Below are 230,686 nucleotides of genomic sequence, written 5' to 3'. Positions count from 1 at the left end.
CCTCGCGGTGCTCGGCATCCTGCGGGGCGGACAGTTGAGCACCGGCACGATCCAGGGGACCGAAGCGGCGCACGCGGCGGAGCTGTCACGGGGCATCTCCGCGGCGTCCAACGACACCACACTCGCCGTCATCTTCCACTCGGACGAGTGGAAGACGGACGATGCGCGCTTCACCCAGGCGCTGGAGGAGGTGCTCGGCCCCGTGGGCAAGCTGCCCGAGGTGAGCGCCGTGGTGTCCCCCCAGGGCGCCCCCGAGCAGCTCGCCAGCCGGCTCATCTCCTCCAGCGGCCATGACGTGCTGGCGCTCGTGCGGCTCAAGGGCGACGAGCGCGAGGCGGCGCGTGCCTTCCCCACCGTGCGCCGGGCGCTCACCAGCGACAAGCTCGGCGTGGTGGTGACGGGCAAGGTCGCCTTCGTGGAGGCGTTGGATCGGCTGCTCGAGCACGATCTGCTCAAGGCGGAGCTCATCTCCTTCCCCCTGGCGCTGATCGTGCTGCTGCGCGTGTTCCGCACCCTGGGCGCGGCGCTGCTGCCCATCGCCGTGGGCGGGCTCGCGGTGATGACGGGCGTGTCGGGGGTGATGCTGCTCGCGCACGTGACGGACATGGCGCAGTACACCATCAACGTCGTGACGCTCATCGGCCTGGGCGTGGCGATCGACTATTCGCTCTTCATCGTGAGCCGCTTCCGTGACGAGCTCGAGCAGGGCGCCACGGTGGAGGCGGCGGTGGTGAAGACGGTGGACACGGCGGGCCGTGCGGTGGCGTTCTCCGGCCTCGCGGTGGCGGTGGGCCTGTCGGGGCTGCTCTTCTACCCAGGCTCGTACCTGAGCGCCATGGGCCTGGGCGGGGCCGTCGTGGTGGCGTTCGCGGTGCTCTACTCCCTCACGTTCCTGCCCGCGCTCCTGTCCGTGCTCGGCCCCCGGGTGGACTGGGGCCGCCTGCCCATTCCGCGCTTCGGCGAGAGCAAGGGACTCTGGCACCGGCTGGCCATGTGGGTGATGAAGCACCCCTGGCTCGTGCTGCTGCCCACGCTCACCGTGCTCGTGGCTATTGGCCTTCCCTTCCAGCGGCTCCAGCTCGCCGCCACGGACATCACCGCCCTGCCCGCCGAGACGGAGGCGCGGCGCGGCGCCGAGGCCCTCAAGCAACTGTTTCCCTCGCAGGCCGCCACGCGCATCCTGGTGACGGTCCAGTTCCCCTCGGGCGAGGCCTTCACCCCGGAGCGCGCCCGCGCCCTGTACGCCACGAGCCGCCGCCTGGCCAAACTCCCCGGCGTCGAGGGCGTGGAGAGCATCGTCGACCTGGAGCCGGGCATCAGCGCCAACCGCTACGCGGCGCTGGCCGAGGAGCCCGCCGCCCGGCCGCCCGAGTTCGATCTCGCGCTCGAGGCCTTCACCAAGGGAAGCATCGCGGTGATGCAGGTGCTCACGCCCCATGCGGCCGCGAGCGCCGAGGCCCGGGAAGTCGTCCGCGCCATCCGCCAGGAGCGCTCGGTGGGAGACGGGCAGTTGCTCGTGGGGGGCCAGACGGCGGCGGACGTGGACGGAGCGGCCTTCATCGTCGGGCACTCGCCCCACGCGGTGCTCTTCGTCATGGGGCTCACCTACGTGGTGCTGTTCGTGCTGCTGCGCTCGGTGATCCTCCCGCTCAAGGCGCTGTTGATGAACCTCTTGTCCATCGCGGGCTCGTTCGGCGCGCTGGTGTGGATCTTCCAGGAGGGCCACCTGAGCGGCCTGCTCGCGTTCGAGCCGCGCGCCATCGAGCCCTCGCTGCCCATCCTGCTGTTCTGCGCGCTCTTCGGCCTGTCCATGGACTACGAGGTCCTCCTGCTCACGCGCATGCGCGAGGAGTGGCTGCGCACGCACGACAACGCGCACTCGGTGGCCGAGGGCCTGGAGCGCACGGGCGGCCTCATCACCAGCGCCGCCGCCATCATGGTCGCGGTGTTCGCGGCGTTCTCGCTCGCCCAGGCGGTGGTGGTGAAGGCCATGGGCGTGGGCATGGCCATCGCCGTGGCCCTGGACGCCACGCTCGTGCGGGTGCTCATCGTCCCCGCGATGATGCGGCTCATGGGTGAGTTCAACTGGTGGGCTCCCGCGCCGCTCGTGCGCCTGCTCGGCGGCGCCCATGCCGCCAAGGACTCGCGGCCCGAAGCCCCGAAACAGTGAGTGCGAGCATGACAGGTGGCGGTGGAGTGAAGGGCGTCGTCCGGGTCCGTGGCGCCCGGGAGAACAACCTCAAGAACGTCGACGTCGACATCCCGCGCGATGCGCTGGTCGTCTTCACGGGCGTGTCGGGCTCGGGCAAGTCGTCGCTCGCGTTCGGCACGCTCTACGCGGAGGCGCAACGGCGCTACTTCGAGTCCGTGGCCCCCTATGCGCGGCGGCTGATGGATCAGGTGGGCGTGCCCGAGGTCGACTCCATCGAGGGCCTGCCCCCGGCGGTGGCGCTCCAGCAGCAGCGCGGCTCGCCCACCACGCGCTCGTCCGTGGGCAGCGTCACCACGCTGTCCAACTCGCTGCGCCTGCTCTACTCGCGCGCCGGACACTACCCGCCCCACCAGGAGCACCTCGCGGCGGAGGCGTTCTCGCCCAACACGCCCGCGGGCGCCTGTCCGCGCTGCCATGGGCTCGGGCGCATCTACGAGGCCACCGAGCGCTCCATGGTGCCGGATGACTCGCTCACCATCCGCGAGCGGGCGATCGCCGCGTGGCCCCCCGCCTGGCACGGCCAGAACCTGCGCGACATCCTCGTGTCGCTCGGCTACGACGTGGACCGGCCCTGGCGCGACCTCCCCCAAAAGGAGCGCGAGTGGATCCTCTTCACGGAGGAGCAACCCACCGTCCCGGTGTATGCCGGCTTCACCCCGGCGGAGACGCGCCGGGCGCTCAAGCGCAAGGAGCCGCCCAGCTACATGGGCACGTTCACGAGCGCCCGCCGCTATGTGTTGCAGACCTTCGCCACCACGGAAAGCGCGTCCATCAAGAAGCGGGTATCGCGCTACCTCTTGAGCACCGAGTGCCCCGAGTGCGAGGGCAAGCGGCTGCGGCGCGAGGCGCTCTCCGTCACCTTCGCGGGCCTGGACATCGGCGAGCTGTCACGGCTGCCCCTCACCCGCGTCGCCGAGGTGCTGCGCCCCACGGCGGAGGGCACGGCACCGGGGACGGCGAAGCTGCGGCGGGAGCACCCGGAGAAGGCGCTCGTCGCCGAGCGGTTCGCCCGGGAACTCCTGGGGCGCATCCAGGTGCTGACCGAGCTCGGACTCGGCTACCTGTCGCTCGAGCGCAGCACCCCCACCCTCTCGCCCGGAGAGCTGCAACGGCTGCGGCTCGCCACGCAGATCCGCTCCCAGTTGTTCGGCGTGGTGTACGTGCTCGACGAGCCCTCTGCGGGCCTTCATCCGGCGGACACCCAGGCGCTGCTCGCGGCGCTCGGACAACTGAAGAGCGCGGGCAACTCCCTCTTCGTGGTCGAGCACGAGGTGGAGGTGATTCGCGAGGCGGACTGGATCGTCGACGTCGGACCGGCGGCGGGCGAACAGGGTGGCCACGTGCTCTACAGCGGTCCGCCCGAGGGGCTCGAGCGCATCGAGCAATCCCAGACTCGCCGCTATCTGCTCGGACATGACGAGACGCCGGGACGCGAACCCCGCTCGCCCCGGGGCTGGCTGCGCCTGGAAGGAGTCCGCCGCAACAACCTGCGCCAGCTCGACGTGGACTTCCCGCTGGGCGTGTTCACGACGGTGACGGGCATCTCCGGCTCGGGCAAGTCGAGCCTCGTGAGCCAGGTACTGGTGGAGCTGGTGTCGGCGCAGCTGGGCCACGCGCCGCCCCCGGAGGAGGAGGAAGGCGAGGAGCTGGAGCGCACCCCCGTCGAGCCGGTGGACGGCCGGATCTCCTCGGGAATGGAAGGCGTCACGCGTCTGGTGCGAGTGGATCAGAAGCCGATCGGCCGCACCCCGCGCTCCAACCTGGCGACGTACACGGGGCTCTTCGACACCATCCGGAAGCTCTTCGCCGCGACGCCGGCCGCCCGCTCCCGCCGCTACGACGCGGGACGCTTCTCCTTCAACGTCCCCAAGGGCCGCTGCGAGACGTGCGAGGGCGAGGGCTTCGTCAGCGTGGAGCTGATCTTCCTGCCCGATGTGTTCGCCCCCTGCCCCACGTGCCACGGCGCCCGCTACAACGCGAAGACGCTGGAAATCAAATACAGGGACCAGAGCATCGCCGACGTGTTGGGGATGACCGTGGACGGAGCGCACGCGTTCTTCGCCGACGAGCCGCACGTGCAACGCGCCTTGAGTGTCCTGCGGGACGTGGGCCTCGGCTATCTGCGCCTGGGCCAGCCCGCGACCGAGCTGTCCGGGGGCGAGGCCCAGCGGATCAAGCTCGCCACGGAACTCCAGCGGGTGCAGCGCGGCAACACGCTCTACGTCCTGGATGAGCCCACCACGGGCCTGCACCCCGCGGACGTCGAGAAGCTGCTCACCCAGCTCAATGGGCTGGTCGAGCAGGGCAACACCGTCATCCTCGTCGAGCACGACATGCGGGTCGTGGCGCAAAGCGACTGGGTCATCGACATCGGCCCGGGCGCCGGTGACGAGGGAGGCCGGGTGGTCGTCGCCGGACCTCCCGCGCGGGTGGCTCGCGCGGTGAAGAGCCGTACCGCGCCCTTCCTCGCGCGCGCCCTCGCAGCCGGGCGCAAGCCTTCCACCGATTGATTGACATGGTCCTGACGTGTCAGGACCATCCACCGACACGTCCGCGGCCCGTTCGAAGCGAGGCCTGGGCTCGGCAAGCCTCGATTCTCCAGGCGGCTCCGCTCCGTGAATCAGCCAACAGAGCGGGGATGGCGCGTGTATTGTCCCCCCGTCCCGGGAGCACCAACTCCCGTGGTCCATTGAGAGTCGTGGAAGAGGGGGAGTCTTGTTCATTCGTGTGTTGCAACGCTGTATCACTGGCATCGTCATGCTCGGGACCTGGAGCGCATTGGCCCAGGACTCGAGCATTCCTGGATTCGAGCTCGAGCGGCTCCAACTCAACCCTGGTGCGAGAGACAGCCTGGTGCTGTCCACGGGAGATCAGCTGCGGCAGGGCCGCTACCGCCTCGCGCTGACGGGGCACTGGGAACTCAACCCCCTGGTGCTGGTGGAGAACGGCGAGCGCAGCGCCGTCATCGTCAGCGATCGTGTGACGGGGCACCTGAGCGGCGCGTATGCGCTCCATGACTGGCTCGAGCTCGGCGCGCAGGTGCCCGTCGTGGGCCAGTGGGCCGGCAACCCGGGCTCCGTGGGACTCACGGCCCCCTCCTCGTTCGCGCTGGGCACCCCCTGGGTGCAGGGCCGCGCGCGGCTCCTGTCCGAGGCGAACGCGGACGCGCTGGACCTCGGCCTGCACCTGGGCGTCGCGCTCCCGCTGGGCAGCGCGAAGGCCCTGACTCTGGATGAAGGCTTCACCTTCACGCCCCGCGTGGGCCTGGGCAAGCAGTTGGGCGCGGGGTGGCGCGTGGGCGCCGACGTGGGCGCGCTGGTGCGCACGAAGACGTACGTGCTCACCTCCGGGACGAGCGAGCCCCGGGATGAGCTGGGCGTGGAGCTCAACGGCGGCGTCAACGTCACCGGCCCGCTGGTGAAGAAGGTGAAGGGCGAACTGCTCCTGCGGGGCACGGCGCCCCTGGCGCGCTCCCCCCTGTCGATGGAGGCCCTGCTCGGCGTGCGTGCCCCGGTGGGCCCCGTGGAGCTGTACGCCATGGGCGGCCCGGGCTTCGGCACCACGGTGGGCACGCCCGCCGTCCGCGTGCTCGCGGGGGTGGCCTTCGCGCCGGAGGACAAGCCCGTGTGCGTGGAGGGCCAGTCGTACCCGGTGGCGCTCTGCCCCGAGCTGGACGCGGATGGCGATGGCGTGAAGAACCGCGCGGACCAGTGCCCCCGGGACGCGGGCCTCGAGCAACTGGGGGGCTGCCCGGACAAGGACGACGATGGCGATGGTCTGCTCAACCTGGTGGACCGCTGCCCTCGGCAGGCGGAGAACGTCAACGGCTTCGAGGATGGCGACGGCTGCCCGGATGAGCCGGACTCGGACGGTGACGGCATCACCGACTCGAAGGATCGCTGCCCCCAGCAGGCCGAGGACAAGGACGGCTTCCAGGACGAGGACGGCTGCCCGGATCCCGACAACGACGGGGACGGCGTGGCCGACGCACGGGACACCTGCCCGAGCGAGGCCGGAGTGGCGGCGAACAAGGGCTGCCCGGACAAGGATCGCGATGGGGACGGCGTCGTCGACCGGCTGGACAACTGTCCGGACGAGCCCGGCACCCAGCAGAACAACGGCTGCAAGCAGAAGCAGCGCGTGCGCCTGGAGACGGGACGCCTCGACATCCTCGAGTCCGTCTACTTCGAGGTGAACAAGGACGTCATCGACAGGCGCAGCTACAAGCTGCTGGATGACGTGGCCGCCATTCTCCGCGAGCACCCGGAGATCGAGCGGATGCGCGTGGAGGGCCACTCCGACAACCAGGGCGATGCGCAGTACAACACCGAGCTGTCGCAGCGCCGCGCCGAGTCCGTCGTGAAGTACCTCGAGGGCAAGGGCATCCCGCGCGAGCGGCTTCAGGCGAAGGGCTTCGGCCCGGCGAAGCCCCTCGCGGACAACACCACCAAGGATGGCCGAGCGAAGAACCGCCGCGTGGAGTTCCACATCGTCGGCGACGCCGAGGGCGTGGAAACCCAGCAGGGCACACCCAACTCCGACACCGCCAGGTAAAACCAACCATGAACATGCATCCCAAGACAGCATGGACACGCCCGGCGCTTGTCGGGCTCCTCCTCCTCTTCACCTCGGTGGGCTGCCAGACGCAGCAGGAGCCGCCCTCCACCTCCCCTGCCCTGCTCACGCGGGTCAGCCAGGCCCTCGTCGCGGACGGCAAGCTGCAGCCCGGCGAGCAGTGTGACGACGGCAACACCCAGGGCGGTGACGGCTGTAGCGCCACCGGCACGCTGGAGGCCGGCTTCCTCTGTCACATCCCCGGCAAGCCGTGTTCCCTGGCGAGCCTGTGCGGCAACGGCGTGGTCAACTCGGGCGAGCTGTGCGACGACGGCAACACCGCGGACAACGGCAACGGCTGCTCCGCGACGTGCGACCTGTCCTTGTGCGGCAATGGCACGCTCGACAACCGCTCCTACCCGAACTACGCGCAGGAGATCTGCGACGACGGCAACCGCTTCGACGGCGACGGCTGCAACCGCCTGTGCGAGGTGGAGCCGGGCCAGGCGTGCGCGGGCTCGCCGAGCCGGTGCGTGCGCGCGGGCGTGACGCTGTTCAACACGGGCGTGGACGCGAACAACCGCCGCCTGGAGGGAACCGCGGCGGATCCGCACTGGTTCTACCGGGGCACCACCACGGGCGCCACCACGGGCGAGCGCACGGCGACCGACTGGCCGCAGGAAGTCCAGACGGCGCGCTTCATGGCCCCGCTGGGAGCGAGCACCTGCGTGTACCAGGACTTCATCATCCCCTCGACCACCACGCTCTCGCGCTTCCGCATGCGCGTGGCGACCTTCAACGACAACGAGTTCTATGCCGCGTCGGTGAACGGCGCGACCTTCACCCCCATCGTCATCAGCCAACCGGCGGGCGAGCCCTGGCAGAAGAACACCATCCGCGAGCTGGGCACCACGGCGCCCTGGCGCACCGGACTCAACCGGCTGGAGCTGTGCAACGAAAACGACGACGGTCCGCCCAACGCCTTCCGCTACCTGTTCGTGGATGCGTACGACGACAAGTGTGGGGACGGAGTCATCTCTCCCCGCGAGGAGTGCGATGACGGCAACAGCACCGCCAACGACGGCTGCAGCGCCACCTGCGGCATCGAGCCGGCCTACGGCTGCACGGGCGAGCCCAGCCGGTGCGCGCGGACGTGTGGCAATGGCGCACTCAACCCGGGCGAGCAGTGCGACGACGGCAACCTGACCCCGGGCGATGGCTGTGATGTGCGCTGCCGGGTGGAGACAGGGTACGCGTGCCCGACCGCGGGCAGCGCCTGTGTCCAGCAGTGCGGAGATGGCGTCATCAACCCGGGTGAGCAGTGCGATGACGGCAACGCCTACAACTCCGATGGCTGCTCCGCCGCGTGCCGTGTGGAGAATGGCTATGAGTGCCACGGGGCGCCGTCCGTGTGCGGCACCGTGTGTGGCAATGGCCGGATGGATCCGGGCGAGCTGTGCGACGACGGCAACGTCTCCCTGGGAGATGGGTGCTCGCCGGCCTGCACCCTCGAGCTGGGCTATGTGTGTCCCACCGCGGGCGCGCCGTGCGTGAAGAGCTGTGGCAATGGCAAGCTCGAGCAGGGCGAGCAGTGCGATGACGGCAACCTTATCTCGGGGGATGGATGCGCCACCGAGTGCCGGGTGGAGCCGGGCTACGCCTGCTCCGAGCCCCAGAGCGCTCCGTCCTCGTGCGCCGAGACGTGTGGCAATGGCGTGCTGGATGCGAACGAGACCTGCGACGATGGCAACAAGAGCGCGGGCGATGGCTGCTCACCGGGCTGCCGCGTGGATCCGGGGTATTCCTGCAGCGGTACGCCGAGCACCTGTGCGACCCTCTGCGGTGACGGCATCGTGGCGGGCGCCGAGCAGTGCGATCACGGCAACACGGAGTCGGGCGATGGCTGCTCCAGCACGTGCCGGATCGAAGCGGGCTGGACCTGCCCCTCGCCGGGGACGGCGTGCACCCAGGTGTGCGGCAACGGCGTGCTGGACATCGGCGAGCAGTGCGATGACCACAACACCCAGGCGGGCGATGGCTGCGGTGCCACCTGCCAGCAGGAGACGGGCTACTACTGCAGCGGGGCATCCAGCGTGTGCGTCACCTCGTGCGGTGACGGCCAGGTGGCGGGCACCGAGGCGTGCGACGACGGCAACCTGGAGGACGGTGATGCCTGTTCGCCCCGCTGCCGCCTGAACCTGGGCCAGGCGTGCACCTCGTCCAACGACTGTGAGGGCGTGTGCAACCCGGCCACCCACATCTGCGTGGTCGCCAATGTCTGCGGCAACGGCCTCACCGAGCAGGGCGAGGCGTGTGACGACGCGAACACGGCCTCGGGCGACGGCTGCGGCGCGGCGTGCGCCATCGAGCCGGGCTATCGCTGCCAGGGCCAGCCCTCCGTCTGCACCTCGGAGCCGCCCGACACCACGCTCGTCCGGGGCCCGCCCGCCGTCGGCTCCAACCCCAACGCCGGGTTCGAGTTCTCCTCGAACGATCCGGGTGCCCGCTTCGAGTGCAGCCTGGATGACGGGCCCTACCAGCCCTGTGAGGCCACCTACGTCGTCACTCCGGGTCAGCACACGCTGCGCGCTCGCGCGGTGGACGTCGCGGGCAACACGGATCCGACGCCCGTCGAGCACACCTGGCGGGTGCTGGATGACAACCGCTCGCTCGCGGGTGGAGGCTGCAGCGCCGTGCCCACACCCTCGGTGCTGAGCCTGTTGGCGCTGCTGGCCCTGCGCCGGCGCAACTCAGCGCCCCGACAGCGCGGCGCGTAGCCACAGCCACGCGTTGCCGAACCCGGGAGCGATGCACAGTTGAGTCCACCGCACCTGACGGAGCTGTGCACCCGTCAGGTGCAGCATCGGCTCGATCAACGTCTGGGCCTCGGCCGGCTGCTTCTGCCGTGCGAGCAGCCGCGCCAGATCCAACCTCGGCGCGAAGAGCGAGGGATCCAGCTTCAGGGCTTCCCTCAACAGGATGATGGCCTGGGGGCGCTCGTGCTTGCGCTGGAGGGCGAAGCGGCCGCGCAGGAGCATCCGCACCGCGTCGGCCTGACGTCCCTTCTCCAGGTGCATCCGCGACACCTGCTGCCACAGGGCCACCTGGGCCGGGAACGTCTCCGCCGCCTGGGTGTAGACGGCCAGCGCCTTGTCGGCGAAGCCCTTGTCCAGGTGGACCTGGGCCGCCTCCCGGAAGAGCTTGAGCGAGGCCTCGGTTTCATTCGTCCGGGCGAGCAGCGGCGCCAGCTTGCCGAGCACCGCGGGATCCTTCGGCTCCAGCTCCAGCGCCTTGCGGTAGCCAATAATGGCCCGCTTGAGTTTGCCTTTGGAGCGGGCGCGATCCGCCGCGACGATGAGCTCCGAGCGAGAAGGGGGAGTTTTCCGTCCGAAGAGCATGCGGCCCCCATGCTAACCCGGCATGGACACGGGGTGATCCGCCTTGGCGCTTCTTCCCAGGAAGTCGTGGAGTGTCACTACAAACTTCCACGAAGCGCAGCCGTCCACGGGAGCCCTACGGCCAGAACCCCTGCCAGGTGGCGTAGAACGAATCGCTCTCGATGACGCATGAGTGCGGAGACGTGCCGCAGTGGTCGGCGGTGCTCGTGGTTGTCTTACCGTAGGCCCCGGCATTCAACCGGCTGGCGTCCCAGTGGATGGTCGACGCCGTCACGAAGGTGTCCTTCACGTGGACCAGGCCCCGGTAGTTCCCACCGCCCGCGGGAGTCGCCAGTCCGCTCGAGGCCAGCGTGTAGCTGGGGACCGTCTGCTCGGGGGTGCGGTCGGTCGGGCCGGCCAGCATGACGACCGTGTCGACCAGGTGATCCTTGCCGATGACGGCGGCATGGCCCGCGCCCTGGGAGTGTCCCGCGACGATGAGCTTGTTCCACACGATGTCGCAGGGGATGGCCGTGTTCCGGGTGCCCGTGCAGTTGGACGGTGTGAGGTAGGCACCCCACCCTCCGGACGGATCCTGCCCGTCCCGCAGCGTCACGAGCAGGCGGATGAGGCGGGCCTCGATGCCATCGTAGTAGCCCATGTCCGTCACGGCGGAGCCCGGCTGCACGACGCCCGTGATGAAGGTGCGGCGCGTGGGCAGGTGGCAGTCCACGTTGGTGCCGCAGACCTCGCGGATGTTCGGGGAGTTGCGGTGCGAGAGCCCGAGCACGCGATAGCCCTTGTTCACGGCGCTCGCGAAGAAGCTGGTCGTCGCGGTGGCGTAGCCGGTGCTGTGGTAGAAGTTGCCGGCGCTCGAGCCCACCCCGTGCAGCATCACGACCAGGCTGCTCTTGGTGGGGCTGTTGGGCCGCAGGGCGTAGTGGGCCGCGTTCCAGGCCGTGGTCCTTCCGCCGAAGTTGGTGTCCGTGGGCAGCATCTTCCAGCACTGCGCCGCGGTGGGCGCCACGCAGGAGGAGATCGCTTCCTGCTCCTGGCGGGCCAGCGCGTCTCCGGGAAACGGTCCCTCGTCCTCGAGGGGACCGCACGCCGCGAGGGACAGCAACGCACACAGCGACAGGGTGGGCTTCAGCGGATTCATCATTCAGTCCTCCCGAGCAGAGCAGTGAAAACCCGACAAAGGAGGATACACAGTCACACTGGATTTCAACAGTATTTCTGGATTTCTCTACCGCCGCTCGGAGCGGCTACTTGCGCGAGGCCACCGCGCCGGAGAGGTCGGGCTTGGGAGCAGTGGGCGGGGTCCCCAGGTTCGGATCGATGATGCTGTCGACGACGGCCACCATGTCACCCACCTTCAGCGCGTCGGCGAGGACGATGATGTCGGCGTTGTCGTGGCGGACGCACCCGTGCGACACGTCCTCCCCGAGGTCGGCGGGAGCGCTGGTGCCATGGAGCTCCTCGCCCGAGCGCGAGCCATCGGCCCACGACAGGTCGATGATGCGCGGCCCGAAGACGGGGCCCCCCCACAGCTTCTTGCCGAGCTCGCGCGACTGGGCCTCGTTGAGCTTGCCCGTCACCTTCTTCAAGCCAGGGTCCGTCCGGGTGGTGCCCGTGCCCACGGCGTTGCCGAAGATGGACTGGAGCCGGCCCAGGACGTCGAAGAGGAAGGTGCGGTGCTCGTCCTTCACCACCACCACGCGCACGGGCGTGCCCTTGTACTGGGGCACGGGCAGGTGCTGCGTCTGGCCGCGCTGTCCCGGCGCTGGGGCGAGCGCATCGAGGGCGCGCAAGGTGGCGGCGTCCACGGTGCCGGTGGGCTGTACCCCGGGAAAGGCCGTGCGGGCATGCACCTGGAAGTTGCGCACGGCCTTGGCCGACTGCGCGCCGAAGATGCCATCCGCGCCGCCCCCGGGGACGCTGAAGCCCATGTCGAGCAGGGCCTGCTGCACGGCGCGCACGCCCGCCCCCTTCGAGCCCTTGCCGAGCGAAGCCTGTCCGGCGAGCACTCCCGCCAGCTCCGGCGGGGCGGTGAAGCGCTCGTTGCGCAAGGGGGACTGACCGCCAGCACCGGCCGCGGGCGCGGCGGATGGGGGAGTCGAGGAGCCAGTGGAATCAGTGGTCATGGAGCACCCGGTTCAGAAGAGAGTGGAGCCCTCGAGCCTAGACCAGCCTGGAGAGCCCGCGTGAATGGGGAGATCCTCCACCCCCTGGAACCGCCGCCCATTTCGTATTATGGTCGTAATCTCACGAAGGGTCGGCCCAGAGACGCCGAGGAGAAGTCATGACCGGTCGAGTCCACACGCCCAAGACCACGCGGCACCTGCAGGACATGGAGAAGATGCTCCGGGGAGAGACGCCCCCTCCTCCGATCGCGCAACTGCTGGGGCTTCAGCTCACCAGCGTCGAGCCGAGCCGTGTCGTCATGGAGCTGGACGCCTCGGCGCGCCACGCCAATCCCATGGGGACGCTGCATGGGGGAGTGATCTGCGACCTGGCCGATCTGGCGATGGGTGCGGCCATGTCCACGACGCTCGAGGACGAGGAGAGCTTCACCACGCTCGATCTCACGACGAAGTTCCTCAAGCCCATCTGGAACGCGCGCCTTCGCGCCACCGGGCGGGTGATCAAGCGGACGCGGACGCTCGGGCTGATCGAGTGCGAGGTCGAGGACGACAAGGGCAGCCTCGTGGCCAAGGTGTTCAGCTCGTGCATGGTCCTGCGCGGAGACGAGGCCCGCGGGCGCTGACGGCTAAGAGCGCGCCGGGTCGAGCGGAAGCTCCAGCGTGGTCACGGCGCCCCGCCCCGGCCCCTCGCTCTCGATCAAGAGGCGGCCATTGAGGAGTTGCGCCGCCAGCGCGCTGGAGTGAAGTCCGAAGCCGTGGCCGTCCTTGCGCGTGGTGAAGCCGTGGGAGAACAGCTTGTCCTTCACCTCGGGGGCGATGCCCACCCCGTCATCCACCACCTGGATGCGGATCACCGCGCCCTGTACCTTCATCCGCACCCACAGGTTGCGCCGGCCCTCGGGCATCGGCTCCAAGGCCTGCTTGGCGTTGCTGATGAGGTTGATGAGGATTTGCAGCACCTTGTGCTTGTCCGCCCTCACCCGCGGCACCGCCGACAGCTCCCGGTGCACGGTGATCCCATGGCGCTGCAAGCCCTCCAGTTGGATGCGCAGCGCGTCGTCGATGAGCTGGGGCAGTGCGCACTCCTCCGTCATCAGCGACCGCTTCGCATAGGTCTGTTGCACCTGGACGATGGCGCGGATGTGCTCGATGTGCCGGTTCATCGCATCCAGGTCCTCCATCAGGCGCATCTGCTCCTTCACCAACTCCTCACCCAGCGCCCCCAGGTAGTCCGGCAGGTGTCTGCCCCTGGGGCTGTGGGTCAGGAAGTCCACCAGCTGGTCGCGCTGCTCCAGGAGGAGCGCCGCCGCCTGCTTCACGCGGCCCACGCGCAGCGAGCCCACCGCCTTGCGCATCACCTCGAGGTTGACGACGGCGCTGGTGAGCACGTTGCCCACGTTGTGCAGCACATTGGCGGCGACCTCCGCCATGCCCACCTCGCGCGCCGTGTCCACCAGCCGGGCCTGGGCCTGCTTGAGCTCGTGCGTGCGCGCCTCCACCCGCTGCTCCAGCTCTTCATTGGCCCGGTGCAACTCCGTCCTGGCGCGCTGGACGTCCTCATAGAGCCGGGCGTTCTCGATGGAGATGGCCGCCTGGGAGGCCAGGTGTCCCAGTAGCACCAGCCGCACCGGGCTGAAGGCATTGGCCGCCAGGTTGTTCTCCAGGTACAGCACTCCGCAGAACTGCTCCTGCCGCAACAGGGGCAGACACAGCACCGAGCGCGCTCCGCTGTGCGCCAGGTGCGTGTCGGAATAGAAGGGGTGGGGCTTGGAGGCATCGCCGATGAGCACGTGCTCCCGCGTGCGCCGCACGTAGGAGAGCAGCGACCAGGGGAGCGCGGGGGCCGTCCCCCTCGACGGAGCATCGGAGGTGGCCGCCACCGACAGCGAGTCCCTTTCGGGCAGCAACAGGGCGCCTCGCTGGGCGCCCGCGTTCTCGATGGCCGCGTGCAGCAGCGTCTTCACCAGACGATCCAGCTCGATCTCACTGGAGACGGCCTGCTGGGCCTTGACGAGCGTGAGTGCGTCGATCCGGGTGGAATCCGTGCTGCTGGTGGTCAGCGCCTCCTCGGTGTCCGCCAAGGCGGCGAGTTGGGGCCAGAGGGACTCCAGGTGCTGCACCTTGCCCTGGGCGCCCCACTGCCGGTAGGCCGCGCGGGCCTCGCGGGCGAAGGCATGGGCGACGATGGGGGCTCGCCGCGTGCGCCAGAAGTTCGCGGCCAGCTCGCTGGCCAGTGCCACGTACTGGGTGGCCCCGTTCTCTCGCGCCGATTGGATGGCAGCTTCGTAGGCGCAGGTCGCCTCATCCGGCCGTCCCGCGAGGCGGGCCAGCTCCGCGGACACCAGCCGCTCGAGCGCGAGGAAGTTCTCGGGGCAGTTCTCCGCCCACTCCGCGAGCTGCCGGTGGTGGCCCTGGATGGTCTCGAGCAACCGCCGCTGGTCCTCCGGCGGGGCGCCCTCGAAGCACGCGGCCAGGGTCAGGGCGCGGTAGAGATGGAACTCGCGGAAGTGGAGAATGCCGTTGTTGGCCCGCAGCAGCTCGGCCGCCTTGTCCGCGGCCCCTCGGGCTTCCGCGTAGTCGCCGCACATGAAGCGCGACTGGAGTTTGACGATCCAGAAGGTGCGCGTGCTTCTCCTGGGGCTGGACGGCAGTTGGGCCTCGAAAGCCCGCTCATCGAAGCCGTCCCCGTTGAGCGTCCCGAACGAGAGGGTGTATCCGCGCAGCTGCTGCATGTAGCGCTGGTTGAGGAGGAGCGACTCCTGGGGATCCAGGAAGCCCGTCTTGCTCAAGAACTCGCCGCGGACGAGTGACTCCTGGTGGACCTCCTCCAGGTTGTGTCCCATGGCCAGACGGTTGAGGGCGATCTCCAGGCTGCAATAGGAGGCGGTGGAGACGTTTCCCACCTGAAGCGCGTGGTGGAGGCCGCTGAGGGCGAGCTCCTGCGCCTTGGGGAGGGGCTGGTTCCAGTAGCTGATGAACTGCGAGCTGAGGAGCACATCCGGCCGATGGAAGGCCAGGTCGTACCGCTCGACGACTTCCTGGGCGAGCTTCGCGAAGGCGAGGCCCTGCCGGTAGCGCTTGAAGAGCGAGCCGATGATGACGCCAAACCAGCTGAAGCCGAACGCGGAGGCATCCACGATGCCGTGGCGCAAGGAGAGACAGACCATCCGGCTCAAGAGGACGACGACCAGGTGGAGATCGGTGGAGAACGCGGAATTGAAGAGCTTGAAGAGGGCGCTGATGACCAGCTTCATGTCCGGGTCGGTCATGAGTGGCAGCTCGGCGAGGCTCGCGATGGGACGCTCCCCCAGCTCGGCCCACACCTCCGCATCAGCGGCCACCGCCTCCTGCCAGGTGGGGTTGCGCGGCAGCGGCATGCCCAGCAAGGCCAGACATTCCAACATGCAGGCGAGGCCTTCCTGGCGCTCGCCGGAGGCGAAGTGGACGTCGTGCTTCAACCCGAAGCTGGCCTCGATGTCCGCGCGGGTGCGGGCCCGGGGAACGAGCTTCTCCACCAGACGGCGCGCCTCGGCGATGTTGCCGAGCATGTACTCACAGCGCGCCTGGGAGAACTTCAGCTTGAAGGCCAGCGTGTAGTCCGTCTCCCAGGGGTCTCCGGGGATGAGCGGGAAGGCCGTCGAGAGATAGGTGATGGCGGGACGGAGTGCGATCGCGGCCATGGCCTTGCCACCCGCCTCGGCATTCAACCTCGCGAGCTGGTGGCGCTCCGTGGCCTCCACGATCAGGTCCGCCGCGGCGTTGAGCTGGCTGACCACGTCGAAGAGCGACTCGCGCGTCTCGTCCTGGGACAAGCGCTCGAGCAGCAGGCGGCCGATGCGCAGGTGGATGGCCTCGCGCTCCGAATTGGAGAGGAGGCGATGGGCCGCCTGCTGGATGCGGTCGTGCAGGAAGCGGTATTTCTCCGGGCCCGAGCGCACCAGCATGCCTTCCTGGAGCGCGGGCTCGATCCCCTGTTCCACGTCTCCCAGGTCGGCGAGGAAGCCCAGCATCTGGTGTGAGAAGACATTGCCCACGCACGCCGCCAGGCGCAGCAGGTGCTGCGTGCCCGGGGGGAACTGGCGCAGCTTGTCCACCATGAAGTCGACGATGTTCTCCGAGTAGTCGCGGGACCGCACCTCCTCCACGTCCCAATGCCAGCCGTCTCCGGGCACCCGCACCAGCAGGCCATCCTGGTGGAGCGCCACCAGCAATTGCAGCAGGAAGAAGGGGTTGCCCCCCGTCTTCTCGTGCACCAGCGCCGACAGGGGCTCCACCACTTCCCTCCCCGCGCCCGGGAGCGTGTCTGCCACCAGGTGCTCCACCTGCTCCACGCTCAGCGGCTCCAGGCGGAGGTTCGTCAGTCTCGCCCCCTCCTTGCGAATCCCCTCCAACGTCTGCATCAGCGGGTGCGAGGGGCTCACCTCGTTGTCCCGGTAGGCCCCCATCCACAGCACCGGGGGACTCTCCGGATGGGAGAGCAATTGAGAGAGCAATGGCAGACTGGCCGGATCCGCCCACTGCAGGTCATCCAGGAACACCACCAGGGGATGCGCCCGGGTGGCGAACACGGCGAAGAACCGGCGGACCACCTGATAGAAGCGGCGCTGGGCCTCTTTCGGGGGCACCTGCTGGAGCGCGGGCTGGGGGCCCACCAGCACCTCCAGCTGGGGCACCAGGTCCACGAGCATCTGGCCGTGCCCCTCCCAGGCCTCGTTCACCTGCTGGCGCCACCGGGAGACGTCCTCCTCGCTCCCCGCGAGCAATTGCTGCACCAGCCCGCGCAGGATCTGCGCCAGGGTGGCGTAGGGAATGTTCCGCTGGAACTGGTCGAACTTGCCGCTCAGGAAGAAGCCGCGGCACTGCACCACGGGTTTGTGCAACTCATTCACCACGGAGGACTTGCCAATGCCCGAGTAGCCGCTGACCAGGAACAGCTCCGGCCTTCCCGTGCGCGTCACCCGCTCGAAGCCCTCGAGCAGGGTGGCCACCTGGGCCTCGCGCCCGTAGAGCCGTTGCGGCAGTTGGAACCGGTCGGGCCGGTCCTGGGTGCCCAGCACGAACACCGCCTGCGTGTCCTCGTTCAACGCCTCGCGGCAGCGCTCCAGGTCCGCCCGCAGGCCCTCGGTGCTCTGGTAGCGCTCCTCGGCCGTCTTCGCCAGCAGCTTGAGCACGAGGTCGGACAGGACCGGGGGCACTTGAGGGTTGAGCTCGTGCGGCGGCGTGGGCCGCTGCGCCATATGGGCGTGAAACCACTCGAGTGCGTCTCTTCCCTGGAAGGGCCGCTGCCCTGTCAACAACTCGTAGAAGGTGACGCCCAGGGAGTAGAAGTCGGTGCGGTAGTCCACCGCCCGGTTCATCCGCCCCGTCTGCTCCGGAGACATGTACGCCAGCGTGCCTTCGATGAGGTGAGTGGGCGCCGCGTCCAGGTACTCCACCTTCTGCAGCGTGGCCACGCCGAAGTCGATGAGCCGCGCTTCTCCCGAGGGCTCCAGGATGATGTTGGAGGGCTTGATGTCCTTGTGGATGACGTTGCGGCAGTGCACCTCCCCCAGGGTGGACACCAGCGACAGGGCCAGGTTCAAGAAGGAGGACAGCTCCAGGGGCTGCCCCGTCGACATGGACTCGGACAGGGTCTGCCCCTGCACCCGCTCCAGCAGCAGCACGGGCCGCTCGCCGAGCCGCTCGCAGGCATAGGGCCTGGCCACGCCCCGCACGTCCCGCAGCCGTTGCAGGATGCTGAATTCCCGCCGGTACCGCTCGTCCTCCATGCGACCGGGAGAGGCCACCATCGGCGTCTTGATGATGACGGGCAGGCCATCGGCCTCGCGCACCGCCTGGAACAGCGCGTTCGAGCCCATGGCCCGGAGGATGCCAAGAACCCTGTACCCCGGAATATCCAGCATGAATGCGCACACCCGTTGGCGAGGACCCGGTCCCCATGACGTCGTCGCGCCAGCAAGCCAACCCAACTTACAAGCCTTCGGGTGGAAACAGGGTGCTCGTCCCTCTTATTCGGCGCTGCTGGGTCCCAGGTGCTGGAAACACTCCTGCCACGCCAGGGAATGTTGCCTTCCGCGAGGCGCTGCGCATTCCAACGAGGGGCCTGTAGAATCAGCGGCCTCTGCCAGTGAAACGCAGGAGCCCGAGGTGGTGAGATGAGATACGCGGAGCCGGAGACGGTGGAGGAAGGAGTCTCCCTGCTGGCGGCCACGGAAGGGGCGCGCTGTCTGGCGGGAGGGGCCTCGCTGGTGGCGATGATGCACGCGGGCCAGCTCTCACCCGCGATGCTCGTGAGCCTGCACCGGATTCAAGAGCTGTCGGCCATTACGCGGACCGAGGAGGGTCTCTGGCTGGGTGCCATGGTGCGGCACCGGACCCTGGCGGCCAGCGCGCACCTGGGTGGAGCCCTGGAGGTGGTGCGCAGCGCGGCGAAGCAGCTCGCGCATCCGGCCATCCGCAACATGGCCACCCTCGGGGGCTCGGTGGCGCTCGCCGATCCCTGCACGGATCTCCCCGGAGCCCTCGTCGCGGCCTCGGCCCGGGTCGAGATCGCCGGACCCGGTGGCCGGCGGCTCATTCCCGTCGAGCAGCTCTTCGTGGACCGCTTCCGGACCTCCCTGGCCCACGGTGAGCTCGTCACGCGGCTCTTCCTTCCCCGGGGCACCCGAGGCGCCGTGGGGCATCATCTGCGCTTCAGCCGGGTCTCGGGCGACTACCCCACCGTGTCCATCTCGCTGGTGCTCTCCATGGAGGGTGACACCTGCCAGGAGGCGCGCGTGGCCGTGGGCTCGTGTGGGCCCGTTCCGCTCCACCTGGCCGAGGCCGATCAACGGCTCGTGGGGACCCGGCTCGGCGAGCGGGAGGTGGCCGAGGCGGGACGGCTGCTGGCCCAGGCCGCCGCGCCCATCGATGACGTCCGTGGCTCGGCCGAGTACCGGCGCCTGCTCATCCCGCGCTTGCTCGGCCGCGCCCTGTCCCTCGCCCGGGAGCACACCCATGGCTGACGAGCTTCCCCTCTTCCTCACGATCAACGGGACGACCCGCGTGCTCTCCGTCGCCCCGGAGCGGACCCTGCTGGACGTGCTGCGCGAGGATCTTCGCGCGACCGGGACCCGGCGCGGCTGCGATCAGGGCAGCTGCGGGGCCTGCATGGTCCTGGTGGACGGCGAACCCGTGTTCTCCTGTCTGTCCCTGGCCGTGACCCTGCGCGGCCGGGAGATCACCACGATCGAGGGGGTGGAGGCCGGCGGCGAACTCCATCCGGTCCAGCGGGCTCTGGTCGAGCATGGCGCGGTGCAGTGCGGCTTCTGCATGTCGGGCATCGTCCTCACCGCCAAGGCGCTGCTCGATCGCAATCCCCACCCCACCGTCGAGGAGATCCGCCACGCGCTCGGCAGCAACGTCTGCCGGTGCTCGGGATACGTCAAGGTCGTGGAGGCGATCGCCTCGCTGAGCAAGAGACCGGGCGAGAAGGCTTCCTCGGAGGGACGGTCATGAGCACCCGGGACAAGCCCGTGGGGGAGCTCCTCGGCCGGTCCGTGCCGAGGCTGGAGGCGCGCGAGAAGGTCACCGGACGCGCCGTGTACACCGACGACATGACCCTGCCGGGCATGCTGCATGGCGCCCTGCTCGGCAGTCCTCACGCGCATGCCCGGATCCTCGCCTACGACACCTCGCGGGCCCGGGCGATGCCAGGGGTCAAGGCCGTGCTCACGGCCGAGGATCTGCCCGACCACCGGATCGGCGCCGTCATCAAGGATCAACCGCTGCTCGCGCGCGGCAAGGTGCTCTACGCGGGCGAGCCCGTCGCCGCCGTCGCCGCGGTCGATCTCGAGACGGCGCGCAGGGCGCTGCGGGCGATCGACATCCAATACGAGCCCCTGCCCACGGTCCTCGATCCCGAGGAGGCACTGAAGCCAGAGGCGCCCGTGCTCCACGAGCGGCGTGAGGCGCTGGCGAGGACGCCCAATGCCGCGGCGCACATCCGGCTCACGGAGGGCGATCCGGAGGGCGTGTGGAAGCTGTGCGAGGTGATCGTCGAGGACGTGTTCGAGACGCCCGCGCAGCAGCACGTCTACCTGGAGCCCTGCTCCACCCTCGCCTCGGTGGATCGCGACAGCGGCAAGGTCACCGTCTACACCTCGACCCAGTCCGCCTTCCGCGCCCAGGCGATCATCGCCGAGGCGCTGGGCCTTCCCATGTCGAAGGTCCGGGTCATCGTGCCCCGGGTGGGGGGTGGCTTCGGCGGCAAGACCGAATCGACCAACCAACCCATCACCGTGGCGCTGGCGAAGGCCGCTGGCGCGCCGGTGAAGCTGACGTTCTCGCGCACCGACGACATGGTGATGATGAGGTCTCGCCACGCGTGCCGCATCCACATGCGCACGGGCGCGACCCGGGACGGCCGCATCCTCGCCCGTCAGGTGAAGCTGCACTACGACACGGGTGCCTATGCCGATGATGGGCCGTTCGTCGCGGGAGTGGGCGCCTGGTTCGCGCGCGGGCCGTACCGCATCCCCCACTTCGACATCGAGTGCTGGTGCGTGTACACCAACCGGCTCCGGGCCTCGGCGTTCCGTGGGTTCGGCAACCCGCAGATCCACTTCGCCAGCGAGGTGCAGATCGACCGGCTCGCCGAGAAGCTGGGCATGGATCCCCTCGAGCTGCGGCTGCGCAACGCGCTCGAGACCGGAGAGAAGTGGATTGGAGGCGCGCCCGTCGAGAGCGGCACGCTCAAGGCCTGCCTGGAGCGTGCACGCGAGGCGTCCGGCTGGAGCCAGCGGCGGAGCCCACGCGCGTCGACGCCCGGCAAGCGGCGTGGCATCGGGATGGCGGCGGTCGGACATGTCTCCGCGCTGCTGGGCTCGAGCGCCACGGTCCGGCTCAACGAGGATGGGACCGCCACGGTGAGCACCGGCGCGGTGGACATCGGTCAGGGCTCGGATACGGCGCTCGCCCAGGTGGCGGCCGCGGCCCTGGGGCTGTCGCTCGAGCAGATCAACTTCACCGGTCCCGACACGGACGGCTCGCCGTATGACTGGTGCACGGGAGGCACGCGCACCACCTTCACCGTGGGCCGGGTCCTCACCCAGGCGTGCGCGCAAATCCAACAACAGCTCTTCGAGCAGGCCAGCGAGATGCTGGGACATCCGGAGCAGGAGCTGGAATTGAGGCCCGGCGGCATCGTCGGGGTGAAGGGCAGGCCCGATGCCTCGGTCACGTTCGGAGCCATCGCCGCCCGCGCCCTCTACTTCAAGGGGGGCCCGATCATCGCGTCCTCCCGTTGGCTGTTCCCGGCGGTGCCCATCGATCCCCGCCGCACCTCCGCCCAGGGCTTGTCCTCGATGGGCAATGGCTATTTCGTCTTTGGCGCGCAGGTGGTGGAGGTCGAGGTGGACGAGCTGACCGGCCACGTGCAGGTGCTCGAGGCCTGGAGCGTCCATGACGTGGGCCGGGCGATCAACCCCGCCGCGGCGGAGGGACAGATCCAGGGTGGGTTCGTGCAGGGGCTCGGCTTCGCGCTGACGGAGGAGCTGGTGTGGAAGGATGGCCAGCTGACCAATCCCTCCATGAGTGGGTACAAGGTCCCCGGCGCGCCGGATGTCCCCGTGGCCATCCACCCCATCCTCCTCGAGCACCCGCACGGGGAAGGGCCTTTCGGGGCCAAGGGCGTCGCCGAGGCGAGCCTGGTGGGAGTGGCCGCCGCCGTCAGCAACGCCATCCGGCATGCGACCGGCGCGCATGTCACCCGGATCCCCGCCACGGCGGAGCGCGTGCTGCGCGCGTGGCTGGATACGGCTCCCTCCAAAGACTCTCACCAGACACGTTGAAGACAGCCAGGCTTCGACGAGAGTGAAGACCGAGCCTCTCGAATCCTGGCACCGCGTCTGACCTGTCTGCCCATTCCTTTCGCTCCGACGTGTCACCGGCATGTCACTGACCTGTCAGCCCATGCCCTCCGCCCCGGCGTGTCATTGACATGTCAGTCCCTGGCTTCTGACATGTCGGTCATGCGGCATGAAAAAAGGCGGGAGGGGCCTGGTGCCCTCTCCCGCCTGGACTACTTCATGGGATGACCTTGCTGGACCGCCGCCTATGCGCCGCGGCGGCGAAGCACCACGAGCCCGCCCAGGACCAGCATCACCACCAGCGCCGACTGGGCGCCTCCGGCCGCGGTGCAGCCACTGCCCTGGAACCAGGCTTCATCGTTCCCCGCCGGAGGAGGAGGCTGCGTGGGCCGGTTGTTCGTGACGGTGATGTCCACATGGGAGGTCTGGTTCACCGCGGTGGTGACGGCGTTGGAGACCACCGTGCCGTTGGTGGGGGTGGTCATGCCACTGCCGCCCGCGGTCACGTTCATGAAGGCCGGGAGGTAGCTGTCGGTCCCGCTCATCTTGAGCGTGTAGTCCCCCGCCCAGACCGGGAATTCGAGGCTGCCGTCAGCCGCCGACACCGCGGAGGCGGGCTGGCCGTTCGCATCCAGGATGGGGTTGCCCGCGCTGTCGAGCAGGAACACCGTGGCCCCGGCGACGGGGCTGCCGTCGGACAGGGACACCACCTTGGCGGTCAGACGGGTGCCGCAGGTGTCGAAGTTGGCCGTGGCGACGGAGGTGGGCACGTCCTGGTTCGTGTAGGGCGTGGTGGTACCGGTGTTGGTGAGCGAGCCCTTGGCGGTGACGATGGTCTCCCGAGGGGGAGAGGCGGCGGTGCTGGCCAGCTTGGGTCCGATCGGACAGGCCGAGAAGGGCGGCGACGCGAGGTCCCAGCAGAGCTGCGGGGGAGCGCCCGTGGTGACGCGGATCTCGCTGGCGGGCACCACGTTGGCGTTGGTGATGTCAGCGGAGACGTCGAAGCTCGGCGTGAGCCCGGTCTCGTTCGTCGAGAGCGAGGTCAAATCCACGACGGGGTTGGCGCGATCGATCGGCAGCTTGCTCCACGCGGGGAGAGGCTGACCGTTGGAGTCCCTCACCGTCAGCGTGGCCGTGGTGTACAGCGAGGGGTCGGGCGAGGTGAGCTTGAAGGACTTGTACTGGTAGACGCGGGACGCCGGGTCGCAGCTCAGCCGAGGAACGCTCACCGGCGTCTTGAAGGAGATGCGGGTCGAAGCGCCAGTGCAGCCCTGGTTGCCGGTCCTGACATCGAAGTTCCTGATGACGCCGTTGTCCGTGTTGGTCCACAGGCAGTCCGGCTGCTCGGGATCGAAGATGGTCGTGTAGAGGACCGGCACCTGAACGGGGAACTTGTCCGCGCACTTGGCGTCGGTGGCCATGTCCCAGCACATGGCCCAGGTGCTCTTGGTGGTGGCGATGATGCTGTAGGGCCAGGCGACCTTGGTGCCGGAGCTGCTGCCACCGCCGTACTGGAAGATCGGGTTCGCATTTCCCATCACGGGATGCGCCTGGAGCTCGGCGACGAATCCCGGCGGCAGGGTGTGCGCGGAGCCATCCAGCTTGAAGCAGACGTTGTTCGCGCAGATATGCTGGATTTCGCCGGTGGCATCCGGCAGGGCCCACACGGGACTGCCATTCACGAACTTGCCCGCCTGGTCCTTCACGGGCTGGGGCCAGGTCCCAGGGCACCGCGCCCAGGTGGGGCTGGCGCTGTCATAGCAGTCCAGGTTCTTGCCGAAGCCGGGGACCACGTAGAGCCTGGTCCCCACCGCGGTGAGGCCGGATTCGTCGGCACTGCCGTTCTCCGGCAGCTCCACCCCGGGGCACTCGGTGCCAGTGGCCATGTCCAGGCAGGTGATGCGGGCCTTCCCGCCGCTGACGAAGCCGATCGTGTACATCTTCCGGCCGATCACCACCGGATCCGTGTGATCGTTGAAGTTGTTCCTCTTGATGTCGGTGTTGTCGTTGGTCCTCTTGATGTTGGCCGAGGTGAACTCGGAGACGACCACCGGCCTGGCGCAGCGCGTGGCGTTGGTGAGGTCCACGCAGTCCCAAGCCAGCTTGGAGGGCTGGCCCTCCGCGGCGGGCAGGGTGACGGTGGGCTGCCAGAAGTTGTTGGACGCCGCGTCGATGCGGCCCGTGGAGCGGACGCTGGTCTGGGTGAGCTTCATGGGGAAGCCCGGGCACGTGGTGCCGGTCACCAGGTCGCGGCACATGATCTCGTTGAGGTTGTTGTGGTGGTGGACGTTGAAGATCCGGGTGTAGCCGGGATCGAAGAAGACGTCCCAGCCGTCACCCACGACGCCACCCGAGAACACGGCCCTCACCACGATTCGAGGCGCGGTGGACCTGGAGACGATCGCCTGCCGCTCGCCGTCCACGCCCTCCACATCGAGGCCCCCTCTGGCGACCACACGCGAGACCTCCGCCCATTCGCTGACGGTGGTCGGCACCTTCGCCAGCTTCTCGCCCCCCGCGTAATACTCGATGCTCCAGCCCTGCGGGTAGATGGGGGGGTAGTTGAGGCTCTGGAGGGTGGGATCCCAGCTCGCCTCCAGGGTCTGGGTGATGGAGGCCGTCACCTGGGCCGGCGGCAGGGTGGCGATGTACGAGGAGAAGGTGGGGCTCGTGGTGGTGGTGGAGGCGGTCAGGTCCGTCTGGACGGCCTTCTGCACGGCGCTCTGCGGCGCGACGGGGCGCGCGTCAGCCGGGTTGGGCTTGGCGCTCTCGCCACAGGCGAGAGCCGAGAGCAGGACCCAGAGGCTGGCAACCCGCGCCGCGCCTGGGAGCGCGCGGCGTGGGACTTCGGTGTTCATGTGCATGGCTTTTCGGGGGTGCGAAGAGAAGAAAAGGAGTGGGGTTACTTCTTCTTGCTGTTGGAGATGAACTCGGTGCGGCGGTTCCTCTGGCGGCCCTCGGCGGTATCGTTGGTGGCGATGGGCTGGTCCGGACCGAAGCCCTTCGCCTCGAGGCGTCCCGGCTCCACGCCGCGATCGACGAGGTAGCGGCGCACCGCCTCCGCGCGATCCTGCGAGAGCTTGATGTTGAACTCGCGCGTGCCCCGGTTGTCGGTGTGGCCGCCGATCCGCAGCCGGACGAGCTCCGGGTGCTCCTTGAGGATCTTGGCCACCTCATCGAGGAGGGGGAAGGACTCGGGCAGGATGTCGGACTTGCCGGTGGCGAAGCGGACCTGATCCTTGATGGAGATGCGGGCCTCCTCGTACTCGGCGTACGGGGGCTTCGGCGGCTCGGGCGGCGGGCAGCCCTCGTGGGCGGGGACACCGGGCTTGAGCGGGCAGGCGTCGTCCTCGTCGGGGATGCCGTCCTTGTCGTAGTCCGCGGGCGCGGGCGGGGCCGGAGGAGGAGGAGGAGGAGCCGGGCACGGGGTCGGCTCCGGTGCCGGCGTGGGGGCCGGGCAGACGGGGCAGGCGGGGCAGACCGTGGGCTCCTGCGGCTTGGGCTCTTCCCTCGGCTTGGACGGGAAGGGACGGAAGGCGAGGCCCGCGAAGGCGCGGAACGCCGGGTTGCCCGGCATCTTGCCGATGCCAGGACCCGCCAGCGCGAACACCTCCAGGTTCAGGGGCAGCGGATAGCGGGCGCCGACGAGCACCTCTCCCGCGCTCATGGTCTGCGTGAGCGCCAGGAGCGCGCGGGCCGTGACTTCGCCCCGCAGCCCGTCACCCAGCGTGCTGACGGTGACACCACCGGTGGCGTAGCTGCCCACCTGGTCGATGATCCGGTCGGCATAGTTCGACAGCCGTTCGCTCTGGCGGATCACCGCGCCCACCTCCGCGCCCACCCGGAGGAGCGACCCGAAGTTGTGGCCGAACCCGATCCCGGCGTTGAAGGCGAACCCAGCACCCGGATCTTGCGTGAGCCCGGTGCTGCTCCCGAGGGGCAGCAACAGGCCCAGGTTGAGGCCGATGTCACCCAGCGCCGAGGCGGACTGGCGTGCGAGCACGAAGCGGCCCTGCAGCACGGGCGCGCCGAGCACCGTGCCGGCGACCGGCGCGATGCCCTGGGCGGACAGGTCGTCGCCCCCCTGCGAGAGGATCACGGGCAGTTGCAGCGCCAGTTCCACGCTGTCGGTGAGACCGTACGCGACGCCGAGGTGGGCGCTCCAGCGACGGCCGACGACCGAGCCCTGGATCTCGTCGTTGCGCACGAACACCAGGGGCTTGTGCTGGTACTGGCCGGCGAGCAACAGGCGGAGTTGACCCTTCTCCAGGACATCGCCGGTGGTGAGCACGAGCGAGTGCTGACCTCCCGGGCTGAGCGTCACCTGCTCGAGGTCAAAGGTCTTGACGGGGGTCTGCGCGAGCACCGGGGCTGTGACGAGCGCACCGAGCAGGAAGGCACTTCGAGGGTTCAGGGGAAACTTTGGGTTCATAAGGATTACGCGGAGAATCGTTCACTCAAATGGACGGATCCAGCGAATGTTCCCACTTAGATCGCCCTACAAGCAATCCCAAGCCAGTTCAACGAACAGGGGAGGCGGCCCTTGGACTCGATGCCTTGGGACAGCTGACCTCGGGACCTAGCAAGCGACGGGCCACAGTCAAGCTACAGGCCACGACATGGGTGATGCCCGAGCGCGCCCCGAGAGGTACCCCGTTGGGCCGGCTGAATCTCTCTTCAAACTTCAGAAACAGCACCCAAATGATTACTCATACACGCCACACACCAAAAACAGACGGAACGTCCACAGTCGGAGTGAGTGAAACGTGACTGTCTGCATTCAGCGCGTGCAACAAAGGAAGCCTTGTCTCGCGGAAGGACGCTGGTCGGAGGCAGGAAGGACAAGAGAGCACATTGCCCTACCCTCCTCACGCCTCGATCCCGTCCGGTCACGGCTCACCCGGCATCCATGACCCTCTTCCGGAGAACACCGCCCTGGAGATGAGATGAGCGTCCGCCAGGCTGCCCGGGGGAACACGGGAAGTGGAACTTTCCGCGCGCCCCCGAGGTGAGCCGGAGCGCCGTCTCGCGGAGCAGGCGAGTTCAGGCTCCATCGATTGCTTGATAACCGAGGCTCGAAGTAATAAGCCGCCTCGTGCTGAACACCCTTGGCCGGGGGTTGTTTGGCGGCATCTGATAGAGGCGGAGAACATGAAGATTCTCATCACGGGGGGGGCTGGTTTCGTCGGAGCCAGCCTTGCTTGCGCGTTCAAGCGGCAGGACCCGTCAGCCGACGTCGTGGTGCTGGACAACCTGCGTCGCCGCGGCGCCGAGCTGAACCTTTCCCGCTTCCGCGAGCTGGGCATCCGCTTCTTCCACGGCGACATCCGCTGTCCGGGTGACCTGGAGGATCTGCCCGGCACGTTCGACGCCTTCATCGAGGCCTCGGCCGAGCCCAGTGTGCTGGCGGGCCTGGATGGCAGCCCCAGGTACGTGCTCGACACCAACCTGGTGGGCACCCTCAACTGCCTGGAATTCGCACGCAAGCGCTCGGGCGGGATGATCTTCCTGTCCACCTCGCGCGTCTATTCCATCGAGCCGCTCCGGGAGCTCCGCCTCACCGAGGGCCCCACCCGCTTCGAGATTTCCCCGGAGCAGGTGCATGCCGGCATCGGCCCCGCCGGCATCAGCGAGGGCTTCACCACCCTGCTGCCCCGCTCGCTCTACGGGGCGACGAAGCTCGCCTCCGAGCTGATCATCCAGGAGTACGTGCACAGCTACAAGATGCGCGCGGTCATCAACCGCTGCGGCGTCATCGCGGGGCCGGGCCAGTTCGGCAAGGTGGACCAGGGCGTCTTCACCCTCTGGGTGGCCAACCACTACTTCAAGAAGCCGCTGCGCTACACCGGCTTCGGCGGGATGGGCAAGCAGGTGCGCGACCTGCTCCACCCCGAGGATCTGTTCTCGCTGCTCACCACGCAGCTCTCGCAGCTGGAGCGCGTGAGCGGCCAGGTGTTCAATGTCGGTGGCGGCCGGGAGATCTCCACCTCGATGCTCGAGCTCACCCGGGTGTGCGAGCAGGTCACCGGCAACACCCTTCCCATCGCGAGTGATCCCACCACCAACCCGGTGGACATCCCTCTGTACATCTCCGACTCGAGCCTCGCGCAGCGCACCTTCGGGTGGAAGCCGAAGCGCGACGTGCGCGCCATCGTCGGAGAGATTGCCCAGTGGATCGGCCAGAGCGAGGAGCTGCTCCGGCCCCTTTTCGCCTAGAAACTCGAGGAACCCAGAATGTCCGTCGCGATCGTCACCGGCTCGTCCGGCCTGATTGGCAGTGAAACCGTCCGCTTCCTGCACGAGAAGGGGCTGGAAGTCGTCGGTATCGACAACAACATGCGCAAGTATTTCTTCGGCGAGGATGGCTCGACCGAATGGAATACGGCGGTGCTCAAGCAGAGCCTGAAGAACTTCCGCCATGTGACGGCGGACATCCGTGAGCAGGAGACCATCTTCAAGCTCTTCGAGGAGTACAAGGGCCGCATCTCGCTCGTGGTCCACGCCGCCGCGCAGCCGAGCCACGACTGGGCCGCGCGCGAGCCGTTCACGGATTTCTCGGTGAACGCCCAGGGCACGCTGGTGATGCTGGAGGCCACCCGCCGCCACGCCCCCGACGCGGCCTTCATCTTCACCTCGACCAACAAGGTCTACGGTGACACGCCCAACTATCTGCCGCTCGTCGAGCGCGAGACGCGCTGGGAGTGCGATCCCTCCCACGCGTACGCCCCGCACGGCATCGACGAGTCGATGTCCATCGATCAGTCCAAGCACAGCGTCTTCGGCGCCAGCAAGGTGGCCGCCGACGTGATGGTGCAGGAGTATGGGCGCTACTTCGGAGTGAAGACGGGCACCTTCCGCGGCGGCTGCCTCACCGGCCCGGCCCACTCGGGCGCGGAGCTGCACGGCTTCCTGGCCTACCTCGTCAAGTGCGCGCTGACCGGCAAGGCCTACACGATCTTCGGCTACAAGGGGAAGCAGGTCCGCGACAACATCCACTCGTACGATCTGGTGAATGCCTTCTGGCACTTCTTCCAGAAGCCGCGCGCCGGCGCCGTCTACAACATCGGTGGCTCGCGCCACAGCAACTGCTCGATGCTCGAGGCGATCGACACCGTGGAGCAGCTCAGCGGCAAGCGCCTGCAGTACACCCTGTCCCCGGATGCGCGTGCCGGCGACCACATCTGGTGGGTCAGCGACGTGCGGCGCTTCCAGCAGGACTACCCCGAGTGGAAGTACCGCTACGACCAGCGCACCATCCTCAAGGAAATCGTCGAAGCCACCGCCGAGCGCGTGAAGAGGGTGTCATGAAGCTCTCCGTCGTCATCCCCGCCCACAACGAAGAGGGCTGCATCGAGTCCACCGTCCGGGCGCTGGTGGAGAAGCTGACGGCGGAGCGCATCGAGTACGAGGTGCTCGTCGTCAACGACAACTCGAAGGATCAAACCGAGCCGATCCTCGCCCGGCTCAGCCAGGAGCTGAAGGGCGTGCGCTACGTCAACAACACGCCGCCGCACGGGTTCGGCTTCGCGGTGCGCAGGGGGCTGGAGTCCTTCTCGGGTGACGCGGTGGCGGTCTACATGGCCGACGCCTCCGATCGCCCGGAGGACCTCGTGCGCTACTGGCGCACCATGGAAGAGAAGCGCGTGGACTGCGTCTTCGGGTCGCGCTTCGCGCGCGGCGCCCAGGTGGTGGACTACCCGTTTCCGAAGCTGATGCTCAACCGGGTGGCCAACGCGTTCATCCAGGTGCTGTTCACCCTGAGCTACAACGACACCACCAACGCCTTCAAACTGTACCGGCGCGAGGTGATCCAGGGGCTCCAGCCGCTCCTCAGCCACCACTTCAACCTGACGGTGGAGTTGCCGCTCAAGGCCATCGTGCGCGGCTTCTCGTACGCCGTGGTGCCCAACGACTGGATCAACCGCAAGACGGGCGTCTCCAAGCTGAAGATCAAGGAGATGGGCTCGCGCTATCTCTTCATCGTCCTGTACTGCCTCATCGAGAAGTGGCTGTCGCGCGGGGACTACCGTCGCGAGAAGATGAGCCATACGTCCAAGAGCGCGGCTCCTGGCTCGGCAAAACGGGGCATTCCTCATGTGGACGCGGCCTAGACTGGCCATCGCCGCCTCGGTCGGGGTGTTTCTCGCGCACCTCGCCACCGTCTGGCATTTCGCCGTCGACATCCCGTACTGGGATGAATGGGAAATGCTGCGGCCCGAGGCCTTCCCCTCGAATCACCTCTCGCTCGACTGGCTCTTCGCGCGTCACAACGAGCACCGGATCGTGACGACCAAGCTCGTCCACTGGATCTTCTTCCGGTTGTCGGGCTGGAACCACGTCGGGCTGATCGTCTTCAACTTCCTCTTCTTCGGGCTGCTGCTGCTCGCGCTGGCGCGGGTGATGCGCCGGACGGTGCCGGACCTGCCCGTGGTGGCGGTGATGGCGTTCCTGCTGTTCCTGCAGACGCCCCTCAACCACGAGAATCACCTCTGGGGCTTCCAGTTCCAGTTCCACTTCCCACTGCTGATGCTCTGCCTCGGCGTCTTGATGCTGTTCGACGAGCAGCAACGAAGCGGATGGCTGATCTCTGGCGCCCTGCTCCTGGTGGTGGGGGCCTATTCGTTCTCCAGTGGCATCACGGCGGGTGTCGCGGCGACGGGGGTGTTCGTGGGCTTCAAGGCCCTGCGCGCCTTGCGTGCACAGGAGACCTCCGCGAAGCTGCGCGAGCTGGCCCAGCTCGGGGCGGCCGGTCTGATCGCCGTCGTGGGAATCGGGGCGGCGGCCCTCGGGCAACGGCACCTGAACGGTCATCCGGAATTCACGTTCCCACACCAGCTCAACTTCTGGGTGTACCTCGTCAACCTGGTGGGGCTCGGTTTTGGCTTCGAGCAGCAGAGCGAGTGGGTGGGAGCGCTCTGCCTGCTCGCGGTGATCGTGCCGCTGGGCTGGTTGCTGCTGCGCTCGCGCCTGCGATTGACCTCCGCGCAGTGGATTCTGGTGGCGATGATCGCCGCCGTGGGTGGAGCACTGGCGACCATCACGATCGGACGTGCCGGGTTTGGTGTCGGCAGCGCCAAGAGCTCTCGCTATACGGAAATCGCCTTCCTCCTCGTTCCACTCGCCGCGGCCACCTGGTGGAGTGTCCTGGAACCGTGGGCAAGAGCCCGGAGGGCGGCCCTGGTGGTCCTCTGGATCGGCTGCTTCATCGGCGTCGCGAATGACTTCTCCCTGAAGTACTACCGGAACCAGCGCGACGAGCGGATGGAAGGCGTGGCGTGCGCACGCCAGTATTACTCGAACGGGGGAGACGCGAACTGTGCCCGGCTCTACCCCGCGCCGATCGCCGACAGGTTGGAGAGCGCGCGCCAACTGAAGCTGTCCTTCGTCGAGGACATCCTCTCGCGGCAACAGCTCGTGCGCGAGTAGCAGGCGCCCGGAATGGAGCGCACCACCTCGCGCTTCATTCCGGGGCAACGTCCCGTGCCGCGTCAGCATCAGGCGCCCTTCGGGACAGGTCTCGCTCGACAACCCCTCCGTACCTGGCACCCCACCTTCGCCCCCCAGAGACATGAAAGACCCCAAAGCGCTTTCACAGATGGAGGACGTCCAGAATCTGCGGGGTACCTCCGCGATTTCGAGCCACTTCATTCTGGCCAATCAGCTGACGGTTGCCTTGATTGTTTCGGCGATAAGCGTCTTCATCCTGTATCTGCGACTGCCTGGATTGTTCAGCAATCCCCAATTCTGGGCGGAGGATGGGACCATATTCTTTGAACAGCAGATGAATATCGGCCACTCAGCGATCTTCATCCCCTATGCTGGCTATCTTCATCTGGTTCCGCGCTGTGTTTCCGCGCTCGCCAGCTTGTTCTCGGCGGCAATCGCACCCACCCTCTATCTGGCAGCGGCCATGCTCATGGCCGCGTGGGCAGCCCTCACTCTCAGCCTCACGAGGGCATCACTCGCGCCAGTGTTCGCTCTTACCTTGTTCGTAGCGCCGCATAGCGGAGAGGTGTTTGGAACCATCACCAATGTGCAGTGGATTCTCTCCACCGTCATCCCAGTCATCGTTTTGACGGAAAGCCCGAAGGGATACCTCTCCCAACTCAATCAACGCGCGTACATTCTGTTCAGCGGACTCAGCGGTCCATTCTCGGCACTTGCCTGTCCGCTCTTCCTCTACCGGCTCTTCTGGCGGCGAGACAGACACGGCCTGTGGGTTTCCTTGCTTGGAATGAGTGCTGGCGCCGTTCAGCTGTACATGATCCTCAAGGATCACGCATCCTCATCCGAGACGCGAGCGCCTTTGTATGTGGCGATTGCTCTTCTCGACCGATGGTTCGGGATGTTGGCTCACGGCTGGCGAAGTGACAGCCACATCACCATCGCCCTGACCGTGGCTTTCGGCGCCCTTGTCGCCGTTGCGGCGCTCGAGGGTCGAGACAGAAGACTCGCAATCGGGATGCTCTTGTTTTGCGGAGCGATCATGGGGGCAACGTGGGTGAAGTACATGCCAGGCAGCATGGCGAACCATTTTGATTTGCCTGTCCATGGTGACAGATACCTGTTCGCGGCGAAGACCTATGCGATCTGGATCCTCATCCTCGGAGTCACCTCTCTCCGTCCGAGCATGAAGGTTCTTTCAGCCGCCGCTCTTGTAGTGATCCCTTTCAATTACAGCAGCCATGGTCACGACTGGTGGCGAAGACCTCCCCTGGAAGATAAAAACTGGAAGGAACATGCCCGGTTGGTGGATGAGGGCATTCCGACGCTAATCCCCATCAATCCCGCTCCCTGGAATGTGGCGATCCCGGGGTCCATGAGGCAGCAATAGCCAGCTTCCGCTGAAAGTCCGCGTGAGGCGGAGTCCTAATTCTCTGGTTCGTCAGGCCCCACCTCGTACCCCTCGGACATGGAGAGCGGGTAGAGAGCTCGGTGGTTGATGTTGGGGTGATACACCGCGAGGTAGGGCTCACCCGCGATGGACACCCACGCCCATCTGGCGGGCTCGGGTTGTGCCTTCAACCATGCCTCTGCTTCCTCGAGAGTGACGAAGGACGCGACGGCGGCGGGTAGTGCCCTCCGCTTCAGCCCAGCGAGGTGGTACTCGAGCATGCGAGAGCGCAGGAGGCGACGGAAGTTCGCTTCGCGGTCATACACCACGTCGTGATAGGTGTTCGCGACCAGCACATGGGCGAAATCAGGAGGATTGGGATGATGTCTTAGCCAGGCTTCCGCCTCCTCCTTCGTCACGAACGAGGCAATGGCATACGGAGGCGCATCCGCCTTGAGGTGTTCGAGGTACTCACTGAATGACGGGTGCTGACCGGTCGAGGAGATGAATTGGAGGATGTCCACAACAACCAAGAGCACTTCCTTCTCCCTGGTGGGGTCGGCCTCGTCGCGAAGCTTCGTGAGGAACTCCCTCGTGTGATTCAGTCGCTCCTCAAGACCCGTGAAGTCACTCCGACGTGGTTCGAAGGTGTCGGGTGGCGGGCGAGAGCCAGTCACGAGGCCCTTGCGAAACTCCTCGAAGTGATGCAGTTGGCCAGTCACGTAGACGAAGAGGAGCGCATCTCTTGCCAGACCCAAAAGTTGTCTATGTTCAGGAGCTGGATGCTCGCTCCATTGTTTCCCAATCGCTTCTTGTGTGTCGTACAGATCGTGCCGAGAGCGCCGGGACGTCATGGCTTCACCTGCGCGAGATGGGGAACCAAAGGAGTCTCAGATGACACCATCAGGATGGCTGGCACGAGGACCAGAGCAGTACCTGCGCTTCCCACGACCGCCGCGACGAAAGTCACTCCAGCCTTTGGTACCAGGGAGCCCGAGTTGGTCTCCAAATGCAAACTGCGCCCCCCTGGCAGCAGAGGACGCGGCTCGCGTTGGCGGGTAACTTTCAGTGGAGGCGGCGGGAAGAGAACCCGCTGACGGAGGCGCTCAGGCCTTCATCTCCATACGGGGCGACACCTCACTGGAGGAGCCCCCTCCCCCACTCCCGCTCCCATTGGACTTGTCCTCGGACGGGGAGGCCTTTTCCTGGGCGGCCTTCTCCATCGCCAGCTTCATCAGCGCGCTCTCGTCCGCAGCGCGCCGCGCCTCGCGTTCCTTGTAGCGGCGGATGGCCGGGGCCATGATCTCCCCGATGAGCCCCCGGTAGTCCATGCCCGCTCCCTGGGCGATGAGCACCAGGTCGCTCCACCCCGGCGTCAGGCCCGGCAGCGGGTTGCACTCGATGAAGTACAGCCGGCCCTTGTCGTCCATGCGGAAGTCGATGCGCGCCACGTCCCGGCACCCCAGCGCCATGAACGAGCCACGTGCCGCCGCGCGCAGCTTCTCCAGCAGCGCGGGCTCCAGCTTCGCCGGCGCGTCGTAGCGGATGCGATCGTTCCAATCCAGCTTGTGCTGGAAGCTGTAGATGGGGTTCTTCTCCGCCTTGTCCAGGAAGACGATCTCCATGGGCGGCAGCACGCGCGGGCGCCGCTCGCCGAGCAGGCCCACGGTGAACTCGCGTCCGCCGATGTACTCCTCGATGAGCGCGGGCTGCTGGTACTTGGTCACGATCTCCTTGACCACCTCGCGCAGCTCCGCCTCGTTGCCGCACACGCTCTTGCTCACCACGCCCTTGGAGGAGCCCTCGGCCACGGGCTTCACGATCAGCGGGAAGCTGGTGAAGTCCTTGTTGAGTCGCTCCTTGCCCGTGTGCATGAGCTGGAAGTTGGGCGTGTGGATGCCCGCCTGACGGACGATCTTCTTCGCCAGCGCCTTGTCCAGCGCGATGGAGAGCGTGGCCGGATCGCTGCCCGTGTAGGGGATGTCCAACAGCTCCAGCATCGCGGGCACCTGGCTCTCGCGGTTGCGGCCCTTGAAGCCCTCGGCGATGTTGAACACGATGTCCAGCGGGGTGCTCGCGAGCACGCTGGGCAGCTCCGCCGTGGCCTCCAGGTCCACCACCTCGTGGCCCCACGAGGCAATCGCCTCGCGGATGGCCTGCAGCGTGGTGGGCGAGTCGTACTCGGCCTCGCTGTCCTCGGTGGCCACCGGGTCCGCCGTGGGCTTCACGCGCTTGACGTTGTAGGTGAACCCCACGCGCAGGGGGCCCGTCTTGCGCGCGGGCTTGCCCTGGCGCCGGCCGTCCTTGATCTTGTAGCGCCGCGCCGCGCTCTGGATGATGGCGTTGACGACGCCGTCCAGGTGCACCCCCTCCAGCGCCGCGGAGGCGTAGATGCCCGCGCCCTGCTCCAGGCTCGGCAGCGCGTTGAGCTCCAGGAAGTAGGGCACGCCCGCGTCGCTCAACCGGAAGTCGATGCGCCCCAAATCCCGGCAGTCGAGCACGGCGATGATCTTCTTGGACACCGCGCGCAGCTCCTCGACGATCTTCGCCGGGAGCTGGGCCGGGGCGCGCACCTTGACGGCGCTCTCGCGCTTCGTCTTCAGCTCGTAGTCATAGATGTCGTACTTGCGCCCGGCGATGGCGGCCGGATCGATGTCGTAGGACACCGGGCTGAGCACGCCGTCATGGTCGTTCTGCACCGCCGCCAGGTACGGCACGGTGATGTCGCTGCCGCGGATGAACTCCTCCACCAGCACGCCATTGGGGTAGCGCGAGAGCGCGTGGGCCACCTTCGTCCGGGCCTCCTCGACGGTCTCGGCCACCGAGTCCTGGGTGATGCCCTTGGAGGAGCCCTCGAAGTTGGGCTTGATGATGACGGGGAAGCGCAGCTCCTCGACCTTGAGCTCGTTGAGGTGCTCGACGAACTGCCAGCCCGGGGTGCGGATGCCGTGCTTGCTGAGCACCAGCTTGGTGAGCTGCTTGTCCAGGGTGATGGCCAGCGCGTAGGCGTCCGAGCCCGTGTAGGCGAAGCCCAGCTCCTCGAAGAGCGCGGGATAGAAGGCCTCGCGGAAGCGGCCCCGGCGGCCCTCGGCGATGTTGAAGATGAGATCCGGGCTGTAGGCCTCCAGGCGGGCCACGGTGCGCGAGGCGGGTCCACTCACCTCGAAGCGCTCCAGCCGGTGGCCGAGCCGCTCGATGGCCGCGGCCAGCGTGTTCACCGTCTCCAGGGAGTCGAACTCCGCCTCTTCTTCCGAGTCGGACAGCTTGAGGTTGTACGTCAGCGCGATGCGCACGGCTTTCCCCTTGTGGACTTCTGCAATGAGCGGCCCCGACGCACCCGGGCCGCGGACAGGAAACGGCCCGGGACGCGCGCGGGCGTCACGGGCGAACGAACGGCGGTGGTGGCCCCGGCGACGACCTTGCCGTCCACCACCTGGGTCTGGGCCCAGGTGTCTCCGAGCCTCCAGCCCAGGGGATCCCTCACCACGCGCAGGGCCTCCACGCCGCCGATGACGACGAGCCCGGCGAGGAAGGCCACGCGGCCCAGGGGCTCGGGCATCATCCCGAGCAGGACGATGAGGGCCAGGGGCGCGTTGCGCAAGGTGCTGTCGCGGTGGCGCGCGGCCGAGCGCGTGGGCAGGTGCATGACCTTCACGCCGAAGATGCGCTTGCCCACGCTCTGGCCCTGGAGCATGCCGTCGGCCAGCAGCAGGAAGAGCAGCGCCAGCACGTTGCCCGCCCCGCCGCCCACGACGTGGAAGCCCCAGGCCACGAGCACGTCCACCAGGCGCGCGCCCAGCCGCAGCCACAGCGAGGCCTTGGGATAGGGCGAGCCGGCGGCCTCCTTCTCGTCCACCACGCGCAGGCCATGCCGGCGCGAGGCGGCGTACAACTCCGGGGCAGCACTCACTCGTCGGGCTCCAGGATGAGGCCCCGCTCGGGGCGCTCCGGCTCGTCCAGGCCCGCCAGCTGCGCGAGCCGCTCGTGCGCGCTCACCATGCCCGGGGGCCGCGAGTAGACATACTCGGAGGAGGACGCGGCGGCGTTGCCGGTGAAGTCCGGCGAGGCCACCAGCCGCGCGGAGGGCGAGCCCGTCTCGGCCATCTCGCGCAGGCGGCCGCGCGCGGCCTCCACGTCATGCGCCGCCGGCGCCCCCTCGCGGGTGAAGAAGACGAACGCCATGGCGGGCCGCTTGGAGGACTCGCGCATGGCGAACTGCACGCCATCCAGGTTCCAGCCCTGGGCGCTCCACTCATTCACGGTGCGCTCCAGCGTGCCCTCGTCGACCGTGGACAGCTCGACGACCTTGTACTGCAGGGGACGCACGGGGGCGGGGGCAACGGCGGCACGCGCGGCCCCGGGACGCTTGCCCGCGCGCGAGGTGCGCCGGGGTGCCGGGGGGGGTGCCGCCTTGCGGGACGGGGGCCGTTTCTTCTTGCGGGGGGCCATGGCCAATTTCCGGATCTTTGCCCTCAGGTGGGGGGGTGAACGCAAGCCCCCCGTGAGCGCGGTTCCACGTGGGACGTCAGCCGAGCAACTTCGACGCCTCGAGCGCGTGGTAGGTGATGATCTGCTCGGCGCCGGCGCGCTTGATGGAGGTGAGAATCTCCAGCATCAGCCGATCCCCGTCGACCCAGCCGTTCTGGGCGGCGGCCTTCACCATGGCGTACTCGCCGGACACGTTGTAGGCCACCACGGGCACGTCCACGTGCTCGCGCACCACGCGGATGATGTCCAGGTAGGACAGCGCGGGCTTGACCATGACCATGTCCGCGCCCTCCTCCAGGTCCAGGTCCACCTCGCGCAGGGCCTCGCGCACGTTGCCGGGATCCATCTGGTAGCCGCGGCGATCACCGAACTGGGGCGTGCTCTGGGCGGCCTCGCGGAAGGGCCCGTAGAAGCCCGAGGCGTACTTGGCCGAGTAGGCCATGATGGGCACCTCGGTGAGGCGCACCTCGTCGAGCGCCGAGCGGATGGCGGCCACGCGCCCATCCATCATGTCCGAGGGGGCGATGATGTCCGCGCCCGCCTGGGCGCACGTGACGGCCATCTGCGCGAGCAGGGGCAGCGTGTCGTCGTTGACGACATGGCCGCCCTCGATGACGCCACAGTGGCCATGGTCCGTGTACTCGCACAGGCACACGTCCACGATGACGATCAGCTCCGGCAGGGCGCTCTTGAGCTCGCGCACGGCGCGCTGGACGATGCCCTCGCGCGCGTAGGCCTGCGTGCCGCGGGCGTCCTTGTGGTCGGGGATGCCGAAGAGGATCACCGACTTGACGCCCAGCGCGTAGGCCTGACGGGCCTCGGCGAGCGCATGCTCCAGCGACAGGTTGTAGATGCCCGGCATGGAACCGACGGGCCGGCGCACGTCCCGCCCTTCCACGACGAAGAGCGGGTAGATGAAGTTGGAGGGCGCGAGCGTCGTCTCGCGCACCATCTCTCGAAGGGCCGCGGTACGGCGCAGCCGCCGGGGGCGATGGATCGGAAAGGCCATGGAGCGACGGTATAAACCGACGGCGGCCCGCGAAAAGAATTGTCCTTGAGGCGGCCCTGCTCGGGCTGGCTAGACAGCGGCCAGGCGCCAGCCAATCCCCGGTTGCCCGTGCTCCCGGGCCTGGCGCGCGGCGCGGCGCTCGGCGAGGTCCGCCTCGTGGAGCGCGCGGGCATAGCGCGTCCGGGCCGCCTCGGTGTTGGCCCGCAGCTCCCGCTCGGCCGAGGCCAGCTCCCGGCGGGCCGCGCGCAGTTCCTGCTCCATCCAATCGCTCGTGAACATGGTCATGGTTCCTCCTGGAGGTCGGAACGCTGCACACTGCGCGCCATACCCCCTCGGCGCGCAACACCCCGAAAACACGGGGGGTGGTAGGACGGAGAGTCAGGGTCACCCCGAAATAAAGTGCGAACCGGAGTTTCCAGGGTGCGCAATTCATGCGCGCCCGGTTTCCCACCCGCCAGACAGGGGCCCGGCGGCCCGCCCGCCCCATGGACGCTCGTGCGGAAATGCCGCGTGGACTCCAGCGTAGAGTTCCCTCGTGACGGCCATCGAAGTCGTGGGATTGCGGAAGACCTACCGGCGTGCGTTCCGCCCGGGTCATGAGGCGCTCCGGGGCGTGGAGCTGCGTGTCCCCGCGGGCAGTGCGTTCGGGTTGATCGGACCGAATGGCGCGGGGAAGACGACGTTCATCAAGAGCATCCTGGGCATCGTGCAGCCCACGGCGGGCACGGTGCGGGTGCTAGGGGGCTCGCCGGAGGATCCCCGCATCCGCGCGCGCATCGGCTACCTGCCCGAGCGCCTGCACCTGCCCGGCTCGTGGAAGCCGCGGGCGTTCCTCGCCACCGTGGCACGGCTCAAGGGGCTGGCGCCGGAGCGGGCCGGAATCCCGCGCCTGCTCGAGCGCGTGGGGCTCGGGGACGCGCTGGAGCGGCGCATTGGCGGCTACTCCAAGGGCATGCGCCAGCGGCTGGGGCTCGCGGCGGCGCTCCTGGGCGAGCCCGAGCTGCTCATCCTCGACGAGCCCACCGACGGCATCGATCCCCTGGGCCGGGTGGAGGTGCGGCGGCTGCTCCAGGAGGAGGTGCGGCGCGGCACCACGCTCTTTCTCAACTCGCACCTGCTCGCGGAGACCGAGCGGGTGTGCGATCGGGTGGCGATCCTCGCCCGGGGCCAGGTGCTGCGCGAGGGACGGCTCGGGGAGCTGGCGTCGAGCCAGAGCCGGTGGCTGGCGCGCTTCGAGCCGGGCGCGGACGCCGAGGCGCTCACGCGCGCGGGCTTCACGGCGACGGGGCCCGAGGGGCGGTATGCCGTGGAGGCGGCGGACGCGGCGGGGCTGAACGCGGCGTTGGACAAGGCGCGCGCCGCGGGGGCGCTGCTGGTGGAACTCAAGCGCGACGCGCAAGACTTGGAGACGGTGTTGGCCTCGGCCATGGAGGTGGCGGCATGAGGGGCGTGGTGGGCATCGCGGGCTACGTGTTGCGCGAGGCGGCCTCGCGCAAGTTCATCCTCGCCTTCCTGCTGGGGGTCACCGGAGTGCTGGTGACGGTGGCGCTGAGCCTGCGCATCGAGGTGGTGGATGGGGCGCTGGCGGCCTCGCGGCTGTTCGGCAAGATGGTGTCGCGGGACATCGTCGCGGTGGACGTGGCCCTGCGGCCCGTGTTCATGGCGGCCGCGAGCCTCGTCTTCTACGGAGGCATCCTGTTTGGCATCGTGGCGTGCTCGGACTTCGCGCCCAGCCTGCTGTCACCGGGCCGCGTCGAGCATCTGCTCGCCCTGCCCCTGCGCCGCTGGCATCTGCTCGCGGGCACCTTCCTCGGGGTGATGACGCTCGCGCTGGCCGGCTCGGTGTACGGCTCGCTGGGGCTGGTGCTCATCTTCGGGGTGAAGACGGGCTACTGGACGGCGGGGCCGCTCATCGCCGCCCTGCTCGCGTGTGTGAGCTTCGCGGCGGTGTACGCGGTGATGCTGACGACGGCGACGCTGGTGCGCAGCCCGGCGTTGTGCGCGGCGATGGGCGGGCTCACGCTGGTGCTCGGGGTGGTGGCGGGCTACCGCGCGAACATCGCGCCCTTCATCGAGGAGGGGCCCATGCGCGCTGTCTTCCGGGGGGTGACGTTGGTGCTGCCGCGCCTGTCGGCGCTGGCCAGCGCGAGCATGGAGCTGGCGGCCTCGGTGCCCCTGACGGTGGACTCGCTGACGATGCTGCTCGCGGGAGTGTTCGTGTTCGGCCTGGGCGTGTTGGCCCTGGGTTTCTGGTGGTTCGAGGGGAAGGATTACTGAATGAAGCGCCAACGTGGAGTGTGGCTCGCCCTGGCGGGAGGGCTGTTCATCCTGGCCGCGTGGTTGATGTTGTCCGGTCAGGGAGAGGACGAGGCCCCCGCCGCGCCGAAGGTGGAGTTCCCGCGCAGGCTGCGGCCCCAGGAGCGCGAGCGCGTGGAGCGCCGCCGCACGTACGTGATGCCCCAGGACGCCGGGGTGGCGCTGGCACCGGGCACGGCGAGCGCGCCGGTGAAGCCGAGGGATCCGCTGCTGGCGGCGCTGCCCCGGGGGGCGGGAAAGACGGCGGTGGTCATCGAGGCCAATGCCCTCCGCTACTCGCCCATCGGAGAGCTGCTGCTGGAGTGTCTGACGAACCGCGGCGGCAAGGAGTTGGAGCGCTTCAAACAGACAACGGGCGTGGATCCCTTGAAGGATCTGGATCGTCTGGTCATCACGGATGATGGGTTGATCGTCTCGGGGAACTTCGGCGATCCCCGCCTCAAGGAGTTGCTCGCCCGCGATGGCTCGATGGCCTACGGAGACGGAGCGAGCCTCTTCGAGCTTGGCCGATCCCGCCCGCTGCCCGATGGCGGCGTGGCCCAGCGCCAGGGATTGTCGGTGGGCGCCTGGAATGATCAGATGTTGATGTTTGGTTTCAAACCGGATGGCCTGAATGGCATCAAGGACATCATCGACCGGGTGGAGGGACGGGGGCCGGACGAGCCGCCGGTGCTCTCCGAGAACAACACCTATGGCGAGATGTATGGGGTGATCTCCGTGGAGCAGCTGCGCAAGCTCTTCCCCCCGGAGCAGAAGGAGCTGGCGGACAGGCTCGCCGCGGCGGCGCAGAACGTGGAGCTGCACGTGGACGCCAGCTCGGGCTTCGCGATGACGGCGCAGGTGAAGGGCGCGGACGCGGCGCTGGTGACCGACCTGGGCAAGTCGCTCGGAGGAGCGCTGTCGCTCGCGCGGATGAAGGCCCAGGCGGAGGACGACACCGAGCTCGCGCAGCTGCTGGACTTCGCCAAGGTGCGCCCCGCCGGGGACTCGTTCGGCCTGGAGATGGCCGTTCCCCTGGACGTCATCCAGAAGCAGCTCGCGTTCTGCCGCGAGGCGCAGGAGCCGCCGCCCGCCACGCCCTCACCCGAGGAGGTCTCGGGCCCGTCCGAGGTCGCGCACTGAAGGGGCGCGTGGGGCAGCCGCGCCCAACGTGGCCGAAGTGCTCGAAACCGCACACGATGTGTGCCTTTGCTGCAATCCGTGCGGGCGACGTCTGACCTGGGTGGTCACGGACACCCGGCCAGCCGCGCTCCGCCCTTGCCTCCGCCGCCGGGTGACGCCCCTCCACCGTACGCCCGGTGTGGCAATCCCAGACTCCCGTGCGAGATCCCAGCTCCGAGGAGCGTGCTTCCATGCGTCGCGCCCGCCGCCAGCGCTCCCAGCGGGTCATCACCGACAAGGAAGGGTCATCCCCCACCCTTCCTGTTGGGGTGTTTTTCGCGTCCATGCCCGTCCAACAAATCAGGTTGGGAAGGCCTCCCGAGAGCTCCTCGCCTTTCCCGGAAAAAACGCTCTTCCGTGAGCCTTTTCATTGCAGTGATTCAAGACCTAGAATTACCAACCGGAACACAAGCTTGCTGGGAGACTCCCGTGCCCTACGTCGCCTTGGAGTGGGATCACAAGATCGGAAAGCCCATGATTAGCTGGATCGTCGTGGAGTGCAGCGGCGTGGTGGAGAAGTGTGGCGGTCCATCCGCCCTGCCTCCGCGCCGCGACGTCGCCTACTTCGTGGAGGAGAAGACCGCCGAGCGGGACGCCAAGGCGTTCGCCGAGTACAAGAACGCTCAGCAGGAGGGACGCCTGCGCCAGGAGACCCCTCCGGCCGAGCTGCAGTGGCATGCGGCGTACCCGTGGGATCACCAGATTCACAGTCCGTTGCTGCGCTGGGGAGTCCTCGAGTGGAATGGAAAGCACGGCAAGCCCGGCCCCCGGCTGGACGTGGCCTACTTCCTGGATCCCGTGCTGGCCGAGAGTGACGCGAAGTGGTTCAGCTGGGAGAGGGACCGGTGGCTCGCCGAGCGCCCGAGCAAAGCCGAGCCCCCTGCCGTGTCTCTCGCCCGTAAGGTAGGCTGAGGGTCGCCCCAGGCTGGACCTGTATAGTACCTGGAGGGCGTGGAGTTCTGGATGACGCATTCCATGCACGCAACCCTCCTGGGCCTCCCAGAGCCGGTCAGTGACGAGTTGGAGCGGGCGTTTCACGCGGAGGGACTCGCCCTCGAGTGCCGCCGACTGTCACCTGGTAAACCCTCGCTCCCCCAGGTGTTCCCGCCGGGCCTGGTGCTGCTCTGGGAGGACGGAGGGCCGCTGGAGCAGGCGGTCAGCACCTGCCGGCAGCTCGCCTCCGTGTGCGCGCTGTCCCGCTCCTGGCTCTTCGTGCTGACGCGCCGCGACGTGAGTGAGCAGTCGGAGTTGATCCTCGCGGGTGCCAGCGAGTGCATCTCTCCGACGGGAGAGCTGTGGGCCCCCAACCTGCTCACGCACGTGCGGCACCTGCGCATCCCCACGCGAGAGGGCGCTCCGGTGGGCGGGCCGCCGCCCTCGCGCGTTCCCCCCGAGCGGGCCCTGCAGACGCTGCTGTCGGCCACCACGGCCGACCTCGGCCACGACTTCTTCCGCACCCTGGTGAAGCAGCTCGCCGAGGCCTTCCGCGTCACCTGCGCCATGGTGGGCGAGATGCTGCCGGAGCAGGACTCCATCCGCACACTCGCCTTCTGGAGCCGCGGGGCCTTCCAGAACACGGTGACCTATCCGCTCAGCGGCACGCCCTGTCACAACGCCGTCCTCCACTCCATCTGCCACTACGCGGACGACGTGAGCCGGTACTTCCCCGAGGACCTGATGCTCACGGACCTCGGCCTGCGCGGCTACCTGGGCGCGGCCCTGCGCAGCTCGCGGGGCGAGGTCATCGGGGTGCTCGCCATCCTGCATGATCAACTGCTCGACGCGGGCGAGCTGGACTTCTCCCTGCTGGGCGCGTTCGCGACCCGCGCGGGCGCGGAGCTGGAGCGCATCCGGGCCCAGGCCGAGCTGGAGCGCACGCGCGACTTCCTGCGCAACACGCTCGAGGCCGTGCCGGATCCCATCTTCGTCAAGGATCGCCACCACCGCGTGCTCGTGGTCAACAGCGCCCTGTGCCGGCTGGTGGGCCGCCCCGCGTCGGAGTTGTTGGGCCAGCGCAGCATCGACGTCATGCCCGAGTACCAGGAGCAGAGCGCCTGGGAGCAGGACGAGCAGAGCTTCGCCTCGGGCCAGCCCGGCGAGAGCGAGCAGAGCTTCATCGACAGCACCGGGATGAGCCGCACCGTCCTCACCCGGCGGGCCGTCTTCCCCGGCGCCGACGGTCAGCCCTCCCTGGTGTCCGTCCTGCGGGATCTCACCGAGCGCAAGCGCCTGGAGACGCAGCTGCGTCTGGCGGACCGGATGACGTCCATGGGGACGCTGGCGGCCAGCGTGGCGCATGAAATCAACAACCCGCTGTCCTACGTCTGCGCCAACATCTCCTATCTGGGCGAGCAGCTCTCCGAGGACACGTTCTCCCAGGAGCTGTTGCCCGAGCTGCGCGAGGTGCTGGTGGAGACCCAGGAGGGCGCCGCCCGCGTGCGCTCCATCGTCCAGGACTTGAAGTCCTTCGCGCGCGGGGACGAGGAGCACCAGGGGCCCATCGACGTGCACCGGGTGATCGAAAGCACGGTGCGCCTGGTGCGCAACGAGTTGCAGCGCTACAACGCCCAGTTGGAGCAGGTGCTCGAGCCGGTGCCCCTGGTGCTGGGCAACGCCTCACGCCTGGGTCAGGTGTTGGTGAACCTGATGGTGAACGCGATGCAGGCGTTCCCCGAGGCCCGCGCGGAGAGCAACCGCATCCGCGTCATCACCCGGATGGAAGCGCCGCGGCGCGTGGTGGTGGAGGTGGAGGACAACGGCAAGGGGATGAGCCAGGAGGTGCTCGAGCGCATCTTCGATCCCTTCTTCACCACCAAGCCCGTGGGCGTGGGCACGGGGCTGGGCCTGTCCATCTGCCACACCATCGTCCAGTCCATGGGCGGGCAGATCGACGTGCGCAGCGTGCCCGGACGCGGCACCACCTTCGTGCTGGTGCTGGTGGGCATCGAGGAGGAGGACAAGGGGAAGCACAAGCGCGGCGAGACCCCCCTGACCGAGGAGTCCGCGCCCCTGCGCGCCTACGCCACCGGCTAGCGCGAGGCCCCGCTCCCCCCCGTCCCACGGGCGGCTCAGGGGGGGTTGAACTCCACGACGTAGGCGGTCCACCTCGCCCGGCCCAGCGCGGACGCGCGGCGGACCTGGAGCTGGGTGGCCGAGGAGAACGAGAACCCCGCCAGCGACTCCCCCAGGACGTCATCGCCCGAATAGGACGCCTCGCCCCCGGCCTGGCCGTTCATGCCCTGCCCGGTGGCGAACACCACCGCGCGCGTCCTGTCCACCGCGGTGGTGAAGCTGGGGGTGACCTGGGTCTGGTCCACCGACATGGCCACCTGGACCGGCTGCACCTTGGCGAGCGAGCCGAAGTTGATGCGCTCCCAGGACATGGACTCGATGGCCGCCGTGGCGCAGTTCTCCGAGTTCACCAGGGCACGCGAGAACTCCACCTCCGAGGGAGCGGACACCTCGCCCCTCATGACCCGGTCGCAGAGGCTCGACGCCCCCGCGTTGTTCACCCGGTAGGTGAACAGCAGCGCGGTGGTGGCGAGGCTCACGGAGGGCTGAATCAGGTTGGCCGCCCCCGTCTGCCCCGTGCTCATCGCTCCATCTCCCCGGACGACCTGGATGCCCTCGAACTCCACGACCTGGAGCGAGCCCTTCCAGGAGGGACTGCAATTGCCGGAGAACTCGAGATCCACCCGGATGCCCGAATCGGCCAGCGTCGCGGTGTAGAGGTTCCCCTCTCCGAGGAGCGTTCCACTCTGCTCGCTCGACACCAGCAGGAAGCTCTTCTGCGGTGAGACGGTCTGGATCGGCACGGAGACGAGGAACGTGCTCTGACAGCTCGGCTGCAGGTGCTGGACCCTCAGCCCGGTGCCCAGCTCCACGGTCTGCCAGAAGATGTCGAAGCTGCTGGGCGCGGCGGCGTAGCGGCCACAGGTGAAGGCGTCCCGGGCCGAGAGCATGCAGCGCACGCCCCCGGAGTCCGGACTGCGCCCCGATGGGCTGAGTGAAATCAGCAGCATCGTCTTCGACAGGTCCACCTGCGCGGGCGAGATGGGACAGGTCACCGAGTTGCCCGTCGCGGGCATGGTACAGACGCCCGAGCGGACCACTGGGAGGATGGTCTGATCCTGCGACACCGTGCTCAATCCCGACACGGAGACGGACAGGCGGTTCGTGCCGCTGCTCCTGCCCTTGAAATAGAAGGAGGAGCGGGTCCTGCCCGCGGCGAACACCGGGGTGGACAGGAGCGTGGTGCAGCTCGCGTTGGAGAAGAACGTGAGCCCCGTGCCCGAGAGCGTCATGGTTCTCGGACTGGGGAAGGTGGTGGGTCTGGCGTCGACATCGCGCGCCTCGATTTCCACCAGGCTCGAGCAGCCGCTCGTGGCCAGCGTCTGGGCGCCCGTGACGAAGGCCACCCCCACCGCCTGTCCGGGAACGAGCAGCACCTCGTCCTGCGACGCGGAGGCCAACCCACTGGCGGACACCCCGACGCGGACGGTCTGCGCCACGCTGCCGCGGAAGTAGAAGGTCGCGCGGCTGCCGCCGGCCCCCACCGCCACGGAGTTCGTGGAGGTGGTGCAGGCCGCGTCACGGAAGAAGCTCACGGCCGTGGAGGGCTGGGCACTCAACGAGACCGTCGTGTCGCTCTCCACCGGCGAGGCCACCCCCTCCGCCGTCTGCGTCTCGATCACCACGGCCGCCGAGCACTGCCCCGTGCCCACGCTCTGCGCGGGACTGACGAAGGCCAGCCGCGTGGGCGGCGTGCCCGGAGGAGTGCCCCCGTCATCCGGCCCTCCACCGGGTCCTCCCGGATCTGGAGGCTGAGGATCGCCCCCGGCCTGGCACACTCCCGCGCGGCACGCGAAGCCCGCGGCACACTCGTCGTCCTGGGCACAGGCATAGCGCCGGATGTCGGCGCCAGTGGACGCGGAGGAACACCCCAGCAGCAGGACCAGGAACGGCAGCGCCAACCAGGAGCAGCGCTTCATGGCAGGGCCCCTCCCACCGCCACTCCGCCCGGAGAGACGGAGACCGTCACGGGCGCGCCGAGCACCCAGAGGGTTCCTCCCGCGATGGCCGCGGCGCCCGCGACCCCGAAGAGCACGTTGGCCCATCCGCCCTGGGAGCGTGCCCGGGCATCCAGCGCGAAGGCTTCCCGCTGGCTGAGGCCTACGGTGAGCCCCGACTCATCCACGGCGGCGCCCGTCACCCGGGCCCGGGCCTGGCTCGATTGCCACCCGAGGTACCCCCCCGCCGCTCCGGCTCCGGCCGCCAGCCCCAGGCACACCACCGCCACGGTGCGCAGGGGCGAGCCCGGTGCCACGCGCGCCGCTGGCGTCTTCCCGGCGACGGGCGGGGGCACGAGCGCTCCCGGGACCTGGGCCACCAGGGGCGCGGCGGCACTGCCCAGCGAGGTGAGCACCGCCTGACGCTCGTCGAGCAGTTGCACCCACCACTCGGCGCGCTCGCCCTTCATCACCACGGAGGCGCTGCCCTCGGCGAGGGGTTGCTCCTGCCGCGTCCACCCCGCCCCGTCGCGCAGGTGGAAGCGCACCGTGCGCCCCAGGCCCAGCAAGTCCTTGGTCACCTGGACGGCCAGCGCCCTGGCTTCCCTACTGCCGGGCACCACCTCCAACCGCAGCGCCGCGTCCTGGTCGTTCACCCAGGCCTTGGCCTCGAAGAAGGGGGTCACCACCCGCGGGGCATAATCACCGGTGAGCCGGTGGTCCGGCTCCAGCACCAACAGCGCCTGGAAGGCGGCGCGGGCCTTGGCCGGTTGTTGGAGCATGCCAGCCACCACGCCCTGCATCTCGAGGATCTCCAACAAGGTGTCCCGCTCATTGCCCGGCTGCGCGCGCGCCTCCTCCAACGCGCGTGCCGCCTCCGCGTAGCGCATCTCCTCGAAGAGCTGGCGTGCACGTGGCAGAGAGGGGTTGGATGTCTCACCCCATGCCAACGAAGTCAGCAACAAGGTGGTAGTGAGTACGACGAGTCTCTGGAGAGAAACCAAGGTGCAGGGATATTAATCGGGATGGCAGGAAAACGGTGAATTGACAGGGACCCGGTCGAGTGCAGAAAGTGAACCCCCGTGCGTGATCTCCAGCCCACCTCCCCGGAGAGTGATACCGAGCGCTTCATCATCTGGCAGCCCGGGCTGACCGTGGGCCGCTACAACCTGCTGACGCGGCTCGCCGTGGGAGGCATGGCGGAGATCTGGCTGGCGCGGCAGGCGGGCCCCCAGGGCTTCGAGAAATTCGTCGCCATCAAGCGCATCCTCGATTCGCTGAGCTCGGACGCGGACTTCGTGTCGATGTTCCTCGACGAGGCCCGGCTCGCCGCGCAGCTCAACCACCCGCACATCGTTCAAATCATCGACCTGGGAGAGGAAGAAGGGGCCTACTACATCGCGATGGAGTACCTGCCAGGGGAGAACCTGGCCTCCATCGCCCGGGCCTGCACGCGCCAGAACAAGCAGCTGCCCATGACCCACGCGGTGCGCATCATCGCGCACGCCGCCGAGGGCCTGGCCTATGCCCACGCGAAGCTGGGACCCGATGGAGCGCTGCTGGGCATCGTCCACCGCGACGTGTCCCCGCAGAACATCCTGGTCACCTATGAAGGCGTGGTGAAGGTCCTGGACTTCGGGATCGCCAAGGCCGCCACGCGCGAGAGCCAGACCATGGCGGGCCAGGTGCGCGGCAAGGCGGCGTACATGTCGCCCGAGCAGGCGCGAGGCCAGCCACTCGACGCGCGCAGCGACATCTTCTCGCTGGGCATCGTCCTCTTCGAGCTGGTGACGGGCACGCGGCTGTTCCCCTCCATGGAGCCGCTCGGCGCGATGAACGCGCTGGCCGGTGAGACGCCGCTGCCCGTTGCCCACGAGCGCAACCCGAGCGTCCCCGAGTCCCTCAGCCGCATCATCGGCCGGGCCCTCGCGCGCAACCCCGGCCAGCGCTACATCAGCGCCCGCCACTTCCAGGCCGCCCTGGAGGAGTGGCTGCGCGGCCAGCCCGAGGTGCCAGACTCCACCGATCTGTCCAGCTACATGACGGAGCTCTTCGCGGATCGCATCCAGGAGCGCGCCCGGCTGCTGGAGTCGGCGCGCTCCGGGGATCTCACCCCCTCGAGCGCCCGCCGGGTGGTGGGGCGCATGCAGTCCGTGGCGTCGATGCCCTCACGGGTGCTCACGACCCGGGATCTCACCGTCGAGCAGCCCGCTCCCCACCAGCGCCGCTGGCCCCTCATCGCCGGTGGCGCCGTGCTGTCGTTGCTCGTCCTCGTGGGAGTGTTCTTCGGCCTGCGTGGCTCGCCGACCAGGTCCCCCGCCCCCACCACCAAGGCGCCCGCGGTCGCCGCGCGCCCGCCCGCGCCCGCGGGGCCTCCCGTGCTCACCATCGAGACGGATCCTCCCGGTGCCCGGCTCACGGTGGACGGCCAGGACGTGGGGGTGTCGCCCCTGTCGCTCGAGACGCTCGCCCTGGGCGAGCACCGGGTGGTGGCCTCGCTCGAGGGCCGGGCGCCCGAGGAACGCACGGTGAAGCTGTCCCATCCGGGCGAGCGCACCCTGGTGATGCTCGACTTGTCCCCCTCGCTCCAGGCCCCGCCTCCCGCGTCCGCGGTCGTCCCAGAGCCCTCCGCGCCCGAGGCCACCAGGGCCGAGGCACCCTCCCGGACATCCGCGGAGCCCAATGCCGCCGCGGTGGCACGCGCGACGAAGCGCGCCATGGGCCGGCTGACCCTGGACACCAAGCCCTGGACCTACGTCTATCTGCGCGGGCGCAAGCTCGGGGACACGCCCCTCATCGAGGTCCCCCTCCCCGCGGGACGGCACCAGCTCAAGCTCGTCAACGAGGGCAAGAACCTCTCCACCGTCATCGAAGTGGAGATCCGCGCCGGACAGACCACGAGCAAGAAGCTGCAACTGTGACGTAGGGGCCGAGCTTGGGGTACACGATGCCCGCCCAGTCGTCGTAGCTCCACCCCGCCAGGCCCTCGCGTGGCCGCCCCCAAGGCGGACCAGCGCACGCGCCTTCGTGGTTCATCCCGGCCGGGCCCCGCCGTAGGTTCCACGCATGCGAACCCGTCCCATCCCCAAGAGTGGTGAGCAGGTGCCCGTCGTCGGGCTCGGCACCTGGCAGACGTTCGACGTGGGCCCCTCGCCCGCCGAGCGAGCCTCCCAGAAGCAGGTGCTCCAGCGCTTCCTCGCGGCGGGCGCCCGGGTCATCGACTCCTCGCCCATGTACGGCCGCGCCGAGACGGTGACGGGAGACCTGTTGCGCGAGCTCGGCCAGGAGCGCACCCCCTTCCTGGCCACCAAGGTGTGGACGTCCGGCCGCGAGGAGGGCCTCACGCAGATGCGCGACTCGCTGCGCAAGATGGGCCACGGGCAGCTGGACTTGATGCAGGTGCACAACCTCGTGGACTGGCGCACCCACCTGCCCGTGCTGCGCGAGTGGAAGAAGGAGGGGCGCATCCGCTACCTCGGCGTGACGCACTACCAGCTCGGCGCCTTCGACGAGCTGGAGAAGCTCATCCGCCACGAGGCGCTGGACTTCGTGCAACTGCCCTACTCCATCGCCGTGCGCGACGCGGAGAAGCGCCTGTTACCCGCCGCCGCCGAGCACGGCACCGCGGTGCTGGTGATGCGGCCCTTCGAGAGCGGCGCCCTCTTCCGCCAGGTCAAGGGCAAACCTCTGCCTGCCTGGGCAGCCGAGTTCGACTGTACGAGCTGGGCGGAGTTCTTCCTCAAATACATCCTCGGACATCCGGCGGTGACCTGCCCCATCCCCGCCACGAGCAACCCCCGTCATTTGGAAGACAATCTGCGCGCGGGCAGCGGACGGCTCCCCGATGAGAAGACCCGGACGCGCATGGTGGAGTACCTCGGGCGGTGACTCCCTACCTTCCGCTTAATCCGTTTTGGCGGACTAAAAATAGAAGTCATGGTAGGGTCAGGCCATGACTCGATTCAACCCCATCCGCTCCTTCACGCCCCTGCTGTGGTTGCTGTGTCTGGCCGCTGTCTCCGCCCAGGCGCAGACCAAGAGCGCCAAGCGCGGTGTGGCCTATGGCTATCACTCCGCCGAGGACATGAAGGCGCTCTCCAAGGGAATCAGTTGGTGGTACAACTGGGCCTCCACGCCCGAGGCGGGCGCCGCCAGCGTGGCCTCCTCGGTGGGCGTCTCGTTCGTGCCCATGGTGTGGGGCGGCACGCCGAACGCGGATCAACTGGCCGCCGCCATTCCCGCGGGCACCCAGTACCTGCTGGGCTTCAACGAGCCCAACTTCAAGAGCCAGGCCAGGAAGACGCCCAGCGAGGCCGCGGCGCTCTGGCCCATCCTCGAGGACGTGGCCCGCCGCAAGAACCTCAAGCTGGTGTCCCCCGCCGTCAACTACTGCGGAGATTGTGTCTCCGAGGGCGGAGTGACGTTCACGGATCCCGTGGCCTATCTGGATGCCTTCTTCGCCAAGTGCACCAATTGCCAGGTGGATTACGTCGCCGTGCACTGGTACGCGTGCGACCTGAGCGCGCTCAAGTGGTACATCGGCCTGTTCAAGAAGTACAACAAGCCCATCTGGCTGACCGAGTTCGCCTGCGGGGACCGGCCGCACGATCAGATCACCCTGGACGTGCAAAAGAAATACATGACCGACGCCGTCACCTACCTCGAGAGCGAGCCCGCCGTCTTCCGCTACTCGTGGTTCTCCGCCCGCAACAACGAGATTCCCAACATCAACCTGCTCGGCGCGTCGGGGCAGCTCACGGAGCTGGGCAACCTGTACGTCTCCCTGCCCGCGGGCGGCACCACGACCACCCCGGGCAAGCTGACGCCGGTGGCGGCCACGGCCTCCTCCAGCGAGAGCGGCGGCACCGGTCCGGCCAATGCCATCGATGGCAACCTGAGCACCCGCTGGAGCAGTGCCTTCGCGGATCCGCAGTACCTCCAGCTGGACCTGGGCGCCGCGAAGAAGATCACCGGCGTGCGGCTCACCTGGGAGGCCGCCTACGGCAAGGACTATCAGGTCCAGGTGTCCAACGACGCCGCGGCCTGGACGACCGTGGCCACGGTGGTGGGCGGAGATGGCGGCGTGGATGACCACACCGGTCTGTCCGCCACCGCCCGCTACGTGCGCATTTACGGCACGAAGCGCGCCACCGGGTACGGCTACTCCCTCTTCGAGGTGGAGCTCTTCGGCACGCCGTAGCCCAGGCCGCGGCCCCACCGGGCCCGCTCAGGCCTCGGGATCGAGGAAGAGCAGGCCCGCGGGCGGCGCGGGCTCCACCCGCAGCGTCTTCGACGGGAGCGTCTGCGCGGCCTCCATCACCGCGCGCACCTCCCAGAGCGGCGGCGGGTTGAGGGCGAAGCCCGCCTGGAACTTCCCCTCCTCCACGCCCCGCACCAGCGACTCGAGCCCCTGCACCGCGAACACGTTCGGGTGCCCGGGCGCCTCGGGATCCTTGATGCCCAGCACCGTGCGCAGCACCAGCGCGTTGAGCAGCGCCAGATCCAGGCTGCGCAGTGTGGGATTGCGCGGGGCCGCCTTCAGGTGCGCCAGATCCAACCCCTGCCGGAAGCGGAGGATCTTCCCCCGCCCCTCGGGCAGCACCAGCAGCACCGCGTGCTGTCCGCGCACCAGCGTGGCCAGCCGCTCGCGCGCGTCGCCCACGCCCCGCGCGCTCGTCAGCGGCTCGTCGAGATCGTAGACCCGCGCGTAGGCCGCCACGAGCCTGAGGAAGGTGTCCTCGTGGAAGGTGTCCAGGCCATGGAGGCCACGGTGCACGGGCTCGAAGTGCAGCCCCGGGTCCGACAGGGGCACGATGGCCGCGAGGCTCGGCCGGCGCTCGTCGAGCTCCGCCAGGGGACGCAGCGGCGCCTCGTCGAGCACCGCCTGGATGCGCTTGGCCACCGGGGAGGGCTCGATGCGTCGCAGGGACAGCGGAGCCCCCTGGAACGTCCCCTGCCACACCACGCTGCTGCGCTCGGCGGCCTCCGCCAGCAGGCCCCGGAGCACCCCGTGATCATCCGCCGCCAGGGTGATGGCGGGCTCCACCTGGGCGGAGCGGGGCCGGTAGGGATCGCTCTCCAGGGGATCGGCCGCGTCGGGCGCGAGCGCGCACAAGAGGAAGCGCACCGGAGGCGCCCCCAGCGGGCCGTCCTGGGCAGGCACCTCGGCCAGATACAGGGCGGGCCGGCTGTCACGCAGCACGGAGCCCGCGGCCCGCCAGCGGCCCAGTTCCGCCGTGGGATCCACCCGATCCAACAGCGGACGCACCGAGGCGGACCGGGGCGGCGCGTTGAAGGAGCCGCCCCCATCATCGGCCGACAGATGGGACTCGAGCGAGGGAAACAGAGCGGAGAAGGGAAGGACGCGCGCCATGCCCCCAAGGTGGAGATGCCCCCGGGTTCCGTCCAGGAAGGGGGCCCGGCCCGGGCGGCGGCCAGGGAATCAGGCGCCACGAGGCCTGTCCGCAATGTTGACTTCCAGGCCCCTGCCGGAGACACCCGGGTTCACATCCCGTCCCGCCCTCACTAGACCCGAGGCAGGACATCACCCACCCGAAGGAGCGCCAGATGGGCACGATGAAGTTCGAGATCCCCCACACCCTCAACAAGGACGATGCGAGGAAGCGCGTCGAGCAGCTCCTCCAGTACTGGAAGAGCAAGTACGGCGTGCAGTCGAACTGGTCGGGCGACGGGGCGAAGGTGACCGGCAAGGTGATGGGCATCAGCCTGGACGCCAACTTCACCATCACCGACGGCGCCATCCAGGGCGAGGGCACGGACCCGGGCATGCTGCTGCGCAGCAAGGCCAAGTCCTACATCCAGGACAAGTTCGCCAGCGTGCTGGATGCGTCCAAGAGCACCGACGACGTGAACAAGGGCCTGGCCTGACGAGGCCCCCCTAGCGCGGGGGCCCCTCCTCCAGCGCGGCGAGCGCGTAGCGGGCCGCGCGGGAGATGGCCTCGGCCGAGTCCGGCAGCTCCGGGTAGTGGCCGGCCAGGGGCCGCTGGGGGAAGCGCAGCTGCGAGATGGCGTTGCGGTAGCTGCGCCGCGCCGCCTCGTGATCGCTCAAGCGCTCGTGAATCTGCGCCATGAGGTAGTGGCCGATGGCGAGCGAGGGCTCCAGGAAGAGCGCCTTGCCGAGCTCGGAACGCGCCTCGGGCAGCTCCCCGGCCTGGAGCGCCGCGAGCCCGCCGAATACCCGCGCCTCCACGCACAACGGTTCGCGGTGGAGCGCCTGGTTGAAGGCCTCGCGCGCGTCGGCGATCCGCCCCGTGAGCGAGTAGAGGTTGCCGATGGTGAGCAGCGCATCCAGGTGGTTGGGCTCGTCCACCAGGAGCTGCTCCACGGTGGCCACCGCGGACACGAAGTCACCGCGCTCGATCATCCGCACGGCCGCGTTGAGCCGCTCGCCGGGCGAGAGCATCAGGCTCCAGGCGGGCATCTCGTTGGTGGGGCGCGCGCGCGCCGCCTCGATGAACTCGGCGCTCAGCGCGGGCGTGCGGCGCGTGGGCGTCTTCATGTCGGAGACGTCCAACGTCTGCTGCAGGGCCTCGGTGGACGGGAGCACCGCGGGCGTGCGGATGGTCGGCCGGGGCTTGGGAGGGGTCGGCGTGGGCCGGGGGGGCGTCGTGGGAGGCAGCGCCCCCAGGGACATGGGCTTGGGGCCCACGCCGGGAGCGCGCGGCTCCAGCGGTTTGACGGGCCGGCGGTAGATGAACGAGCCCTCCATCTCCACCATCTCGAAGCGATCGTAGACCTTGAAGAGGCTCTCCGAGTAGCCCAGCAGCAGGAGCGCTCCGGGCCGCAGCGCCGCGAGGAAGCGGTCCATCAGCGCGCGGATGGTGGGCAGATCGAAGTAGATGATGACGTTGCGGCAGAGGATGAGATCCAGCGACTCGGGCTTGACCTTCTCGAAGACGGGGACGGCGAGGTTCTGCCCGTCGAAGCGCACGTAGTCCTTGAGCGAGGAGACGATCTCATGACCCCCGGGCACCTGCCGGAAGAAGCGCGTGCGGCGCTCGGAGGGGATGCTGGCCACGCGCCGCGAGGCGAAGCGGCCCTGCTTGGCGGCCTCCACGGCGGCGAGGTTGAGATCCGTGGCCCACAGGTCCACCTCGATGGGCAGCGCGCCCAGCTCGGCGAGCACCATGGCCAGGCTGTAGGGCTCCTCACCGGTGGCGCAGCCCGCGGACCAGATGGACACCCGGCGCGTCTCGCGCCGCGCGCGCGCCAGGGCCTCGGGGAGGATGCGGTTCTCCAGCGCGCTGAACTGCTTGGGATCGCGGAAGAACTCCGTATGGCCCACGGTGACGAGCGGCAGGAGCTTGCGCAGCTCGTCCTCCTGCGAGCGCAGGCGGTTGACGTACTCCTCCGAGTCCTCGAGCCCCGACAAGGGCATGCGCGTGGAGAGCGCCAGGCGCAGGCTGTGATAGCCGTCCGGAGTGATTTTGAGCCCCGCGCGTTCGAGCAACAGGGCAGCCAGTTGCTGCAGGGCCCGAGAGGTCACTGTCAGCATGTGCGCACCCATTGGGTGAGTGTTGGTCCGATGCGATCGAGCGGAAGGACTTCCTCGGCGGCACCCAGCCGCACGGCTTCCTTGGGCATGCCATACACGGCGCACGTCGCCTTGTCCTGGGCGATGGTGCGGCCGCCGCGCTCGCGGATCTCCTTGAGGCCCCGGGCGCCGTCGCGGCCCATGCCGGTGAGGATGACGCCCAGCACGCGCGTGCCGAAGGTCTCCGCCGCCGACGTGAGCAGCACGTCACACGAGGGCCGGAAGCCGCGCACCGGCGGTCCGGGATCCAGCGACAGCAGGCCCCCCGAGCGCACCAGCAGGTGCGAGCCCGAGGGGGCGATATAGACGGAGCCGGGCACCATGGCGTCTCCTTCGGAGGCCTCCACCACGCGCAACAGCGAGCTGGCGCCCAGCCACTGCGCGAGCCCCTCGGTGAAGCCCTCGCTGATGTGCTGGCAGATGCACACGGGGGCGGGAAAATCCCGCGGCAGGGTCTTGAGCAACACGGAGAGCGCCTTGGGCCCGCCGAGCGACGAGGCGATGGCCACCAGGGGGTACGGCGCCTCGGAGGCCGCGGGGCGCACGGGCTTGGACTGGCCCTGCACGGGGCGCGACACGCGCACCTCGGCGAGCAGCATCAACTTGCGGCTCACCGTGTGCCAGAACTCGGTGCCGGGCTCGGCCGGCCGGGGCACCACCTCCACGGCCCCCGAGGCGAGCGCCTGGAAGGCCTCGGCGTCCGAGAGCAGCCCCGGGTGCAGCGCGAGCACCGGCACGGGCCGCTCCACCATGACGCGGGCGATGGCCTGGAGCGACTCCGGCGCGGACAGGTCCACCACGACCACGTCCGGGTGCAGCCGCTGCACGCCCTCGAGCGCCTCGGAAAAGCCACAGACGTTGCCCGATGGGGCGAGCACGCTCCCATCGAACAGTCCCCGCGAGGCGCCCCGGAACACCTCGCCCACGAGCAACACCCGGTATGCGGACGCACCGACGTCCAAGCGATTCCCTTGCCTTCTCTCAGGTGAGCCGATCGATGGTCTGGGCGAGGCTTTCCACGCCCAGCTCGCCCTTGACGAGGTATGCATCCGCGCCCGCCTCGGCCCCGCGCCGCCTGTCCTCGGGGGAGGCGAGCGAGGACAGGACGATGACCGGCGTGCGCGCCAGCCCCGCGGTGGACTTGAGCCTGCGTGTGAGCGAGAAACCATCCAGGCGGGGCATCTGCACGTCGGTGAGGATGAGATCGTACGTCTGGGACTGGGCGCGCAGATAGCCCTCCTCGCCGTCCTGGGCCTCGTCCACGGTGTGGCCGAGCGCCTTGACGAGCGCGGACTCGGTGGCGCGCGCGATGGGCGAGTCGTCCACCAGCAGCACCTTGAGCCGCTTGGCGGTGGTGCCCTGGGTGACGGGCCGCGCCATGCGGCGCACCTCGGCCATGATGTCCGGCACGTGCAGCAGCACGGCGATGCGGCCGTCCTCCAGCGCGGCGGTGCCGGCGATGAAGGCGGCGCCCTTGAGGAACTCGCCGCCGCAGGGCTTCACCGCCACCTCGCGCTCGTCCACGAAGCCATCCACCACCAGGGCGGCATGGTCATCGCCGTGACGCACCACCACGGCGGGCGGCTTGTCGAAGCGGTTGCCGCCGTTGACGCCGAGCAGTGGCCCCAGGCCCACCAGCGCGATGGGCTTGCCGCGGTGCTTGACCGCGAGCGTGCCGAACACCTCCATGCGATCATCCGGCTTCACGCGCATCACCGCCACCACGTCGGCGGCGGGGATGCCGTAGACGTCGTCGCCCAGGCGCACCAGCAGCACCTTCATGAGCGCGAGCGACTGCGGCAGGCGCAGGGTGAAGGTGGAGCCACGGCCCAGGCGGCTGGAGATGCCCACCGAGCCGCCCAGCGACTCCACCTTCTTCTTCACCACGTCCATGCCCACGCCGCGGCCGGAGATGTCGGTGACTTCCTCGCGGGTGGAGAAGCCGGGGCGGAAGATGAGCTCGATGGCCTCGCGCTCGGAGAGCGAGGCGGCCTGGTTCTCCGTGAGCAGGTGCTTGCGCACGGCCACCGCGCGCAGCTTCTGCGGATCCATGCCGCGGCCGTCGTCGTCCACCTCGATGCTGAGCATGTCGCCGTCGGCGCGCACGCGGATGCGCAGGCGTCCCGCGGCGGGCTTGCCGAGCATGCGGCGCTCGTCGGGCGTCTCCAGGCCGTGATCCACGCCGTTGCGCAACAGGTGCACGAGCGCGTCGCGCACGTCGGCCAGCATCGAGCGGTCCACGCCCAGGTCGGCGTTCTCGATGACGAGATCCACCTCCTTGGCCTGGGAGCGCGACAGGTCGCGCACGGCGCGCGGGAAGGCGTCGAACACGGTGGACAGGGGCACCAGCCGGGCCTCGGCCACGTGGTCCGCCATCATGGCCAGGTTGCCGTGCAGCGTCTCGATGCCATCGCCGTTGCTGCGCACGAAGCGGAACGCGTCGTCGCGCAACATGTGCAGGTCGCCCTCGATGCGCTCCACGTCGTTGCGCAGCGTGTTGGGCACCTCGAGCTGCTCGGTGAGCCGCAGGAAGCGGTCGCCCAGGCGCGAGAAGCGCTGGAGCAGCGATTCGATCTGCGAGGCGCGCAGACGGCCGCGCGCGCTCTCCACCAACAGGTCTCCGGCGAGCAGGCCGAGCGAGTCGAGCACCTCGACGTTCACGCGGATGCTGCGATCGGCCAGCTTGTTGTGGTGCGGCTCCTCGTGCTCGGCCTTGGCGGCCCGGGGCGCGGGCGCCGCGGGCACGGGCGTGGGAGGAGGCGCGTAGGCGACGGGCTCCACGGCCTCGGCCATGACCTCCATCACGGTCTCGGCGTGGGCGGGACGCACGACCGGGACGCTCGTGGACGAGGGCGCCTTGACGCCGCCGATGGGGGGAATGGGATGGCCGGACGCCGCGGAGAGCGCCTCGCACATCTCCTGGGAGGCCAGGGTGCCCACCTGGGCGCCCTCGTGGTCCTCCAGCAGGTCCGCGATGGTGTCACACGCGCGCAGCAGCAGGTCCGTCGCCACCTCGGTGGCGGCCTTTCCTTCGCGCTCGGCGCGCAGCACGTCCTCGGCCGCGTGCGCGAGCTGGCCGATGGCGGCCAGGCCCAGCATGCGCGCCTCGCCCTTCATCGTGTGCAGCTCGCGCGCGACCTCGTCCGCCGCCTGGTCCGCGGTGGGCTTCTCCAGGTCGAGCACGCCCAACTGGATCTTCTGCAGGCGATCCGCGCTGACTTCCTGGAACTTCTGCAGGAGGGATCTCTTGAGGGACTCGGTATCCATGCGTGTGGGGCACCCGGGCGGCGTTCAACCGGCCCGGGAGGACTCCTCCCGCTCCTGTCGTCAGTCGGCCTTGAAGCGCTTGATGAGTTCCGCCAGCCGTCCGGCGAGCTGGTTGAGCTCGGCGGCGGCACCCGTGGCCTGCTTGGAGGCCGAGGTGGTCTGGCGCGTCACGTCCTCGATCTCCGCCATGGAGGCCACCACCTGCTCGGTGGCGGTGCGCTGCTGCTGGGTGGCGAGGTTGATGACGCGGGCCGCGTCGCTCGTCTCCTGCACGCCCGCGAGGATGCCCTCGACGGCCTGCGCCGCCACGGCGCCGAGCTTCTCGCCCGACTCGGTAGCTTCCTTGGAGGCCTCGGCCGCGGCGCCCGCGGCGGCCGTGGCCTCGCGGATCTCCGTGATGAGGTTCTTGATCTCCTTGGTGGACTCCATGACGTTCTCGGCGAGGCGGCGCATTTCCGCGGCCACGATGGAGAAGCCCTTGCCCGCCTCACCGGCGCGGCTGCCCTCGAGCGCCGCGTTGAGCGCGAGCAGGTCCGAGCGGTCGGCGATCTCGTCGATCACCTCGACCACGGTGCCGATGCGCTCCACGCGCTTGGACAGCTTGGTGATGGAGTCGGCCACGGCGACGCCGTCGCTGCGGATCTGCTGCATGGCCTGGATGAACTCGCCGATGGCGCCCCGGCCCGCGCGAGCCGCGCCCAGGGTCTCCTCGGCCACGCGCGCCACGCTGCCGGCGTTCTCGGCGATCTGCGCCGAGGCGTGCTTGAGCTCCTCCATCGTCGCCGTGGTCTCGTGGATGGCGGCGGCCTGCTCGGTGGAGGACGTCTCGTGCTGGGTGGAGGCGGAGAGCACCTGGTTGGAGGACGAGGACAGGCGCAGCGCCGCCTCGTTGATCTCCCGCACGAAGGTGCGCAGGGTCTCGATCACCTTGCCGAAGCCCTCGAGCAGGGGCGCGAGCTGGGCGTCCTCGGTGGTGGTGTTCCACCGGGCGAGATCGCCATCACGGCCCAGCGAGATGAGCGCGTCGACGGCCTGATCGATCTCCTGCGCCGCCACCTGCTTGCGGTGCTCGGAGACGGCGAAGCGCTCGAGGAGCTGGTTGAAGAGGTTGGCCAGATCCGCGGCATCCTCGTCCAGCGCGTTCTTGTGCACACGCGCCTCGAGGTTGCCCGCGAGGACGGCGATCACCGTGTCGGTGATGGGCTTGAGGGAGCCCGCCTTCTTCGAGCGGGAAGCCCCGTCCGTGGCGGAAAATTCATTCTTCGGATCAGCGAGCGACATTGCCTTCAGTGCCTTCCTTGAACATCAAGGTTTCGAGAAGATCGATGAGCATCACGGGACGCGCCTCATCGAGGAAAACCCCCACCGTGTAGGATGCGGCGCCAACCACTGGGGGAAGCCGGCGCAGGTGCTGGATGGGGACGGGACGCACCCCGCGGATGGCATCCACCTTGAGGTGGCCCTCTCCCTCGGGTGCGTCGAACACGAGCGCGCGATGGCCGCGCTTCAGGGGGCCGAGCTCCGGCAGGGACAGATCCTCCGCGAGTGAGCGATCGATGCGCAGCACCTGCGAGGCGTCCGTGCCGTAGACGATATCGCCCACCTCGAAGAAGAGGATGTCCACCTCCTCCTCGGCGGGAGCGAAGACGTCGGAGATCATCGCAGCACCGCGCGCTGCCTGGCGCTCTGCAGCAGCTTGGTGAAGTGGAGCAGGGCGATGCTCTCGTTGGGAATCAGGCCCTCGGCCACGCCGATGAGGTGCTCGGCCGCCGCGTCTCCACCGAGGGGAGGCGGCAGGATGTCGGCCACGGGGATGCGCCGCAGTCCGAGCACCGCGTCGGCCACCACGCCGACCCGGTAGTTGCCGCTGGTGCCGATGAACAGCCGGGTCCTCGGTCCGACCCGGGCCTCGCCCTTGCCGAGGAAGCGCAGCAGGTCCATCACGGGGATGACTTCGCCGCGATGGCCCGTGACGCCCAGGAGGAAGGAGGGAGTCCGTGGCAGGGGAGTGAGCAGCCCGGTACGGATGACCTCGAGCACGTTCTCACTGGGAACGGCGAGGCGGAGATCAGCCGCCCGGAAACAGAAAAATTCCTGTTCGGGCCGGGCTTGAGCCGCGATGGCCCGGTCGGGAGCCATCCGAAGCGCACGTTGGAGGGGAGTGTTGGTCAAGGCGACAAAGTATCCGGAGGCAAGCGAAGTGGGTCAAGCCTGGACCGAATCACATGGTCCGGACCGGCTCAACGGTGTAGGGTGACTGCCGTATTCCAGGGGAGGAAGATGTCTCGCGTACTGGTCATCGATGATAGCCCAATGCTGGTGGAACTCACGGTCAGGGCGCTGTCGGCCGCGGGCTACCACGCCACCGGGGCGACCGACCTGGCGAGCCTGGAGGTAAAGCTCTCCGAGGGGCCGTTCGCGCTCATCCTCATGGACGTGAACATGCCGGAGATGTTCGGCGACGACGTCGTCGAGTACCTCCGCACCCAGAAAAAGGTGACGTCCAAGCTGGTGCTCTACTCGGACATCTCCGAGGAGGAACTGGCGGCGAAGACCCGCCAGTCGGGCGCGGACGCCTACATCCTCAAGGGAGGTGGGCTCGAAGCGGTCATCGGCGGGATCATGCGCATCCTGGGTCCGCCCCCACCGCCCACCGCCGCCCCTCGTCCTGGCATGGCACCCGGCGTGGCGGGCCCCCGGCCGGCTGCTCCCTCCACCGCCGCACGTCCACCTCCGGGGACTCCGGTGTCCCGGCCGCCCGGTGCCGTCGCGGCGCGGCCCATCGCTCCGCCCGGAGCGGCTCCCGGGGGAGTCGCGGCGCCTCCACGCGCCGTGGCCGCGCCTCCGGGACAGGTCGCGACGCCCCGTGCACCCATGGCGGGTCAGCCTGGCGCGCCCCGTCCGGCGGCTCCGGTGCCTGGAACGGGTGCGCCCGCGGCGCCTCGTGCGCCCCTGCCAGGGCAGGCGGCGGCTCCTCGCCCCGGAGTCCCAGCAGCGGGCGGCCCGAGCCTGACTCCCGCCGCGCCGCGCGCCCCCGTCGCGGGACAGGTGACGCCGCCTCGTCCCGCCGCCGCCGTGGGAGGAGCCGCCACCCCGGCCCACCCGGGCCTGGCGCCGCGTGTTCCCGGAGCGGCCCCCGGGCAGATGAGGCCCACGACTCCAGTCCCTGGCGCCGCTCCCGGCACCGCCGTCCCCACGGCACGGCCCGCCGGAGCGCCCGCCCCGACGCCCGTGCGCGCGCCCACGGCGGCCCCCGCGCCCGTGGCGCAGCAGACTCCGGCCGCGGCCACTCCGGCGCCCGAGGCCGCGCCCGCTCCCACCGCGCCCGCGGTGTCGGGAGGCTTCCCCTCGGCGGCGAAGATGACGGCGGCGGGAGGGCGCAAGCCGCGCATCCTCATCGTCGACGACAGTGAGATGACGGCCCGCATCATCGAGGCGGACCTGGTGACCAAGGGCTTCGAGGTGCACATCGCCGACTCCGCGGACAAGGCGACGAAGATCATCCTCAAGAAGCAGACGCGTCCGGACCTCGTGCTCCTGGACGTGCGCATGCCCAACGTGAACGGCGAGCAGTTCTGCCGGTTCATCAAGAGCAACAGCCTCTTCAAGGGCATCAAGGTGCTGCTGTGCTCCGGAGAGAACGTGGAGGAGCTGCAGCGCATCTGCCGCGAGGCCGGCGCCGATGGCTACGTGCCCAAGGACGCCGTGCTGGGCAACCTGGTGGCCAAGGAGCTCAACCCGGTCGTCCCGAACGAGTAGCCCGGGACTCCCCTCCCCCCTTCCCGGAGCCCGCCGCTACACGCCCGGCGGGCGCCGGAAGGGACCGGCCACCTCGGACAGGGCCTCGGCCACGGACAGCAGGGCCTCGTCCTTCCACCGCCGGCCCACCACCTGGACGCCCAGGGGCAGGGTCCGCCCGGACGCGGGAGGCAGCGGCATCGCCACCACCGGGTGTCCCGTCAGGTTGAAGAAGTTCGAGAAGCCGCACGTGCCCTCCATGTACGGCACGCGCCGCGCGTCCACCTCCACCCATTCCCCGCTCGGGCGGTGGGTGAAGGCCGCGCCCATCGTCACCGGGCACAGCCAGGCGTCCCACCCCGCGAGGAAGTCCTCCACCTTCGCCATCATCCGATCGCGCACCGAGAGCGCCTGGACGTAGTCCGTCATCCGGCCCCACAGCCCACGAATGATGCCGCGGTTGATGGCCGAGTCGCCCCGCATGGAGCGAAAGTGCAGGGCCGTCATGACGCGGGCCCGCAGGGGAATCTCCGCGCCCACCTCGGCGCCCAGCAACTGGCCCCAGGCCGTCCACACCGCGTCGAAGTCGATCTCCGGCGTGCGCCGCTCCACCACGCACCCCGCCCCTTCCAGGGTCCGCGCCAGTCCCGCCAGCGCCGCGCGCGTCTCCGCCGAAACGGGCATGCCGCCAAAGTCGTCCGTCCACACGAAGCGGTACGAGCGCAGCTCCCGCCTCGGCACCTCCTGGAAGGGCACCGGGGGCATCTCCGTGTCCAGACCATCCGGCCCGGACAGCAGCCGCAGCGCGAGCCGCAGATCCGCCACCGTGCGCGCCAGCGGCCCGGCCACGCCCTGGTGGCGCACGCCGCGCGGAGTGCCCGGCAGGCCCGGGATGTGCCCGGACAGGGGGATGCGGCCATCGGTGGGCTTCAGGCCGAACACGCCGCAGTAGTGCGAGGGGATGCGGATGGAGCCGCCGATGTCACTGCCCACCTCCAGGGGGCTCATCCCCGCCGCCACCGCCACCGCGCCGCCCCCGGTGCTGCCTCCCGGCGTGCGCTCCACGTCCCAGGGGTTGTTCGTCCGGCCGAAGACGGCGTTGTGCGTCTGCGTGTCCAGCGCGAGCCGGGGCAGGTTCGTCTTGCCCACCACGACGGCGCCCGCCGCCTTGAGCCGGGCCACCACCGTCGCGTCCCGCTGGGGCACGTAGTCCGCCAGATGCTCGAAGCCGCTCGTCGTGCGCAGCCCCGTCGTCTCGAAGGCATCCTTGATGGTGAGGGGCACGCCGTGCAGGGGCCCCCACACCTCGCCGCGCGCGAGCGCCGTGTCCGCCTCGCGCGCCCGCGTCCTCGCCCGCGCCTCGTCCAGGGTCACCAGGGCATTGAGCCGCACGTTGTTGCGCGCCACCTGCTGGAGGTGGGCCTCCAGCAATTCCACGGCGGACACTTCACGAAGGCGCACGCGCTCCGCCATTTCATGGGCGGGCAGGAAGGCGAGTTCTTGCATCCGCCGACTCTATCCCCGATCCCTCCCCCCCTGTCGCTCGTCGAGACCGCGCGCGAAGTTGCCGATGACGAGCCCCGGCCGGGCCGCCTTGAGCCGGCGCAACAGCTCGCGGATGCCCACCGGCTCTCCGCCCGCGCCCTTGTCGCGCGCCACTTCCAGGTACTGGATGGGATCGATGCACAGCGAGCGCGTCTGCACCTGATCCACCTTGTACTTCTTCACCAGCTTCGCCAGGGCCTGCACCTCGCCCTCGCGGTCGGTGACACCCGGGAAGAGCAGCAGGTTGAGCGCGAGGTAGGCCCCGCGCTCGCGCGCCAGGGCGATGGACGCCTCCACGTCCTCCCAGCCATACTTCACCGGCTTGTAGTAGGCCTCGTAGAGATCCTTCACCGCCGAGTTGAGCGACACGCGGATGGCGTCCAGGCCCGCGTCGAAGAGCGCCTCGAGTCCGTGGGTGAGGCTCGCGTTGGTGTTGATATTGATGGAGCCGCGCGAGGTGTGGGCGCGCATGTAGCGGATGGACTCGGCGATGAACTTCCAGCGCGTGAGCGGCTCGCCCTCGCACCCCTGGCCGAAGCTGACCATGGTGCGGCCCGGCGCGTGCTCCAGGTGATAGAGGCCCACGGCGCCCATCTCCTCGGCGCTCGGCCCGTCATCCATGCGCTCGTGCGAGGCGGGCGGCCCGTCCGCGGGCTGATCCGAGATGCAGCCCACGCAGCGCGCGTTGCACATCACCGAGGCGGGGATGGCGCCCTCGTCGCGCACGTAGAAGATGTTCTGCGAGGTGAAGCACCGGTAGAGCATCGCGCACGTGGTGAGCTGCTTGAGCACGCGGTTGCCGGGAAAGCGCGCCAGGTGCGCGTCCACCAGCTTCTTGAGCTCCGGGGTGGAGTAGCGCTCGGGCTCCCAGTGCGAGCGCTTGTCGGTGTGGATGGCCCACGCCACCGGGCCGTCCTCGCCCCAGGCGGCGGCCGTGTACGCCCACTGCGGCAGCACCGGCCCGGACGCCTTCACCTCGCCGGGCAGGAACGTGCGCGTGTAGCCCGGGGGCAAGAGCGCGCCCACGGCGCTGGGCACGAACGTCTTCCCCTCCATCTTCATCTCGCGCACCAGCTCCAGCTCGCCCGTCTCCGGGTGCAGCCCCACCGGCAGCCGGCCAGGCAGATGCACGAGCCGTCCCGCGGAGGGCAGGGGAATGGGCTTGTCCTGCGGCGGAACGAGTTCCTCCCCGCTGCGCAGCGTGGCCAACAGGTAGGGGTGCTCCATCACCCGGCCCTTGGGATCCGCGAACAACAACTTCGGTGCCTGCGTCATGATCCCGTTAACTACCACTGAAGGGCGCGGCTTTCGACGCATGTCCGGGCGCGTCTTGACTCCCCCCAGACCCCTGCCTAGGGTCCGCCCGCTTTTCGCCGCGCCTGGATCGCGGCGCATCTGGAGGCATTCCACGTGATTGTCGGCGTTCCCAAGGAAATCAAGACCCGGGAGTACCGGGTGGGCATGGTTCCGGCGGGGGTCCGTGCGCTCACCAGCGCGGGTCACACCGTGCTCGTCGAGACCAATGCGGGCGGCGGCTCGGGCCTGCCGGACTCGGAGTACCAGCGGGTGGGCGCGCAGATCGTCCAGAGCGCGGACGAGGTGTGGAAGCGCGCCGAGATGATCGTCAAGGTCAAGGAGCCCATCGCGCCCGAGTACGAGCGCATCCAGGACGGGCAGATCATCTACACCTACTTCCACCTGGCGGGCGTGGACCCGGAGCTCACCCGCACGCTGGTGAAGAAGCGCGCCTCGGCGGTGGCCTACGAGACCATCCAACTGGATGACGGCAGCCTGCCGCTGCTCAAGCCCATGAGCGAGGTGGCCGGGAAGATGGCCATCCAGGTGGGCGCCGCGTGCCTGGAGAAGGCGCACGGGGGCAAGGGCATTCTGCTGGGCGGCGTGCCCGGTGTGCGCCGCGGCCGCGTGGTCGTGCTGGGCGGCGGCGTGGTGGGCACCTGCGCGGCCAAGGTCGCGGTGGGCATGGGCGCGGAGGTGACGCTCATCGACATCAACCTCGAGCGCCTCACCTACCTGGATGACGTGTTCCTCGGCCGCGTGGCCACGCTCGCCTCGGACTCGGAGAGCATAGCCCGGAGCGTGCGCGAGGCGGACCTCGTCATCGGCGGCGTGCTCATCCCCGGCGGCAAGGCGCCCAAGCTCGTCTCCGAGGCCCTCATCGCCGAGATGAGCCCCGGCTCCGTGGTGGTGGACGTGGCGGTGGACCAGGGCGGCTGCATCGAGACGTGCGTGCCCACCACCCACGACAACCCCACCTTCGTGAAGCACGGCGTCGTCCACTACTGCGTGGCCAACATGCCGGGCGCCGTCCCCCAGACGTCCACCTTCGCCCTCACCAACACCACCCGGCCCTACGCCCGCAAGATCGCCGACCTGGGCCTCGTCGAGGCCATCAAGGCCGACAAGGCGCTCGCCCGCGGCCTCAACACCTACAACGGCCACGTCACCTACGAGACCGTCGCCAAGGACCTGGGCTACAGCTACCTGCCCATCCTCGACGCCATTGGCGCCAAGGGAGCGGCGAAGTAGCCGCCTGTCCTACCTGAACCGACGTCCCCCCCCTTTTCAATGGGGGGGACGGGAATAAGTTTTTCCCCCGCGCGTCTCCTGCCCTTTCGGGCAGCCGTGCAAACGGCGCGAAGTGATTGGCTTGTTGTCCAATCTGTTCCCGTACATACATTGACGGGTGGACGACGACTCATTTGCCTGTAATTTCGGGCCTTTGGAAGGCGGGAGCATGCTGGACTTCAGGCAGAACAATCGGACCAAGCAGGAGTTCGAGGAACTGGCCCTGGCCCACCTCGATCCGCTGTACTCCGCGGCCTTGCGGCTGACGAAGAACGAGCGCGATGCCGAGGACCTGGTGCAGGACACCTGCATGCGGGCCTACCGCTTTTTCGACAAGTTCGAGCGGGGCACCAACATCAAGGCCTGGCTCTTCAAGATCCTCACCAACACCTTCATCAACCGCTACCGCCGCAAGGTGAAGGAGCGCAGTGTGGTGGAAGGTGTGGAGCGCGAGGCGGTGCATGAGCGCTTCGTGAGCCGGGACGCCACGGACTTCGCGGCCAACCCCGAGCAGTACTTCTTCGATCGGCTCCTGTCGGACGACGTGTTGAGGGCCATCGACGCGCTGCCCATCGACTTCCGGCTGGTGGTGATCCTCGCGGACCTGCAGGAGTTCTCCTACAAGGAGATCGCCGAGATCCTCGAGTGTCCCGTGGGCACGGTGATGAGCCGGCTGTTCCGGGGCCGCAAGCTGCTGCAGAAGACCCTGAAGGAGTACGCCGAGGGCACCGGCGTGCTGCGTCAGGAGGCGGGTGGCGAGCCGGTGAATCTCGAGAACGCCACGGCGAGCCTGGACGAATATCGTCGCAGGAAGAAGGTCGGGTAGTCCGAGGTTGATGGGCCCGGAGAAATATTTCTCCACGGGCCCGTCGCCTTCACCCCTCCCTGAGCGCTCATGACCTGCCAGGAATTCGAGTCGATTCTCTACCCGTACCTCGATGGGGAGTTCCAACCCGAGGAGCGAGTGAGCGCGGAAGCGCACCTGAAGGGGTGCTCCGCGTGCGCGCGCCGGGTGCATGAGGAGGGGCAGCTGCGGCAGTCGCTGCGCCGGGCCGCGCGCCACTCCGTGGAGACGTCCCGGGCCCCGGCGGCCCTGCGCTCCCGGCTCCAGGCCAATCTCCACCAGGAGCAGCGCCGGGCGGCCCAGGCGGCGTGGTTGCGCATGGGAGCCGCGGCCCTGGTGTTGGTGACCGTGGGTGGTGGCACCTGGATGGCGCTGCGGCCCGAGCACCGCCAGCGCTACATGGAGGATGCCGTCCGGCGCCACACCAAGAAGCTCCCGGTGGAAGTCGTCGGGGTGTCGCACGAGAACGTGGAGGCGTGGTTCGACGGCAAGTTGGATCACCGCGTGTCCGTGCCCCGGCTGCACGATGTGCGGCTGTCCGGCGCGCGCATCTCCAACGTGACGGATCGCCCCGCCGCGTACATCAGCTACGAGCGCAACGCGGAAGGCCAGGGCGGGCCCGCGCGGCGCATCGGGGTGTTCGTCTTCGATGACGCCCGGCGCGAGGTGGAGGCCCCCACCCTTCCCGCAGTGCAGGTCGGCTCCAGCCTCGGCTACAACGTGGCCATGTGGCGCGACGGGGAGATCGTCTACGAGCTGGTGTCGGATCTCAACGAAGCGGACATCCGCCGCATGCTCGCCGAGCAGTCGGCCCAGAAGGCCGCGGCCGCCGCGTCGGCGACGCCCTCAGTGCCCGTGCTCCCCGTGTCGCTACATCCCTGATCCGACTCGGGTTGCTCGCTTCTCTCAGCAGCCTGACGGCCGGGCCCCCTCTTGGACCGAAGATTGACGGTCTGGGTGTGCGCCGATAGCCTCCGAGCGATTTTCATCCAGACTCGTCGTTCCCGCGTCCCACCGCGGGAGGCGCGCGCTCCTCCTGGTCCGGCACCTCTTCCATGTCCAAGAACATCCTGATTGTCGAAAGTGACACCACCCTCTCCGCGACGCTGCGAGAGGCCCTGGAGGCCCGGGGCTTCGCGGCGCAGGAGACCACCGACGGCAAGGGGAGTGTGGAGCGCATCCGCCAGGAGCGTCCGGATCTGGTGGTGCTCGCGGTGGACCTGTCCGCGGGGCAGAACGGCTACCTCATCTGCGGCAAGCTCAAGAAGGACGACGAGCTCAAGCCCATCCCCATCATCATCATCGGCAACCCGGATGGCTTCGCGCAGCACCGCAAGCTCAAGGCGCACGCGGATGACTACGTCTCCAAGCCGGTCAACCCCGATGAGCTGGTGGAGCGCGTGGGCGGGCTCATCGGCTTTCCGGAGCTGCCCGCGGGCGAGGTCGTCGACGACGGCTTCGCGCTCGGGGACCTGGACGGCTCGGGCGATGCGCCCATGCAGGGCGAGGAGCTGGCCATCGAGGGCGAGCCGCTGGAGAGCCAGGGCGATGATCTCTCGCTCGACAATCCCTTCGGCGATCCGGGCGAGCCGCTCGGCGGCGTCGAGGAGCCGGTGGAAGCGCCCGACGAGCTGCGCTCCTCGGAAGAGGACTACGGCGGACTGGATGACCTGAGCGGCGGCGGGGACGACGACTCCTTCGACTCGCTGGGCGTCAGCGACGACAAGACGATGGTGGGCTTCCGGATGCCCGCCGCGCCGCCTCCGCCCGCCCCCGCTCCGGCGCCCCGCTCTTCCATGGTGATGCCCGCGGTGACGAGCCGTGCCGCGGCCCCCGCCCCCACCCCGGCCCCTGTTCCCACCCCGGCCCCCACCCGCGCGGCGGCCCCGGTCCGGACGGCCCCGAGCGCCCCCGCGACCTCCGCCGCGGACATGGCGGAGCTGCGCAACCTGCGCGCCCGCGTGGCCGAGCTGGAAGGCGCCCTGGACGATGCCCGCAACCAGGCGAGCACCGCCGAGTCCCGCGTGGCCGAGCTGGAAGCCGAGCTGGAGTCGCGCACCACCGAGCTGGAGACACTCAAGTCCAGCGCCGGCAAGAATGATCAGGCCACCCTGACGCTGCGCGAGGCCTCCAACCGCAAGGACCGGGAGATCCTCCGGCTCAAGACGGAGCTGAACCAGAAGGAGCAGGAGATCGTCGAGCAGCAGGATCGTCTGCTCGCGCTGGAGCAGCAGACCAGCGGCTCCTCCGAGGAGCTTGCCCGGAAGGACTCGCAGCTCAAGGTGCTCCAGGCCAAGGCGGAGCAGCTCCTGATGGATCGCCGGCGCGTGGAGCAGCAGGCCACGGCGCTCAGGGAAGAGGCCCGGAGCGCCACGGCGCGCGCCACGGCGCTGCAGGCCGAGGTGGAGCAGTACCAGATGCAGTCGGGCGAGGTGGAGGATCTCCGGGCACGGGCGGATCAGCTCGAGGCGGAGCTGACGGTGGCGCGCAGCGAGGTGGACACCGCCCGGGCGGAGCTGGACGAGGCACGCGCCCAGGCCAGCCAGGAAAGCGACGAGCTGCGCCGGCGCGTCACCGAGCTGGAGGACGCGGTGTCGCGCAACGAGGGCCGGGTGGCCCGCCTCTACACGCGCATCAAGGCCGACGAGAAGGTGCGCGAGAAGGCGAAGAAGGCGCTGGCCATCGCCTCGCAGCTCATGGAAGAGCAGCCGGTGGCGATCCACGACGACGAGGAAGCAGTGGCCTGAGCCCTCCCTCGCGCCCGTCCGGCCCGGGCGGGCGCGCGCTGGAGCGGGGGCCGCGCGCCCCCTGCCCCGCGGAAGACGGCCCTACTTTTCTTCCTTCTTCTCGTTCTTCTTCTCCAGCATCTTCTTGGCGACGCCCTGGAGGCCGGACGGCACGTTCTTGTCGCGCGACAGGTCCTTGACGTCGTTCTCGCGCAGGGTGTTGAGGAACTTCATCCCCACGGCGAGCGGCAGCTTGGGGTTCTTCAACAGCGCCATCTTGATCTTGTAGTTCTTCGTCCACTCCCGGCTGCTGTAGATGTAGCGGAGGATCTCCTCGTTGACGGCCTTGTTGCCGGCGCAGTTGAGGACCTCGCCCGGGGTGATGCGCGGGCTGCGGATGACGGCGGTGCAGACGAGCTTGTTGGTGTCGCGGATGAGGTGGCTGCGCGCCTCCTTGTTGCCCAGCGTCGCGAGCTTGATCTTCTGCGCGATGCTCATCTTCATGATGCGCTGGGTGAGGCTCAGCCGCTTGGTCTCCTCCATGGGCGGAGGATTGGGATCCTCGTCGTCCGCCTTCTCCTGGGTGGTGTCCATCTGGAACTCCGCCATGATCTGCTCGGCGGTGGGGCCGGGCTCCGGCGGAGCGGCGGCGGCCTGGGGCCCGAACAGACGCACGCGCGCGGCCTGCACCTGGGGGACGTCCGCGAGCCCGAGCCCGCTGCGCACGGCGAAGTCACACACGTTGTCGATCAACGCGGGGCTCGCGTTGGGGTTGGAGCACAGCTGACGCAGGATGTCCTCGTGGCGCAGCACGCGCAGCTGGTTCTGCCCGATGATCTCCGCCACCTTCGCGCTGCAGTCGCGCGCCACCTGGGCTACGGCCTCGTCGGGCGTGGTGGTGTTGAGCACGAGCATCTCCGCGAAGGCGTCCTTGGTGCGCAACAGCGGCAGGAGCCAGCCGAGTACCGGCGGGGCGACGTTCTCGTCCCGCAGGCCCGCGGAGAAGCGGTCCGGGAGGGCGGCGGCCGTCTTGGTGGCCGTCTCCCGCACGCTCGCGTCCGCGTCGAACGTGAGCATGAAGAGCGCGCCGAGCATGTCCACGGGCGCCAGCGGCACCATGGCCTTGGCGGCCATCATCCGCAGGGGCACGGGCGCGGCGGGGTCCACGTGCTTGCGCATGTTGGGCGGGAGGACCTCGGCGGAGATGGGACAGCCAGCGGGGGTCGCGGCGGGAGGCTGCGGGGCGGTGCTCATGGGGCGTGATTCCTTCCGTAGATGATGCGCAGTCCCTCGAGGGTGAGGAACTCGTCGACTTCCTGGATGTGCGTGGAGGCTCCCGCCACGAGGGGCGCGAGGCCGCCCGTGGCCACCACGTGCGTCTCGAATCCGAGCTCCGCCTTCATCCGGGCGCACAGGCCATCCACCATGGCCACGTACCCGAAGAAGAGTCCGGACTGGATGGAGTGCACCGTGTTGCGGCCCACCACGTGCGGAGGCCGGGCGAACTCCACGCGGGGCAGCTTGGAGGCGTTCTGGAAGAGCGCCTCCATGCCGATGTGGATGCCGGGGCAGATGGAGCCCCCGAGGTACTCGCCCCGGGGCGTCACCGCGTCGAAGGTGGTGGCGGTGCCGAAGTCCACGACCATGAGGCCCCGGCGGTGCTTGTCGTAGGCGGCCACCGCGTTGACGATGCGATCGGCGCCCACCTCGCGCGGGTTGTCATAGAGGATGGGCATGCCCGTTTTCACCCCGGGCCCCACGAAGAGCGGACGCGTCTTGAAGTAGCGCTCGCTCATGCGTCCGAGGTGGGACTGCAAGGGCGGCACCACGCTGGAGACGGCCACCGCGTTCACCGCGCCCGGCTCGATGCCGCTGGCGAGGAAGAGCTGGCGCAGGAGGATGCCCAGCTCGTCGGAGGTGCGGCGCGCGCTCGTCTCCACGCGCCAATGGCTCAGCAGACGCTGGCCGTCGTATACCCCCAACACGGTGTTGGTGTTGCCCACGTCGATGGCGAGAAGCATGGCTCGCCACACAGTCTAGCGGGGCCGCACCTGCTCCACATCCCCGGCGAGTACCCTTTCCAGGCGCCCCTCCGGCGTGCGCACCAGCAGCACCCCCGCCGCGTCGATGTCTTCAGCCACACCGCGCAATTCCGCCCGGTCCGTCCGCACACGCACCTCCTGGCCCAGCGTGGAGGACAGCTCCACCCAGCGCTGGCGCACCGGCTCGAAGCCCACCTCGTGGTGGAGATCCATCCACTCCTCCAGCCGCCCCCAGAGCGAGCTGGTGAACAGCGCCCGGTTGACGCGCCGGCCGAGCACCCGCGAGAGCGAGGTGGCCGTCTCCGCCAGCTCGGGCGGGAAGTCCTCGGGGCCGGAGTTGAGGTTGACGCCCACGCCCAGCACCACGAAGTTCACCTGGTCCGGGTCCGCGGACAGCTCGGTGAGGATGCCCGCCACCTTGCGCCCGTCGATCTGCACGTCGTTGGGCCACTTGATGCGCGCGTCGGCGTCCTGCTCGCGCAGCGTCTCGGCGAGCGCCACCGCGGCCACCAGGGTGAGCTCCGAGGCGCGCTGCGGCGGCAGCTCCGGCCGGAGGATGGCGGAGAAGTACAGGTTCACCCCCGGAGGCGACGTCCACACCCGGCCCCGGCGGCCCTTGCCCGCCGTCTGCTGCTCGGTGATGACCACCTCGCCATGCTCGGCGCCGTCCGCGGCGAGCTGGAAGGCCGTCACGTTGGTGGACGGCAAGCTCTCGTGGAAGTGGATCTGCTGGCCCAGGTGGTGCGTGGACAACAGCGGCGCGAGCTCCAGCGGCGTGAGCTTGTCCGGCACGTCCACCAGCTTGTAGCCCCGCGCGGGCACGGCGTCGATGCGGTAGCCCTTGCCGCGCAGCGACTCCACGTGCTTCCACACGGCGGTGCGCGACAGGCCCAGCTTGTCCGAGAGCGCCTCGCCCGAACAGAACTCATCCCGTCCCTCCACGAGGAAACCAAGGATGATCTCTTCGTACGTCTGCTCGGCGCTCTCGACACCCATGGGGCCTGCCTTCCTGAAAAAAGGCCCACAGGCTAGGGAGGCGCGATCCGACTTTCAACCCGCCCCCCTGTCCCCTTGACGATAAGGCCGCTCGCCCGCCCTCCTGGCGGCCAGCTAGCGGCCGGAGAGCAGCAGACCGGGGCCTTCCTCGATGCGGATGACCTGGGTGGGCGCCCGGGTGCTGCGCAGCGAGTCGATCCACTGCACGGCGGCGATGACGTCCGCCTCGCGCGTGTCGTGGGTGAAGACGACGATGGTGGCGTGCGTGTCGTCGGGGCGCGGCGGGCGCTGGAGCACCGAGTTGATGCTCACCCCCTTCTCGCCGAGCACGCTGGCGATGCGGCCCAGGACGCCGGGCTCGTCACTGACGGAGAAGCGCAGGTAGGTGGGCCCGCGGCGCTCACCCGGGGACAAGAGGGGCACGTCCTGCACGTTGGGCGCGCACGGCAGGGGCAGACGGCCCGACACGCCCGCCAGCAGGCCCCGGCAGGTATCGATGATGTCGGACACCACCGCACTGCCCGTAGGCAGGGCACCGGCGCCCAGGCCCGAGAAGAGCGAGGCGCCCAGGGCCGCGGACTGGAGCAGCACCGCGTTGAAACCACCCTTCACGTCGGCCAGAGGGCTGGCGGCGGGGATGAAGGCCGGGTGCACCCGCACGTCCAGCCCGTCCGGCGCCCGGCGCGCCCGCGCGAGCAGCTTGAGGACGAAGCCCGCCTCGCGCCCGTGGGCGATGTCCGCCGGGGTGAGCGTGGAGATGCCCTCCACGAGGATGGAGCCGGGGGACACGCGCGCGGAGAAGGCCAGCGAGGCCAGCAGGCACAGCTTCTGCGCCGCGTCCATGCCGCTCACGTCCAGCGTGGGGTCCGCCTCGGCGTAGCCCAGTTCCTGCGCGCGCCGCAGCGCGTCCGCGTACGTGGAGCCCTCGTCCGCCATGGCCGAGAGGATGAAGTTCGTGGTGCCATTCACGATGCCCGTGAGCGACTCCACCCGGTCCGAGGCGAGCGCCTCGCGCAGCGTGCGGATGATGGGGATGCCGCCGCAGACGGCCGCCTCGAAGTGCACGTCCACGCCCCGGGCGATGGCACTCGAGAAGAGCGCCTCGCCGTGCGCGGACAGGAGCGCCTTGTTGGCCGTCACCACATGGCGGCCCGAGGCGATGGCCTGCTCCACGTACTCGCGCGCGGGGCTCAGGCCCCCCATGAGCTCCACCACCACCGACACCTCGGGGTTGGCGAGGATCGTCTTCATGTCGTGGGTGATGAGCGCCGAGGGCACGTCCTCGGGACGGGCGCGGCCCGGCGCGCGCACCAGCACGTGGTGCACGCGCACCCGCGCGCCCAGCCGCCGCTCGATGTCCTTCGCGTGCTGCGTGAGGATGCGGTACGTCCCCAGTCCCACGTTGCCCAGCCCCAACAGGGCGATTCCAATCTCCTTCATGGCACTCCCTCCGCCTGGCCTCGCGCGGTCGGCGCCCCAGGGTTGAGTTGATAGGACTCCAGCTCCAGCGACGTCTGTGGCAGGCGCTCGCCGTTGCTCTTCTGGACGAACAGCTCCATGCGCACCAGGCCCACGCCCCGCGCGAAGGTGAGCGCGTTGATGAGCGTGGTGTTCGCGTCCACGCGGTTGCTCGCCTCCACCCGGACACACGCGGAGAAGGCCCCCGCGCGCGTCTCACACGGCACGTCCGTCTGGAGGATGCGGTAGCGCTCGGTGGACGCCACGGACACCACGTTCGTCCACTGGCTGCCCTCGGTGAGCGGCCCGCGCAAGAGGTAGCGCTTGCGGTCGCGCACCCCGAAGGCGTCCACGGTGAGCTGTCCGCCCTGGCTGTCGTGGAAGTAGCCCTCCTCCTCCTTGAGCACCTCCACCGTCACCGGCTTGTCCTCGCGGCCATTCACCCGGTACGTCCAGCGGTTGCCCACGGCCAGCGGGTAGTACTCGGACAGCGACTCGGTGGCACGCGAGGAGGACTCGGAGTCTGCCACGGGCTGCCGGCCCGCGCACGCACCCGCCCCCAGCACCCACGCGGCCCCGAGGGCCATTCGTACGACGACAGACGAGAGCTTCATGTCTCAGTGTTCCGCGCGGTCCGTGCCGCGCGCCTCCGGGGTGGCGAGCTTGTGAGCCGCGTAGAGTGTATCGAGCGCCTGCTGGGCCGCGGCCTGGACATCGGGCTGATCATGTCCCTGCGCCACGGTGAAGAGATACGCCTCGGCCTCTTCCCCGCCGATCTCTCCGATGGCGAAGACGACCTCCTGCACGAAGCCCAGCTCCCGCTCCTTCACCAGCTCGATGAGCGCGGGCACGGCGGCGCTCTCCTTCATCTCCACCAGCGCGCCCATCGCCTGGCGTGCCACCTGGAGATCCTCGTCCTGCAACTGGCGGATGAGCAGCGGGGCCGCCGCGGGGTTGCGCCGCTCGGCGAGCACGCGCAAGGCGAACTCCCGCACCCGCTCGTCCGGGGACTGGAGATCCATCACCAACGCCCCGTCCGCACGCCCCACCGCCGCCAGTTGGAGTCCGGCCGCGTCGGCCAGCTGAACGAGCCCGCGCCGCAGGGCCTCGCGCAGCGCCTTGCGCCGGGCCTCGGCGTCCTTGGACTCCACGCGCACCTCGCCCAGCCCCACCACCTGATAGCGCTGGGTGCCCTCCCCCGAGCGCCGCTCCATCACCAGCGTGGCGCCCACCTCGGCGAAGGAATACGTGCCGCCGTCCTTGAGCGCCTCGCGGGTGAAGGGCAGCTCGAGCGTGAAGGACCAGGGGCCCGGATCACGCCGCTCGGGCGCGTCCTCCGAGAGCAGCTCGAAGCGGCGGCTGTCGCGCAGCACGTCCGTGAAGATCGCCTGGATGTCCGACGAGGACCATCCGAGCAGACCGTTGTCGATCACCGTCGCGCCCTTGAGCGAGACGTGCTCCACCGGGAAGCGCGGCTCGCGCGAGCGGCAGGCGCCGAGCAACAACAGCGCCACGAGGAAAGGGAGCAGGCCGGACTTCATACCGGCCTACCCTAACCCAGTCCCGCGCTCCCCTCACGCCCGGAGCGCGTGGATGTCAGGCCGTTCCGCCTTCCGGCGAGCCACCGTTCGATGAGGTCGGCCCGGGCTCCCCTTGGGGCTTGGGCTCCTCGGGGGCAGCCGGAGCCACCTCGGGGGCGGGAGACACCTCGACGGCCACGGCGGGCGCGGCGGGTGGCACGTCCAGGGGGAGAGACCCCTGCTGAGCCTCGGCCGGAGGAGCGGAAACGCCCTCCACGGGCCCCGCCTCCACAGCCGTGACGGCGACCAGGGTGCTCTCCTGCTGGGTGGTGATCTGCTCCGTCGGGGTCTCCACCGTCGTGGTGGACACCGTGGACTCGGTGGTCACGGCGACGGCGACGGCGGTGGCTCCCTCGGGGGCTGCCACGGCGCCCGGCTCACCCGGAGCGCCCTCCGGCCCACGACCGCCCCGGCCGCGACGGCCCCGGCGACGGCGGCGGCGGCGCTTGCGCTCACCCGACGCCGCGGCGTCTTCCGAGCTCCCCGCTTCTCCCGCTCCACCCGCCACGAAGGCGCTCGCGGCCTCGAGATCCTCGTCCTCGCCCTCCTCGTCGCCCTCCTCCTCCTCGGACAGGCCAGCGGGCGCGGTGGGTGCCACGTCGGGCGCGGCCACGGCGGGCGCGGACTCGGTGCCCGGCTCCTCCTGCTGCGCGGCCTTGCGGGCCTGACGGCGCTCCTCCCGGCGGGCGTCCCGCTCGCGCTGACGCTCCTCGCGCCGCTCCTCCCGGCGCTTCTGGCTGTCGTCCGTGGCCTCGACGGACACGGTCCCGCGCGACTCCCCTTCCCCACCCGCCTCCTCGCCCTCGTCGGCGCGGGCCAGCTTCTCGCGCTGGCGCTCCTCGCGGCGCTTCTGGGCCTCCTCGGCCTCCAGCTTCGCCACCTCGAAGAAGCGCTCGTCCACGTCGTACAGCTCCACCGTGGTGACGCTCACCGCGGCCTTCGCCTCGAGGAACTTCTCGCCCAGCGCGTCGCCGCACCACAGCATCACCAGCGAGCCACTGGCCTGGGCCTCGGTGCGCGCATCGCCCCGGGCCTCACCGGCGCACGCGAGCAGACCCACCTGCGCCGAGTAGTGGCCGAGATCCTTGCGCAGCTCCTGCACCGCCTTGCGATCCAACGCGGGCGTGCCCTTGAGCATGCGGATGGCGAAGCGCAAATCCACGCTGCCCTCGCGCTTGCGGGCGGTGAGCAGCGGGCCTTCCTTGGAGCGCTTGGCCACCTTGAGCTCGCGGAAGCCCAGCGCGTGCATCATCTTCACGACGGACTTCTCGAAGGTGCCCACGTCCAGCTCGCCCAGGCGCTTGCGCAGCGAGCGCGCCACGGCCTTGCGCGCGTCCTTCACCGCGGAGCGCGCCGCCGTCAGCAGCGCGGCATCCGCCAGGGCCTCGGGGGCGGCGGCGGTGGCACTCGGGCGGTTGAGCACCGGACGCCCGTCCTCGAGCGGAATGCCCAGCGCGGCGGCGAACGCGGCCTGCAGCTCCAGGGGCGGCGCCTCGCTCGGCGAGCCCGCGCGCTCCAGCGTCACCGCGCCCGTCTCCGTGGAGAACGAGAACTGGGGACGGCGGCCCGCGTCGATCCTCCGCTGGTTGTCCTCCAGGAGCGCGGTGAGCAGCGCCTCCACCGTGGCGTCCTCGGCCGCCAGCTCCTTCGCGCGCGCCTGCTCGAGCAGCTGCTCCGGACGCAGCGATTGATCGGCCTCGCTGAGGATCTCGAACACCACCTCCGGCATCGGCGGGAAGCGGCGCCGACGGCCACCGCGGCCCTCCTCCTCCTCCTGGCGGCGCTGCTTGCGCTCGCTGCCCCGGCCCGCCACGCGCACGTTGTCCGTGCGGGGATCCGGGTGCCGCTCGGTGGGCCGCAGAGCGGGCAGTCCCTCCTCGGGATGCGCCTCCATCACGCCCGTATGCGCCAGCGCCTCCGCATCCTCCGGCAACGACCAGTCCGTCAGCGCGAACGTGTCCTTGGCGGTGACGATCACCTTGCGATCGCGCGTCCGGCGGGCCATCGCCGCGAGCCGCGACAACATCGTCAGCTCGGGCGTCTTGCCCACGTGGGACAGCAGGTTCTGGGCGATCGATCTCTCGGTGATCTCGAGGAAGTGGAGGGGACGGCCTTCGCTCTCGAGCACGCGGAGAGCGGCCTCATAAAAAGTCATCGACGATTCCCCAATAAATTCACACGGTTACAAAAATGTAGGTCCGTTGGGCGGCGGATGCTAGCCATCGCTATTCTGGCTTGTCAACGAATGGGGAAGGGATGATCCGCTTTCGCATCGGACATCGATGGAAGCGCGAACCCGCGGAGGCGCCGCATGATTCCGTGTCGCTGGAATTGGACGGGGTGAATCTGCTGCCTGGCGCGGTGGAAGAACCGCTGGTGGACGTGGTGCCCGCGCTGCTCGGGGCCCTGGCCGCGCTGCACGCGGGAGGGCAGAGGCTCGCGCAGGTGTCCCTCACGGAGGCGCACCTGGAGCTGGTGCTGAGACGTTCAGGAGCGGACATCGAGGTGCAGGTGGCGAGCCTGTCGCGGCCGGCGCGGCTCTTGCGGCCGGCGCTGCGGCTGGACGCGGAGGAGCTGGTGGAGGCGGCGCGGGTGTGTGGCCACGGCTTCCTGGAGGACCTGAAGCAGGTGGCGCCGGAGCGGCTGCGGGCCGAGCCGGGCCAGGTGCTGAAGCGGGCCCTGAAGGAGCTGGAGGAGTCCGCGCCCCATCCCCGCGAGCTGCGCCCCGAGCCCTTCACGTTGCGCGCCACGGCCCCCACCCTGCCCGGCTTCGGCTTCGTGCTGGAGGATGGGGATGACGTGCTGCGGCGGGCGGCGCGGGAGAAGGGGCCGGCGCTGGCGTCGCTGCTGTGTCCGGGCGAGGTGTGGCTGGCGCTGCCGCAGCGGCCGGTGGCGTGGCGCGCGCCGGGGCCGCCCTTCCTCACGGCGTTGGAGCTCACGCGGCAGGCGGCGGATCTGGCTCGCGCCATGGAGGTGGGTGAGCCGCGCTTCTCCTTCGAGCCCGCGGGCGTGCGGCCCGAGCTGACGTTGGACTTGAAGGCGGGAGAGGCGCGGCTGGGTGGGCCCCCCATCGCCCTGCGCGCCGAGGAGTTGCTCGCGGCCATGTACCACCTGGGCCAGGCGCTGGCCCTGGCCATGTCCGAGCGCGAGCGCTCGCTCGCGAACAACCCGTACCTGCAGGAGCTGACCGAGCGCAGCCGCGAGGGGCTGTCCCATCTGCGCGGCGCCGTCCGGCCCCCCGAGGAGGCGGGAGCCGCGCTGGCGAGAGCGACGCCGGCCTCCGGAGGGTCTCGCCCGCTGAAGGTGCCGGGGAGGCTGCGCCGGCTGCGCTTCGAGAGCCTGTGGGAGCAGCGCAAGCTGGTGGACGCGGACACGGGGCGGCTGATGATGGGGCGCCAGGGGTTGGTGTACTCGTCGCCGGACATGGCCTGCGCCTTCGATCGCAAGACGGGCAAGCAGGTGTGGCGGCGGGCGGCGAGCCATGGCGTGGCGGCCTCGGAGGACGGCTACAGCCTGGCGGCGAGCGCGGTGCGCCTGTGCGGCTTTCCCGGCAAGGGCGCGGGGGCGGACTGGTTGCGCGTGCACGATGGGTTGCGCGTCGGCCCGTTGCTGCTGCGGCAGTACGGCATGCTCTACACCCTGGCGGATGAGCGGGTGGTGCTCGCGCTCAACGAGGTGACGGGCCGCGAGGCCTGGCGGCTGACGCCCGCGCGCACGCGCCGGGGCTACCTGTCCATCCATTCCCACCGCGCCCTGCTGGCGACGGACTCGGGCTACCTCTACGGCCTGGGGCTCGCGGATGGCCAGGTGCGCTTCCGCATGAGCGCGTCCCTGCCCTTCCTGGGCGCGCCGGTGCCCTGGGCGCGGCGCTTCGTGGCGCTGCTCGGCCAGGGCTCCAACTCGGCGCTGCTGCTCGCGGACGCGCACACGGGCGAGGCGGTGTGGACGTACGAGATGTCCCTCGCCCTGCCCTCCACGCCGCTGCCCAGCGGCAAGCGCGTGTACATCGCCGGAGAGCTGGAGGGAGAGGGCGTGCTCTTGTGCGTGGACGCGGCGGGACAGTCGCGCTGGCAGCGCGCGCTGCACCTGGGACCGGGGCCCTTCGCGCTCGCGCGCCTGCCGGGCGCCGTGCTGGTGACGTCCGCCCTGGGCGCGGCGGCGCGGGTGAGCGACTCGGGCGAGGTGGACTGGCGCGTGGGCGCCGCGGGCGAGCAACTCACCCGTCCCCTGCGGCCCATCGTCTCGCGCGGCGTCGCCCTGGTGCCGGGCGAGCGCGTGCGCGCGGTGGACCCCGTCCGCGGCGACGTGCTCGCGGAGGTGCGCGCCGGCGCGGGACTCATGGCGCTCCAGGCCGACGCCCAGCTCAACCTCTACTTCCTGGACGAGCTCGGCACGCTGTCGGCGTACCGGTTGGGCTCGCACTTCACGCTGGTGGGCGGCTAGCGCCTACTTGCGCGCCGCCTTGGCCGGATCGATCTCCTCCTCGGGGCGCTCGGTGACCTCGGCGCCCTCCCACTTCTCGCCCGCGCCGAGCCGCCACTCCGAGGGCACCTCCAGCTTCCATACGTAGGAGGACGTGATGTCCCCGCCCGACGCCGCGCGCGAGCTCACCTCGAAGGAGATCTCCATCTTCTTCACCTCGTTGGGCACCAGATCCATGTCGTAGTGGCCCAGCACCATCTGCGGCGGGAACTCGGCGATGAAGCGCTCGGGGAAGTCCACCTTCATCGAGGGGTCATCCGCGCTCATCTCGCCCAGCAACTTGCCGCGCTCGTCCGTGAGCTTCCACTGCGTCTTGAACGAGGCGCTCGTCACCATCTTCTTCACCTTGCCGTCCGTGCGCTCCTCGCGCTGGGCGCCCCAGAGCGCCAGCCGCAAGCGCACCTGCGGCTTGTCGAGCACCTTCACCACGTCCGCGGACACCACGTCCAGGCGCATACCCTTGTCCGTCGCCGTCCACATCGGCGCGTACTTGCCCTCGCGCATCTGATCGAACACCTGGCGCGTGTACTCGTAGAAGGCCTTGCGATCCTGGGCGCGGTCATCCTTGTCGCCGCGCTTCTCCAGCTCGGCGAGGTACGCGTCGTACGTCTTGCCCAGCTTGTAGCGATCCTGGTGCGCGTCCACCTGCGTGAAGTACGCCTTGAAGAAGGGCGACAGCTCCTGCCGGTAGGCCTTCTCGTCCGGGTTGACGCGCAGCCACCCCACGCGCTCCAGATAGTCCTTCTGCACCCGGGCGAAGTCCGCATCCCTCTGGGCCTCGAGTGCCCGGGCACTCGAGGCACGGGTCGTCACCACCGCGGCGAAGATGACGCCGACGATGAGCACGATGAATCCGAAGTAACGCTTCACGCGAGCAGCTCCTGGGTCGGTGAAAAACGGCCGTAGTGATATGAAGCCTACCTCGCGTGTACCAGACCCACGGCTTCTACGTGTCTCCGGTTGCACTTCCCCTGGAGGAAGGCGGCCTGCTGGGCGGTGCCCGGATCGCCTGGTGCGCCTATGGCGAGCGCTCCGAGGACAATGTTGTGGTGCTGTTGCACGACCTGCCGCACTCCCACCACGCCCTTCGCCCCGCGGGGCAGGACGCCGGCCCTCACTCCGGGTGGGGCTCGGAGTTACTCGGCGAGGGGCGGCCCCTGGACACGGCGGCGCTGCACGTGGTGGTGCCCAACCTGCTCGGCAGTCCGTTCGGCTCCACGTCGCCGGTGGCGGTGGACCCGCACGTGGGCCGGCCCTATGGCGCCGCGCTGCCCACGGTGACGGTGCTGGACATGGCGCGCGGGGTGGCGGCGCTCTTGCGCTCGATGAAGGTGGAGCGCGTGCGCGCGGTGGTGGGCGTGGGGCTCGGCGGACTGGTGGCGCTGCGGCTCGCGGCGCTCTTCGCCGAGCGGGTGGCGGGCGTGGCGGTGCTCGGCGCGGCGCGCACCCTGCCCGAGTCCCTGCGCGAGCGCCTGGGCCTCACCCGGCACCTGCTGCGCCTGGATCCCGACTTCCATGACGGGCACTATGCCCCGGGGGCCGGGCCCCGGCGCACGCTGCGCAAGCAGGCCCTGGAGTACCTGCGGCTCGTGCACGGGCCCGGCGGCGAGGCCCCGGACACCGCCCCGGCGCTGGAAGCCGAGGCCCAGGCCCTCGCGGACTCCTTCGACGCGAACGCCTGGGCGCTGTTGTGCACGGCCTACGCGGGCGCGGACCTCACCGAGTGCCTGGCCGAGGTGCGCGCGCCGGTGCTGCTCGCGGCGGCGGCGAATGACGCCCTGGCCCCTCCCGCGCGCGTGCGCGACACGTACCACCTGCTCAGCGCGGCGGGCATCCGGGCGCACTACCACGAGCTGCCCGAGCCCTGCTCGCACCAGGGCCTGCTCGCCGGCTCCCGGCGGCTACACGGCCCCCTGCGCGACTTCGTGCGCCGCCGCGGCTGAAGCGCGCTCAGCGCTGCGTGACGGGGTTCATCAGCCGGGCACGCAGCGCGCTGACGATCATCCCGATGGCGATGTCGTTGCTGCCTCCCTGCGGCACGATGATGTCCGCGTGGTGCTTGGAGGGCTCGACGAAGCCCATGTGCATGGGCCGGACGTGGCGCAGGTACTGGCTCACCACGTGATCGAAGTCCTGGCCGCGCTCGTGGATGTCGCGCTCGAGCCGGCGCAGGATGCGCAGGTCGTCATCCGTGTCCACGTAGATGCGCACGGTCATCTCGTCGCGCAGCGGCTTCATGTGCAGCACGAGGATGCCCTCCAGGAGGATCATGTCCCCGGGCTCCACGCGCACCGTCTGCGGCTGCCGGGTGCAGGTGACGAAGTCGTACACGGGCTTCTGGATGGCGCGGCCGGCCTTGAGCTCCGCCAGGTGCGCGACGAGCAGCTCCGTGTCGAAGGCATCCGGATGGTCGAAGTTGACCTCGCGGCGCTCGGCCATCGGCAGGTCCGACAGGTCCCGGTAGTACGAATCCTGATCGATGAAGGCCACACGGCAGTCGGCGAGCGCCTCGCGAACCTTCCGAGCGACCGTCGTCTTGCCAGAAGCGGTACCACCGGCGATGCCTACGACGAGGGGTGACGACATGGGCGCGAACTACCGCAGTGGACGCACGGGCGCAAGACTGTGTCCAGAACTCCACCTTTCGCCCTCCCCCCAGGGCAGCTCTCAGTCCTGTAGTCCACGGACTCCCTGTTCAAACCGACTCGACTCACGGTTCGCAAGACTGGCCCGTATTTCAAGTTTGTCTTGTTAGGCGTATAACCCGGGAGTGAAGCCATGAGCGTGGCCTCATTCCATGGACGCGTTTCAGTGCTCGTCGCAGACCGGTGCTGTCGTTAGCCGCCGGGGGGATGACATGCAAAACGTACCGAACGAGACGTCTCGTCGTCTGTCGTCTATCCACAGACTGTGTCTCCAAGTGGCGATATCGCTGTCGCTGGGAGTGGTGGCAGGTGGTTGTCTCCCCGCCGAGCAAGAGAGCGAGCCGCGGGAACTGTCCGTCCAGGTCTGGAGCGTGGGCACCATCAATGGCCTGTCGCTCAATGGCTTGTCACTCAACGGCTTGTCACTCAACGGCCTCTCCCTCAATGGCCTGTCGCTCAATGGCCTGTCGACCAGCCAGTTCGATCTCTGGTTTCAGACCAATCCCACACTCAACGACTCGGTGATGCGGTACGTGGTGATGTGCGCCGTGCCGGCGGGAAACACGCGCACCTATACGTCCTCCAGCACGGGGGGCATCTGGAGCTGGACGGGAGGCCTGGGCCTCGCACCGGACTGGGCCCAGGGCACACCCGCCACGCTCACCGAGCAGCGCCTCGTTTCCGCGTGCCTGGCCGCGCACACCAACAAGTTCGGCGTGCAGATTCCCCTGTCCGTCCAGGGGCACGGCGCCGGGGGCACGAGCATCCCCACGGATCCCGGCGAGTTCGAGGACTACCCGGAGAAGGAGGGCTGCTTCTTCGGCAACCTCTTCAACGACGAGGGCATCTACGCCGGCAACAACCGCAAGGCGCTCAACCACAAGGAGAGCACGCCGCGCGCCTGTGCCCTCTCCATCAAGAAGTCCGGACCTCCGGAGTGCCCGCCCATCATCCGGATCGATCCGAACTGCTCGGACATCTGCACCCAGGACGCCGCGAGCGGCATCTACACGTCCTGCACCTACAATGGCATCACCTACCCGGCCCTCACCACGAGTCTGCGCAAGCAGGACATCTACACGTGCGGAGACGGCGTCTGTCAGGTGAGCGAGAAGTGCGGCACCAAGAATGACTACGACAACTGCGCGCCGGACTGTGGCCGCTGCCCCTGAGCCCCTTCAGCGCCCCCTCATCCCCAGCGCAGCAGGCCGAGCACCCCCGCGTCGGCGAGCCGTTGCACGGGCACCTCCCGTACGGGCCGGGGCGCCCGCTCCAGCGCCGCCAGCTCGTCGAGCACCGAGGCCGCCGCCGTCAGCACCTCCAGCCCCCGGCCCTTGCGCCGCACGATGAAGCGCCACGGACCGGGCGCCGGACGCCGCGCCACCTGCTTGAGCGCGTCCAGCCCGCTCACCTCCAGGGCCTCGCTCGCCCAGGCCCGCCCCGTGAGGTGACGGCGCAGGGCCCGGGCGGCGAAGACCAGCTCGGTGAGATCCACCGGGAAGCCGCCCAGACTCACGTCCTCGGCCAGCCCCACCTCGCCCGGCCCCGGCGCGGCGCGGGCCCTGGCGCGCGCGGCGTGGGGAAGGAACGTCTCGAAGGAGACCGCCGCCGCGATCCCCTCGTCCGGATGCTCGCGCAAGCGCCGCCGCGTCCAGGCCGCGAACGCGTGCCCGGGCGAGCGCCCCAGCCCCTCGAAGAGCTCGCGGAACTCGCGCGACGCGCAGAACGCCCCCAGGCGCTCACGCGTGCCCGCGAGCAGCAACCGGGACAGGGGCCAGTCGCGATCGAGCACCTCGGCCACCACCGCGAGCCGGAAGTCCTGCTCCGCCCGGACCCCCTCCTCGTCGCCGCCCGGCTCCGCCGTCACGCCATACCCGGACTCGAAGAGCGCCCAGGGCGCGCTCCGCCGGGCGAGGGGCGGCGCGGGCCGCTCCACCGGGGGGAGGGGCAGCGCGGGCCGCGGCGTGGCGGGCACGAGCTGGCGCAGGCGGCGCAGCGTCAGGAGCGCCACGTCCAGCGGGTGTCCATCTCCCTCGAAGGTGACGGCGCGCAGCGCGGGGCAGCGCGGCAGCAGCCACTCCAGCAGGCCGAAGAGCTCCTCGCGCACCGGCTGGGTGTGGTCATCCACGTAGTGGCTCCGGCCGCCCCTCCGGGTGACGACGCCCCCCGCGAGGTGCACCTCGATGACCTGGTCCAATGGGAAGTCCGCGAGCCCCGCGTCCAGGGGCAGCCCGGCGGCGAGCTGGTAGCTGAGCAGGTGCCCCAGGTCGAGCAGCAGCGGCAGCCCGGTGCGCGCGTGCAGGCGGGCCATGAAGTCCAGCACGTGCAGCTCACCGCGCCGGGCGAAGACGGCGGGATTTTCCAGCGCGAGCGGCACGGACAGGTGGGACTGGACGTGGAGCGCGTGCGCGGCGCAGTCGAGCAGACCCGCCTCGGTGAAGGGGGGCGTGAAGTAGAGGTAGCCCGGGAAGGGCTGCCCCCCCGAGTGCCACCACCCCACGTCGTTGCCCACCCACGCGCTGCCCACCGCCCGCGCGTGCGCGTCCAGGGCGGCGAGCGCCCGCTCCGGCTCCAGCTCGGGGCCATAGAGGTTGAGGTGCACCGGGTGGAAGAGCACCGGCACCTCCCCCCGGCGCTCCCACATCTCCGCAAAGAGCGAGGCCCCGGCCCGCGTCTCCTCGAGCGACAACGGCGCACTGTACTCCACGAAGTCGAAGAGGCCTGGAGCCTCGGAGAGCAGGCGGTAGGGGTGCGGTGCGTCCGCCGCGTCCAGGTTGCTGCTCAAGCCCAGACCCCTCCAGGGCAGGTTCCAGACGGATGCCTTCGTGTCGCTCATGGGCTCACACCCTAACGCGAGCCCGTTTCATTCTCCTCGTCCAAGGGCACGAGCACTGGAATCCCCGGGCACGAGGTTGGCCGGAGTACCCGAGTCCAGGGCCACCTCTTGCGTCCGGACGTCCAGTACCGTAACTCGGCCGCCATGCGCCCCCCTCTTGTCATGCATGACACCAAGACTTGGACCACATCGAATGGGGAGATGCGGCTGTGGCGGCCGGCCCCCCATGTCATCGTCACGAAGTTCAAGGGAATGATGTACGACGCGCATCTGGCGAACCTCGCCATGCGCGCCATCGAGGACATCGTCACCTCCGAGCCCCTGGTGGACATCTTCCATGACTGGGAAGACATGGAGCTGTACGCCACCCCGGCCCGGACCCTGATGACGGAGCGGGCCGTGCCCCTCGCTCCGAACATCAACACCCTGAGCGTGCTGTTCGGCTCCAAGGTGGTGCTCATGGGCGTGTCGCTGGCCAGCATCAAGCTGGGCGGCATTCCCACGTTCACCCAGCGCAAGGAGTTCGAGCAGGCGGTGCAGCAGGCCGTGAAGTCCCCTCCCGGAACCTTCAAGCTCAAGCTGCCCATGGAGGAGTAGACCCCCACCCCCCCGAGGGCCCGTTTCACGGGCCCTTCTTGCCGCGCCGCCACTCCTCCCGGCGCCGATCCTGGGTCTCCTTGCGCGCGAGCGCGTCCTCCACCTGCCTCGGAATCTCTTCCAGGCGGGTGCGGTGCATCTGGATGCTCAGCTCATACAGGCCGCGCTCCTGCTCCGACAGTTGAGCGCCATGCTCCTGGAGCACCCGGCTGGCGAAGGCGATGAAGTCCTCGGACACCGCGCGGCGGTGCTCGTAATACTGGTGGATCTCCTCCTCCGTGGCCGTGTTCGACTGCACCTTGCCCAGCAACGCGTTCCAGCGCCGCGCCTGCTCCTCGCGCCGCTGGAGGAGCTGCGGATCCTTCGTCGGGGCAGCCAGCTCCCAATAAAGATTATCGGGCATCTGCTCGCGAAGTTTCTCCAGATTCACCGGATGCTCGCGCGCCGCCTCGAGCGCGGGCGTCTGTTCGGGCTCGGGCGGGGCGGACCCGGCATCGGGCTCGCCCGCGAGGGTTGCCTGGGAAGCAACAGAGCGGGACGGCGTGGGCGCAGCGGTGTCCACCACCGGTGGCGGGGGCCGGCCGCGCGCCTCACGTCCGGGTGCCTCGGGGGAGGGGTTGTCCTCGGGCGGCGGCATCCACCACAGGACAGCCATCAGCGCCGCCATCAGCACCACAATGATTGACGCGCCGAGCCATGGCAAAGCCTTCGACCGCGAAGTGACACCCATATCGGTCCAGATACCTTGCACCCCTCGCGCTTCGCAACCCCGCGCGTTAAAGTGCGCCCCGGTTCTCCGGGCTTTCCAGATGGTCGAGAACTGAATCGAATAGCCTTACCCCAAGCCCCCACAGGAATACTCACATGAAAAAGCAATGGCTGATGGGCCTTCTCCTGGCCGCGGCACCTGGCGTCGCGAGCGCCGAGGTGCTGGTCTCCGGCATCGTCGACGTGCTGGTGGACGGCGGAAACACCTACGACTGGAGCAAGGTGGAGCTGCCGGGAACGACGTGCGGCAACGGCTCGCAGTACAAGTTCTTCGTCCATCGCAGCACCACGGGCTCGCAGAACCTGCTGTTCTTCTTCGAAGGTGGCGGAGCGTGTTGGGACTACGACACGTGTAGCGGGCGAGCGGGTGTCATTGGCGCGGCCAATCCCAACGGCATCACCGACGACTACATGACGCAGTTCACGGCGAAGTACGTCTCGCCCATCGTCAACGGCGCCGATCCGGGCCTGCCCTTCCGCAGCCGCACGGACATCGCGACCAAGGACTGGAACATCGTCTACATGCCCTACTGCACGGGCGATGTTCACGTGGGCAATAACGTCGCCACCTACGCCGACCAGACGGGCCAGCAGCCGCCCCTCTCCTGGCACCACTCCGGCTACAAGAACTCGCTCGCGGCCATCAACTACGCGAAGAACCAGTTCCCCAACGTGCAGAAGCTGCTCGTCACCGGGTTCAGCGCGGGCGGCACCGCCACCTCGGCCTCGTACTACTTCGTGCGCCGCATCATCAATCCGGCCCGGGGCTACTTCCTGAACGACTCGGGCCCCATCTACCTGGCGCCCAACGTCAACGACAACTCGCGCCCCCTGCACGACAAGATCCGCCAGTCGTGGAACCTGGACTCGGTGTTCAACCAGTTCCCCGCGTCCTTCGATCGCAACAACCTGGGCACCATCAACCGCATGCTGGCCATGGAGTTCCCGAATGATCAGCTCGCCTACACGGGCTACTCGCGGGACTACAACTACTCGCGCTTCTCCTACGAGCGCTTCTACACGCCCAACGATCAGGAGGCGGTGCTCACCCGCTGGAAGGCGGACCAGGACAAGCTCGTCGCCGAGCTGAGCCTCTACAACAACTACAGCTACTTCATCCCCCACGAGCGGCAGATCAACGCGAGCCACTGCAGCACGATCATCACCTTCGTGGGCGCGCACGCCTGCCAGCGCATGGAGAAGAAGAAGTGGTACGAGTACGTCAACGAGCCGTGGCAGGACTACAAGTGCAACAGCGAGTTCGTGTCCATGAGCACCTTCCTCCAGCGCTTCATCAATGACAACCAGCGCGTGCGCATCTACGAGCCCGCCAACGGCTACAACGCCGATGATCCGGGCATGTCGGTGCTCGCGCCGCTCATCAACGGCGCCCTCGGCGGCTAGTCCGTACCAGGCCTGACCGGGCCTTCAGGGGAGCCTTCCGCGTGGACCGGGAGGGCTCCCCTTCTTCATGGGCCAGCCACGGGCGCGGCGCGACCCAGGCGCGTGGCGAGCAGCGTGTGCACGGAGACGGGCAGCCCCGTCAGCACCGCCTCGCCCACCAGGTTGTGGCTGAACCACGCGCCGCGCACCAGGGCCCCCTCCTCCAGCTCCCGCCAGGCTTCCACCAGCCGCGCCACGGGCACCTCCAACACCTCGGCCGCCAGCTCGAGGCCCACGTCGGCGCGGGCCACCGCCAACACCTGCGCCAGCCGGAGTGCCTCGGACGACAGACTCTCCAGCCGCGTCTGGATGATGTAGCGGGCCCGGCCCGGAGGCGGCAGCCCCTCGGGAAAGCGTCCCCCGAGACTGTTGGTCTCGATGAGATGGCGGGCCGTTTCCACGATGAACAGGGGGTTGCCACCGGTGTAACGGGCGATGTCCTCGGCCATCTCCTCCAGCCGGGGCTCGTTCATGCCACGCAGCAGGGTGCGCACCTCCGGCGGCGCCAGGGGCTCGAGCTGGATGAGCTCCGCGAGCCCCGCCTCCACCTGCATGTGGATCCGCTCGCCCTTCCAGCGCGTCTCGTCCGTGCGCTCGCTGAGGAGGATCCACGGGAAGCGCCGGGCCATCATGTCCTCCTCGAGCTGGGCGAGCAGATAGAAGCTGAGCTCACTGCTGCCGCTGTCGGAGTACTGGGCATCGTCGAAGACGAGGACGTCCAGTTCCCTGAGGGCCTGGCGCGCCATGTGGAGCACGGCGGCGAACAAGCGGGCGGTCTCCTCCGGAGTGCCCGGCAGGGGCAGGGGCTCGGGACCCAGCTCCGGCACCAGGCGCGACAGCTCGCGGCGGACCCAGGGCTCCAGCACCAGCCCCGGGTTCTGCCGCAGGATGGTGCGCACCCCCCGGGCATGCGTGGAGAAGGGCACGTTGATGTCACCCGGGCGCGACGTCAGCAGCAGCGAGCGGCCCCGCGAGCGGGCGAAGTCCCCGATGAGCCGGGACTTGCCCACGCCCGCGGGCCCCAGGACGAAGGTGGGCCGGCGCGCCGCATGGGCCGCCTCCAGCTTCGCCCACTCGCGCTCGCGGCCCGCCAGCACGGGGGGATGCACCACGGTGAGCGGAAGGAGCTTGCGCTCCGGGCCCACGGAGGGTTGCACCGCGGGCTGCCGCTCCAACTCGCCCGCCAGCCGGCTCGTCTCCTCCGAGGGCCGGATGCCCAGCTCGCGCGCCAGCACCTCCTCGCACTGGCGCCAGACGCGCAACGCGGCGTCACGGTTGCCCATCCGATGATGCAGCCGCATGAGGTGGCGGAACGTCTCCTCGGAGGTGGGCTCCAGCGCGAGCATCCGCTGGGCCGCCTCCAGGGCCGGGTTCATCCGCCCTTCCCTCTCCTCCAGCCGCAACTGCTCTTCCAGGGCCTTGCGTTGCAGTTCCGTCACCCGTACGCGGGTGGCGCGCAGCCAATCCTCCAGCGCCTCGCAGTCGTCATAATTCAAACCCGCGAGCAGCTCGTTTCCCGGACTCTCGAGCCATGAGAGCTGGCCGCGCATGAGTTCGCGCACGTCCACCCGGAGGTCATCGCGCAGCCGCACCGTCTTGCGGCCCTCCACGCCGGACTCACCCAGCAGCTCACCCAGGCGGCGCAGCAGTTGGGACAGGTTGTTGCGCGCCGTGGCCTCGCGGGACTCCGGCCAGAGCAGGCCCGCGAGCGTCCCCCGAGCCGTTTCTCCCTCCAGCGCCAGGTAGGCCAGGAATGCCGCGGTCTTCCGCTCCAGCGGCCTCGATTTGTGGCGCTCCTCCAGAATCCGGGCACCACCCAGAAGCTCGATACGCGTCTCGCCCAAGCGGCGGGAGTCTAGACGCGCGCTCGTGGCAAGTCACAGTCTTCCTTTGGCCGATTGACATGAAGGGGCCCACCCCTGCTTCGGGACGGGCCCCTCATGTCGCGGTCTCTGCCGTACGTGGACTCTTCTACTTCAGGCCGATGGTGCCCGCGGACAGCCCGTATTCACTGGCCCCGATGTCCGGCGCGGAGCCCGAGAACGGCAGCCCCACGTTCGCGCCACGATCCACCACGTTCGCGCTCGCGCTCGCGGCATCGAAGTAGGGGAAGGGCATGGCCCCCGAGCGCACGAGCTGCGCGGTGCCCACGAGGTTACCCGCCTGGGAGGCGGTGGTGGGCAGGGCCGTGGGCGCGTTCCTCGACAGGTTGTTCGTGAAGGCCACGCTCGTGGGCGCCGTCGCGTTGTTCTCCTCCGTGTACGAGAACATCTTCATCGCACCGCCGGTCTCGAAGATGTTGTTGCGGATCTCGATGGCGCCACTGCCCTGGGAGCTGGGACGGCGGAACTCGAACAACCTCGGCGAGCCCGTGCTGATCACCGTGTTGTTGTAGAACCTGAAGTTGTCGACCTTGGTGGTGAAGACGAACATGGAGGGGCCGGCCGACGCCAGGTTGAACACGTTGTGGTCCACCCGGATGTTCTTGACGACGGTGCCCTGGCTCGAGGCCTTGCCCTCGTTATACTCCCCCATCGTGTTCCAGGGGTTGGTATTGCCCGTCATGTCGAAGTAATTGTGCTCGATGATGATGTTGCTGTTGGCCAGCTCCACGAAGCCCGCCTTGGCCACCTTGAAGCGGTTGTGGTGGACGTAGAAGCTGTAGGGGTACTGGTCGATGGGCGCGTTGAACTCGAGCGACATCGCGGCGTTGAAATCACACTGGGCGATCTCCACCCCGTCGGCGCCGATGTTCCAGAACTCGAAGCCGATGTTGGCGGCCTTGTAGTTGTCCCAGGGCGCGCTGTCCTTGCCGCGCTGGATGATGTTCAACAGCTTGGAGCCGCGGATCTCATCCTGCTTCTGCGCGGTGTCCTCCCAGGAGCGCATGGCCTTGAAGGCATAACCCGAGCCCGTGTGGTAGTTCTCGGGGCGCGTGGCGGTGGTGAAGTGCTCGATGCGGCCGTTCTGGATGAGCGCCCCGTCATGGGTGCCGCGCAGGGTGATGTTGCCCCAGGACGCGCTCGTGTTCTCGAGCGAGGACTCGGCGATCTCGAAGTCGGAGATGCGCAGGTTCTTCACCCCCGCGTAGCCCTCGCTCGAGCTGTAGATGCCCGCCCACGAGTAGTTCTTGATCTTCACGTGGTGGATGTCCACGCCGTTGCGGTTGATGATCTTGATGCCCGAGGAGCCCAGGTTCTGGCCATCCATGGAGAACCCGGAGAGCTCCTGGGGGGAGTCGACCGGGAGGTAGCGCTCGAACGGGCCGTACGTCTGGCCCTCGTGCACGAAGGCGGGAATCTTCGCCGCCGAGGTGTCGAGCACCCGCGACTCCAGCTGGATGAGGCCGTGGCCATTCCAATCGAACTGGCCGCCGCGGATGAGGGTGGCGTCCGCGCCCGCCCCGAGGAGGTTGACCTTCTCCTTCAGACGGATCTGCCGGGTTTCGTCGAACGTTCCCGCGCCCACCTGGATGGTGTGGCCCGCGTTGGCGGGCGCCACGTCCGCGGCCTTGGCGATGGTGCGGTAGGGTTTGGCCTGGGTGCCGTCGCCCGTCGAGTCATTGCCCGTCAGGGCCACGTAGTAGACGCGGCCGCCCGTCGTCGGGGGCGGAGTGCTGGAGCCCAGCGTGAAGAGGGCCAGGCCCATCAGGTGCGGATCCCCCGACCGGGCGCTCAGGTCCAGATTGAGCGTGCCGTCGGACACCTGCACCGCATAGGGGCCGTACTTCCTCCACTCTCCCTTCGCCAGGGTGCCCAACCCCTGCGCCACCGCCTGCCCTTCCAGGGAGACGTCGAGCGAGCGGTAGTTGTTCTGGTGGTTCTCGAGGATATAAAGATAGACGCCGTAGCGGGCCGAGGGCACGGTCTGGGCGATCTTCAGGGTGCCGCCCCGCCAGATGGCGCTGTTGAGCATGGCGCTCGTCGTGGCGTCCGTGGCCGGGCTGGGGCTCAGGCTCGACTGGACTTCCGAATAACCAGAGGGAATGCTCAAACCCTGTGCCTTCGCCTCGGCGAAGGAGAGGAATGGCCGGCCGTCGAGGGTGACCGCGCTCCCGCCGAAGTTGATCGCCTTGTAGAAGGTCTCGCTCTCGGCGAGGGATTGAAGCTGCTCGGGGGCGTCTGGACTGGCCGGCGCGTCCACCGAGGCTTGGGTGGAAGGATCGCAAGCGGACAAGGTGCTGGCGAGGAACACCAGCGTGGCGGTTCTCTTCATGGGGAGCATCCTTTCGGAGGGGAGCCATTCGCAGGAGCGGACCCCTGCTTTCGCTTCGATTCCTGTTCTATCAAGGAATACGTGACTGCAAGATGACAGGGGACGGGAGGGAAGATGACGACGGAATGACCCGGCACGGATGAGCCAGTCATCCTCCCGATTCATGAGAAAGAATTCACTATTTCCCGAGACGAGAACTCCAGATGCTGAGAATTCGATAACAGTGTGAGCGAATCCTCTCGCCTTGACAGATCCAGCAATTCAAGACAAAACCACGAAAGCGGACTCGCCGCCTCGAACCAATACCCAACCAACACATAGGAGATGCGACATGATGAAGGCACTGAAGATGGGCTTTTTCGGCTTGGCGATGGGCGCGATCGGCGCCGTGGCCCTTCCTGCGCAGGACGCCCATGCCCAGGGTGATTCGAGTCCGAACGCGAGCACTTCCTCTTGCAAGACCAGCTATACGATTTGCCAGATCGCCGCGAAGGGCAACGCAATGGCTCTCCTGCAGTGTCAGTTGAAGTATACGGCGTGCATGTCCAACTGAGTTCCAAGACCCTCCACGAGCCGCGCGTCGAAACGTGGAGCGCAACACCTGGCGCGGCTCGTTGTCCGTCATGAGCGCGTGGGCCGGTGCCCTCTGCGATTGGGGGCACCTGTCCAATGGGGAACGCCGTGAAGGCGCTCCCCTCCTGGTGAAGCAAGAGCCCGGCGTAGAATGGGACACGTCACGAGGGGTGCTCGCGACGGGCATGCTGGCGCCGTGGTTCCGGAGCGACGGCGTTTGGCCACGTTGCCTCCGGAGGTGCGCCGTGTCCATCCGTCTTGCTGGCTCGCGCCCATCTGGCGCATGGCCGCGCCCCTTGCTGGTCGGCTGGCTTCTCCTCGCTCTCTTTCTCCAGTCCGCCTGCGCCACGGGCTCCCCGCGTGGCGGCCTCCTCGTGGGCTACCGCGCCCATCCGCTCACGCCCCCGCCAGCCCCCAGGCAGGACGTCACCCTCACACCGAGCAGCGACTTCGCGCCCGTCCAGGTTTCGGACGCGCAGTTTCGCCAGGCCTTCACCCAGCTCGTTCTGGAGGTTCCCCTGCGGGTGGCCCCCCGCCCCACCAATGTGTTGGCGGGCCGCCTGGTGCTGGCCTCCTGGCCACCCGGTGGCGCGGAGGACTCCAGCGTCGAAGATGGCTACGCCCGCCTATGTGAGCGGCGGGGCTCTCCGGGGGACTGCTTCTGGTTCCTGGGAGAGGGCCCCCACGACACCCTCCTGAGCCACCGGGACAGGTTCGCGCTGGCTCTCCTCCTCGCGCTCACCCCCGCGGTGGAAGCGGCCTCGGGTGTCTTCCAGGACGCTTCCGCGCACGCCCTGACGGCCCTGCTCACGGGCCTGTCCCTCTATCTCGTGACGCTCATGGCACCCGAGCCCATCTCCAAGGGACTCGCCCTGGCGATGACCCTCTTCCTCTGGAGCTACCTGGGCCATGAACTCTGGGGATTGATTTCCGCCACGAAGGACCTTTGGAACAAAGCGAAGACCGCTCGCACGTTCCACGAGCTACGTGACGCGAGCGAGCACTACGCCCAGGTGCTCGGACCCAACACCTTGCGTGTCCTCATCCTCCTGGCGACATGGAAGGCGGGCGCCAAGGGCAAGGAGGCCATGACGGGGAGCGGGCTGCCGGGTTTCTCCCAGGCGGTGCGGAACGCCGCCAGTACGGGCCGCTTCCGCCTGCCCGCGGCGGCTTCCGAGGCGACGTCGGTGTCCGTGGCCGAGGGCAGACTCGTTCTCACGCTTCCCTCCGGCTCGGGTGCCCTCCTCGCCATGCAGAATCAGGGCGAGGGAGACATCCACCACATCGCCACCGTGGAGAATGAAAAGTCCCCCGCGCGCGGCGGACCGTGGACGCCGAAGCTCAAGGAACTCTTCGACAAGGCCGGCATGTCGATGGAGGACGCGGCCAACAAGGTGCGCATCCAAGGACACAAGGGGCCCCACCCCAGGGAGTACCATGAGCGCGTCTTTCAGCAGCTCAGGGATGCAGTCAAGCGGTGTAAAACCACCGCACAGTGTCGAGAGGCGCTCACCCAGGAGTTGAAGAATCTGGCCGATGAACTCCAGGAGGTGGGCTCCGAACTCAACAGGCTAATCACCCGGACCCAGTGAGGCGAGGAGACCGACATGGCACAAAGGTACTTTGAGCTGACCGAGGACATGACCAACCCGGAGCGCTGGGTCCTGGGCAACACCCTTGACGCTCAGGGAATGGAGGTGGGAGAGCGGCTGTACCTGAACGAGACACCCGTTCATTTCGACGGTCGCCTGCGCGTTCCCATTCTCCATCCTGGAAGTCCGCTCGACTTCTCACTCGCGGACGGTGGGGATTTTCCCGTGGTCACGGAATCGGTCGCCAGCACTCTTGCCGAACTGGCTCCCAGCGACGTCCAGCTCTACCCCGTCGAGGTGGACTCGCGCTCAGCGCCTTACTTCCTGATCAACGTCGCGCGTCTCGTGAAGTGTATCGACGACGCGGCCTGCACCGAGGTGCGGTACTGGAAACCGGAGCATGGGCGGCCCGACAAAGTTGGGCAGTACCGGGCGGTCTACGGTATGCGCATTGACCCCGCCAAGGTGGGCGATGCCAAGCTCTTCCGACCCTGGGGGTATCCAGGGGCCCTTCTCGTCGCCGAGGACGTGAAGGAGGCCCTCACGCGCACCGGCGCCTCGGGACTGGACTTCAGGGAAGTCACCGGGCCCAGTCCCATCAGCGAGGATGAGCGCGCCTACAAGCGCAAGTGCCGTGAGCTTCTGGAGCCCCCCCCTGCCGCCAGACGTGCGGCGTGGAAGTCGCTCGGCACGCTGGATGAGCTGGCCGGCACCCCCAGGGCCATCTGTTACGAATGGCCGGGCCATCGCCAGAATTGGGGCCTCATCCATCGCGCGGAGGGGCGATTCCTCCTCGTCTCCGAGGGCCTGTCGGACCCCTTCATCTCCCGCCTGGAGCCCTCCGTGGGCTTTGGCTTGGAGCTCGCCCTGGAGACGGAGCCGACCGAGCTGCCCCTCGACGCCATTGAGCAGAGCTGGCCCTACATCCTGCTGGAGCGAGTCTCCAGGGAGGTGGTGGCCCACGAGCACGTGCGGGAGAGGGCCAAGGCGGGCCTCCTCGCGCTGGAGGTGGCGGGGACAGACATGCCCGCGTCCCTCGTGTCCTCGGGGGGTCGCGTGGGTGTGCTGCTTGGCCAGGAGTCGCGCTCACTGCCCAGACTGTTTCCCACACCCTTCGGCGACGTGCGGCTCGTCACCGTCAAGGCCCTGCTGCCCGCGGAACTGGAATACGTGTCGAAGCAGGGCGCGGAGGGTCTGGACGACCTGGCGCGGCGCTTCGCGCGGACCGGGGAGGAACATGTCTCACGCGCCAGGCGGCGCGCGGTGGTTTAGCTCGCACCTCCATGGGCGGCGAGCCGCCCTCACATCCGCGCGGGCGATTCGGGGCCCTGGCGCGGGCCCGCGGGCCGGCGCTCAGGGCACGTACGCGATGCAGTCAATCTCCACGCGCAGGCCCGGCTCGGGCAGCGCGGACACCTGCACGGTGGTGCGCGCGGGCCGGTGCCCGGCGAAGACACGCTCATAGACGGCGTTCATCCGCGGGAACTCCTTCATATCCACGAGGAAGACGCCACAGCGCAGGACGTGCTGCAGGGAGGAGCCTCCCGCCACGAGAATGCGCTCCAGGTTGCGCAGCACCTGCTCCGTCTGCGCCTCGATCCCCTCGGCCGACTGGCCGGTGGCCGGGTCGGTGGCGCCCTGACCGGAGATGAAGAGCAGCCGGTCCAATTGCATGCCGGGGGAGTAGGGACCGGCGGGCTTGGGCAGGTTTGGGGAAACGATGGGTTGGTGCTTCGGTGACGTCATGGCACTCCTCCTCGAATCAGCGGGACCGGGAGACAGACTCGCACAGCTCACTCGCGCGGGGAGGCTCTCCCGGGACGATGCACGTTTTATCAGAAACTGAGTGCGAACCCGGGCAATGAGAAACCAAGAACAGCCTGGCTGCATTGTTCCAGTTTGACAAGTCGCAACGTTCCCGGCATAAAGATGAAGCCGGGAATTCATGAGGACTCCAGACAGCCCTGAATCCTGTTCGGGAGACCCTCGCTCGGCGGAACAGGGCGTCGCGAGCTGGCCGCCTGACGGCAAGACCATGAAGAGGGTGAACCCCTCGTCACGGCCGGTAAACACAAACACTAAAAGGAGTTGAACCATGATGAAGGCATTGAAGGCGGGACTTTTCGGACTGGCGATGGGCGCGCTCGGCGCCGTGGCCCTTCCCGCGCAGGAAGCCGCGGCGGTCGAACCGGCCAAGTACATCGGCTGCTGCTCGGCCTGTAACCCGATGTTCCAGCAGTGCTTGATCAGCGCTGGCACCAGCCCGATGCTGATCGCCAGCTGTACGGTGACTCGCACCTCTTGCGAGAGCACCTGCAAGCGGGGGTGCTAGCACGCCGTGTCCGTCAGCGGGGTTTCGCCGCCCCCAACCCACCACCAGGAGATTCAACATGATGAAGGCATTGAAGGCGGGACTTTTCGGATTGGCGATGGGCGCGCTCGGCGCCGTGGCGCTTCCCACGCAGGTGGCCGAGGCGCAGACGACCCCGGCGCAGCCGCCACTCACCTGCTGCTCGTACTGCAACCCCAACTATGTGCGCTGCATGGCCAAGTCCACCGGCATGATGGGAGACTCCATCTGCCTGATGCAGCGCAGTTCTTGCGAGAGCACCTGCAAGCCGGGGTGCTAGCGCGCCGGGTCCGTCAGAGGGGTTTCGCCGTTTCCAACCAAACACCAGGAGATTCAACATGATGAAGGCATTGAAGATGGGACTTTTCGGGCTGGCCCTGGGCGCGTTGGGTGCCGTGGCCTTTCCCACGCAAGAGGCCGAGGCCCAGACGCCGAATACCGTCTGCTGCTCGCTGTGCAACCCCAGGTACCAGGCCTGCCTGAACAGCGCTGGCAACAACTCGTCGGCGATCTCTTCCTGTGTGCGGGACCGCAGCTATTGTGAGAGCGTCTGTCTCCGCACCTGCTGAGCCCCCGTCAAGAGTGGCCACGGTGCGGCTCCGGAGGTAGCGGCCCGTGAAGAGCAGCCGTTTCGCCCGAGCGCAGCCCGGGTGGGCCTACCCTCAAGGACGCGCCCTTCTCATCACTGTTCAACCGACCGTGGCTGGGGCTCTTCCTTCTTGGAGGGGATGTAGCACTTGCCCTGGTACTCGGCGGTGCTGCGAGGGCAGGGGGCGCTCTGGGTGTGCAGGATCCAGCAGCCACCCCGAATCTCTACTTCCGTCACGGGGATGCAGGGCGGCGTCGCCTGTTGCTTGAAGGGTTTCTCCGGCATGGGATAGCCGATCACGATGGGCATGGAGGGCCCCCGCGCGTTGCCGAAGGCGATGGGCTCCTCCGGGAGCAACGGCAGTCCCCTGTCGTGTGCGAAGTGCACCGGAGTTGGGCCGGGGGTGTCCGGCCAGAGCATCAAAGCGAGTCCCGCCGCGAACACGAGCCCCACTCCCACGAGGGCCCAGCACAGGCCCGGGTAAGGTGCACGCGCGGGAGGCGACTTCCGCGCGAAGTGCGGCGGGGCTTCTCCCGAAGCATCAAGGCTCGCGAGGGCCCCTGCCGTGCGGATGGCGCCCAGGGCCAGCTCGTGCGTGGTCGGCGCCGGAGCGTCGGCCCCTGACTCGGCGTCCAGGATGAGGACGCCGGGCTCGGGGAAGTTCGTGGTCCGCAGGCTCCAGGTCGTGGGCAGGCGCCAGTCATCACCGCCGGGAGGGATCACCGCCAGCGCGGCAACCCCCGTCTCCACGTGGTGCGCCTCGTGGATTTGGCACTCGTCCTCGGGCATCTCCAGGTACCGCTCGCCAATCCAGTACGGGCCGACGCGCTGGCCCTTCCAGTCCCTCGTGTCACTCATCTGGCCTCCTCCCACACCCCGCTTTCCTACTCCGGATGTCGGGCGGATGTACAGACCCGGAAGGTCAATCCGGAAGACCGCTCGGGAAGTCCGTGCCTGGAGGCGGGTTGCCCCGCCATGCGCGCGCGGGCCGGACACTCCGGGGGAGTAGGGACCGGCGGGCTTGGGCAGGTGGGGAGAGACGATGGGTTGGTGCTTCGGCGACGCGAGACCGGACATAGACTCGCACGGCACGCTCGCGCGGGGATGAGCACCCGGGACGATGCGTACTTTTTCAGAAACTGGAGACGGACTCGGGCAATGAGAAACCAATAACAGTCTGGGTGTATTCATCCGGTTTGACAAATCGTAACGTTTCCAGGCATATGGATGAAGACGGGAATTGAACAGGACTCCCGGCATCGCTGAAGCCCTGAATCCTGCTCGGGAGACCCTCGCCTGGCGGAACAGGGAGTCGCGAACTGGTCGCCTGACGGCAAGAGCACGAAGAGCTGAACCCCTGTCACAACCAGCAGAACACAATCAGTCAAAGGAATTGAACCATGATGAAGGCATTGAAGATGGGACTTTTCGGACTGGCGATGGGCGCGCTCGGCGCCGTGGCCTTCCCCGCGCATGAAGCCGAGGCGCAGGTGATCGCGCAGCCGCTCTGCTGCTCGTCCTGCAACCCCAGATACCAGCGCTGCATCACCAACGCGGGCGGCGACATCAACACCCTCCTCATCTGTACGATGCAGCGCCAGGAATGCGAGAGCACCTGCAAGCGGACTTGCTGACGCTCGAGTCCTCAGAGGGTTTTCGCCAGTCCAAACCAATCACCAGGAGATTCAACATGATGAAGACATTGAAGATGGGACTCTTCGGACTGGCGCTGGGCGCGCTCGGCGCCGTGGCCGCTCCCGCGCGGGAAGCCGCGGCGAACGAACCGGCCCAGATGGCGGGAGGAAGAGGTGACTGCTGTTCGACCTGCAACCCGCGGTTCCAGCTGTGCTTGAACAGCTCCGGCAACACCAGGGTGGGGATCGAAATCTGCAATGCGCAGCGTTCCATTTGCGAGAGCAGCTGCGTCCGCATTTGCTGACCCCGCCTCGTTCTCCCGGACAGTTCACGGAGCAAGTGGAGAGTCGAAAGCTGGCCGCCCGGCGGCCAGACCCTGAAGGACTGAACCCACCGTCACAACCAGGTCGAGGAGTTGAACCATGATGAAGACATTGAAGATGGGGTTTCTTGGACTGACCCTGGGCGCGCTCGGCGCCGTGGCCCTTCCCGCGCAAGAGGCCGAGGCGTGTGTCGGCCTCGCCTGTCTCGTCTGCTGTTCGACGTGCAACCCCACCTATCAGACCTGCCTGAACAGCGCTGGCAACAACTCGTCGGCGATCGCGCAATGTGTATCGCGGCGCAGCTCTTGCGAGGCCTCCTGTAACCGCACCTGCTGAGCCCTCGTCAGGAGCGGCCACGGTGCGGCTCCGGGTGTATCTGCCCCTGCGGAAGCTCGGCGTGGGGCACACCTGTCCGATGGGGCACGCCGTGACGGTGTTCCCCTCCTTTAGAAGTCAGACCCCGGCGTAGAATGGGAGAAGTCACATGGTGAGCCCGCTTCGGGCAAGCCACGGGCTCACCAGGAGCGGGGGTCGGACATGAAGAAGAGCAGGCGCGCGGCGACCTATGAGGACATCGAGGCGCTGCCGGTCGGATGGGTGGGGGAAATCCTGGAGGACGAACTGGTGGCCTCACCGAGGCCCGCCCTGCCACATGCGCGAGTGGGCCTGGCGCTCAGTGCCCTGTTGGGCATGGCCTTCGATCTGGGACAGCCCGAGACGCGTGGCGGCTGGTGGCTCCTCTACGAGCCGGAGCTTCACCTGGGCGGAAACGTCCTCGTTCCGGATCTCGCCGGGTGGCGCCGCGAGCGGGTGCCAGTTCCCTCCTTCAAGGATGCGCCCTTCGCCACGATCGCTCCGGACTGGGTCTGCGAGATCCTCTCCCCCGCGTCGGTGAGCATCGACCGGGAGCGCAAACTTCCGTTCTATCACCGCGAGGGCGTGGGCCATGTCTGGCTGGTGGACCCGCCCACCCAGACCCTGGAGATCCATCGCCGACGAGCTCGGGGCTGGCGGCTCATCGCCCGGCACACGGGCGACCAGGAGGTTTTCGCGGAGCCGTTCGACGCGCTCGCGTTGAGGCTGGGTGCCCTCTGGTGGCCTCGGGGCCCGAACGCGCGGGGTGAAACGGCGGGAAGGTGATGTCCTGGGAAGGGTGCGTTCTCTCACTCACCGGGCGCCGTAGGCGGTCTCCAGGAGTTGTTCCTGTGGGGCCCCGCTCGCTTTCGCCGCCTCGACGTCGAGCCCCTCGCCATGTCCCTGGCCCTGTCCCTGGAACGTGACGCGCGAGCCCTCGAAGGCCGCGCTCCGGGGACACGCGGGCAATTTCAGCGTGGAGCGCAACACCTCACAGGGCAGGGACTCGGGCGCGTCGAACACCGCTCCGCCCTCGCTCCTCGTGCGCAGGTAGTGCACGCGCCCCCCGGCGAAGCGCACCGCCGTCACGCCCCGGCCCAACAGGGACTCCACCTGCGCGCGCGGACGCGTCTGCGTCCAGGGCTCCTGTCCTCCCTTGGAGAAGGTCAGCCACTCGCGCCAGCGCAGCGCCGGCAACCGCAAGGCCCGCGCGTCCTCGGGCGCGATGCGCACCGTGCCCTGGAAGGACTGGCAATGCGTCGTATCGCAGACGGCCCGGCCCGGGTGACGGCTGTCCGCGTGCCGCTCGTTGTGTGCCACCACCCGTGCCAACGCCACCCTCGCCTCCCCCTTCACCGCCGCGTCCTCCGCCGTCACCACCCCGGCCGTGTATTGCAGCCGCGTGGTGCGAAAGACATACGCCGAGCCCCGCCTCGCCTTGAGCGCCGTGGGGCTCGTGGGCACTCCCGCCGGGGGCGCGTAGGGCGGCGGCGGCGACCAGGTGAGCACCCCCGCGTAGTCACGGCCCGCGGGCACCTCGGGAAAGCGCACCCGCCAGGGACTGCCCAGGCACACCGCCCCGCCCTTCCTCACCCACGGCTCCAGCTTCGTGAAGTCTCCTGGCACCGCCCGCGGCGTGCCGTCCTCCAGCACGAAGCCCGCCCCCGGGCACCGCGCCTCCACCGCGTCCGGGGACACCAGCCCCAGCACCTGCACCCGCGCCGCCTCCAGCCCCCCTCGCTGGCTCCGCACCCGCGCGAGCAGCCGGGGCACCTCGTCCGCGAAGGCCCTCGGCATCTTCCCCGGCCTCGCCACCACCGCCACCAGGTCCGCGTCCACCGCGACAATCCACCCGAGCACCGGCCGGCTCTCCGCGTCCCGCACCGTCCCCGTCTTCGTCGCCACGCCCGCGTAGTCCTTCGACGCGGGCAGCTCCGACAGCGTCCCCCGCGCCGCGTTGTCCGCGAGCCACGTCAGCACGTCCGGCCGCGCCTCGGCCAGCAACCGGTACGCCTGCGCCAACCCCCATGGAGACAGGCTCAGCGTCGCGCGCAGGCCGATGGCATCCGCCATGTCCAGCGGCTCGCTCGACAGGCCCACCGCCGACAGCACCGGCCCCCAGGCCCCGAAGGCCCTCGGCGCGCTCCCCTTCCCCTCCCAGTCCAGGAAGTAGCCGTTGCACGAGCGCAGGAGCGCCGTCCTCACGTCCATCCGCTCCGGCATCCGCTCGCCGCACCCCCACTCCGCCACCTCCGCTCGGGGCGCGAGCACCGGAGGCGCCTCCGTGCTCCCCGCCACCACGAAGGGCTTGAGCGTCGAGCCGTAGGGCATGGCCGTGCGGAACGCCCCCTCGGAGAAGAGCACCTCGCCCGAGTGCCGGCTGAGCACCACCGTGGCCTGAGCGGCGCTCCGCTCCGCGTGTCCGGCCAGCTCTCCCACCGACAGCGGCACCGTCCAGCGCGTCCCCTCCTGGCACTGCCGCAGCCGCCGCGTCAGCGCCCTCGGGAAGCCCGCGTCCTCGTTCAGCACGCGCGCCAGCGCCCGGCGCGCCCGTGGCGTGTCCACGTCCGGACTCCGCGCCAGCTCCACCGAGGCACTCGTCAGCGACTGGTAGGGCGCCTCGCGCCACTCGGCCAGCTCGCCGCTCACCGCCAGCGCGAAGGCCTCGTGGAACAGCCGGTCCTCCGCCGACGCCGGACAGGCCCACCAGAGCAGCTGGTGCGCCAGCTCGTGCCGGAGCGCCACGCGCAGCCGCGTGTCCAGCACCCCGGCGCTGTCCTGCCGCAGCTCCACCACTCCCGGCCGGCCCTGCCCGTTGCGCGAGGGCAACAGCGTCTCCCCGCGCTTGAGCAGCACGGTGGCCGGTGCCCGGGCGGGCGCGCCTCCCGCCTCGGCCACGTAGCGCGCCTCCAGCGAGCGCCAGGTGGCCTCCGCCTCGGTGCGCAGCGCCACCTCGGGGGTGACGTCGCCCCGGGTGACGAAGACGGGGGTGGCCGCCAGCACGACGGCCGTGACCGCGGCCCACCCCATCACCCCCTCACCCTCCGCCCGGCCCCACGTCCGTCTGCGAGGGCGCCACCTTCAGCACGTCCGTGCCCGTACGGCCGCGGATGCTCGTGACGTACATGTCCTCGATGACGGCGGGCGGCGCGGAGAAGCTGCCCACGAACTGCGCCCGCATCACGTAGCCCACCGTGCGCGGACTGTCGCTCCACCACGCCGGCTCCTCGAAGAAGAACGTGGCGCGCTGGGGACTGAGCGAGCGGCGCTTGAGCGCCTCGGGGGCCAGGGGCAGCTCGTGCGGAGCCGCCCGGTACTCCTTGTCCTCGACGAGCGGCACGAAGCCCGCCGGCACCGCGTCCTCCACCACGTAGTACGCCGAGCGGTCGCGGTTCTCCCCACGCGCGTCCAGCGTCAGCTCCACGTACACCACCTCGCCCTGGTTGAGCGAAGCCCCCGGCTCGAGCCGCACCTTGCCGCCCTCGCGCAGGACGTAATAGGCGCGCGTGAGGCTCATGCCCTCGGCCATGGGCTTCACGTCCGCGAGCGGCGTGGCCGCCGTGCCCCGCAGGCTCGCCACGCCCTGGAAGTCCGCCACCTGCACCCCGCGCGTGCCCGGCTCCAGCACCGCCACCAGCCCCATGCCCCGCGGGCTGAAGCGCACCGGCGTCTTCGTGCCCTTCACCTCGGGCGGCGGCAGCTTGCGGAACTCCTTCGCGTCCCGCTCGACGAGCCACAGCGAGTGCAGCAGCGCCGTGCTCCTGTCGAAGGTGGACAGCCCCGGCTCCGACAGCGCCTCCAGCAGCCGCCGGCGCGCCTTGGCCACGTCCAGGTTCCCGAAGGACGCCGCGTGGGCGAGGATCGCCGTGAGGCCCACCCGGCGCAGCGGATAGCGCCACATGGCCTCGCTCGGCGCGGGCAGCTTCGCCAGCGTGACGAAGCCCTCGTTGCTCTGGGCCACCAGCGTGTCGATGCGGCTCTTGAGCGCGGGCTCCTTCATCACCCCCGCCTTCTCCGCCGCCAGCACCGCCAGCGCCAGCGGGTAGAGATCTCCCGGCGGCGCGGCCTCCACCAGCGCGCGCACCCGGGCCGCCTGCCGCTCGCCGTCCATGCGCGCCAGCACCCACGCCCGCGTGGCGTCCCACTCGAAGGGCAGGCCCTCCTGGGCCTCCAGCCAGCGCAGGCTCTCGGTGATGCGCGGCTCGTTGCGGTCCACGAGCCCCGCCTCCATCGCGTACGCGAGCCCGTCCAGCGCGATGAGCGTCATGGGCAGGTCCGCCTGGTTGTAGCCGCTGAACCAGGTGAAGCCGCCGCCCTTCACCCCCATGTCCAGGATGCGCGCCGTGCCCTGCACCGCGCGGCTGCGCGCCTCGGCGAGCAGCCCCTGGCTGTCCGTGTCGAGCGACTCCAGCGCGCCCGCTTTCTTGAGCGTCTGGTACAGCGCCACGTTGGGCACCGTGGTGGACACGAGCTGCTCCAGGCACCCGTACGGGTAGGTGAGCAGCTCCCGCACGTTGGCGAGCGCCGCGTCCACGATCGACGGCTGCAACACCAGCTCCACGTCCGCCACCGTCGCGCTCGGCGCCGCGGGCAGGGACAGCTCGCCGCCGCCCCACTTCGACACCTTCACCGGCTCCTCGAGCACCGCCGGGCGCACGTCCAGCACGTGCCTGTCCCTCAACGGCTCCTTGCCCCCCGTCACCTCCACGGCGAGCTGCGCCATGCCCGCGCCCTTCGTCTTCAGGGACAGGGGCAGCACCTGCTCTCCCCCCTTGGCGAGCTGCACCTTGCGCTGATCCTCGGCGGCGTCGAGCACGCCCGACGCCACGAGCCGCACGTTCAACTGCTGGCTGTCCGGAGACTTCTCCCCCGCCGACAGGCGCACCGACGCGCGCGCCTCGTCACCCTGGCGGAGGAACTGCGGCAGCGCCGCGTACAGGGCGAGCCCGCCGCGCGTGGCGAACTCCGCCGTGCCCTCGCCGAAGCGGCCCGAGGTGTCCGCCGCCACGCCCGTCACCACCCAGAGCGTCTGGTTGGAGGGCAGCTTGAAGCGCACCGTGGCCCGGCCGTCCCGGTCCGTGACGATGGAGGGGCTCCAGAAGGCCGTGTCGCGCTCCAGATCCTTGGCCTGCCGCGTGGGCGGCTTGATGGAGGCGAAGGCATGGTCCGGCAGCCCCGAGAGCTTGCGGGCGATGGCCTCGCCGTAGCCGTAGCCCTGGAACTCGGAGGACACGAAGGTGGCCACGTTGTCGCGGCCCGGCGGGTAGAAGAAGTCGAGCACCTTGGGCCGGAACTCGCTCTGGATGGCGTAGACGGCCTTGTCCACCACGCCCACGGACACCTGCGACACCACGCCCTCGCCCTCGTGGTTCGTCACCCGGAGGTCGATGACCTGCTCGGTGAGGGGCGTGGCCTCGGCGCGCCGGGGCTGCAACGACACGCGCAGCGTGCGCTCGGCGGGGACGATGCGGAAGCCCACCGTGCGCTCCTCCCAGCCGCCCGCCGCCGTGGGGTACGCCACCGACGCGTACACCGCGCTGCCAAAGCGCTTCTCCACCTCGAAGTCGTACACGAGCGTGCGGCCCTTCAGCTCGAGCAGCTTCGTGCCGTACACCCCCGCGCCCGTGAGCGTCACCCACACCGGGCCGCCGTCCGTGCCGTTGGGGCCCCAGCCCTGGGGCAGCAGGCCCACGAGCTGCGCCGTGTCGCCCGGAGACAGCGTGCTCGCGAGCGCCGCCAGCGTCAGCGTGGGCACCTGCGCCACCGGCTCGCTCTCCGCGCCGATGACGAGCAGCTGCTCCTCGCCCGTCCACGTCTCGCCGCCCTTGTCCTTCACCGTGACGCGCGCCAGCACCGCGCCCGCGTCCGAGGTGGGCACCTTCTCGCGCACCGTGCCGTCCGGCCCCGTGGTGAAGCTCTTCTTGCCCAGGCTCTTCTCCTCGCCATCCGCGCGGCGCAGCACGAACTCCACCTCGCCCGGCGTGACGCCGTAGGGCTTGCCGGACAGCGTGGTGGCACGCACGCTCAACGTCGCCTCGCCGCCCTTCTTCACCACCGCCGCCGAGTAGCGCGCGCTGCCCAGCACCTCCACCTTGGACAGGAAGAAGGTGGCGCTCGCGTTGGCGAACGTCTTCTGGTCATCCCGCGCGCGCACCGTGAGGGTGTAGCGGTAGGGCAGGCGCTCCTCGCCCGGCTTGAGCGCGGGCACGGGGATTTCGATCACCGCGTTGCCCTCGGCATCGAACGTCGCGGCGCTCGCCCACGGGTCCTCCTCCACCTCGCGCTGGGCCACCGTGGAGTACAGGCGCTCGGGCACGCTCAGCTTGCCCTCCGTGGTGGAGGCGCTGCCGTACGTCACCGCGCTGCCCTGCCCGCCCAGGCCCGCGTCATCCACCCAGGCCGGCGCGTCCAGCAGCGTGCGGTAGAGGAACACCTCGTAGCGCGTCTGCGGAGGCACGGCCCCGTCATACCGGCGCGCCTGCACCGTGGCCTTGATGGACTGGCCCGGCACCACCGTCTCCGACTCCGGCCGCAGCTCCAGGTAGAAGGTGGGCTTCACGTAGTCCTGCACGCGCGCCTCGCCCTGGTGCGGCTGGCTGTCCAGCTCGGCCGTGACGCGCAACACGCCGGTGCCCAGATCCTCGGGCACCTTCACGCTGCCGTTGAAGGCGCCGAACTCGTCCACCCGCGCCTGCGTCTTCACCTCGCGGCCCTCGGCCGACACGAGCTTCACCGCCACGTCGCGGCGGCGGGGGGTGAACAGGCGCGCGAGGTAGCTGTCCGGCTGGCGCACGAGCCCGCGGAAGCGCACCTCGTCGCCCGGCTTGTAGATGGGCCGGTCGCTGTAGATGAACACGTCGGGCGCCACCGCGAGCGACGAATAGAAGTCCGTGTCCACCAGCGCCGTGTCCCCGCCGGCCGTGGCGGTGGCGATGATGCGTGGCTCCTGCACGGGCAGCCGCACCTCGCCCTGCGCGTCCGTGGTGCCCGTGGGGCCCTTGCCGTTGGGCAGGTACACCTGCACCTGGGCGCCCACGCGGGGCCGCTGATCCCTCCCCGCCACGCGCACCAGCACCTGGCCATCCGTCTGCTTGAGCTGCACGGTGAGATCCGTGACGACGAGCACCACCTGTCCCTCCACGCGGCCCTGGACGAGCTGGACCAGGTAGGTGCCGGTCGGCAGGGGCGCGAGCGTCACCCGGCGCTCCTGGAAGCCACTGTTGTAGAAGGAGGTGTCGAAGCCCGGCACGCTGAACTCGGAATCCGTGCCGCCCAGGTCCAGGTTCAACCACTGGCTGCGCACCGCGGTGAAGCCGGCGGGCACGCCCACGAGCTTGCGCGCGCCCTCGGCCACGCGGGCGAGCGGCTGGCCCGGAGGCGCGGGAGGCCGCGCGGGCAGACGCGGCGCCACCGCCTCGCGGAAGCCGGTGTCGAGCGCGTTGAGCAGGAAGGTGCCCGGGGAGCGCGTGGCGTTGAGGCCGCGGCTGAGCGCGTTGCCCGGATTAGCGAGCGTGGGCGGCGTCTCGTACGCGCGGCGGATGTCGCCCTGCGCGCGGATGAAGGCCTGGAGGTTGTCGGGTTTGAGCACCCGCAGCTCCACGGGCCCCTTGCTCTCGAAGGCCACGTCCACGGCGACGGGCTCGTGGCTGCCGTAGGCGCGGGGGACGGTGATGTAGAGCGGCTTGGCCGCGGCCATCCCGGCGGACACCAGCGCGGCCAGGGCCGCGATGCGAGCGATGGACTTCATGAACCAAACCCTCCCGGCACCAGCCGGTTGCCATCCACCGTGCCGCGCAGGCCGATGTACGGAAGCGTTTCGAGATCCTTGCGCGCGGCCTCGATCTCCGCGGGCACCTTGCGCGCGGGCGGCTTCGCGCCTTCTCCGGAGGACACCTGCGACGTGTACCCGTCCACCATCAACCCGCCGAGCAACGTGCCCGTGCGCACGCCGAAGGACACCGAGCCCTTCTCGCGCAGCCCCGCCACGACGGGGGGAGCCGCGTGCAGCAGGTTGGGCACCTGGCCCGCGCACGCCTTGCGCAGCCGCTCGAGCACGGCGGGGGTGGAGGCCAGCACGTGGTGGCCGCACAGCGTCTCGCGCTCCATCCGGTTGGGTCCGGAGAAGAGCGTGTCGAGCGCCACCGCGTCCTCGGGCCGGCCCCAGATGAGGGCCACCTCGGAAGGCAGGCTCGCATCCCCCCGGGGCGTCCACACCAGCGCCACCTGACGCGTGCGCACCGCCATGTCCGCGCCCCCGCCCGCCCAGAACGTCTTGAGGCTGTCCGCGTCGAGCAGCTCGGGCAGCTTGAGCTGGAGCGCCAGCAGCACGGGCGTCTCCTCGGGGATGAGCTTGAGCAGCTCCTCGGACAGGGGGGCGCTGTCCAGCCGGGGATCGTCCGCCACGGGCCCGGTGATGCCCCGGCCCACCAGCCGGTTGCCCTCGGCGGCGAACTGGAAGCGGATGCCCTGGGACACCCCCATCACGTGCGTGAGCAGCTGCGCCTCGCGGCCGAGCGCCTCGGGGGAGAAGCCCAGCTCCAGGTCCACCTCCTCGGGCGGCTCCAGGTCCAGGTGGGGCTCGCACAGGCCCTGCAGCACGACGGCCGGGCTCCGGCCGAACACCATCCGGTCATCCGTGCGCGCCGCCCACAGGGACTGCTCGGCCACGAGCCAGCGCGTCAGCGTGAAGCCCTTGCCCGGCACCTCGCCCTGCCCTCCCGGACACGCGTCGGCCGTGAGCACGTCGCGGCGCACCGCCCCGGCCATGCCGTCGAAGGCGGCCATGACGGTGTTGCCGGGCTCGGGCACGAGGATGGCGGGAGTGCCGGTGCGGGTGTCTCCGGAGAACCACACCACGCGGAAGGGGGCCGAGAGGAGCTGTCCGGCGAGCACGTCGAATACGGCGCCCTTGAAGCCCAGGCCGAGCTCCTCGCTCCGGGTGCCGAGCATCGCGGCCCAGCCGCCCACGAAGCCCTGGCCGAGCGGCTTGCGCAGCTGCTCCTGGAGCCACGTGTTGCCCGTGAGCGCCTCGCGCACCTCGCCCGGCGTGTAGACGTCCACCCAGAAGGCGGGGCGTACGGCCTCGGAGGGCACGTCCATCTTCCGGGGCTTGTCGGGCGCGGGTGGCAGGGCTTGCAACAGGCCCGTGCCACTCGAGGCCTCGCCGGAGGACGCGGGGGCGCTGGGGTTGCCGGAGGACGACGGGGCGGGAGCACTGCCCCGGCCGAGGAAGAAGGCGGCGGCGAACACGCCCGCGAGCACGGCGACGCCGGCGCCCACGAGCAGGGCGCGGGGAGGTCCCTTGCGGCCCGGAGGCGCGGGGGGCGGCGGAGCTCCCGGCGGGGATGAGGGAGGGTTCATCGTGTCCACTCCTTGAAGCGGAAGAAGCCGAGGAAGGCGGTGTTCTGAGGCACCGGACGCCACTCCAGGGGCGCCTCGGTGACGAGCGACTGGAGGACGCCGGTGCGCACCGCGGCGCCCGGCTCCCCCGGATGATAGACGACGCGCGTGGGGGCATGCGCCTTGTCCTCGGGGCGCACCACGAGCATCAGGTGGAAGACGGGGCCGGCGTCGCGCTCCAGGCGGAAGGCCACCACGTCCCCGGTGCGCAACGATTCGCGCGTGGCCCCGTCCCGGCCGAGCGGCACGAAGGCCTGGGCGAGCAGCGTCTCGGCGTCCGCGAAGTCACTGGGCTGGCCCCGGTCATCGCGCCACAGGGGCGTGGCGAGCCGCTCGGGGCGCCAGCGCCGGTAGGCACCGCGGAAGACGAAACGCACGAAGCCCGCGCAATCACGCTGCGCCGGGTGCCACGAGGGATCCATCTGGCGCACCTGGGCGATCGCCACGCGGGCCACCTCGCGGCGCAGCGGGGCCTCGTCGGAGCCGGCGGGCGCGGCGTGGAGCGACAGGAGCAGGAGCAGGGAGAGCATGGCGGGCCGGGGCCCTCACTCGCCTTCGCCTTCGTCCGAGCCGCCGCCCTGGGTGAGCGTCTTGACGGCGTCCTCCAGGTTGACGGGCCACGCGGGGGACTTGGGGACCGGGCCCTGGCCGGGCACGTACACCTCGGCCTTGCCCTCGCCCAGCACGTTCACCCACGCGAGCACGCGCGTGGAGCCGGGCGTGGCGAGCGGAATGCGCACCATGCGGCGCACCTCCTGGGGCGTGCCCTCGTAGAGCGCCACGTTGAGCGTGGCCACGGTGTGGGCCTTGTCGCCGCTGGGCCAGTAGTTGGTGGCGATGAGGTAGAGGCCCTGGGGCGGGGCCCGGTGCACGTAGAGGTAGGGGCCGTAGGCGGGATCGTCGAAGGACGACTCGCCCTGCTCGTTGAGGAAGAAGGTGCCCCCGCTGGGGCTCTCGGTGTTGGCCCAGTACACGTGCGCCATCTTGCGCAGGTCCAGCTGCGCGCCCTTGCCGTCCTTGCCCGGCGTGAGGCTGTCCTGGGTAGGCTCGTAGATGTGCAGGTCCGTGTAGACGCCCTCGGTGTCACTGGTGAGGATGGCCTTGAGGGGCACGGGGGGAATCTGCGCGTAGCTGGTGGCCTGGGCGCGCGTGGTGCCCCCCTGGTTGGTGGCCATGACCGTGACGACGTTCTTGCCGCTGGCGGCGGGGAACTTGCGCCGGAAGCGCCCGCCAAAGGTGCGCATCAGGTAGCGGTCGCCGTTGATGGAGAGCACCACCGGATCGATGGTGGTGTCGCTCACCGTTCCCTCCACGAGCAGCATCCGGTCCACCGTCCAACCGCCCGAGGGAGCGGTGAGGCGCACCGTGGGGGGTGTCTTGCCCTTTCCGATGGGGACGCCCTGCTGCCGCGGCGGCGCGGGCGGGGCCTGGGTGAGCAACACGGCCAGGAGGACGGACAGCATCGGGAGCTCGTGAGTGGAGGGGAAGGAGGGTCAGATCGGCTGGAACCCCAGCTCGCAATTGTAGTCGAACGTCAGCTCTTCTCCAGGGTCGATCTGCCGCAGGGCCTCCACCAGGAACGTGTTCGGGTACGGGCCGTCCTTCAGTTTGACGTTGGGCCGCGCCGAGTGGTTGTAGAGCATGAGCAGCCCCCCCGCGATGGCGAACTCCCGGCCGGGCTCGTCGCTCCAGTACAGCAGGTAGCGATCGAACACCGTCCCACTCAGGGGCACGGGCAGGTCCTTCTTGGGGATGATGATCGCCGGCACCACTTCCACCGCCTCGCCCGGGGCGAAACCACGCAGCGCCACCACGCCACGGCCCTTGCCCGGGATCTCCCGGAACCCCACGCTGTTGGTCTGAGGCACGACTGGCATACGCGAATCCCTGGCTCCTGAAAGCGACGCGGCGGACGAAGAGCGCCAGCAGCGCGGCCACATGTACTTCAAGGCGGATTCTTTTGCTCGGGGCTCACGTCTCCTCGTCGTCCCCGCCCTCGTCCGCCTTCTTGCCGCCCATCAGCGCGTCGATCTCCGCGTGCGCGGCGGCGGCCTGCTGCGCATCCAGCCGCTTCACCCCCTGCATCTGCTCGATGACCCAGTGGGCCCGCTTCTTGAGGGCCGGCGAGCCCGAGGCCGGCGAGCGCCGCCGGGGCGCGGGCAGCATGGACGCGAGGAGGGCGCCCTGCGCCGGGCTGAGCTCCGCGGCGGAGACCCCGAAGTGCTCCCGGGCTCCCGCCTCGATGCCGTACACCCCGTTCCCCCACTCCACCACGTTCAGGTAGAGCGCGAGGATGCGGCGCTTGGGCAGCGCCTTCTCCAGCCGCCGCGTGAGCACCAGCTCCTTCGCCTTGCGCAACAGGCTGCGGTCCGTGGACAGCCACAGGTTCTTGGCCAGCTGCTGGGTGATGGTGGACGCCCCCCGCCCCAGCTTCCCCTGGCGGACCGCATCGTCCAGGGCGTTCTCCAACTCCTTGGTGTCCACACCTTCATGGAGGAAGAAGCTCGCGTCCTCGGAGAGCACCACCGCGGCGATGGCGTGCTTGGACACGTTGGACAGGCTCACCCAGGTCTGCCGGCGCCGGGGCTTCTGGTTGGCGGCACGCGCCTCCTCGGCACGCTGCTCGATGAGGGCCGTCGTCTTCGGGTTCTGCTTGAGCAGCGGCTCGGCGTCCGGAAGGCGCGCGTATTCGTAGGACACGAACACCACGAGCCCCAGGAACAGCGCGCCCAGGATCCGGCCCGGCCACTTCAGGCCCCCGGAAGAAGACGCCTTGGAGGACTTGGAGGGCTTGGGAGTCTTGTTCCCGGGGGACGTCTTGCTCGTCTTCGTCCGGCCCGACGGGGGGCCCTGCTGCTTCACCTTCATGGTCCGGCTGCTCATGGGGGAGTCCCCTCTACCCCGAAGCCCCTTCGGAGGAAAATTCACCTCTGGTCTTCCCTCCGGGACGGCTGGAGCACCCGGATCAGGCCTCGCCTGCCCGCCCGCCCCCTTCCCCGTTGCCCCCCGGCGGCCGATCTTCCCCACTCCATTAGGAGGGAGTCATGGGCATGGGTACGAGGTGGGTGGGGTGGCTGGCGGTGGGAGCGGCGTTGCTGGGGGTGGGCACGGTGGGATGCGCCGGGAGCAGCACGGCCGGGGCGCCGCCGGTGGACCCGGAGGCCCGGCCGCTGGAGGACGAGGCGAACAAGCGCTGCGACTACGAGGATGCGAACCGGTACTACGTGTCGCGGGATCCCGAGCAGTGCGCTCGCATCCGGTTCGTCTGCCCGAATCCGGAGGACACCACGCCCCCCGCCAAGCCGAACTACTTCAGCGACCGCTGCGGCTGTGGCTGCGAGGCCGCTCCCTAGCGCGCACTCACGTCCACCGGAGCCACAGGACCAGGGCCAGGAGCAGGGCCGCCCCGAGGCCAACCGCGAGGACCAGCATCCAGAGGGGACGGCGCTTGCGGATGATGGGCACGTACTCCGGGGTCCGGTCGGCGCGGTCCTGCTCGACGCTCATGCGGCGCTGGACCGTCACGGGCAGGGTTCGGCCCAGATCTTCCGGACGCACGAGCTCCCCGTTGATGAGCAGACGGGGACGGCTGGCGGCGGACGGCTCGGAGGAGTCAGGGGGAGAGGAATCGGAGGCCGTCATCGGATCCTCACTGTAACCCAGTCGGCGCTCCCCCAAGTGCCCGTCTGCCCACGAGACGACAGAACAGGAAGAGCGGCGCGAGCCCACCCCCGGCGCTAGACTCGGCGGCATGTGGCAACTCCTCAATCCCCACAAGCAGAAGCTCCCCAGCCCGGCGGAGGCCCTTCCCGGCCGTTCCACCCGGATGCAGGTCCCCGCCCGGCACCACGTCAACGGCACCCCCCTCGAGGGGCCCCTCCCCGAGGGCATGCAGGAGGCCGTCTTCGGCCTGGGCTGCTTCTGGGGAGCCGAGCGCAAGTTCTGGCAGACCCCGGGCGTCTACTCCACGTCCGTGGGCTACGCCGGAGGCCTGACGCCCAACCCCACCTATGAGGAGGTGTGCTCGGGTCGCACCGGCCACACCGAAGTGGTCCGCGTGGTGTTCGATCCCCGCAAGCTCTCCTTCGAGGCGCTCCTGAAGGTCTTCTGGGAGAGCCACGATCCCACCCAGGGCATGCGCCAGGGCAACGACACGGGCACCCAGTACCGCTCGGCCATCTACTGGACCACCGAGGAGCAGCACCGGCAGGTGGAGGCCTCGCGCGAGGCGTACCAGAAGGTGCTCGGCCAGGCGGGCTACGGGCCCATCACCACGGAAGTGCGCCAGGCGCCCGAGTACTACTACGCCGAGGACTACCACCAGCAGTACCTGGCGAAGAACCCGAACGGGTACTGCGGCCTGGGCGGCACGGGTGTGAGCTGCCCGGTGGGCGTGGCGGCCGCGCCGTAGCGGCCCGGTGCTACTCGCTGCGCATGGCCTCGACGGGATCCAACCTCGCGGCGCGAGCCGCGGGGTAGATGCCGAAGATGAGCCCCACGCCGGAGCTCATCCCCAGCGAGAGGAAGACGGCCCAGGCGGGCACCACGGTGTTGAAGCCCAGCACCCAGCGCACGAGGAAGGCCAGCCCGAAGCCCAACCCCACGCCGATGGCGCCGCCCAGCAGCGCCATCATCACCGCCTCGGTGGCGAACTGGCCGAGGATGCGCGCCTTGCGTGCGCCCAGCGCCTTGCGGATGCCGATCTCCTTGGTCCGCTCCGTCACCGACACCAGCATGATGTTGAGGATGCCGATGCCGCCCACCACGAGCGACAAGAGGCACACGCCGAAGCTGGCGATGGTGATGACCTGGGAGAGGCTGTTGAAGGTCTGGGTCATCGACTCGTTGGTGTGGATCTCGAAGTCGTTGGGCTCCAGCGGGGCCACCTCGCGCCGGCGGCGCATGAGGTTGGTCACCTCTTCCTGGGCCTTGGACAGCAACTCCGGCGTGGTGGCCTGCACCGAGAGCTGCAGCGAGCCGCCCGCGCCATAGAGCAGCTTGTAGACGCGCAGGGGCACGAAGACCTCGTTGTCCATGCTCACCATGCCCAGGAAGCTGCCGCGCCGCTGGGTGACGCCCACCACGGTGAAGGGCCGGCCCTTGATGCGCAGCTGCTGGCCGATGGGATTCATGCCCGGGTAGAGCGCGTCCACCACGTCCATGCCCAGCACCACCACCTGACGCCCATCCACCTCGTCCACCGGGCCGAAGAAGCGCCCCGAGGCGATGCTGATGCCGCTCGTCTCCAGGTACTCGGGGGTGGCGCCGGTGACGTCCACCGAGGGCCGCGTCTCCATGTTCGCGGTGGACAGCTTCTGGGCCCCCTCGCTGTCCGACGCGGACACCTGGAGCACCGAGGGACACGTCTCGAGGATGGCGCGCACGTCCTCGAGCGTCATGTTCTTGCGCATGGCGTACTTGCGCCAGTTCACCCGGCCGAAGCCCACCGGCCACTTGCTCACCTGGAAGGTGTTGGCGCCCAGCTGGGACAGGTCCTTGTTCACCTTGAGGCGCAGCCCCTCGATGAGCGCCATCATGGTGATGACCGTCATGACCCCGATGACGATGCCCAGGAGCGTGAGCAACGAGCGCAGGGGGTTGCCCAGGAAGGTGCCCACGGCGAGCCGCAAGTTGTCGGTGGCCGCGAGCCAGGAGGCGCGGAAGCGTCGGAGCATGGGGAGACTCATTCGTAGCGGAGCGCTTCCACGGGATCCAGGTTGGCCGCGCGCGCCGCCGGCCAGATGCCGAACAGCAGGCCCACCAGCGCGGCGAACGCCACGCCGCCCACCACGGTGATCCACTGCACGTCCGCGGCCAGGGGGGTGAGCAGCGAGAGGATCTTCGCCGTGCCCAGGCCCACGATCGTGCCCGTCAGGCCCCCGAGCGCGGACACGGCCGAGGCCTCCATGAGGAACTGCAACACGATGGTGCGCTTGCGTGCCCCGAGCGCGCGGCGGATGCCGATCTCCCGCGTCCGCTCGCGCACCGACACGAGCATGATGTTCATGATGCCGATGCCGCCCACCAAGAGGGTGATGAAGCCCACCCCCACCGCCACGCCAAAGAGCGCGCCGGTGAGCTGCTCGTACGTCTTGGCCATCATCTCCGGCTTGTTGATGGAGAAGTCGTCCGGGGCACCCGGGGGCGTGGCGCGCACGCGCCGCAAGATGCCCACGAGCTGATCCTCCGCCTTCTTCATGTCCTCGGGGCGCTCGATGGAGATGGCGATGCTGAAGGGCCGGCCCTTGCCGAAGGTGGAGTAGAACGTCTTGAAGGGCATGACCACCTTGAGGTCCTGATCATTGCCCAGCAGCTTGCCCTTGGGCGCGAGCGTGCCCACCACCTGGAAGGGGTGCCCATCGATGCGCACCGTGCGGCCCACGGGATTGAGCCCGGAGAAGAGCGAGCTCACCACGCTGGAGCCAATCACGACCACCGGCCGCGTCACGGCGTCATCCGCCTCGGTGAGGGGCCGGCCGGACAGGAGCTGGTAGGCGGCGACGGACAGGTACTCGTGCGTGGCGCCGGTGATCTCCACCGTGGACACCTGCTCGCCGTTGAAGGCCACGTCGCCCAGGCGGTTCACCACGGGGGACATGCCGGAGATGTAGCTGGACTGCGCGCGGATCTGCTCGAGCTGCGGCAGGGTGAAGTTCTTGCGGTTGCGGTACATCCACCAGTCCCCCGTCATCACCCAGGGGAACTTGGAGACGTAGAGGGAGTTGGTGCCCATGCTGGCCAGCTGCTTGTCGAAGGAGCTGTTGAGCCCCTGGATGATGCCGACAATGGCCAGCAGCGTGGCCACGCCGATGCCGATGCCCACCGTGGTGAGCACCGTGCGCATGCGGTTGGCGCTCAGCGAGAAGAGCGCGATGCGCGCCCCCTCGAGCACATCCACCCTCACCGCCCGGCTCATACGCCCTCCACCGCCTGCAGCACGGCCCCATCCCCCAGGGCCACCTCGCGCCCGGGCCCATCCGCGACGATCTGCCCGTCGCTGATGCGGATGGCCCGCGGACAGCGCGCCGCGAGCTTGGGCTCGTGCGTGACGAGCACCAGCGTGTTGCCCGCGCGGTGCAGCTCCTCGAACAGGCGGACGATCTCCTCGCCCGTGGCCGAGTCCAGGTTGCCCGTGGGCTCGTCGGCCAGCAGCATGGAGGGCTCGGCCACGAGCGCCCGGGCGATGGCCACGCGCTGGCGCTGACCGCCGGACAGCTCGTTGGGCCGGTGGTGCATGCGGTGCTCCAGGTGCACCTTGGCGAGCGCCGCCCGGGCCCGCTCGCGCCGCTCCTTCGCCCCCAGGCCCCGGTACACCAGGGGCAGCTCCACGTTGGCGAGCGCCGTCTCGCGCGGCAGGAGCTGGAACGTCTGGAAGATGAAGCCGATCTCCTCGTTGCGCACCACGGCCAGCTCGTCATCGACCATGTGCGACACGTCCTTGCCGTTGAGCAGGTAGCTGCCGCTGGAGGGCGTGTCCAGGCAGCCCAGCACGTTCATGAGCGTGCTCTTGCCCGAGCCGGACTGGCCGATGATGGCCACCCACTCGCCCCGGCGGATGCCGAAGGAGACGCCGCGCAGCGCGCGCACCTCCTCACCTCCCACGTGGAAGACGCGCGTCACGTCCCGGACGTCGATGAGCCGGGCGTCACCCGGCAGCGCCGGCGTGCTCACGACTTGCCACCACCCGGCCCACCCAGCATCGGCTCGCGCACCAGGTCTCCCGACTTGAGCTCCTTGGACAGCGTGCGGTAGGGGCCCTCCACCACCCGGTCCCCCTCCTGGATGCCCTCGAGGATCTCCAGGTCCGTGTCGGAGGCGATGCCCGTGCGCACCCGGCGCGCCTGCGCCTTGTTGTCCGCGTCCACCACGAAGACCACCTTGGCGAGCGACTCCGCGCGGTGGGGCGCCTTCAGTCCACCCTCCACCGGCGGCTTGTAGTCCGGCAGGCTCTTCTCCGGCCGCACCGTCACCGCCTGGATGGGCACGAGCACCGTGTCGTTGTGCACCTCGGCGGAGATGCGCACCTCGGCGCTCATGCCCGGCAACACCCGGGGCGGCCGCGTGCTCAGCGCCACCGTCACCGGGAAGCTCGTCACCTCCGACTCGGTGCCCGGGTTCTTGATGAGCGCCTTCTGGGCGATGTCCACCACCGCGCCCTCGTAGGACTCGCCCTCGAGCGCGTCCACGGTGATCTCCGCCGGCTGGCCGGGCTTGAGGTGCACCACCTCGTGCTCGCCCACCTCGAACTTCACCTCCATCACGTTGAGCGCGGCGATGGTCATCACCACGTCCTCGGACAGGTCCGAGCCACGCACGCGCTCACCCACCTCGCGCGACAGCTCGATGACATTGCCGTCGATGGGCGACAGGAGCGTCGTCTGGGAGAGGTTGTTGGCCTGCTCCTCGTACGCGGCGCTGGCCTGGGACAGGCGCTGCTGCGCCGCCGCCAGCCGCACCACGGCCGCGTCCCGCGTGGACTTGGCCTGCTCCAGCTCGGCCGCCGAGGCGAGCTGCTTGTTCGCCAGCGCCTCCACGCGCGCGAGATCCGCGTTGGTGCGATCCACCTCCACCTGGACGACCTGCGCGTCCGAGCGCGCCGCGGCCTGCGCCGCCTGGGCCTGCTTCACCCCGGCCGCGTACCGGCGCGGATCGATGCGGCCGAGCACCTGACCCTTGGTCACCCGCTCGCCTTCCCTCACCTTCAGCTCCACCAGATCTCCGGAGAGGTTGGAGGAGATCTTCACCGTGGTCGCCGCCTGGACCTTGCCGGCGCCGGTGATGGTGCGGGTGATTCCGCCCTTGCGGGCCTTCGTCAACTGGGCCTCCACCGAGGGAGGAGGCCGGTCCTTCAGCCCTCCCACGGTGATGGCCGCCGCCCCGAGGAACAAACCGCCCGCGATGACCGCCTTCCACCACTTCATTTCGCTTCTCCCGGATTCAGCGTTCCCATGGCGCGCATCAGCGCGAAACGGGCGACCTCCACATCAATCCTGTTCTCGAGCAGGGTCAGCTCCGCCTGCGTGAGCTTGAGCTGCGCGTCGCGCACCTCGAGCGTCGAGCTGACCCCCGCGTTGAAGCGCTCGCTGGCGAGCGCCAGGGCCTCGGCGGCCGCCTTGCGGTTGGCCTCGGCCAGCTCCGTGGCGACCAGCTGCGCCTCCACCGAGGCATGCGCCTGACGCACCTGCCCTTCCAGATCCCGCTCCGCCTGCCGCAGGTTCAGCTCGGCCACCCGGCTCTGGGCGCGGGCCTGGCTCTGCTGAGCCGTCGTGGCCCAGCCATTGAAGAGATCCCACGACAGCGCGATGCCCCCGCGCACCGAGTTCTGCAGCCGCGGCTGGAGGAAGACGATGTCCGCGTCCGGCCCCCCGCGCTGCAAATCCACGGAGAGCGACAGCCGCGGCAGGAAACCCGAGTGGGCAATGCGCTCCTGCAACTCCGCGGCGCGCAGCCGCTCGCGCAGCGCCACCAACAGCGGCCGACGGGTCCGCGCCTCCTCGAGCGCTTGAGGCAGGGACATGACGGGCTCGGGCGTCTGACGCAGCAGCTCCGGCTCCACCGCCGCCACCGCCTCGGCGCCCGGCAGCGCCAGCCACGTGGCGAGCTGCACCTGGTTGTCCACGAGCTGGGACTGCCGCGCCACCACGGCGATGCGGTCATTGCCCAGGTTCACCTGCGCGGACAGCTCCTCGGCCTTGCCCACCCGGCCCGCCACGAACAGCGCCCGGGCGCGCTCGAGCTGCTCCTCGCTGCGCTTCACGTTGGCCTGGAGCACCTGGATGGTGGCCTGGGTGCGGTAGAGCAGGAAGAAGCGCTGGATGCCCTCCTGCTCGCTGGCGTCGCGATCCTCCAGGGCCTGGCCCCGCTGCGACTCGAGCTGGGCGCCGCTCTGCTCCAGTCGCGCCCAGATGGACCGGTCATAGAGGACCTGGCGGATGGACACGCTCAGGCCGAAGTCCACGAAGGACGACTCCGGCACGGGCACCGGGATGTTCACGTAGGAGCCATCCCCCGTGGGCACGACGTTGTAGCTGCGCGAGGGGCCCGAGTACACGCCCGTGGCCCCCACCTGGAAGCCCACCTGGGGCAGCAGCGAGGAGCGCGCGATGCGCACATCCTGCTCGGCGGAGGCCACCTGGAGCAGGGCCGAGAGCGACTGGGTGTTCTCCCGGCTACGGACCCGCGCCTCCTCGAGCTGGATGGGCGTGGGGGCGGCGGTGAGCACCGCCGCGAGCAGGAACGCGTTCATGCCGCACCTCCCGCCTTGGCCGCCGCGATGCCGGGCAGGCCCACGACGACGACGCCGATGAACATCATATAGAGGACGCACCCGAGCGCCACCGACCGGGCCCGGCTCATGCCCGTGGCCGCGGAGAAGCCCAGCCCGAGCAGCACCACGCTCCACAGGTTGAAGAAGTCCACCGCGCGCATCACCCGCTCCAGCTTGGGCGACAGGCCCTGCAACACGGCCAGGCTCGAGGGCACCAGATCCTGCACCCGCGCCTCGGACAGGGAGGGCTGGGCGAACGCGCAGATCGTGAAGACGAGGTGATAGAGCGCGATGGGCAGCATCGCCAGCGACGCCGCCGACAGCAACCGGCCGAAGGGAGCGCTCCGGTCGAACAGCCACGCGCACACCCACAGCAGCGCCGCCAGCACCAGTGTCTGCAGCGGCATGAGGAGCACCCCCTTGAGCAGCGCCATGATCAGCGCCTTGCGGGGAGCGCTCTGGATCTCCTCGGACAGCTCGCTCTCCGTCATCCGCTCGAGCTGGCCCGTCATCTGCAACTGCTGCACCACCGAGGCGCTCGCGTCCCAGCGCAAGGCGAACGCCGTGCCCGAGGCGGACACGCACAGCACGAGCAGCAGCAGGGGCCACACCCAGCGATGGGCCTCGACCGCGGCGCGCGTCGCGTCGAGCGGATCGAGAAGCACCCGGGCAGGTTGAGCAAGTGAGATCATAGTCAAGGAGAAGGAGATCGGAGGCGGCGCGAGACTGTACGCGAGAGGACGCACTTCATTGCAAATGCGCTTGTCCCCTGTCACCCCCAACAGGCTGGCGGCCCACTCCTTCCCGGACATCTTCACCCAGGGCGGAGTCAAGGTGTAGCGACCTGTTACGGAAATTTTGCCGCGCGGATCCGAAGGGTGTATGTGCTCGCCTGCTCGCCTTCTGGAGTCTGAATGGTCGACAGCTCGGATTTCGCTCAGGTACTCCACGAAGCCTCGGACATCGCCCAGAGCGTTGAGCACAAGCTCACCTCGGCGCACGTGCTGCTGGCTCTCTTCACGGTGGAGAACCGGGCCCAGTTGCTCCTTCGGGAAAAAGGGGTCAACGAGGACAACCTCCTGGAGCAACTGCCGGCGCACGACGCGGAGCAGGAAGGTCTGGTGCGCACCCTGTGCATGCGGGCGCGGGAGATCGCCCAGAGCATCGGCTCGCGCGAGGCGGACTGCCTGCACCTGCTGGTGGCGTTCACGCGCGTGCCCTGCACCGCGCGGGATCTGCTGGCCAAGACGTGCTCGCCGTTGATGAACCTGGCCAACACGGCGCTCTCCTACTGCGTCAGCGGAAGCACGCCCCGGCGCTACCAGCCGGGCCGTACGAACACGCCGCTGACCATGCCCCGGCCCACCCGGCCGCCGGGCTCGCCTCCCTCGGCCCCGCCCGCCTCCATCCTCGCCCCGAGCGTGTCGCGCCCCCTGCCCTCCTTGCGCGCGCCCTCCCGGCCCGCGCTCTCCCCGCGCGACCTCATCGACGAGGTGCACGAGGACGTGGCACACCCCGCGCCGCCCGCGGCCCGCGCGCCCTCGCGCACGCCCGCGCCCGTTCCCCCTCCGGCGGCGCCCGCCCCCGTGACGCCCCCGCCCGCGACGGCGGCTCCCCCGGCGGCCACGCCCTCGACGACGCCCGCCCCCGTGGCCGCTCCCGTCACTCCTCCGGCGGCCCCCCGCCCCTCGCCCACGCCGCCCCCCACGGCCCGTCCAGCGGCGCCAGCCCGCTCCGCCGCGCCCCTGGTGCTCGACGAGAAGCGCTTCCCGGTGCTCACCTCGCAGGGCCGCAACCTGAGCCGGCTCGCCCAGGAGGGGAAGCTGGACCCGGTGGTGGGCCGCGCCAAGGAGATCGAGGAAGTCATCGACGTGCTCGGCAAGCGGCGCACCAACAACCCGTGCCTGCTGGGCGAGGCGGGCGTGGGCAAGACGGCGGTGGTGGAGGGCGTGGCGCAGCGCCTCCTGGAGCTGCGCGGCAGCCTCGCGGAGAAGATTCTCATCGAGCTGGACATGGCCACGCTGGTGGCGGGCACCCAGCTGCGCGGCGCCTTCTCCGAGAAGCTCAACGCCCTCAAGGAGGAGGTGCGGCGGGCGGACGGCCGCGTGGTGGTGTTCATCGACGAAATCCACACGCTGGTGGGCGCGGGCTCCACGGGCGAGGGTCCCCAGGACGCCGCCAACGAGCTGAAGACGGCCATGGCGCGCGGGGAGTTTCCCTGCATCGGCGCCACCACCCACGACGAGTACCGCAAGTTCATCTCGCAGGATCCGGCGCTCGAGCGGCGCTTCACCCCCGTGGTGGTGCACGAGCCGTCGGTGCCGGAGACAGTGGAGATCCTCCAGGGCATCATCGGCCGCTACGAGGACCACCACGGCCTGCGCTACGAGCCCGAGGCGCTGGTGGCCGCCGCGTCGCTGGCGTCGCGCTACGTGACGGACAGGTTCATGCCGGACAAGGCCATCTCCGTGGTGGACCTGGCCGGCTCGCGGTGCAAGCGCGAGGGCAAGGAGCTGGTGGAGGCGGGGGACGTGGCGCGCGTGGTGGCGAAGATCGCGGGCATCCCCGAGGAGCGCCTGCTGATGACGGACTCGGCGCGGCTGTTGCGGCTGGAGGCGGACCTGGGCGAGCGCGTCATCGGCCACGAGGACGCCATCTCCCGCATCTCGCGCGTCATCCGCCGCAACTACGCGGGCTTCGCCTCGCGCCGGCCCATGGGCTCCTTCCTCTTCCTGGGCCCCACGGGCGTGGGCAAGACGGAGATGGCGCGCGCGCTGGCCGAGGTGCTCTTCGGCAGCAAGGAGCTGCTGGTGCGCCTGGACATGAGCGAGATGTCCGAGAGCCACGGCGTCTCGCGCCTCATCGGCTCGCCCGCGGGCTACGTGGGCTATGGGGACGGTGGGCAGCTCACCGAGCCCGTGCGCCGCCGCCCTTCCTGCGTGGTGGTGCTGGACGAGATCGAGAAGGCCCACCGCGAGGTGCAGCTCCTGCTGCTCCAGGTGCTGGAGGAGGGCCGGCTGACGGACGGCAAGGGGCGGCACATCGACTTCTCCAACACCGTCATCGTCCTCACGACGAACCTGGGCGCGGAGGCCTTCCACAGCAAGAGCCGGCTGCTCGGCTTCGGCAATCCGCTGGCCAAGAGCAACACGCCCGCGGGCGATATGGATGCGGCGAGCAACGCCGCGCGCCAGGCGATGCCGCCGGAGCTGTGGAACCGCATCGATGAGCGGCTGCCCTTCCGCCCCCTGGGCGAGGCGGACGTGGCGCGCATCGCCACCCTGCTCCTGGACGAGAGCCGCAAGCGGCTCGCCACGGAGAAGAGCATCGAGTACGTGGCGGGGCCGGACGTGGTGGAGCTGCTCATGAAGTCGGGCGGGTTCGATCCGAAGCTGGGCGCCCGGCCGATGCGCCAGGTGGTGCAACGGCTGGTGGAAGCGCCGCTCGCCGAGCGCATCCTCGCGGGCGAGTTCATGACGGGCGATCGGGTGAAGGTGAGCGTGCAGTCCGGGGAGTTGCAGTTCCAGCGCGAGGAGCGTTGAGCCCGTGAGCGCCGCGCGTCCGGGTCGCCCGAAGGTGGTGGTGGTGGGCGCGGGCCGGCTGGGCGGCGCGCTCGCGCTGGCGCTCTCCGCGAAGCGCTGGCCCGTGCGCGTGTGGGCGCGCTCCGAGGAGGTGCGGCGGCGCGTGCGCGACTGGGGGCTGGGGCTCGCGACGGAGAAGGAGATCGCGAGTGCCCGCGTGTGCCTGTTGTGCGTGCCGGACAAGGCGGTGTCGCCGGTGGCCGAGGAGTGGAAGCCCCGGCTCGCGCGGGGCGCGGCCCTGGTGCACTGCGCGGGCGCGCTGTCACTGGAGGCGCTCGGTGCTCCCCGGGGACGGGTGTTGGGCTCCTTCCACCCGCTCGTCGCGGTGTCGGACGCGCGCGACTCGCTGGCGGGCAACTCGGTGGCCCTGAGCACCCGCTCGCGCTGGCTGCGCGAGGTGTTGGAGCGGATGGCGAAGGACGTGGGACTGCATGCGCTGCGGGTGAAGGAGCGGCAGCGGGCCGCCTACCATGCCGGGGCGGTGCTGAGCGCCGGGGGCGTGGTGGCGGCCCTGTCCGCGGCCGTGGAGGCACTGCGCGTGGCGGGCATTTCCGAGGAGGAGGCGCTCGCGGCGCTGTTGCCCCTCACGCGCTCGGCACTGCGGGGTGTGGAGGCACGGGGCCTCGCGGCGGGCTACACGGGCCCCATCGCCCGGGGAGACGCGGCGGTGGTGGCGGCGCACCTCGCGGCGCTGCCACCGGACGCGGCCGCGGTCTACCGGCCCCTGTCCCGGCGGGGGCTGTCGCTCGTCGGCCACCGCCTCCCCGCCGAGGCCCAGGCGAAGCTGAAAACCCTCCTCGACTGACAGTCAGCCCCTGGCCCACAACGAGTAGCTGGGTTGAAGGGCTCTCCAGCGGACTCCAGGTCCTATTCTTCAGGCACCTCCACTCGGGCGGCCATGGAGAAAGGGTATATCGAGCGATGATTGATATTGGGGTGATACACGGCGAGGTAGGGTTCGCCTGAAATCTGGATGACTGCCTGTCTGGGCGGCTCGGATTGGCCCTGGAGCCACGCCTCTGCCTCTCCCCTCGTCGCGAAGGAGGCTACGGGCGGGGGGAGCCCCTCGCGCATTCGCGTGCCGAGATAATATTCAAAGACAGGATGAGGAAAGAGGCGGCGGTGGTTCTTCTCTCGGATGTAGATGAGATGATGATACTGGTCCGCCACCAGGACGTAAGCAGAAGAAGGCGGGTCCGGGAGTTCACTCAGCCATGAGTCCGCTTCCTCGCGCGTGTTGAAGGACGCGATCACGCGCGGAGGATCATCGGACACGAGGTGTTTGCGATAGTCCTCGAAGACGTATGTCTGACCCGTGGATTCGATGAAGAGAAGGGCGTCGAAGATGACGTCCAGGAACTCCTGCTGCTCCTGGGATTGAGGGGTGATCCCCATCCCCGCGAGGAAGTCCGTGGCCTTGATGAGGAGTTCGCGCGTGTTCATTGAGACGGCCGTAGCCTACAAGGATGGGCTACGGAGGCATTAGAAAAGGGCAGCACGGCACCGCTGCCGCCCGAGCACTTCAGAACCAGGGGCCACTGAAGTCCCCTGCCCTCCGCATCAGGAGGTGGCGATCGACTTGGGCGGCAGCTTCAACACCTGGCCGACCTTGATCTGATCCGGGTTCTTGAGCTGGTCCTTGTTGATCTCGAAGATGCGCGGGTAGAGCTTCGCATCGCCATAAATGTCCTTGGCGAGCTTGCTCAGCGTGTCCCCGGACTTCACGGTGTACACACCGTAGGGCTCCGCGTGGGTCACGTTCAGCATCACCACGATCTCGTTCTGCCAGTTGGCGTGCTTCGCCTTGATCTGATCCCACATGCGATCCCGATCCCAGGCGTACTCCACCGTCCCCTGGATGATGAGCTTGCCGTTCTCCTCGCGAGACTCGACCTTCGCTCCCACGTTCTTCGCGACGTCGAGCACGTCCTTGTAGTCATTTTGCAGGGCCATGGAATTCCTCTCGTCCCCACCCGGAGCCGTCAGGCGCTCCTCCCGGTGGAGCGCCGCACTCTAACCATCCCCCTCCGCCGCAACAGGCGAGGCGCCCGCCCCACGGCCCGGATGATGGGCTGTCAACAGAGCCGTGGCCGCCCGTCCCTCACTCCGCCTCGGGCGTTGCGTGCCTGCTTGTTCCGGCCCTTCGATGAAGATATCTTCATCGAATGAGGAAACGCTCACCCCCAGAGCCAGGCACGAAGACACTCCGGGAACGCCTGCGCGAGGAGACGGAACAAACCCTCCTCGAGGCGGCGGAGCAGCTCTTCGCCGAGCAGGGAGTGGGCGGCACGCGGATCGAGGACATCTCGAAGCGGGCGGGCGTGGCCGTGGGCACGCTCTACAACTACTTCGAGGACCGCGAGGAACTGCTCGCCGCGCTCATGGCCCGCCGCCGCGCGGAGCTCGTGAAGATGTTGGACGAGGTGAGCGAGGCGGCCCGGAGCAAGCCCTGGCACGAGGAGTTCGATGCCTTCCTGCACGCGACGCTCACCTTCCTGGAGCAGCACCGGCGCTTCTTCTCCCTCCTCGTCCAGGGCGAGGTCACCGCCCTTCGCCACACGACGGAGAAGACGAGCGGCTCGGGATTCGACGACATCCACGCCTGCGCGGAGCGGCTCGTGCGGCGCGGCGTGGCCGAGGGCGTGCTCAAGCCCGAGTTCGCGGCGCTCTATCCGGCACTGCTGCTCGGCATGCTCCGCTCCGCCATCGTCCATGACCGGTACACGGACTCACCCGGCCCGCTCATCGCGCTGTTGGAACCCTTTCGTGACTTCTTCCTGAAGGGGGCGGGGAAGAAGCGCTGAGTGAAGAGCCCGCAGTCGCCCCACCCTCCTCCTGGAGCCATCCACCATGCAAGCCAGTGACTACAATCCCCTGTTGTCCACGGTGCAGGCCGATCCCTACCCCTATTACACGGCGCTCCGGGAGCACTCCCCCGTCTATTTCAACGAGCAGCTCGGCTGGTACATCGTCAGCCGCTACGAGGACGTCGTCGCCATCACCAAGAACCCGGCGGTCTTCTCCTCCGCGCGAGCCATCGTGCAACCGGAGCGGCTCGACGCGGCGGAGAAGGTGGCCCCCATTTCCGTGCGCGGCTTCCGCCGGGGCGTCCTCATCAACGAGGATCCACCCACCCACACGAAGACCCGGAACCTGGTGACCCGGGCCTTCACCCCCAAGCGCATCGCCGAGATGGAGCCGCGCATCCGGCAGATCGCCCGCGAGCTCATCTCCCAGCTCCCCCGCTCGGGCGAGTTCGATCTCATCAAGGACCTGGCCGAGCCGCTGCCCATGATCGTCATCGCGGAGATGTTGGGCGTGGAGCCGGAGCGCCGGCACGATTTCAAGCGCTGGTCCGATGATGCCATCGCCATCTCCTTCGCGCTCGTCAAGGGCACGGAGCTGACTGGCCTCGAGCACAGCTCCCGCGAAATGGCCGATTACATGGCGCAGGCCCTGGAAGCGCGCCGCCAGCAGCCCCGGGAGGATCTCATCCAGGCGCTGCTGGACAACGGCGTGCGCGAGGGCGTGCTCTCCGTGGAGGACGCGTCCGCCTTCTGCCGGCTGCTGCTCGTGGCGGGCAACGAGACCACCACCAACCTGCTCGGCAACGGCATGCGCGCGCTGCTCGGCCAGCCCGATCAACTGGAGCGGCTCACGCGCGAGCCCGAGCTGATCCCCAACGCGGTGGAGGAGATGCTTCGCTTCGACTCGGCCGCGCAGGCGCTCTTCCGCAAGACGACGCAGGAGGTGGAGGTGTCCGGCGTGCGCATCCCCGCGGGGGCGAGCGTCCTGTTGCTCTTCGGCTCCGCCAATCGAGACCCGCGCAAGTTCCAGGATCCGGATCGCTTCGACGTGACACGCAACGTCGCGGGACAGGTCGCCTTCGGCCACGGCATCCACTTCTGCCTCGGAGCGCCCCTGGCGCGGCTGGAGGCCAAGGTGGCGCTGGAGGAGTTGCTCACGCCGGACCGCCAGCTCTCCCTCGTCCCCGGCCAGCGCCTGGAGAACGTGTCGCACTTCACCCTCCGGGGCCTCAAGTCCCTGCGGCTCCGCACGGAGCCCACGTCACGCGCTCGCGCGAGCGCTTGAGCGGGAGAGCAGTGCTTCGAGAGGGGGGCGAACCGCCAGGGTGGTTCGCCCCCCTCTTCGTTGGTGGCCAGGATGGGGGGAGACGCCTCCGGCGCCTGTTGCCTCCAAGGCAACGCCTCTCACTTGTTGCCTCCAAAGCAACGCCTCTCACTTGTTGCCTCCAAAGCAACAACAATCCAGACACGAAATGCCCGCACAACCCCTTTCCACAGACACCACGACTCGGTACAGTGCTCATGGGATTGAATTCCTCAACCCCCGGAAAGGATTTTATGCTGACCGAGACGAACAACAGCCAGAAGTCGCCCATTTTCGGATTGCAGTACATCGAGGACGAGGAGGCCAACCTCCTCGATGTCGTCGGTTGCACCGGGTTGTCCAGCGACTCGCTCGAGCCCTCCACGCCCACCACTCCGGCCCTGACCATCAAGCTGTGCGGTGACGGCTTCGACGTGTCCGACATGGAGCTCTCGGTCTAACCGCGAGAGTCCTTGGTTTCATTGGATGGAGTTGGGCGCTCCGGCCTTGCCGGGAGGCGCCCTTCTCCACCGTGCGGCTCCTTTTTCGATGAGGCTCGTGTGATCCTGCTCGTGACGGCGTACGCCCAAGACAACACCGTGGTGCGGCTCCAGCAAGTCCTGACGGCGGCGGGCGAGCAGCCCGTGGTACTCGACACACAGGCGGTGGAGGACTCCGTCGCTGTCTATGTTTCCCAGAGCGAGGAAGGCCGCGGCCGGCTCCAGCTCCAGCTCGGTGGACGCCGCTTCGACGCGTCGGAGATCAAATCAGCCTTGTTGTGGCGTGGATGGCAACGCTTCTCCCATGATCCGGCGCTCAAGGGCCTCGCGTCCAGGGCAAGGGAGTGGGCGTTCTACAAGCGGGAGTGGAAGTCGTTCTGCTCGGGTCTGGGCCTCGCGCTCAAGGCCAGCGATGTCTTCTGCGTGAACCCGCCCCCCTTCCACACCGCCTACGAGGAGAAGTGCGCGCAACTGCTCGTCGCGGCCCAGGTGGGGCTCGACATCCCCTCCACGCTCTACACGGCGGATCTGCGCTTCGCCCGCGACTTCCACCGCCAGCAGGCGGGGTCCATCATCTACAAACCGTTCACCCCCTTCATCAGGACGAGTGGTGGAACGGCGGAGCGCCCCGAGCGCGTGGGGACGCTCTACACGAGCCGGGTCAAGGAAGAGGATTTGCAAGAGACGGAGGGCCGGGTGCCCACGCCAGGCATCTTCCAGCCCTACGTCGACAAGCAGTTGGAGCTGCGCATCGTCATCGTCGGCCGGCGGATCTTCGCGTGCGCCATCCACTCCCAGGACAGCCGGCGCACCCGGACGGACTGGAGGCGCTACGACCTGGAGCATGTGCGGCACGAGCCCTACGAGCTGCCCACCCACGTGGGTGACAAGCTGTTGCGGCTCATGGATCGCCTGGGGCTCGTGTTCGGCAGTGTCGACATGATCGTGACCGCCGAGGGCCAGTTCGTCTTCCTGGAAGTGAACCCCAACGGGCAGTTCGATTGGATCGCCCAGCTGACCGGCCTGCCCATCTACGAGAACCTGGCGTCCATGCTGAGCGCCGGCAGCATCCACTACCCCCTGGCGTCCTCGAGCATTCCGTGGAAGGAGGCGGTCCGTGCTGCTGCTGTCGGGTAGTTGGAGCATGCGCCAGCGCACGCCATGGGTACGCGCCGCCGATCCCTCCGACTGTGGCGCGGCCGCGTTCGCCAGCATCGCGGGTCATCACCGGCACCACCTCTCCCTCGAGCACGCCCGGTCCCTGGTCGGCACCGATCGGGACGGGACGTCCCTCGCGGGGCTCCGGGATGGTGGGCGGGCGATCGGCTTCGATGCCAGGCCCGCGCGGGCGACGTATGACGCCCTGGCCCAGGCGAAGCTCCCCGCCATCCTGCATCTCAAGGACAACGTCGGGCATTACGTCGTCCTGGATGAGTGGACTCCCGAGGGCGTGTCCATCGTGGATCCCCGGCTGGGGTCGCGTCGCATGTCGCGCCAGCAGCTCGAGGACTCCTGGTCGGGTTATGCCGTGGAGTTCCACCCCACGGCCGAGTTGCGGACCCGCTCCCCGGACTTCCAGGCGTTGACCGCGCTCGCGCGCACCCTGCTGCCCCATGTGAATCCGCTGCTGCTGGCGCTGGGCCTCTCCGTGCTCGCCACGACCCTGGGGTGGAGCACCTCGTTCTTCCTCAAGCAATTCTTCGATGACATCCTGCCGGCACGCGCCCAGGACTCCCTGACGTTGCTGGGCGCCGCGCTCGTGGCCGCGGGCCTGTTGCAGTCGTTGTTGCAGTTCCTCCGCATGTGGCTGACGGCCCGCGTGGGTCATGCGGTGCAGCTCATGTATGGCAGACAGTACGTCCAGCACCTCATGACGCTGCCCATGCGCGTGTTCGACAGCCGGAACATCTCGGGCTTCGTCATGCGCGTCAATCAGCTCGACTCCATCCAGGGCGCGCTCACCGAGGGGCTGGTCTCCCTGCTCGTCGAGGGTCTGGTGTTCGCCGGGACCTTGGGAATCATCGTGTCCCTGGATCCGGTCCTGGCCCTCTTCTCGCTCTGCGCGATTCCCCCCGTCTTGCTGGGGACGTTCTTCCTGTCGGAGCGCGTCAGGTCGGCCCAGCTCGACGCGCTCACCCAGGGAGATGAGTTCGCTGGCCGGCTGCTCGAGGTCTTCGAGGGAGTCCGTGTCATCAAGATCGCCTCCGCCGAGAAGGGCTATACCCGGCTGCTCCTCGACAAGTACGACACGCTCGTGAAGGCCCGGCACGAGCTGCGCGTCTCGATGCTCCTGCCCCTGCTGTGGAGCATGTTGACGACCACGTTGGTCATTGGCGCCGTGCTCTGGTACGGCGGGTCACGCGTGCTGGCGCGGCACATCAGCGCGGGGGAGTTGTTGGTCATCTTCGGCATGGTGACGTTGCACCTCATGCCCCTCCAGCGGTTGCCGACGATGCTGCTCAACCTCCACTCGGCCTTCCTGGGAATGGCGCGGCTGGATGAGGTGCTGAAGCTGCCCGCGGAGGAGACCCGGGTCTCCAGTCCCATCGCCCTTCCCTCCGTGCAAGGCCATCTCCAGTTCGACCGGGTCTCCTTCGAGTACAAGCATCGCCGCCCCGTCCTCAAGAACGTCAGCTTCCAGATCTCCGCGGGCGAGTGCGTGGCGATCATCGGGGAGACGGGCTCGGGCAAGAGCACGATCGCGAACCTGCTGGCCGCCTTCTATCTGCCCACCTCCGGCGAGGTCCGGATCGACGGCGTGAGCACCCGGGAACTCGATCCCCGCGAGCTGCGGCGGCACGTGAGCGTCATGTTCCAGGGCAGCCATGTGTTCCAGCAGTCCATCAATGACAACATCACGATGATGCATCCCCTGCGTCCGGATGACGTCGCGCGAATCGCGCACGTGGCGAACATCGCCTCGTTCATCGAGTCCATTCCCCAGGGCTACAACGCCCAGGTGGCGCAAGGCGGTGCGAACCTGTCGACCGGTCAGTTGCAACGCATCAACATCGCCCGGGCCATCATGAAGGACGCGCCCATCCTGATCCTCGACGAGTCCACGAGCAATCTCGACAGCGCCACGGAGCGCGGGGTCATGGCGGCCATCAAGCAGGCACGCAAGGGGCGAACCACCCTCCTCATCACCCACAAGCTCAGCACCGCCATGGAAGCCGACAGGGTGCTCGTGTTGTCCAAGGGCGAGCTGGTCGAACAAGGCACGCACGAGGAGCTCCAGCGCCTGGGTGGGCAGTACCGCAAATTGTTTCCGAGCTAGGTGACAGCGCATGAGCATGTCCCATCGTGTTCGTCTGCCGCTCGCCCTCGCCCTGGGACTGGCGGTCCTCGCTTCCCTCCTGCTGTGGTCGCGGCCCGCGGAAGAGGGCCCGCTCGAGCACCCCGCCGAGCGCCCTCCCCCGCTCGCCCCCACCGCCGCCCGGATACCCCTCGCCGGGGGCCTGGCCTCGACCGGAGAGGTGCCGCGCTCCACTCCCGTCCTGGAGACTCCCGCCGCCGCCAGTGAGGGAGTCTTCGTGGTGCGTGTGGTGGCCGAGGGCCGGCCCCTCGAGGGCGCACAGGTGCAGGCGTACCTGCGAGGGCCGGATGACGGCACGGGCCAGGTGCGCTGGCTCCGGGCGGGCGCGGGGCCCACGGGGCGGGATGGAACGCTGCGGCTGCCAGCGGCTCCGGGCGCCTACCTGCTGAGCGCGGCCGCCGAGGGTCATGGTCCCGCGCGCCGCGAGGTGGATCGTCCGGCCGGTGAAGTGGAGACGGCCGTGGAGTTGTCCCTGAGCGCCGCCGTGGAGCTGCGAGGCCGCGTCATCGCCGCCGGGCGCGGTGAGCCCGTTCCCCTCGCGGAGCTGTCGCTGCGTCCCTATACCGAGGCGCTCCGCCCGACCTCGCGTGCCGTGGACGTGCCGGAGGAGACGGCGGTGACGATCGCGAACGCCCACGGCCACTTCACCTTCTCCGGGCTGTCACCGGGCCGCTATGCGCTCACCGCGGAAGCTCCGGGCCACAGCCGGCGCACGGTGCGCCTCGTCACGGTGCCCTCCGCCGGTGAGCTGGAAGTGGAGCTGTGGAGCGCGAGCGTGCTGGAGGGCTTCGTGGTGGGCGAGAACGGCCAGCCCGTCGAGGGCGCCGAGGTGCTGGCCCTGGGCAGGACGCAGGTGCCCCACGTCACCACGAGCGCCACGGGGGCGTTTTCCCTGGAGGTGGCCAACGGCACCTGGCTGCTGGCGGCGCGGCACGGCGAGCGTCTGGGGCGTGTTCCCGGCCTGCTCTCGGTAGGGCCGGGAGAGACGCGCGGCGAGCTGCGCATCACCCTCGGGACTGGGAGCGGCCTGACGGGCTCGGTGACGGAGGCGGCCAGTGGTGCGCCGGTACCGGGAGCGAGCCTGGTGGCCAGCCCCGCGGGTGAGGATGGCGAGGTGAGCCGGACCACCGCGGACTCGGAGGGGCGCTACACGTTCAACCTGCCACCGGGCGAGTACGACGTGGTGGCGCTGGCCCCGCGCCTGAGCCGCGGGGTGCGCGCCGCCCTGGTGGTGGTGCCGGGCCAGCGCGTGGCCGTGGACTTCCAGCTCCAGGCGGCGGGAATCCTCACGGGCGTGGTGTCCGACCCGGACGGGAGGCCGGTGACGGGCGCCCATGTCCGGGCGCACGGGCACACCGCGCGAACGGACTCGGATGGAACCTACCGCCTGGAAGGGCTGGAGGTGGGCAGCTTCCCGGCGATGGCGCGGCGGCAGGACTCGGCGCACTGGACGATACGGGCCACGAGCACGAAGGCGGGAGAGATCACCCGGCTGGACTTCACCCTGGGGCAGACGGGCACCGTGCGGGGCCAGGTGAAGCAGGCCTCCGGAGCTCCCCTGTCCCAGCCGGTGACGGTGCGCGCCCGGGCCCTGGAGTCCCAGCTACGGGGGGGAGAAGTCACCTACGCGGACACGGACGCGCGGGGCCGCTATTCGCTCGAGCTGCCCGCGGCCAACTACCAGCTCGCCGCGCTCCTCCCCGGCTCGCGTATCACCGTCTTCCGGGAGGATGAGCCCACGGTGACGGTGGCGGCGGGCACGGCGGTGGTGCAGGACCTGACGCTGGTCGACAATCGCGGCGTGGAGGGGACCGTCCTCGAGCCCTCCGGAGTCCCCAGCCCCAACGCCCAGGTGGCCGGCATCCAGACGGGTCAGTACGCCATCACCAGCACCCTCCGGGCGGATGAGGAAGGGCGCTTCGCCTTCCCACCTCGAGGGGCGAACGCCGCGCCGCTGCGGCTGATGGCGCACAACGCGGGCCGCGTGGGCGAGCTCATCGAGGCGAAGGAGAAGGAGGAGTCCGTCATCCGGCTGCGCCCCGCGGCCACCCTGCACGGCAAGGTCGTGAGCCGCGGCGGCGTGCCCCAGGGCTTCCTGCTGAAGCTCCTCCAGGAGGACGGCTCGGCGCTGCCGTGGGAGACACGCCAGGTCGTCGAGCGCTCCTTCACGGGAGACTCCTTCGTCCTGACCCAGGCGCCGGGCCTCCCCTTGCGCGTGAGCGTCCGCACGACGGATGGGCGCACGGGAGAGGCCGCGGTGAAGCTCGAGCCGGGACAGAGCGCTCGGGTGGAGATCACACTCACGGGGGGCACGGCCTCCATCTCGGGCCGGGCTATCTGGAGCAACCACGCACCAGCGGAGAACGTGGCCCTCTACCTGGACAAGCCCATGGCGGGTGCGGCCGATGCGAGCACCGGGGCGGATGGCCGCTTCCGGTTGGACGACGTGGCACCCGGCCCCCACACCCTGCGGCTCTACCCGCTCAATGGCATTCCCGAGACGCGCACGGTGACGGTGACCTCGGGCGAGACGGTGGAATTGGGGGACGTGCCGGTGTCGAGGAGCAAGGCGGCCTCGGGCACGGTGGGCGCGGGCTTCAGCGAGGAGCGCGGCTGGGTCTCCGTGGCGTGGCTGACGCCGCAGGGTCCGGCGGAGCAGGCGGGGCTGCTCGTGGGAGACCAGGTGCTGAGGGTGGATGGGCAGGTGGTGCGCAGCCGCATGGAGGCCGAGCAACGCACCGTGGGCGCTCCGGCGAGCCCCATCCAGCTCAGCATCCGGCGCGCGAATGGACAGGAGTTGCAGTTCCAGTTCGCCCGCGCGGATTGACTTCCACTCCACGCGGCGCACGGGACAGGCCCAGAGCGCCGCGTGGCGAGGCCTGGCTAGCTGAGGATGATGCGGGGCCCCTGCAGGGCGTTGCGCACGGCGGCCAGGTCACGCTCGGACATGGCGTCGCCCTCGGTCATCTGGCGCAGGCACACGTCGCCCTTGCCCTCGAGCACCAGCTTCTTGAGGTCGCCCAGCAGCACCGAGGCCGCCTTGAGCATCTCCTCGTTCTGCGGGTTGGGGGGAGCGCCCTTGCCGGCCTTCTCCTCCATGTACTTGGTGAAGCGGCGCACCGTGTCCACCATCTGGTTCGGATCGAACTTCGCCAGCACCGGCTTGAGCCGCTCCATGTTCAGCTTGAGCAGGTGCAAGGGCGCCCGCGAGCGCTCGAAGCTCGCGTGCAGCGGGCTCACCTCGGTGCGATCGAACGCGCCCAGCAGCCCCTCGTCCGGCGCCTGCACCGAGTGCGGCACCACGTCCACGAACAGCTCCATCGGCGCCACGCCCTGGGTGAACGCCTGGATCTCCTCCTCGTCCACCGGCGGGAAGTCCTGCGGCGCGCCGATGAAGAGCATGGGCAGGATGAGGTGGCCCCAGAACTCGTTCTGTGCCGCGCCCGTGCTCGCCTGCGTGCCGAACAGGTGCGCCATCAGCTCCACGATGCGCGGCGCCGTGTCCACCTGCTCCGACAGCTTCTTGCCCGGCTGCATCTGCTGCAGCGCCGTGAGCACCTGGCCCTCGAACTGCTGGCGCACTTCCTTCGGAATCTGCGCCCGGCCCAGCGCGTCGCGGATCTCCCGCGCCAGCACGTCCGGCGCGGTGTCCAGCGCCTTGACCGTCTTGGCCGGATCCATCACCAGGAACTGCATGAAGCCCGGATCGATGAGCCGCTGGTAGTCCGCCGGGCCCAGCTTCTGCCCGCCACCCGCGCCGCCAAAGCGCGCCTTGCCCAGCATGCCGCGGATGTTCGCGGACAGCTCCTCCAGGCGCGACAGCTTGCCGGCGATGAGCGAGTTCATCACCTCGCCAAACGGCGACAGCACGATGAGCGCGTCGGGGAAGCCCAGCGACGCCCCCTCGGGGGACTCGCGGTTGAGGAACCAGAACGCCCCATGGTCGCCCGCCAGACGCTCGGCCAGCGCTCCGCCGATTCCCAGCGCGAGCACCTGGTGGTTCTGGTTGTTCGGATCGAAGGCGCCACCAAGCAGGTTCGGCAGGGCGGATTCCACTTCCTGCCAGGGCGTCTTCAGGAGATCCACGGGCTTGCCCGCGAGCTGCTCGAGGGCAGCGGCGACCTGGGCCTGGGCGGATTGGACATGCGGAGGGGCGGGATGAGCCATGAAGGATTCCTCTTCCGGGACAGTCGACCGTAACGAAACGAACGCCCCCTTACCGCGAAATCCAAGTTCATCGCCATCAATTGCGCACCCCCCTAGGATGGGGTGTTGATGCCGCGCCGCTTCCTCCCCCTCCTGGTGCTCCTGCTCTCCCTCGCGGGGTGCGCCTTCGTCACACCCCGCTTCGAACAGAACGTCCAGACGGACTTCGTCCGGGCGGACATGCGCAAGCTGACCACGCGCACGCTCGAGCTGTACTACCCCGCACGGCTGCGCCCCAGCGCCTTGCGCATCGCGGCGCGGGTGGAGGACTGCGTCGAGCGGCTGCGCCTGCTGCCCCGTCCCGCCCACTCCCGCTCCCGGGTGCTCGTCTACCTGACGGGTGAGGACTTCAACAACGCGTACGTCGCCCCGGACTACTCCAGCGTCCCCCAGCAGATGGTGTTGCCGGCGCACATGTCGCTGGAGCTCTTCAACCTCCTGGGCTTCGGCCCCGCGGAGCTGGGCTCGGTGGGCTGTCACGAGGCCGTGCACTACGTGCAGATGGAGCAGACGGGCGGCCTGTGGGGCGCGGTCAACACCGTGACGGGGGGCCTGTTCCAGCCCAACACCCTCACCGAGTCCTGGTTCCTCGAGGGGCTGGCCGTCTACTACGAGGGGCGGCTGGGCCAGCACCAGGGCCGGCCGCACAGCCCGGTCTGGCGGGGCTTCTTCGAGGCCACCGCCCAGGAGCTCGGTGGAGGCTTCCACGCGGGCTACCTCTCCCCCGAGCACCGGCGGATGGACCCCTTCGGGGGCAACTACCTCATGGGCAGCCACTTCGTGGAGTGGCTCGCGCGCACCTACGGGGAGGAGCGGCTGTGGCGGCTGGTGGAGGCGCAGGGCACCACCCTCCTGCCCCCCGTGGCGGTGACGCTGCGCTTCAAGGCCGTATACGGCGCCACCCTCGGCACGCTCTTCGACGCCTTCACCCAGGACCTCGCCCGGGAGCTCCCCCGGCGCGAGCGTCCCCCCACGCAGCGGGTGCTCGCCCCCGAGGTGGGCTACTTCGCCCGGCTCGCGGCCTCGCCCACCGATGGCGCCCTGGCCACCGTGGACGTGGGCCGTGACGCGGTGCCCCACCTCACCGTGCGCGAGCGCGATGGCTCGCCGCGCTTCCGCCGCTCGCTCACCCAGTTCCTCCCCGGGCGCCGGTGGATCTCCACCCACCCGCTCAACATGAGCGGCCTGTCCTTCACCGCCGATGGCCAGTCGCTCTTCCTCGTGGCCGCGGACGTCGACGCCCTGGGCAGCTACCTGTCGCGCGTGTGGCGGGTGGACGCGCGCACCGGCGAGGTGGTGCGCACGTGGGAGGGCCTCGAGGGCATGGGCGGCGGCGTCACGCCGGATGGTCAGGCGTATGTCTTCGTCCAGGTCCAGGGCGACACCGCCAACCTCGTCCGGCTGGAGCTCGCCACCGGCGCACGCTCCCCTCTCACCCACTTCGAGGGCCAGGTGTCGCTCGGGCCTCCGGCCGTGTCCGCCGACGGGCGCATCGTCTTCCCCCGCCTCACCCCCCGGGGATGGAACCTCGCGCTGCGCGAGGCCGATGGCACCGTGCGCCCGCTCACCGACGACGCGCACTTCAACTACTCGCCCCGCTGGGTGGACGCGGGCCGGATCGTCTTCCTGCGCGAGCACGCGGGCCGCTGGCAAGCGCACGTGCTCGACCTCGCGGGCGGCGAGCCCTCACGCGTCACCGATGCGCCCCACCTCGTCATGGACGTGGCGCCGCTCGGCGGCTCGGAGGTCGTCTTCCTCAACCGCCACGGCTTCGACTTCTCGCTGGATGCCGCGCCCCTCGTCGTGCCCGCCCCGCCCGAGGCCCTCGCCCAGGCGCCCGCCCTGGAGCCCGCCCCCGAGTCCCTTCCCCTCGAGTCCGCGCCCGCCGTCACGCCTCCCTTGGAGCACCGGCTCGACATCCTCTCCGACGAGCCCTACTCCCCCCTGGAGCGCTTCTTCCTGCCGGAGCTGCGCGCGCCCTATGTCTACGCGCTGCCCGACGCGAGCGCGCCCGGCCGGTTCATCGGCTACGGGGGCCTGTTGCTCGCGGGGCAGGACCGGCTGGGCTTCCACCAGTACGCGCTCGGGGTGGAGGCCGACACGCGGCTGAGGGATCCCAGCCTCACGCTCGACTACGGCAACGCCCTGCCCGCCCCCTGGTACCTGCGGCTGTCCGGAGCGCGCCTCGTCCAGGAGGGCCGGAGGGATCTCCAGGCCTCGCTGTCCCTGTCGCGGACCTTCTGGACCACGCCGGTGAGATTCAGCCTGCTCGGGCTGCGCCGCGACTGGTACGCCACCTCCAAGCGCCCGGGCGTGCGCACCTCGCTCATCGGCCCCTCGGCCAGCGTGTCCTACTTCGCCGGGGAGAGCACCTCCTACGGCGGGACGCAGCGGGGAATCGGCCTGGCGCTGGGCGCGGGCGTCTACCCCCTGGCCTTCGGCGAGACCCGGCCCTTCGCGGACGTGCGCGCCGAGCTGAGCGCCTACCTGCCCGGACTGCCCTTCGTGCGGCGCGACAACCTGCAGCTGTCACTCGTGGGCCGCGTCCTGCCCCAGTCCCCCGAGGGGCTGCTCCAGGTGGGAGGCGTGCCCCTGGGCACCTTCGCCCTCCAGCGGCGCCAGGGCCCCGAGGACACCCGCAACATGCCCCTGCGCCTGCAGCCCGGACTGAGCTTCGTGGAGAGCCTGCGCGGCTATGAGGACTTCGCGCTCAGTGCGCGTCAGGTCCTCATCGCCACGGCGCGCTACCGCTACCGCATCATCTTCGATCACGGCTGGACGTCCCTGCTCTGGCTGGCGCCGTCCTTCTTCATCAGCCAGTTGGAGGCGGAGGCCTTCGGCACCTGGGCGCGCACGGACGGACGCGCGGATCACCGGGCGGTGGGCGGCGCGCTCTTCCTGCGCACCCGCTTCGGACAGGCCTTCCCCGTGTCGCTTTTCTATCAATACGCCCGGCGCTTCGACGACGGGTTGGGTCATCTCCATTTGGTGGGTATCGCGCTTTAGGCCGGACTCCGGGGTGATTCCCCTTCCAGGACGGGATACCTCATGTAATTCCTTGATGACGTGATAGGCCGGACTGCTCCCGCTCCCTTGCAATCGCAACGGAAGATCCGCAGCTTGCCCTACCTTCTGGATCTCCAAATCCGGGACGGGGACCTCCCCACAACCCCGGGTGGAGGACTGTCCTCCAGGAGTCCTAGCTACCGGAGGTCCCGCAGATGAGAACGACTCCCAATCCCGCGGCCGAGTCCGTGCTGGTGGTCGATGACGAGCCGACCCTGCGCACCCTCCTGTCCTTCGTGGTGCAGCGCGCGGGAGCCCACCCGGTGCTGGCGCCGGACGCCGCCACCGCGCGCAAGCTCGCCACGGAGCAGTCCTTCGCCTGCGCGCTCATCGACAAGAACATGCCCGGGGAGAGCGGCCTGGAGTTCCTCAAGTGGCTGCGCTCGGCCCAGCCCGGCTGCAACGCCCTGATCGTCACGGCCTACGGCAACGTGGACAGCGCCGTGGAGGCGCTGCGGCTGGGAGCCTTCGACTACCTGCTCAAGCCCTTCGAGGTGGATGCCCTGGAGCACCGCCTCAAGCTCGCCCTGCAGCAGTACCAGATGCGGCAGGAGCGCGAGCGCATGCAGGCCATGCTGGTGCAGTCCGATCGCCTGGCCTCGCTGGGGCTGTTGGCCGCCGGCGTGGTGCACGAGGTGAACACGCCCCTGGCCTACATCCTGTCCAACCTGGACTGGCTCGACGAGGAGCTGCCCGCGCTGCGTCAGGCGCTGCGCGGCCCGCCGGCCGAGGGCGGGGAGACGGGCTCGCTCGCGCAGCGCCTGGAGATGGTGGAGAGCACCCTGCGTGACATCCGCGAGGGCGCCGAGCGCGTGCGCGACATCGCCCGGGACGTGAAGGCGTTCGCGCGGGACTCGGACGACGCGAGCATGCTCGTGGACCTGCGCGAGGTGCTCGACGCGGCGCTGAAGATGGCGCTGGTGCACATCCGCTACCGGGCCCGCGTGGTGCGCGACTACCAGGAGGTGCCCCTGGTGATGGCCAACGAGGCGCGGCTGGCCCAGGTGTTCCTCAACCTCGTGGTGAACGCGGCCCAGGCCATCCCCGAGGACGGGGGCTCGCATCAGATCAGCGTGCGGCTGTGGACGGGCGCCAAGGGCGAGGCGTGCGCGGAGGTGGAAGACACCGGCACGGGCATCCTCGCGGAGAACATGGCGAACCTCTTCCAGCCCTTCTTCACCACCAAGCCCCCGGGCGAGGGCACGGGCCTGGGCCTCTTCATCTGCAAGTCCATCATCGAGTCCTTCGACGGCACCATCACCGTGAGCAGCCGTCCGGGACAGGGCACCACGTTCCGCATCTCGCTGCCGCCCCACGTGCGCGCCGCCAGCACCACCGACCCTCTGGAGCCGCTGTCCATCGCGGCCTCGTGAGGCGCGTGCGCGCCCAGGCGCCTACCGGGTGACGGGCACGTTCGCGGAGGTGACGAGGGGGGCCACCACGGGCAGGCCATCCGTCGCGTCCTGACCCCGGGCGCCCACGCGGAAGGAGCACGAGCCCGGCTGGGAGGCTTGCAGTTGCGCGCGGAACACCGTGCCCTGTCCGCCGGGCAGGTCCGCCATCCGCGGCATGGGCCCCGAGACCATCCACACCTGGCATCCCTGGCTGCCTTGCGCGAGTCCCTCGCCATCGAGCACCACGCCCCGCACCTCGGACTGGCCGAGGTTGTCCACCGAGACCTCGACGGTGAACACCTCGCCCACCCGGACGCTCGAGGGCAACTGGCTGAAGCGCGCCTTCAGCTCCCCTCGCTTCAGGACGGTGAAGGAGGGCGAGGTGGCCTCCGCGATGGGCACCGCGCCGCCGGTGAGCGCATCCGTGCCGGCCAGGCTGACCTTGAAGAAGCCCTCGCCAGGGGTCGTGGCGAGGGCGAGCCAGACGAAATCCCGGCTCTCCTGCGGCTCGAGGTCCACGTGATCGGGCAGGGGCGCGGGAGGCAGGGCCACGCTCACGCCCTCCACGGACGGCACCGAGGGCTTCACGTCCTGCAACCGGACCTCGCTGTCGTTCGTCACGCGCAGGGTGAGGGTGAAGGGCTGGTTCACGTTCACCACCTGGGGCGACACGAGGAGCGTGCTGGAGGGCCGGGCGCGGACATCCACCTGGAGCGCCTGGAGGGGAGCCGCCTGGAGCGCCTGCCCGGTGATTTCCTCGCGGCCCTGGAGCTCCAGCGCGAAGTGCACCGTCCCCTTCGCGCGGGCGGCGAGCTTCCACGAGAAGGAGGCATATCCCCCCGGCTCCACGTCCAGGGGCTCCGGCTCGGGCGCGGAGAGCAGCTCCACGCTCCCCGCTTCCACCGGACGCAGCAGCGCCCGGACACCGAGCGCGCGCGTGCCCCCCGGGTTGTGCACCGTCAACACCAGATGGGTCTGCTCGTCCGGCCACAACCGTGGCCGTTCCACGAAGCCCTGGGCGGTCAACGACGCGAGCGGCCGATCCGAGGCGTAGTACGCCTGGGGCAGTTCCACGCGGCCCCCCAGGGGTGTCACCACCGTCAGCGGGTACCAGCCGGGAGCGAGGCCCTCGGGAATCTGGATCCTCAACGTGCGCGTGTCCGTCCACGTGACGTCGTCGAGCGCGTGCGGGCCCAGGAAGGCATCGAAGTCGGAGTCCACGGTCACCGCGTCCCCTCCGCCCACGTTCTGGGTGGGGAGGACCAGGAAGTTCTCGCCCTCGATGACGCCGGACACCGGCGCCGTGGTCAGCCCCCAGCCGGGCACCAGACGATGCACCTGGGGCTCGTACCCACTGCTCTGGGAGCAGGAGAATCCGAGCAGCCCCAGCAGCAACACCCCTGCCCAGCGGATCCAATCAAAAGAGCTCAAGCCGGTACCCCACGTGGAACCCGGCGCCCTGGAGCACGCCCCTCAACACGGGCAGGGCCGGATCATTGAAACGGAAGAAACGCACCTCGGCGAACGGCTGCCCGGGCCCCACCCTCATCCCCGCGCCCAGCGTCGCCTGCGCTCCGAGCACCAGGGTGCTCTGCTCCAGCACGAGTCCCTCGCCCCAGCGCGCGCGACCCCGCACCCACGCCACGCCCACGCCCGCCCCGGCCCAGGCCTGAATCCCGTACTCGCGCGGCGTGCGCAACCCCAACGCCAGCGAGGTGTCGAGGACTCCATTCTCCCCGGAGAAGCCGGGCACCGCCGTTCCGCCCGTGCGCGAGAACCACAGGTAACCGGTATCGAGCCACACCCCCACGGAGGGCCACGCGCGCACCGGCCACGCCTCCACGCGCAGCCCCACGGACCCGGCCCGCACATCGGCGAGGTTCGTCATCATGCCCACGCGCGGCGCCAGGGACAGCACGCTGCGGCGCAACAGCGGCAGCGTGCCGCGTTCGATCAACTCGCCCACGCGCACCACCACCTCGGAGGGCTGGTCCACATGGGACTCGGGCGGCACGTAGCGCAGCTCGTACTGGCCCGGCGCCTTCGCCAGGAGCGTGCCCTCCAGGCCCCCGGCGAGCGTGGCCTCGGGCCGCGAGCCCACGACGGGGTTGCCGAACCGGTCCTCCACGGAGATGTGCCAGGCCGCCTCCGACAGCCCGTCCGCCACCAGCACGGGCCGCAGCGGCGCCATCCGCACCCGGGCGAGCTCCCCCGCGCTCAGCTTCAGGCGGCGCGTCGCCACCGGCGTCGCACTGCCCTCGCGCAACAGCCGCAGCTCCACGGACTCGCGTCCCGCGAAGCGCGTGGGAAGCGCCAGCCGCGCGGCGTACTCCCCCGCTCGCTGCTCGACGAGCGTCAGCTCCTCCGACAGCTCCGACGCGAGCCGCAGTCCGGCGCGCGTGGGATTGCCCACCGCGTCGCGGGCGGAGACCTCCACGAGCACCCGGGCCTCCTCGGACGCCACGAGCTCGTCGCGATCCAACCTCATCTCGAAGTGCTGGGCCGGACCGGGCCGCGCCTCCACCTGGACGCGCAGGGACCAGCGCGGCTCGCGGCCCACCGTGCCCCGCAGCTCCAGCGGGCCCATGGGCCCCGGCGGCACGGTCCAGCTCACGAGGAAGACCCCGGGCTCCCGCTCGATGGGCGCGCTCACGCGGCCGCGCGACGCGGAGAAGGAGAAGGCGCGGGGCGGGCGCTGGGGCGTGCCCGCGAGGCGCGACAGATGGAGCCACACCTCCACCGTCTCCTCGCGATCGGCCCACACCTCCCGGCGGTCGGGGACGGCATGCACGTAGGGCCAGGGAGGCACCCCGAGCTCGATGCGCCGGGAGCCGAAGAAGGCCGCCTGCACCCCGGGAGGCACGGTGATGGGAACACGCGCCAGCCCCTTCGCGTCCGCGGAGATCGGCCCGAACGTCTGCTCCCCCACCCGGAGGGAAACGGGGGCACGGGCCCGGGTGCGCACCTCGGCCTCGCCCTGACCCCAGAGCGGCAGGACGGTCCACCCCTCCAGCGCTCCCCCAGGCCCTCGCGCCCGCGCGACGAGGAGGACCTCTCCGGGGCGGCTCTGTCGGGGCGGGACGTAGGTGGCGCGAAAGACACCCGGTGCCACGGACACGGGCGCGCCCACCGCCCCCACGCTCGCGAACAGCTCGAGCCGCGTGGCGTCCGAGGGCAGCTCCACCCGCACCTCCACCTCGCCGCTCTCGCCGAGCACCACGTGCGAGGGCTGGCACCCGAGCCGGATGCCCTGGGACGGGAGGCTCGCGGCGTCCGCCCGGGCGGCGTGCACGGGGAGGAGCCCCGCCATCACCCCCACGAGCAGCAGCACACATGGCGCCCGGTACGCCCTCATCACGTCAGGGGGCCTCGTTCCAGTGGAACTTCACCGACTCCGCGGGGGGGGCGGCCGTGGTCCGGAAACGGCAGGTCAGGGAGACCTCCCGCGTGGCGCCACCCGGCTCCCGCGCGAACACCTTCACCCGCGAGCGGCCTGGGGCCTGGGGCACGTCCGCGCGGAAGCTCCCATCCTCGGACACCTCCGCGGGCTCATCCTCCACCCAGACCTCCGTGCCCACGCGCACCTTGCCGGACAGCGACAGGCACAGCGTGTTCGCGGTGGGGGCACGGGCCACCTTCAACAGCACGTCCAGGGGAATGGGCTCGGGGCCGACCGGCCTCGCGCCGTCGAACACGATGCCCTGCTGCCCCGCGCCCACCTGGATGTGGGCGCCCGCGGACGACACGTCCACCGCCCCGCCCCGCGTCACCACCGCCACCATGGCGCCGCGGCGCAGCATGGTGAAGCGCGCCGCGCGCGTCTGGGCCACCGTGCCGCCCTGGCTGCGCACCCGCAACACGCGCGCCTGGCTCTCGCCGTAGTCCACGTCGATGCGGCCCCGCTCCAGGCTCAGGGTGTGCACGTCGCGCGTGAGCTCGCCCACCCGCACCTCGGAGCGCTCGGGGATGGACAGCCGCGACGCCTCATCCCCCACCTGGAGATCCACCCGGGCCCCGGGGCCGGTACGCACCGATTCGTCCGGAGCGAGCGAGTCGCCCACCCGCAGCTCCATCCAGGCCTCGCCCCGGGTGCGCTCCACCGCGCCCACCACTTCGATCACCCGGGCGCGCGGCGCCACCTCCACGACGGGCACCGGAGCGACGGCCACGGGCACGGCCACCGGGGGCCGCGGCACGTCCGGCGCGGAGCGGCCGAGGAAGAACCCCCCGGCCCCCAGGGCCAGCAACAGCACCAGCACCAGCACCCACCCTCGGGCGCGTCCGGACGGCTCCTGGCGCGGGCTCACGTCCGCGCTCCCTGGAGTCTCGTGGACTGCACCCTCGGCCCTGTCCGCATCACGTCTCCTCGCTCCCGTCCGCCGGCCTATACCAGGTGGGCCTCGGCGCCCACCGCGGGAAGGATGACGGTGATGGTGGTGCCTCGCCCCTCGGCGCTCTCCACCCGGATGCGGCCGTGGTGCGCCTCGACGATGCCGTGTGCCACCGACAAGCCTAGCCCGATCCGCCCGGGCTCGTCCTTCGTCGTGAAGAAGGGATCGAAGATGCGCTCGCGCAGGGACTCGGGAATGCCCTTGCCGGTGTCCTTCACCGACAGGCACACCGCGTCCCCCTCCACCGTGCCGAGCCCCACCGACAGGGTGCCTCCGGCCGGCATGGCGGTGACGGCGTTGCGCAACAGGTGGGACACCACGCTCTGCAATTGCTCCGCGTGGCCCAGCACCTGGGGGATGGGCTCGTTCAACGCGCACGTGAGGGTGATGCCCCGCGAGCGCAGCTCCGAGTCCACCTCGAGGAGCGCGGCGCGCACGGGCTGCGCCGGATTCAACGGCCGCCCCGCCCCGCTGCGCTCCTGCTCCGTGATCTGCCGCATCTGCCGGATGATGGTGCACATGCGGCGCGACTGCTCGAGCGACATCTCCAGGCTCTCACGCAGCGGCGTGCCCTCGGGCACCTCCTCGCACGCCAGGGACAGCAGCCCGAGGATGCCCGTGAGCGGGTTGTTGAGCTCGTGGGCGAGCCCCGCGCTGAACGAGCCGAGCGCCGCCATCCGCCGGGTGCGGGCGATTTGATCCTGCGCCTCGCGCAACTGCTGGGTGCGCTCGTCCACGCGCTGCTGCAGCTCCTCGCTCCAGCGCCGCAGCTCGGCGTCACGCCGCTGCAGCTCGCCGGCCATGTGGTTGAAGGAGCGGGCGAGCTGTCCGAGTTCATCGCGGCCCTGCTCGACGACGCGCTGCTCGTAGCGGCCGGAGGCGAGCGCGGCCACGCCCTCGGACAACCGGGCGACGGGCTGGCTCACGCCCCGGGCGAACACGAAGCCGAGTCCGGCCGTGGCCCCCAACGCCACCAGGGCCCCGAGCACCGTGGAGCGCCGCACCTGCTCGGCGGGTGCGAAGGCGGCATGGGCCTCGCGCGCCACCACCACGCCCCAGCCGAGCTCCGGCACGGGCGCGAAGGCGGCGAGGTACTCCACCCCGTCCACGCCGGACACGGTGCGCACCGCGGACCTGCCCCGGGACAGGCCCTCGCGCACGAGCTGGAGCTCCGCCGGGCTCAGCTCGTGGTGGCCAGGTGAGGCGATCACCGGCTGGCCGTCCGCGTCCACGACGAAGGCGCGTCCGCCCCCCTCGGAGATCTCTTCCACGCGCTGGCCCAGCTCGGCGAGTGACAGCTCCGCGAGCAGCACGCGCGAGGCGTCCGAGCCCACGCGCACCCCGAGCACCACGCGGCCACCGGGGGACTCGGGGGCGTGGTACGGCGGACCGATGGCGGCGCCCGTGGCGAGCGCGGCCCGCACGGGCGCCTGGCTCGAGAAGAGCGCGAGGCTCGCCTCGGTGACGCGCTGCGGGCGCTCGTCCTCGTCCGGCGAGTACACGGCCGGGGCGAGCGCGTGGCCTCGCTCGTCCACCAGCACGAGCAGGTTGAAGGCCGACAGCTGGCGCAGGGGGATGTCCAGCACCTGGGAGAGCTGCTCGGGCGAAAGCCCCTCGAGGGGGAGGTACCTGGAGGCCAGACGCAGGTTGTCCACGCCGGACAGGACGAGCTGGTGGCAGGAGCGCGCGAAGTCCATGGCGGCCTGCGTCTGGAGTCCGCCCACCACGCGGTGCAGCTCACGCCGGTTGGCGTGGAAGGACAGCGCGCCGAACAGCAGCAGGGGCACCACACCCACCAGGCAGAGCACGAGCATCAATCGTGAAGCGAAACGCACGGGCACGTGGGCACCCCGGTCCTACGAGACAGGGGAATTGCACCACAGGCTCCCCCGGCGGGGGAGACTCCAGGACGATGGCGACGTCACACCGTGAACGTGCGCTTGCTCCCGGCGTTGTGCGGTGGACAACGCCCGCGGAGGAGGGCTCGACGGGCGTCAATAGACGACGAGCGGATGGGGGGCGTGGTAGCTGACGATGGTGAGCACGGGCAGCTTGGGCGCGTCCTCGTCCTCGTCCTCACCGCTCGAGGTGGTGCGCAACCCATCGAAGCGGGCGAGCACGACGAAGTCCTTGCCCGGAGCGAAGAAGGGATCCGCGCTCGTCAGGCGGCCGAGCGCCTCGCGCCCCGTCTCGTCGGAGAGGTTGTCGTAGCGCGACAGGCTGGAGGACGTCTGCTCGCTCTCCCGGGTGACGAGCTGCCCGCCCAGGTTGGCGCGGCCGAACGAGCCCACGTCCCCGCCGAGCGCGCCCGAGCGCACCTTCACCGACTCACGGCGGGTGGTGGCGCCCACGGGCTGCTCGCGCACCACCGAGCCCACCGCCTGCTCGACGAGCCACACCGTGGGCTTGTCCTCGTCGCTGCGCACGTCGGCCACCTGGGCGCGCAGCAACAGGTAGCGGCCCTTGTAGATGTCCGGCTGGGCGATGGCGTCGGACAACCCGAAGATGGGCACCTTGTGCTCGTGCAGGAGCGACAACTCCCCCGGCACGCTGCCGCCGCGCAGGGCCACCACGTGGGCGATGATCCGCGCCGCGTCCGGCCGCACCCGCAGGTCCTCGGCCCACGCGTCCGCCAGGAGCGCGCCCAGGAGGGTGAAGTGGGTGCGCTCCACGCAGGACTTGAGCGCCGTCCAGGCCGAGTCGCGGGACGTGGCCTGGAGCGCCCGCGCCGCCGCCTCGCACTGGGAGGGCGTCGCGTAGCGCGCCCCGAAGGACTTCTCCTCCGGACGGACGGGCTCGGGAACGGACGGGGAGCGCTCCGGCAGGGGGCGCGGCTCCGGGGGGATGAGGGAGCGGGAGTTGTCGCGCGCCGCCACCGCGTGCGAGTGCCCGCCACAGCCCACCAGGGCCGCCGCGCACACCAGGGCCGCGCCCGAGCGCGCCAGACCCTTCGTCATCTTCTGGAAGGCAGACATGAGTGCTTGCTCCGTTGAAACCGGTTGCCAACCTACAGCGAGCCCTGGGTCCGGGAGGGCCGCCGGGCCTGTTCCGTGGGCCGGCGCTCCTCGCTCGAGGAGGGGCCCGCCGGCATCATCAGCTCACACGCCGAGCCGCACTGGTTGGACAGGCACGCGAGCGCGGTGGCGCCCAGCTTCTGCTGGGACACGTTCTCATGGCAGGTCTCACCCGCCCCGGGGCAGCCCCGCTTCTGGGCGCACTGGCAGCAGGCGCTGGCCACCGTGGCCATGGTGGAGATGTCCTGGAGCACCAGCGACAACTGGCGGTAGCAGGCGCGCGCCTCCGGGGCGAAGCGGCCCTTGGCGTCGATGACGGGCCTCTTGCCCTCCAGGCCACAGAAGTCCTGGGCGGCCTCGGAGTAGCGGCGCTCGCACTGCGCCACCAGTTCCTTGTCCGGCGCGAGCCCCGAGGACGGCCGGGCCGCCTGGGTGCACAGCGCATGGCCGATGTCCGTGAGCGTGCGCACGTTGCCCGACGCCTGCTCCTTCACGTTGGAGGAGGAGGACACCTCGGACTCGAAGATGCATTCGCGGCCCGCGCGCAGCGTGTCCACGGTGCAGGCCCAGGCGGTGGGCAGGGCGTTGGTTTGGGGGGGAGCCCCCAGGGCTTCGGGCGGCAGGGTGCCGCCGGAGGCCTCGGGAGTCGAACAGACGAGGGCGAGCAGGACTGCGGCGATCATGTATCCCCCAGCGTAGAACCACTGCGCTCCATACTCAATCGAGCGGGGGGGCTCCAGCAACCGGCGACCCACCTCGTGCTCGCTGGTCATCAATGGCGGTGCGTCCCCGGGGGCCTCGACGCTCGGCCGCTCCCCTTGCGATCACCTCGCCCCCAGGTGCTGGCTTCTGGAAATTCCGGTATTGGACGGTTAGAATCCCCGACCCGTGGCATCTCCAGAGCCGCAGTCCTGGGGCCAGCGTCTGTGGCCCGCGGCGACCTTCCAGTTCGCCCTCATCGCCGGTGTGACGCAGCTGAAGACGGCTGTGAACGCCCTCGTGTTGTCGCGCTTCGAGTCGCACGTGCTGCCCTACCTGTACCTGGTGGGCGCGCTGCTGGTGGCGACGATCGCGCTCCTGCCGCGGCCCAAGCCCGGGGAGCCGGCCGCGTCGCTGCGGCTGCTGATGGGCCTGGGGGCGCTGGTGGTGGGGGCGCTCGCGGTGGGGGTGTCGCTCGGCCACCGGCTGCCGGCGCTGGTGCTCTACCTCTTCGTGGATGTGTTCACGACCTTCATCTCCCTGCGCTTCTGGGGGCAGATGGCGGCGGCCTTCGACGCGCGCGAGGCGCGGCGGGCCTTCACCGCGCTCAACGGGGTGGGCATGGCCGGAGGCATGATTGGAGGCCTGCTGGTACAGGGGCTCGCCGAGCGGCTGGGCACCGTGGCCATCGTGGTGGGCGGAGCGCTGTCGCTGCTCATCGCGGGCCTGGCCTTCCACTTCCAGCCGGACGAGGCACCCGCCCCGGCGCGCTCGCGCCACCTCGCCCCGCCCGTGGCGGCGTGGGAGTACCTGGCCACCAGCAGCTACGCCCGGGTGCTGGCGGCCCTGGGGGTGAGCTTCGCGCTGCTCTCCGCCTTCGTCGACTACCTCTTCCGCCTGCGCGTGGAGCACACGCTGAGCGAGGACGGGCTGGCGGCGCTCTTCGGCTCGCTGCAGCTGTGGATTGGCCTGGTGTGCGTCGTCTTCCAGCTCGTGCTGGCCGAGCGGCTGCTCAAGCGGCTGGGGCTGATGGCCTACCTGGCGCTGCTGCCGGGCATCATGGCGCCCCTGGCGGTGGCCTCGCTGGTGACGCAGCAGCTCTGGCCGGTGCACCTGTTGCGGCTGCTGGAGAACGCCGTCAACTACTCGCTGCTGCCGGTGGGCGTGCAGCTGCTCTACGCGGCGGTACCCGACAGCGAGCGCGAGTCCCTGCGCGCCGCGGTGGAGGGGCTGTTGCGCAAGGGCGGCACGGTGCTCGCGGGCGTGCTGCTCATCGGCGCGGGCCGCGCGGCCGACGGCGTCTCCATGGCGCTCGCCGTGGTGGCCCTGTGCGGCCTGCTCGGCGTGCTGCTCATGCGCCTGCGGCCCGCGTACGTGGAGGCGCTGGGCGAGCAGGTGGGTGCCTCCTCCGAGGAGGACGAGGCGCTGGGCCGCGAGGATCGCCGGCTGCTGGTGGAGGCGCTCGCCTCGAGCGCGCCGGAGCGGGTGCTCAACTCGGTGGAGCTGCTGGCCCAGGAGGGGCTGCCCCTGCGGCCGCACCTGCCGGAGCTGCTGCGCCACTCGCACGAGCGGGTGCAGGAGCGCGCCGTGGAGCTCGCCCTGGAGCTGGGCGCCACGGAGACGGCGCCCCTCTTGGAGCAACTGGTGACGCAGGGCGCGCGCCGGCCCCGCGACAGCGCGGTGTGGGTGCTCTCCAAGCTCGCGCCGGAGCGGGCCGAGGTGCTGCTGCCTCCGCTGCTGCAGAGCCCGGACGTGGGGCTGCGCTGCGCGGCGATCGGCGCGCTCTTGAGCACCCGGTGGAACGCGGCGGCGCGCGTGTCCCTGGGCGCGCTGGCGGCGCGGGGCTCGCAGGCCCCGGTGGCGGACCGGCGCGAGGTGGCGGGGCTCTTCGGCCGGCTGCGGGACACCACCTATCTGCCCATGCTCACGCCCTTCCTGGGCGATCCGGACAGCTCCGTGCGGCGCGTGGCGGTGCGCTCCGTGGGCCAGGGCGGCTACGTGAAGCTGGCGCCCCGGTTGCTCACCTTCCTCACCTGGCGCGAGGAGCGGCGCGAGGCGCGCGAGGCGCTCGCCGCGCTGGGCGACGCGGTGACGCCCCTGTTGGAGACGACGCTCAACGATCTCTCGGCGCCGCTGGCCATGCGGCTGCAGGTGCCCCGCGTGCTGCGCCTCATCGGCACGCCGGCGGCGCTGCACGCGCTGCTCTTCTCCAACGTGCGCGATGACGCCCGCCTGCACTTCCGCATCGGCGCGGAGCTGTCGCGTCTGCGCGACGAGCACCCCGAGCACCCGGTGGATCTGGATCGCGTGCGCGAGGCGCTCATCCGCCGGCGCGACGTGTACCGGGCGATGGTGGGGCCCTACCGCGACGTGCGCGCGGAGCTGGGAGATCAGGCGCTGCTCACGCGCGTGATGTGTGACCGGTTGGATCAGGCGCTGGAGCTGTCCTTCTTCCTGCTCGGCCTGTTGCACCCGCCCCAGGTGATGCGGCGCGTGCACCAGCACGTGGCGGGACAGGACGCGCGGCGCCGGGCCTACGCGCTGGAGCTGCTCGAGGCGCTCACGGACGATGATGACCGCTCACTCGTGCGCGAGCAGGTGGAGACGCACCACCGGGAGCTGCCGCCAGGCGAGACGGGACAGTTGGAGGCACACCTCGCGTGGTTGTGCCGGAGCGAGGACGTGGTGCTGCGCGCGTGCGCGCGCCAGGTGGCGGGCCGGATCGGCTTGGATCTGCCAGCGGCCCAGGAGTCGGACATGAGTCAGGCAACGGTGCAGAAGCTCTTCCTGCTGGAAGGGGTGCACGTCTTCTCGCAGAACGACGTGGATGACGTGGCGGCGGTGGCGGCCATCGCCCGCGAGACGCGCTTCCGCGCGGGTGAGCGCGTCTACAGCGAGGGAGATCCCGGCGACGCGCTCTACGTCATCATCGAGGGCTCCGTGGACGCCGTGAGCAACGGCGAGCACGTGATGCGCATTCGCGCCAAGGAGACCTTTGGCGACATGAGCCTGCTGGACGGCGCACCCCGCCCCACCGACGCCGTCGCGATGGAGGACACGCGGGCGCTCGTCATCGACCGGCGCGACTTCCTCGATCTGCTGGCGGACCGGCCGGAGCTGCTCACGGGCTTCTTCCGCGCGGTGAGCCAGCAGCTGCGCGCCGTCATCCAGGCGGCCGAGCCCCGGCAGCCGGGAGAGGTGGTGACGATGGGGCCGCGTCCAGCGGAAGAGCCCCCACCGCCGCCAGAGCGGAAGCAGGCGGGTTAGCACTTCGCACGGGATGACCCTCCGCCGCGAGCAGGTGCGCGGCGGCCACGGGAATGGTGGGGCGCAGGAAGCACCGCACCAGCGGCAGCTTCGACACGGCCCGCGCCAGCGCGAGCCCCATCAACCCCCAGGGCCGTTGCTCCACGCACGCCGCGGGAGAGAACACCGGGTGGGTGACGCGTGCCCAGCGCGCGCCATAGGCCCCCAGCAGCGGAACGCGCGAGCCGAGCCAGTTCCAGGCGCGCAGGAACCAGGGCGCGCGCGCGTGCTCCTGGGTCCAGGCCCGCGCGCTCTTGCCGGCGGTGAAGACCACGAACCACCACCCGCCCCACAGCGAGACCAGCAGCGGCATCAAGCCCGTATCCCCCAGCACGTTTCCGTACGCCAGGCGGCCGAGCCGATTGGCCACCCAGAGCACGGGCACGCCCCAGGCGAACAGCCACAGCGCCCGCCAGTGCTGCTTCAGCTTCTTGATCAGCCAGGGCATGTTGAGCCGGACCTGGGGCCTGAGCGGCTCATCCTCCGGCTCGAGCCCCGTGCGCACGCTCGCCTCGCGCGAGAGCTCCGTGTGGTGGTCGCGCGACAGGGCGATGACGATCCACTGGAAGAGCTGCAGCGAGGACAGGATCGCCGCCGAGTACACCAGCCACAGCTCCACTCCCGTGCGCTTGCCCACCTCGCGCGCGACGTCGTCCTTCCACTCCCGGGACATCACCACCAGCGCGACGACGACGGCCGCCTGGGTGATGCCCACCGTCAGGTAGCGCCGCCGCGTCCCCGGATCCGCCAGGAGAACCCTGACCAACTGGAAAGGCAGACAAAACCCCTGAACGAATTGGCCCCAACGACTCACGGGCGGAGCAGCCGCCTGCCACGGCAGGTGTTCCGCGTGGCGTCTTACGTTGTCCCACACACTCCACAGGGTCTGTTCGTGGGAGGAGCCCTGCTCCGGTCCGCCCCGAGCCGGTGAAGCAGGAGCCTTCTGATGATGGCCGTGCACAGGATGACGATAGCACGTGGCGTCCGGGCGCCAGGGAGGCCCCCTTTCTGAGGCTCCAGGGCGGGAGGTGTGCTATTCGCCCGATCGCAGCGTCAACCCCTTCGGAGACCGCATGCCTCCAGAGTTCGATTCCAAGCCGGTGTTTCGCGCGATGAAGCCGTGGCGCCGTGCTTCCGGTGTCCTGGCCCTCTCTCTCGTGGGCGCGCTCACCGGCTGCGACGACAAGAAGTCCAACCCGGAGCCCGCCCCGGCCCCGGCTCCCTCGGCTCCGGCGCCCGCCCCCGCGCCCCAGCCCACGACGGTGACGGTGCTCGTCACCGGCAGCGTCAACGGTCAGCTCGCTCCCGCGCCCACCGAGGAGGGCACGACGCCTCCGGGCGCGGCGCAGCTGCTCGGCTGGTGGGAGGCCAAGGAGAAGCACTGTCCCGGCCCGCTCAAGGAGGGTCAGGCCTCCTGTGAGAACGCGTCCACGCTGGCGCTGACCATCGGCGACGCCTGGAATGGCCCCGCCCTCTCCTCCTTCCTCTATGGCGAGTCCACCGCCACGGTGATGGGCCGCATGGGCTATGCCGCGTCCGCGCTGGGCAACCACGAGCTGGACTTCGGCCGGGAGCAGTTCCAGAAGAACCAGCAGCTCGGGGGCTTCCCCTTCCTCGCCGCCAACCTGAAGGTGAAGGACGCGGCGCTGGCCAAGGGCTGGGAGCTGCCGGGCTTCAAGGTGTTCGAGCGCCAGGGCCTGAAGGTGGGCGTGGTGGGCCTCACCTCGCCCAAGACGGTGTCCACGGCCATGGCCGGCCGCGCCGAGGGCCTGGAGATCATCCCCGACGAGCAGGCGCTGACGCAGGCGGTGGCCGAGGCGCAGAAGGCCGGAGCGGACACCGTGGTGGTGCTCGCGGACGAGTGCCCGAGCGACCTGAAGGCCGTGGTGGGCGCGCACAAGGACTGGAAGGTGTCGCTGGTGGCGGGCGGGCGCTGCCCGCAGCCCACGGAGACGAGCAAGGATGGCGACACCACGTACGTGTCGCTCGGCAAGGGCTTCGGCAAGTACCTGCGCGCCTCCTACACCTTCGATCCCTCCAAGCCCGAGGGCGAGCAGGTGACGGCGGTGGACGCCACGCTCGTGGACGTGACGGGCGGCGAGGGCGCGCCGGCGGCCAACGCGGACATCACCCAGCAGCTCGCCGACTTCCAGCAGCGCCTGGACAAGGTGCTCGGCGAGGAGATCGGCTTCGTGAAGAAGGCGCTGCCCGCGGACTCCAAGCAGCTCGGGGCCTGGGTGGCGGGCGCCATCCAGCAGCAGCTCTCCACGGACGGCGTGGTGCTCAACCGCAAGGGCTTCCGCGCGGGCCTGCCCGCGGGCAAGGTGACCAAGGGCAGCGTGTACTCGGTGCTGCCCTTCGAGAACTCGCTGCTGGTGGTGGAGCTCAAGGGCGAGGACCTGGCGCGCCAGCTCGCCAATCCGGAGGCGGTGTTCTCCGGCTTCACCGCGGCCGGCAAGGGCAAGTTCAAGGACGCCAAGGGCAAGCCGCTGGACGCGAAGAAGGACTACAAGATCGCCACCGTCGAGTACCTCTACTTCGGCGGGGACGGCTTCGAGTTCGAGAAGCTCGACCCGGAGCCGGATGAGACGGGCATGTCCTGGCAGACGCCCGTCATCGACTGGACCAAGGCGCAGGCCACCACCGAGGCCAGGCCGCTGGACAAGGCCGTCAAGTAGGCCGCCCGTCCGCGGCTCGACTCCGGGGCCCGGTGGCTCCTCCCCAGCGGAGGAGTGCCGGGCCCCCCGCTTTTGGGAGCACCCCTCCATGAGCCCGTTGCCCCTGGTGCTCGACACCAACGTGGTGCTGGATCTGCTGGTGTTCGACGACCCCGCCCTGGGACCGCTCGCGCGCGCGCTGGCGTCGGGCACGGTCACCGCGTGGGCGGATGAGCACACCCTGCGGGAGCTGAAGTACGTGCTCGCCTATCCCATCTTCCATCTGGACGAGGCCGCCCAGCGCTCGGTGCTCGAGCGCTACCGGAGCCTCGTGAGGCAAGTGCCGGTGGAGCCGTCCATGCCCCTGCCTCCCCTGCCCCGCTGCCGCGACCGGGATGATCAGAAGTTCCTCGAGCTCGCCGCCCGCGCGGGGGCCCGGTGGCTGGTGAGCAAGGACAAGCGGGTGTTGTCCATGGCCGATCGCGTGGGACTGCCCTTCGGCATCCTCTCCTGCCGGCAACTGGTGGCGCGGCTGGCCGGGTGAGCCCGTGCTTCAGGCGTACGTCAGGACGATCTCCTCGATGACATCCGCGGCGTCCCGGCACTTGAAGAGCGCGCTCGTGAGGGCGTCGTAGATCTCCTTCCACTTGAGCACGGTGAGGTGATCCATCCCGCTCTTGAAGAGCTGGCCCTTGCTGGCGCGCAGCACGTCCTTCGCCTCGCGAGCCAGCAGCTTGAGCTCCTTGCAGCCCGAGAGGATGGGCTCGGGGTTGCGCAGCGAGCGCAGCGTCCCCACCACCGCGCGCAGCTTCTCGGTGAGCGTCACGAGCAGGCTCGCCAGCCGCGTGGCCTCCGGCAGGCTCGCGGGGATTTCGTAGAAGCGCAGCCGGAGCGCCGCCGCGAGGGTGAAGTCGAGCACCTCGTCGATCCGCGACAGCAGCGCGTGGATGTGCGTGCGCTCGAACGGGGCGATGAAGGCCGAGTGCAACCGCTGGAGCGCGAGGTGGTTCACCGAGTTGCCCTGGTGCTCCATCCGCTCGAGGGCCTCCACCCGGGAGGGCACGTCGCGGTAGTCGCTCAACAACTCATGGAACAGACGCGCTCCGGCCAGGGTCGTGGCGCACTGGGCATCGAAGTCGTCGTGGAACCCATCCGCTGTGGGCATCAATCTCTCGAGCATGCAACCTCCGGTTCGCCGCACCAGGTGAATGGCTCAGGGGAACGCGGGGCCCATAAAGCCCTTGGCCCGTTTCGCGTTCGTTACATGTTCGTGACGAAAGATTGTGCACCCCGTCCCGGTCAGGGAAGACCCCGAGTGCGTTTTCCACCCGGGCCCACCAGGGATGGGGGGCCCGTGGGCTCAGGGGGCGTACAGGTGGTGCTCACGCGCATACGCAAGCACCGGGGCCGGCACGAGCTCCGCGGGAGGCTCACCCCGGACCAGGCGCTCGCGGATCTCCGTGGAGGAGACCTCGGCGAGCGGCGGCCCCACGGTGCCCTCGGCCGGGTAGCCCGCGCGGTAGAGCACCACCACGCGCGCGAGCCGCTGGATGCGCTCGAAGTCCTTCCAGTGCGGCAGGTCCTTGAGGATGTCCGAGCCGATGATGAGCGAGAAGTGGTGCTCGGGGTGGCGCGCCCGGAGGAAGTCCAGCGTGTCCACCGTCCGCCCATCCTTGCCCACCTCGCCCTCCACCCGGGACGTCTTCAGCCAGCCCGAGGTGTCCTCCCCGAGCAGCTCACACATCCGCACGCGGTGCTCGAAGGCGACGGACGCCTTGCCAAAGGGATGGCGGAAGGTCGGCATGAACCACACCTCGTCCACGCCCTGGGTGGCGCGGACGTAGTGGGCGGCCATCAGGTGCCCCACGTGGGGCGGATTGAAGGAGCCTCCGAGCAGGGCGATGCGCATGGGTCGCTTCACTTGATGGACATCTTCGTGCGCCGCTCGAGGGGCAGCACCCGGGGCTCCAGCACGGCCTTTCCATCCAACCGCCAGGCGGAGAAGCGCAGATCCCGCTCCACGCGCTCGAGCAGCGCGCACGTCTGTTCCGCGGCGCCCGCGAGCCGCCCGGGCGACAGGAAGAAGCGCGGGCCGATCTGCACGAGCTTCGGCTCGGACTCGCGGCCGTGGAGGAAGAGGCTGGCGTTGATGAGATCGTCACGCTCCAGGTCGTTCTTGTCGTAGACGAGGCAGCACAGCGTGTCGCCCACCATGTCCAGCACCTTCCGGGGGATGGACGGGTCGCGGTACTGGAGGCAGTCGCGCTCGGGGGTGCGCAGGAAGTTCTCGCGCACGCGCAGGGGATCCGCCGCCTCCTTCTCGAGCTCCTCGCGGCTCACCGACAGCGAGCGCGGACGGGGCTTCTTGTCGGAGACGGACAGCCAGCGCTCCACGTCCTGGAGGAAGTCCGTGCCCGAGTACTCCCGCCCGCCCCGGCTGCGCTCGCGCCGATCGAGGATCCACTCGTCCAGGTCGGTGTAGCGGCCGCCGAGAAAGACGAAGCGCTGGGCGCCCTTGGCGCGCAACAGCTCATAGGCCGCGTCGAAGGCGGCCAGATCCCCATGGCTGTCGGAGAGAATCCCGATGACGTCTTGGCTCACGAGCCGTGAGCGTACAGCAGGTGACGCTCCCTGCGCCGGGCGAACTCCTGGGCCTGGGCGTCGAAGCCTTCCAGCAAACGATTCAGGGGCCAGCCCGCCTCGATGCCCCGGCGCACCTGGTCCGTCCCACACAGCAAGTCGAAGGCGGGCACGTCGTCCACGAACTCGTAGGCGTCCTCGCGCCAGGCGAAGCCCCGGCCCTGCCCCAGCTCGTGGAGCGCCTGCCAGATGGCGATGCCCGTGCGCAGGGGGAGGAAGGCGGTGCGGTCCGTCACGTGGATGAAGGCGCCGTTGCACGACACGCCCCGGTACTTGTCGAAGGTGGGGGTGAATCCCACCACTCGGAAACGCACCCCGGGCAACTGCTCGCGCTCGAGCCGGGCGATGAGGGCGTCCGAGTCCACCCACGGGGCGCCGAACTGCTCGAAGGGGCGGCAGGTGCCCCGGCCCTCGGAGACGTTGGTGCCCTCGCCCTGGCACATGCCGGGGTAGACGAGCGCCGTGTCGGCGGTGGGCATGTTGGGCGAGGGCGGCAGGAAGGGCAGCCCCGTGTCGCTCCAGAAGTCCTCGCGGCGCCAGCCCTGCATGGGCACCACGGTCAGCTCGCAGCCAAAACCCTGCTCGTCGTTGAAGAGGCGCGCCAGCTCGCCCGCCGTCATGCCGTGGCGGTTGGGGATGGGGTAGAGCCCCACGAAGGAGCGGTAGCGCTCGCCCACGAGGTTGCCCTCGATGGTGACGCCGTTGAGGGGGTTGGGCCGGTCCAACACGTAGAAGGGGATCTTCGCCGCGCCCGCCGCCTTCATGGCCAGCGCCATGGTGTAGACGTAGGTGTAGTAGCGGCTGCCCACGTCCTGGATGTCGAAGACGAGCGCGTCCAGGCCCTCGAGCCACTCGGGGCGTGGGGAGAGCGACTCGAAGGTGGAGCCGTAGAGGCTGTGCACGGGGACGCCCGTGCGCCGGTCCCGGTCCGCGTCCACGGCGACCATGTACTGGGCCTCGCCGCGCACGCCGTGCTCGGGGCCGAAGAGGGCCGCCAGGTGCACGCCCGGCGTGCGCGCCAGCAGGTCCGCCAGGTGCTGGAAGTTCGAGTCCACGCTGGTCGGGTTGACGATGGCGCCCACCCGCTTGCCCTTGAGCGGCGCGAAGCCCTGCTCCACCCACACATCCAGTCCCGTCTTCACCCGTCTCATCTCGTGCTCCCTCTCAGCGGCCGAGCCGGCCCAGCGCCCGCTCCGCGGCCTCGCGCGAATTGCATCCGGGCTCGAAGAAGCCCGCCTTCTTTTCTCCGGCACCGCCCTTCTTCGCGAGCGTCTCCAGCCCCTCGCGGGCGGACGCCAGCCGGAGTTCCCCCAGCGCCTCCGCGGCCTCAAGCCGTACCGGGCACACCTCGTGATGGAGCATCTCGATGAGCCGCGTCCCGGCCCGCTCCTCGCCAGCCTTCGCCCCGAGGCGGTAATGCTCCACCGCGCGCTCGGGCCGCTGCAGCGCCTCCTCGAGCCGCCCGAGCAGCCATCTGCGTTCGCCCGCGGAGAGTTCCTTGTCCTCGGCGATGAGCCCGCGCGCTTTTTCCCCCCACTCGGCCCGCTCGGCGACGGGCAACTCCCTGTTGGCGGCGGCCTTGATGGCGGCCTCGACGGGCGAGTCGCTCAGGAGGAAGAAACCGCCGATGGCGAGCAGCACCAGGGCCAGCGCCGCGCCGCCCACCTTCAGTGCCCGGGGAGACGGAGGCCAGCGCCGCTGCCGGTGGGTCTTCACGGCGTGGAAGACCGTGCGGGTGCGCTGGGCGAGGCGCTCGCCCACCTGGGCCGCAGTGGTCGCGAGGTCCGGGCCCGGCGCCAGCATCGATTCGGGGACGCGCGAGAGGGCCAGGTTGCCGAACGGGGGGCGCTCCGGCTGGGGCTCGGACGGTACCTCCTGCTCGGGGGCGCCCATGCGGTACGGCCCTCGGGGGACGCGAAAGACGCGAATCTTGCTGGGGATGCCCTTGAGCTCGAAGAGGCCCACCTCGCGCGAGGGCACCTCGGCCTTGTTCATCGCGAGGTAGACGGCCTCGGTGAAGAAGACCTCGCCCGCCTCGGTGATGGACTCCACGCGGGCGGCGATGTTGACGGGCTCGCCGAAGACGTCCTGCTCCTCCAGCCGCACCTCGCCCACGTTGATGGCCACGCGCACGTCGAGCCGCTCGGCCTCCGAGGTCGTCTGGTTGTACTGCCAGAGCCGGTCCTGGATGGCCATGCCGCACAGGACGGCCTGGGTGGGGGACACGAAGGTGACCATGAACGCGTCCCCGATGGACTTGAGGATGCGCCCGCCAAACGCCTTGAACAGGGGCACGAGCAGCTCGCTGTGCGCCCGGAGCAGCCGCTCGTTCTCCTCGAGCGTCTGCCGGCTGGTCCGCTCGGAGAAGCCCTGGATGTCGGTGAACACGATGGCGAGGTTGGCGGTCTTCAAGGCGGGCGCAGTGTATGCAGTGACACGATCCACGCAATCGCGGAAGAGCGCCCTGTCCTCCTAGCGACGTGACGGGCGCAGCGGACGCATTTTCTTGGGAGGTGAGGAGGGCCCCAGTTTCTCCCGGAGCTGGGCCGCCTGGCGGGGGCGGCCCGTGCGCTCGTAGAACCGGGCGAACTGTTCGACGACGAGCACGTTGGCGGGCTGTTCAGCGTGCAACTCACGCCACTCATTCTCGGCGTGCTCCAACCGGCCCTGCTGCTCGATGACGTGGATGAGCTGGAGGCGGACCTGGATCCACTCCGGGCGGGTGCGGGCGAGCAGCTGGTAGTGCATCTCCGCCTTGAGCCAATCCCCCAGGGAGGCCCAGACGCCGCCGAGGCGGAAGCGGGCCTCGTCGTACGAGGAGCGCAGGAAGACGGCGCGCTCGTAGGCGCTGGCCGCGCGCGTCAACTGGCCGCGCTCCTCCCACAAGAGCCCGCGCAGGAAGTGCAGCCGGGGGTTGTTGGGCGCCGAGGCGAAGGCCACCTCCAGGTCCTTCTCCACCTGGTCCAGGTCCCCTCCCAGCTTGAGTCTCAGGCGGGCGGCCTCCAGGCGGGGAAGGGCCTCGTTGGGCCAGGCCTGGATGATGGCCTGGACGGCCGCGAGCGCGCCCTCGGCGTCACCGGCGGCCTCCTGGGTGAGGGCGGGTGTCAGGTCCCCGGAGATAGGGACGTCCGTGGCGGCCGCGAGGGTTCCCGCTACCAGGAGCCAGAGCATGGCTGGCTGATAGCAGAGCGGCACGCGCAGTCCAACCGCACTTCCTCTTGACGGCCGCCCGGCCGCGCATGAAACCCATGACCGTGCAGATCGCTCAAAGAACTCTAGAAGACCTTGGCTACGCGGAAGTGCTTCGTGCGCTGGCCCACCGCTGTCGGACCGAGCCTGGGAGGGAGCGCGCGCTCGCCCGGCCGTTCCTCGGGACGGAGGAAGAGGTCGCCGAGGCTCTGGCCCTCGTCGCCGAGACGCGGCGGCTGGCCCAGGAGCAGTTCTCCCTGCCGCTCGGCGGGGTGACGGACCTGAGGGGGGCGCTGGAGCTGGCCTCGAAGAACGGCCTGCTGGAGCCCCGGCAGCTCATCGCCGCGGCGCAGCTCCTGTTCGCCTTCGTGCGCACGCGCGAGGCCCTGGAGGAGCGGCAACACGTGGTGCCCCGGCTGGCGGCCATCTCGCGGAGGCTGCCGCTGCTCGAGCCGCTCGCGGTGCGCATCGACCGGAGCTTCGAGGCGGACGGGGAGATCTCCGACCGGGCGAGTCCGGAGCTGCGCGAGGCGCGCGACCGGGTGCGGGGCCTGCACCGGCGCATCAAGGGCCAGCTCGAGGAGATGCTCCACGACGAGGGCTTCCTGCCCAAGCTGCGCGAGAACTACTACACCATCCGCAATGGCCGGTACGTGGTGCCCGTCGTCTCCAACTACCGGGGCGAGGTGCCGGGCATCGTCCACAACGCGAGCCAGACGGGGCAGACGCTGTTCATCGAGCCCGAGGGGCTGGTGGGCCTGGGCAACGATCTGGCGATCGCCCAGTCGTTGGTGGCGGAGGAGGAGCGGCGCATCCTCCAGGAGCTGACGAACCAGCTCGGACGCGAGGCGGACAAGGCGCTCGAGGGGATCGCGGCGGTGGCGGAGCTGGACGAGGCGGAGGCGGCGGCGGTGCTGGCGGGGGACCTGCGCGCCTACACGCCGGAGTTCCAGGGCGTGGAGGACCTGGCGCTGGTGCGGCTGCGGCATCCGCGGCTGGTGCTGCGCGACACCGAGGTGGTGCCCAACGACGTGGAGATGAAGGGTCAGGCGCGGGCGCTGGTGGTGTCCGGCCCCAACGCGGGCGGCAAGACGGTGACGCTGACGGCGGTGGGCCTGTGCGCGTTGATGCTGCGCGCGGGTCTTCCCATTCCCGCGGGCGAGGGCTCGCGGATGCCGCTGTACCACACGGTGCACTCCACGGTGGGCGACGCGCAGGACCTGTCGCAGGGCCTCTCCACGTTCAGCGCGCACGTGGCGCGCCTGCGCGACATCACCCTGGCGGTGGCGAAGAACTCGCTCGTGCTCATCGACGAGATCGCCGCGGACACGGATCCGCGCGAGGGCGCGGCCATCGCCATCGCCGTGCTGGAGGAGCTGCTCGGCAAGGGGGCGGTGGTGCTGGTGACGACGCACCTGGAGGAGCTCAAGGCGCTCGCGCACCTGGATCCGCGCTTCCTCAACGCGCGTGTGGGCTTCGACTCCAAGCGCATGGCGCCCACGTACAAGCTGCAACTGGGCGCGGCGGGTGCGTCCTCGGCGATCGAGGTGGCCGCGCGCATGGGCCTGCCGGCGCACATCTGCGAGCGGGCACGCGACTTGTCGATGAACGCGGGCGGCGCGCTGGCCAAGGCGCTGACGGCGGCGGAGGAGGAGCGGCGCCGGCTGCAGGACGAGCTGGAGCGGGCCAAGGTGGCGGCGGAGGAGAGCGAGCGGCTGCGCAAGGAGCTCGAGGAGCAGAAGGTGCAGTTCGAGCGCGAGCGCAAGGCGCGGCTGATGCGCTTCAACGAGGAAGTGGCGGCGGCGAGCGAGCAGGCGGCGGCGGAGGTGCAGGAGCTGCTCAAGGTGCTCCGGGCACAGTCCAACGAGAAGGCGGCGAGCGAGGCGCGCGCGCAGCTGTTGCAGCGCATGGAGGAGGCCAACCAGCGGGCGAAGGCGGCGCGGGCGGAGCTGTTCCAGGTGGAGGCGCCAGCGCCGGCGGACCTGCGCGTGGGAGCGTGGGCGCGGCACTCGGGGTTGAACAAGGACGTGGAGATCCTGGAGCTGCACGGGGATCAGGCGCTGGTGGCGGCGGGCATCATGAAGATGCGCGTGCCGGTGACGGAGCTGTCGGGGACGCGCGCGGGCAAGCCCAAGGAGTCGAAGTTCCCCGAGCGCAACAAGCAGGTGCAGCATCTGCAGCGCGCCAAGGCGGCGGCGCCCGAGGCGGTGCCGTCGACGAACTACCGCTGCGACGTGCGGGGCATGCGGGCCGAGGACGCGCTGGGCGAGCTGGAGTCCTTCCTGGACCGGGGCATGCGCAGTGGAGAGGAAGCGGCGATCATCATCCACGGGCATGGCACGGGGGCGCTGCGGCAGGCCATCCGGGACTATCTCGCGGCCTCGCCGTACATCCGCATGTTCCGCCCCGGAGAGAACCACGAGGGCGGCGACGGCGTGACGGTGGTGGCCTTGAGGGCGTGAAGTGCTCTCCCCTTCCCTGTCACCGCCGGGGCTCGTTCCTGGCGGTGACAGGGAGGAAGGGCGTCAGCGCAACCGCTCGATGTGGTGCTTGCGCCCCTTGATGCGGCCCTGGCTCAGGCTCTGGAGCGCCACGCGCGCGACGCTCCTGGCCACGGCGACGTAGGACAGCCGGTCCTGGATCTCGATCTTCCCGATGTCCGTGGCCTTGAGCCCACCGGCCTCGCCGGTCAGGGCGCCGAGGATGTCTCCCGGCCGCATCTTGTCCTTGCGTCCGGCGGAGATGCACAGCGTCTCCCAGGCGGAGCCCAGAGCGCCCTTGCCCGCCGGATCCTCGGGGGGCAGTGAGTCCACGCGCGCCTGCTCCAGCCTGGACTTGGTGGCGTGTTCGATCTCCTCGACCTTGCGATCGTCCTTCGGGGTGACGAGAGCAATGGCGAGGCCCTGGCGTCCCGCGCGTCCCGTGCGGCCGATGCGGTGCACGTAGGGCTCGGGCTGTGAGGGCAGATCGAAGTTGAAGACGGCGTCGAGCGCCTCGACGTCGATGCCCCGGCCCGCCACGTCCGTGGCGACGAGCACCCGGGTGCTGTGGTTGCGGAACTTCGCCATGACGCGATCGCGCTCGAACTGCTCCAGGTCACCCTGGAGGCCATCCGCGCTCACCCCGGCCTCGTTCAGCGCGCGGGCCACCTCGACCACCGTCGCCTTGAGGTTGCAGAACACGATGGCGGACGTGGGCTGGTAGTGCCGCAGCAGCCGCAACAACACGGCGGTCTTCTCCTCGGGCGCGCAGAGGTAGGCGAGCTGCTGGATGTCGGGAGCCGCGTCGGCCGCCTCGACGGTGACGCGCGAGGGCTCCTTCTGGAAGGCGCGGCTCATCGCCTCGATGGACTCGGGGAACGTGGCCGAGAAGAGCACGGTCTGACGCGTCTTCGGGGTGGTGGCGAGGATGCGCTCCATGTCCTCGCGAAAGCCCATGTCGAGCATCCGGTCGGCCTCGTCGAGCACCACGGTGGCGAGGTGGCGGGTGTCGAGCACCTCGCGCTGGAGGAGATCCAACACGCGGCCGGGTGTGCCCACCGCGAGGTGGACGCCCTTCTCGAGCGCTTCGATCTGGGGCCGGATGGGCTGGCCCCCCGCGAGCACGAGCACCTGGAGGCCGGGCAATCTCCGGCCGAGGCGGCGGATCTCTCCGGCCACCTGGGCGCAAAGCTCCCGCGTCGGACAGAGCACGAGTGCCTGGAGCCGCCGGTGGGGGAGCTGGATCTTCTGCAGGAGCGGCAGCGCGAAGGCGGCGGTCTTCCCACTGCCCGTCTTCGCCTGACCGACGAGATCGCGGCCCTGGAGGAGCACGGGGATGCTCTGGGCCTGGATGGGCGTGGCGGTCTGGAACTTCAGCTCCGCGAGGACCTGCAACAACGGTGGGGACAGAGCGAGTGCGGAAAAGTCCATCGAGGGTCTCGAGCGGCAGAGGTGAGGAGGCGACGCCGGAGCGCCACCACGAGGGGCCCCCAGCGCCATGGCTGGCGGGCGCCCCCGGGTGGTTCGGTCTGAGCGGGACGTCGCGTGCCGCTACGACTTCCTTCCCTGGCGGGAGGCGGCCGTCTTCTTCGCGCCGCCCTTGGCGGGACGAGCCTTGGTCGCCGCCGTGGACTTCTTGGCGGCGGCCTTCTTGGCCGGGGCCTTCTTCGCGGGAGCCTTCTTGACCACCGCGGCCTTCTTCACGAGAGCCTTCTTGACCACCGCGGCCTTCTTGGCCGGAGCCTTCTTCGCGGGAGTCTTCTTGGCGGCGGCCTTCTTGGCCGTGACCTTCTTCGCGGGAGCCTTCTTGGCGGCGGCCTTCTTCGCGGGAGCCTTCCTGGCCGCCGGGGCCTTCTTCGCCGCGGGCTTCTTGGCGGCGGCCTGCTTGCGGGTCGCGGGTGGCTTCGCCCGCGTGGGCTTCTCCTCGGCGGCGACGGCGGCGCGCTTGCGTCGCGTGGGCGGCACGGCCTTCACCTTCTCGGGCGCCTGCTGCTCGGAAGGCTGATCCAGGGCCGCGAGGGCACGGATGCGCTCGAAGCCCGCGGACGGTACGGGAACGACCTCGGCGGAAACCTCTGGAGGAGCCGCCGCCACCACGGCGTCGATGGTCTCCTGGGGAATCTCCATCGTCACGGGAGCATCGGCGGCCTGACGCCGCTGGGCCTCCTCGGCCTCGGCGAGCGAGCGCTCGGCGCCGATGTCCACGCGGGGCTTGCCCCACTTCTCCTGGCGCTCGCGCTCGCGCGCGATGCGGGCCGCCTTCTTGCGCTCCTCCTTGGACTGACGCCGCTGCTCCTCATGCTCCCGGCGATCCACGGCCTGAATGGCCTTGACCGTGTGGCCGCCCACCTCGAGGGCCTCGAAGTCGATGCGCCGCAGTCCCAGGTTCACGCTGGTCAGCCGCACGCGGGCCTTCTGGCCCACGCGCACGCGGAAGCCTCCCGGCAGCAGCAGGGCGAGCAGCGCCTTGTCGAAGCGGGTGCCGAAGCCGAGCGTGTCGGCGCGCACGAGCCCCTCGATGTGCAGCTCATCGAGTTCCACGAAGAAGCCGAACTCGGCGATGCCGGCGACGGTGGCGGCGAACTCCTCGCCCACGCGGTCCTTCACCATGAGGGCCGCGTAGTAGGAGACCACTTCACGCTCGGCCTGCATGGCGGCGCGCTCACGATCGGAGCTCTGGGCGGCCATGTCCTCCAGCGTGCGCTCCTCGCGCTCCACGTGGGCCTCCAGCCGCTTCTGGCCCTTGCGGTTCCAGTGCGCCTTGAGCAGCCGGTGCACGAGCAGGTCCGGGTAGCGGCGGATGGGCGAGGTGAAGTGCAGGTAGTACTCGGCGGCCAGGCCGTAGTGGCCCCGGTCGCCCGAGGTGTAGACGGCCTGCATCATGGAGCGCAGCAGGAGCTGGTTGAGGGCGCGCTCCTCGGGGTGGCCCTGCAACTGCGTCATGAAGCTGTTGAGCGCCTTGGGGGTGATGTCCTCGGCGTTGAGCTGAAAGCCGTAGGCCTGGGCCATCTGGGCGAAGATGGCGAGCTTCTCCTCGTCCGGCTCACCGTGGTAGCGGTAGACGCTGGGCAGCTCGCGGTCGGCGAAGTACCTGGCCACCGCCTCGTTGGCGGCGAGCATGCACTCCTCGATGAGCCGGTGGCTGTCCTTGCGCTCGCGCTTCTCCATGCGGGCGGGCAGGCCGTCCTCGCCCATGAGCACCTTGTGCTCGGCCAGGTTGAAGTCGATGGCGCCGCGCTCCTTGCGCATCTGGGTGAGCGTGCGCGCCAGGGCCTGGAGCCGCTCGAAGTGGGGCTTGAAGGCGTTGCGGTGCGGCACGTCCTTGCCATCGAGCACGTCCTGCACCTCGTTGTAGGTGCAGCGCGCGTGGCTGCGCATGACGGCCGGGTACAGCTCGCTGGAGACGAGCGTGCCCTTCCGGTCGATCACCATGTCGGCCACCATGCACAACCGGTCCTCGTCGGGACGCAGCGAGCAGATGCCGTTGCTCAGGCGCTCCGGGAGCATGGGCAGCACGCGGTCGGGCAGGTAGACGGAGGTGGCGCGGCGCAGGGCCTCGGCGTTGAGCGCGGTGCCCTCGCGCACGTAGTGCGTCACGTCGGCGATGGCCACCACGAGCCGCCAGCCCTCGCTCCGCTCCTCGGCGTAGACGGCGTCGTCGAAGTCGCGCGCGTCCTCGCCGTCGATGGTGACGAGCGGCAGCGAGCGCAGATCCTTTCGCTCCTCGCCCCGGGCCTCCTCCTCGGTGACGACGGTGTGGATGCGGTCCGCCTCGTCCATGACCTCGGGAGGGAACTCGTCGGAGAAGCCCTGCGAGTAGGCGATGGAGAGCACCTCCGCGCTCGGATCCCCGGGCTTGCCGAGCGAGCCAGCGACCTCGCCATAGAGGCCCTCGCCCGGCTCCAGCAGACCGGCGCCAACGCCCAGCCGCACCTTCACCAGGTCTCCGTCGCGCGCCATCTGGGTGGGCGGCACGCGGATGGGGCCCTGCGCCTGCAGGTTCTTGTCGGTCGTCACCACCTGGGCGCCGTGCCGTCCGCGGGTTTCATACGTGCCCACGACGAGTTGGCGCAGGCGGCCCACCACGCTCACGAGGCGGCCCTCCATGCGTCCGGGACGGCCCCACGCCTCCACGACCACGCGATCATTGTCGAGCGCGCGCGTGGCCTCCTGGGGTGGCAGGAAGATGTTGTCCCCCTGTCCCGAGCTGGGGTGGACGAAGCCGAAGCCATCCCGGTGCGCGTGGAACACGCCCTCGACGGTGGAGACCTCCTGTCCCTGGGGTCCGCCGCGGCCGCCCCGGTCACGGGACGCGAAGCGATCCCCGCCAAAGGAGCGCCCACCGGGCGGGGGACGGCGCTCCTTGTCGAAGCGGCCTCCCGGTGCCGGCCGGCGCTCATCCCGGACGAACCGGCCCACAGGCGCGGAACGGCCCGCGTCACCTGGACGCTCGGGACGGGCGAAGCGGCCACGCGGTCCGGCGCCACGGTCCTCGACACGGCTTTGGGGCTGCTCGGCGCGGCCCTCGCGCACGAAGCGGCCGCGCGGCTCGGGGCGGCGCTCCTTGTCGAAGCGGCCCCGGGGGGCGAAGCGCGAGTCGGGCTCGGACGGGGCTCGCGGCCCCGGACCGGGTGCGCCGCGCTCTTCCCGGGAGCCGGCCCGTGGGGCCTCGGGGGGCCTTGCGTCCCGTTCGCGCCGGAAGGGAGGCCGGGGGCCGTCACCTGCGGACGAAGGCGGCTGCGCGCCCCGGAGGCGGAAGCGCTTGCCCTCCTTGAGCAGATCGCCCGCGCGCACCATGTCCCGGAGCGTCCGCTTGAGCTGGGTCTGCTGTCCGGGGTGGAGCTGGGTGAGTTTGAGCAGTTCCTTGATGCCGAGGGGATGCTTGGACTCGGCCAGGTGTCGCTTCACGTCTTGAGGAAGATCCGTCACGAGAGATCCCACGGAAGGGAGCCCAACGGGCCCTGAAAAAAATAAGCCCGGCCGGTCCCACTGGGGACCCCCGGGCATGACTTGGAGAGAGAAAGATGGGGACGGAGGATGGTCAGCGGGACCCTCTCAGGCCTTGACGGTCACGTTGAGCTTGAACGAGCGCTCCACCTGACCGGGGTTGAAGGCCTTGGCGAGGAAGAACTCGATCTCCGAGACGCCCGGATTGCGGGGCGTGAAGAAGAACTCGCGCGAGGCGGGTCCCTCGGAGCTGACCTCGAAGTTGGCCTCGCGCAGGCCCAGACGCTTGGCCGCCGTGGGCTCGATGGTCCACGAGAAGCCGGGCTGCTCCTGGAGGCGCACGGTGAAGGCGTGGTTGAGCCGCACGTCGATGCTGGTCGACTGCTCGCCTTCCACGTGCACCGTCTCCAGGCCCTCGCGGGACATGGGGCGCACTTCCGCGGGGCGCACTTCCACGTTCTCCACGTCGATGCGCCCGCCCCAGCCCGAAGACTTGTCCACCACGCCGGTGACGGACAGCGTCTGGCCAAGGAAGCGGCGCAGGCCCTTGGCGCCCTTGCCCTCGAGGATGTAGGACACCTGCTGCCGGGTGCCGGCGTTGGAGACCACCAGCACGAACTCCTCGCCGGTCATCTCCAGGTTGCCGCGCAGCGCGGCGAAGCCCTTCATGCCCGCGCCCATGCCCGCCGAGATGACCTGCGACACCTCGCCAGGCGACAGGTAGCGCAGCCGGGTCTCCGACTCCACCGGCTCGGGCACGGGCTCCTCGGCCTCCGGCTTCTTCGCGGAGAACTTCCGCACGTCCACCGTGCCGCCGTAGTTGGTGGTCTTCTTGATGAGACCGCTGACGGACACCTTGTGATCCACGTAGGCCGGCAGCACTTCCTGATCCGGCCCCTGGAGGATGAAGACCAGCTCGCGCTTGTCGCGGCCGATCACCACGAGGCCCGGCAGGCCCTCCACGACCGTCAGGCGGCCCTTGAGGCTGCCCTCGCCCACCACGCCCCGGCCCTGGCCGGCGGTGAGCAACTGCTCCATGTCGCGCTTGTTGAGGGGCTCGCCCGGCGGGGGCAGCTTGGTGGCGCGGGGACGAGGCTTCTCGACTGGAGGAGCGCTCGGCTCGGCGCGAGCACCCGCCTTGGCCGAGGACTCCTTGACCTTGGTCGCTTCCTTGGGCTTGACCGTCTCCTTGCCCTTGGCGACCTCCTTCACCTTCGCCGCCGCCTTGGCCACCGCCTTCGTGGCGGCCTTGGCCACCTGCTTCACCTTGGCGGCGGCCTTCTTCGCGGCGGGGGCCGCGGACTTCTTCTTCGCGGGGGCCTTCTTTCCCGCCTTGGACGCCTCGGTCGCCTTCGCCACCAACTTCGCGGCCGCCTTCGCCACTCGTTTGGACGCGCTCTTGAGGACCCCCCCCGATTTCGCCGACTTGACTTTCTTCGCGGCGGGAGTCGCCTTCTTGGCCCCGGACCTGGGCTTGGCCATCGACGCTGTCTCCTTGAATTCCCGTGTCATCTCAACGGGTTGGCACACCTGACCACGACCAGATCAGGTCCTCGCGATCATCACGGCTTGTAACGATGATCAGCAGACCTGTCAAACAAAGTCTTGAATTTCCTGGGGACTTTGATGCCAAAAGGGGCCGCTCGCTACACGCCTGTAACGGGTTGTTCCGCCCCCCACCCTCTCTCCGAGGTCGCCCCCGAATGAAGGAAGACACCGAGTTGCTCGCCGTGGAGGAAGCGCGAGCCCGCACCCTCGCCCTGGTCCAACCGTTGTCCACCGAGTGGGTGCGTTGGGAAGACGCGCTCGGGCGCACGCTGGCCGAGGACGTGCGGGCCCAACGCACCCTGCCGCCCTGGGACAACTCGGCCATGGATGGCTTCGCCGTGCGCAGCGCGGACCTCTCGGCCCCCCTGCCCGTGCGGCTGCGGGTGGGGGAGACCATCTACGCGGGGCAGACGCCGCGCGAGCAGGTACGTCCCGGGACGTGCGCGCGCATCATGACGGGGGCTCCCCTGCCCGCGGGCGCCGACGCGGTGGTGATGCGCGAGCGGACGCGGCTCACGCCCGAGGGCGACGCGGTGGACATCCTCGAGGGGGTGGGTCCCGGCAACTTCGTGCGGCCCCGGGGGGAGGACGCGCGCGAGGGCGAGCTGCTGCTGCCCCGGGGAACTCCCCTGGGAATCCCCGAGCTGGGCCTGCTGCTGGGTCAGGGGCGCACGAGCGTGCCCGTGCCCCGCCGGCCCCGGGTGGCCATCCTCTCCACGGGGGACGAGCTGTGCCCGGCGGACGCCCCCGCCGAGGGCCGCATCGTGGACGCCAACGCGCCCGCGCTCAGCCTCGCGGTGATGCGCGCCGGCGGGGTGCCCTCGGTGCTCGGCATCGCCCGGGACACCCGGGAGGACGTGTCCCGCCTGCTCGCGGCCGCCGAGGGTCATGATCTGGTGCTCACGAGCGCCGGCATGTCGGTGGGCGAGCACGACTTCGTGCGCGAGGCGCTGGCGCACCTGGGCGTGGCGCAGGACTTCTGGCGTGTGGCCATCAAGCCGGGCAAGCCCCTGGCGGTGGGCCGCAAGGGGGGCACCCTCTACTGTGGGCTGCCCGGCAACCCCACCTCGTCCCTGGTGACCTTCGAGCTCTTCGTTCGCCCCGCCCTGCGCCGCATGCTGGGACACGCGGACGTGGAGCCGCCACGGGTGCCAGGCCGGCTCGCGGGGGAGCTGAAGAAGGCCCCGGGACTGGACCACTACATCCGTGTAACAGCCGCCTGGCAGGAGGGCGAGCTGTGGGCCCGGCCCCTGGCCACCCAGACCTCGGGCGCCCTGCGATCCGCGGCCTCGGCAACTCACCTGCTTCATTTTCCTCGTTCTTCCAGTAGGTTGGCTACTGGGGACAAGGTCGAGCTGTTGCCCCTGTCCTGGAGTGCTTGAGGAACAACGGCTCCCGGCGAGCATCCATCTTGTGTCCCCATCTGTTGTAAGGGAGAAAGGTCTTCTCATGTCCGACACGCCTCAGATCCTCCCCACCCGAAAAAGCTCTTCGCTCCTGGAGAGGTTCTCCGAAGCGGACGTCCCGACTGAGCGGGGCGTGCTGCGCACGGTCGTCTTCCGGGAGAAGCGCAATGGCCGGGAGCACGTGGCCCTCATCGTGGGGGACATCCTCGACAAGGAGGGGGTGCCGGTGCGCGTGCACTCCGAGTGCCTCACCAGCGAGGTGTTCGGCAGCCTCAAGTGCGACTGCCGGCAGCAGCTGGACCGGGCGCTGGACTTCGTCACCCAGAATGGGTGTGGCGTGGTGCTCTACCTGCGCCAGGAGGGCCGGGGCATCGGCCTGGGTAACAAGATCAAGGCCTATGCGTTGCAATCCCAGGGGCTGGACACGTACGAGTCCAACCGGAAGCTGGGGTTCGCCGATGACTTGCGCAGCTACGACGTCGCCGCGGAGATGCTGCGCTCACTGGGAGTGCGTTCGGTGGATCTCATCACGAACAACCCCCTGAAAATTGCAGGATTGGTGGAAGAGGGTATTCCCGTACGCCGACGCATTCCCTCGCGTACGGCGCATAATCCACATAACGTGGACTACCTGAGGACAAAGCGCGAGCGCACGGGACACCTGATTGAGCTCTTCGCCGAGGACGACACAGAAGCGAAGGTGGGCTGAGGACGCCTCGGGCCAGGAGCACGCCGAGCCGCGAGTCCCCTTTCACGTCCGGTTCTGGGGGGTGCGTGGCTCGGTCCCCGCCCCTGGACCGAAGACCCAGCGCTATGGGGGCAACACGCCTTGCGTCGAGATGCGATGCGGGGACGAGTTGCTCATCTTCGACATGGGCACGGGGGCTCGCGCGCTGGGCGAGGCGCTGAGCGCCGGGAGTGGACCGCTGCGCGCGTCCATCTTCCTGTCCCACTACCACTACGATCACCTGCAGGGGGTGCCGTTCTTCACCCCGCTCTTCAACCCCCGCTTCTCCTTCACGCTGTATGGCGCCACCCGCGAGGGACGCTCGGTGAAGGACGTGCTGGCCGGGCAGATGGTGCAGCCCTACTTCCCGGTGACGATGACCCAGGTCACCAAGGCCGCGCTGACCTACCGTGACATGGCGCCGGGGCAGTCGCTGGAGCTGGGAGCGGCCACCGTGCGCGCGCTGGATCTGAACCACCCGGGCGGCAACCTGGGCTATCGCGTGGACTGCGATGGCCGCTCGGTGGTGTACGCGACGGACGTGGAGCACGGCTGCGACATGGATCGCGACCTGGTGGAGTTCGCGCGGGGCGCGGACGTGCTCATCATCGACGCGATGTACACCGAGGATGAGTACCGGGGCCGCAAGGGCGCCTCGAAGATGGGCTGGGGCCACTCGACGTGGGAGGCGGCGGTGCACGTGGCCAACGCCGCCCAGGTGAAGCAACTGGTGCTCTTCCACCACGAGACCACGCGCGATGACGAGGAGATGGATGCCTTCGTCGCCCGGGTGCGTGAGCACCGCCCCGAGGTGATCGCCGCGCGGGAGCTGGAGACGATCACCCTCTGACGTCGCGCGCGCCGCGCTGGAGGGCGCGCTCCACGCCCTCGCGCAGCCCCCGGAAGGGCAGCCGCTCGAGCGCCGTGGGAACATCCACCCACTCGAAGGCGTCGTGCTCGTCCCCCAGACGCACCTCGAAGCCGCCGCCGCACCGCGCGGCGAAGGCGTTCTCCTCGACGAGCCGGGGCGGCACCGTGTTGCCCACCGCGAAGGCGTGGCGGTAGTCCAGATCCACCACGTCGGCGCGCAGTCCGGTCTCCTCGAACAGCTCACGCGCGGCGGCTTCGCGGGGTGACTCGCCCGGCTCCAGCCGTCCGGTGACGATCTGCCAGAAGCCTCCCCGCTCGGGGCGCCGGCGCAGGAGCAGCACGCGGGTGTCGGCGCCCTCGCCCTGGAGGAGCGTGACGCTCACGGTGCGCGTGGGCGGCGGGCCCTCGACGCGCTGGAGCTCGAAGACCTCGGCGAAGTGCCGCGCCACCTTCTCCTCCACCTCGGCCATGGGCACGCGGTGGCCCAGCTCGCGCTGCAGCGACGTGACGCCCGCCTCGCGGATGCCACAGGGCACGATGAGCTGGAAGTGCTCCAGGTGCGTGTTCACGTTGAGCGCGAAGCCATGGCTGGTGAGCCAGCGCGCCAGGTGCACCCCGATGGCGGCGATCTTCCGGGCATCGTGCGTCGCCTCGCCGCCGAGCCACACCCCGGGCCACTTGGGGATCGTCACCGAGGACAGGCCATACTCGGCGAGCGTGCGGTGCATGCACTGCTCGACGTCCCGCACGTAGCGGCGCACGTCCTGGCGGTGCTCGGGCAGCAGGAAGATGGGGTAGCCCACGAGCTGCCCGGGGCCGTGGTAGGTGACGTCACCGCCCCGGTCCGTCTGGAACAGTCCGATGTGCTCCTCGGCCAGGCGCGCATCGTCCGCGACGACGTTCTCGCGTTTGGCGGCCCGGCCCAGGGTGAGCACCGGCGGGTGCTCGAGCAGCAGCAACACGTCCCCGCAGAGGCCCTGGCGCCGGGTCTCGCCGAAGAGCTTCATGAGCTGCAAGCCATCCTCGTACTCGACCTGACCGAGCCGATACACCGTCAGAGTGTTCACGTGTCTCCCTTGCCCGGCCCCGGAGTCGCCCGCCGCCAGGAGCCGGGGGGAATCCGCGCCAGGAGCGCCTTCAATTCATGTCCGGTCCGAGGTGAACGGGCGGCCTCCTCGGCGAGCGCGGTGAGCGCCTCGTCGGACAGTTGGATGTCCTCCCGGGCGGAGAGCTGTCGCCGGGCGATCTCCCGCAGCAGCCCGACGCCGGGCGTCTCGAGCGCGACGAGCAGCTGCACCTGCTCCAACAACGACAGGGAGAGCGCGCCGCGGGTGGCCTCGGAGAGCGAGGCTGTGGTGGGCACGAAGAGGCGGCCCGAGTCCGACACGAGCTCGGGCCCCGGAGCCACCGCGCCCCCCCGGGCGGACATCACCACCGTGCGCTGGGGGTGACGGCTCAGGAAGGCCCCGAGCGCGGCCTGCCCGGCGGAGGGCAGCCGATCCACGTCCTCCACGAGCAGCGTGGCCTCCACCGAGGCGCGATCGATCGACTCCGGAGTGACGACCTCGCCCTGCCCCGCCTCCGCGAGCGCCCGCAGCCAGGTGCTCTTCCCCGAGCCCTCGGGCCCGAGCACCAGCACCCGGCGAACCCCCGCCGCCAGCCCGCTCTCGAGCCGCGCCCGGGCCTCCGCTTGTCCCAGCAACTCCTGGGTGACGGGCCGCGACGCCCGGGGCCGCGCCGACGGAGCACGCGCCGTCACACCCCCCAGGAGCGAGCTGGATTCTCCGATGCAGGCCGCGCAGATGAACGCGCCCGCGGGACCCGCCACCAGCGGTCCCACCTCGGTCCGGGGCCGGCAGCAGAAGGAGCACCACGCCTCGAGCGCGGGATCGGCCCGGGTCGGCCCCCGCTCGATGAACAGGCCCTCCCGCTCCGGCGACGGCGGGGCGGAGACGGCGGGCGGCGCGGGCGGTGCCTCCCGCCGCGGCCCCACGCTCTCCGCGGTGAGGATGGCCGAGCGCATGACCTTCACCGCCAGGCCCACCGGGTTGGCACGGCGATCCACGGCCAGCTCGGCCTCGCGCAGCGCATCCTGGAGCGACGAGGCGTCCTCCTGGATCTCCCAGGTGGCCCCCTCGTGGACGTCGTCCTCGTCGTCGTCCGAGGACACGACCGGGAAGGGGGGCGAGGGCTCGCTCTCCCCCGCCTCCAACCGGCGCAGCTCCTCTTCCAGGTCGGCGCGGGAGGGGTCCAACCGCAGGGCATAGCGCAGGAGCTGTTCCGCCCGGGCCCGGTTTCCCCCGCGCCGGCACAGCTCGGCGGCGCGTTGGAACAACTCGATGGCCCGGCGCTTGTCGCCGCCGAGCTCCGCCGCCTGGGCGGCGCGGATGACGTCGCGGACGTTCTCGGCCATGGGCCCCTACTCCCTCGCGAAGGCCAACGGCCGTCAGGCCATGGCCAGGAACAGCATGTCTGGATGCTCCAGGTACTTGATGACCTCGTAGACGAAGTCCGCGGCCATCTGGCCGTCGATGACGCGGTGGTCCGCGGAGATGGAGATGTTCATCATCTCGCGCACGACCACCTGATCATTCTTGTCCACCACGGGCCGCTTGCGCATGCGGTGGATGCCCAGGATGGCCACCTCGGGGTGGTTGATGATGGGCGTGGCGAAGATGCCGCCCGACTGCCCGAGCGAGGTGATGGTGAAGGAGCCGCCGGTCAGCTCGTCCATCTTCAGCTTGCGCTCGCGCGCCGCGGTGCTCAGGCGGAGGATCTCCTCGGCCAGCTCGCGCAGGGTGAGCCGGTCCGCGTTCTTGATCACCGGCACGGTGAGCCCCTCGGGGGTGGACACCGCGATGCCGATGTTGAACTCGCCCCGGACGACGAGCTCCTGGGCGGCCTCGTCCATCTGCGCGTTGAGGTGGGGGTACTTCTTCATCGCCGCGATGACGGCCTTCACGATGAAGGGCAGGAAGGACAGCTTCGTCTTGTCCCCCGTGGCGGCCAGGCTCTCGTTGAGCCGCTTGCGCAGGGCGACGAGCTCCGTGGCATCCGTCTCCTCGACGAAGCCGAAGTGGGGCGCGGTGAACTTCGAGCGCACCATCTTCTCGGCGATCTTCTTGCGCAGGCCGCGCAGCGGGATGCGCTCGTCGGCCCGACCCGAAACCACCGGGGGCGCGGCCGGACGCGCGGCGGCGGGAGGCGGCGACACCTCGTTGCGCGAGGAGGAGGCGCCCGCGATGGCCGCCTTCACGTCCGCCTTCATCACGCGGCCCTGCGGCCCGGAACCGGCGATCTGAGAGAGATCCAACCCGTGCTCGCGCGCCATGCGGCGGGTGAGCGGCGTGGCGAGCACCTTGGACGAGGACGCGGCCTCCGGAGCCGCGCTGGCCGCCGCGGCCACGGGAGCAGCGGCGGGAGCGGCCGCCGGAGCGCCATGGCCCGACGAGGCCTGGGCGGGCGCGGAACCCTCGAGCTCGAGCGTGACGAGGAGCTGGTGCACCTTCGCCATCTCGCCTTCCTTGCCGTGCGTCTGCACGACCCGGCCGGCCTTGGGGCTGGGAACGGTCACGGTGGCCTTGTCCGTCATCACCTCGGCGAGGGTCTGGTCCTCCTTGACCAGGTCACCCGCCTTGACGTGCCACTTGACCAGTTCGCCCTCCTGAACACCTTCGCCAAGATCAGGAAGCTTCAACTCGAAGATCGCCATTCGGGTTCCGTTTCGGGATGAGGGGAGAAAGGCGTCAGGTGCCGCTGGCGAGCCCCAGGCGCTCACGCTCCATGAGGCCCTTCATGAAGAACTCGGCGGCGCGGTAGCTCGAGCGCACGAGCGGCCCGGAGGCGACGTACAGGAAGCCAAAGGACTCGGCGAGCTGCTTGTAGGCCTCGAACTGGGGCGGGCTCACGAAGCGCTCCACGCGCAGGTGGTACTGCGAGGGCTGGAGGTACTGCCCGAGCGTCAGCACGTCCACGCCCGCCGAGCGCAGGTCGCGGAAGGTCTGCTCCAGCTCGGCGTCCGTCTCGCCCAGGCCCACCATGACGGAGCTCTTGGTGTAGAGCCGCTCGGGGCGGTTCTTGAGGTACTCGAGCACCCGGAGTGACTGGCGGTAGGTGGCGCGGCGATCGCGCACGGTGGGGGTGAGGCGCTCCACCGTCTCCACGTTGTGGGCCACCACGTGCGGCCGGGCCAGGGCCACGGTGTCCAGGTCCTGCTCCTTGCCCTTGAAGTCGGGAATGAGCACCTCGACGATCGTCTTGGGCGAGTGCTGGCGCAGCTCGCGGATGGCCGAGGCGAAGTGGCTCGCGCCCCCATCCGGCCGGTCATCCCGGTTCACCGAGGTGACCACGATGTACTCCAGGTCCATCTCCTTGACGGCCTGGGCCAGGTGGATGGGCTCCATCGGATCCAACGGCGGCGGCGCACCCACCTTCACGTGGCAGAAGCGGCACGCGCGCGTGCACACCTCGCCCATGAGCATCACCGTGGCGGTGCCACCGCCCCAGCACTCGGCGATGTTCGGGCAGCGCGCTTCCTCGCACACCGTGGACAGCTTCGTGCGGCGCACGATGGACTTCACCCGCTCGTATCCCTCCCCGTGCGGGAGACGCACCTTCAACCACTCGGGCTTCCGGGTGGATTCGGCTACCTGCGGCAGGGGAAAACGATCGGGAGTCGCCATGGGTCGCGGGCCTTCTACGGTTGGGGCGAAAGCAGGGTCAAGCGGGAAGCCTTGACGCGATATGTCAGCTCTCGCGCGGATTCAAACGCTTCTCCCTTCTAACGCGGCGCGCGTTTCCAGGCAGCGCGCGTCCACCCCGGAACACTCGAGTTCCCACCTCGGAGCCATCAGCCCGGCTCGCCCGGGAGAGGAGCGGCTCGGACACCGGGCGGGCGAGCACGCCCTTCCCGCCAGCCCGCCCCCGGAATGCCCATGCTTGGCGGCATGAGGGCCATCCACCTCGGGACGAGCGGGTACGTCTACAAGCACTGGAGGGCGTCGTTCTATCCCCCCGGACTGCCCGCCAACCGCTGGCTGCCCTACTACGCCCAGGTCTTCTCCACCGTGGAGCTCAACGCCCCCTTCTACCGGCTGCCCACCGTGGACGCCGTGGACGGCTGGTATGCGCAGACGCCTCCGGGCTTCCGCTTCGCGTGCAAGGGCAGCCGCTACCTCACCCACATGAAGCGGCTGACGGACGTGGGCGAGGGGCTGGCGCGCTTCTTCAACGTCATCCTCCGCCTGGGCCCGAAGCTCGGCCCGGTGCTCTGGCAGCTCCCGCCGCAGATGAAGAAGCCGGACCCCGAGCGGCTGGAGCGCTTCCTCGCCGCCCTGCCCCGCGGCATCCACTCCGTCTTCGAGTTCCGCGATGCCGCCTGGTACCACGACGAGGTGCTGGAGGTGCTCGACCGGTGGGACGTGGCCCTGTGCGAGCATGATCTCGTCCCGGTCCCCGCGCCCCGTCCCACGGGGAGCTTCCGCTACCTGCGCTTCCACGGCCTGGGAGCCCGCTACGCCGGGCGCTATGGCCGCGCGGCGCTGCGGCCCGTCGCGCGGGATTTGAAGGTCTGGCGCCAGAAGGGACGCGGCGCCTGGGTGTACTTCAACAACGACCTGCACGGGCACGCGCTGCTGGATGCGTTCGACCTGGCGGAGCTGCTCGGCCACGTCCCGGTGCACCCTCCTCCGGACATGAAACGGCCGCCCGAGACGGAGTCGTCTCGGACGGCCTGAGTGAAGCGAGCGTGACGCGCCCGGCTCAGATGTGGATCGGGTGACCCAGGGCCGTCTCGGCGCCTTCCTTCATGATCTCCGAGAGCGTGGGGTGGGCGTGCATCGTGTGCGCGAGCTCCTCGGTGGTGATCTCCAGGCGGAGCGCCACACAGGCCTCGGCGAGCAGCTCGGTGGCGTGCGGGCCCACCAGGTGGACGCCGAGCACCTCGTCGTACTTCTTGTCCGAGACCACCTTCACCAGACCGATGGCCTCGTTGGAGATGGAGGCCTTGGTGACGGCGGAGAACGGGAAGATGCCCGTCTTCACGTCGTAGCCGCGCTCCTTGGCCTTCTTCTCCGTGAGACCCACGGACGCCACCTCGGGGTAGCAGTAGGTGGCCGACGGCGTCAGATCGTAGTTGATGGGCGAGGGCTTCTTGCCGGCGATGTGCTCTACCGCGAGCACCGACTCGGCACTGGCCACGTGGGCGAGCATCGGCGTGGGGATCACGTCACCGATCGCGTACACGTTCGGCTCGGTGGTGCGCATCATCTCGTCCGTCTTGATGAAGCCGCGCTCGGCCTTGATGGACGTGAAGTTCAGACCGATGTCCTCGGTCACCGGGGCGCGGCCCACGGCGGACAGCACGTACTCGGCCTCGATGGTGCGCGTCTCGGTGCCCACGGTCATGGTGAGCTTCACGCCGTTGGCGTTGCTCTCCACCTTCTCCACCTTGGCGCCGGTGTGCACGTCGATCTTGCGCTTCTTGAAGTGCTTCTCGAACTCCTTGGAGACGTCCACGTCCTCGATGGGCAGCAGGTTGGGCAGGTACTCCACCACGGAGACCTGGGTGCCCATGTGGTTGAAGACGGAGGCGAACTCGCAGCCCACCGCGCCCGCGCCGATGACGATGAGGCTCTTGGGAATGCGATCAATCGTGAGGATGGAGTCGCTGTTGAGCACGCGCTGGTGATCCACCTGCACGTTGGGCAGCGACTTGGGCACCGAGCCCGTCGCGATGATGATGTTCTTGGTGTCCAGCGTCTGCTTGGAGCCGTCGTCCGCGGTGACCTCGACCTTGCCCTTGCCGGCGATGCGGCCATGGCCCTTGAAGACCGAGATCTTGTTCTTCTTCATCAGGTAGTCGATGCCGTTGGCGGCCTTGGTGACCACCTTCTGCTTGTGCTCCTGGACCTTGGCCCAGTTGACCACCGGCGCCGGGACCTCGATGCCGAAGTCCGCCGCTTCCTTGATGTGATGCAGGAGCGAGGCGCTCCACAGCAGCGACTTGGTGGGGATGCAGCCCCGATGGAGGCACGTGCCACCCAGGCGCTTGTCCTTCTCGATGAGGGCCGTCTTCAACCCGAGCTGCGCCGCCCGGATCGCACCGACATAACCCCCCGGGCCCGAACCGATGATCACCACGTCGAAAGTCTCAGCCACGAATGCCTCCGGGGTGGATGTAACCGCGCGGCGCTGATAACCACCCCTCCCGGCTGGAATCAAGGAGTTTGCACCTTGCGACGCTTCCCCGTCCGATCACTCCTCCTGATGACGCTCGCCCTGGTGGCCTTCGCGCGCCTCTATTACGTCACCCACAGGGAGCCAGAAGGAGGGCCCGCCCCCGTGCCGCCCCGCGGCACCCCGTCCACCCCCTCCCCCGGCGCCCCGACCTGCCCGACCCTCGAGAAATCCCTGGAGAGCGTCCTCAAGGCGCCCGAGGACGCCATGGCCCTCGCCTCGGCCCGGCGGGAGCTGGACGCCTGCCCCACCCCGCCCGTCCGGGCGTGCGAGCTGGGCCCGGCCCTGGAGGCCCGCTTCCCTCTGGCGGCTGGAATGGCCCCCGCGCGCGAGCTGCTCGACGTGCTGTGTCAGCGCTGCCCCTCCGGCGCCAACCCCTGCGCACAGGCCGTGGTCCGCGCGGTGAGGGTCGCGAGCCAGGGGGGAACGCCCCCACCCGCCCTTCCCCTCTGGCACCTGGAGCACGCCGGCCCGGGAACCCAGGAGGCCTGCGCCGAGGTGGTGCGCACCCTGCTCGCGCCCGCCGCCCTGGACGAGGAGCCCCCGACGCAGGAGCGCAAGCGCTGGCTCGAGCAGCTCACCCCGGTCTGCGCCCGCGAGGGCCAGGTGTCCTCCCCGCTGCTGCGGGCCGTCGTGGCGCAAGGCGACGTGCCCGCCCTGGCCTCGCTCGTCCAGACGGCGATGCCCGCCACCTCGACCGCCGTGCTCGAGCCGGACCGCGTCGTGGGCCCCCAGGGGGCGGAGCGGGCCTTCGACGGGCAGGAGTCCACGTCCGTGACCCTCACGGTGGCGGAGCAGGCCCCCCGGTGGCGCAAGGACGGCGCGCTGAGCGCGGTGTTCGAGTCCCCCGTCCAAGCCCTGACGGCCCTGCGCGTGCGTGCGCGAGGCCCGGGCCTGCTGCGGGCCGCGGTCCGGGTGGAGGAAGCGGTGGGGCTGAGCGACCCGGACACGGGGACGAACTTCGTGCGCCCCCGGGTCTGTCAGTTCCAGGGCACCGGACAGTGGGAGTCCTGCGCGCTGCCGGCCGCCCTCCTGAACGTCGAGGCGCTCAGTGTCTTTCCCACGAAGAGTTCACTTTCGTTGATCGACGTGGAAATCGGCGGAACGCGGTAACGCGCTGGGGGCCGAGACGTTGGAGCGGGCACCATGCGAATTTCCCTGCTCGTCCTGACCCTGCTCTCCATGCCCGCCCTCGCCGCGAGTCCCCTCACGGGGCTCGTCGCCGAGTACGAAACGGGCCCGGCCGCCATCTTCCAGAACGATGGCCGCTATGGCCCCACGGGCACGTCCTACTCGGCCGAGGATCTCCAGCAGAACGCGACCCTCTACCGCACCTGGCGCGCCGCCGTGGAGGCACGCCTGGGCGCGCGCCATGGCCTCATCCTGCTGTACGCCCCGTTCGACGTGACCACGCGCGCGACGCTGTCGCGGGACATCGACTTCCGCGGGACCGTGTTCCCCGCGGGCACCGTGGTGGACAGCCGCTACCTCTTCGATGGGTTCCGCGGCAGCTACCTCTTCCGGCTCATCGACGGGGAGCGCTTCAAGTGGGACATCGGCGCGAGCGTGCAGATCCGCAACGCCCTGGTGGGACTGGGCGCGGTGGATGGCTCGCGCTACTCGCAGGAGAGCGACATCGGCGTGGTGGGCGCGCTGAAGACCCGGTTGCGCTACGAGCTGCCCTCGCGCGTGTGGGCGGCGCTGGAGGCCGACGCGCTCTCCACCTTTGGTCTGGTGGGCAACACGACGGGCGGCATCTACGACGTGGCCCTGTCGCTGGGTGTTCCGCTGAACACACGGGGCGACGTGAGTGCCTACGCGCGGCTGCGGCTCCTCGGGGGCGGCGCGGACGTGACACGTCGCAACATCTACAACTGGGGCAACTTCGGCTTCGCGGTGTTGGGTGTGCAGGCGGATCTCGTCTCCCTGGTGGAGCGGGGCCTCTCGACACCGTGAAGCGGCGGGAACATGGTGCGGAGCCATGGACTCGCCCACTTCCCGCACCGTCACCGGCCACATCGACGTCCACCACCGGGGCTATGGCTTCCTCGTCGTGCGGCCCACCAGCACCTCCGAGGGCCTCTCCGCCTTCATCCCGCCCCCGGAGCTGAAGCATCACCTGGCCGACGATGTCGTCTCCGCGAGGATCACCCGCGCGGAGGACGGCCGGTGGAGCGCCAGCGGCTTGTCCCTCGTGCACCGGCCCCGCCAGGAGCTCTATGGAGAGGTGGTGGTGCGCGAGGAGCGCATGCTGCTCCACCCCGACCGGGACGTGGGCGCGGGAGCTTGGCCCCTGGAGACGGAGGGCATCGAGGTCCAGCCCGGCGACGCGGTGGTGGCACGCATCGACGAGGACAAGGTCCGGCTGGTGCGCAAGATCGCGCCCGGAGTGGACCGCGCCCTGGAGCGTCTCCTGCTGCGCCATGGTCTGCGCCGCGAGTTCGGCCCGGAGGCCCACGCCGAGGTCCCCCAGGTCCTCGCCCGGCCGCTCGCGCGGGAGGGCCGGAGGGATCTGCGCGAGGTGCCCACGGTGACGGTGGACGCGCCCACGACCCGCATCATCGATGACGCCCTCTCCGTGCTCCCCGCCGGGGGGGATGGTGCGCTGCGGCTGTTCGTCTCCATCGCGGACGCCGCCGAGTTCATCCCCGAGGGCTCCGCGCTGGACCGCGAGGCGCGCGAGCGGGCCACCAACGTGTATCTCGGGGACACCCTGCTGCCCATGCTCCCCGAGGCGCTGTCGGCGGGCTCGCTCAGCCTCGTGCCGGGCGAGGAGCGGCTGTGCGTCACGGCGGAGCTGCGCATTGATCCAGAAGGACGGGTCACCTCGGTGGATGTCTACGAGAGCCTGCTGCGCTCCTGGGCGCGGCTGAGCTACGCCGAGGTGGCGGCGTACCTCGATCGGGGCGAGGTGTCCGAGCCGATGGCCCGGGTGCGCGAGGCGATGCCGTGGTTGCGCGCGGCGGCGGCGCGGCTGGCGGTGGCGCGGGCGGGACGCGGGGGTATCGACCAGACGCGCGACGAGGCCCACTTCACCTTCGATGAGGTCACGGGCGAGCTGTCGGGCATCGAGACCGAGCGGCCCACTTCGGCGCACGCGCTCGTCGAGCGCTTCATGGTTGCCGCCAACGAGGCCATCGCCGGATGGCTCGTCGAGCGGGGCATTCCCGTCCCCTTCCGCGTCCAGGGAGAGCCCGAGCCCCAGGCGGTGGCGGACCTGGATGCCTTCGCCCTGCACTCGGGCTTCGCCGCGGGCCTGGGCCGCACGCTCACCCCGCTGTCCCTGGCCGCGTTCGCCCGGCAGCTCTCCGGTGTGCCCGCGGAGGCCGCGCTGCGCTCGGTGATGTTCAAGGCGCTCGCCTCCTCGCGCTACACCGTGGTGCCCGCCCCGCACTTCGGCCTCGCCGCGCGCGCCTATGTGCACTTCACCTCGCCGCTGCGGCGCTACGCGGACCTCGCCGTCCACCGCGCCCTCAAGCACTACCTGCGCGGTCGGCGGGACTTCCCGCACGAGGACCCGGACGTCGAACGGCTCGCGATCCACCTCAACGAGCGCACCCGGCGCGGCCAGCGCGCGGAGAAGGAGCGGCACCGGCTGCTGGAGGCGCGGGTGATGGCCGCGCACGTGGGCCAGGAGTTCAACGGGCACATCACCCGGGTGCGCTCCTCGGGGCTGCTCGTCCAGCTCGACCAGCCGCTCGTGGAGGGGTTGCTGCCCCTCGAGCAACTCCCGGGAGGCCCCTACGCACCGGATGCCCGGGAGACCTCGCTCGTGGGGCCCACGCGCACCTTCACGCTCGGGATGCCGATCCGGGTGCGCGTGGCCTTCACGGAGGAGCACCCGGGCCGTATCGGACTGGCGCTCGTCGAGTAGGCCCGGGGGTTCACTTCGCCGGCTTGCGGGCCCGGCGCGCGAGCACCGCCTTCACGTCCTCCAGCGTCACGCCCAGCGGCCGCACAGCCACGAGCAGATGGTAGAGGACATCGGCGGCCTCCTCGGCCGCGCGCTCCTTGTCGCCATCCGCGCAGGCCGTCACCAGTTCCACCGCTTCCTCGCCGATCTTCTTCAAGCGCAGGTTGCGGTCGTCCAGGAGCCGCCGTGTGTAGCTCGGCTTCTCCCCGGGCGCGGGGGCCTTCCTGGCGCGCTCGGCGATGGTCCTGTCCAGCGCCACGAGCTCATCCACCGGGCCGATGTCGAAGCACGTCTCCGCCCCGGTGTGACAGGCCGGACCCGCCTTCTCCACCCGGGCGAGCACCGCGTCCGCGTCGCAGTCGGCCGTGAGGGACACCACGCGCTGCACGTTCCCGCTCGTGCCGCCCTTGTGCCACAGGCCCCGTGAGCGCGAGCGGTAGTACATCTCGCCCGTCTCGATCGTCTTCTCGAGCGCCTCGCGGTCCGCGTGCGCGACCATGAGCAGGTCGCCCGTGTGGGCGTCCTGCGTCACCACCGTCACCAGCCCATTGCCCTTGGTGAAATCCAGCTTCGACAGGTCCAACATCATGTCCCCTTCGCCCCGAGCAATTCGCGCACCTGCTCCGCGAGCACCGCGTTGGTGGCGATGCAGTTGCCGCCGAACGCCGTGCGCTTGCCCGTCCAGTCCGTGAAGACGCCGCCCGCCTCCTCGATGATGGGCTGCAACGCCGCCGCGTCCCAGGGGGACATCAGCTCGTCCACCATCACCTCGGCCCGGCCGGTGGCCAACATCAGGTAGCCGTAGCAATCCCCCCAGGTCCGGGAGACGGACGCCTTGGCCGCCAGGCCCCGCCACGCCGCTCCGCGCTGGGGATACGTCAGGAAGCGCTCGTCGGTGGTCAGCACCAGGGCGCGCGACAGCTCCGCCTCGGCCGACACCTTCGTCCGCTTTCCATTCCACCAGCAGCCCTGCCCCGGCGCCGCCACCAGCATCTCCCCCACGGGCGGGAAGTACGCCGCGCCCGCGAGGATCGTCTCGCCCTCGGTCACCGCCACCAGCGTGCCCCACAGCGGCACCCCGCGGATGAACGTCTTGGTGCCGTCGATGGGATCGAGGATCCACCGGCGCCTGGCTCCGGGCCGCGTCTCGCCGAACTCCTCCCCGAGGATGCCGTCCTCGGGGAAGCGCGATTCGATCCACTCGCGTGCCGTCTTCTCGGCCGTCCGGTCCGCCACCGTCACCGGCGTGCCGTCTCCCTTGGTGTCCACCGTGACGCCCTGGCGGAAGAAGCCCAGTGCCACATCGCCCGACTTGCGGGCCACTTCCTCCGCCGCCTGCATCAACGAACGCGCATCCATGCTCAATGGCTCCTGATTTCCAGACCACCGCCTCGCAGCAGCGTCTTGATGGCTCCCACCGTGGTGACGCCGTCGTGGAGGATGCCCGCCACCAGCGCCGCGTCCGCCCCACCCTCCCTCAACGCCGCCCGGACATGCTCCGCGTTGCCCGCGCCTCCCGAGGCGATGACGGGCACCGCCACCCCCTCGGCGACGGCCCGCGTCAGCTCCAGGTCATACCCCGAACGGGCACCGTCCCGATCGATGCTCGTGAGGAGGATCTCCCCCGCGCCGCGTTTCACACACTCGCGCGCCCAGGCGATGGCATCCAGGTCCGTGGGCTTCTTGCCTCCGTGGGTGTACACGCGCCAGCTCGAGCCATCGCGCTTGGCGTCGATGCTCGCCACCACGCACTGGGCACCGAAGCGCTCGGCGCACTCGGTGAGCACCTCGGGACGGGCCACCGCCGCCGAGTTGATGCTCACCTTGTCCGCGCCCGCCCGCAGGGCCCGGCCCACGTCGTCCGCCGTGCGCACGCCGCCCCCCACCGTGAGTGGGATGAACAGCCGCTCTGCGGTGCGCCGCACCAGCTCCCACAGCGTGCCGCGCTCCTCCTGGGTCGCGGAGATGTCGAGGAAGGTCACCTCGTCGGCGCCCGCCTCCTCGTAGCGCAAGGCGAGTTCCACGGGATCTCCCACGTCGCGCAGGCCCTCGAACTGGACGCCCTTGACCACGCGGCCGCCCTTCACATCCAGACAGACGATGAGTCGTCGCGTGAGCATCTCACTTCACCTCCAAGGCAACGGCGCCCTTCGTGCTGAACACCACGCCCGAATCCACCATCGCATCGCGCAGCGCCATGCCGAGCGCCTTGAAGGCCGCCTCCGTCACGTGGTGGCTGTCCTTGCCGCGGAGGATGCGCAGGTGCAGCGTCACCCGGGCGTGCTCGCAGAACGAGCGCATCACGTGCTCGTAGAGTTTGTTGCGCAAGGGGCCGCGGTAATAGAAGCGCCCGCCCACATCGATGCAGGCCTGCACGAGCGCGTCATCCATGGGCACGGTGCGCTCGCCGTAGCGCGCGGCCGTGGCGGGGACGACCTTCTGCACGGCGGTGCCCAGGGTGATGGCCACGTCCTCCATGAGGTGGTGGCGCAGATCTCCTCGGGCATGCAGCGTGAGGTCCAACCCCGCGTAGCGCGCGAAGGTGCCGAGCATGTGATCGAAGAAGGGCTGGCCGGTGTCCACCTGGGCGATGCCTTTGCCCAAGGCGATCTGCACCGAGACCTTCGTTTCCTTCGTTTCCCGAACGATGGTTGTCATGCGAACTCCCGCGCGACTTCGGCCGCGTCCAATCTTCCCGTGTACAGCGCCATGCCGATGACGGCCCCGCTGGCCCCCACGCGCCCGAGCGCATGCAGGTCCTCCAGCGTCGTCACGCCTCCCGAGGCGGACAGTGGATGGCGACTCGCGCGCACCACCGACTCCATCAGCGGCAGGTCCACGCCCTCCATCTGCCCCTCCTTGTGGACGGCCGTGACGAGCAGGCCCGCCAGGGGCAGACGCTCGAGCGACTCCAGCACGCTCTCGATGTCGCGCGAGCTGCCGGACGTCCATCCGCGCGTCACCACCTCGCGGCCCTTCACGTCCGCGGCGACCACGATCCGGCCCGGAAAGCGCTCGGCCACCTCGCGCAACCAGTCCGCGTCCTCGATGGCCCGCGTGCCCACCACCACGGAGGTGGCGCCCAGCATGAGCAACGACTCCACCTTGACCGTGCTGCGCACGCCGCCGCCCACCGAGAAGGTGAGGCCCGGCTCGTGCGTGAGGAGCGCGCGGATGGCGTCCTCGTTGCTGCCCTTGCCCAGGGCGGCATCCAGGTCCACCACATGGAAGGTCTTGAAGCCGTGCGAGCGCCAGCGCTTGAGGGCCTCCAGGGGATCCTTCACCCGCACGCGCTCGTCGGCATAGGAGCCGCCCACGAGTTGCACGCACGCGCCCTCGCGCAGGTCGATGGCGGGAACGGCGATCATGAGCCCACCTCCTTCAGGAAGGCGTGTACGAAGCGCACGCCCGGGGCCGAGCTCTTCTCCGGATGGAACTGCACGCCGAGCACCTTGCCGCGCCGCACCGAGGCCGGGAAGCGATCCCCCTCGTGCGTCGTCCAGCCCACCACCACGTCCGGCTCCTCGGCGCGGCAGGCGAAGCTGTGCGCGTAGTAGACGGTTCCCGGCTTCTCCTCGCGCAGCGCGGTGTCCTCCTCCACCGAGTTCCACCCGATGTGGGGCACGTGCTTGGACGTCAGCCGCGTCACCCGGCCCCGGAAGAAGCCCAGGCCCTGGCCCTCGCCCTCGTCGCTGCCCTCGAAGAGCAGCTGCATGCCCAGGCAGATGCCCAGACACGGCAGGCCGTCATCCAACGCGCGGCGCATCTTCTCGGCGCCCGGGGCCAGACGCGCCATCGCGGCACCGAACGCCCCCACGCCCGGCAGCACCAGCAGGTCCGTGTCCAGGGCGCGCAAAGGGTCCTCCTCCACGTGCACATTGACTCCCGGCGCCAGCGCGAGCGCCTTGGCGAGGGAGTGCAGGTTGCCGGCTCCATAGTCGAACAGGGTCACTCTCACCGTCGCTCCTCCCGCAGCGCATCGAGCGCCGTCTGAATCACATCCCAGGGTCCGCATCCGATGCGCAACGCATCCCCGATGCCCGCGGGCAGGCCCGCGAAAGCCCGAACGTTCACGTCCCGCGCCCGCATCCGCTCCGCCACCTCGAGCGCTCCGCGCAGCTTCACCATCACGAAGTTGGCCTCGGTGGGCAGGCAGGTGAGCCCCATGCCCTGGAGCTCGGCCACCAGCCGCTCGCGCACGGCGAGGGACTCGGCCACCCGGGCCTTCATCCACGGCACGTCTTCACGCAGCGCCGCCACGGCCATGCGCTCGGACAGGGCCGTCACCTTGTAGGGCCCACGGGCCTTCTCCACCTCGGCCACGAGCGACGGCGCGCCCACCGCGTAGCCCACGCGCATGGACGCGAGCCCGAAGGCCTTGGACATCGTGCGCGACACGAGCACGTTCGGCCGGCGCGCCAGGTCCAGGTGGCTCTCCCGGGCGAACTCGGCATAGGCCTCGTCGAGCAGGACGATGCCGGGCGTGCGTTCGATCAATTGCTCCAGGGCGGCGCGCGAGGCCACCGTGCCCGTGGGGTTGTTGGGCGAGCACACGTAGATGAGCTTCGCCTGGGTGGCGAGCAGCCCCTCCACGTCGATGTCGAAGTCCGGCCGCAGGTTCACCGGCGCGTAGCGCAGGCCGTTGACCTTGGCGAAGTAGGACATCATCACGAAGGTGGGCGAGGGAAAGGCGATGAGATCGCCCGGCTCGAGGAAGGCGCGCAGGGTGCTGTCGATGACGTCGTCCGAGCCGCACCCGGTGGTGACCCACGAGGTGTCCACGCCGGTGTAGTGGGCCACGGCCTCGCGCAGGTCGGGCGAGTAGCCCACGGGGTAGCGCGTCACCAGGGGGACGGCCACCTCGCGCAGCACGCGCTCGGCGCCAGGCGGCATGCCGAAGAGGTTGGTGTTGTCGCTCAGGTCCACCCGGCAGCGCGCCTTGGAGGGCGAGTAGAGCGGAATGTCGCGGTACGACGCACGCGAGGGCAGGCTCATGATGGCCTCCAGGCACGAGCGGCCTCGGCGTGGGCGAACAGGCCCTCGCTGTCGGCCAGGGTTCCCACGTCGTCGGCGAGCCGGGAGGCCGCCTCGCGCGTCACGCGCTGGTACGTGGTCCATCGGTAGAAGTCGAGCACGCTCAGACCCGAGTACGCCCGGGCGAGGCCCGCGGTGGGCAGCACGTGGTTGGCGCCCGTCATGTAGTCGCCGTAGGCCACGGAGGCATGCTGGCCCACGAACACCGTGCCCGCGTTGCGCACGAGGGGCAGCGCCTGCGTGGGATTCTCGGTGGCGATCAGCAGGTGCTCGGGAGCGAAGTCCGCCACGAAGGGCCAGGCGTCCTCCAGCGAGTCCACGCTCAGCACCGCCCCGCGCTCGCTCAGGGAGCGCGAGACGATCTCCCGCCGCTGGGCCCGGGCCGCCAGGCGCTCCACCGCGATGGCCACCGCCTCGGCCTGGGCCTCGCCCACCGCCACCGTGACACAGCAGGCGTCCGGATCATGCTCGGCCTGGGCCAGCATCTCCCGGGCCACCGCCTCGGGATCCGCCGAGCCGTCGGCCACCACGAGGATCTCACTGGGCCCCGCGGGCGCGTCGATGGCCACCGCGTCCACCACCTGGAGCTTGGCCGCGGCTACGTACGCGTTGCCGGGTCCGACGATGCGATCCACCCGGGGCACGGTCTCGGTCCCGTAGGCCATCGCCGCCACCGCGCCCGCGCCGCCGAGCGCGAAGACGCGATCCGCGCCCGCGAGCGCCGCCGCCGCCAGCACACCCGCCGAGGGCACCCCATCCGGGCCGGGCGGCGAGCAGACGATGACCTCCCCCACCCCGGCCACCTTCGCGGGCACCACGCCCATCAGCACGCTGCTCGGGTAGACGGCGCGGCCTCCGGGTGCATACACGCCCACGCGTCCGAGCGGATCCGGCCGACGGCCCACGAGGATGCCGGGCTCGGTCTCCACTTCGATGGCCTGGGGCTTCTGGGCCGCGTGTGCCTTGGCGATGTTGCGCGCCGCGCGGCCGAGCGCCTCGCGCACCTTGGGCTCGAGCGAGGCGAGGGCCGCCTCGCACACGGAGCGGGGAATCTCCAGGGAGCCCAGCTCGGCGCGATCGAACTCACGCGCCATCTCGCGCAGGGCGCGGTCTCCATCCCGGCGCACCCGGGCGATGATGTCCGCGGTGCGCTGGGCGACGCGGGCGTCCGCACTCCCCGAGCGATCCAACAGCCGGCCGCGCGCCTCGGGGGCCAGCTCCTTCAGGCGGCCCCGGTACTTGAGCGGAGAGGTGCTCACGGCATCAGCCTCTCGATGCGGGTGACGAGGATGCCCTGGCAGCCCAGGTTCTTCAGGGCGTTGATGGTGCGGTAGATGTTGCGCGCGGGCACCACGGCGTGCACGGCCACGAAGTCACCGCCCTGCACCTCGACCACGGTGGGCCCGTTGAGGCCCGGCAGCACCTCATTCACGTTCGGCAGCACGCGGCGCGGCACGTTGGCCATGAGGTAGCGCTTGCCCCGGGCCGCGAGCACCGAGCCCAGCGCCTGCCGCAGCTCTTCCAACTGGGCCGCCGCTTCGGGCGCGTGGCCCTTGCGCGAGATGAGCCGCGCGCTCGACTGGACGATGGTGCCCACCTCGCGCAGCCCGTTCATCTTCAGCGTCGAGCCCGTGGACGTCAGGTCCACGATGATGTCCGCGATGCCCAGGTGGGGGGCGATCTCCGTGGCGCCCGACACCGGCACCACCTTCACCGACTGGCCCCTCTTGGCGAAGAACTCCTGGGTGAGGCGCGTGAAGGAGGACGCCACCCGCACTCCGCTCTGGATGTCCTCCACCTTCTGGATGCCGCTCTCCTCGCGCGCGGCCACCACGAGTCGGCACCGGCCGAACTCCAGGTCCATCAGCATGTCCAGCTCGCGGCCGGACTCGCACACGAGATCCCACCCGGTGACGCCCGCGTCCGCCGCGCCATCGGCGACGAACTCGGGGATGTCCTGGGCGCGCACGAAGATGGCCTCAAACTCGCCACCGAGCGACGCGGTGAGGGCCCGCTCTCCTCGGACGCGGACCTCGAGCCCTGCATCGTTGAATAGTTCACGAACCTCGTCGGAGAGGCGGCCTTTGTTGGGAAGGGCGATCTTCAGCATCGGGGAGTCCTGGGGTGGGGACGGGCTCGGAAACGAAAAAAGCCCGTCCTGGGTGGGACGGGCTTTCGTTCACTGCGGCAGGTGCGGTGGGCTGTCTCTAGACATCGACCCAGGCATGCTCACGGTGATCGGACCCGTCGGGGCCGAACCGATGATGATGCGCCGGATGATGATGGATGGAGACGAGGTGCACGGGACTCCTTAGCTAATGGAAAGCCCTTCCGCCGTCAACCAGTGGCACCGGATTGTTGCAGGCTCCTCCTGGAGCGGATAGCGGCGTCTCGATGCGTCACCTCGACGGGCTGCGCATGGGCGATGGCGTCCTGCGCCGTGACCTCGCCCCGCGGCGATTCATGACCTCGGCCATCCCGGTGTCACGCTCGCCTGCCTGCTCATCTCCACTCGCGCCGCTCACCGCCTGCTCGACGCTTCTTGGGATGGAGCCGTCCATGAACCTGGAAGCTTTCCGCTTCGAGCGTTTCTCGCATGCCGAGGGAACAAGGCGGCGAGCGAACACCTCCGGGCCAGCGAACAGCCAGGAAAGCTGAAAATCGGCGATGGGTTGGCCTTCTGTTGCCCGTTCCTCCTAGAATCACACCCCGTGGAAGCCATTCCTCCCGTACCTCCCCGGATCCTCATCGTCGATGACGATGACTCCGTCCGCGACGTCATCTCCGTCCTTCTTCGGGAGGAGGGTTACAACTGCGTTGTGGCCAGTGGCTCTGAAATGGCCCTGGACCTCGCAGGCCAGGAAGAAACGCCCCTGGTCATCAGCGACATGAAGATGCCGGGCAAGGACGGCCTGTGGCTGCTCGAGCAACTGCGCGAGCGCTACCCGGACACCTCCGTCATCATGCTCACCGGCTACGGGGACACCGAGTCCGCCGTGGACTGCCTGCGCCGGGGCGCGGTGGACTACCTGCTCAAGCCACCGAAGCTGACGGATCTCATCCGCGCCATCGAGCGCGCCCTGGCCAAGCGCCGCATCGAGCTGGCCCGCAAGCGCTACCAGAAGAAGCTCGAGCGCAAGGTGCGCGATCGCACCACCGAGCTGCGCAACGCCCTGCGTGACATCGCCCACACCTACCAGTCCACCCTGCTCGCCCTGGTGGCGGCGCTGGACGCGCGCGAGCACGAGACGTCGGACCACTCGCAGCGCGTGGTGCGCTACACGAGCGCCGTGGCCGAGCGCATGGGCATCAAGGGCCCGGAGCTGGAGGAGATCGGCCGCGGCGCGCTGCTGCATGACATCGGGAAGATTGGCGTGCCGGACGCCGTGCTGCTCAAGCCGGGCAAGCTCACGCCCGAGGAGTGGCAGGAGATGCGCAAGCATCCGGACATCGGCTTCCAGATGATCCAGAACATCCCCTTCCTCGCCACGCCCGCGCAGATCGTCCTGTCGCACCAGGAGCGCTGGGACGGCCAGGGCTACCCGCGCAACCTGCGCGGCCAGGAGATCCACATCGGCGCGCGCATCTTCGCCGTGGCGGACACCCTGGACGCGATGACGAGCGACCGGCCCTACCGCAAGGGGACCACCTTCGCCAATGCCATCGCGGAGATCCACCGCTGCGCCGGCACCCAGTTCGACCGCGAGGTCGTCCGGGCCTTCCTCGACATCGGCGAGCAGGCGCTCGTGAAGATCAAGGAGGACATGCAGAACCGGAAGCTGACGCTGGTGCAGGCCGAGGCGCACGCGCAGGAGGCCGAGGCCACGCTCGCCCGCCTGACCGAGGACCTGGACGAGTTGGACCAGACCATCCCCGGCCCGGTGGGGCCCACGGTGCGAGTGCCCCCGGCTCCGCCCGCCCCCGTTGCCAGCAGCACCTCGGGCGCGAACTCACTCAACCAGGGAGTCGTCCTCTCGGTGCTCGCGGGCGGACGCCAGGGCAACCCGCGCGACTGACGCGCCTCGCATGGAGGCCCCCGGCCGGGCCTCCACAAGGGAGTGCCAGGACGGGAGGCTCCGGTTTATAGAGAGCACCCATGAGTCCCGCCCCCACCCTGGCCCCCCTGTCGCCCCCCCTGAAGGATGCCCAAGGGCGGACCATGACGTACTTGCGCCTGTCGGTGACCGACCGGTGCAACTTCCGCTGCACGTACTGCTCGCCGGCGAGCTGGGGCGGGAAGAAGGATCTGCTCTCTCCCGAGGAGTTCGAGCGCATCGTCTCGGTGTTCGCGGCCATGGGCATCCGCCGGGTGCGGCTGACGGGCGGCGAGCCGCTCATCCGCCCGGACATCCTCGAGGTGGCCCGGCGCATCGCCGCGGTGCCCGGCATTGGCCACGTGGCCATCACCACCAACGCGAGCCACCTGGCGCGGCTGGCCGTGCCGCTGCGCGAGGCGGGGGTGAGCCAGCTCAACATCAGCCTGGACACCCTGTCCGAGGCCACCTTCCGGCGCATCTCCAAGCAGGGAGACCTGGCGTCCGTGCTCGCGGGCATCGACGCGGCGGCGGCGGCGGGCTACGCCTCGCTCAAGCTCAACGTCGTCGTCATGCGCGGGGTGAATGACGACGAGGTGCCCCAGCTCATCGCCCATGCGCATGCGCGCGGCATGACGCCCCGGTTCATCGAGCTGATGCCCTTTGGTCAGGGCACCCCGGTGCCCACGGCGGAGCTGGTGGAGAAGCTCCGGGCCGGGGGCCTGCCGCTCGTGGAGGACGAGGGGCCCCAGGGGCTCGCCGCGGGTCCGGCGCGCTACTGGCGAGCGCCCGGAGGGCTCGTGGGCTTCATCTCTCCCCTCACCCAGAACTTCTGCGGCGGCTGCAACCGCGTGCGCGTGGCCTCCAATGGAGATCTGCGCAGTTGTCTCGGGGGTCGCGCCCAGGCGCCCCTGCACGCCCTCATTCGCGGCGGAGCCACCGACGAGGAGCTCGCCCTGGCCATCCGCGGGGCGCTCGGCGACAAGCCCGAGGGCCACCGCTTCACCGAGCCCGGCGCGGCGGCCTCCCTGCTGCCGATGATGGGCATCGGCGGCTGAGCGCTACTTCACCAGCCGGACGGTGGCCGGGTAGCGGTACATCTCGCCATTGTTGGCCTTGATGCCCGCGAGGATCGTCAGCACCAGCGCGGCGAGCCCGACGAGCGGCACCAGCACGAACCCCACCAGGCACAGGAAGCTCGCCGCGGCGATCAACAGGGCCACCGTGACGGTGATCTGGAAGTTGAGCGCCTCCTTCGCGTGCTGCTCCACCCAGGCGGACTCCTTGCCCTTGGTGAGCATCACGATGAGTGGCCCGAGGAACGGGAAGCCAATCAGGCCCGCGATCAGCGCGCTCAGGTGCGCCAGCATTCCCCACTGCTTCTCGTCCGCCGTCGGCGACGGTGATCCGGTGATGAACCCCCCGCGATTCTGCGTTTCCATTTCGGATTCCCTTTGAAGTTCGGACGGGCGCGGTCTAGCGCCCGTCAGCCCTCTCATTCTGTCATTTTCGGGACAAAAGTCACGAGGTTGGCGTCCCCTGGGGTGACGCGACTTCAAAGGTCGGGAGGACTCAGCGGTACACCTCGCCGCCGGCCTTCTTGAACTCCTCGCTCTTCTCCGCCATGCCGGCCTCCAGGGCCTGCTCTTCGTTCGTGCCCACCTTCTGGGCGTAGTCGCGCACGTCCTGGGTGATCTTCATCGAGCAGAACTGGGGGCCGCACATCGAGCAGAAGTGGGCCACCTTGGCGCCCTCCGCGGGCAGGGTCTCGTCGTGGAAGGCGCGCGCGCGCTCGGGATCCAGGGAGAGGTTGAACTGGTCCTCCCAGCGGAACTCGAAGCGAGCCTTGGACAGGGCGTTGTCGCGCGCCTGGGCGCCGGGGTGGCCCTTGGCGAGGTCCGCGGCGTGCGCGGCGATCTTGTAGGTGATGACGCCCTCCTTCACGTCATCCCGGTCGGGCAGGCCCAGGTGTTCCTTGGGCGTGACGTAGCAGAGCATCGCCGTGCCGAACCAGCCGATCATCGCCGCGCCGATGCCGCTGGTGAAGTGGTCATACCCCGGCGCGATGTCCGTGGTGAGCGGCCCCAGCGTGTAGAAGGGCGCCTCGCCACACACCGCGAGCTGCTTCGTCATGTTCTCCTGGATGAGGTGCATGGGCACATGGCCCGGCCCCTCGATCATCACCTGCACGTCGTGCGTCCAGGCCACCTGCGTGAGCTCGCCCAGCGTCTCCAGCTCGCCGAACTGCGCCGCGTCGTTGGCGTCCGCGATGGAGCCCGGCCGCAGCCCGTCTCCCAGGCTGAAGCTCACGTCGTATGCCTTGAGGATCTCGCAGATCTCCTCGAAGTGCGTGTAGAGGAAGTTCTCCTGGTGGTGCGCCAGGCACCACTTGGCCAGGATGGAGCCGCCCCGGCTGACGATGCCGGTGAGCCGCCTGGCCGTCAGCGGGATGTAGCGCAGCCGCACGCCCGCGTGGATGGTGAAGTAGTCCACCCCCTGCTCACACTGCTCGATGAGCGTGTCGCGGTAGAGCTCCCAGGTGAGCTCCTCGGCCTTGCCCCCCACCTTCTCCAGCGCCTGGTAGATGGGCACGGTGCCGATGGGCACCGGGGCGTTGCGGAGGATCCACTCGCGCGTCTCGTGGATGTTGCGGCCGGTGGACAGGTCCATCACCGTGTCCGCGCCCCAGCGGATGCTCCACACCATCTTCTCCACCTCCTCCTCGATGGAGGAGCTGACGGCGGAGTTGCCGATGTTGGCGTTGATCTTCACCAGGAAGTTGCGGCCGATGATCATCGGCTCCAGCTCCGGGTGGTTGATGTTGGCGGGGATGATGGCCCGGCCCCGCGCCACCTCGTCCCGGACGAACTCGGGGGTGATGTCGCGGGGAATGGCGGCGCCCCAGGAGTGGCCCGGGTGCTGATGCGACAGCTCCGCCGCGGCCTGGCGCTTCAGGTTCTCGCGCAGGGCCACGAACTCCATCTCCGGGGTGATGAGGCCCCGGCGCGCGTAGTGCAACTGGGTGACGTTGGCGCCCGCCTTCGCCACCCGGGGCGCGCGGCGGTGGGCGAAGCGCAGGCCCGCCAGACGTGGATCCGCCTCGCGGGTACGGCCGTACTCGGAGGAGATGCCCGGCAGGGCTTGCGTGTCCCCCCGCCGCTCGATCCAGTCCGCGCGCACCGGCGGCAGGCCCCGCCGCAGATCGAGCTGGACGTCGGGGTCCGTGTACGGGCCGCTCGAGTCGTAGACGAAGACGGAGGGATTGGGGGTCTCCTTCGCGTCCGGACCGTGGCCGTGACGGGTGGGCGTCTGGCGGATCTCCCGCAGGGGCACGCGCAGCTCCGGGTTCAACACGCCGGACACGTACACCTTGCGCGAGGCCGGCAGCGGCCCCCGGGTGATGCCCTGCAACACCGCTCCGTCGACCTTGAGGCTCTTCGATGCTCCGCTCACGTGACTCCTCCTGGGCACATGGCAAGAGAAGAGTCGGGCGTGGGAAGCCCGCCGCTTCCCTCCGCCGGTCCAAACCGGTTCAGGTTCCAAGGGTCGGCCGCGAACACGGCCCTCTCAGCTCCTCACGGGAGCACCCCTAGCGACACGGCCCATGTAACCCGCGAGGACGTCTGGTGGCAACCGCCTCACGCCACCAGGGGCAGCCGCAAGAGGAAGCGCGCGCCCCCAGACGGAGAGCTGGTCACCTCCAGCGAGCCCCCGTGCTGCGACACGACGGAGTGGACGATGGACAACCCCAACCCCGAGCCCTCCTCCTTCGTGGTGAAGAACGGCTCGAAGACGCGGCTGCGCAGCTCCGGGGGCACGCCCGAGCCCGTGTCGTCCACGCACAGGCGCACCATGTCCTCCTCGCGTTGCGCCGACAGGCGCACGAGGCCCTCCTCGGGCGTGGCCTCCAGGGCGTTGAGGGTCAGGTTGATGAGCACCTGGCGCAAGCGCTCCTCCTCGCCCTTGAGCGGCGGAAGCGACTCCTCGCCCTCCAATTCCAGACGCACCCGCCGCGCCTCGGCCTGGCTGCCCAGGAAATCCACCACGCGCCGCAGCAGCGCCAGCACGTCCACCGGCTCCGGACGGAAGCCCCGCGGCCGCGCGAACTGGAGGAAGTCCTCCAGCGCATGGTCCAACCGGCGGATCTCATCGCGCACCAGCAGCAGGGGATCCAACAAGGCCGGTTGCTGCTCGGTGGACAGCCGCCGCACCCGCCGCTCCAGCACGGCGAGCTGCAGGGCCGCGGCGTTGAGGGGATTGCGAATCACGTGCGACAGGCTCGCCGTGAGCGTGCCCACCGCCGCGAGCTTCTCCGTCACCTGCGCCCGGCGCGCCAGCTCGCGCTTCTCCGCCTGCAAGCGCACCTGACGCATGGTCTGCTCCAGCGTCAGCAACAACTCGTTGGGCGCGCAGGGCTTCATCAGGTAGGCGCACGCCCCCGCGCGCACCGCCGCCACCGCCGTCTCCAGCGTGGCGAAGCCGGTGAGCAGCACCACCTCGCACTCGGGCACCTTCTCCTTCAACTCCCGCGCGAGCTCCGTCCCATCCCCGTCCGGCAGACGCAAGTCCACCAGCGCCACGTCGAAGCCATCCCGCACCCGCTCGAGTGCCTCGCGGCAACTGCTCGCGCCGGACACCAGGTAGCCCGCGTCGCCGAGCAACTCCCGGAGATTGTCGAGGAAGGCCGCATTGTCCTCGACGACGAGCACACGGGGAGGATGGAAGGAGGAGAGGCTCATGGGGCCTTGCTGTTAACGCGAGTCGTGGGCGCGCTCCAGGGTATCCAGCAGTGTTTGGAGGTCGACAGGTTCGGAGAACACCGGCAGTGTGGGGAAGCGTGCCCGCAGCCAATGCAACGCCTCACACTCGGGCTCCCCGGGCCGCCGCGGAGGCACCAGCGCCGCGAAGAGCCGTGCCCCCGCGAGGCGCTCGGCATCCTCCACCGAGCGCGCGGTGACACACGAGAAGCCGCGCGAGCGCAGCTGCTCGGCGAGGGTCTCGTCCCGCGCCGGCTCCCCCTCGATGAGCGCCACCAGTCCATCCCGGCGCGCGTGGGTCAACAACGACACGAGCGGGGCGAGCGGCACGGGCTTGGGCAGCACCGCGAGCAGTCCCTCCCGGCGTACCGCCTCCAGCTCGTCCTCTCCCGGGTAGGCGGTGATGACCACGACGGCGAGGCCGGGATCCACCTGGCGGATGTGGCGCACCGCCTGCGCCCCATTCATGCCCGGCATCTTCATGTCCGTGAGGAGCACGTCGAAGCGCCGGGCGCCCGCGAGTGACAGGGCCCGCGGCCCTTCCGTCACCACCGTGGCCTCGTCCCCTCCATCCCGGAGGATCTCCGCGAGGTTCTCCGCGAAGGCCAGATTGTCATCGAGCAGCAGGTAGCTCCTCATGGCGGACGCTCACGCGGAGTGTGGAGGAAGGGTGAGCCGAAGGACGAAGCGCGCCCCTCCCCCGCCCTGGGGATCGTAGATGATGGAGCCTCCATGGCGCTCGAGGATGCGCTTGACCAGTGGCAGGCCCAGGCCGATCCCCCCGGACTTGGTGGTGATCAGGGGCTCGAACATCCGGCGCCGGATGGCCTCGCTCACCCCCGGCCCCGAGTCCTCCAGGACGAGCACCACCGCGTTCGGCTCCGCCGAGGCCGACAAGCACACCGAGCCCGTGTCGCCCACCGCCTGCACGGCGTTCTCCATCAGGTTGACGAAGACCTGGCGGATCTGCCCCGGATCTCCCTCCAACGTGGGCAGCGACTCGAGCCCCTCGGCGCGCAGGGACACGCCCGCGGGCGCGTGCACCGAGGAGAGGGCATCCTTCCACACGGCCTCCAGCCGCAGCGACTCGCGCTTGAGCGGCCGGTCGCGGATCATGTCCAGCAGATCCGAGACGATGCGGTTGGCGAGCGCCACCTGCTCACCGATGCGCGCCAGGTGCTTGGCCGAGCGCTCGTCGCTGGCCAGGGGACGTCCCTTGAGGATGAAGAGCGACGTCTCGATGACGCCCAGCGGATTGCGCAGCTCGTGGCCGATGGAGCCCACGAGCTGGCCGAAGGTGGACAGCCGCTCGTGGCGCGCCTGCTGCGCGAGCAGATCCTCGCGGAAGGTGTGCAGCATGATGGCCAGGTCCAGATCGAGGATCTTCCCCAACGCGAAGCTCATGGCCTGGAACCGCTCGGGCTGGCCCGCGTGGTGCTCGGCGATGAGGAGGTTGAACTCCTGCCTCAGCACGTTCATCGCGCCCAGCATGTAATGCTGGGGGAGCGCGACGCGCACATGCATGCGGCCGATCCGGCAGCGCGCCAGGTAGTAGTCCTCGTCCCAGGGGCCGCTGAGCAGCTGCTCCATCCAGGTGAGCAACGACACCTTGAGATGACCCACCTGGCTCTCGCCCGCGAGCGCCTTGCGCGCCCCCTCGTGCTGCAGGATGCGCGCATAGAAGACGTCCGCGATGGCGGGAAACCGCGGCCGCGCCACCTCGTGCAGCTCCCGGAGCAGCAGGCCATCCGCCGGCTCGAAGCCCACGTAGCGCTTGAGCTCCTCGAACAAGGTTTCCACCATGAGGAACACATATGTAGCGCATTGATGAAAAGTGGAACAACGCGGGCCTGGCCTCATAACCACCCGCCAACACTTCACTCGGAAAAAGGCTCGGGCGGAATGGATCTCAACGAACTCCTCGTCTTCGCCAAGGTCGTTCAGGCGGGCAGCTTCACGGCGGCGGCGCGAGGGCTGCGCATGCCCAAGTCCACGGTGAGCCGGAAGGTGTCCGAGCTGGAGGAGCGAGTGGGCGCGCAACTGCTGCAACGCACCACGCGCCAGCTGCGCCTCACGGACGTGGGACAGGCCTATTACGAGCACTGCGCGCGCATCGTGGCCGAGGCGGAGCAGGCGGAGCAGGCGGTTACTCGCATGCAGGCCGCTCCTCATGGGCTGCTGCGCGTGACGGCCCCGCTCACCTTCAGCATCCTCGGACCGATCGTCGCGGAGTTCCTCCGGCGCTATCCCGACGTGCAGGTGGAGATGGTGTGCTCGGACCGCACGGTGGACCTGGTGGACGAGGGGTTCGATCTGGCCATCCGCGCGGGCAAGCTGGCGGACTCCTCGCTCATGGCCCGCCGGCTCGGGAACATCGAGCGCGTGGTGGTGGCGTCGCCGGACTACGTCCGGGCGAGGGGCGCCCCCAAGACGCCCCGGGACCTCGAGAAGCATGACTGCCTGCTCTTCGGCTCGTCCCGAGAGGCCAACCACTGGGCCCTGCGCTCCGGGAGCAAATCCGTCGAGGTCCAGGTACCCACGCGCCTCGCCGTGAACGAGCCGGACATGTTGCGCGGCATGGCCCTGGCGGGCGCGGGCATCGCCCTGCTGCCCAACATCGCCTGCGCCGAGGACGTGGTCTCGGGACGCTTGCAACACCTGCTGTCCGACTGGGCCGCCTCCGAGACGCCCGTGCATGCCGTCTATCCCAGCAGCCGCCACCATGCGCCCAAGGTGATGGCCTTCGTGGAGCTCGCGCGCGAGCGCTGGGCCACGACCTGGAATCCAATGTCCCGTGGGTAGAACAATGTGTCCCGGGGAGCCCGGCTGGTGCAGGGCATGTCTCACTCGCATGATGTCTGGCGAAGGAGACACGGCATCATGATCATCGTTCGGAATTCGGAAGCGCGCGGCCATGCGAACCACGGGTGGTTGGACTCCCACCACACCTTCTCGTTCGGGGACTACTTCGACCCGTCCGCCATGGGCTTCCGCGCCCTGCGCGTCATCAACGAGGACCGGGTGGCCGCGCGCAGCGGCTTCGGCGCGCACCCCCACCGGGACATGGAAATCATCACCTACGTGCTCAGCGGACAGTTGGAGCACCGCGACAGCCTCGGCTCGGTGGGCGTGCTGCGCGCGGGAGAGATGCAGCGGATGACGGCGGGCACGGGCGTGCGGCACAGTGAGATGAACAACTCGGACGAGGAGGTGCACTTCCTGCAGATCTGGATCCTCCCGGAGCGCAAGGGGCTGACGCCCGGCTACGAGCAGAAGGAGTTCCCGCTCGCGGAGCGCCAGGGCAAGTTCCGGCTGGTGGTGTCCCCCGAGGGCCAGGACGGCTCGCTGAAGGTGCACCAGGATCTGCGGCTGTACAGCACCGTGCTGGGCCGGGGAGAGAAGACGGAGTACACCCTGGCGCCGGGGCGGCACGCGTGGCTGCAGGTGGCGCGCGGCGCGGGCACGCTCAACGGCGTGGCGCTCAAGGCCGGTGACGGCGTGGCCGTGTCCGAGGAGTCTCGGCTGGAGCTCTCCGCGACCGAGCCGCTCGAGGCCCTGCTGTTCGATCTGGGCTGAGCCGTGGATGAACGGAGGGCGAAGGCAAGGGGTCCAATGACTACGGGTCAAACCTCCTTGAACTTCGCCCCCGTGACACCCATCCGCTCCAAGGCTTACTTCCTGGTGAAGTTGGAGGTACACACCGGCCAGATGCGCGGTTGGTGCCTGGAGCGCAATGACGCCGCCTGCTTGCGAGCTGTGCTCCCGGAGTTGATGAGGAGTCCAGGCAACTGCGACGCATCCACCTCATCTGGGACATGGGCCAGCTACTCCGAGTTCATCGCCCACCTTGAAGCGAGCTGGCCCGAGTACAACCGCCTCTATGCCCACCCATTCACCTGGTACATGAGGGTGAGTCCACAGTGGCTGACTTGGCGAAATGGAAGCCGCACACCCGCATTGAGGAGACTAAGACGGGGGTATTCGTCTCGCGGTACAGATGGTCGGAGATTCAGAAGAAAGTCACCTGTGACCGCCACAAGGTTGACCGCGTCGATGTCAGTCCGAACGTGAAGATCAAAAAAATGTACTTGTTTGACCCCCAGCTCAGCGTGCAGATCTTTCCAGCTCCAAGGTATATCGAAGACATGGGTCGCGGCCTGATCTCGTTCGGTACATGTGAGCTGTCCGCGCCCTGATTAGTGCCAGCCGCTCGCCTCGGCGGGCTTCTCGCTCGTCACCGTCTCCGCAGCCGACGCGCCCGCCATCGCCATCGCCATCAAGCTCGTGTCCACCGAAGAGGTAGGGGGTGGGCATCATCGGGGACATTCTCGACGACGAGCACGGCGATGTAACACCTATGCTCTCAGCATGGTCGCGCGACTTGCTGGGGTTTCCCCAGCGTCCATGATAACCTCTGATGCTTGCCAAGCGCACGAACTCATGGGTGTCGCAAAGGCATCTCATGGTAACTCCTGCTTGTGGCCACGCGCTGGGTTCGTGGGGACTGAACAAGAGGGGTCCTGCTGTGGCCCTGTCTTCGCCAAGTAGTCAGGCAGAGGATGGGCAGGGGATCGACCGCTCCTGTGTTCCTCCCGGACAACTCCGGTAATGTTGTCGTGGCGACACGTGCAGTGTTCGAGTAGGCAGGGCGCTGCGTGGTACTCTTTCCAACGTTGTATGGTGTCCAATCGTGGCGCGAACGAAGGCGCCGACCTGGGGGATCCCGCATGACTTCGTCGCCTTTACGTTTGCTTGTTCCATGGATGTTGGTGGGGATGGTGGCTTGTGGCCGCACTGACCCAGGGGCGGTCTCCCTTGTAGCAACGCAGACACAACCGATGGAGGTGCTGCCGGGACAGGGCTTCGAAGTGACGGTGCGGCTCTCGAACGAGTCCGCCGCGTCGGCAGAGCAAGTGCGGGTGAGGGAAATCTTTCAGGGAACGCAGCTGCCTCCTGCTGACGAGGTGGTGGGGCCCTTGGCGGCTGGAGAGGAGCGCGTCGTGACCTTTCGCCTAGCGGCGCCGGTGGTAGCGGCGCGTGGGGAAGGGGAATCCGCGGCTACATACCTGCAACGCCTGGAGGAACTGGAGCGCCAGCACCTCCTCTCGCAGGGGGAGGTACATTTTGCCGATGCTCAAGGAGCAGAGGAGCAGCCCCTGTCGCTTTTCTCGGCCAGTCGACTGCTCCTGCCGCGCCTCACCCTGAGCCTGGAAGGCCCCTCTCGGGTACTGCCTGGGCAGGATGTTACCTATACGCTGACGGCATCCAACGTGGGCTCGGCGCTCGCCGCATCGGCAAACGTCAAGGTGGTGCTGCCTGACGCAACCCAGGTGGAAGTGCCCCTGGAGGCGATGGCTCCGGGGGGTGCTCGGCGCAAAGAGGTTACCTGGATGGTGCCTCCGCTTCCCATGAGGCAGCCGGGAGAATCGGCGTTGGAATACGCCGCGCGCTTGCGGGCACTGAACGGGCAGGAGCACCAGACTCAAATGACCCTGTCCTGGCGGGATGGCCAGGGCAATACCTACGGCTCGGTGGATGAGGTGACCACCGCAGCCCTACTCGTGGAAGTGCCCCCATCCCATACACCGCCGAACCCAGAGGAGGTAGCGCCCCCACTACCCACCCTTTCGGTGCCGACTTTCGTCGACTCGGTGTCCTTCCTCTATTCCGGAGACAATCCCATTCAGGAAGGAGTGGTTCCTGGCTCTCTGAAGCCCCAACGTTTGGCCGTGCTGCGCGGCAAGGTGATGTCCCGTGAGGGGCATCCCCTGTCTCAGGTGCGCGTGTCCGTGCTCGACCATCCGGAATATGGACATACCCTCACGCGCGAGAACGGGCTCTTCGATTTTGCGGTGAATGGTGGAGGTCCACTCACCGTTAGGTACGAGGCCGAGGGCTTACTCTCCGCGCAGCGCCTAATTCAAGTGCCTTGGGGAGACTTCGCCTGGATGCCAGACGTGGTGCTGGTTGCGCTGGATTCCCAGGGTACTCCTGTGGACTTCAGCGGTGCGAGCACTACCATTCAGGTGGCACGCGGCAGCGCCATCACGGACGCGGATGGCTCGCGCCAAGCCACGCTTCTCTTCACACCGGGCACCCATGCACTGGCCGTACTGCCCAATGGCGACGAGGTGCCGCTCTTCTCGGCCACGGTGCGCGCCACCGAATACACAGTAGGCGAAGCGGGGCCGGATTCAATGCCGGCACATTTGCCTTCCACCAGCGGCTATACCTACGCGGTAGAGTTGTCGTTGGATGAAGCCATGGCCTTAGACAGTCAAGAGGTGCGCTTTACGCAGCCGGTGGTTTCCTATGTGGACAACTTCCTGAGCTTCCCGGTGGGAGGGGCTGTCCCTGCGGGCTACTACGACCGAAAGCGGGGCAGATGGCTGCCTTCGGGTAACGGCCGCATCATCCAAGTGCTTGGTGTGCTCGACGGTGCGGCTCAGTTGGATGTCACTGGAGACGGACTGCCTGATGGCGAAGCGGTGCTGGTTGAGCTGGGCATTTCCGATGCCGAACAGCGGCAGCTGGCCAGCCTCTACCCTGAGGGAAAGACCTTGTGGCGCGTCCTCGTGAGTCATTTCACTCCCTGGGACTACAACTGGCCCTACGGGCCTCCCCTTGGGGCCAGAGGGCCGAAGAACGCGGCACCTCAGAATGGTCCAGAGGGCAGGCCGGATTGCCAGCGTGGCAGCATCATTGATTGCCAGAACCAAGCGCTAGGCGAGTCACTCCCCCTTGCCGGCACTCCCTTCCGTCTCCATTACCGGAGTGATCGAATGCTGGGGGCAGACAAAAATACTCTGCGTATCCCTGTGAGCGGTGCTTCGGTACCGTCCTCACTTCAGCGTTTTGTAGTCGAAGTGGGTGTGGCCGGCAGGCGCTTCACTTATAGCCTCCCAGCCATCCCAAATCAGACGCTTTTCTTTACTTGGGATGGCAAGGATGCCTATGGTCGTGCCGTGCAGGGCGAGGTTCCTGTTACAGGGCGAACGGGCTACTTATATCCGCTGGTCTACCTGAAGCCCGCTGAATTCGCTCAGGCCTTCGCGCTCGCGGGCGACGAGCCCATCTACAGCCGACAGCAGAGAGAAATGACACTCTGGCAAACCTGGGGGTCCAAGATTGGGGGGTGGAGTGAGTCCCCTGAGAATTTGGGGGGCTGGCAACTTTCCCCCCAACACCAATTGATGGTGCGCTCGAATACAATTCTCCTCGGCAATGGAAACACAGAGGGAGTTCAGTGGAATGAGCATAGAGGCGTCATTTCCACCGTGGCGGGACGCAATGGCTGGGGTTATGGCGGGGATGGGGGGCCGGCCACCCAGGCCCTGTTCAGCGCAATGAGGGCTGTCGCCGCTGGGCCTGATGGTAGTTTGTATATCGCGGACGCTGGCAACCATCGCATCCGGCGAGTTGGGCCGGATGGCATTGTTTCCACCGTGGCGGGGAACGGAGATGATGGCGTTGGAGGAGATGGGGGGCCGGCTACACAGGCCCAGCTTCATGCTCCAGTTGATATTGCCGTGGGGCCCGACGGCAGTATCTATATAGTGGATATCGACAACAACATTGTTCGGCGAGTAGGGCCGGATGGCATTATTTCCACAGTAGCGGGGACTGGAGAGTGGGCTCATGGAGGAGATGGGGGGCCGGCTACGCAGGCCCATCTCGATGGGCCTGCAGCAGTCGCCGTGGGCGCTGATGGCAGTTTCTATATTTCTGATTATGGTAGCCACATTCGGCGAGTGGGACTGGATGGTATTATCACCACGGTGGTGGGTACCGGGATGCATGGCTCTGGGGGAGACGGAGGGCCAGCCACGCAGGCTGATATTAGTTTGGCGCTGGGGTTGGTCGTGGGAGGCGATGGTAGTCTGTATTTCGCTGATGTGGATAATAATCGTGTTCGACGGGTTGGGCCGGATGGCATTATTTCCACTGTGGCGGGAAACGGCCAGTCGGGTGCTGGAGGCGAAGGAGGGCCGGCTACGCAGGCTAGACTTTCTTCTCCGCTGGATGTCGCCGTGGGGGGTGATGGCAGTCTGTATGTCGTGTGTTTTTTTGATTATCGTGTATTGCGAGTGGGGCCGGATGGCATTATTTCTGTCGTGGCGGGAACTGGAGTTTCTGGAAGTGTAGGGCATGGAGATGGCGGGCCAGCTACTCAGGCGCGGTTTTATCATGGTCCATCGGCTATTGCCATGGGGCCTGATGATAGTCTTCATGCCGTGGATGGCAATCAGGTTCGCTCTGTACGCTTTTCGCCGTGGGTTATCTCCAGTGGCGAGCGATCCGTAGCTTCCAAAGACGGTCGCGACGTGTATGTTTTTGCGAATGGGGGGCGTCACCTTCGCACTGTGGATTCGCTGACGGGGGCGCTGCGGTACGGTTTTGAATATGATGCTGCTGGGCGCCTGTCATCCATTGTTGACGGGGATGGTCTCCTGACGCGCGTGGAGCGCGATGCCTTGGGTAAGCCCCTGGCAATTGTGGCTCCTCATGGGCAGCGCACTCGTCTGGCGCTGGATGACCGAGGCTATCTTGCCGCTCTGACGAACTTGGCGGGAGAAAGGGTGGAGCTCAACCATGACCCCAATGGTCTACTCTCGTCTATGCGAGATGCCCGCGGCGGTCTGCACCAGTACACCTATGACACTCACGGCAAGCTGGCGAGAGACACCCTCCCGGCGGGAGGTTACAAGCAGCTGACACGGACAGATGCCGAAGATGGCTACACGGTGATGCTCTCCACGGCATTAGGGCGCACCACTCGCTATCAGGTTCATCGACTGCCTGGAGGCGGACAGAAGCGTACCACCACGGCACCGGATGGCACAGTCACCTTGCGTCTGATGGCTGAGGACGGAAGTAGCACGACCACCACCGCGCCGGATGGCACAGTCACGACTGAGGTGCTCGGCCCAGACGCCCGCTTTGGCATGCAGGCGCCCCTGGTTTCTTCGAAGGTAACGCTGCCGAGTGGTCTCACTTCCACCGTTACCCGCGCCAACACAGTCACCTATGTGAATGGCGATCCACTCCAGGGAATCAGCGCTGTAGTCGATACTCGCATCCAGAATGGACGCACCGAAATCAGCACCTACGCCCCCGCTAGCCGGACCCTCAGCACGAAGAGTCCCGAGGGGCGTCTGGCTACCTCCATCCTTGACGAGAAGGGAAGGCTAATTCGACAGGAAGTATCAGGTGTTCTGCCGTTGGAGTATAGCTACGACGCCGAGGGCCGCCCCTGGAAGGTGTCACAAGGGGAGCGCACCGAAGCCTACGCCTACAATTCCTTGGGCTTTCTGGCGTCAGTTGAGGACGTTCTAGACCGCACCACGGGATTCAGCTACAACTTGGTAGGTCGTTTCACCGCACAGCATTTGCCGGGAGGACGCACGGTGGAGTTTTCCTCGGACGCCCATGGCAACCTCATCCAGTTGGTGCCTCCGGAGCGACCCGCCCATGCCTTCCGCTACAGCCTCTCCGACACAATGAAAAGCTACACTCCACCGCCTGCGCTCGCCTCCACATCCTCGGTGCCCACTCAGTACGCCTACAATTTGGACGGGGCCTTCACTTCCGCCAACCTGCCTGATGGCTCCTCTGTGCAAGTGCTCAGGGACAGCGCGGGCCGAGTGGACGTCCTTACCACTCCCCGCACCTCGGTGGATTTTGGCTATGACGCTCAAGGCCGCTTGGCTGCTCTTACGGACAGCACAGGCCCCAGCTTGGCCATTGCCTATGACGGGTCTTTGGTGAAACGTGTGGCGTGGAGTGGAGGAGTGCAGGGGAGCGTTGGCTACTCCTACACCCCTGATTTCACCCTCAGTGCCGTCGAGGTGCAGGGCCAATCCATTGCCTATGGGTATGACAACGATGGTCTCCTCATCTCCGCAGGGGCGCTATCTTTGCGCCGCAGGCCGGACAACGGACTGTTGTCCGGCACCATCCTGGATCAAGTGAACACCGAGCAGCAGTACACCCCCTATGGCGAGGTGCACACGCTCTCCGCAGTTTTTCGGAATACCATGCTCTACAGCCTCTCCCTAGACCGTGATGTCGCCGGCCGCATCATCTCCAAGACGGAAGTGGCCAATGGAGTGACGCACGAGTGGGGTTACTCTTATGACACTGTTGGGCGTCTCCACACCGTAACGCTGGACGGAGAGCCTTATGCCTCCTACGGCTATGACGCCAATAGCAACCGTACCTCTCTCTCTCGGCGCGGAGTGCTCCTCACTGCCACCTACGACGCCCAGGACAGACTCCAAACCTTTGGGTCATCCACTTACACCTTCGGGGTCAACGGTGCCTTGCAACAACGCCTGCGCCCACCCGAGGCTGCACCCACCCAATACGCTTACGACGCCCTAGGCGCGCTCACCCACGTTCAATTGCCCAATGGCACCCAGTTAGACTATGTGGTGGACGCCTCCAATCGTCGGGTGGGCAAACGTCTCAATGGTACCCTGATTCAGGCGTTCCTCTATGATGGGCCCTTGCGGGTAGTTGCCGAGTTGGATGGCTCGGGGGCTGTCGTGTCCCGCTTCGTCTATGCTAGCCAACGCCATGTTCCCGATTATATGGTCAAGGGCGGCATCACCTATCGCCTCCTCACCGACCATTTGGGCAGCATCCGCCTCGTCGTCAATGCGTCGACCGGCGTTGTCGCCCAGGCCTTGGAGTATGGCCCATTTGGTGAGGTGCTGTCCGACTCCAACCCAGGCTTCCAACCCTTCGCCTTCGCGGGCGGCCTCTATGACGCACATAGCGGTCTTGTTCGTTTTGGCGCCCGCGACTACGATGCGGAGACAGGCGTCTGGACATCGCGCGATCCTCTGCTCTTCGCGGGAGGTCAGCTCAACTTGTATCAATACGCGGCTGGGAATCCTGTTAACCTGTTGGATCCGACTGGCCTAGCCTCTGTCGGATACTCCTCATACGCGGGGATGGGGTTTGGTTTCGAATTTGCTTGGTGGCCGGGCGAGGGATACTCCGTGTGCTATCAAATGGGGGTCGGAGGCGGCGGAGGTTTCTCCGTCAATCCGTATGGCACGTTGGCTGCCTCGGGGGTCTCTCTTAATACCGAAATCTCTGGCTCGGCCCTGGGGTTTAAGGCAAAGATTGGTTCCAAACGCCCATTTTGTGGTGATTGGGAAGACAAGGGTAGCTTGGGGTTCAAGCAAGGATCGATGTCGTTCCCTGATGGAGGTTATTCGTTCGGGGCCGGGACATCCTCCGATCTCGGCGTGAAGGTGCAGGCAACCGTGAGCGCACAGGTGTGTGTGCGTTTCTAGTCCTGGGCGATCATGATGGGAGGAACCACCGCGTAGCGACCGGCGACGGGCGATACGGGACCGGCCGGTCCTTGTGGCCCGGCCGGTCCCGAGGGGGCATCAGGGCCAGTCGGTGCGGCGGGGCCGAAGGGCGATGTGGGTCCTCAAGGTTCACAAGGGCCGAAGGGGGACACGGGCCTTGTTGGCGCAACCTTCAGGCGCCCGGAGGGGGGCCTTGCCTGGGCGATGGATACGGGGGTAGAAGCACGGAGCATGACGTTTCGAGTAGGAGTCCTTGGAATAACCTACCGTGTGATGGGGCTCGGCGTGTGGGTCGCCACGGCGGTTCATGCCCAGGCAGTGGCTCCAGTTCCACCTCCAGCTCCGTCCACCCCAGTGTCTGTTCCCCGGTACGTCCCCGCGGGAGCGGGGGCACCCGTGGTGGGGCAGCCAGGCGATCAAACCGCGCCGGTCGCACGCTCGCCCAACACTCGCGTGCTTCCACCCACACCCGAGCCTGGGCTTTGGGCTGCGGATGAGTTGAGCGCCATCAAGAGACCCATCGCCCCCCAGCCGGACGTCGACGAATTGATCCTTGCCCAACCGAGTCCGGGCGCTCCCGCGCTGCCGAGCTGCCGTCAGCGCGTCTTGCGCGCCTCCCAGGCGTCTGGCAGCGAGGAGACCCGCCACAATCTCCCTCGCACCCCCCGGGAGTGCCTGACGGCGCGCCTCCTCCTGTACTGCTTCCACCGGGAGCAGTACGAGTTTGAGGCCAGCCTGCGTCAGACGCCCCGGACGGAGGAGGTGATGCGCGCCATCGAGCGGCGCGAGAAGGAGGCAATCACGACGGCCCTCTGGCAGGCGAGACTGTGTGAGGCGTTCCAAAGCCTGCCGTCAATCGAGGGTCTCCACGCGGTTATCGTCGCCTGGCTTGAGCGGCAGTTTCCCCGTCCGGTGTCGCGATGACGGCCACATCAGGCAAGACAGAGGCGGCCTTCCGCCTTTCTGGGGTCACGGGCAGGATTGAGAGAGTCCGCGAGAACGCGGGCCGGGACGTCGAAAAGCTCGCGGCACTCTCCGCCGAGCTTGAGCGCGAGCTCCGCGAGGAATTCCCGGGCGAGCCGCTCATCGCCTATTACGCCAAGACAATCCTAGCGGACTTCTGCTCGCTAGCCCGTCACGGCATTTTTCCGGAGCCGTTCCGCGAAGAGCTTTAGCCTGGCTCAGGCCCCAGGCTTCCATTTTGACTCGCGTCCAAAGCCCTGGAAACCGCTCCGGAGCCCAGTCCACCCGGGCTCCGGTGTCCCGCGGCTCAGTGGCTCGCGGGCTCGGAGATGCCCTCGAGCGCCTTGCCCACGCGGTGTCCACTCTCCTCGCCCGCCAGGTCGCCCAGCGCCACGATGCCCACCAGGTTCTTGTCGCGATCCACCACGATGAACCGGCGCAACTGCAACTCCTCCATGCGATCGAGTACGTCCTCGGCTTGATCGTCCTCGAAGCAGTACTGGATTCCCTTGGACATGATGTCGGACACGGGCGTCTGGACCGGGTCCATGTCCTCGGCGATGGCGCGCACCACGATGTCGCGGTCGGTGATCATCCCCTGCACCCGCTTGCCGTCACAGACGGGAATGGGGCCCACGTCCAGGTCGCGCATCTTCCGGGCCGCCTCCCGCACGGTGTCGTTCGGACGGATGACCTCTACCTCGCGCGTCATCACTTCACGGATCAACCTCGCCATGTCCGCTCCTCCTCATGGGGGCCCGGAGCGGGCTCCCCGCGTGTTCACGCCAACGGTTGGGCGCCTCGCGCGGGTCAACCAGTGGACCGTCGAGTGCCGCCTGGAGGGCAACCCGGCGTGCATCCCCTTCGCGGCCTAACGCCCCGCGCCCGAGGCGCTCCCCGTGACGTGGCTCCCGAGCCTCTCGAGAATGTCCCGGGCCCGTGTCCAAAGAATCGATCCGCCCTCCTGGGGCTCCACCGTGAGGGTCGCGTTCGGCAGGCGGGCGGCCAGGGTGGCGCCGAAGTCGGGCGAGTGGACCGTGCTCGTGTCCAGGCCGCCGTACCAGAGGTCCACCTTGACGGAGATGCGCTCCGGCTCCACCAGCCACGGACCCAGCGCGTTGACGAGGTCCCTCGCATACCCACGCGCGCCCTGGGAGAAGCCCTCCCGCAGGCAGCGCTGATACGCCGCGCCGAAGGGCTCGCTCAGGTAGAGCGTCCGGTCGCGCTCGCCACTCATTCCGAGGATGAGCTGCCACAGTCCGTCCGCCGTGGCCATCCCCGCGAAGGACTGCTCGAAGCCCTCGGGATCCTGCCGAGCGGCGCGCACCATCACGGCCACGTCGGGGTGCAGCCGGGGCGCCAGGGCCGGCCAGGCCAGGTCGTCCTGCCCGGACACGATCGCCACGGCCTTCACGAGCTCCCGGCCCGCGAGCGCCAGCGCGAACGGCGCGCCCTGGGAGAAGCCCACCGCGGTGACGTCCCGCGGCGAGCCCAGCGACGCGAGGAGCTGCCGCGTGTCCTCCACCCAGGAGGCCAGGGTCTTGCCGGGATGCGCATCGGACGCGCCGAGGCCGGGCCGATCAATGGCGATGAGCCTCAAGCCGAGAGCCGCGAGGTGGTTCGCACCGAAGCCGAGTGAGCCGCTCATGGCGGCGCCCGTGCAGAACAGAACGGGGAGACCCCCGGTGGGTCCCCATTCGGACCATGCGAGGACTCGGCCATCGCGGAGACGCAAGGAGGACTGTCGTTCGGGAGGAAGGACACCGGTATTCATGCGGCGGATGATACGGGCCGCCTTCCTCCCGGCAAGCGCGGGAAATGTTCACCGCTTCCGGCGGCGGTTCCCGCGCTCGTAGCGCTTGAGCTTGCGGTAGAGCGTGGTCGCGCCGATGCCCAGATCCCGTGAGGTGCGCGTCCGGCTGCCTCCGTTCCTCGCGAGCACCGCGAGGATGTACTCGCGCTCCAGTTCCTCCAACGTGCGCACCGCCCCCGTGAGCGCGGGCGCGGGCAGCGCGCTCCGCACGTCCTCGGGCAGGTCCTCCAGCTCGATGCGGGGCCCGCGCGAGAGCGCCACCGCGCGCTCCATGGCATTGCTCAGCTCGCGCACGTTGCCCGGCCAGGCGTGGCGCTGGAGCTGATCCGCCACGTCCGCCCCGAGCCCCGGCACCTCCCGACCCATCCGCCGCGCCACGTCCACCAGGAACACCTGGGCCAGTGGCAGGATGTCCTCGCGCCGCTCGCGCAGGGGCGGCACCGTCAGCTCCACCACCCGCAGGCGGTAGTAGAGATCCTTGCGGAAGCGCCCCGCCGCCACCTCCTCGGCCAGCGGCCGGTTCGTCGCCGCCACCACCCGCACGTCGATGCGCCGGTGGTGGTTCTCCCCCACCCGGCGGATCTCCCGCTCCTGCAGCGCGCGCAAGAGCTTCGCCTGCATGCCCAGCGGCATCTCCCCAATCTCATCCAGGAAGAGCGTTCCCCCCGCCGCCCCCTCCAGCAGCCCCAAGCGCTCGTGCGTGGCTCCCGTGAAGGCCCCGCGCGCATGGCCGAACAGCTCCGCCTCCAGCAGCGTCTCCGCGAGCGCCGCGCAGTTGATGGCCACCAGCGGCCCCGCCGCCCGCGCGGACTCCTCATGCACCAGCCGCGCCACGCGCTCCTTGCCCGTGCCGCTCTCGCCGATGAGGAGCACCGTGGCCTCGCTCCTCGCCGCGCGCCGCGCCAGGTCCACCACGCGCCGCATGCCCGGGCCACGCGCCACCAGCCCGCCGGGCCCCTCCGGCTCACCCACGGCCCGCTCCAGCGCCCGCGTCCGCTCGCGCAGCTTGCGCTCCGTGCGCTTGAGCGCGCTGGCCACCTGGTGCAGCGACGCGTCGAGCACCTCGCCCTGGAAGTACGGCAGGTGCTCCTCGAGCTGACTCCCCCACTCCTCCAGCGTCCGGCCGGCGAAGTGGCACGCGGCGTCCCCCCTCGCCACGCACCGGTCCTCCAGCACATAGAGCGGCCGGCCCGCCACCCGGCTCAGGTAGCCACTGGCGAAGCCGCACTGCGTCCAGCACGAGGGAGCCTCCGCGCGGCCCAGGTGCAGCAGGTGCTGCTCCGCCTCGTAGGAGGCCTCGACGGTGACGCCCTGGCGCGTCAGGGGATTGTTGTCCTCGGGCCGGATGCGGATCAGCCCCTGCAGGGTGTGGATGAGCCCTCCGGCGGCCATCCACTCGGCCTCGCTGCTCCACTGGAAGCCGGCCCGCATCGCCTCCGCCATGCGCCAGCCGTGGGCGAAGCCGAAGCGCGTCAGCACCGCCCGCGCCCCCGCCAGGCCCAGCATCTCCACCAACTGCTTGCGCAACATCCCGAGCGCCACCGCGTCCAGGATGAGCGCCCGCTCGCCCGCGAAGCGGACGCCCTCTCGCGCGTCCACCTCCAGCAACATGTCGATGCGCAGATCCTCGGCCCGCATGAACGACCCTTTCATTTTGAACGAAAGGTAGCCCGTTTCGACCGGTCGGCCATCCCTGGCTTCCGCCAAGGCCGCGACTTCGTTGGGCCCGGGAGTTGGTCCGGGGATTGCTCTATCGGAGGGAGAACCGGGACGGCCCCGCGAGTGACGCGGACTTCACGCCCGGAACGGCCAGGAGGACCGGGTGTCGTTCAATCGAGAGACGCTGGCGGATGGCTCGGTACGGCTGTCGAGCGAGCGCAGCAGCTATACCTACCGGCGGCTGCGTCCAGGCGTGGTGTTCATCCGCATCACGGGGGATGACAAGGGCGAGTTCGGTGACGCGCCCCGGGATGAGCTGCGCGAGGACATCAGCCGCTACGCCCCCATCGAGCTGTTCTTCGAAATGGATGAGACCACCGGCCCCTCCATGCCCGTACAGGAGGCCTGGAGGGAGTGGTTCAGCATCTACCGCGCGGCGCTCAAGAGCGTGAACGTCCTCACGCGCAGCAAGTACATGCACGTCTCCGTCGAGGTGGCGAAGCTCTTCTCGCGCACCGGAGAGCTCATCCGGGTCTACCTGGATCCCGAGCCCTTCCAGGAGGCGCTCCAGCGCGCGACTCCCGGAGCCCAGAAGGAGCACAAGTAGACGCCAGAAGGGGCCTCACGCCAGCGACGCCGCCGGGCCGAAGAACTCGTAGTGGCACTGCTGCTCGGGCACGCCCAGCTCCCTCAAGGCGCGCTGGATGGCCGCCATGAAGGGCTTGGGGCCGAGGAAATAGACATCAATGTCCCGCTCCTCGGGCAGCCAGCGCGCGAGCTGCTCGCGATCCAGCAGGCCGACGGCATCCGGCTGGGGAGCACCCTCGGTGGCCTGGGAGTAGCAGTAGAAGCGCCGCAGCTGGGGATGCCTGCGGGCCTGCTCGTCCACCCACTCGCGGAAGGCGTGGACCCCGGCGTTGCGCGCGCAGTGGATGAAGTGGATGGGCCGGCCCTGGGGCAGGGCCGCCGTCAGCATGGCGAGCGTCGGGGTGATGCCCACGCCGCCGCTGATGAGCACCAGGGGTTTGGTGCTCGGGCGCAGGGTGAACTCGCCCGCGGGAGGGAACAGCTCCAGCGAGTCCCCCACCCCCACCCGGTCATGCAGGTAGTTGGACACCTTGCCGTTCGGCTCGCGCTTGACGCTGATCCGGTAGGACTCGCCATTGGGCACCGCCGACAGCGAGTAGTTGCGGCGCATCTCGACGCCCTCGATGACGAGCCGCATGCCGATGTACTGCCCCGGCACGAAGTCCATCAGCGGGCCGCCATCCGCGGGCGCCAGGTAGAAGGAGATGATCTCCGCGCTCTCCTGCTCCTTGCGGATGACCCGGAACTCGCGCCCGCCGCGCCAGCCGCCGCGCGCCTGGGCCGTCTGCTCGTAGACCCGCTCCTCGCTGGAGATGAGCAGATCGGCCAGTTGCTGGTAGGCGGCGGCCCACGCGGCGATCACCTCGTCCGTCGCCACCTGAGGCCCGAGCACCTCGCGGATGGCGCGCAGCAGGCACGTGCCCACGATGGGGTAGTGCTCGGGCAGGACCCGCAGGGCCACGTGCTTGTTGATGATCTGCGCCATGAGCCCGCCGAGCTGCTCCAGCTCGTCGATGTGGCGGGCGTAGCGCAGCACGGCGTTGGCCAGGGCGCGGGGCTGGGCGCCACTGGCCTGGTGCGCCTGATTGAAGAGCGGGCGCACCTCGGGATACTCGCCGAGCATCATGCGGTAGAAGTGCGTGGTCAGGGCTTCGCCACCACTCTCCAACAGCGGCACGGTGGCTTTGACGATGGCACGTTGCTGAGCGTTGAGCATGGGATGGGCTCCAAGGGGGGTTGAGGCGCGGGTGGCGGGGAAAACCCCCACCACCGGGACGTCGTGCTTTGATAGGAGCAGCTTCCATGCCGACTTCCGGACACCGGGAAATCAAGCGGTTGGAGCGGGCCCAGGTCATTTCGACCGGGGGGGCGCGGAGTCGAATCGACTCCCGGTGGTCGAAATGACTCCCAATCCCCTGCTCCACGCGTTGATTCCCCTGGTGGATGACCTGTCGCGGGAACTGCCCGAGCGGGAGCGCTACCGGCGGCTGCTGCAAGCGCTGCGGGTGCTGCTTCCGTGTGACGCGGTCGCGCTGCTGCGCCTGGAGGGCGAGTGGCTGGTGCCGCTGTCGGTCAATGGCCTCTCCGAGGACACCCTGGGGCGGCGCTTCCGGGTGCACGAGCATCCGCGCTTCCAGGCCCTGCTCGCGAACCCGGCGCCCACCCGGTTCCCCGCCGACAGCCCCTTGCCGGACCCCTACGATGGTCTGGTGCAGGGGGCCGGGGGCGACCTCCAGGTGCATGACTGCCTGGGTTGTCCCCTGCTGGTGGATGGGCACGTCTGGGGCCTGCTCACCCTGGACGCGCTGTCTCCCGGGAGGCTGGCGCCCGTGGATCTGGCGTCCCTGCAGGCGTTCGCCAGTCTGGCGGCGGCCACCGTTCGCGTGGCCCAGCGCATCGAGCGGCTGGTGATGCGGGCCGAGGGCGAGTTCCAGCGGGCGGAGAGCTACCGTCTGGCGGCCGGGGAGCGCCCGCACTCGTTGATCGGACAGAGTCCGCCCTTCCTCAAGCTCCTGGAGGACATCGCCCTGGTGGGAGCCAGTCCGTTGAGCGTACTGATCAGTGGCGAGACGGGGGTGGGCAAGGAGCTGGTAGCGCAGGCCGTCCACGCGGCATCCCCCCGCGCGCACCGGCCGCTCATCAGCCTCAACTGCGCGGCCCTGCCCGAGACGCTGGTGGAGAGCGAGCTGTTCGGCCATGTGGTGGGCGCCTTCTCCGGCGCGGTCAGCGATCGGCGGGGCAAGTTCGAGCTGGCCGACGGGGGCACCCTGCTGCTGGACGAGGTGGGTGAGCTGCCGCTGACGGTGCAGGCCAAGCTGCTGCGCGTGCTGCAGAGCGGGCAGTTGCAGCGCCTGGGCTCGGACCGGGAGCACCGCATCGACGTGCGGCTGATCGCCGCCACCAACCGGGATCTGGCCGAGGAGGTGCGCCAGGGGCGCTATCGCGCCGACCTCTACCACCGGCTCAGCGTGTTTCCATTGCATGTGCCGGCCCTGCGCGAGCGGGGCAACGACGTGCTGCTGCTGACCGGCTATTTCCTCGAGCAGAACCGCTCGCGCCTGGGGCTGCGCAGCCTGCGCCTGAGCGGCGATGCCGAGGCCGCCTTGCTCGCCTATTCCTGGCCCGGCAACGTGCGCGAGCTGGAGCACCTGGTGGCCCGGAGCGCGCTCAAGGCCTACGGCCAGCGAAGCGATGACGGCCGCATCCTCACCCTGTCGGCGGCGGACTTCGCGCTCAATGGGGACTCCCATGCCCCGGCCCGTGCCGAACCGCCGCCCGAGCCAGCGCCCGTGGGGGACCTGCGCGAGGCCGTGGAGCGCTTCGAACGGCAACAGATCAACGCGAGCCTCCAGCGGCACCAGGGCAACTGGGCCTCGGCGGCCCGCGAGCTGGGAATGGATCGCGCCAACCTCCGGCGGCTGGCCCGGCGCCTGGGAGTCCTCTAGCTCCAGGTGGGAGTGTCCTCGGCGGCGCGGGATGGCGTCCGCTCGAAGGCGCGCAGCGCATCTCCTATTCCCTCCGCCCAGGCCCGGATGATGCGCGGGTCGCGCCAGTCGCCCGCCAGCGAACTGGCCATCTTGCTCGCGATGAAACCCTTGGCGTCGGGCAGCAGGCGCCCTCCGAAGGTGATGTGGCCTTGCGCCCCGATGCGCGCCATCAACCGCTGGACCTGATCCACCGGCGGCACCTCGTTCCAGGTGGCCGAGTCATCGAGCGGCCCGCTGCTGAAGAGCCAGACCGGCCGGGCCCGCAGCGCCTGGGTGTGTCGCTTGACGAAGCGGCGCGCATCACGATGCCAGCGCGACATGTAGAGCGCGCCGCCCACCACGACGGCGTCGTACCCCTCGACGGATTCGATCTCGGCGGCCGGGCTCAGTTCGACCTGGAAACCCCGTGCGGAGAGCGTCCGCGCGATGATGCCCGCGATCTCGGCCGTGCCTCCCCGCTTGGAACCGTAGCTGACCAGGATTCTCATGATGGATCCGCCTCCGCACGGGCCTCCCGCAAGATCCGCACGCCCCTGCGGGTTCGTCGACTCGCGAGACGTGGCGTGTGTTCGCCATCCCCGAGGGTCCAACGCCCCAGGGCCGGGCGGCCGGGAGCGTGCCCAGCCCCTTGCCTCGGAGAGGGGTCGGCTGATTAGAGTCCTATGAAGGACGTGAACCGGGGGAGTCCTCATGACCATTCTTTGCGCCACCCACTTCTCGGACGCCGCCCAGCGAGCGGCCACGGCCGCCGCGCAGCTCGCGCGGAAGCTGGATGAGCCCCTCTTCCTGGTGCACGTGCTGCCAGGAGACCTGTCGCGCGCCATCAAGCAGGCGCTGCAGGAGACGATGCAGTCGGCGCTGTCGGACGAGGCGCGGCGGCTCGAGAAGCTGGGCGCACGCACGAGCTTCCAATTGCTCACGGGCGAGCCGGCCGAGGAGCTGGCGCGCTTCGCGAAGGAGAAGGGGGCGGGGCTCGTGGTGACGGCGGGGCCCACGAGCGCCTCGCCCTTCCTGGGCGTGGGCGGCACGGTGGACCGGCTGGCCACGACGCTGCCGGTGCCGCTGATGGTGGTACGCGAGGCGGAGTCCTTCGAGGCCTGGGTGAAGGGGACTCGGCCCTTGAGGGTGATGCTGGGCGTGGACCGCTCGCTGCCCTTCGAGGCGGCGCGCGACTGGCTGCGGGGCCTGCGGCGCTACGGCGACGTGGAGGTGGTGGCCGGGCGCATCTACTGGCCCCACGAGGAGTACTTCCGGATGGGGATGGAGCAGCCGACGTTCTACCAGGAGGTGACGCCCGAGCTGCTGAGCGCGCTGGAGAAGGAGGTGCGCACGCAGGTGGTGCCCTTGGAGGCGCAGGGCCAGCCGCCGGTGCGCATGCGGCTGGAGGCCGGAGTGGGACGCATCGCGGACCACCTGGTGGCGCTGGCGGCGGAAGAGAAGGTGGATCTGCTGGTGGTGGGCTCGCACCAGCGGCGGGCGTTGGGCAAGCTGGGGAGCGTGTCGCACCACGCGCTGCGGCTGGCGGCCATGTCGGTGGTGAGCGTGCCGCTCGCGGGGGCGGCTCGGGGCTCGGAGGTGACGGTTCCCACGCTGCGCTCGGTACTGGTGGCCACGGACTTCTCGGAAGCGGCCAACCGGGCCATTCCGTATGCCTTTTCCCTGCTGCCGAGTGGGGGCACGGTGTACCTGGTGACCGTGGCGCGGCACGCGATGGAGCAGGCGCAGGAGTTGCGGTCGCGGCTGCGCCAGTTGTTGCCCAAGGACGCGGATGCCCAGGGGCGCGAGGTGCGGGTGATGGTGCTGTCGGGCCAGGAGGTGGCGCCGGTGCTCCTCAAGGTCGCCGAGCGCCTGTGCGTGGACGTGATCTGCCTGGGCACGCACGGACACTCGGGGCTGAAGAAGACGGTGATGGGCGCGGTGGCCAAGGAGGTCATGTCACACGCCGACCGGCCCGTCCTGGTGGTCCGCCCGCCCGAGGGGTGATGCTCCGGCGGCTCGCCCTACAAATCGATGACGGTGCCGGAGCCACGCGGCCAGAACTCCTGGACGGACAGGTCGCTCCAGGTATTGAACTGCTTCCAGGTATTGGGATTGCTGGACCTTCCAAAGGGAAGCACTTTCTTCCAATGCGTCGCGCGGACCCGGTGCTGGACGTAGAACGTCCAGGCGCCCGTCCTGGGCTCGCGCACGCCGAACACCGTTCCGAAGGTGATCGTCTTGAAATCACCGATGTGCCGCAATCGGGACCTGCCCTTCTCATTGATGACGGTGATGGGGGCGCGGTTGCGATTGACACCAAGTTGCTTGGCGACTCGCACGTCATCCTGAGCCCGGCTGACGCCGCCGACCTGCTCGGGCATGTACCGGCCCGCGCTGAGGGAGCGCCCCGTGGGACCCGGAGTCTTCTTCACCGCATGGTGAGAAAAGGCCGTGTAGACCGTCTCCATGCGGGAGATCTTGGCCATGAGGCCATGGGGCGTCTCGATGGATCCACCCGTCCCAGCCGCGTTGGCGTGATAGACCGTCGGCTCGGTTTCGCTGCCCTCGACGAAGACGGAGCAGCCATTGACCGTCGCGGTGACGAAGACATGCGGCTCCTGGAAAGCGGCCGTGGTGAGCAATGGGAGATGGTGTTTCTTGCTGGGCGTCAGCGTGGTCCGGATGATCTGATTGGCCTTCCAGGGCAGCCAGTAGATGGGAAAGGACCCTGTTGCCTGGGCTTGCTCGATGCGCAGGCTGTAGAGGTTCTGATCCTTGGAGGTATCGAAGCCAGCATCGCCGCTGGAGACTCCTGATTCCGTCACCGTGCAATAGAGGACCCGGTTCTGCCCCTCGACCTGGTAGTAGGACGTCGTGGCGTCGTAGTTGCCCTTGAGCTTCAAGTCGGCGGGGTTGGAGAGCAGATTGCCCACGGGAGCAATCGCATGCTTCTGGGCGAACTTGACCGGATCCTGCAGGAACCTGGAATTGAGATTCATTGGACTGCTCCCTCACGGACCCACGATCCTACCCCAAGATGCGTTGGAAGTAGCGGACGAGGAAGTCCGCGAAGGCCCGCACCTTGGGAGGCGTGAGCTGGCGATGCGGGTACACGAGGTAGATGTGGCGCTGGGTCACCGGGTGCTCGGCGAGCAGTGACACCAGGGCCCCCGAGCGCAGCTCCTCCAACACCAGGTAGCGCGGCAGGTTGGCGATGCCCCGTCCCAGGAGCGCCGCTTGCCGCAGGACGAGGTGGTTGTTGGCCACGAAGCGCCCCTGGACCTTCACGCTCCGGGAGCCCTCGGCTCCCTCGAACTGCCACTCCCTCACCACCCGGCCGGGCTTGAAGAGCAGGCACTCGTGGTGCGCCAGTTCCTCCAGAGCCCGGGGCCTTCCGGCACGTTGGAGATAGAAGGGGCTCGCGCACAGGACGCGTTCCTCGTCCGCGAGGCGTCGAACCACCAGCGAGCTGTCCTTCAACGTGCCGGCGATCCGCACCGCAGCGTCGAAACCATCCTCCACGAGAGCCACCACCCGATCGCTCGCCTCGAGTTCCAGCTGCACTTCCGGAAAGGACTCCTGGAACGCCGCCGCCGCGGCCCCGACGTGGACCTCGCCGAGCACCGCGGGCACGGACACGCGGAGGATGCCCCTCGGGCGCTCGTCGAGCGCCGCCATGGCGAGCTTGGCTTCCTCCAGCTCCCCGAGCACCCGCTGACAGTGCTGGTAGAAGATGCTTCCCGCCTCCGTGAGGCTCAGATGGTGGGTCGTCCTGCGGAGCAGCCGGGTCCCGAGCCGCTCCTCCAGGTGGGCCACCTGCTTGCTCACGGCCGAAGGCGTCAACCCGAGCTGCCGTGCCGCCACCGAGAACCCCTGGTTGTCGACGGCTCGCACGAACACCACCAGGGGCATCAACCCCTCGAGCAGCACCGGACCCTGCTTTTTCCGTTCAGGCACAGCCGTCTTTCCTCGGGGCCACGTTCTCAACCGGCGCGGGGAAGCGCAAGTAGAGGGTGCGAAGACGAAACGCGGTCCCCGCCCTCGCCTCCTCGCGCTCCGGCACCCCGGCGCGAAGGGCCCCTCGACCGTATCGGGAAGACACCATGAAGCTCTCGACCTCGACAGAGGACGCCTCTCCCCTCTTCTTTGGCATCACGAACGCGGTGGCCGGTCATCTCCTTCTGCGGCTCGCCCTCGGCATCAACCTCCTCGGGCATGGGCTGGTCCGGATCGGCAACCCCAGCGCCTTCGCCGACGCGATCGTCCAGCTCTTCGCCAATACCTGGCTTCCCTCACCGCTGGTCCGTCTCTTCGCGCTGCTGCTGCCCTCCATCGAGCTCGTCATCGGCGTGCTGCTCACGCTCGGGTTGCTGACGCGCGCCGCCCTCTTCACGGGCGGCCTCCTCATGGTGTCCCTCATCTTCGGCACCACCCTGCGCAGCGACTGGGAGACGGCGGGGCTGCAGATGATCTACGCGGCCTTCTACGCCGCGCTCATGGCAACTGCCCACCTCAACCGCGTCTCCGTCGATGCCTGGTGGGCCAGCACCCGGAGCCGCTCCGTCCCCGTCTCCTCGAGCAGCCCCGCCCCGGTCCCCTGAAGCACGCGAGGCCCCCGATCATGAGCACGCCCGAACCCATCCCCCTGCCCTCCCCCTCCGTTCCCGAGCGCCGCGAGTTCCTGCGCCACTCCGGCCTGCTCGCCGCCGGTGCGCTCATCGCGGCGGCCCCGTCTTCCGACTCGCTGGCCGCGAGCCCGGCGCCCACGGCCCCACGGGAGCCAGCCCCCACGAGAGGCGGCCGCTCCTCGTCCAGAGAGTTCTGGCCAGAGGGGGCGCGGCTGGTGATCTCCCTCTCCATGCAGTTCGAAGCGGGCGCTCAGCCCGAGCGGGGAGCGAGCAGCCCGTTCCCTCCCATTGATCCGAAGTACCCGGATCTGCCCGCCTCCACCTGGTACGCGTATGGCGTCAAGGAGGGCATCCCCCGGTTGCTCGATCTCTTCGAGCGCAAGCGCATCAAGGTGACGTCCCACATGGTCGGTCAGGCGGTGGAGCTCCACCCCCAGTTGGCCAAGGAGATCGTCGAGCGGGGCCACGAGGCCGCCGCCCATGGCCAGACCTGGACGCCCCAGTTCTCGATGAGCCCCGAGGAAGAGCGGGCCTCGTACGAGGCCAACGTGCGGAGCATCGAGCGCGCCACGGGCACGAAGCCGGTGGGTTTCAATGCCTTCTGGATGCGAGGGACACCCCGGACGCTGGAGATCCTCCAGGGCCTCGGGTTCACCTACCACATCGACGACGTGAGCCGGGACGAGCCGTTCCTCATCCCCGTGAAGGGCAAACCGTTCGCGGTCGTGCCCTATACCCTGGGCATGAATGACATCGTCCAGTTCGAGGGGCGCAACGCCACGGCCGAGTCCTTCGGGCGCGAGCTCAAGGACGAGTTCGAGGTGCTCTACGCCGAGGCCGCCACGCGCCGGCGCATGATGTCCATCAGCACCCACGATCGGATCGCCGGCCGTCCCTCGCGCGTCAAGGCGCTGGAGGACTTCATCACCTACGCCCAGAAGCAGCCGGGCGTGGTGTTCATGCGCAAGGACGAGATCGCCCGCTTCGCGCTGGAGAGCCCCCTCACGCCCCGGGAAGGTGGAATCTGAAGGAGATGGCCCTCCTCTTCCTCGACCCCCTCCGGCGGTAGGCGTACAGGCCGGCTCTGAATTCCCGCCATTCAGGCGCGCTGGCCATCTTGCCCTCCACGAGTATAAGGGTCTGTTACGCGCTCGAAGCTCACTCCCAGCGAGCCTACCCTTTCGAGCGCGTCCTTGATTTCCTCTGAAACGATGAATGCTGTCTTGAACCTCTTCGGCCTGAAGACGCGCACACCTTCAGTCTTCGAGGGGTCAATTCGCATGCCGTAGATCCAGCGGTACTCTCCAGCGTACTCGGGAAAAGGGTCTTCCTCGGTGTAATGATGCACTTCCCGGCAGTTCGCTTCATCAATGCAATCAACCACCTTGGTTGCGTTGACGATGAAGTACCGCTCGGATTCCCCCTCCACCGTCACCGGAAACAGTTGAATATCGTCCGGAGCAAGCGTCCTGAAGACGTTCGCGACTGCTTCGCTGACGATGGGAACCTTCTCTATCACAGAGAACACAAACGCGCGCTTCTCACCCGGATGCGCAACCTGGGCCTTGATGGGCCCGGGGTCTGGAAGGAGGCGTCCCTCTCCGAACATCCAGGGCTCGTCAAACTCACCACCGGATACCGGAACCGGTGTCGTGACGAGCCACTGCGGCACATCAGCCATTCCAACCCAATAGAATTGACTTTCCACCGCACTCCTCCTACTTCACGACAAAGCTCCGCAACTCAGAGCCCGGCGTGAGTAGCTCATTGGCAATCCTTGCGAGTTCATTCACCAGCCTGGCCCGACAGGCCTCCGTTGTCTTGCAGCGACCGACGGCATCTTGGAGCCGACTGACTACCTTCTCGTGATATGGACCAGGATGTGGCCCCTCATGGCCATTGATTCGCACTTTGTTCGCAACATCCTCAAGAGTCATACCAGCCTTCTCGAAGATCTTCTCACACAGCGGCGTCCAAGGCCCGCCAGAGGCAGCGGAAATGGTGTTCTTGTTCGTGCAGATATGGTGAACCGGCCCTTCGGCATCACCTGGAATCCGGTTGTCCGAGTACATTGTCACTGCTGCAACAGCACCTGGAGCGAGAGCGACGTTGAGTACCCCTTCGGCAGGCAGCGCGATTGAGCCCACCCCACCATTCAGAGCGCCCGTAAGCTGAAAACCTCCCTCGGCCTGCGCGCGAAGTGTGGCCTGGGAAAAGCCAGGGAGCTTGGGGCCTTGGGCCGCTATCGCGCTCTTTCCGCCAAGCGCTGCCGTGACGAGCATCACCAGGACGCGCGTGCCGTTTGTTCCCAACACCCGTCCGAACCGGAGCCCGATGTCCTGCAACTCGATGACGCTCGTCGCCTTCCCCGCCTCGTCCCACAGCCGGACGAATCCACGACCCATCTCCCAGACCGGAATCATGCCGAGGTAGGCCACCATGGCCGCCGTCAACGCGACCGCGATGACCTTGGTGACGGGCTCGGGCAGGGTCATCGTGAGGAGCACGGTCAGCGCAGCGGAGGTCAACATCGCCTTGAGCGCTACCGGATTCAGCATTTTACCGACCTCCGCCTCGACACTCTCCCAGACGGTATCAAGCGCGAAGGACAGGGCCATCAGCGTCCGGTCCTTCCGCCCGAACGACAACCCCGTCCCTGCTACCAGGGTCAGGCAGTCGTCCGCGTCGGGGCAGATGCGCGCATACAACGACTCGGGGGAGTTCTGTATCCCCGAATCAGCGAGGCCCTTCGAGGACGCGAGGAGAGTCCTGGACCGCACCCACCCTCGCTGGTCCGCCTCGTCGGTCTCGCGGAACACAACGTCCAGCCGCATGTCGAGGAGGAGTCGTGTGAGGGCCGCCTTGAACTCTTCCTCACTCACCTCGACCGGCTCGACCTCGACCGACTCGTGGATGACGCGCTGACCGTTCCCCGCATCGATATGGACGACACGGGTGGTCGCGCACCCCGCCGCAAGCAGCAGTAAACCTACTACTCCGACCAGCCTCATAGAATCCCCCCGAAGGCCAGCTCCCAGAATATCAGGACGAACGACATCCTGAAGAGGGCGTGCTCACCGTGCGCACAGATGGTTCAAGGGGGGACCCAGCCCAGAAGAAGCCCCCTACGCCCTCCGGAGCCCCGTCACCTCTCCGTAGCCGCCGGGGATGAAGAAGTCATGCGTGCTCATGCCCATGATCCGCAGCGCGGTGGTCACCGCGTCCGCGGCTCTGGGCACGCGCTTCGAGGGCTGACCGTTCTCCTCGATGATGTCCACCGGAACGCCGAGCCCGCGCGGGGTGTACGAGCCCACCTGCCGGTTCGCCGCCACGTTTCCGCCCGCGAAGCAGACCGACGTGTACGGGTGGTGATCATCCGGCAGGGAGTAGGAGCCGTCGCCTCCACGAGAGGCCCAGCTTCGGCCGAACTCGCTCATCACCAGCACCAGCGTGTCATCGAGCAGCGTCTTGCCCGGCTTGCCGGGAGCGGGCGCGGCCTTGAGCTCGCCCAGGAAGCGCGCGACACAGTCCATCAGTCCTCGGCCGTGCGCGCAACTGTAGCCGTGGCCACCGGCGTTGTGCGTGTCGAAGTCGAGCTGCAACGAGACGTGCACCGAGGTGCAGAGGTCCGACTTGAGCAGGCGCAGCGCGAGATCCATCCGCGGGTCGAGCCCGGTGAGGTGGAAGTTCGCCAGGCCGAACGTGTACGTGAACGACTGGTTGCCGAGGTAGCTCGACAGGTACGCGGGACGGTTCGCCGTCAGCGCATCGATGCCCTTGGTGCTCTGCAGCACGGACACGACATCCGTCGCGAGCACGCGCGAGACCGACGACAGCGAGCCATGCAGCCCCTCGAGGTAGCCGTCCACCTTCGTCGTCGAGCGGCCCATCAACTGCTGGGCGCGCGCGAGCGAGAAGCGCTCCACCGTGGTCGTCTTCAGGGTGCCCCCGGTGGGCTGGCCACGCGCATCCAGCTCGACCCCTTCGGTACGCGCATCGAGCCCCGTCCACCAGGGATTGTCCGAGGGCTTCGCGGAGAGCTGCGGCTTGAGCGCTTCGATCGACGGAACGCGAACGGGCGAGGCGTGTGAGGGCAGCCCCATCCCGAGCGGCGTACCGCGTTCACCGGAGACGACCACGAACGGCAACGGTCTGCTCTCGCGGTACTTCTCGAACAGGTGATTGGCGATCACCGAATGAACGGCGGGCGCCCGGTAGTCCGCACCGGCGACACCACACATCGAGGCGATGAACGCGCTCGCGTGGTCGTTGGTGCCCTGATCGATGCCGTGCAGCACGCTCAACTGCTCGTGCAGCGCGAAGTGCGAGAAGCCATACATGAGCGGGCTGAAGGTGCCGCGCTCGCCGGGGTTGGCGGGGTTCCACGACTGCCAGGTCCGGAGCGGTTTGTAGGAACCGTTCGGAGGCCCGAGGTTCACCATCTTGCTCGCGTCGAAGAAGACGGGCTCGCCGCTGTAGCTGGAGGGCGCGGGCACGCAGAGCGGAATGTCCGCGTCATCCATGGGGGTGAAGTAGTACGCCGGCCGATAGCCACCCGGGATGTAGAGGACCGCGAGCCGTGAGGGGACGTCGATGTCCGCGGCGCGCGCGGCGCTCGAGCCGAGAAGGCCCGCGCGCTCGAGGAGCGCGAACTGTCCCGCTCCGAGGGCCCACTTGAGCAATGTGCGACGGGAGGTGTTCGTCATGGTGTCCTCGGCTCAGTAGGTGATCCACAGCGGGTGACGGATGAGCGACGCACAGACGCCGATCCAGGCGAGGCGCGTGTTCTGCGCTTCGAGCGGGAGATAGACCTGTTCATACAGCGCCTTCGCTTCCGCTTCCGAAGGTGGCTGTCCGAGCATGCGCAGGTAGAGCGAGTTCAGGTTCTTCTGTACCGCGCCCGGGTTGCTCGAGGATTTGTCGGTGAGCGTCACGTGGCGCAACACCGCCGTATTGCCCTTCTTGTCCACCGCGCGCGCGCACCAGGCCTGCGACATCTGGACCAGCGTCTGCGCGGCGGAGGGACCGAAGCTCACGTCCCGCTTGCGGTACAAGAGCGAGTTGCCGCCGCCGAGCGCATCGAACCGCTCGACGCTGCGTGAGTCGGACACGTACTCGCCCGAGATGCCGGGCGCCCAATCACCGGGCCACACGAAGAGCTTGCCGCCATTCACCACGTACGCCTTGTTGCGCCAGTTGGGATCGCTGGTGCTGACGAAGTCCTCGAGCGTGAGCCCGAGTTGATCCATCAAGCTCACGACCATCTCCTCGGCGGAGAGCCGGCGGACGTTGAACGCCTCCGCATCCGGCTCCTCCAGCCGCGCGGGAGGAGGAGGCAGCTCGCGAATCCAGGCCTTCACCTGCTCGATGGACAGCGTGACGCGGCCGTTGGCGACGAGTTCGCCGTAGGGCTGACCCGGCGGCATCTGCGGATAGCTACCGGCCGCGGTTCCCTCGAGCATCTGGATGAGCATGCTGTTGTCGGGATCCCCGGGCTTCACGTACCGCTCGTCGTACACGAGCCCGTTCTCGAACGCCGTGAGCGAGGCGAAGAACGGCTTGTTCCCCGTGAGGTGGCAGCCCTGGCACGCGGGCGCGAGCCCGAGCCGGATCTCGTCGTTCCTGTTCGAAGGCGCGCAGGTGTCGTTGTTGTCTTTGCAGGCAGGCGCGAAGAGCGCGAGCGAGGTCAGCGCCACGGCTCTCAGCATTGAACGCAAGGTGCTCATCACAGGCCCCTCCGCAGTTCGGGTTGTTCGAAGAGATAGCGGAGGAAGGGCCGGAGCTTGCGGTCGCGTGCGACGAACTCCTTGGCGAGCTTGTCGATGAAGCGCTTCTCGGAGGCCGGGTTCAGCTCACGGCCAATGAACATCGAGTAGAGCTTGCGCGAGACGCAGCGATCGAACTCGCCGGAGCGCACGAGGAGCTTGCCAAACCCGAGCGGACCCATGGTGCCATCGCCGTGCACGCCGAGCAGCGTGTAGGACTCGGGCATCGTGTCGAGCAGCACCGCTTCCGGATTGGCCGTGATCTGCTCGGGGGTGACCGGGGTCAACATGGTATTGGGAAGGAACGCGTTCTTCCACCGATAGCCCGGTGAGTTGCCAATGTACGGGTACTTCCCGGACAACCACTCCTTCGTGACGCGATGATTGCCCACGCCGGGAATGAAGGGCCATGGGATGTAGGCGCTCTGGGCCGAACCGAAATCCCACCGCTTGAACGAGATCGCCGCGGGATCGAGTGTCTTGTGGCAGTGCAGGCATGTTCCACCAGTCGCGGGATCGACCTCGTACGGAGGGAAGTGCACGTCCGCGGGAGGAGGCGAGAAGCTCTGGCAGGCGAAGATCTCGAGGAAGCGCGCGGCTCGGACACGCTCGCGCGGGAACGAGGACATCGAGCCGATCATGGTGAGCACCCCGGCGGCGGGAAGGCCCTTCGGCGCCTCGGTCGTGGTGCGGGGATCGAAGCGGTACGTGCGCTCGAGACTGCCCGAGCGCTCGCGGTTGCTGGTGAGCGCGAGGTGGAAGGGCTCCAGGTCCTCGACCACGAACTCGCGCCACGCCTGCGGATCATTCGGCGTCGGGTGCAGCGGATCCCGAAGTGCGTTGTCCGCGTCCGGGCGCCACCAGGTCGTGTTCGCGTCCGATGCGTTGCTGCCCATCTGCCGGCCGAGGCGCACGTACAGCGCGCGCAGCCAGTTGGTTCCGACCGAGTAGTTGCCGAGGATGAGATCCGAGAGCGGCCGGTCGTGCCACGCGAGGTGCGCGAACAGGCGCGCGGGTTCCTCATACGGATGGCGGCGTTGAACGCCGAGGTCGTGGTTGCTCCCGTTGATCAGGCCCGTGAGCGGTGAGCACCACACGAGGTTGGGTCCGCAGCCGCATCCGGTGGGCAGCATGGGATCGTAGTAGCCGCCGCGCGCGATGCCGCAGTCGAGCGTCTGCCCCTTGGCGTCGACGACCTGGGTGACGTTGGAGCCGGCCTTGCCGAGCACCTGGACTTGCGTTCCCGGCGCCCACCAGGGCTCGATCGAGCGCACCTCGGGCACCACGGCACTGCCACTCGCATCCTGATCGTTGCACTGATTGGACGACTTGGCCGAGTCCGTGAACTCGTTCACGTGGTAGTACGCGCCCGGGTGCTTGGTGTCGGTGCCGCACTTGAAGATGTGGCCGGACAGGTCCCCCTGGTACGCATCGCCGGAAGCGCCGGTGGTGTACGCGCCCACCGCGATCCACTCGTGTCCGAAGCGCAGCATCCGCTCGTAGAACTTCGGCGAGGCGAGCACCTCATCGAGTGTCGAGCGCAGGATCGCTTCTCGCGCTTCCGGCGTGGCCGCGGCCTCCATGGCTTCGTATTGCTCGACGGTCGGCGTGGTGCCGGTGAGCCCGAGCACCAGGCGCCGCAAGAGCCGCGTGTCACTCATCCGATCATCGGGAGGCTCGACCGTCTGTGGAGTCTCGGGACCGCATTGCTGGGCGTGCGCGTCGTCTCCGATGAGACCAGAGATCGTGAGCATCACGGTCAGCAGAGCCGCGCGCTTCGATTGCAAAGGCCAGTGCATTCGCGGGACGTTACCGAGTGAACGGTTTCAAGGTAAAGGGGTTCCTCCCGAATAATCTCGGTTTTCTCGGCCATGCAGGCATTGCTGACCGGGGAGGGTGTTGGCCGCGGCCTACAGGTCCGGCGCTCCCTGTTGTCTCGAGCCTACACCCCTCACACCACCGCCTCGTCGTTACGCGGGTTTGGCGTTGGTCCGCCCCTTGCTCATGGGGAGCACGTTGTCGTGTCCCTCTCACCCCGCTTCGCGAGTCACCCCCATGCGCATCTCATCCCCCCTCTCTGTACTGTCCTTGCTTCTCCTCCTGCCCGCGTGTGGCCCGACCACCCGCGTGGATGCGCACGACCAGGCCACCCGAGCTGCCTGCGACTACTACGCGGACTGTGAGGAAATTGGCTCCGGCGAGGGCAAGCAGTTCCAGGACCGGAACGAGTGTGAGGTGAAGATCCGCGACTTCTTCCAGGCCGCGTGGACCGGGGACAACTGCCCGGCCATCAACGAGACAGGGCTCGAGACGTGCCTGAAGCGCATCCCCACCACCTCGTGCTCGAGCGCGGCGGACTTCCTCAACACCGCGCTGCTCGTCTGTCGCGCGGGCTCGGTCTGCCAGGACGTCCAGGACTGAGCGGAGAGCCCGCTATATTGTCTGTCGCGATGACGCAGGGAGGAGAGACAGGCGCGGTGGGCCGCTACCGGCTGGTGTCCCGTCTGGCGCGTGGAGGGATGGCGGAGGTGTTCCTCGGCGTCCTGCCCGGGCCCGAGGGCTTCGAGAAGCCAGTCGTCGTCAAGCGCTTGCTGCCGGAACTGGCCGGACAGGAGGCCTACCGGCAGATGTTCGCCCAGGAGGCGCGACTGATGGCCACTTTCGGCCACGCGCACGTCGTCTCGGTGCTGGACTTCGGGCTGGAGGCGGGCGCGCCCTACCTGGTTCTGGAGTACGTGGAGGGGGTGGACCTGGCCCGGGCGCTCGCCGCGCGAGGACCCCTGGCGCCCGCGCTCGTGCGGCACCTGGGCCTGTGCCTGCTGCGCGCGCTCGAGCACGTGCACGGCCTGCGTGACACCCAGGGCGAGTGGCTGGGGCTCGTCCACCGGGACGTGAGCCCCGCGAACGTGCTGCTGGGACACACCGGCGACGTGAAGCTGGGGGACTTCGGCATCGCCAAGGGGCTGCGCACGCCCTCGCGCACCGCGCCCGGCAGCACGCGCGGCACGCTGCGCTACATGTCCCCCGAGCAGCTGCGCGGCGGCCCCCTGGACGCGAGGGCCGATCTCTTCTCGCTCGGGGTGCTTCTCTACGAGGCGGTGGTGGGCCGTATTCCCTTCGCCGCGGCCACGGACGCGCAGCTGCTGCTCGCCGTGCGGGACGCGCGCCTGGAGCCCGCCGAGCACCTGCTGCAACGCGCCGGGCCCGCCCTGGCGGGCGTCCTCCAGCGCGCCCTGCGCCCCCACCCCTCCGAGCGCTTCGCCTCCGCGGCGGACATGGCGCGCGCCCTGCTGGACGTGGACACCGGCTCCGGAGCGGAGCAGCCCTGGCACGTGGCCGCGCTGGTGGCGGAGACGCTCGCCGCCGGGCGTCCCCCGGGGGCCTCCGGGCCCGGAAAGCGCGTCGCGAGCCCGTTCTCCGCCGCCCTGCTCGAAGCCCGTGGGGGGGACGAGGAGGCATGACGCCGGCCCGCCCGTGCTTGCTCGCCCCGTGCCTTACCTGACGGAAAGGTGCTATGCACGGCGGGCATGTCAGGGCGTACCGAGCTCATCCCCGCGCAGACACCGGCCAGCGGGCTCTCCGTGCAGCGGGTGAACCTCG

182 protein-coding genes, 2 pseudogenes and 1 riboswitch (2 of these 185 running past the window's edge) are annotated in these 230,686 nt (G+C 69.3%); of the genes and pseudogenes, 82 read left to right on the top strand and 102 right to left on the bottom strand.

Annotation, left to right across the window (positions count from 1 at the left end; translation table 11 throughout):
- The 4 genes from F0U63_RS18945 to F0U63_RS18930 form a co-directional block, all read left to right on the top strand.
- A protein-coding gene (locus F0U63_RS18945; protein ID WP_395847331.1) for an MMPL family transporter crosses the window boundary here: on the top strand, positions 1-2,170 show its 3' portion. The gene continues 95 nt to the left of window position 1, outside the view; only the last 2,170 of its 2,265 coding nucleotides appear in the window; its start codon lies off the left edge, out of view; its stop codon occupies positions 2,168-2,170.
- An 8-nt stretch (positions 2,171-2,178) separates the two neighbouring features.
- Entirely contained in the window at positions 2,179-4,722 is a 2,544-nt protein-coding gene (gene uvrA / locus F0U63_RS18940; protein ID WP_395847330.1) for an excinuclease ABC subunit UvrA, read from the top strand.
- A gap of 205 nt (positions 4,723-4,927) precedes the next feature.
- Positions 4,928-6,766 (top strand): OmpA family protein, encoded by a 1,839-nt coding sequence (locus F0U63_RS18935; protein WP_395847329.1) that lies wholly within the window; start codon positions 4,928-4,930, stop codon positions 6,764-6,766.
- Between the two features lie 8 nt (positions 6,767-6,774).
- A complete protein-coding gene (locus tag F0U63_RS18930; protein ID WP_395847328.1) occupies positions 6,775-9,543 on the top strand; it encodes a DUF4215 domain-containing protein in 2,769 nt (922 codons plus the stop codon).
- On the opposite strand, the gene F0U63_RS18925 is transcribed toward F0U63_RS18930, so the two are convergent.
- The 3 genes from F0U63_RS18925 to F0U63_RS18915 all read right to left on the bottom strand — a co-directional run bounded on the left by F0U63_RS18925 (position 9,517) and on the right by F0U63_RS18915 (position 12,287).
- On the bottom strand, positions 9,517-10,164 hold the full coding sequence (locus F0U63_RS18925; RefSeq protein ID WP_395847327.1) for a hypothetical protein: 648 nt from the start codon (positions 10,162-10,164) through the stop codon (positions 9,517-9,519). The genes F0U63_RS18930 and F0U63_RS18925 overlap by 27 nt on opposite strands.
- A gap of 115 nt (positions 10,165-10,279) precedes the next feature.
- A complete protein-coding gene (locus F0U63_RS18920; RefSeq protein ID WP_395847326.1) occupies positions 10,280-11,305 on the bottom strand; it encodes a BPSS1187 family protein in 1,026 nt (341 codons plus the stop codon).
- A 103-nt stretch (positions 11,306-11,408) separates the two neighbouring features.
- Positions 11,409-12,287 carry a L,D-transpeptidase family protein gene (locus F0U63_RS18915; protein WP_395847325.1) on the bottom strand — a complete coding sequence of 293 codons (879 nt, stop codon included), beginning with the start codon at positions 12,285-12,287 and terminating at the stop codon, positions 11,409-11,411.
- A gap of 158 nt (positions 12,288-12,445) precedes the next feature.
- Between F0U63_RS18915 and F0U63_RS18910 the strand changes: the two genes are divergently transcribed.
- Positions 12,446-12,910, top strand: coding sequence for a PaaI family thioesterase (locus F0U63_RS18910; protein ID WP_395847324.1), 465 nt, complete (start codon positions 12,446-12,448; stop codon positions 12,908-12,910).
- A 3-nt stretch (positions 12,911-12,913) separates the two neighbouring features.
- On the opposite strand, the gene F0U63_RS18905 is transcribed toward F0U63_RS18910, so the two are convergent.
- Positions 12,914-18,190, bottom strand: coding sequence for an AAA family ATPase (locus tag F0U63_RS18905; protein WP_395847323.1), 5,277 nt, complete (start codon positions 18,188-18,190; stop codon positions 12,914-12,916).
- A 252-nt stretch (positions 18,191-18,442) separates the two neighbouring features.
- On the opposite strand from F0U63_RS18905, the gene F0U63_RS18900 reads away from it, so the two are divergent.
- The 3 genes from F0U63_RS18900 to F0U63_RS18890 are packed head-to-tail and all read left to right on the top strand — an operon-like array spanning position 18,443 to position 22,117.
- Positions 18,443-19,291, top strand: a complete 849-nt coding sequence (locus F0U63_RS18900; protein ID WP_395847322.1) for an FAD binding domain-containing protein — start codon at positions 18,443-18,445, stop codon at positions 19,289-19,291.
- Positions 19,284-19,784 (top strand): (2Fe-2S)-binding protein, encoded by a 501-nt coding sequence (locus F0U63_RS18895; RefSeq protein WP_395847321.1) that lies wholly within the window; start codon positions 19,284-19,286, stop codon positions 19,782-19,784. Before F0U63_RS18900 ends, F0U63_RS18895 begins: the two co-directional genes overlap by 8 nt.
- Positions 19,781-22,117 carry a xanthine dehydrogenase family protein molybdopterin-binding subunit gene (locus tag F0U63_RS18890; RefSeq protein WP_395847320.1) on the top strand — a complete coding sequence of 779 codons (2,337 nt, stop codon included), beginning with the start codon at positions 19,781-19,783 and terminating at the stop codon, positions 22,115-22,117. The genes F0U63_RS18895 and F0U63_RS18890 overlap by 4 nt, the downstream gene beginning before the upstream one ends.
- Before the next feature lie 263 nt (positions 22,118-22,380).
- Here F0U63_RS18890 and F0U63_RS18885 read toward each other — a convergent pair whose 3' ends face one another.
- Together F0U63_RS18885 and F0U63_RS18880 are read right to left on the bottom strand one after the other, a co-directional pair.
- Complete coding sequence (locus tag F0U63_RS18885; RefSeq protein ID WP_395847319.1) at positions 22,381-24,993, bottom strand: hypothetical protein; 2,613 nt, start codon at positions 24,991-24,993, stop codon at positions 22,381-22,383.
- Positions 24,994-25,037: 44 nt separating this feature from the next.
- Positions 25,038-26,567: an OmpA family protein gene (locus F0U63_RS18880; protein WP_395847318.1), complete on the bottom strand. Its 1,530-nt coding sequence runs from the start codon at positions 26,565-26,567 to the stop codon at positions 25,038-25,040.
- Positions 26,568-27,286: 719 nt separating this feature from the next.
- Here F0U63_RS18880 and F0U63_RS18875 point away from each other — a divergent pair.
- The 5 genes from F0U63_RS18875 (at position 27,287) to F0U63_RS18855 (ending at position 32,969) form a co-directional block, all read left to right on the top strand.
- Positions 27,287-28,351, top strand: a complete 1,065-nt coding sequence (locus F0U63_RS18875) for an NAD-dependent epimerase/dehydratase family protein (RefSeq protein ID WP_395847317.1) — start codon at positions 27,287-27,289, stop codon at positions 28,349-28,351.
- 18 nt (positions 28,352-28,369) lie between these two features.
- Positions 28,370-29,443, top strand: a complete 1,074-nt coding sequence (locus tag F0U63_RS18870; RefSeq protein WP_395847316.1) for an NAD-dependent epimerase/dehydratase family protein — start codon at positions 28,370-28,372, stop codon at positions 29,441-29,443.
- A complete protein-coding gene (locus tag F0U63_RS18865; protein WP_395847315.1) occupies positions 29,440-30,246 on the top strand; it encodes a glycosyltransferase family 2 protein in 807 nt (268 codons plus the stop codon). The genes F0U63_RS18870 and F0U63_RS18865 overlap by 4 nt, the downstream gene beginning before the upstream one ends.
- Positions 30,230-31,561 carry a hypothetical protein gene (locus F0U63_RS18860; RefSeq protein WP_395847314.1) on the top strand — a complete coding sequence of 444 codons (1,332 nt, stop codon included), beginning with the start codon at positions 30,230-30,232 and terminating at the stop codon, positions 31,559-31,561. The genes F0U63_RS18865 and F0U63_RS18860 overlap by 17 nt, the downstream gene beginning before the upstream one ends.
- A 142-nt stretch (positions 31,562-31,703) precedes the next feature.
- The gene (locus F0U63_RS18855; protein WP_395847313.1) at positions 31,704-32,969 is read left to right on the top strand and encodes a hypothetical protein; all 1,266 of its coding nucleotides are present in this window, start codon (positions 31,704-31,706) and stop codon (positions 32,967-32,969) included.
- Between the two features lie 35 nt (positions 32,970-33,004).
- Here F0U63_RS18855 and F0U63_RS18850 read toward each other — a convergent pair whose 3' ends face one another.
- From F0U63_RS18850 to F0U63_RS18825, 6 genes are all read right to left on the bottom strand, one after another.
- Positions 33,005-33,823, bottom strand: a complete 819-nt coding sequence (locus tag F0U63_RS18850; protein ID WP_395847312.1) for a hypothetical protein — start codon at positions 33,821-33,823, stop codon at positions 33,005-33,007.
- A 252-nt stretch (positions 33,824-34,075) separates the two neighbouring features.
- The gene (locus F0U63_RS18845; protein ID WP_395847311.1) at positions 34,076-36,262 is read right to left on the bottom strand and encodes an ATP-grasp domain-containing protein; all 2,187 of its coding nucleotides are present in this window, start codon (positions 36,260-36,262) and stop codon (positions 34,076-34,078) included.
- Positions 36,247-36,879 carry an RDD family protein gene (locus F0U63_RS18840; protein WP_395847310.1) on the bottom strand — a complete coding sequence of 211 codons (633 nt, stop codon included), beginning with the start codon at positions 36,877-36,879 and terminating at the stop codon, positions 36,247-36,249. The genes F0U63_RS18845 and F0U63_RS18840 overlap by 16 nt, the downstream gene beginning before the upstream one ends.
- On the bottom strand, positions 36,876-37,418 hold the full coding sequence (locus tag F0U63_RS18835; RefSeq protein ID WP_395847309.1) for a hypothetical protein: 543 nt from the start codon (positions 37,416-37,418) through the stop codon (positions 36,876-36,878). The genes F0U63_RS18840 and F0U63_RS18835 overlap by 4 nt, the downstream gene beginning before the upstream one ends.
- A gap of 76 nt (positions 37,419-37,494) precedes the next feature.
- Positions 37,495-38,466 (bottom strand): porphobilinogen synthase, encoded by a 972-nt coding sequence (hemB, locus tag F0U63_RS18830; protein ID WP_395847308.1) that lies wholly within the window; start codon positions 38,464-38,466, stop codon positions 37,495-37,497.
- A gap of 69 nt (positions 38,467-38,535) precedes the next feature.
- On the bottom strand, positions 38,536-38,751 hold the full coding sequence (locus F0U63_RS18825) for a hypothetical protein (protein ID WP_395847307.1): 216 nt from the start codon (positions 38,749-38,751) through the stop codon (positions 38,536-38,538).
- Positions 38,752-39,001: 250 nt separating this feature from the next.
- Between F0U63_RS18825 and F0U63_RS18820 the strand changes: the two genes are divergently transcribed.
- From F0U63_RS18820 to F0U63_RS18800, 5 genes are all read left to right on the top strand, one after another.
- Entirely contained in the window at positions 39,002-39,910 is a 909-nt protein-coding gene (locus F0U63_RS18820; protein WP_395847306.1) for an ABC transporter ATP-binding protein, read from the top strand.
- Positions 39,907-40,743 carry a hypothetical protein gene (locus F0U63_RS18815; protein ID WP_395847305.1) on the top strand — a complete coding sequence of 279 codons (837 nt, stop codon included), beginning with the start codon at positions 39,907-39,909 and terminating at the stop codon, positions 40,741-40,743. The genes F0U63_RS18820 and F0U63_RS18815 overlap by 4 nt, the downstream gene beginning before the upstream one ends.
- Entirely contained in the window at positions 40,744-41,904 is a 1,161-nt protein-coding gene (locus F0U63_RS18810) for a hypothetical protein (RefSeq protein ID WP_395847304.1), read from the top strand. It abuts the gene before it with no gap.
- 513 nt (positions 41,905-42,417) lie between these two features.
- Positions 42,418-42,855, top strand: a complete 438-nt coding sequence (locus F0U63_RS18805) for a hypothetical protein (protein WP_395847303.1) — start codon at positions 42,418-42,420, stop codon at positions 42,853-42,855.
- A 63-nt stretch (positions 42,856-42,918) separates the two neighbouring features.
- Positions 42,919-44,976 carry an ATP-binding protein gene (locus F0U63_RS18800; RefSeq protein WP_395847302.1) on the top strand — a complete coding sequence of 686 codons (2,058 nt, stop codon included), beginning with the start codon at positions 42,919-42,921 and terminating at the stop codon, positions 44,974-44,976.
- 35 nt (positions 44,977-45,011) lie between these two features.
- Here the strand turns inward: F0U63_RS18800 and F0U63_RS18795 are convergent, their stop codons facing one another.
- Both F0U63_RS18795 and F0U63_RS18790 read right to left on the bottom strand, forming a co-directional pair.
- On the bottom strand, positions 45,012-46,934 hold the full coding sequence (locus F0U63_RS18795; protein ID WP_395847301.1) for a hypothetical protein: 1,923 nt from the start codon (positions 46,932-46,934) through the stop codon (positions 45,012-45,014).
- Positions 46,931-47,842 carry a hypothetical protein gene (locus F0U63_RS18790; protein WP_395847300.1) on the bottom strand — a complete coding sequence of 304 codons (912 nt, stop codon included), beginning with the start codon at positions 47,840-47,842 and terminating at the stop codon, positions 46,931-46,933. The genes F0U63_RS18795 and F0U63_RS18790 overlap by 4 nt, the downstream gene beginning before the upstream one ends.
- 192 nt (positions 47,843-48,034) lie before the next feature.
- Between F0U63_RS18790 and F0U63_RS18785 the strand changes: the two genes are divergently transcribed.
- From F0U63_RS18785 to F0U63_RS18775, 3 genes are all read left to right on the top strand, one after another.
- Positions 48,035-49,873 (top strand): serine/threonine-protein kinase, encoded by a 1,839-nt coding sequence (locus F0U63_RS18785; protein WP_395847299.1) that lies wholly within the window; start codon positions 48,035-48,037, stop codon positions 49,871-49,873.
- 145 nt (positions 49,874-50,018) lie between these two features.
- Positions 50,019-50,840, top strand: a complete 822-nt coding sequence (locus tag F0U63_RS18780) for an aldo/keto reductase (RefSeq protein WP_395847298.1) — start codon at positions 50,019-50,021, stop codon at positions 50,838-50,840.
- Between the two features lie 64 nt (positions 50,841-50,904).
- Positions 50,905-52,152 (top strand): glycosyl hydrolase, encoded by a 1,248-nt coding sequence (locus tag F0U63_RS18775; protein WP_395847297.1) that lies wholly within the window; start codon positions 50,905-50,907, stop codon positions 52,150-52,152.
- A 27-nt stretch (positions 52,153-52,179) separates the two neighbouring features.
- Here the strand turns inward: F0U63_RS18775 and F0U63_RS18770 are convergent, their stop codons facing one another.
- On the bottom strand, positions 52,180-53,325 hold the full coding sequence (locus F0U63_RS18770) for a DUF1015 family protein (protein ID WP_395847296.1): 1,146 nt from the start codon (positions 53,323-53,325) through the stop codon (positions 52,180-52,182).
- Between the two features lie 194 nt (positions 53,326-53,519).
- Between F0U63_RS18770 and F0U63_RS18765 the strand changes: the two genes are divergently transcribed.
- Positions 53,520-53,840 (top strand): polyhydroxyalkanoic acid system family protein, encoded by a 321-nt coding sequence (locus tag F0U63_RS18765; RefSeq protein WP_395847295.1) that lies wholly within the window; start codon positions 53,520-53,522, stop codon positions 53,838-53,840.
- A gap of 10 nt (positions 53,841-53,850) precedes the next feature.
- On the opposite strand, the gene F0U63_RS18760 is transcribed toward F0U63_RS18765, so the two are convergent.
- Genes F0U63_RS18760 through F0U63_RS18735 form a run of 6 tightly spaced genes read right to left on the bottom strand, consistent with a single transcriptional unit; the run spans position 53,851 to position 60,912 of the window.
- Complete coding sequence (locus F0U63_RS18760; RefSeq protein WP_395847294.1) at positions 53,851-55,467, bottom strand: CheR family methyltransferase; 1,617 nt, start codon at positions 55,465-55,467, stop codon at positions 53,851-53,853.
- The gene (locus tag F0U63_RS18755; protein WP_395847293.1) at positions 55,461-56,468 is read right to left on the bottom strand and encodes a chemotaxis protein CheB; all 1,008 of its coding nucleotides are present in this window, start codon (positions 56,466-56,468) and stop codon (positions 55,461-55,463) included. Before F0U63_RS18755 ends, F0U63_RS18760 begins: the two co-directional genes overlap by 7 nt.
- 19 nt (positions 56,469-56,487) lie before the next feature.
- The gene (locus F0U63_RS18750) at positions 56,488-58,773 is read right to left on the bottom strand and encodes a hybrid sensor histidine kinase/response regulator (RefSeq protein ID WP_395847292.1); all 2,286 of its coding nucleotides are present in this window, start codon (positions 58,771-58,773) and stop codon (positions 56,488-56,490) included.
- Between the two features lie 60 nt (positions 58,774-58,833).
- Positions 58,834-60,054: a methyl-accepting chemotaxis protein gene (locus F0U63_RS18745; protein ID WP_395847291.1), complete on the bottom strand. Its 1,221-nt coding sequence runs from the start codon at positions 60,052-60,054 to the stop codon at positions 58,834-58,836.
- The gene (locus F0U63_RS18740) at positions 60,041-60,433 is read right to left on the bottom strand and encodes a Frizzy aggregation protein FrzB (RefSeq protein ID WP_395847290.1); all 393 of its coding nucleotides are present in this window, start codon (positions 60,431-60,433) and stop codon (positions 60,041-60,043) included. The genes F0U63_RS18745 and F0U63_RS18740 overlap by 14 nt, the downstream gene beginning before the upstream one ends.
- On the bottom strand, positions 60,430-60,912 hold the full coding sequence (locus tag F0U63_RS18735) for a chemotaxis protein CheW (RefSeq protein ID WP_395847289.1): 483 nt from the start codon (positions 60,910-60,912) through the stop codon (positions 60,430-60,432). Before F0U63_RS18735 ends, F0U63_RS18740 begins: the two co-directional genes overlap by 4 nt.
- 141 nt (positions 60,913-61,053) lie before the next feature.
- Here F0U63_RS18735 and F0U63_RS18730 point away from each other — a divergent pair.
- Both F0U63_RS18730 and F0U63_RS18725 read left to right on the top strand, forming a co-directional pair.
- Positions 61,054-61,356, top strand: a pseudogene (locus F0U63_RS18730) (response regulator); the annotation flags it as partial.
- 654 nt (positions 61,357-62,010) lie between these two features.
- Positions 62,011-62,532, top strand: a pseudogene (locus F0U63_RS18725) (response regulator); the annotation flags it as partial.
- 36 nt (positions 62,533-62,568) lie between these two features.
- Here F0U63_RS18725 and F0U63_RS18720 read toward each other — a convergent pair.
- Both F0U63_RS18720 and F0U63_RS18715 read right to left on the bottom strand, forming a co-directional pair.
- The gene (locus F0U63_RS18720) at positions 62,569-64,017 is read right to left on the bottom strand and encodes an amidase (RefSeq protein WP_395847288.1); all 1,449 of its coding nucleotides are present in this window, start codon (positions 64,015-64,017) and stop codon (positions 62,569-62,571) included.
- 9 nt (positions 64,018-64,026) lie between these two features.
- Positions 64,027-65,331, bottom strand: a complete 1,305-nt coding sequence (locus tag F0U63_RS18715; RefSeq protein WP_395847287.1) for a radical SAM protein — start codon at positions 65,329-65,331, stop codon at positions 64,027-64,029.
- A 135-nt stretch (positions 65,332-65,466) separates the two neighbouring features.
- Between F0U63_RS18715 and ald the strand changes: the two genes are divergently transcribed.
- From ald to F0U63_RS18695, 4 genes are all read left to right on the top strand, one after another.
- A complete protein-coding gene (gene ald / locus F0U63_RS18710) occupies positions 65,467-66,603 on the top strand; it encodes an alanine dehydrogenase (RefSeq protein WP_395847286.1) in 1,137 nt (378 codons plus the stop codon).
- A gap of 208 nt (positions 66,604-66,811) precedes the next feature.
- On the top strand, positions 66,812-67,468 hold the full coding sequence (locus F0U63_RS18705) for a sigma-70 family RNA polymerase sigma factor (protein WP_002626150.1): 657 nt from the start codon (positions 66,812-66,814) through the stop codon (positions 67,466-67,468).
- Between the two features lie 69 nt (positions 67,469-67,537).
- Entirely contained in the window at positions 67,538-68,368 is an 831-nt protein-coding gene (locus tag F0U63_RS18700; RefSeq protein ID WP_395847285.1) for an anti-sigma factor family protein, read from the top strand.
- Positions 68,369-68,541: 173 nt separating this feature from the next.
- Positions 68,542-70,233 carry a response regulator gene (locus tag F0U63_RS18695; RefSeq protein WP_395847284.1) on the top strand — a complete coding sequence of 564 codons (1,692 nt, stop codon included), beginning with the start codon at positions 68,542-68,544 and terminating at the stop codon, positions 70,231-70,233.
- Between the two features lie 81 nt (positions 70,234-70,314).
- Here F0U63_RS18695 and F0U63_RS18690 read toward each other — a convergent pair whose 3' ends face one another.
- From F0U63_RS18690 to F0U63_RS18660, 7 genes are all read right to left on the bottom strand, one after another.
- Positions 70,315-71,466 (bottom strand): hypothetical protein, encoded by a 1,152-nt coding sequence (locus tag F0U63_RS18690; RefSeq protein ID WP_395847283.1) that lies wholly within the window; start codon positions 71,464-71,466, stop codon positions 70,315-70,317.
- Complete coding sequence (locus F0U63_RS18685) at positions 71,463-72,233, bottom strand: type III pantothenate kinase (RefSeq protein WP_395847282.1); 771 nt, start codon at positions 72,231-72,233, stop codon at positions 71,463-71,465. Before F0U63_RS18685 ends, F0U63_RS18690 begins: the two co-directional genes overlap by 4 nt.
- 15 nt (positions 72,234-72,248) lie before the next feature.
- A complete protein-coding gene (locus F0U63_RS18680) occupies positions 72,249-73,250 on the bottom strand; it encodes a biotin--[acetyl-CoA-carboxylase] ligase (RefSeq protein ID WP_395847281.1) in 1,002 nt (333 codons plus the stop codon).
- Between the two features lie 114 nt (positions 73,251-73,364).
- On the bottom strand, positions 73,365-74,690 hold the full coding sequence (locus F0U63_RS18675) for a homoserine dehydrogenase (RefSeq protein ID WP_395847280.1): 1,326 nt from the start codon (positions 74,688-74,690) through the stop codon (positions 73,365-73,367).
- Positions 74,687-75,322, bottom strand: coding sequence for a hypothetical protein (locus F0U63_RS18670; RefSeq protein WP_395847279.1), 636 nt, complete (start codon positions 75,320-75,322; stop codon positions 74,687-74,689). Before F0U63_RS18670 ends, F0U63_RS18675 begins: the two co-directional genes overlap by 4 nt.
- A 3-nt stretch (positions 75,323-75,325) precedes the next feature.
- Positions 75,326-76,249, bottom strand: coding sequence for a HEAT repeat domain-containing protein (locus F0U63_RS18665; RefSeq protein ID WP_395847278.1), 924 nt, complete (start codon positions 76,247-76,249; stop codon positions 75,326-75,328).
- 55 nt (positions 76,250-76,304) lie between these two features.
- Entirely contained in the window at positions 76,305-78,416 is a 2,112-nt protein-coding gene (locus tag F0U63_RS18660) for an HTH domain-containing protein (protein WP_395847277.1), read from the bottom strand.
- Positions 78,417-78,544: 128 nt separating this feature from the next.
- On the opposite strand from F0U63_RS18660, the gene F0U63_RS18655 reads away from it, so the two are divergent.
- Complete coding sequence (locus tag F0U63_RS18655) at positions 78,545-80,731, top strand: PQQ-binding-like beta-propeller repeat protein (RefSeq protein WP_395847276.1); 2,187 nt, start codon at positions 78,545-78,547, stop codon at positions 80,729-80,731.
- A gap of 3 nt (positions 80,732-80,734) precedes the next feature.
- Here the strand turns inward: F0U63_RS18655 and F0U63_RS18650 are convergent, their stop codons facing one another.
- Positions 80,735-81,640, bottom strand: coding sequence for a hypothetical protein (locus tag F0U63_RS18650; protein ID WP_395847275.1), 906 nt, complete (start codon positions 81,638-81,640; stop codon positions 80,735-80,737).
- Between the two features lie 56 nt (positions 81,641-81,696).
- Between F0U63_RS18650 and F0U63_RS18645 the strand changes: the two genes are divergently transcribed.
- Positions 81,697-82,713 (top strand): alpha/beta fold hydrolase, encoded by a 1,017-nt coding sequence (locus F0U63_RS18645; RefSeq protein ID WP_395847274.1) that lies wholly within the window; start codon positions 81,697-81,699, stop codon positions 82,711-82,713.
- Between the two features lie 7 nt (positions 82,714-82,720).
- Here F0U63_RS18645 and udk read toward each other — a convergent pair whose 3' ends face one another.
- Complete coding sequence (udk, locus tag F0U63_RS18640) at positions 82,721-83,356, bottom strand: uridine kinase (RefSeq protein ID WP_395847273.1); 636 nt, start codon at positions 83,354-83,356, stop codon at positions 82,721-82,723.
- Positions 83,357-83,717: 361 nt separating this feature from the next.
- On the opposite strand from udk, the gene F0U63_RS18635 reads away from it, so the two are divergent.
- Positions 83,718-84,587: a hypothetical protein gene (locus F0U63_RS18635; protein ID WP_395847272.1), complete on the top strand. Its 870-nt coding sequence runs from the start codon at positions 83,718-83,720 to the stop codon at positions 84,585-84,587.
- Positions 84,588-84,604: 17 nt separating this feature from the next.
- On the opposite strand, the gene F0U63_RS18630 is transcribed toward F0U63_RS18635, so the two are convergent.
- Positions 84,605-86,251: a DUF692 family multinuclear iron-containing protein gene (locus F0U63_RS18630; RefSeq protein WP_395847271.1), complete on the bottom strand. Its 1,647-nt coding sequence runs from the start codon at positions 86,249-86,251 to the stop codon at positions 84,605-84,607.
- Between the two features lie 201 nt (positions 86,252-86,452).
- Here F0U63_RS18630 and F0U63_RS18625 point away from each other — a divergent pair, with 201 nt between their 5' ends.
- The gene (locus tag F0U63_RS18625) at positions 86,453-86,848 is read left to right on the top strand and encodes a hypothetical protein (protein ID WP_395847270.1); all 396 of its coding nucleotides are present in this window, start codon (positions 86,453-86,455) and stop codon (positions 86,846-86,848) included.
- Between the two features lie 25 nt (positions 86,849-86,873).
- Here F0U63_RS18625 and F0U63_RS18620 read toward each other — a convergent pair whose 3' ends face one another.
- Complete coding sequence (locus tag F0U63_RS18620) at positions 86,874-87,503, bottom strand: hypothetical protein (protein WP_395847269.1); 630 nt, start codon at positions 87,501-87,503, stop codon at positions 86,874-86,876.
- A 209-nt stretch (positions 87,504-87,712) separates the two neighbouring features.
- Here F0U63_RS18620 and F0U63_RS18615 point away from each other — a divergent pair, with 209 nt between their 5' ends.
- Entirely contained in the window at positions 87,713-89,020 is a 1,308-nt protein-coding gene (locus tag F0U63_RS18615; protein WP_395847268.1) for a pectin acetylesterase-family hydrolase, read from the top strand.
- Between the two features lie 65 nt (positions 89,021-89,085).
- Here F0U63_RS18615 and F0U63_RS18610 read toward each other — a convergent pair whose 3' ends face one another.
- Positions 89,086-90,903, bottom strand: a complete 1,818-nt coding sequence (locus F0U63_RS18610) for a BTAD domain-containing putative transcriptional regulator (protein ID WP_395847267.1) — start codon at positions 90,901-90,903, stop codon at positions 89,086-89,088.
- 127 nt (positions 90,904-91,030) lie between these two features.
- Positions 91,031-93,274 (bottom strand): DUF1565 domain-containing protein, encoded by a 2,244-nt coding sequence (locus F0U63_RS18605; RefSeq protein ID WP_395847266.1) that lies wholly within the window; start codon positions 93,272-93,274, stop codon positions 91,031-91,033.
- Positions 93,275-93,605: 331 nt separating this feature from the next.
- Here F0U63_RS18605 and F0U63_RS18600 point away from each other — a divergent pair, with 331 nt between their 5' ends.
- The 3 genes from F0U63_RS18600 (at position 93,606) to F0U63_RS18590 (ending at position 96,711) form a co-directional block, all read left to right on the top strand.
- Positions 93,606-93,827 carry a hypothetical protein gene (locus tag F0U63_RS18600; RefSeq protein ID WP_395847265.1) on the top strand — a complete coding sequence of 74 codons (222 nt, stop codon included), beginning with the start codon at positions 93,606-93,608 and terminating at the stop codon, positions 93,825-93,827.
- Positions 93,828-94,221: 394 nt separating this feature from the next.
- Positions 94,222-95,439 (top strand): AHH domain-containing protein, encoded by a 1,218-nt coding sequence (locus F0U63_RS18595; protein ID WP_395847264.1) that lies wholly within the window; start codon positions 94,222-94,224, stop codon positions 95,437-95,439.
- A gap of 15 nt (positions 95,440-95,454) precedes the next feature.
- Positions 95,455-96,711 carry an imm11 family protein gene (locus F0U63_RS18590; RefSeq protein WP_395847263.1) on the top strand — a complete coding sequence of 419 codons (1,257 nt, stop codon included), beginning with the start codon at positions 95,455-95,457 and terminating at the stop codon, positions 96,709-96,711.
- Between the two features lie 81 nt (positions 96,712-96,792).
- On the opposite strand, the gene F0U63_RS18585 is transcribed toward F0U63_RS18590, so the two are convergent.
- The gene (locus tag F0U63_RS18585; protein ID WP_395847262.1) at positions 96,793-97,185 is read right to left on the bottom strand and encodes a RidA family protein; all 393 of its coding nucleotides are present in this window, start codon (positions 97,183-97,185) and stop codon (positions 96,793-96,795) included.
- Positions 97,186-97,534: 349 nt separating this feature from the next.
- On the opposite strand from F0U63_RS18585, the gene F0U63_RS18580 reads away from it, so the two are divergent.
- The 3 genes from F0U63_RS18580 to F0U63_RS18570 are packed head-to-tail and all read left to right on the top strand — an operon-like array spanning position 97,535 to position 98,358.
- Entirely contained in the window at positions 97,535-97,771 is a 237-nt protein-coding gene (locus tag F0U63_RS18580) for a hypothetical protein (RefSeq protein ID WP_395847261.1), read from the top strand.
- 58 nt (positions 97,772-97,829) lie between these two features.
- Entirely contained in the window at positions 97,830-98,069 is a 240-nt protein-coding gene (locus F0U63_RS18575; protein WP_395847260.1) for a hypothetical protein, read from the top strand.
- A 58-nt stretch (positions 98,070-98,127) separates the two neighbouring features.
- Positions 98,128-98,358, top strand: coding sequence for a hypothetical protein (locus F0U63_RS18570; protein ID WP_395847259.1), 231 nt, complete (start codon positions 98,128-98,130; stop codon positions 98,356-98,358).
- Between the two features lie 113 nt (positions 98,359-98,471).
- Here the strand turns inward: F0U63_RS18570 and F0U63_RS18565 are convergent, their stop codons facing one another.
- Positions 98,472-99,236, bottom strand: coding sequence for a hypothetical protein (locus F0U63_RS18565; RefSeq protein WP_395847258.1), 765 nt, complete (start codon positions 99,234-99,236; stop codon positions 98,472-98,474).
- Positions 99,237-99,778: 542 nt separating this feature from the next.
- On the opposite strand from F0U63_RS18565, the gene F0U63_RS18560 reads away from it, so the two are divergent.
- The 4 genes from F0U63_RS18560 to F0U63_RS18545 all read left to right on the top strand — a co-directional run bounded on the left by F0U63_RS18560 (position 99,779) and on the right by F0U63_RS18545 (position 101,476).
- Positions 99,779-100,012, top strand: a complete 234-nt coding sequence (locus F0U63_RS18560; RefSeq protein WP_395847257.1) for a hypothetical protein — start codon at positions 99,779-99,781, stop codon at positions 100,010-100,012.
- Between the two features lie 56 nt (positions 100,013-100,068).
- Entirely contained in the window at positions 100,069-100,317 is a 249-nt protein-coding gene (locus F0U63_RS18555) for a hypothetical protein (RefSeq protein WP_395847256.1), read from the top strand.
- A 118-nt stretch (positions 100,318-100,435) separates the two neighbouring features.
- Positions 100,436-100,672 carry a hypothetical protein gene (locus tag F0U63_RS18550; protein WP_395847255.1) on the top strand — a complete coding sequence of 79 codons (237 nt, stop codon included), beginning with the start codon at positions 100,436-100,438 and terminating at the stop codon, positions 100,670-100,672.
- A gap of 201 nt (positions 100,673-100,873) precedes the next feature.
- Positions 100,874-101,476, top strand: a complete 603-nt coding sequence (locus F0U63_RS18545) for a Uma2 family endonuclease (RefSeq protein ID WP_395847254.1) — start codon at positions 100,874-100,876, stop codon at positions 101,474-101,476.
- Between the two features lie 27 nt (positions 101,477-101,503).
- Here the strand turns inward: F0U63_RS18545 and F0U63_RS18540 are convergent, their stop codons facing one another.
- The 7 genes from F0U63_RS18540 to mtgA form a co-directional block, all read right to left on the bottom strand.
- On the bottom strand, positions 101,504-103,720 hold the full coding sequence (locus tag F0U63_RS18540) for a SpoIID/LytB domain-containing protein (RefSeq protein WP_395847253.1): 2,217 nt from the start codon (positions 103,718-103,720) through the stop codon (positions 101,504-101,506).
- 7 nt (positions 103,721-103,727) lie between these two features.
- Positions 103,728-108,437: an MG2 domain-containing protein gene (locus F0U63_RS18535; RefSeq protein WP_395847252.1), complete on the bottom strand. Its 4,710-nt coding sequence runs from the start codon at positions 108,435-108,437 to the stop codon at positions 103,728-103,730.
- The gene (locus F0U63_RS18530) at positions 108,434-110,050 is read right to left on the bottom strand and encodes a hypothetical protein (RefSeq protein ID WP_395847251.1); all 1,617 of its coding nucleotides are present in this window, start codon (positions 110,048-110,050) and stop codon (positions 108,434-108,436) included. The genes F0U63_RS18535 and F0U63_RS18530 overlap by 4 nt, the downstream gene beginning before the upstream one ends.
- A complete protein-coding gene (locus F0U63_RS18525; protein WP_395847250.1) occupies positions 110,047-110,619 on the bottom strand; it encodes a DUF1175 family protein in 573 nt (190 codons plus the stop codon). The genes F0U63_RS18530 and F0U63_RS18525 overlap by 4 nt, the downstream gene beginning before the upstream one ends.
- A 15-nt stretch (positions 110,620-110,634) precedes the next feature.
- Complete coding sequence (locus tag F0U63_RS18520) at positions 110,635-111,552, bottom strand: DUF2135 domain-containing protein (protein WP_395847249.1); 918 nt, start codon at positions 111,550-111,552, stop codon at positions 110,635-110,637.
- A 30-nt stretch (positions 111,553-111,582) separates the two neighbouring features.
- On the bottom strand, positions 111,583-111,966 hold the full coding sequence (locus F0U63_RS18515; RefSeq protein ID WP_395847248.1) for an SET domain-containing protein: 384 nt from the start codon (positions 111,964-111,966) through the stop codon (positions 111,583-111,585).
- Positions 111,967-112,060: 94 nt separating this feature from the next.
- Positions 112,061-112,972 (bottom strand): monofunctional biosynthetic peptidoglycan transglycosylase, encoded by a 912-nt coding sequence (gene mtgA / locus F0U63_RS18510; protein WP_395847247.1) that lies wholly within the window; start codon positions 112,970-112,972, stop codon positions 112,061-112,063.
- A gap of 161 nt (positions 112,973-113,133) precedes the next feature.
- On the opposite strand from mtgA, the gene F0U63_RS18505 reads away from it, so the two are divergent.
- Complete coding sequence (locus F0U63_RS18505) at positions 113,134-113,442, top strand: hypothetical protein (protein WP_395847246.1); 309 nt, start codon at positions 113,134-113,136, stop codon at positions 113,440-113,442.
- 7 nt (positions 113,443-113,449) lie between these two features.
- Here the strand turns inward: F0U63_RS18505 and F0U63_RS18500 are convergent, their stop codons facing one another.
- Complete coding sequence (locus F0U63_RS18500) at positions 113,450-113,731, bottom strand: hypothetical protein (protein ID WP_395847245.1); 282 nt, start codon at positions 113,729-113,731, stop codon at positions 113,450-113,452.
- Positions 113,732-113,840: 109 nt separating this feature from the next.
- On the opposite strand from F0U63_RS18500, the gene msrA reads away from it, so the two are divergent.
- Positions 113,841-114,500, top strand: a complete 660-nt coding sequence (gene msrA, locus F0U63_RS18495; RefSeq protein ID WP_395847244.1) for a peptide-methionine (S)-S-oxide reductase MsrA — start codon at positions 113,841-113,843, stop codon at positions 114,498-114,500.
- A 10-nt stretch (positions 114,501-114,510) separates the two neighbouring features.
- Here msrA and F0U63_RS18490 read toward each other — a convergent pair whose 3' ends face one another.
- Genes F0U63_RS18490 through F0U63_RS18465 form a run of 6 tightly spaced genes read right to left on the bottom strand, consistent with a single transcriptional unit; the run spans position 114,511 to position 121,021 of the window.
- On the bottom strand, positions 114,511-115,764 hold the full coding sequence (locus tag F0U63_RS18490; RefSeq protein ID WP_395847243.1) for an ABC transporter permease: 1,254 nt from the start codon (positions 115,762-115,764) through the stop codon (positions 114,511-114,513).
- A gap of 8 nt (positions 115,765-115,772) precedes the next feature.
- On the bottom strand, positions 115,773-117,005 hold the full coding sequence (locus F0U63_RS18485) for an ABC transporter permease (protein ID WP_395847242.1): 1,233 nt from the start codon (positions 117,003-117,005) through the stop codon (positions 115,773-115,775).
- Positions 117,002-117,760 (bottom strand): ABC transporter ATP-binding protein, encoded by a 759-nt coding sequence (locus tag F0U63_RS18480; RefSeq protein ID WP_395847241.1) that lies wholly within the window; start codon positions 117,758-117,760, stop codon positions 117,002-117,004. Before F0U63_RS18480 ends, F0U63_RS18485 begins: the two co-directional genes overlap by 4 nt.
- Entirely contained in the window at positions 117,757-119,010 is a 1,254-nt protein-coding gene (locus F0U63_RS18475) for an efflux RND transporter periplasmic adaptor subunit (protein ID WP_395847240.1), read from the bottom strand. The genes F0U63_RS18480 and F0U63_RS18475 overlap by 4 nt, the downstream gene beginning before the upstream one ends.
- Positions 119,007-120,335: a TolC family protein gene (locus F0U63_RS18470; RefSeq protein ID WP_395847239.1), complete on the bottom strand. Its 1,329-nt coding sequence runs from the start codon at positions 120,333-120,335 to the stop codon at positions 119,007-119,009. Before F0U63_RS18470 ends, F0U63_RS18475 begins: the two co-directional genes overlap by 4 nt.
- The gene (locus F0U63_RS18465) at positions 120,332-121,021 is read right to left on the bottom strand and encodes a YIP1 family protein (protein WP_395847238.1); all 690 of its coding nucleotides are present in this window, start codon (positions 121,019-121,021) and stop codon (positions 120,332-120,334) included. The genes F0U63_RS18470 and F0U63_RS18465 overlap by 4 nt, the downstream gene beginning before the upstream one ends.
- A gap of 249 nt (positions 121,022-121,270) precedes the next feature.
- Between F0U63_RS18465 and F0U63_RS18460 the strand changes: the two genes are divergently transcribed.
- Both F0U63_RS18460 and F0U63_RS18455 read left to right on the top strand, forming a co-directional pair.
- Positions 121,271-123,898: an AAA family ATPase gene (locus F0U63_RS18460; protein WP_395847237.1), complete on the top strand. Its 2,628-nt coding sequence runs from the start codon at positions 121,271-121,273 to the stop codon at positions 123,896-123,898.
- Positions 123,899-123,902: 4 nt separating this feature from the next.
- Positions 123,903-124,742 (top strand): DUF2520 domain-containing protein, encoded by an 840-nt coding sequence (locus tag F0U63_RS18455; protein WP_395847236.1) that lies wholly within the window; start codon positions 123,903-123,905, stop codon positions 124,740-124,742.
- Between the two features lie 62 nt (positions 124,743-124,804).
- Here F0U63_RS18455 and F0U63_RS18450 read toward each other — a convergent pair whose 3' ends face one another.
- Both F0U63_RS18450 and F0U63_RS18445 read right to left on the bottom strand, forming a co-directional pair.
- Positions 124,805-125,380 carry a head protein gene (locus F0U63_RS18450; protein ID WP_395847235.1) on the bottom strand — a complete coding sequence of 192 codons (576 nt, stop codon included), beginning with the start codon at positions 125,378-125,380 and terminating at the stop codon, positions 124,805-124,807.
- Positions 125,381-125,497: 117 nt separating this feature from the next.
- Positions 125,498-125,890 (bottom strand): LysM peptidoglycan-binding domain-containing protein, encoded by a 393-nt coding sequence (locus F0U63_RS18445; RefSeq protein WP_002626210.1) that lies wholly within the window; start codon positions 125,888-125,890, stop codon positions 125,498-125,500.
- A gap of 212 nt (positions 125,891-126,102) precedes the next feature.
- Between F0U63_RS18445 and F0U63_RS18440 the strand changes: the two genes are divergently transcribed.
- The 6 genes from F0U63_RS18440 (at position 126,103) to F0U63_RS18415 (ending at position 134,690) form a co-directional block, all read left to right on the top strand.
- Positions 126,103-126,741 (top strand): TetR/AcrR family transcriptional regulator, encoded by a 639-nt coding sequence (locus F0U63_RS18440; protein ID WP_395847234.1) that lies wholly within the window; start codon positions 126,103-126,105, stop codon positions 126,739-126,741.
- A 46-nt stretch (positions 126,742-126,787) separates the two neighbouring features.
- A complete protein-coding gene (locus F0U63_RS18435) occupies positions 126,788-128,029 on the top strand; it encodes a cytochrome P450 (protein ID WP_395847233.1) in 1,242 nt (413 codons plus the stop codon).
- Positions 128,030-128,301: 272 nt separating this feature from the next.
- Positions 128,302-128,508 (top strand): herpeto-tandem family RiPP, encoded by a 207-nt coding sequence (locus tag F0U63_RS18430; protein WP_395847232.1) that lies wholly within the window; start codon positions 128,302-128,304, stop codon positions 128,506-128,508.
- Between the two features lie 99 nt (positions 128,509-128,607).
- Entirely contained in the window at positions 128,608-129,684 is a 1,077-nt protein-coding gene (locus F0U63_RS18425; RefSeq protein ID WP_395847231.1) for a hypothetical protein, read from the top strand.
- The gene (locus F0U63_RS18420) at positions 129,665-131,824 is read left to right on the top strand and encodes a peptidase domain-containing ABC transporter (RefSeq protein WP_395847230.1); all 2,160 of its coding nucleotides are present in this window, start codon (positions 129,665-129,667) and stop codon (positions 131,822-131,824) included. Before F0U63_RS18425 ends, F0U63_RS18420 begins: the two co-directional genes overlap by 20 nt.
- 10 nt (positions 131,825-131,834) lie before the next feature.
- Positions 131,835-134,690, top strand: a complete 2,856-nt coding sequence (locus tag F0U63_RS18415) for a carboxypeptidase regulatory-like domain-containing protein (RefSeq protein WP_395847229.1) — start codon at positions 131,835-131,837, stop codon at positions 134,688-134,690.
- A 56-nt stretch (positions 134,691-134,746) separates the two neighbouring features.
- On the opposite strand, the gene F0U63_RS18410 is transcribed toward F0U63_RS18415, so the two are convergent.
- The gene (locus F0U63_RS18410; protein WP_395847228.1) at positions 134,747-136,030 is read right to left on the bottom strand and encodes a hypothetical protein; all 1,284 of its coding nucleotides are present in this window, start codon (positions 136,028-136,030) and stop codon (positions 134,747-134,749) included.
- A gap of 108 nt (positions 136,031-136,138) precedes the next feature.
- Here F0U63_RS18410 and F0U63_RS18405 point away from each other — a divergent pair, with 108 nt between their 5' ends.
- Together F0U63_RS18405 and F0U63_RS18400 are read left to right on the top strand one after the other, a co-directional pair.
- On the top strand, positions 136,139-139,075 hold the full coding sequence (locus F0U63_RS18405) for a hypothetical protein (protein ID WP_395847227.1): 2,937 nt from the start codon (positions 136,139-136,141) through the stop codon (positions 139,073-139,075).
- A gap of 215 nt (positions 139,076-139,290) precedes the next feature.
- Positions 139,291-140,508, top strand: a complete 1,218-nt coding sequence (locus F0U63_RS18400; RefSeq protein WP_395847226.1) for a sensor histidine kinase — start codon at positions 139,291-139,293, stop codon at positions 140,506-140,508.
- 21 nt (positions 140,509-140,529) lie between these two features.
- On the opposite strand, the gene F0U63_RS18395 is transcribed toward F0U63_RS18400, so the two are convergent.
- From F0U63_RS18395 to F0U63_RS18370, 6 genes are all read right to left on the bottom strand, one after another.
- Positions 140,530-141,960: a hypothetical protein gene (locus tag F0U63_RS18395; RefSeq protein ID WP_395847225.1), complete on the bottom strand. Its 1,431-nt coding sequence runs from the start codon at positions 141,958-141,960 to the stop codon at positions 140,530-140,532.
- Positions 141,947-143,887 carry a hypothetical protein gene (locus F0U63_RS18390; protein ID WP_395847224.1) on the bottom strand — a complete coding sequence of 647 codons (1,941 nt, stop codon included), beginning with the start codon at positions 143,885-143,887 and terminating at the stop codon, positions 141,947-141,949. Before F0U63_RS18390 ends, F0U63_RS18395 begins: the two co-directional genes overlap by 14 nt.
- A gap of 1 nt (position 143,888) precedes the next feature.
- A complete protein-coding gene (locus F0U63_RS18385; RefSeq protein WP_395847223.1) occupies positions 143,889-144,836 on the bottom strand; it encodes a FecR domain-containing protein in 948 nt (315 codons plus the stop codon).
- A 77-nt stretch (positions 144,837-144,913) separates the two neighbouring features.
- Complete coding sequence (locus F0U63_RS18380; RefSeq protein ID WP_395847222.1) at positions 144,914-146,761, bottom strand: ATP-binding protein; 1,848 nt, start codon at positions 146,759-146,761, stop codon at positions 144,914-144,916.
- 153 nt (positions 146,762-146,914) lie between these two features.
- Complete coding sequence (locus F0U63_RS18375) at positions 146,915-147,895, bottom strand: hypothetical protein (protein WP_395847221.1); 981 nt, start codon at positions 147,893-147,895, stop codon at positions 146,915-146,917.
- Between the two features lie 32 nt (positions 147,896-147,927).
- Positions 147,928-148,617, bottom strand: a complete 690-nt coding sequence (locus F0U63_RS18370; RefSeq protein WP_395847220.1) for a hypothetical protein — start codon at positions 148,615-148,617, stop codon at positions 147,928-147,930.
- A 205-nt stretch (positions 148,618-148,822) separates the two neighbouring features.
- Here F0U63_RS18370 and F0U63_RS18365 point away from each other — a divergent pair, with 205 nt between their 5' ends.
- A complete protein-coding gene (locus F0U63_RS18365; RefSeq protein ID WP_395847219.1) occupies positions 148,823-151,900 on the top strand; it encodes a cyclic nucleotide-binding domain-containing protein in 3,078 nt (1,025 codons plus the stop codon).
- Here the strand turns inward: F0U63_RS18365 and F0U63_RS18360 are convergent.
- Entirely contained in the window at positions 151,797-152,705 is a 909-nt protein-coding gene (locus tag F0U63_RS18360) for a hypothetical protein (protein WP_395847218.1), read from the bottom strand. The genes F0U63_RS18365 and F0U63_RS18360 overlap by 104 nt on opposite strands.
- Positions 152,706-153,012: 307 nt before the next feature.
- Between F0U63_RS18360 and F0U63_RS18355 the strand changes: the two genes are divergently transcribed.
- Positions 153,013-154,617, top strand: coding sequence for a bifunctional metallophosphatase/5'-nucleotidase (locus F0U63_RS18355; RefSeq protein WP_395847217.1), 1,605 nt, complete (start codon positions 153,013-153,015; stop codon positions 154,615-154,617).
- An 88-nt stretch (positions 154,618-154,705) separates the two neighbouring features.
- Entirely contained in the window at positions 154,706-155,140 is a 435-nt protein-coding gene (locus F0U63_RS18350) for a putative toxin-antitoxin system toxin component, PIN family (protein ID WP_395847216.1), read from the top strand.
- Between the two features lie 9 nt (positions 155,141-155,149).
- Here F0U63_RS18350 and F0U63_RS18345 read toward each other — a convergent pair whose 3' ends face one another.
- The 6 genes from F0U63_RS18345 to F0U63_RS18320 all read right to left on the bottom strand — a co-directional run bounded on the left by F0U63_RS18345 (position 155,150) and on the right by F0U63_RS18320 (position 160,407).
- A complete protein-coding gene (locus F0U63_RS18345) occupies positions 155,150-155,776 on the bottom strand; it encodes a DUF47 domain-containing protein (protein WP_395847215.1) in 627 nt (208 codons plus the stop codon).
- A 180-nt stretch (positions 155,777-155,956) separates the two neighbouring features.
- Entirely contained in the window at positions 155,957-156,505 is a 549-nt protein-coding gene (gene nadD / locus F0U63_RS18340) for a nicotinate (nicotinamide) nucleotide adenylyltransferase (protein WP_395848383.1), read from the bottom strand.
- Between the two features lie 8 nt (positions 156,506-156,513).
- On the bottom strand, positions 156,514-157,197 hold the full coding sequence (locus F0U63_RS18335) for a hypothetical protein (RefSeq protein ID WP_395847214.1): 684 nt from the start codon (positions 157,195-157,197) through the stop codon (positions 156,514-156,516).
- Positions 157,194-158,387, bottom strand: a complete 1,194-nt coding sequence (locus F0U63_RS18330; RefSeq protein ID WP_395847213.1) for an exo-beta-N-acetylmuramidase NamZ domain-containing protein — start codon at positions 158,385-158,387, stop codon at positions 157,194-157,196. The genes F0U63_RS18335 and F0U63_RS18330 overlap by 4 nt, the downstream gene beginning before the upstream one ends.
- A gap of 13 nt (positions 158,388-158,400) precedes the next feature.
- Positions 158,401-159,648, bottom strand: coding sequence for an adenylate/guanylate cyclase domain-containing protein (locus F0U63_RS18325; RefSeq protein ID WP_395847212.1), 1,248 nt, complete (start codon positions 159,646-159,648; stop codon positions 158,401-158,403).
- Positions 159,649-159,708: 60 nt separating this feature from the next.
- Positions 159,709-160,407 carry a hypothetical protein gene (locus tag F0U63_RS18320; RefSeq protein WP_395847211.1) on the bottom strand — a complete coding sequence of 233 codons (699 nt, stop codon included), beginning with the start codon at positions 160,405-160,407 and terminating at the stop codon, positions 159,709-159,711.
- Between the two features lie 77 nt (positions 160,408-160,484).
- Between F0U63_RS18320 and F0U63_RS18315 the strand changes: the two genes are divergently transcribed.
- Entirely contained in the window at positions 160,485-162,887 is a 2,403-nt protein-coding gene (locus tag F0U63_RS18315) for an endonuclease MutS2 (protein ID WP_395847210.1), read from the top strand.
- Between the two features lie 63 nt (positions 162,888-162,950).
- On the opposite strand, the gene dbpA is transcribed toward F0U63_RS18315, so the two are convergent.
- The 3 genes from dbpA to F0U63_RS18300 all read right to left on the bottom strand — a co-directional run bounded on the left by dbpA (position 162,951) and on the right by F0U63_RS18300 (position 169,334).
- Positions 162,951-164,336: an ATP-dependent RNA helicase DbpA gene (gene dbpA, locus F0U63_RS18310; RefSeq protein WP_395847209.1), complete on the bottom strand. Its 1,386-nt coding sequence runs from the start codon at positions 164,334-164,336 to the stop codon at positions 162,951-162,953.
- 120 nt (positions 164,337-164,456) lie between these two features.
- Positions 164,457-167,813: a ribonuclease R gene (gene rnr / locus F0U63_RS18305; protein WP_395847208.1), complete on the bottom strand. Its 3,357-nt coding sequence runs from the start codon at positions 167,811-167,813 to the stop codon at positions 164,457-164,459.
- A gap of 147 nt (positions 167,814-167,960) precedes the next feature.
- Positions 167,961-169,334, bottom strand: a complete 1,374-nt coding sequence (locus F0U63_RS18300; RefSeq protein ID WP_395847207.1) for a protease inhibitor I42 family protein — start codon at positions 169,332-169,334, stop codon at positions 167,961-167,963.
- 221 nt (positions 169,335-169,555) lie between these two features.
- Between F0U63_RS18300 and glp the strand changes: the two genes are divergently transcribed.
- From glp to F0U63_RS18285, 3 genes are all read left to right on the top strand, one after another.
- On the top strand, positions 169,556-170,782 hold the full coding sequence (gene glp, locus F0U63_RS18295; RefSeq protein WP_395847206.1) for a gephyrin-like molybdotransferase Glp: 1,227 nt from the start codon (positions 169,556-169,558) through the stop codon (positions 170,780-170,782).
- Between the two features lie 67 nt (positions 170,783-170,849).
- Entirely contained in the window at positions 170,850-171,515 is a 666-nt protein-coding gene (ribA, locus tag F0U63_RS18290) for a GTP cyclohydrolase II (RefSeq protein ID WP_395847205.1), read from the top strand.
- Positions 171,516-171,645: 130 nt separating this feature from the next.
- Positions 171,646-172,383 carry an MBL fold metallo-hydrolase gene (locus tag F0U63_RS18285; RefSeq protein ID WP_395847204.1) on the top strand — a complete coding sequence of 246 codons (738 nt, stop codon included), beginning with the start codon at positions 171,646-171,648 and terminating at the stop codon, positions 172,381-172,383.
- Here F0U63_RS18285 and lipB read toward each other — a convergent pair.
- The 4 genes from lipB to lipA are packed head-to-tail and all read right to left on the bottom strand — an operon-like array spanning position 172,373 to position 177,085.
- On the bottom strand, positions 172,373-173,470 hold the full coding sequence (gene lipB / locus F0U63_RS18280; protein ID WP_395847203.1) for a lipoyl(octanoyl) transferase LipB: 1,098 nt from the start codon (positions 173,468-173,470) through the stop codon (positions 172,373-172,375). The two genes, F0U63_RS18285 and lipB, sit on opposite strands and share 11 nt — an antisense overlap.
- The gene (locus F0U63_RS18275) at positions 173,467-174,816 is read right to left on the bottom strand and encodes a ClpX C4-type zinc finger protein (RefSeq protein ID WP_395847202.1); all 1,350 of its coding nucleotides are present in this window, start codon (positions 174,814-174,816) and stop codon (positions 173,467-173,469) included. Before F0U63_RS18275 ends, lipB begins: the two co-directional genes overlap by 4 nt.
- A 33-nt stretch (positions 174,817-174,849) precedes the next feature.
- Positions 174,850-176,115, bottom strand: a complete 1,266-nt coding sequence (locus tag F0U63_RS18270; RefSeq protein WP_395847201.1) for a dihydrolipoamide acetyltransferase family protein — start codon at positions 176,113-176,115, stop codon at positions 174,850-174,852.
- 34 nt (positions 176,116-176,149) lie between these two features.
- Positions 176,150-177,085, bottom strand: coding sequence for a lipoyl synthase (lipA, locus tag F0U63_RS18265; RefSeq protein ID WP_395847200.1), 936 nt, complete (start codon positions 177,083-177,085; stop codon positions 176,150-176,152).
- 252 nt (positions 177,086-177,337) lie between these two features.
- Between lipA and F0U63_RS18260 the strand changes: the two genes are divergently transcribed.
- Positions 177,338-178,138 (top strand): DUF72 domain-containing protein, encoded by an 801-nt coding sequence (locus tag F0U63_RS18260; RefSeq protein ID WP_395847199.1) that lies wholly within the window; start codon positions 177,338-177,340, stop codon positions 178,136-178,138.
- A gap of 25 nt (positions 178,139-178,163) precedes the next feature.
- Here F0U63_RS18260 and lpdA read toward each other — a convergent pair whose 3' ends face one another.
- Positions 178,164-179,561, bottom strand: coding sequence for a dihydrolipoyl dehydrogenase (gene lpdA / locus F0U63_RS18255; RefSeq protein WP_395847198.1), 1,398 nt, complete (start codon positions 179,559-179,561; stop codon positions 178,164-178,166).
- Positions 179,562-179,636: 75 nt separating this feature from the next.
- On the opposite strand from lpdA, the gene F0U63_RS18250 reads away from it, so the two are divergent.
- The 3 genes from F0U63_RS18250 to F0U63_RS18240 are packed head-to-tail and all read left to right on the top strand — an operon-like array spanning position 179,637 to position 183,513.
- The gene (locus F0U63_RS18250) at positions 179,637-180,752 is read left to right on the top strand and encodes a hypothetical protein (RefSeq protein ID WP_395847197.1); all 1,116 of its coding nucleotides are present in this window, start codon (positions 179,637-179,639) and stop codon (positions 180,750-180,752) included.
- A 33-nt stretch (positions 180,753-180,785) separates the two neighbouring features.
- On the top strand, positions 180,786-181,595 hold the full coding sequence (locus tag F0U63_RS18245; RefSeq protein WP_395847196.1) for a hypothetical protein: 810 nt from the start codon (positions 180,786-180,788) through the stop codon (positions 181,593-181,595).
- 25 nt (positions 181,596-181,620) lie between these two features.
- Positions 181,621-183,513 carry a ribonuclease R family protein gene (locus F0U63_RS18240; RefSeq protein WP_395847195.1) on the top strand — a complete coding sequence of 631 codons (1,893 nt, stop codon included), beginning with the start codon at positions 181,621-181,623 and terminating at the stop codon, positions 183,511-183,513.
- A 10-nt stretch (positions 183,514-183,523) separates the two neighbouring features.
- Here the strand turns inward: F0U63_RS18240 and hisIE are convergent, their stop codons facing one another.
- From hisIE to hisG, 9 genes are read right to left on the bottom strand one after another with little or no spacing between them, the layout of a single operon-like run.
- Complete coding sequence (gene hisIE, locus F0U63_RS18235) at positions 183,524-184,138, bottom strand: bifunctional phosphoribosyl-AMP cyclohydrolase/phosphoribosyl-ATP diphosphatase HisIE (protein WP_395848382.1); 615 nt, start codon at positions 184,136-184,138, stop codon at positions 183,524-183,526.
- A complete protein-coding gene (gene hisN, locus F0U63_RS18230) occupies positions 184,138-184,911 on the bottom strand; it encodes a histidinol-phosphatase (RefSeq protein ID WP_395847194.1) in 774 nt (257 codons plus the stop codon). The genes hisIE and hisN overlap by 1 nt, the downstream gene beginning before the upstream one ends.
- 2 nt (positions 184,912-184,913) lie before the next feature.
- Positions 184,914-185,672 carry an imidazole glycerol phosphate synthase subunit HisF gene (gene hisF, locus F0U63_RS18225; RefSeq protein WP_395847193.1) on the bottom strand — a complete coding sequence of 253 codons (759 nt, stop codon included), beginning with the start codon at positions 185,670-185,672 and terminating at the stop codon, positions 184,914-184,916.
- A 1-nt stretch (position 185,673) separates the two neighbouring features.
- Complete coding sequence (locus tag F0U63_RS18220) at positions 185,674-186,210, bottom strand: imidazoleglycerol-phosphate dehydratase (RefSeq protein ID WP_395847192.1); 537 nt, start codon at positions 186,208-186,210, stop codon at positions 185,674-185,676.
- On the bottom strand, positions 186,207-186,920 hold the full coding sequence (locus tag F0U63_RS18215; protein WP_395847191.1) for a HisA/HisF-related TIM barrel protein: 714 nt from the start codon (positions 186,918-186,920) through the stop codon (positions 186,207-186,209). The genes F0U63_RS18220 and F0U63_RS18215 overlap by 4 nt, the downstream gene beginning before the upstream one ends.
- Positions 186,917-187,510 (bottom strand): imidazole glycerol phosphate synthase subunit HisH, encoded by a 594-nt coding sequence (gene hisH / locus F0U63_RS18210; RefSeq protein ID WP_395847190.1) that lies wholly within the window; start codon positions 187,508-187,510, stop codon positions 186,917-186,919. The genes F0U63_RS18215 and hisH overlap by 4 nt, the downstream gene beginning before the upstream one ends.
- Complete coding sequence (locus tag F0U63_RS18205) at positions 187,507-188,547, bottom strand: pyridoxal phosphate-dependent aminotransferase (protein ID WP_395847189.1); 1,041 nt, start codon at positions 188,545-188,547, stop codon at positions 187,507-187,509. Before F0U63_RS18205 ends, hisH begins: the two co-directional genes overlap by 4 nt.
- Positions 188,544-189,845 (bottom strand): histidinol dehydrogenase, encoded by a 1,302-nt coding sequence (hisD, locus tag F0U63_RS18200; RefSeq protein ID WP_395847188.1) that lies wholly within the window; start codon positions 189,843-189,845, stop codon positions 188,544-188,546. Before hisD ends, F0U63_RS18205 begins: the two co-directional genes overlap by 4 nt.
- The gene (gene hisG, locus F0U63_RS18195; RefSeq protein ID WP_395847187.1) at positions 189,842-190,696 is read right to left on the bottom strand and encodes an ATP phosphoribosyltransferase; all 855 of its coding nucleotides are present in this window, start codon (positions 190,694-190,696) and stop codon (positions 189,842-189,844) included. The genes hisD and hisG overlap by 4 nt, the downstream gene beginning before the upstream one ends.
- Positions 190,697-190,980: 284 nt before the next feature.
- Between hisG and F0U63_RS18190 the strand changes: the two genes are divergently transcribed.
- The 3 genes from F0U63_RS18190 (at position 190,981) to moaA (ending at position 193,678) form a co-directional block, all read left to right on the top strand.
- A complete protein-coding gene (locus F0U63_RS18190; protein ID WP_395847186.1) occupies positions 190,981-191,244 on the top strand; it encodes a hypothetical protein in 264 nt (87 codons plus the stop codon).
- A 53-nt stretch (positions 191,245-191,297) separates the two neighbouring features.
- Positions 191,298-192,602 (top strand): HD-GYP domain-containing protein, encoded by a 1,305-nt coding sequence (locus tag F0U63_RS18185; protein WP_395847185.1) that lies wholly within the window; start codon positions 191,298-191,300, stop codon positions 192,600-192,602.
- A gap of 80 nt (positions 192,603-192,682) precedes the next feature.
- Entirely contained in the window at positions 192,683-193,678 is a 996-nt protein-coding gene (moaA, locus tag F0U63_RS18180; protein ID WP_395847184.1) for a GTP 3',8-cyclase MoaA, read from the top strand.
- A gap of 3 nt (positions 193,679-193,681) precedes the next feature.
- On the opposite strand, the gene F0U63_RS18175 is transcribed toward moaA, so the two are convergent.
- From F0U63_RS18175 to F0U63_RS18155, 5 genes are all read right to left on the bottom strand, one after another.
- Complete coding sequence (locus tag F0U63_RS18175; RefSeq protein WP_395847183.1) at positions 193,682-194,062, bottom strand: DUF4870 domain-containing protein; 381 nt, start codon at positions 194,060-194,062, stop codon at positions 193,682-193,684.
- Positions 194,063-194,192: 130 nt separating this feature from the next.
- Complete coding sequence (gene thiC, locus F0U63_RS18170) at positions 194,193-196,073, bottom strand: phosphomethylpyrimidine synthase ThiC (protein WP_395847182.1); 1,881 nt, start codon at positions 196,071-196,073, stop codon at positions 194,193-194,195.
- A gap of 39 nt (positions 196,074-196,112) precedes the next feature.
- Positions 196,113-196,221, bottom strand: a riboswitch (TPP riboswitch).
- A gap of 37 nt (positions 196,222-196,258) precedes the next feature.
- Positions 196,259-197,359 (bottom strand): sensor histidine kinase, encoded by a 1,101-nt coding sequence (locus F0U63_RS18165; protein ID WP_395847181.1) that lies wholly within the window; start codon positions 197,357-197,359, stop codon positions 196,259-196,261.
- Between the two features lie 12 nt (positions 197,360-197,371).
- On the bottom strand, positions 197,372-198,016 hold the full coding sequence (locus F0U63_RS18160; protein WP_395847180.1) for a response regulator: 645 nt from the start codon (positions 198,014-198,016) through the stop codon (positions 197,372-197,374).
- 9 nt (positions 198,017-198,025) lie between these two features.
- The gene (locus F0U63_RS18155; protein WP_395847179.1) at positions 198,026-199,180 is read right to left on the bottom strand and encodes a protoglobin domain-containing protein; all 1,155 of its coding nucleotides are present in this window, start codon (positions 199,178-199,180) and stop codon (positions 198,026-198,028) included.
- A gap of 99 nt (positions 199,181-199,279) precedes the next feature.
- Here F0U63_RS18155 and F0U63_RS18150 point away from each other — a divergent pair, with 99 nt between their 5' ends.
- From F0U63_RS18150 to F0U63_RS18130, 5 genes are all read left to right on the top strand, one after another.
- On the top strand, positions 199,280-200,179 hold the full coding sequence (locus F0U63_RS18150) for a LysR family transcriptional regulator (RefSeq protein ID WP_395847178.1): 900 nt from the start codon (positions 199,280-199,282) through the stop codon (positions 200,177-200,179).
- A 78-nt stretch (positions 200,180-200,257) separates the two neighbouring features.
- Complete coding sequence (locus tag F0U63_RS18145) at positions 200,258-200,953, top strand: pirin family protein (protein WP_395847177.1); 696 nt, start codon at positions 200,258-200,260, stop codon at positions 200,951-200,953.
- 1,262 nt (positions 200,954-202,215) lie between these two features.
- The gene (locus F0U63_RS18140; protein WP_395847176.1) at positions 202,216-208,683 is read left to right on the top strand and encodes an RHS repeat-associated core domain-containing protein; all 6,468 of its coding nucleotides are present in this window, start codon (positions 202,216-202,218) and stop codon (positions 208,681-208,683) included.
- Between the two features lie 519 nt (positions 208,684-209,202).
- Entirely contained in the window at positions 209,203-209,628 is a 426-nt protein-coding gene (locus F0U63_RS18135; protein WP_395847175.1) for a hypothetical protein, read from the top strand.
- Positions 209,625-209,879 (top strand): hypothetical protein, encoded by a 255-nt coding sequence (locus tag F0U63_RS18130; protein ID WP_395847174.1) that lies wholly within the window; start codon positions 209,625-209,627, stop codon positions 209,877-209,879. The genes F0U63_RS18135 and F0U63_RS18130 overlap by 4 nt, the downstream gene beginning before the upstream one ends.
- A 95-nt stretch (positions 209,880-209,974) precedes the next feature.
- Here the strand turns inward: F0U63_RS18130 and F0U63_RS18125 are convergent, their stop codons facing one another.
- The 3 genes from F0U63_RS18125 to F0U63_RS18115 all read right to left on the bottom strand — a co-directional run bounded on the left by F0U63_RS18125 (position 209,975) and on the right by F0U63_RS18115 (position 213,118).
- Positions 209,975-210,403 (bottom strand): CBS domain-containing protein, encoded by a 429-nt coding sequence (locus F0U63_RS18125; RefSeq protein ID WP_395847173.1) that lies wholly within the window; start codon positions 210,401-210,403, stop codon positions 209,975-209,977.
- Positions 210,404-210,538: 135 nt separating this feature from the next.
- Positions 210,539-211,441 carry an alpha/beta fold hydrolase gene (locus tag F0U63_RS18120; RefSeq protein WP_395847172.1) on the bottom strand — a complete coding sequence of 301 codons (903 nt, stop codon included), beginning with the start codon at positions 211,439-211,441 and terminating at the stop codon, positions 210,539-210,541.
- 48 nt (positions 211,442-211,489) lie between these two features.
- A complete protein-coding gene (locus tag F0U63_RS18115; RefSeq protein WP_395847171.1) occupies positions 211,490-213,118 on the bottom strand; it encodes a sigma 54-interacting transcriptional regulator in 1,629 nt (542 codons plus the stop codon).
- 184 nt (positions 213,119-213,302) lie between these two features.
- Between F0U63_RS18115 and F0U63_RS18110 the strand changes: the two genes are divergently transcribed.
- On the top strand, positions 213,303-213,746 hold the full coding sequence (locus F0U63_RS18110) for a hypothetical protein (RefSeq protein ID WP_395847170.1): 444 nt from the start codon (positions 213,303-213,305) through the stop codon (positions 213,744-213,746).
- A gap of 15 nt (positions 213,747-213,761) precedes the next feature.
- Here the strand turns inward: F0U63_RS18110 and hmpA are convergent, their stop codons facing one another.
- Positions 213,762-214,943: an NO-inducible flavohemoprotein gene (hmpA, locus tag F0U63_RS18105; protein ID WP_395847169.1), complete on the bottom strand. Its 1,182-nt coding sequence runs from the start codon at positions 214,941-214,943 to the stop codon at positions 213,762-213,764.
- 184 nt (positions 214,944-215,127) lie between these two features.
- On the opposite strand from hmpA, the gene norR reads away from it, so the two are divergent.
- Entirely contained in the window at positions 215,128-216,672 is a 1,545-nt protein-coding gene (norR, locus tag F0U63_RS18100; RefSeq protein ID WP_395847168.1) for a nitric oxide reductase transcriptional regulator NorR, read from the top strand.
- On the opposite strand, the gene F0U63_RS18095 is transcribed toward norR, so the two are convergent.
- Positions 216,669-217,202: a flavodoxin domain-containing protein gene (locus tag F0U63_RS18095; RefSeq protein ID WP_395847167.1), complete on the bottom strand. Its 534-nt coding sequence runs from the start codon at positions 217,200-217,202 to the stop codon at positions 216,669-216,671. The two genes, norR and F0U63_RS18095, sit on opposite strands and share 4 nt — an antisense overlap.
- A gap of 202 nt (positions 217,203-217,404) precedes the next feature.
- Between F0U63_RS18095 and F0U63_RS18090 the strand changes: the two genes are divergently transcribed.
- The gene (locus F0U63_RS18090) at positions 217,405-218,697 is read left to right on the top strand and encodes a universal stress protein (RefSeq protein ID WP_395847166.1); all 1,293 of its coding nucleotides are present in this window, start codon (positions 217,405-217,407) and stop codon (positions 218,695-218,697) included.
- Positions 218,698-218,714: 17 nt separating this feature from the next.
- On the opposite strand, the gene F0U63_RS18085 is transcribed toward F0U63_RS18090, so the two are convergent.
- Together F0U63_RS18085 and F0U63_RS18080 are read right to left on the bottom strand one after the other, a co-directional pair.
- Positions 218,715-219,692 carry a hypothetical protein gene (locus F0U63_RS18085; protein WP_395847165.1) on the bottom strand — a complete coding sequence of 326 codons (978 nt, stop codon included), beginning with the start codon at positions 219,690-219,692 and terminating at the stop codon, positions 218,715-218,717.
- Between the two features lie 28 nt (positions 219,693-219,720).
- A complete protein-coding gene (locus tag F0U63_RS18080; RefSeq protein WP_395847164.1) occupies positions 219,721-220,650 on the bottom strand; it encodes a LysR family transcriptional regulator in 930 nt (309 codons plus the stop codon).
- Positions 220,651-220,796: 146 nt separating this feature from the next.
- Between F0U63_RS18080 and F0U63_RS18075 the strand changes: the two genes are divergently transcribed.
- Complete coding sequence (locus tag F0U63_RS18075) at positions 220,797-221,294, top strand: DoxX family membrane protein (protein ID WP_395847163.1); 498 nt, start codon at positions 220,797-220,799, stop codon at positions 221,292-221,294.
- Between the two features lie 20 nt (positions 221,295-221,314).
- Positions 221,315-222,349 (top strand): polysaccharide deacetylase family protein, encoded by a 1,035-nt coding sequence (locus tag F0U63_RS18070; RefSeq protein WP_395847162.1) that lies wholly within the window; start codon positions 221,315-221,317, stop codon positions 222,347-222,349.
- 71 nt (positions 222,350-222,420) lie between these two features.
- Here F0U63_RS18070 and F0U63_RS18065 read toward each other — a convergent pair whose 3' ends face one another.
- The 5 genes from F0U63_RS18065 to F0U63_RS18045 all read right to left on the bottom strand — a co-directional run bounded on the left by F0U63_RS18065 (position 222,421) and on the right by F0U63_RS18045 (position 228,840).
- Positions 222,421-223,029: an imm11 family protein gene (locus tag F0U63_RS18065; protein WP_395847161.1), complete on the bottom strand. Its 609-nt coding sequence runs from the start codon at positions 223,027-223,029 to the stop codon at positions 222,421-222,423.
- A gap of 10 nt (positions 223,030-223,039) precedes the next feature.
- The gene (locus tag F0U63_RS18060) at positions 223,040-224,332 is read right to left on the bottom strand and encodes an AHH domain-containing protein (protein ID WP_395847160.1); all 1,293 of its coding nucleotides are present in this window, start codon (positions 224,330-224,332) and stop codon (positions 223,040-223,042) included.
- 114 nt (positions 224,333-224,446) lie between these two features.
- Complete coding sequence (locus F0U63_RS18055) at positions 224,447-226,027, bottom strand: DUF1501 domain-containing protein (RefSeq protein WP_395847158.1); 1,581 nt, start codon at positions 226,025-226,027, stop codon at positions 224,447-224,449.
- A gap of 12 nt (positions 226,028-226,039) precedes the next feature.
- Positions 226,040-227,047, bottom strand: a complete 1,008-nt coding sequence (locus F0U63_RS18050) for a hypothetical protein (RefSeq protein WP_395847157.1) — start codon at positions 227,045-227,047, stop codon at positions 226,040-226,042.
- The gene (locus F0U63_RS18045) at positions 227,047-228,840 is read right to left on the bottom strand and encodes a DUF1549 domain-containing protein (RefSeq protein WP_395847156.1); all 1,794 of its coding nucleotides are present in this window, start codon (positions 228,838-228,840) and stop codon (positions 227,047-227,049) included. The genes F0U63_RS18050 and F0U63_RS18045 overlap by 1 nt, the downstream gene beginning before the upstream one ends.
- Positions 228,841-229,141: 301 nt before the next feature.
- Between F0U63_RS18045 and F0U63_RS18040 the strand changes: the two genes are divergently transcribed.
- From F0U63_RS18040 to F0U63_RS18030, 3 genes are all read left to right on the top strand, one after another.
- Positions 229,142-229,507: a DUF6184 family natural product biosynthesis lipoprotein gene (locus tag F0U63_RS18040; RefSeq protein ID WP_395847155.1), complete on the top strand. Its 366-nt coding sequence runs from the start codon at positions 229,142-229,144 to the stop codon at positions 229,505-229,507.
- 17 nt (positions 229,508-229,524) lie between these two features.
- Positions 229,525-230,547, top strand: coding sequence for a serine/threonine-protein kinase (locus F0U63_RS18035; protein ID WP_395847154.1), 1,023 nt, complete (start codon positions 229,525-229,527; stop codon positions 230,545-230,547).
- 66 nt (positions 230,548-230,613) lie between these two features.
- Positions 230,614-230,686 carry the 5' portion of a sigma 54-interacting transcriptional regulator gene (locus F0U63_RS18030; RefSeq protein WP_395847153.1) on the top strand. 1,268 nt of this gene lie beyond the right edge of the window, so only the first 73 of its 1,341 coding nucleotides appear in the window; it begins with the start codon at positions 230,614-230,616; its stop codon lies off the right edge, out of view.

This window comes from Cystobacter fuscus (assembly GCF_044360685.1).
In the GTDB taxonomy this organism is placed as follows: Bacteria; Myxococcota; Myxococcia; order Myxococcales; family Myxococcaceae; genus Cystobacter; species Cystobacter fuscus_C.
This window is presented reverse-complemented; position numbering and strand designations above follow the sequence as displayed.

Bases quoted from the DNA above. Each gene is read 5' to 3' on its own strand.
- uvrA (WP_395847330.1), top strand. From the start codon at position 2,179: ATGACAGGTGGCGGTGGAGTGAAGGGCGTCGTCCGGGTCCGTGGCGCC.
- F0U63_RS18930 (WP_395847328.1), top strand. From the start codon at position 6,775: ATGAACATGCATCCCAAGACAGCATGGACACGCCCGGCGCTTGTCGGG.
- F0U63_RS18925 (WP_395847327.1), bottom strand. From the start codon at position 10,164: ATGCTCTTCGGACGGAAAACTCCCCCTTCTCGCTCGGAGCTCATCGTC.
- F0U63_RS18920 (WP_395847326.1), bottom strand. From the start codon at position 11,305: ATGATGAATCCGCTGAAGCCCACCCTGTCGCTGTGTGCGTTGCTGTCC.
- F0U63_RS18915 (WP_395847325.1), bottom strand. From the start codon at position 12,287: ATGACCACTGATTCCACTGGCTCCTCGACTCCCCCATCCGCCGCGCCC.
- F0U63_RS18910 (WP_395847324.1), top strand. From the start codon at position 12,446: ATGACCGGTCGAGTCCACACGCCCAAGACCACGCGGCACCTGCAGGAC.
- F0U63_RS18905 (WP_395847323.1), bottom strand. From the start codon at position 18,190: ATGCTGGATATTCCGGGGTACAGGGTTCTTGGCATCCTCCGGGCCATG.
- F0U63_RS18900 (WP_395847322.1), top strand. From the start codon at position 18,443: ATGAGATACGCGGAGCCGGAGACGGTGGAGGAAGGAGTCTCCCTGCTG.
- F0U63_RS18895 (WP_395847321.1), top strand. From the start codon at position 19,284: ATGGCTGACGAGCTTCCCCTCTTCCTCACGATCAACGGGACGACCCGC.
- F0U63_RS18890 (WP_395847320.1), top strand. From the start codon at position 19,781: ATGAGCACCCGGGACAAGCCCGTGGGGGAGCTCCTCGGCCGGTCCGTG.
- F0U63_RS18885 (WP_395847319.1), bottom strand. From the start codon at position 24,993: ATGAACACCGAAGTCCCACGCCGCGCGCTCCCAGGCGCGGCGCGGGTT.
- F0U63_RS18880 (WP_395847318.1), bottom strand. From the start codon at position 26,567: ATGAACCCAAAGTTTCCCCTGAACCCTCGAAGTGCCTTCCTGCTCGGT.
- F0U63_RS18875 (WP_395847317.1), top strand. From the start codon at position 27,287: ATGAAGATTCTCATCACGGGGGGGGCTGGTTTCGTCGGAGCCAGCCTT.
- F0U63_RS18870 (WP_395847316.1), top strand. From the start codon at position 28,370: ATGTCCGTCGCGATCGTCACCGGCTCGTCCGGCCTGATTGGCAGTGAA.
- F0U63_RS18865 (WP_395847315.1), top strand. From the start codon at position 29,440: ATGAAGCTCTCCGTCGTCATCCCCGCCCACAACGAAGAGGGCTGCATC.
- F0U63_RS18860 (WP_395847314.1), top strand. From the start codon at position 30,230: ATGTGGACGCGGCCTAGACTGGCCATCGCCGCCTCGGTCGGGGTGTTT.
- F0U63_RS18855 (WP_395847313.1), top strand. From the start codon at position 31,704: ATGAAAGACCCCAAAGCGCTTTCACAGATGGAGGACGTCCAGAATCTG.
- F0U63_RS18850 (WP_395847312.1), bottom strand. From the start codon at position 33,823: ATGACGTCCCGGCGCTCTCGGCACGATCTGTACGACACACAAGAAGCG.
- F0U63_RS18835 (WP_395847309.1), bottom strand. From the start codon at position 37,418: ATGGCCCCCCGCAAGAAGAAACGGCCCCCGTCCCGCAAGGCGGCACCC.
- hemB (WP_395847308.1), bottom strand. From the start codon at position 38,466: ATGGCCTTTCCGATCCATCGCCCCCGGCGGCTGCGCCGTACCGCGGCC.
- F0U63_RS18825 (WP_395847307.1), bottom strand. From the start codon at position 38,751: ATGACCATGTTCACGAGCGATTGGATGGAGCAGGAACTGCGCGCGGCC.
- F0U63_RS18815 (WP_395847305.1), top strand. From the start codon at position 39,907: ATGAGGGGCGTGGTGGGCATCGCGGGCTACGTGTTGCGCGAGGCGGCC.
- F0U63_RS18810 (WP_395847304.1), top strand. From the start codon at position 40,744: ATGAAGCGCCAACGTGGAGTGTGGCTCGCCCTGGCGGGAGGGCTGTTC.
- F0U63_RS18805 (WP_395847303.1), top strand. From the start codon at position 42,418: ATGATTAGCTGGATCGTCGTGGAGTGCAGCGGCGTGGTGGAGAAGTGT.
- F0U63_RS18800 (WP_395847302.1), top strand. From the start codon at position 42,919: ATGCACGCAACCCTCCTGGGCCTCCCAGAGCCGGTCAGTGACGAGTTG.
- F0U63_RS18795 (WP_395847301.1), bottom strand. From the start codon at position 46,934: ATGAAGCGCTGCTCCTGGTTGGCGCTGCCGTTCCTGGTCCTGCTGCTG.
- F0U63_RS18790 (WP_395847300.1), bottom strand. From the start codon at position 47,842: ATGCGCTACGCGGAGGCGGCACGCGCGTTGGAGGAGGCGCGCGCGCAG.
- F0U63_RS18780 (WP_395847298.1), top strand. From the start codon at position 50,019: ATGCGAACCCGTCCCATCCCCAAGAGTGGTGAGCAGGTGCCCGTCGTC.
- F0U63_RS18775 (WP_395847297.1), top strand. From the start codon at position 50,905: ATGACTCGATTCAACCCCATCCGCTCCTTCACGCCCCTGCTGTGGTTG.
- F0U63_RS18770 (WP_395847296.1), bottom strand. From the start codon at position 53,325: ATGGCGCGCGTCCTTCCCTTCTCCGCTCTGTTTCCCTCGCTCGAGTCC.
- F0U63_RS18765 (WP_395847295.1), top strand. From the start codon at position 53,520: ATGGGCACGATGAAGTTCGAGATCCCCCACACCCTCAACAAGGACGAT.
- F0U63_RS18760 (WP_395847294.1), bottom strand. From the start codon at position 55,467: ATGCTGACAGTGACCTCTCGGGCCCTGCAGCAACTGGCTGCCCTGTTG.
- F0U63_RS18750 (WP_395847292.1), bottom strand. From the start codon at position 58,773: ATGGATACCGAGTCCCTCAAGAGATCCCTCCTGCAGAAGTTCCAGGAA.
- F0U63_RS18745 (WP_395847291.1), bottom strand. From the start codon at position 60,054: ATGTCGCTCGCTGATCCGAAGAATGAATTTTCCGCCACGGACGGGGCT.
- F0U63_RS18740 (WP_395847290.1), bottom strand. From the start codon at position 60,433: ATGATCTCCGACGTCTTCGCTCCCGCCGAGGAGGAGGTGGACATCCTC.
- F0U63_RS18735 (WP_395847289.1), bottom strand. From the start codon at position 60,912: ATGGCTCCCGACCGGGCCATCGCGGCTCAAGCCCGGCCCGAACAGGAA.
- F0U63_RS18720 (WP_395847288.1), bottom strand. From the start codon at position 64,017: ATGCAAGAACTCGCCTTCCTGCCCGCCCATGAAATGGCGGAGCGCGTG.
- F0U63_RS18715 (WP_395847287.1), bottom strand. From the start codon at position 65,331: ATGACGCAGGCACCGAAGTTGTTGTTCGCGGATCCCAAGGGCCGGGTG.
- F0U63_RS18705 (WP_002626150.1), top strand. From the start codon at position 66,812: ATGCTGGACTTCAGGCAGAACAATCGGACCAAGCAGGAGTTCGAGGAA.
- F0U63_RS18700 (WP_395847285.1), top strand. From the start codon at position 67,538: ATGACCTGCCAGGAATTCGAGTCGATTCTCTACCCGTACCTCGATGGG.
- F0U63_RS18695 (WP_395847284.1), top strand. From the start codon at position 68,542: ATGTCCAAGAACATCCTGATTGTCGAAAGTGACACCACCCTCTCCGCG.
- F0U63_RS18690 (WP_395847283.1), bottom strand. From the start codon at position 71,466: ATGAGCACCGCCCCGCAGCCTCCCGCCGCGACCCCCGCTGGCTGTCCC.
- F0U63_RS18685 (WP_395847282.1), bottom strand. From the start codon at position 72,233: ATGCTTCTCGCCATCGACGTGGGCAACACCAACACCGTGTTGGGGGTA.
- F0U63_RS18680 (WP_395847281.1), bottom strand. From the start codon at position 73,250: ATGGGTGTCGAGAGCGCCGAGCAGACGTACGAAGAGATCATCCTTGGT.
- F0U63_RS18675 (WP_395847280.1), bottom strand. From the start codon at position 74,690: ATGAAGGAGATTGGAATCGCCCTGTTGGGGCTGGGCAACGTGGGACTG.
- F0U63_RS18670 (WP_395847279.1), bottom strand. From the start codon at position 75,322: ATGAAGCTCTCGTCTGTCGTCGTACGAATGGCCCTCGGGGCCGCGTGG.
- F0U63_RS18665 (WP_395847278.1), bottom strand. From the start codon at position 76,249: ATGAAGTCCGGCCTGCTCCCTTTCCTCGTGGCGCTGTTGTTGCTCGGC.
- F0U63_RS18655 (WP_395847276.1), top strand. From the start codon at position 78,545: ATGATCCGCTTTCGCATCGGACATCGATGGAAGCGCGAACCCGCGGAG.
- udk (WP_395847273.1), bottom strand. From the start codon at position 83,356: ATGTCGTCACCCCTCGTCGTAGGCATCGCCGGTGGTACCGCTTCTGGC.
- F0U63_RS18630 (WP_395847271.1), bottom strand. From the start codon at position 86,251: ATGAGCGACACGAAGGCATCCGTCTGGAACCTGCCCTGGAGGGGTCTG.
- F0U63_RS18625 (WP_395847270.1), top strand. From the start codon at position 86,453: ATGCGGCTGTGGCGGCCGGCCCCCCATGTCATCGTCACGAAGTTCAAG.
- F0U63_RS18620 (WP_395847269.1), bottom strand. From the start codon at position 87,503: ATGGCTGTCCTGTGGTGGATGCCGCCGCCCGAGGACAACCCCTCCCCC.
- F0U63_RS18615 (WP_395847268.1), top strand. From the start codon at position 87,713: ATGAAAAAGCAATGGCTGATGGGCCTTCTCCTGGCCGCGGCACCTGGC.
- F0U63_RS18605 (WP_395847266.1), bottom strand. From the start codon at position 93,274: ATGAAGAGAACCGCCACGCTGGTGTTCCTCGCCAGCACCTTGTCCGCT.
- F0U63_RS18600 (WP_395847265.1), top strand. From the start codon at position 93,606: ATGATGAAGGCACTGAAGATGGGCTTTTTCGGCTTGGCGATGGGCGCG.
- F0U63_RS18590 (WP_395847263.1), top strand. From the start codon at position 95,455: ATGGCACAAAGGTACTTTGAGCTGACCGAGGACATGACCAACCCGGAG.
- F0U63_RS18585 (WP_395847262.1), bottom strand. From the start codon at position 97,185: ATGACGTCACCGAAGCACCAACCCATCGTTTCCCCAAACCTGCCCAAG.
- F0U63_RS18580 (WP_395847261.1), top strand. From the start codon at position 97,535: ATGATGAAGGCATTGAAGGCGGGACTTTTCGGACTGGCGATGGGCGCG.
- F0U63_RS18575 (WP_395847260.1), top strand. From the start codon at position 97,830: ATGATGAAGGCATTGAAGGCGGGACTTTTCGGATTGGCGATGGGCGCG.
- F0U63_RS18570 (WP_395847259.1), top strand. From the start codon at position 98,128: ATGATGAAGGCATTGAAGATGGGACTTTTCGGGCTGGCCCTGGGCGCG.
- F0U63_RS18565 (WP_395847258.1), bottom strand. From the start codon at position 99,236: ATGAGTGACACGAGGGACTGGAAGGGCCAGCGCGTCGGCCCGTACTGG.
- F0U63_RS18560 (WP_395847257.1), top strand. From the start codon at position 99,779: ATGATGAAGGCATTGAAGATGGGACTTTTCGGACTGGCGATGGGCGCG.
- F0U63_RS18555 (WP_395847256.1), top strand. From the start codon at position 100,069: ATGATGAAGACATTGAAGATGGGACTCTTCGGACTGGCGCTGGGCGCG.
- F0U63_RS18550 (WP_395847255.1), top strand. From the start codon at position 100,436: ATGATGAAGACATTGAAGATGGGGTTTCTTGGACTGACCCTGGGCGCG.
- F0U63_RS18545 (WP_395847254.1), top strand. From the start codon at position 100,874: ATGAAGAAGAGCAGGCGCGCGGCGACCTATGAGGACATCGAGGCGCTG.
- F0U63_RS18540 (WP_395847253.1), bottom strand. From the start codon at position 103,720: ATGGGGTGGGCCGCGGTCACGGCCGTCGTGCTGGCGGCCACCCCCGTC.
- F0U63_RS18535 (WP_395847252.1), bottom strand. From the start codon at position 108,437: ATGAAGTCCATCGCTCGCATCGCGGCCCTGGCCGCGCTGGTGTCCGCC.
- F0U63_RS18530 (WP_395847251.1), bottom strand. From the start codon at position 110,050: ATGAACCCTCCCTCATCCCCGCCGGGAGCTCCGCCGCCCCCCGCGCCT.
- F0U63_RS18525 (WP_395847250.1), bottom strand. From the start codon at position 110,619: ATGCTCTCCCTGCTCCTGCTCCTGTCGCTCCACGCCGCGCCCGCCGGC.
- F0U63_RS18520 (WP_395847249.1), bottom strand. From the start codon at position 111,552: ATGCTGTCCGTCCTCCTGGCCGTGTTGCTCACCCAGGCCCCGCCCGCG.
- F0U63_RS18515 (WP_395847248.1), bottom strand. From the start codon at position 111,966: ATGCCAGTCGTGCCTCAGACCAACAGCGTGGGGTTCCGGGAGATCCCG.
- mtgA (WP_395847247.1), bottom strand. From the start codon at position 112,972: ATGAGCAGCCGGACCATGAAGGTGAAGCAGCAGGGCCCCCCGTCGGGC.
- F0U63_RS18505 (WP_395847246.1), top strand. From the start codon at position 113,134: ATGGGCATGGGTACGAGGTGGGTGGGGTGGCTGGCGGTGGGAGCGGCG.
- F0U63_RS18500 (WP_395847245.1), bottom strand. From the start codon at position 113,731: ATGACGGCCTCCGATTCCTCTCCCCCTGACTCCTCCGAGCCGTCCGCC.
- msrA (WP_395847244.1), top strand. From the start codon at position 113,841: ATGTGGCAACTCCTCAATCCCCACAAGCAGAAGCTCCCCAGCCCGGCG.
- F0U63_RS18490 (WP_395847243.1), bottom strand. From the start codon at position 115,764: ATGCTCCGACGCTTCCGCGCCTCCTGGCTCGCGGCCACCGACAACTTG.
- F0U63_RS18485 (WP_395847242.1), bottom strand. From the start codon at position 117,005: ATGAGCCGGGCGGTGAGGGTGGATGTGCTCGAGGGGGCGCGCATCGCG.
- F0U63_RS18475 (WP_395847240.1), bottom strand. From the start codon at position 119,010: ATGAAGTGGTGGAAGGCGGTCATCGCGGGCGGTTTGTTCCTCGGGGCG.
- F0U63_RS18470 (WP_395847239.1), bottom strand. From the start codon at position 120,335: ATGAACGCGTTCCTGCTCGCGGCGGTGCTCACCGCCGCCCCCACGCCC.
- F0U63_RS18460 (WP_395847237.1), top strand. From the start codon at position 121,271: ATGGTCGACAGCTCGGATTTCGCTCAGGTACTCCACGAAGCCTCGGAC.
- F0U63_RS18450 (WP_395847235.1), bottom strand. From the start codon at position 125,380: ATGAACACGCGCGAACTCCTCATCAAGGCCACGGACTTCCTCGCGGGG.
- F0U63_RS18445 (WP_002626210.1), bottom strand. From the start codon at position 125,890: ATGGCCCTGCAAAATGACTACAAGGACGTGCTCGACGTCGCGAAGAAC.
- F0U63_RS18440 (WP_395847234.1), top strand. From the start codon at position 126,103: ATGAGGAAACGCTCACCCCCAGAGCCAGGCACGAAGACACTCCGGGAA.
- F0U63_RS18435 (WP_395847233.1), top strand. From the start codon at position 126,788: ATGCAAGCCAGTGACTACAATCCCCTGTTGTCCACGGTGCAGGCCGAT.
- F0U63_RS18430 (WP_395847232.1), top strand. From the start codon at position 128,302: ATGCTGACCGAGACGAACAACAGCCAGAAGTCGCCCATTTTCGGATTG.
- F0U63_RS18415 (WP_395847229.1), top strand. From the start codon at position 131,835: ATGAGCATGTCCCATCGTGTTCGTCTGCCGCTCGCCCTCGCCCTGGGA.
- F0U63_RS18410 (WP_395847228.1), bottom strand. From the start codon at position 136,030: ATGGCTCATCCCGCCCCTCCGCATGTCCAATCCGCCCAGGCCCAGGTC.
- F0U63_RS18405 (WP_395847227.1), top strand. From the start codon at position 136,139: ATGCCGCGCCGCTTCCTCCCCCTCCTGGTGCTCCTGCTCTCCCTCGCG.
- F0U63_RS18400 (WP_395847226.1), top strand. From the start codon at position 139,291: ATGAGAACGACTCCCAATCCCGCGGCCGAGTCCGTGCTGGTGGTCGAT.
- F0U63_RS18375 (WP_395847221.1), bottom strand. From the start codon at position 147,895: ATGTCTGCCTTCCAGAAGATGACGAAGGGTCTGGCGCGCTCGGGCGCG.
- F0U63_RS18370 (WP_395847220.1), bottom strand. From the start codon at position 148,617: ATGATCGCCGCAGTCCTGCTCGCCCTCGTCTGTTCGACTCCCGAGGCC.
- F0U63_RS18355 (WP_395847217.1), top strand. From the start codon at position 153,013: ATGCCTCCAGAGTTCGATTCCAAGCCGGTGTTTCGCGCGATGAAGCCG.
- F0U63_RS18350 (WP_395847216.1), top strand. From the start codon at position 154,706: ATGAGCCCGTTGCCCCTGGTGCTCGACACCAACGTGGTGCTGGATCTG.
- F0U63_RS18345 (WP_395847215.1), bottom strand. From the start codon at position 155,776: ATGCTCGAGAGATTGATGCCCACAGCGGATGGGTTCCACGACGACTTC.
- nadD (WP_395848383.1), bottom strand. From the start codon at position 156,505: ATGCGCATCGCCCTGCTCGGAGGCTCCTTCAATCCGCCCCACGTGGGG.
- F0U63_RS18330 (WP_395847213.1), bottom strand. From the start codon at position 158,387: ATGAGACGGGTGAAGACGGGACTGGATGTGTGGGTGGAGCAGGGCTTC.
- F0U63_RS18320 (WP_395847211.1), bottom strand. From the start codon at position 160,407: ATGCTCTGGCTCCTGGTAGCGGGAACCCTCGCGGCCGCCACGGACGTC.
- F0U63_RS18315 (WP_395847210.1), top strand. From the start codon at position 160,485: ATGACCGTGCAGATCGCTCAAAGAACTCTAGAAGACCTTGGCTACGCG.
- dbpA (WP_395847209.1), bottom strand. From the start codon at position 164,336: ATGGACTTTTCCGCACTCGCTCTGTCCCCACCGTTGTTGCAGGTCCTC.
- F0U63_RS18300 (WP_395847207.1), bottom strand. From the start codon at position 169,334: ATGGCCAAGCCCAGGTCCGGGGCCAAGAAGGCGACTCCCGCCGCGAAG.
- glp (WP_395847206.1), top strand. From the start codon at position 169,556: ATGAAGGAAGACACCGAGTTGCTCGCCGTGGAGGAAGCGCGAGCCCGC.
- ribA (WP_395847205.1), top strand. From the start codon at position 170,850: ATGTCCGACACGCCTCAGATCCTCCCCACCCGAAAAAGCTCTTCGCTC.
- F0U63_RS18285 (WP_395847204.1), top strand. From the start codon at position 171,646: ATGCGATGCGGGGACGAGTTGCTCATCTTCGACATGGGCACGGGGGCT.
- F0U63_RS18275 (WP_395847202.1), bottom strand. From the start codon at position 174,816: ATGGCCGAGAACGTCCGCGACGTCATCCGCGCCGCCCAGGCGGCGGAG.
- F0U63_RS18270 (WP_395847201.1), bottom strand. From the start codon at position 176,115: ATGGCGATCTTCGAGTTGAAGCTTCCTGATCTTGGCGAAGGTGTTCAG.
- lipA (WP_395847200.1), bottom strand. From the start codon at position 177,085: ATGGCGACTCCCGATCGTTTTCCCCTGCCGCAGGTAGCCGAATCCACC.
- F0U63_RS18260 (WP_395847199.1), top strand. From the start codon at position 177,338: ATGCTTGGCGGCATGAGGGCCATCCACCTCGGGACGAGCGGGTACGTC.
- F0U63_RS18245 (WP_395847196.1), top strand. From the start codon at position 180,786: ATGCGAATTTCCCTGCTCGTCCTGACCCTGCTCTCCATGCCCGCCCTC.
- F0U63_RS18240 (WP_395847195.1), top strand. From the start codon at position 181,621: ATGGACTCGCCCACTTCCCGCACCGTCACCGGCCACATCGACGTCCAC.
- hisIE (WP_395848382.1), bottom strand. From the start codon at position 184,138: ATGTTGGACCTGTCGAAGCTGGATTTCACCAAGGGCAATGGGCTGGTG.
- hisN (WP_395847194.1), bottom strand. From the start codon at position 184,911: ATGGATGCGCGTTCGTTGATGCAGGCGGCGGAGGAAGTGGCCCGCAAG.
- hisF (WP_395847193.1), bottom strand. From the start codon at position 185,672: ATGCTCACGCGACGACTCATCGTCTGTCTGGATGTGAAGGGCGGCCGC.
- F0U63_RS18220 (WP_395847192.1), bottom strand. From the start codon at position 186,210: ATGACAACCATCGTTCGGGAAACGAAGGAAACGAAGGTCTCGGTGCAG.
- F0U63_RS18215 (WP_395847191.1), bottom strand. From the start codon at position 186,920: ATGATCGCCGTTCCCGCCATCGACCTGCGCGAGGGCGCGTGCGTGCAA.
- F0U63_RS18205 (WP_395847189.1), bottom strand. From the start codon at position 188,547: ATGAGCCTGCCCTCGCGTGCGTCGTACCGCGACATTCCGCTCTACTCG.
- hisG (WP_395847187.1), bottom strand. From the start codon at position 190,696: ATGCTGAAGATCGCCCTTCCCAACAAAGGCCGCCTCTCCGACGAGGTT.
- F0U63_RS18190 (WP_395847186.1), top strand. From the start codon at position 190,981: ATGCGTCACCTCGACGGGCTGCGCATGGGCGATGGCGTCCTGCGCCGT.
- moaA (WP_395847184.1), top strand. From the start codon at position 192,683: ATGAGTCCCGCCCCCACCCTGGCCCCCCTGTCGCCCCCCCTGAAGGAT.
- F0U63_RS18175 (WP_395847183.1), bottom strand. From the start codon at position 194,062: ATGGAAACGCAGAATCGCGGGGGGTTCATCACCGGATCACCGTCGCCG.
- F0U63_RS18165 (WP_395847181.1), bottom strand. From the start codon at position 197,359: ATGAGCCTCTCCTCCTTCCATCCTCCCCGTGTGCTCGTCGTCGAGGAC.
- F0U63_RS18160 (WP_395847180.1), bottom strand. From the start codon at position 198,016: ATGAGGAGCTACCTGCTGCTCGATGACAATCTGGCCTTCGCGGAGAAC.
- F0U63_RS18155 (WP_395847179.1), bottom strand. From the start codon at position 199,180: ATGGTGGAAACCTTGTTCGAGGAGCTCAAGCGCTACGTGGGCTTCGAG.
- F0U63_RS18150 (WP_395847178.1), top strand. From the start codon at position 199,280: ATGGATCTCAACGAACTCCTCGTCTTCGCCAAGGTCGTTCAGGCGGGC.
- F0U63_RS18145 (WP_395847177.1), top strand. From the start codon at position 200,258: ATGATCATCGTTCGGAATTCGGAAGCGCGCGGCCATGCGAACCACGGG.
- F0U63_RS18140 (WP_395847176.1), top strand. From the start codon at position 202,216: ATGGAGGTGCTGCCGGGACAGGGCTTCGAAGTGACGGTGCGGCTCTCG.
- F0U63_RS18130 (WP_395847174.1), top strand. From the start codon at position 209,625: ATGACGGCCACATCAGGCAAGACAGAGGCGGCCTTCCGCCTTTCTGGG.
- F0U63_RS18125 (WP_395847173.1), bottom strand. From the start codon at position 210,403: ATGGCGAGGTTGATCCGTGAAGTGATGACGCGCGAGGTAGAGGTCATC.
- F0U63_RS18120 (WP_395847172.1), bottom strand. From the start codon at position 211,441: ATGAATACCGGTGTCCTTCCTCCCGAACGACAGTCCTCCTTGCGTCTC.
- F0U63_RS18115 (WP_395847171.1), bottom strand. From the start codon at position 213,118: ATGCGGGCCGAGGATCTGCGCATCGACATGTTGCTGGAGGTGGACGCG.
- hmpA (WP_395847169.1), bottom strand. From the start codon at position 214,943: ATGCTCAACGCTCAGCAACGTGCCATCGTCAAAGCCACCGTGCCGCTG.
- norR (WP_395847168.1), top strand. From the start codon at position 215,128: ATGACTCCCAATCCCCTGCTCCACGCGTTGATTCCCCTGGTGGATGAC.
- F0U63_RS18095 (WP_395847167.1), bottom strand. From the start codon at position 217,202: ATGAGAATCCTGGTCAGCTACGGTTCCAAGCGGGGAGGCACGGCCGAG.
- F0U63_RS18090 (WP_395847166.1), top strand. From the start codon at position 217,405: ATGACCATTCTTTGCGCCACCCACTTCTCGGACGCCGCCCAGCGAGCG.
- F0U63_RS18085 (WP_395847165.1), bottom strand. From the start codon at position 219,692: ATGAATCTCAATTCCAGGTTCCTGCAGGATCCGGTCAAGTTCGCCCAG.
- F0U63_RS18075 (WP_395847163.1), top strand. From the start codon at position 220,797: ATGAAGCTCTCGACCTCGACAGAGGACGCCTCTCCCCTCTTCTTTGGC.
- F0U63_RS18070 (WP_395847162.1), top strand. From the start codon at position 221,315: ATGAGCACGCCCGAACCCATCCCCCTGCCCTCCCCCTCCGTTCCCGAG.
- F0U63_RS18060 (WP_395847160.1), bottom strand. From the start codon at position 224,332: ATGAGGCTGGTCGGAGTAGTAGGTTTACTGCTGCTTGCGGCGGGGTGC.
- F0U63_RS18055 (WP_395847158.1), bottom strand. From the start codon at position 226,027: ATGACGAACACCTCCCGTCGCACATTGCTCAAGTGGGCCCTCGGAGCG.
- F0U63_RS18050 (WP_395847157.1), bottom strand. From the start codon at position 227,047: ATGAGCACCTTGCGTTCAATGCTGAGAGCCGTGGCGCTGACCTCGCTC.
- F0U63_RS18045 (WP_395847156.1), bottom strand. From the start codon at position 228,840: ATGCTCACGATCTCTGGTCTCATCGGAGACGACGCGCACGCCCAGCAA.
- F0U63_RS18040 (WP_395847155.1), top strand. From the start codon at position 229,142: ATGCGCATCTCATCCCCCCTCTCTGTACTGTCCTTGCTTCTCCTCCTG.